This window comes from Sphaerisporangium krabiense, assembly GCF_014200435.1.
GTDB classification, from domain to species: domain Bacteria; phylum Actinomycetota; class Actinomycetes; order Streptosporangiales; family Streptosporangiaceae; genus Sphaerisporangium; species Sphaerisporangium krabiense.
Genome location: NZ_JACHBR010000002.1, coordinates 1355168 through 1575420 on the forward strand (window position 1 = coordinate 1355168; position 220253 = coordinate 1575420).

208 protein-coding genes and 1 pseudogene (1 of these 209 cut by a window edge) are annotated in these 220253 nt (G+C 73.2%); 99 read left to right on the top strand and 110 right to left on the bottom strand.

Annotated elements, in window-relative coordinates:
- On the bottom strand, positions 1-449 hold the 5' portion of the coding sequence (gene yczE, locus BJ981_RS33910) for a membrane protein YczE (protein ID WP_184617426.1). It extends 193 nt beyond the left edge of the window; 449 of the gene's 642 nt are visible here — the first part of the coding sequence; it begins with the start codon at positions 447-449; its stop codon lies beyond the left edge, outside the window.
- A 64-nt stretch (positions 450-513) separates the two neighbouring features.
- Here yczE and yczR point away from each other — a divergent pair, with 64 nt between their 5' ends.
- Entirely contained in the window at positions 514-1956 is a 1443-nt protein-coding gene (yczR, locus tag BJ981_RS33915) for a MocR-like transcription factor YczR (RefSeq protein WP_184617427.1), read from the top strand.
- 7 nt (positions 1957-1963) lie between these two features.
- On the opposite strand, the gene BJ981_RS33920 is transcribed toward yczR, so the two are convergent.
- Complete coding sequence (locus BJ981_RS33920) at positions 1964-3448, bottom strand: peptide MFS transporter (protein ID WP_184617428.1); 1485 nt, start codon at positions 3446-3448, stop codon at positions 1964-1966.
- A 307-nt stretch (positions 3449-3755) separates the two neighbouring features.
- Between BJ981_RS33920 and BJ981_RS33925 the strand changes: the two genes are divergently transcribed.
- From BJ981_RS33925 to BJ981_RS33935, 3 genes are all read left to right on the top strand, one after another.
- On the top strand, positions 3756-5600 hold the full coding sequence (locus tag BJ981_RS33925) for an AMP-dependent synthetase/ligase (RefSeq protein ID WP_184617429.1): 1845 nt from the start codon (positions 3756-3758) through the stop codon (positions 5598-5600).
- A 131-nt stretch (positions 5601-5731) separates the two neighbouring features.
- On the top strand, positions 5732-6691 hold the full coding sequence (locus BJ981_RS33930; RefSeq protein WP_184617430.1) for a hypothetical protein: 960 nt from the start codon (positions 5732-5734) through the stop codon (positions 6689-6691).
- 161 nt (positions 6692-6852) lie between these two features.
- Positions 6853-7695, top strand: coding sequence for a hypothetical protein (locus BJ981_RS33935; protein WP_184617431.1), 843 nt, complete (start codon positions 6853-6855; stop codon positions 7693-7695).
- 71 nt (positions 7696-7766) lie between these two features.
- Here BJ981_RS33935 and BJ981_RS33940 read toward each other — a convergent pair whose 3' ends face one another.
- Positions 7767-8057, bottom strand: coding sequence for a hypothetical protein (locus tag BJ981_RS33940; protein ID WP_184617432.1), 291 nt, complete (start codon positions 8055-8057; stop codon positions 7767-7769).
- Between the two features lie 116 nt (positions 8058-8173).
- Complete coding sequence (gene mihF, locus BJ981_RS33945; protein WP_184617433.1) at positions 8174-8482, bottom strand: integration host factor, actinobacterial type; 309 nt, start codon at positions 8480-8482, stop codon at positions 8174-8176.
- Positions 8483-8730: 248 nt separating this feature from the next.
- On the opposite strand from mihF, the gene BJ981_RS33950 reads away from it, so the two are divergent.
- Positions 8731-10008, top strand: coding sequence for a M14 family metallopeptidase (locus tag BJ981_RS33950; protein ID WP_184617434.1), 1278 nt, complete (start codon positions 8731-8733; stop codon positions 10006-10008).
- Positions 10009-10486: 478 nt separating this feature from the next.
- Positions 10487-12169, top strand: coding sequence for a DEAD/DEAH box helicase (locus BJ981_RS33955; protein ID WP_184617435.1), 1683 nt, complete (start codon positions 10487-10489; stop codon positions 12167-12169).
- A 7-nt stretch (positions 12170-12176) separates the two neighbouring features.
- Here BJ981_RS33955 and BJ981_RS33960 read toward each other — a convergent pair whose 3' ends face one another.
- The 4 genes from BJ981_RS33960 to BJ981_RS33975 form a co-directional block, all read right to left on the bottom strand.
- Entirely contained in the window at positions 12177-13190 is a 1014-nt protein-coding gene (locus BJ981_RS33960) for an NAD(P)/FAD-dependent oxidoreductase (RefSeq protein ID WP_184617436.1), read from the bottom strand.
- Positions 13187-13747 (bottom strand): isoprenylcysteine carboxyl methyltransferase family protein, encoded by a 561-nt coding sequence (locus BJ981_RS33965; protein WP_184617437.1) that lies wholly within the window; start codon positions 13745-13747, stop codon positions 13187-13189. Before BJ981_RS33965 ends, BJ981_RS33960 begins: the two co-directional genes overlap by 4 nt.
- Positions 13748-13805: 58 nt before the next feature.
- Complete coding sequence (locus tag BJ981_RS33970) at positions 13806-14858, bottom strand: type III polyketide synthase (protein WP_184617438.1); 1053 nt, start codon at positions 14856-14858, stop codon at positions 13806-13808.
- An 89-nt stretch (positions 14859-14947) separates the two neighbouring features.
- A complete protein-coding gene (locus BJ981_RS33975; RefSeq protein ID WP_184617439.1) occupies positions 14948-15766 on the bottom strand; it encodes a thioesterase family protein in 819 nt (272 codons plus the stop codon).
- A gap of 100 nt (positions 15767-15866) precedes the next feature.
- Here BJ981_RS33975 and BJ981_RS33980 point away from each other — a divergent pair, with 100 nt between their 5' ends.
- From BJ981_RS33980 to BJ981_RS34005, 6 genes are all read left to right on the top strand, one after another.
- Entirely contained in the window at positions 15867-16973 is a 1107-nt protein-coding gene (locus tag BJ981_RS33980; protein WP_184617440.1) for a M20 family metallopeptidase, read from the top strand.
- 301 nt (positions 16974-17274) lie between these two features.
- On the top strand, positions 17275-18951 hold the full coding sequence (locus BJ981_RS33985; protein ID WP_184617441.1) for a thiamine pyrophosphate-binding protein: 1677 nt from the start codon (positions 17275-17277) through the stop codon (positions 18949-18951).
- A 330-nt stretch (positions 18952-19281) separates the two neighbouring features.
- Entirely contained in the window at positions 19282-20469 is a 1188-nt protein-coding gene (locus BJ981_RS33990; protein ID WP_184617442.1) for an RtcB family protein, read from the top strand.
- Positions 20470-20701: 232 nt separating this feature from the next.
- Positions 20702-21691 carry a GTP 3',8-cyclase MoaA gene (moaA, locus tag BJ981_RS33995; RefSeq protein WP_239139652.1) on the top strand — a complete coding sequence of 330 codons (990 nt, stop codon included), beginning with the start codon at positions 20702-20704 and terminating at the stop codon, positions 21689-21691.
- Positions 21692-21741: 50 nt separating this feature from the next.
- On the top strand, positions 21742-22365 hold the full coding sequence (mobA, locus tag BJ981_RS34000; protein WP_184617444.1) for a molybdenum cofactor guanylyltransferase: 624 nt from the start codon (positions 21742-21744) through the stop codon (positions 22363-22365).
- 68 nt (positions 22366-22433) lie between these two features.
- A complete protein-coding gene (locus tag BJ981_RS34005) occupies positions 22434-22691 on the top strand; it encodes a DUF6457 domain-containing protein (RefSeq protein ID WP_184617445.1) in 258 nt (85 codons plus the stop codon).
- Between the two features lie 217 nt (positions 22692-22908).
- On the opposite strand, the gene BJ981_RS34010 is transcribed toward BJ981_RS34005, so the two are convergent.
- A complete protein-coding gene (locus BJ981_RS34010; protein ID WP_204070644.1) occupies positions 22909-23220 on the bottom strand; it encodes a DUF3099 domain-containing protein in 312 nt (103 codons plus the stop codon).
- 95 nt (positions 23221-23315) lie between these two features.
- Here BJ981_RS34010 and BJ981_RS34015 point away from each other — a divergent pair, with 95 nt between their 5' ends.
- Entirely contained in the window at positions 23316-23528 is a 213-nt protein-coding gene (locus BJ981_RS34015) for a dodecin (RefSeq protein ID WP_184617447.1), read from the top strand.
- A 109-nt stretch (positions 23529-23637) separates the two neighbouring features.
- On the opposite strand, the gene BJ981_RS34020 is transcribed toward BJ981_RS34015, so the two are convergent.
- Both BJ981_RS34020 and BJ981_RS34025 read right to left on the bottom strand, forming a co-directional pair.
- On the bottom strand, positions 23638-25005 hold the full coding sequence (locus BJ981_RS34020) for a metallopeptidase TldD-related protein (RefSeq protein WP_184617448.1): 1368 nt from the start codon (positions 25003-25005) through the stop codon (positions 23638-23640).
- A complete protein-coding gene (locus BJ981_RS34025; RefSeq protein WP_184617449.1) occupies positions 25002-26501 on the bottom strand; it encodes a TldD/PmbA family protein in 1500 nt (499 codons plus the stop codon). The genes BJ981_RS34020 and BJ981_RS34025 overlap by 4 nt, the downstream gene beginning before the upstream one ends.
- A 76-nt stretch (positions 26502-26577) precedes the next feature.
- Here BJ981_RS34025 and fabG point away from each other — a divergent pair, with 76 nt between their 5' ends.
- Entirely contained in the window at positions 26578-27282 is a 705-nt protein-coding gene (fabG, locus tag BJ981_RS34030) for a 3-oxoacyl-ACP reductase FabG (protein WP_184617450.1), read from the top strand.
- Between the two features lies 1 nt (position 27283).
- Positions 27284-28048, top strand: coding sequence for an enoyl-ACP reductase FabI (gene fabI, locus BJ981_RS34035; protein WP_184617451.1), 765 nt, complete (start codon positions 27284-27286; stop codon positions 28046-28048).
- 38 nt (positions 28049-28086) lie between these two features.
- Here the strand turns inward: fabI and BJ981_RS34040 are convergent, their stop codons facing one another.
- Together BJ981_RS34040 and BJ981_RS34045 are read right to left on the bottom strand one after the other, a co-directional pair.
- Complete coding sequence (locus BJ981_RS34040) at positions 28087-29142, bottom strand: hypothetical protein (protein WP_184617452.1); 1056 nt, start codon at positions 29140-29142, stop codon at positions 28087-28089.
- Positions 29143-29532: 390 nt separating this feature from the next.
- Entirely contained in the window at positions 29533-30480 is a 948-nt protein-coding gene (locus BJ981_RS34045; RefSeq protein WP_184617453.1) for an aldo/keto reductase, read from the bottom strand.
- A 162-nt stretch (positions 30481-30642) separates the two neighbouring features.
- Between BJ981_RS34045 and BJ981_RS34050 the strand changes: the two genes are divergently transcribed.
- The 5 genes from BJ981_RS34050 to BJ981_RS34070 all read left to right on the top strand — a co-directional run bounded on the left by BJ981_RS34050 (position 30643) and on the right by BJ981_RS34070 (position 34559).
- The gene (locus tag BJ981_RS34050) at positions 30643-31464 is read left to right on the top strand and encodes an undecaprenyl-diphosphate phosphatase (RefSeq protein WP_184617454.1); all 822 of its coding nucleotides are present in this window, start codon (positions 30643-30645) and stop codon (positions 31462-31464) included.
- Between the two features lie 10 nt (positions 31465-31474).
- Entirely contained in the window at positions 31475-32188 is a 714-nt protein-coding gene (locus BJ981_RS34055; RefSeq protein ID WP_184617455.1) for a histidine phosphatase family protein, read from the top strand.
- Between the two features lie 9 nt (positions 32189-32197).
- On the top strand, positions 32198-32764 hold the full coding sequence (locus tag BJ981_RS34060) for an Rv2134c family protein (RefSeq protein WP_184617456.1): 567 nt from the start codon (positions 32198-32200) through the stop codon (positions 32762-32764).
- A complete protein-coding gene (locus BJ981_RS34065) occupies positions 32761-33525 on the top strand; it encodes an Rv2133c family protein (protein ID WP_184617457.1) in 765 nt (254 codons plus the stop codon). The genes BJ981_RS34060 and BJ981_RS34065 overlap by 4 nt, the downstream gene beginning before the upstream one ends.
- A 266-nt stretch (positions 33526-33791) precedes the next feature.
- Positions 33792-34559, top strand: coding sequence for an NRDE family protein (locus BJ981_RS34070; RefSeq protein ID WP_184617458.1), 768 nt, complete (start codon positions 33792-33794; stop codon positions 34557-34559).
- A gap of 19 nt (positions 34560-34578) precedes the next feature.
- Here the strand turns inward: BJ981_RS34070 and BJ981_RS34075 are convergent, their stop codons facing one another.
- Positions 34579-36714, bottom strand: a complete 2136-nt coding sequence (locus BJ981_RS34075) for a serine/threonine-protein kinase (protein ID WP_184617459.1) — start codon at positions 36712-36714, stop codon at positions 34579-34581.
- A gap of 200 nt (positions 36715-36914) precedes the next feature.
- Between BJ981_RS34075 and mshC the strand changes: the two genes are divergently transcribed.
- A complete protein-coding gene (mshC, locus tag BJ981_RS34080; RefSeq protein WP_184617460.1) occupies positions 36915-38138 on the top strand; it encodes a cysteine--1-D-myo-inosityl 2-amino-2-deoxy-alpha-D-glucopyranoside ligase in 1224 nt (407 codons plus the stop codon).
- Positions 38139-38140: 2 nt separating this feature from the next.
- Here the strand turns inward: mshC and BJ981_RS34085 are convergent, their stop codons facing one another.
- From BJ981_RS34085 to def, 11 genes are all read right to left on the bottom strand, one after another.
- Positions 38141-38482, bottom strand: coding sequence for a gas vesicle protein K (locus tag BJ981_RS34085; protein ID WP_184617461.1), 342 nt, complete (start codon positions 38480-38482; stop codon positions 38141-38143).
- The gene (locus BJ981_RS34090) at positions 38463-38750 is read right to left on the bottom strand and encodes a gas vesicle protein (protein WP_239139654.1); all 288 of its coding nucleotides are present in this window, start codon (positions 38748-38750) and stop codon (positions 38463-38465) included. The genes BJ981_RS34085 and BJ981_RS34090 overlap by 20 nt, the downstream gene beginning before the upstream one ends.
- Positions 38740-39534 carry a GvpL/GvpF family gas vesicle protein gene (locus BJ981_RS34095; protein ID WP_184617462.1) on the bottom strand — a complete coding sequence of 265 codons (795 nt, stop codon included), beginning with the start codon at positions 39532-39534 and terminating at the stop codon, positions 38740-38742. Before BJ981_RS34095 ends, BJ981_RS34090 begins: the two co-directional genes overlap by 11 nt.
- 38 nt (positions 39535-39572) lie before the next feature.
- Positions 39573-40064: a gas vesicle protein gene (locus BJ981_RS34100; protein WP_184617463.1), complete on the bottom strand. Its 492-nt coding sequence runs from the start codon at positions 40062-40064 to the stop codon at positions 39573-39575.
- A gap of 1 nt (position 40065) precedes the next feature.
- The gene (locus tag BJ981_RS34105; RefSeq protein ID WP_239139655.1) at positions 40066-40464 is read right to left on the bottom strand and encodes a gas vesicle protein GvpO; all 399 of its coding nucleotides are present in this window, start codon (positions 40462-40464) and stop codon (positions 40066-40068) included.
- Between the two features lie 46 nt (positions 40465-40510).
- Positions 40511-40732, bottom strand: a complete 222-nt coding sequence (locus BJ981_RS34110; protein WP_184617464.1) for a gas vesicle protein GvpG — start codon at positions 40730-40732, stop codon at positions 40511-40513.
- A 1-nt stretch (position 40733) separates the two neighbouring features.
- Entirely contained in the window at positions 40734-41561 is an 828-nt protein-coding gene (locus tag BJ981_RS34115; protein ID WP_184617465.1) for a GvpL/GvpF family gas vesicle protein, read from the bottom strand.
- Between the two features lies 1 nt (position 41562).
- A complete protein-coding gene (gene gvpJ, locus BJ981_RS34120) occupies positions 41563-41970 on the bottom strand; it encodes a gas vesicle protein GvpJ (protein ID WP_184617466.1) in 408 nt (135 codons plus the stop codon).
- 67 nt (positions 41971-42037) lie between these two features.
- Positions 42038-43327 (bottom strand): SRPBCC family protein, encoded by a 1290-nt coding sequence (locus tag BJ981_RS34125; protein ID WP_184617467.1) that lies wholly within the window; start codon positions 43325-43327, stop codon positions 42038-42040.
- Positions 43328-43331: 4 nt separating this feature from the next.
- Positions 43332-44063, bottom strand: a complete 732-nt coding sequence (locus BJ981_RS34130; RefSeq protein WP_184617468.1) for a hypothetical protein — start codon at positions 44061-44063, stop codon at positions 43332-43334.
- A gap of 126 nt (positions 44064-44189) precedes the next feature.
- On the bottom strand, positions 44190-44669 hold the full coding sequence (gene def, locus BJ981_RS34135) for a peptide deformylase (protein ID WP_184617469.1): 480 nt from the start codon (positions 44667-44669) through the stop codon (positions 44190-44192).
- Positions 44670-44859: 190 nt separating this feature from the next.
- On the opposite strand from def, the gene BJ981_RS34140 reads away from it, so the two are divergent.
- Positions 44860-46149: a uroporphyrinogen-III synthase gene (locus BJ981_RS34140; RefSeq protein ID WP_239139656.1), complete on the top strand. Its 1290-nt coding sequence runs from the start codon at positions 44860-44862 to the stop codon at positions 46147-46149.
- Here BJ981_RS34140 and BJ981_RS34145 read toward each other — a convergent pair.
- On the bottom strand, positions 46121-46747 hold the full coding sequence (locus tag BJ981_RS34145; protein ID WP_184617470.1) for a hypothetical protein: 627 nt from the start codon (positions 46745-46747) through the stop codon (positions 46121-46123). The two genes, BJ981_RS34140 and BJ981_RS34145, sit on opposite strands and share 29 nt — an antisense overlap.
- Positions 46748-47026: 279 nt before the next feature.
- The gene (locus BJ981_RS34150; protein ID WP_184617471.1) at positions 47027-47881 is read right to left on the bottom strand and encodes a PAC2 family protein; all 855 of its coding nucleotides are present in this window, start codon (positions 47879-47881) and stop codon (positions 47027-47029) included.
- A gap of 208 nt (positions 47882-48089) precedes the next feature.
- Here BJ981_RS34150 and metH point away from each other — a divergent pair, with 208 nt between their 5' ends.
- The 8 genes from metH (at position 48090) to BJ981_RS34190 (ending at position 59683) form a co-directional block, all read left to right on the top strand.
- Positions 48090-51572 (top strand): methionine synthase, encoded by a 3483-nt coding sequence (gene metH / locus BJ981_RS34155; protein WP_184617472.1) that lies wholly within the window; start codon positions 48090-48092, stop codon positions 51570-51572.
- A gap of 58 nt (positions 51573-51630) precedes the next feature.
- The gene (locus tag BJ981_RS34160) at positions 51631-52275 is read left to right on the top strand and encodes an HAD family hydrolase (RefSeq protein ID WP_184617473.1); all 645 of its coding nucleotides are present in this window, start codon (positions 51631-51633) and stop codon (positions 52273-52275) included.
- A 133-nt stretch (positions 52276-52408) separates the two neighbouring features.
- A complete protein-coding gene (locus BJ981_RS34165; protein ID WP_184617474.1) occupies positions 52409-52915 on the top strand; it encodes a cellulose synthase in 507 nt (168 codons plus the stop codon).
- Positions 52916-53691: 776 nt separating this feature from the next.
- Positions 53692-54687, top strand: a complete 996-nt coding sequence (locus BJ981_RS34170) for an ABC transporter permease (RefSeq protein ID WP_184617475.1) — start codon at positions 53692-53694, stop codon at positions 54685-54687.
- A 56-nt stretch (positions 54688-54743) separates the two neighbouring features.
- Positions 54744-56513, top strand: a complete 1770-nt coding sequence (locus BJ981_RS34175) for an ABC transporter substrate-binding protein (protein ID WP_184617476.1) — start codon at positions 54744-54746, stop codon at positions 56511-56513.
- A gap of 94 nt (positions 56514-56607) precedes the next feature.
- Complete coding sequence (locus BJ981_RS34180; protein WP_184617477.1) at positions 56608-57621, top strand: ABC transporter permease; 1014 nt, start codon at positions 56608-56610, stop codon at positions 57619-57621.
- Positions 57618-58652, top strand: coding sequence for an ABC transporter ATP-binding protein (locus BJ981_RS34185; RefSeq protein ID WP_184617478.1), 1035 nt, complete (start codon positions 57618-57620; stop codon positions 58650-58652). The genes BJ981_RS34180 and BJ981_RS34185 overlap by 4 nt, the downstream gene beginning before the upstream one ends.
- The gene (locus BJ981_RS34190; RefSeq protein ID WP_184617479.1) at positions 58649-59683 is read left to right on the top strand and encodes an ABC transporter ATP-binding protein; all 1035 of its coding nucleotides are present in this window, start codon (positions 58649-58651) and stop codon (positions 59681-59683) included. Before BJ981_RS34185 ends, BJ981_RS34190 begins: the two co-directional genes overlap by 4 nt.
- A gap of 46 nt (positions 59684-59729) precedes the next feature.
- Here the strand turns inward: BJ981_RS34190 and BJ981_RS34195 are convergent, their stop codons facing one another.
- The 3 genes from BJ981_RS34195 to BJ981_RS34205 form a co-directional block, all read right to left on the bottom strand.
- A complete protein-coding gene (locus tag BJ981_RS34195) occupies positions 59730-60413 on the bottom strand; it encodes a response regulator (RefSeq protein ID WP_184617480.1) in 684 nt (227 codons plus the stop codon).
- A 3-nt stretch (positions 60414-60416) separates the two neighbouring features.
- Positions 60417-61622 carry a sensor histidine kinase gene (locus BJ981_RS34200; RefSeq protein ID WP_184617481.1) on the bottom strand — a complete coding sequence of 402 codons (1206 nt, stop codon included), beginning with the start codon at positions 61620-61622 and terminating at the stop codon, positions 60417-60419.
- A 119-nt stretch (positions 61623-61741) separates the two neighbouring features.
- Entirely contained in the window at positions 61742-62716 is a 975-nt protein-coding gene (locus BJ981_RS34205) for a sensor histidine kinase family protein (RefSeq protein WP_184617482.1), read from the bottom strand.
- Positions 62717-62882: 166 nt separating this feature from the next.
- On the opposite strand from BJ981_RS34205, the gene BJ981_RS34210 reads away from it, so the two are divergent.
- Entirely contained in the window at positions 62883-63767 is an 885-nt protein-coding gene (locus BJ981_RS34210) for a helix-turn-helix domain-containing protein (RefSeq protein WP_184617483.1), read from the top strand.
- A gap of 66 nt (positions 63768-63833) precedes the next feature.
- Here BJ981_RS34210 and BJ981_RS34215 read toward each other — a convergent pair whose 3' ends face one another.
- On the bottom strand, positions 63834-64694 hold the full coding sequence (locus BJ981_RS34215; RefSeq protein ID WP_184617484.1) for a RecB family exonuclease: 861 nt from the start codon (positions 64692-64694) through the stop codon (positions 63834-63836).
- Between the two features lie 114 nt (positions 64695-64808).
- On the opposite strand from BJ981_RS34215, the gene BJ981_RS34220 reads away from it, so the two are divergent.
- Both BJ981_RS34220 and BJ981_RS34225 read left to right on the top strand, forming a co-directional pair.
- Positions 64809-65948, top strand: a complete 1140-nt coding sequence (locus tag BJ981_RS34220; RefSeq protein ID WP_239139115.1) for a site-2 protease family protein — start codon at positions 64809-64811, stop codon at positions 65946-65948.
- 262 nt (positions 65949-66210) lie between these two features.
- Positions 66211-67551 (top strand): FHA domain-containing protein, encoded by a 1341-nt coding sequence (locus tag BJ981_RS34225; RefSeq protein ID WP_184617485.1) that lies wholly within the window; start codon positions 66211-66213, stop codon positions 67549-67551.
- A gap of 27 nt (positions 67552-67578) precedes the next feature.
- Here BJ981_RS34225 and BJ981_RS34230 read toward each other — a convergent pair whose 3' ends face one another.
- Together BJ981_RS34230 and BJ981_RS34235 are read right to left on the bottom strand one after the other, a co-directional pair.
- Entirely contained in the window at positions 67579-68232 is a 654-nt protein-coding gene (locus tag BJ981_RS34230; protein WP_184617486.1) for a class II aldolase/adducin family protein, read from the bottom strand.
- The gene (locus BJ981_RS34235; protein ID WP_184617487.1) at positions 68229-68825 is read right to left on the bottom strand and encodes a TetR/AcrR family transcriptional regulator; all 597 of its coding nucleotides are present in this window, start codon (positions 68823-68825) and stop codon (positions 68229-68231) included. Before BJ981_RS34235 ends, BJ981_RS34230 begins: the two co-directional genes overlap by 4 nt.
- A gap of 79 nt (positions 68826-68904) precedes the next feature.
- Between BJ981_RS34235 and BJ981_RS34240 the strand changes: the two genes are divergently transcribed.
- Positions 68905-69846 carry a carbohydrate kinase family protein gene (locus tag BJ981_RS34240; protein ID WP_184617488.1) on the top strand — a complete coding sequence of 314 codons (942 nt, stop codon included), beginning with the start codon at positions 68905-68907 and terminating at the stop codon, positions 69844-69846.
- Position 69847: 1 nt separating this feature from the next.
- The gene (locus BJ981_RS34245) at positions 69848-71086 is read left to right on the top strand and encodes an aminotransferase class III-fold pyridoxal phosphate-dependent enzyme (RefSeq protein ID WP_184617489.1); all 1239 of its coding nucleotides are present in this window, start codon (positions 69848-69850) and stop codon (positions 71084-71086) included.
- A 21-nt stretch (positions 71087-71107) separates the two neighbouring features.
- Here BJ981_RS34245 and BJ981_RS34250 read toward each other — a convergent pair whose 3' ends face one another.
- Complete coding sequence (locus BJ981_RS34250) at positions 71108-72211, bottom strand: GNAT family N-acetyltransferase (RefSeq protein ID WP_184617490.1); 1104 nt, start codon at positions 72209-72211, stop codon at positions 71108-71110.
- A gap of 119 nt (positions 72212-72330) precedes the next feature.
- Here BJ981_RS34250 and BJ981_RS34255 point away from each other — a divergent pair, with 119 nt between their 5' ends.
- From BJ981_RS34255 to dop, 3 genes are all read left to right on the top strand, one after another.
- Positions 72331-73191 (top strand): tRNA (adenine-N1)-methyltransferase, encoded by an 861-nt coding sequence (locus BJ981_RS34255; protein WP_184617491.1) that lies wholly within the window; start codon positions 72331-72333, stop codon positions 73189-73191.
- A 222-nt stretch (positions 73192-73413) separates the two neighbouring features.
- Positions 73414-75177, top strand: a complete 1764-nt coding sequence (gene arc / locus BJ981_RS34260; protein WP_184617492.1) for a proteasome ATPase — start codon at positions 73414-73416, stop codon at positions 75175-75177.
- 194 nt (positions 75178-75371) lie between these two features.
- Positions 75372-76892 carry a depupylase/deamidase Dop gene (gene dop, locus BJ981_RS34265; RefSeq protein ID WP_372436890.1) on the top strand — a complete coding sequence of 507 codons (1521 nt, stop codon included), beginning with the start codon at positions 75372-75374 and terminating at the stop codon, positions 76890-76892.
- Here the strand turns inward: dop and BJ981_RS34270 are convergent.
- On the bottom strand, positions 76882-77757 hold the full coding sequence (locus tag BJ981_RS34270) for a serine/threonine-protein kinase (protein WP_184617493.1): 876 nt from the start codon (positions 77755-77757) through the stop codon (positions 76882-76884). The two genes, dop and BJ981_RS34270, sit on opposite strands and share 11 nt — an antisense overlap.
- A 118-nt stretch (positions 77758-77875) precedes the next feature.
- Positions 77876-78280, bottom strand: coding sequence for a hypothetical protein (locus tag BJ981_RS34275; protein ID WP_184617494.1), 405 nt, complete (start codon positions 78278-78280; stop codon positions 77876-77878).
- Positions 78281-78550: 270 nt separating this feature from the next.
- Here BJ981_RS34275 and BJ981_RS34280 point away from each other — a divergent pair, with 270 nt between their 5' ends.
- Positions 78551-78760, top strand: coding sequence for a ubiquitin-like protein Pup (locus tag BJ981_RS34280; protein ID WP_184617495.1), 210 nt, complete (start codon positions 78551-78553; stop codon positions 78758-78760).
- A gap of 341 nt (positions 78761-79101) precedes the next feature.
- On the opposite strand, the gene BJ981_RS34285 is transcribed toward BJ981_RS34280, so the two are convergent.
- From BJ981_RS34285 to BJ981_RS34310, 6 genes are all read right to left on the bottom strand, one after another.
- A complete protein-coding gene (locus BJ981_RS34285) occupies positions 79102-81918 on the bottom strand; it encodes a glycoside hydrolase family 38 N-terminal domain-containing protein (RefSeq protein ID WP_239139114.1) in 2817 nt (938 codons plus the stop codon).
- Positions 81919-81951: 33 nt separating this feature from the next.
- Positions 81952-83280, bottom strand: coding sequence for a PHP domain-containing protein (locus BJ981_RS34290; RefSeq protein WP_239139113.1), 1329 nt, complete (start codon positions 83278-83280; stop codon positions 81952-81954).
- The gene (locus tag BJ981_RS34295; RefSeq protein WP_184617496.1) at positions 83277-84395 is read right to left on the bottom strand and encodes an ABC transporter ATP-binding protein; all 1119 of its coding nucleotides are present in this window, start codon (positions 84393-84395) and stop codon (positions 83277-83279) included. Before BJ981_RS34295 ends, BJ981_RS34290 begins: the two co-directional genes overlap by 4 nt.
- On the bottom strand, positions 84392-85234 hold the full coding sequence (locus BJ981_RS34300) for a carbohydrate ABC transporter permease (RefSeq protein ID WP_239139112.1): 843 nt from the start codon (positions 85232-85234) through the stop codon (positions 84392-84394). Before BJ981_RS34300 ends, BJ981_RS34295 begins: the two co-directional genes overlap by 4 nt.
- Positions 85231-86115, bottom strand: a complete 885-nt coding sequence (locus BJ981_RS34305) for a carbohydrate ABC transporter permease (RefSeq protein ID WP_184617497.1) — start codon at positions 86113-86115, stop codon at positions 85231-85233. Before BJ981_RS34305 ends, BJ981_RS34300 begins: the two co-directional genes overlap by 4 nt.
- A 176-nt stretch (positions 86116-86291) precedes the next feature.
- Positions 86292-87674: an extracellular solute-binding protein gene (locus BJ981_RS34310; RefSeq protein WP_184617498.1), complete on the bottom strand. Its 1383-nt coding sequence runs from the start codon at positions 87672-87674 to the stop codon at positions 86292-86294.
- A 233-nt stretch (positions 87675-87907) separates the two neighbouring features.
- Here BJ981_RS34310 and prcB point away from each other — a divergent pair, with 233 nt between their 5' ends.
- The 6 genes from prcB to BJ981_RS34340 all read left to right on the top strand — a co-directional run bounded on the left by prcB (position 87908) and on the right by BJ981_RS34340 (position 93513).
- A complete protein-coding gene (gene prcB / locus BJ981_RS34315; RefSeq protein WP_184617769.1) occupies positions 87908-88720 on the top strand; it encodes a proteasome subunit beta in 813 nt (270 codons plus the stop codon).
- A gap of 39 nt (positions 88721-88759) precedes the next feature.
- A complete protein-coding gene (prcA, locus tag BJ981_RS34320) occupies positions 88760-89551 on the top strand; it encodes a proteasome subunit alpha (protein WP_184617770.1) in 792 nt (263 codons plus the stop codon).
- A gap of 264 nt (positions 89552-89815) precedes the next feature.
- Entirely contained in the window at positions 89816-91174 is a 1359-nt protein-coding gene (gene pafA / locus BJ981_RS34325) for a Pup--protein ligase (protein WP_184617499.1), read from the top strand.
- Positions 91175-91357: 183 nt separating this feature from the next.
- A complete protein-coding gene (locus tag BJ981_RS34330; RefSeq protein WP_184617500.1) occupies positions 91358-92305 on the top strand; it encodes an FKBP-type peptidyl-prolyl cis-trans isomerase in 948 nt (315 codons plus the stop codon).
- Positions 92306-92404: 99 nt separating this feature from the next.
- Positions 92405-93043: a helix-turn-helix transcriptional regulator gene (locus BJ981_RS34335; protein WP_184617501.1), complete on the top strand. Its 639-nt coding sequence runs from the start codon at positions 92405-92407 to the stop codon at positions 93041-93043.
- Positions 93044-93075: 32 nt separating this feature from the next.
- A complete protein-coding gene (locus tag BJ981_RS34340; protein ID WP_184617502.1) occupies positions 93076-93513 on the top strand; it encodes a DUF3291 domain-containing protein in 438 nt (145 codons plus the stop codon).
- Here BJ981_RS34340 and BJ981_RS34345 read toward each other — a convergent pair.
- The 5 genes from BJ981_RS34345 to BJ981_RS34365 all read right to left on the bottom strand — a co-directional run bounded on the left by BJ981_RS34345 (position 93488) and on the right by BJ981_RS34365 (position 97813).
- Positions 93488-94066: a hypothetical protein gene (locus tag BJ981_RS34345; RefSeq protein WP_184617503.1), complete on the bottom strand. Its 579-nt coding sequence runs from the start codon at positions 94064-94066 to the stop codon at positions 93488-93490. The genes BJ981_RS34340 and BJ981_RS34345 overlap by 26 nt on opposite strands.
- Positions 94063-95310 (bottom strand): DUF7224 domain-containing protein, encoded by a 1248-nt coding sequence (locus tag BJ981_RS34350; RefSeq protein WP_184617504.1) that lies wholly within the window; start codon positions 95308-95310, stop codon positions 94063-94065. Before BJ981_RS34350 ends, BJ981_RS34345 begins: the two co-directional genes overlap by 4 nt.
- Before the next feature lie 3 nt (positions 95311-95313).
- Positions 95314-96006, bottom strand: a complete 693-nt coding sequence (locus BJ981_RS34355) for an ATP-binding cassette domain-containing protein (RefSeq protein WP_184617505.1) — start codon at positions 96004-96006, stop codon at positions 95314-95316.
- 155 nt (positions 96007-96161) lie between these two features.
- Positions 96162-96584 (bottom strand): hypothetical protein, encoded by a 423-nt coding sequence (locus tag BJ981_RS34360; protein WP_184617506.1) that lies wholly within the window; start codon positions 96582-96584, stop codon positions 96162-96164.
- Between the two features lie 161 nt (positions 96585-96745).
- Positions 96746-97813: a DUF3866 family protein gene (locus BJ981_RS34365; protein ID WP_184617507.1), complete on the bottom strand. Its 1068-nt coding sequence runs from the start codon at positions 97811-97813 to the stop codon at positions 96746-96748.
- 37 nt (positions 97814-97850) lie between these two features.
- Here BJ981_RS34365 and BJ981_RS34370 point away from each other — a divergent pair, with 37 nt between their 5' ends.
- The 7 genes from BJ981_RS34370 to BJ981_RS34400 all read left to right on the top strand — a co-directional run bounded on the left by BJ981_RS34370 (position 97851) and on the right by BJ981_RS34400 (position 105099).
- Entirely contained in the window at positions 97851-98795 is a 945-nt protein-coding gene (locus BJ981_RS34370) for a helix-turn-helix transcriptional regulator (protein WP_184617508.1), read from the top strand.
- A complete protein-coding gene (locus BJ981_RS34375; protein ID WP_239139111.1) occupies positions 98792-99748 on the top strand; it encodes a helix-turn-helix transcriptional regulator in 957 nt (318 codons plus the stop codon). The genes BJ981_RS34370 and BJ981_RS34375 overlap by 4 nt, the downstream gene beginning before the upstream one ends.
- A gap of 73 nt (positions 99749-99821) precedes the next feature.
- Entirely contained in the window at positions 99822-100016 is a 195-nt protein-coding gene (locus BJ981_RS34380; protein ID WP_184617509.1) for a hypothetical protein, read from the top strand.
- A 61-nt stretch (positions 100017-100077) separates the two neighbouring features.
- Positions 100078-100425: a Sec-independent protein translocase subunit TatA gene (gene tatA / locus BJ981_RS34385; RefSeq protein WP_184617510.1), complete on the top strand. Its 348-nt coding sequence runs from the start codon at positions 100078-100080 to the stop codon at positions 100423-100425.
- A 56-nt stretch (positions 100426-100481) separates the two neighbouring features.
- The gene (tatC, locus tag BJ981_RS34390) at positions 100482-101345 is read left to right on the top strand and encodes a twin-arginine translocase subunit TatC (RefSeq protein WP_184617511.1); all 864 of its coding nucleotides are present in this window, start codon (positions 100482-100484) and stop codon (positions 101343-101345) included.
- A 39-nt stretch (positions 101346-101384) separates the two neighbouring features.
- Positions 101385-102269 carry a diacylglycerol/lipid kinase family protein gene (locus tag BJ981_RS34395; protein WP_184617512.1) on the top strand — a complete coding sequence of 295 codons (885 nt, stop codon included), beginning with the start codon at positions 101385-101387 and terminating at the stop codon, positions 102267-102269.
- An 82-nt stretch (positions 102270-102351) separates the two neighbouring features.
- Entirely contained in the window at positions 102352-105099 is a 2748-nt protein-coding gene (locus tag BJ981_RS34400; RefSeq protein WP_184617513.1) for a DEAD/DEAH box helicase, read from the top strand.
- A gap of 36 nt (positions 105100-105135) precedes the next feature.
- Here BJ981_RS34400 and BJ981_RS34405 read toward each other — a convergent pair whose 3' ends face one another.
- Complete coding sequence (locus tag BJ981_RS34405; RefSeq protein WP_239139110.1) at positions 105136-106605, bottom strand: RNB domain-containing ribonuclease; 1470 nt, start codon at positions 106603-106605, stop codon at positions 105136-105138.
- Between the two features lie 34 nt (positions 106606-106639).
- A complete protein-coding gene (locus BJ981_RS34410) occupies positions 106640-107545 on the bottom strand; it encodes a 5'-3' exonuclease (RefSeq protein WP_184617514.1) in 906 nt (301 codons plus the stop codon).
- Positions 107546-107657: 112 nt separating this feature from the next.
- On the opposite strand from BJ981_RS34410, the gene BJ981_RS34415 reads away from it, so the two are divergent.
- Together BJ981_RS34415 and BJ981_RS34420 are read left to right on the top strand one after the other, a co-directional pair.
- Positions 107658-108752, top strand: a complete 1095-nt coding sequence (locus BJ981_RS34415; protein ID WP_204070147.1) for a M24 family metallopeptidase — start codon at positions 107658-107660, stop codon at positions 108750-108752.
- Between the two features lie 97 nt (positions 108753-108849).
- The gene (locus BJ981_RS34420) at positions 108850-110007 is read left to right on the top strand and encodes an acyl-CoA dehydrogenase family protein (RefSeq protein ID WP_184617516.1); all 1158 of its coding nucleotides are present in this window, start codon (positions 108850-108852) and stop codon (positions 110005-110007) included.
- 21 nt (positions 110008-110028) lie between these two features.
- On the opposite strand, the gene BJ981_RS34425 is transcribed toward BJ981_RS34420, so the two are convergent.
- Positions 110029-110541 (bottom strand): hypothetical protein, encoded by a 513-nt coding sequence (locus BJ981_RS34425; RefSeq protein ID WP_184617517.1) that lies wholly within the window; start codon positions 110539-110541, stop codon positions 110029-110031.
- Positions 110542-110717: 176 nt separating this feature from the next.
- On the opposite strand from BJ981_RS34425, the gene BJ981_RS34430 reads away from it, so the two are divergent.
- Positions 110718-111107: a DUF427 domain-containing protein gene (locus BJ981_RS34430; RefSeq protein ID WP_184617518.1), complete on the top strand. Its 390-nt coding sequence runs from the start codon at positions 110718-110720 to the stop codon at positions 111105-111107.
- Positions 111108-111154: 47 nt separating this feature from the next.
- On the opposite strand, the gene BJ981_RS34435 is transcribed toward BJ981_RS34430, so the two are convergent.
- On the bottom strand, positions 111155-112327 hold the full coding sequence (locus BJ981_RS34435) for a thiolase family protein (RefSeq protein ID WP_184617519.1): 1173 nt from the start codon (positions 112325-112327) through the stop codon (positions 111155-111157).
- 84 nt (positions 112328-112411) lie between these two features.
- Here BJ981_RS34435 and BJ981_RS34440 point away from each other — a divergent pair, with 84 nt between their 5' ends.
- Positions 112412-112933 (top strand): winged helix-turn-helix transcriptional regulator, encoded by a 522-nt coding sequence (locus tag BJ981_RS34440; protein ID WP_184617520.1) that lies wholly within the window; start codon positions 112412-112414, stop codon positions 112931-112933.
- Between the two features lie 159 nt (positions 112934-113092).
- Complete coding sequence (locus BJ981_RS34445) at positions 113093-113617, top strand: RICIN domain-containing protein (protein WP_184617521.1); 525 nt, start codon at positions 113093-113095, stop codon at positions 113615-113617.
- A 52-nt stretch (positions 113618-113669) separates the two neighbouring features.
- Here the strand turns inward: BJ981_RS34445 and BJ981_RS34450 are convergent, their stop codons facing one another.
- Positions 113670-114377 carry a nitroreductase family protein gene (locus BJ981_RS34450; protein WP_184617522.1) on the bottom strand — a complete coding sequence of 236 codons (708 nt, stop codon included), beginning with the start codon at positions 114375-114377 and terminating at the stop codon, positions 113670-113672.
- Between the two features lie 182 nt (positions 114378-114559).
- On the opposite strand from BJ981_RS34450, the gene BJ981_RS34455 reads away from it, so the two are divergent.
- Positions 114560-115015 carry an Lrp/AsnC family transcriptional regulator gene (locus BJ981_RS34455; protein WP_184617523.1) on the top strand — a complete coding sequence of 152 codons (456 nt, stop codon included), beginning with the start codon at positions 114560-114562 and terminating at the stop codon, positions 115013-115015.
- 29 nt (positions 115016-115044) lie between these two features.
- Here BJ981_RS34455 and BJ981_RS34460 read toward each other — a convergent pair whose 3' ends face one another.
- From BJ981_RS34460 to BJ981_RS34485, 6 genes are all read right to left on the bottom strand, one after another.
- Complete coding sequence (locus tag BJ981_RS34460) at positions 115045-116025, bottom strand: N-acetylglucosamine kinase (protein WP_184617524.1); 981 nt, start codon at positions 116023-116025, stop codon at positions 115045-115047.
- On the bottom strand, positions 116022-117284 hold the full coding sequence (locus BJ981_RS34465) for a 6-phospho-beta-glucosidase (protein ID WP_184617525.1): 1263 nt from the start codon (positions 117282-117284) through the stop codon (positions 116022-116024). Before BJ981_RS34465 ends, BJ981_RS34460 begins: the two co-directional genes overlap by 4 nt.
- Positions 117284-118162: a carbohydrate ABC transporter permease gene (locus BJ981_RS34470; protein ID WP_184617526.1), complete on the bottom strand. Its 879-nt coding sequence runs from the start codon at positions 118160-118162 to the stop codon at positions 117284-117286. Before BJ981_RS34470 ends, BJ981_RS34465 begins: the two co-directional genes overlap by 1 nt.
- Positions 118159-119118, bottom strand: a complete 960-nt coding sequence (locus tag BJ981_RS34475; RefSeq protein WP_184617527.1) for a carbohydrate ABC transporter permease — start codon at positions 119116-119118, stop codon at positions 118159-118161. Before BJ981_RS34475 ends, BJ981_RS34470 begins: the two co-directional genes overlap by 4 nt.
- A gap of 5 nt (positions 119119-119123) precedes the next feature.
- Positions 119124-120455, bottom strand: coding sequence for an ABC transporter substrate-binding protein (locus tag BJ981_RS34480; protein ID WP_184617528.1), 1332 nt, complete (start codon positions 120453-120455; stop codon positions 119124-119126).
- A gap of 71 nt (positions 120456-120526) precedes the next feature.
- Positions 120527-121735: an ROK family transcriptional regulator gene (locus BJ981_RS34485; RefSeq protein ID WP_184617529.1), complete on the bottom strand. Its 1209-nt coding sequence runs from the start codon at positions 121733-121735 to the stop codon at positions 120527-120529.
- 297 nt (positions 121736-122032) lie between these two features.
- Here BJ981_RS34485 and BJ981_RS34490 point away from each other — a divergent pair, with 297 nt between their 5' ends.
- From BJ981_RS34490 to BJ981_RS34500, 3 genes are all read left to right on the top strand, one after another.
- On the top strand, positions 122033-124330 hold the full coding sequence (locus BJ981_RS34490; protein WP_184617773.1) for a HelD family protein: 2298 nt from the start codon (positions 122033-122035) through the stop codon (positions 124328-124330).
- A 525-nt stretch (positions 124331-124855) separates the two neighbouring features.
- The gene (gene lnt / locus BJ981_RS34495; RefSeq protein WP_239139108.1) at positions 124856-126463 is read left to right on the top strand and encodes an apolipoprotein N-acyltransferase; all 1608 of its coding nucleotides are present in this window, start codon (positions 124856-124858) and stop codon (positions 126461-126463) included.
- Between the two features lie 36 nt (positions 126464-126499).
- Positions 126500-127015, top strand: a complete 516-nt coding sequence (locus tag BJ981_RS34500) for an FxsA family protein (RefSeq protein ID WP_184617531.1) — start codon at positions 126500-126502, stop codon at positions 127013-127015.
- Between the two features lie 103 nt (positions 127016-127118).
- Here BJ981_RS34500 and BJ981_RS34505 read toward each other — a convergent pair whose 3' ends face one another.
- From BJ981_RS34505 to BJ981_RS34515, 3 genes are all read right to left on the bottom strand, one after another.
- Positions 127119-127463: an RNA polymerase-binding protein RbpA gene (locus BJ981_RS34505; RefSeq protein WP_114033704.1), complete on the bottom strand. Its 345-nt coding sequence runs from the start codon at positions 127461-127463 to the stop codon at positions 127119-127121.
- A 178-nt stretch (positions 127464-127641) separates the two neighbouring features.
- Complete coding sequence (locus BJ981_RS34510) at positions 127642-128988, bottom strand: MFS transporter (RefSeq protein WP_239139107.1); 1347 nt, start codon at positions 128986-128988, stop codon at positions 127642-127644.
- Positions 128989-129035: 47 nt separating this feature from the next.
- Positions 129036-129839, bottom strand: a complete 804-nt coding sequence (locus BJ981_RS34515; protein WP_239139106.1) for a glycerophosphodiester phosphodiesterase family protein — start codon at positions 129837-129839, stop codon at positions 129036-129038.
- A 780-nt stretch (positions 129840-130619) separates the two neighbouring features.
- Between BJ981_RS34515 and BJ981_RS34520 the strand changes: the two genes are divergently transcribed.
- From BJ981_RS34520 to BJ981_RS34530, 3 genes are read left to right on the top strand one after another with little or no spacing between them, the layout of a single operon-like run.
- Positions 130620-137408 carry a LamG-like jellyroll fold domain-containing protein gene (locus BJ981_RS34520; protein WP_184617532.1) on the top strand — a complete coding sequence of 2263 codons (6789 nt, stop codon included), beginning with the start codon at positions 130620-130622 and terminating at the stop codon, positions 137406-137408.
- Entirely contained in the window at positions 137348-138235 is an 888-nt protein-coding gene (locus BJ981_RS34525; protein ID WP_184617533.1) for a Hint domain-containing protein, read from the top strand. The genes BJ981_RS34520 and BJ981_RS34525 overlap by 61 nt, the downstream gene beginning before the upstream one ends.
- Positions 138235-138768, top strand: coding sequence for an Imm15 family immunity protein (locus tag BJ981_RS34530; RefSeq protein WP_184617534.1), 534 nt, complete (start codon positions 138235-138237; stop codon positions 138766-138768). Before BJ981_RS34525 ends, BJ981_RS34530 begins: the two co-directional genes overlap by 1 nt.
- 131 nt (positions 138769-138899) lie before the next feature.
- Here the strand turns inward: BJ981_RS34530 and BJ981_RS34535 are convergent, their stop codons facing one another.
- The 7 genes from BJ981_RS34535 to BJ981_RS34565 form a co-directional block, all read right to left on the bottom strand.
- On the bottom strand, positions 138900-139472 hold the full coding sequence (locus tag BJ981_RS34535) for an RNA methyltransferase (protein ID WP_184617535.1): 573 nt from the start codon (positions 139470-139472) through the stop codon (positions 138900-138902).
- 105 nt (positions 139473-139577) lie between these two features.
- Positions 139578-140222, bottom strand: a complete 645-nt coding sequence (locus BJ981_RS34540; RefSeq protein WP_184617536.1) for a class I SAM-dependent methyltransferase — start codon at positions 140220-140222, stop codon at positions 139578-139580.
- A 188-nt stretch (positions 140223-140410) separates the two neighbouring features.
- A complete protein-coding gene (locus BJ981_RS34545) occupies positions 140411-141358 on the bottom strand; it encodes a VWA domain-containing protein (protein ID WP_184617537.1) in 948 nt (315 codons plus the stop codon).
- Positions 141355-142350, bottom strand: a complete 996-nt coding sequence (locus BJ981_RS34550; RefSeq protein ID WP_184617538.1) for a DUF58 domain-containing protein — start codon at positions 142348-142350, stop codon at positions 141355-141357. The genes BJ981_RS34545 and BJ981_RS34550 overlap by 4 nt, the downstream gene beginning before the upstream one ends.
- Positions 142347-143375, bottom strand: a complete 1029-nt coding sequence (locus BJ981_RS34555; protein WP_184617539.1) for an AAA family ATPase — start codon at positions 143373-143375, stop codon at positions 142347-142349. Before BJ981_RS34555 ends, BJ981_RS34550 begins: the two co-directional genes overlap by 4 nt.
- Positions 143376-144066: 691 nt before the next feature.
- Complete coding sequence (locus BJ981_RS34560; protein ID WP_239139105.1) at positions 144067-145488, bottom strand: MFS transporter; 1422 nt, start codon at positions 145486-145488, stop codon at positions 144067-144069.
- Positions 145485-146237: a DeoR/GlpR family DNA-binding transcription regulator gene (locus BJ981_RS34565; protein ID WP_184617540.1), complete on the bottom strand. Its 753-nt coding sequence runs from the start codon at positions 146235-146237 to the stop codon at positions 145485-145487. The genes BJ981_RS34560 and BJ981_RS34565 overlap by 4 nt, the downstream gene beginning before the upstream one ends.
- 55 nt (positions 146238-146292) lie before the next feature.
- Between BJ981_RS34565 and BJ981_RS34570 the strand changes: the two genes are divergently transcribed.
- Positions 146293-147303, top strand: coding sequence for a helix-turn-helix transcriptional regulator (locus BJ981_RS34570; RefSeq protein WP_184617541.1), 1011 nt, complete (start codon positions 146293-146295; stop codon positions 147301-147303).
- Here BJ981_RS34570 and BJ981_RS34575 read toward each other — a convergent pair.
- The gene (locus BJ981_RS34575; protein ID WP_184617542.1) at positions 147273-147761 is read right to left on the bottom strand and encodes a universal stress protein; all 489 of its coding nucleotides are present in this window, start codon (positions 147759-147761) and stop codon (positions 147273-147275) included. The genes BJ981_RS34570 and BJ981_RS34575 overlap by 31 nt on opposite strands.
- A 154-nt stretch (positions 147762-147915) precedes the next feature.
- On the opposite strand from BJ981_RS34575, the gene BJ981_RS34580 reads away from it, so the two are divergent.
- Positions 147916-148542, top strand: coding sequence for a LysE family translocator (locus tag BJ981_RS34580; protein WP_239139103.1), 627 nt, complete (start codon positions 147916-147918; stop codon positions 148540-148542).
- A gap of 15 nt (positions 148543-148557) precedes the next feature.
- Here BJ981_RS34580 and BJ981_RS34585 read toward each other — a convergent pair whose 3' ends face one another.
- The 3 genes from BJ981_RS34585 to BJ981_RS34595 all read right to left on the bottom strand — a co-directional run bounded on the left by BJ981_RS34585 (position 148558) and on the right by BJ981_RS34595 (position 150966).
- A complete protein-coding gene (locus tag BJ981_RS34585) occupies positions 148558-149535 on the bottom strand; it encodes an aldo/keto reductase (protein ID WP_184617543.1) in 978 nt (325 codons plus the stop codon).
- 163 nt (positions 149536-149698) lie between these two features.
- A complete protein-coding gene (locus BJ981_RS34590) occupies positions 149699-150502 on the bottom strand; it encodes an SDR family NAD(P)-dependent oxidoreductase (RefSeq protein ID WP_184617544.1) in 804 nt (267 codons plus the stop codon).
- Between the two features lie 14 nt (positions 150503-150516).
- On the bottom strand, positions 150517-150966 hold the full coding sequence (locus BJ981_RS34595; RefSeq protein WP_239139102.1) for a MarR family winged helix-turn-helix transcriptional regulator: 450 nt from the start codon (positions 150964-150966) through the stop codon (positions 150517-150519).
- A 99-nt stretch (positions 150967-151065) separates the two neighbouring features.
- On the opposite strand from BJ981_RS34595, the gene BJ981_RS34600 reads away from it, so the two are divergent.
- From BJ981_RS34600 to BJ981_RS34610, 3 genes are all read left to right on the top strand, one after another.
- Positions 151066-154353, top strand: coding sequence for an efflux RND transporter permease subunit (locus BJ981_RS34600; protein ID WP_239139101.1), 3288 nt, complete (start codon positions 151066-151068; stop codon positions 154351-154353).
- 103 nt (positions 154354-154456) lie between these two features.
- On the top strand, positions 154457-155887 hold the full coding sequence (purB, locus tag BJ981_RS34605) for an adenylosuccinate lyase (RefSeq protein WP_184617779.1): 1431 nt from the start codon (positions 154457-154459) through the stop codon (positions 155885-155887).
- A complete protein-coding gene (locus BJ981_RS34610; protein WP_204070131.1) occupies positions 155884-156657 on the top strand; it encodes an HAD family hydrolase in 774 nt (257 codons plus the stop codon). Before purB ends, BJ981_RS34610 begins: the two co-directional genes overlap by 4 nt.
- On the opposite strand, the gene BJ981_RS34615 is transcribed toward BJ981_RS34610, so the two are convergent.
- Together BJ981_RS34615 and BJ981_RS34620 are read right to left on the bottom strand one after the other, a co-directional pair.
- Positions 156647-157570 (bottom strand): LLM class flavin-dependent oxidoreductase, encoded by a 924-nt coding sequence (locus tag BJ981_RS34615; protein WP_184617546.1) that lies wholly within the window; start codon positions 157568-157570, stop codon positions 156647-156649. The two genes, BJ981_RS34610 and BJ981_RS34615, sit on opposite strands and share 11 nt — an antisense overlap.
- Positions 157571-157675: 105 nt before the next feature.
- Positions 157676-158056, bottom strand: coding sequence for a winged helix-turn-helix transcriptional regulator (locus tag BJ981_RS34620; RefSeq protein WP_204070130.1), 381 nt, complete (start codon positions 158054-158056; stop codon positions 157676-157678).
- Positions 158057-158219: 163 nt separating this feature from the next.
- Between BJ981_RS34620 and BJ981_RS34625 the strand changes: the two genes are divergently transcribed.
- From BJ981_RS34625 to BJ981_RS34635, 3 genes are all read left to right on the top strand, one after another.
- Positions 158220-159263 carry a DUF4037 domain-containing protein gene (locus BJ981_RS34625; RefSeq protein WP_184617547.1) on the top strand — a complete coding sequence of 348 codons (1044 nt, stop codon included), beginning with the start codon at positions 158220-158222 and terminating at the stop codon, positions 159261-159263.
- Between the two features lie 116 nt (positions 159264-159379).
- Entirely contained in the window at positions 159380-160168 is a 789-nt protein-coding gene (locus BJ981_RS34630) for a MerR family transcriptional regulator (protein ID WP_184617548.1), read from the top strand.
- Positions 160165-160755, top strand: a complete 591-nt coding sequence (locus BJ981_RS34635) for a GyrI-like domain-containing protein (protein ID WP_184617549.1) — start codon at positions 160165-160167, stop codon at positions 160753-160755. Before BJ981_RS34630 ends, BJ981_RS34635 begins: the two co-directional genes overlap by 4 nt.
- Positions 160756-160791: 36 nt before the next feature.
- Here BJ981_RS34635 and BJ981_RS34640 read toward each other — a convergent pair whose 3' ends face one another.
- The gene (locus tag BJ981_RS34640) at positions 160792-161769 is read right to left on the bottom strand and encodes an NADP-dependent oxidoreductase (protein WP_184617550.1); all 978 of its coding nucleotides are present in this window, start codon (positions 161767-161769) and stop codon (positions 160792-160794) included.
- Between the two features lie 57 nt (positions 161770-161826).
- On the opposite strand from BJ981_RS34640, the gene BJ981_RS34645 reads away from it, so the two are divergent.
- Positions 161827-162780, top strand: a complete 954-nt coding sequence (locus BJ981_RS34645; protein ID WP_184617551.1) for an ArsR/SmtB family transcription factor — start codon at positions 161827-161829, stop codon at positions 162778-162780.
- A gap of 48 nt (positions 162781-162828) precedes the next feature.
- Here BJ981_RS34645 and map read toward each other — a convergent pair whose 3' ends face one another.
- On the bottom strand, positions 162829-163596 hold the full coding sequence (map, locus tag BJ981_RS34650) for a type I methionyl aminopeptidase (protein WP_184617552.1): 768 nt from the start codon (positions 163594-163596) through the stop codon (positions 162829-162831).
- 58 nt (positions 163597-163654) lie between these two features.
- On the opposite strand from map, the gene BJ981_RS34655 reads away from it, so the two are divergent.
- Positions 163655-163927, top strand: coding sequence for a helix-turn-helix domain-containing protein (locus BJ981_RS34655; RefSeq protein ID WP_184617553.1), 273 nt, complete (start codon positions 163655-163657; stop codon positions 163925-163927).
- 180 nt (positions 163928-164107) lie between these two features.
- On the top strand, positions 164108-164440 hold the full coding sequence (locus tag BJ981_RS34660; protein ID WP_184617554.1) for a hypothetical protein: 333 nt from the start codon (positions 164108-164110) through the stop codon (positions 164438-164440).
- 74 nt (positions 164441-164514) lie between these two features.
- Here the strand turns inward: BJ981_RS34660 and BJ981_RS34665 are convergent, their stop codons facing one another.
- The gene (locus BJ981_RS34665) at positions 164515-165534 is read right to left on the bottom strand and encodes a tyrosine-type recombinase/integrase (protein WP_184617555.1); all 1020 of its coding nucleotides are present in this window, start codon (positions 165532-165534) and stop codon (positions 164515-164517) included.
- Between the two features lie 333 nt (positions 165535-165867).
- Here BJ981_RS34665 and BJ981_RS34670 point away from each other — a divergent pair, with 333 nt between their 5' ends.
- The 3 genes from BJ981_RS34670 (at position 165868) to BJ981_RS34680 (ending at position 167819) form a co-directional block, all read left to right on the top strand.
- Positions 165868-166761 carry a hypothetical protein gene (locus BJ981_RS34670; protein WP_184617556.1) on the top strand — a complete coding sequence of 298 codons (894 nt, stop codon included), beginning with the start codon at positions 165868-165870 and terminating at the stop codon, positions 166759-166761.
- 99 nt (positions 166762-166860) lie between these two features.
- The gene (locus BJ981_RS34675) at positions 166861-167259 is read left to right on the top strand and encodes a RidA family protein (protein ID WP_184617557.1); all 399 of its coding nucleotides are present in this window, start codon (positions 166861-166863) and stop codon (positions 167257-167259) included.
- Positions 167260-167336: 77 nt separating this feature from the next.
- Positions 167337-167819, top strand: coding sequence for a ribosomal protein L7/L12 (locus BJ981_RS34680; protein WP_184617558.1), 483 nt, complete (start codon positions 167337-167339; stop codon positions 167817-167819).
- A 54-nt stretch (positions 167820-167873) separates the two neighbouring features.
- On the opposite strand, the gene BJ981_RS34685 is transcribed toward BJ981_RS34680, so the two are convergent.
- Positions 167874-168875: a tyrosine-type recombinase/integrase gene (locus tag BJ981_RS34685; protein WP_184617782.1), complete on the bottom strand. Its 1002-nt coding sequence runs from the start codon at positions 168873-168875 to the stop codon at positions 167874-167876.
- Positions 168876-168991: 116 nt separating this feature from the next.
- On the bottom strand, positions 168992-170320 hold the full coding sequence (locus tag BJ981_RS34690; protein ID WP_184617559.1) for a HAMP domain-containing sensor histidine kinase: 1329 nt from the start codon (positions 170318-170320) through the stop codon (positions 168992-168994).
- A 435-nt stretch (positions 170321-170755) separates the two neighbouring features.
- Here BJ981_RS34690 and BJ981_RS34695 point away from each other — a divergent pair, with 435 nt between their 5' ends.
- Positions 170756-171235 (top strand): nucleoside deaminase, encoded by a 480-nt coding sequence (locus tag BJ981_RS34695; protein WP_184617783.1) that lies wholly within the window; start codon positions 170756-170758, stop codon positions 171233-171235.
- 39 nt (positions 171236-171274) lie between these two features.
- On the opposite strand, the gene BJ981_RS34700 is transcribed toward BJ981_RS34695, so the two are convergent.
- From BJ981_RS34700 to BJ981_RS34710, 3 genes are all read right to left on the bottom strand, one after another.
- A complete protein-coding gene (locus BJ981_RS34700) occupies positions 171275-171976 on the bottom strand; it encodes an SDR family oxidoreductase (RefSeq protein WP_184617560.1) in 702 nt (233 codons plus the stop codon).
- A gap of 148 nt (positions 171977-172124) precedes the next feature.
- Positions 172125-172328: a hypothetical protein gene (locus tag BJ981_RS34705; RefSeq protein WP_184617561.1), complete on the bottom strand. Its 204-nt coding sequence runs from the start codon at positions 172326-172328 to the stop codon at positions 172125-172127.
- A 165-nt stretch (positions 172329-172493) separates the two neighbouring features.
- Positions 172494-173489 (bottom strand): NAD-dependent epimerase/dehydratase family protein, encoded by a 996-nt coding sequence (locus BJ981_RS34710; protein ID WP_184617563.1) that lies wholly within the window; start codon positions 173487-173489, stop codon positions 172494-172496.
- 222 nt (positions 173490-173711) lie between these two features.
- Between BJ981_RS34710 and BJ981_RS34715 the strand changes: the two genes are divergently transcribed.
- Entirely contained in the window at positions 173712-174686 is a 975-nt protein-coding gene (locus tag BJ981_RS34715) for a LacI family DNA-binding transcriptional regulator (protein ID WP_204070129.1), read from the top strand.
- A gap of 77 nt (positions 174687-174763) precedes the next feature.
- The gene (locus BJ981_RS34720) at positions 174764-175612 is read left to right on the top strand and encodes an SDR family NAD(P)-dependent oxidoreductase (protein WP_184617567.1); all 849 of its coding nucleotides are present in this window, start codon (positions 174764-174766) and stop codon (positions 175610-175612) included.
- 24 nt (positions 175613-175636) lie between these two features.
- Here the strand turns inward: BJ981_RS34720 and BJ981_RS34725 are convergent, their stop codons facing one another.
- The 5 genes and pseudogenes from BJ981_RS34725 to BJ981_RS39740 all read right to left on the bottom strand — a co-directional run.
- Positions 175637-176002, bottom strand: coding sequence for an STAS domain-containing protein (locus BJ981_RS34725; protein ID WP_184617569.1), 366 nt, complete (start codon positions 176000-176002; stop codon positions 175637-175639).
- 172 nt (positions 176003-176174) lie between these two features.
- Positions 176175-176591: an ATP-binding protein gene (locus BJ981_RS34730; RefSeq protein WP_184617571.1), complete on the bottom strand. Its 417-nt coding sequence runs from the start codon at positions 176589-176591 to the stop codon at positions 176175-176177.
- 200 nt (positions 176592-176791) lie between these two features.
- Positions 176792-178018: an MFS transporter gene (locus tag BJ981_RS34735; RefSeq protein WP_184617572.1), complete on the bottom strand. Its 1227-nt coding sequence runs from the start codon at positions 178016-178018 to the stop codon at positions 176792-176794.
- A 14-nt stretch (positions 178019-178032) separates the two neighbouring features.
- Complete coding sequence (locus BJ981_RS37610) at positions 178033-178740, bottom strand: MFS transporter (protein ID WP_204070128.1); 708 nt, start codon at positions 178738-178740, stop codon at positions 178033-178035.
- Positions 178741-178843: 103 nt separating this feature from the next.
- Positions 178844-179173 (bottom strand): annotated as a pseudogene (locus BJ981_RS39740) (MFS transporter); the annotation flags it as partial.
- Between the two features lie 60 nt (positions 179174-179233).
- Here BJ981_RS39740 and BJ981_RS34745 point away from each other — a divergent pair.
- Positions 179234-180169, top strand: coding sequence for a LysR family transcriptional regulator (locus tag BJ981_RS34745; protein ID WP_184617574.1), 936 nt, complete (start codon positions 179234-179236; stop codon positions 180167-180169).
- On the opposite strand, the gene BJ981_RS34750 is transcribed toward BJ981_RS34745, so the two are convergent.
- Positions 180123-180512, bottom strand: coding sequence for a PPOX class F420-dependent oxidoreductase (locus BJ981_RS34750; RefSeq protein WP_184617576.1), 390 nt, complete (start codon positions 180510-180512; stop codon positions 180123-180125). The genes BJ981_RS34745 and BJ981_RS34750 overlap by 47 nt on opposite strands.
- A gap of 199 nt (positions 180513-180711) precedes the next feature.
- Here BJ981_RS34750 and BJ981_RS34755 point away from each other — a divergent pair, with 199 nt between their 5' ends.
- On the top strand, positions 180712-181245 hold the full coding sequence (locus tag BJ981_RS34755; protein WP_184617578.1) for a pyridoxamine 5'-phosphate oxidase family protein: 534 nt from the start codon (positions 180712-180714) through the stop codon (positions 181243-181245).
- Positions 181246-181272: 27 nt separating this feature from the next.
- Here BJ981_RS34755 and BJ981_RS34760 read toward each other — a convergent pair whose 3' ends face one another.
- A complete protein-coding gene (locus BJ981_RS34760) occupies positions 181273-182046 on the bottom strand; it encodes a TetR/AcrR family transcriptional regulator (RefSeq protein ID WP_184617580.1) in 774 nt (257 codons plus the stop codon).
- A 127-nt stretch (positions 182047-182173) separates the two neighbouring features.
- Between BJ981_RS34760 and BJ981_RS34765 the strand changes: the two genes are divergently transcribed.
- The 3 genes from BJ981_RS34765 (at position 182174) to BJ981_RS34775 (ending at position 184533) form a co-directional block, all read left to right on the top strand.
- Positions 182174-183139, top strand: a complete 966-nt coding sequence (locus BJ981_RS34765; protein WP_184617582.1) for an ATP-binding cassette domain-containing protein — start codon at positions 182174-182176, stop codon at positions 183137-183139.
- A complete protein-coding gene (locus tag BJ981_RS34770; RefSeq protein ID WP_184617584.1) occupies positions 183136-183960 on the top strand; it encodes an ABC transporter permease in 825 nt (274 codons plus the stop codon). The genes BJ981_RS34765 and BJ981_RS34770 overlap by 4 nt, the downstream gene beginning before the upstream one ends.
- 204 nt (positions 183961-184164) lie before the next feature.
- Positions 184165-184533 (top strand): nuclear transport factor 2 family protein, encoded by a 369-nt coding sequence (locus tag BJ981_RS34775; RefSeq protein WP_184617585.1) that lies wholly within the window; start codon positions 184165-184167, stop codon positions 184531-184533.
- A gap of 61 nt (positions 184534-184594) precedes the next feature.
- Here BJ981_RS34775 and BJ981_RS34780 read toward each other — a convergent pair whose 3' ends face one another.
- From BJ981_RS34780 to BJ981_RS34795, 4 genes are all read right to left on the bottom strand, one after another.
- Complete coding sequence (locus tag BJ981_RS34780) at positions 184595-185842, bottom strand: RNA polymerase sigma factor (RefSeq protein WP_443728996.1); 1248 nt, start codon at positions 185840-185842, stop codon at positions 184595-184597.
- A 4-nt stretch (positions 185843-185846) separates the two neighbouring features.
- Positions 185847-186257, bottom strand: coding sequence for a YciI family protein (locus BJ981_RS34785; RefSeq protein ID WP_239139117.1), 411 nt, complete (start codon positions 186255-186257; stop codon positions 185847-185849).
- Between the two features lie 119 nt (positions 186258-186376).
- On the bottom strand, positions 186377-187093 hold the full coding sequence (locus BJ981_RS34790; protein WP_239139099.1) for a response regulator: 717 nt from the start codon (positions 187091-187093) through the stop codon (positions 186377-186379).
- 10 nt (positions 187094-187103) lie between these two features.
- Positions 187104-188303 carry a sensor histidine kinase gene (locus BJ981_RS34795; RefSeq protein ID WP_204070126.1) on the bottom strand — a complete coding sequence of 400 codons (1200 nt, stop codon included), beginning with the start codon at positions 188301-188303 and terminating at the stop codon, positions 187104-187106.
- Positions 188304-188461: 158 nt separating this feature from the next.
- On the opposite strand from BJ981_RS34795, the gene BJ981_RS34800 reads away from it, so the two are divergent.
- Complete coding sequence (locus tag BJ981_RS34800) at positions 188462-189382, top strand: ABC transporter ATP-binding protein (protein ID WP_184617587.1); 921 nt, start codon at positions 188462-188464, stop codon at positions 189380-189382.
- Positions 189379-190218 (top strand): ABC transporter permease, encoded by an 840-nt coding sequence (locus BJ981_RS34805; RefSeq protein ID WP_239139098.1) that lies wholly within the window; start codon positions 189379-189381, stop codon positions 190216-190218. The genes BJ981_RS34800 and BJ981_RS34805 overlap by 4 nt, the downstream gene beginning before the upstream one ends.
- A gap of 25 nt (positions 190219-190243) precedes the next feature.
- Here BJ981_RS34805 and BJ981_RS34810 read toward each other — a convergent pair whose 3' ends face one another.
- Positions 190244-191050 (bottom strand): SAM-dependent methyltransferase, encoded by an 807-nt coding sequence (locus BJ981_RS34810; protein ID WP_184617588.1) that lies wholly within the window; start codon positions 191048-191050, stop codon positions 190244-190246.
- Positions 191051-191327: 277 nt separating this feature from the next.
- Between BJ981_RS34810 and BJ981_RS34815 the strand changes: the two genes are divergently transcribed.
- Entirely contained in the window at positions 191328-192239 is a 912-nt protein-coding gene (locus tag BJ981_RS34815) for a glycoside hydrolase family protein (RefSeq protein WP_184617788.1), read from the top strand.
- Positions 192240-192397: 158 nt separating this feature from the next.
- On the top strand, positions 192398-192859 hold the full coding sequence (locus BJ981_RS34820; protein ID WP_184617590.1) for a nuclear transport factor 2 family protein: 462 nt from the start codon (positions 192398-192400) through the stop codon (positions 192857-192859).
- Here the strand turns inward: BJ981_RS34820 and BJ981_RS34825 are convergent.
- From BJ981_RS34825 to BJ981_RS34835, 3 genes are all read right to left on the bottom strand, one after another.
- On the bottom strand, positions 192798-193787 hold the full coding sequence (locus BJ981_RS34825; protein WP_184617591.1) for a sulfotransferase family protein: 990 nt from the start codon (positions 193785-193787) through the stop codon (positions 192798-192800). The genes BJ981_RS34820 and BJ981_RS34825 overlap by 62 nt on opposite strands.
- A gap of 184 nt (positions 193788-193971) precedes the next feature.
- Positions 193972-194673, bottom strand: coding sequence for a VIT1/CCC1 transporter family protein (locus BJ981_RS34830; RefSeq protein ID WP_184617592.1), 702 nt, complete (start codon positions 194671-194673; stop codon positions 193972-193974).
- Between the two features lie 45 nt (positions 194674-194718).
- Positions 194719-196062 carry an aminotransferase-like domain-containing protein gene (locus BJ981_RS34835; RefSeq protein ID WP_239139097.1) on the bottom strand — a complete coding sequence of 448 codons (1344 nt, stop codon included), beginning with the start codon at positions 196060-196062 and terminating at the stop codon, positions 194719-194721.
- A gap of 126 nt (positions 196063-196188) precedes the next feature.
- Here BJ981_RS34835 and BJ981_RS34840 point away from each other — a divergent pair, with 126 nt between their 5' ends.
- Positions 196189-197019, top strand: a complete 831-nt coding sequence (locus BJ981_RS34840; protein ID WP_275422289.1) for an alpha/beta fold hydrolase — start codon at positions 196189-196191, stop codon at positions 197017-197019.
- Positions 197020-197064: 45 nt separating this feature from the next.
- Here the strand turns inward: BJ981_RS34840 and BJ981_RS34845 are convergent, their stop codons facing one another.
- The 3 genes from BJ981_RS34845 to BJ981_RS34855 all read right to left on the bottom strand — a co-directional run bounded on the left by BJ981_RS34845 (position 197065) and on the right by BJ981_RS34855 (position 200792).
- Positions 197065-198648 carry an MFS transporter gene (locus BJ981_RS34845; protein ID WP_184617594.1) on the bottom strand — a complete coding sequence of 528 codons (1584 nt, stop codon included), beginning with the start codon at positions 198646-198648 and terminating at the stop codon, positions 197065-197067.
- A 134-nt stretch (positions 198649-198782) separates the two neighbouring features.
- Positions 198783-200231 carry a DHA2 family efflux MFS transporter permease subunit gene (locus BJ981_RS34850; protein ID WP_184617596.1) on the bottom strand — a complete coding sequence of 483 codons (1449 nt, stop codon included), beginning with the start codon at positions 200229-200231 and terminating at the stop codon, positions 198783-198785.
- 72 nt (positions 200232-200303) lie between these two features.
- Positions 200304-200792, bottom strand: coding sequence for a MarR family winged helix-turn-helix transcriptional regulator (locus BJ981_RS34855; RefSeq protein WP_184617598.1), 489 nt, complete (start codon positions 200790-200792; stop codon positions 200304-200306).
- A gap of 124 nt (positions 200793-200916) precedes the next feature.
- On the opposite strand from BJ981_RS34855, the gene sigJ reads away from it, so the two are divergent.
- A complete protein-coding gene (gene sigJ, locus BJ981_RS34860) occupies positions 200917-201789 on the top strand; it encodes an RNA polymerase sigma factor SigJ (RefSeq protein WP_239139096.1) in 873 nt (290 codons plus the stop codon).
- An 83-nt stretch (positions 201790-201872) separates the two neighbouring features.
- Positions 201873-202985 (top strand): NAD(P)/FAD-dependent oxidoreductase, encoded by a 1113-nt coding sequence (locus BJ981_RS34865; RefSeq protein ID WP_184617599.1) that lies wholly within the window; start codon positions 201873-201875, stop codon positions 202983-202985.
- 60 nt (positions 202986-203045) lie between these two features.
- Here BJ981_RS34865 and BJ981_RS34870 read toward each other — a convergent pair whose 3' ends face one another.
- Entirely contained in the window at positions 203046-203828 is a 783-nt protein-coding gene (locus BJ981_RS34870; protein WP_184617601.1) for an SDR family oxidoreductase, read from the bottom strand.
- A gap of 161 nt (positions 203829-203989) precedes the next feature.
- Between BJ981_RS34870 and BJ981_RS34875 the strand changes: the two genes are divergently transcribed.
- The gene (locus BJ981_RS34875; protein ID WP_184617602.1) at positions 203990-204364 is read left to right on the top strand and encodes a winged helix-turn-helix transcriptional regulator; all 375 of its coding nucleotides are present in this window, start codon (positions 203990-203992) and stop codon (positions 204362-204364) included.
- Between the two features lie 6 nt (positions 204365-204370).
- Here BJ981_RS34875 and BJ981_RS34880 read toward each other — a convergent pair whose 3' ends face one another.
- From BJ981_RS34880 to BJ981_RS34895, 4 genes are all read right to left on the bottom strand, one after another.
- Positions 204371-205546: an MFS transporter gene (locus BJ981_RS34880; protein ID WP_239139095.1), complete on the bottom strand. Its 1176-nt coding sequence runs from the start codon at positions 205544-205546 to the stop codon at positions 204371-204373.
- A gap of 100 nt (positions 205547-205646) precedes the next feature.
- Entirely contained in the window at positions 205647-207818 is a 2172-nt protein-coding gene (locus BJ981_RS34885) for an MMPL family transporter (RefSeq protein WP_184617604.1), read from the bottom strand.
- Positions 207819-207919: 101 nt separating this feature from the next.
- Positions 207920-208474 carry a TetR/AcrR family transcriptional regulator gene (locus BJ981_RS34890; RefSeq protein WP_184617605.1) on the bottom strand — a complete coding sequence of 185 codons (555 nt, stop codon included), beginning with the start codon at positions 208472-208474 and terminating at the stop codon, positions 207920-207922.
- A gap of 159 nt (positions 208475-208633) precedes the next feature.
- Positions 208634-210187 (bottom strand): LamG-like jellyroll fold domain-containing protein, encoded by a 1554-nt coding sequence (locus BJ981_RS34895; RefSeq protein WP_184617606.1) that lies wholly within the window; start codon positions 210185-210187, stop codon positions 208634-208636.
- Positions 210188-210394: 207 nt separating this feature from the next.
- On the opposite strand from BJ981_RS34895, the gene BJ981_RS34900 reads away from it, so the two are divergent.
- From BJ981_RS34900 to BJ981_RS34910, 3 genes are all read left to right on the top strand, one after another.
- Positions 210395-211021 (top strand): ArsR/SmtB family transcription factor, encoded by a 627-nt coding sequence (locus BJ981_RS34900; protein WP_184617607.1) that lies wholly within the window; start codon positions 210395-210397, stop codon positions 211019-211021.
- Position 211022: 1 nt separating this feature from the next.
- Entirely contained in the window at positions 211023-211769 is a 747-nt protein-coding gene (locus tag BJ981_RS34905; RefSeq protein ID WP_184617608.1) for an SRPBCC family protein, read from the top strand.
- A gap of 73 nt (positions 211770-211842) precedes the next feature.
- Entirely contained in the window at positions 211843-212202 is a 360-nt protein-coding gene (locus BJ981_RS34910; protein ID WP_184617609.1) for a YciI family protein, read from the top strand.
- A gap of 20 nt (positions 212203-212222) precedes the next feature.
- On the opposite strand, the gene BJ981_RS34915 is transcribed toward BJ981_RS34910, so the two are convergent.
- Positions 212223-213428 (bottom strand): carotenoid oxygenase family protein, encoded by a 1206-nt coding sequence (locus BJ981_RS34915; protein ID WP_184617610.1) that lies wholly within the window; start codon positions 213426-213428, stop codon positions 212223-212225.
- 92 nt (positions 213429-213520) lie between these two features.
- Between BJ981_RS34915 and BJ981_RS34920 the strand changes: the two genes are divergently transcribed.
- Positions 213521-214228 carry a TetR/AcrR family transcriptional regulator gene (locus BJ981_RS34920; protein WP_184617611.1) on the top strand — a complete coding sequence of 236 codons (708 nt, stop codon included), beginning with the start codon at positions 213521-213523 and terminating at the stop codon, positions 214226-214228.
- Positions 214229-214260: 32 nt separating this feature from the next.
- Here BJ981_RS34920 and BJ981_RS34925 read toward each other — a convergent pair whose 3' ends face one another.
- Together BJ981_RS34925 and BJ981_RS34930 are read right to left on the bottom strand one after the other, a co-directional pair.
- On the bottom strand, positions 214261-215142 hold the full coding sequence (locus tag BJ981_RS34925) for a GNAT family N-acetyltransferase (protein WP_184617612.1): 882 nt from the start codon (positions 215140-215142) through the stop codon (positions 214261-214263).
- A gap of 283 nt (positions 215143-215425) precedes the next feature.
- Positions 215426-218146 (bottom strand): ATP-binding protein, encoded by a 2721-nt coding sequence (locus tag BJ981_RS34930; protein ID WP_184617613.1) that lies wholly within the window; start codon positions 218144-218146, stop codon positions 215426-215428.
- A 383-nt stretch (positions 218147-218529) separates the two neighbouring features.
- Between BJ981_RS34930 and BJ981_RS34935 the strand changes: the two genes are divergently transcribed.
- A complete protein-coding gene (locus BJ981_RS34935) occupies positions 218530-218955 on the top strand; it encodes a helix-turn-helix domain-containing protein (RefSeq protein ID WP_184617614.1) in 426 nt (141 codons plus the stop codon).
- 164 nt (positions 218956-219119) lie between these two features.
- Here BJ981_RS34935 and BJ981_RS34940 read toward each other — a convergent pair whose 3' ends face one another.
- Positions 219120-219764, bottom strand: coding sequence for a response regulator (locus BJ981_RS34940; protein ID WP_184617615.1), 645 nt, complete (start codon positions 219762-219764; stop codon positions 219120-219122).
- A partial coding sequence (locus BJ981_RS34945) for a sensor histidine kinase (RefSeq protein WP_375784952.1) occupies positions 219755-220253 on the bottom strand: 499 nt, incomplete at its 5' end. The genes BJ981_RS34945 and BJ981_RS34940, both read right to left, overlap by 10 nt.

Genomic DNA, 220253 nt, shown 5'->3' on the forward strand with positions numbered 1-220253 from the left:
CCGAGCCGGTGCAGGCCGGTCATCAGCCCGTCGCGGGGGCCGGGGCCGAGCCCGGCGCCGATGTAGAGGCCGGTGGCCGCGGCGACGAAGACCACGCCCGCCAGCAGGTAGGCCCAGCGCAGCGCGAGGTTCTCCGGGGTGGGCGCCAGCCAGAGGGTCAGATCGGCGAACAGGCCGAGGAAGACGATGTTGCTGACCGTCCCGATGCCCGGCCGCTGCCGCAGCGGGATCCAGAAGACCATCACGGCCAGCCCCACCAGGATGATCCACGTCCCGATGGACAGCCCGGTGCGCACCGACAGGCCCTGGTGGAACACGTCCCAGGGGCCGTTGCCGAGGTGCGACTCGACCTGCAGCGCGGCGCCGCCGCCGTAGAGGGCGAGCCCGGCGTACAGGCGCAGGAGCCGCTGGGGGAGAGATCCCAGGTAGGGGAGGGAGAGTTCGCTCATAATGCTGGTAATGGTGTGAGCTCATTGGCTTGCTCATAAAGGGCCAATCCGAGAAAGTGGCCTTATGGAGCGCTATCTGAGCGGGCCGCAGCTCGCCAGGCTCATCGAGATCCCCGCCGGCACACGCCCCTACTACCGGGCCCTCGCCGGGTCGGTGCGCACGCTCGTGCTCGACGGCCGCCTGCCCACGCGGGTGCGCATGCCCGCCGAGCGCCACCTGGCCGACGCCCTCGGCGTCAGCCGCACCACGGTCACCGCCGCCTACGACCGGCTGCGCGAGCAGGGCTACCTGGAGAGCCGCAAGGGCGCGGGAAGCTGGACGGCGCTGCCCGCGCCCGGCGCGCTCGGCACCGAGAACCCCTGGACGTCCGCCGACGGCGACGACGGCCTGCTCCCGCTGCACTCCGCCGCGCCGCCCGCGACGGTCCTGCTCCCCGAGGCCCTGGCGGGCGCCGCCGAGGACTACCCCCGCTACGGGCTCGGCACCGGCTACGACCCGATGGGCATCCTGCCGCTGCGGGAGGCCATCGCCGGGCGTTATGTCGCCAGGGGCCTGCCCACCCGGCCCGACCAGATCCTCGTCACGCTCGGCGCCCAGCACGGCACCCACCTGCTGATGTCCCTGCTCGCCGGGCCGGGCGACCCGGTGCTCGTCGAGTCCCCCACCTATCCGCACGCGCTGGACGCGGCGCGCGGCCGCGGCGCGCGGCTGGTCCCCGTCGGCGTGCAGGAGAACGGCCCGCCCATGGACCTGGTGCGCTCCGCCCTGCGCCAGTCGGGCGCCCGGCTCGCCTATGTCATCCCCGACTTCCAGAACCCGACAGGGGTGCTGATGCCCGACGCCGCCCGCGCGGCCCTGACCGAGGCGGCGCGCCGGCACGACACGACGCTCATCGTGGACGAGAGCTGGACCGAGATGGCGACCGACGAGGCGCCCGCGACCTCCCCGCTCGCCGCCTTCGACACCGACGGCCGGGTGATCAGCGTCGGGTCGTCGTCCAAGCTGATGTGGGGTGGCCTGCGCATCGGCTGGATCCGCGCGACCGCCGCGCTGGTCCGGCGCCTGGCCGTGGTGCGCGCCTCGGTCGACCTCGCCGCGCCGCTGTTCGAGCAGCTCGTGGTGACCCGCCTGCTCGCGCGGATCGAGGAGGTCAGGGCCGAGCGCCGCAGCACGATCACCGCCTCGCGTGCGGCGCTGGTGGAGTCGCTGCGCGAGCGGATCCCCGAGTGGCGGTTCACCCTGCCCCGCGGCGGCGCCTCGCTGTGGGTGCGCCTGGACGCCCCGGTCGCCACCCCGCTGGCCGACGCGGCCGCCGCCTGCGGCGTGCGGCTGGCCCCGGGCCCGTGGTTCGGCGTGGACGGCACGCTGGAGCGCTACCTGCGCCTGCCCTACACGATGTCCCCGGCGGCGCTCACCGAGGCCGTCCGCCGCCTGGCCGTGGCGCGCACGCTCGGCCCCGGCGCCGTCCACGGCCGTCCCGCCGCGCCGCTGACGCCGACGCTGTGAGGCGGGCCTAGGCGGGCACCTCGCCCATCAGCACGCGCAGCCGCCGCGAGAAGCCCAGCAGCACCGCGGCGGCGGCCACGGCGATCACGGCGAGCGTGGCGAAGTAGGCGGGCTGGGACATGTGCCCGAGCAGCCGCGCCGTCTGGCCGCCGATCGCGTCGCCGACGGCGAACGACAGGAACCACACCCCGAGCATCTGGCTGCGGAACGCGCGCGGGGCCAGCTCGGTGGTCACCGACAGGCCCACCGGGCTGAGCGACAGCTCCCCGAACACCTGGATCAGGTACACCAGGAACAGCCACCACACCGAGATCCTGCCCGCCTGGGCCAGGTGGGCCGCGTAGGCCATCACCAGGAAGCTCGCGCCGACCAGGAACAGGCCGGCGGAGAACTTCTGCGCGGCCCCGACCCGGGAGCCGAGCCGCACCCACAGGGCCGCGAACACCGGCACGAAGATCAGGATCAGCAGGGGGTTGAACGACTGGGTGGTCGCGGCGGTGATGGAGTGCCCGAAGAGCCGCAGGTCGGTCTTCTCGGCCGCGAAGTCGTTGAGCACGGTGGGGGCCAGGTCGTAGATCATCCAGAACACGGCGGCGGCGGCGAACAGCCAGACGTACGCCTTCATCTTCGTTCGCTCGCCGGAGGTCATGTTGTGGCTGCCGAGCAGGATGTAGGCGAAGTAGGCGATCGGCACCAGCACCGTGATCACGGTGAGCGCGACCGTGAACCGGTCGACGGTGAGCGTGCCCGACAGCGCCCACAGGCCGAGGGCGAGCGCCACGGTCGCGAGCCCGGCGACCGCCAGGCTGCCGAAGCGGCGGCCCTCCTCGGGCGTGAGGCGATGGCCGGGCTCGTCTCCGGCGCCGCGCAGGTGCCGCGCGCCGAGGACGTACTGGGTCAGGCCGACGGCCATGCCCACGGCGGCGGCGCCGAAGCCGAGGTGCCACCTGCCGTCCTTGGCCAGGTTGCTGACGACGTAGGGGGCGGCGAAGGCGCCGAGGTTGATGCCCAGGTAGAAGATGGAGAACCCGGCGTCGCGCCGCGCGTTGTCGCCCTCGGGGTACAGCCGGCCGACCATGGTCGAGATGTTCGGCTTGAGCAGGCCGGTGCCGGCCACGATCAGCCCCAGGCCGAGCCACACCAGCGCGGCCCCCTCGATCGGGACGGCCATGCAGATGTGCCCGAGCATGATCACGCAGCCGCCGGCGAGCACCGCCTTGCGCGCGCCGAGCACCCGGTCGGCCAGCCACCCGCCGGGCAGCGCCAGCAGGTAGACCAGCGCGCCGTAGACGCCGACGACCGCGGTCGCGGTGGTCTTGGGCAGGCCGAGCCCGCCGCCGGAGACCGTGGCGGCCAGGAAGAAGAACAGGATGGCGCGCAGCCCGTAGAAGCTGAAGCGCTCCCACATCTCGGTCATGAACAGCGTGACGATGCCGCGCGGATGACCGAAGATCGTTTTCTCTCGCGCGCGCTGGCCGGCCTCTACGGACATGCCGGTACGCCCCCGTTTCGCTCAGGTGTGCCGCGATCCCCCCCGAGACCGCGTGATCGCTCCCGGACGGGCGTCAGCGCGCCCCGACCAGATGGACCGACTGTCCTGAATATCCGAAAAAGTGCTCACTGTACAAATATGGGCGCTCGCTGTCCGTCCACATGATCACGGTTCGTGGCCGTCCGGGCACCCCTCGGCGCCGCCGGGAACAGGGGCGTCCCTTGTCACCCACGAGGTCTTGTCTGCCATGAACGCCTGTGGTGCGATGCATGCCACCTGTGCACGCGGGATCACCAGGAGGCGCGACATGGCCGACCCCCGGGTCATTGCGGAACGTTCCGAGATCGAGGCCGAGATCGCCGGCCGCACCATCTGCGATCAGCTCAAGCTCACGGCCGAGCGCTTCCCCGACGCACCAGCCTACTCCGACCCCGCGCCCGACGGCGGCTGGACCACCCTGACCTACGCCGAGGCCCGCCACCGCGTGCTCGCGATCGCGGCCGGCTTCGCCGCGCTCGGCCTCGGCCCCGGCGAGGCCGTCGCGCTGATGATGGTCAACCGCAGCGAGCACGTCCTGGCCGACCTCGGCGCCGTCCACGCGGGCGGCGTGGGCTGCTCGATCTACTCGACCTTCGCCCCCGACCAGGTCGCCTTCGTCGCCGGGGACGTCGGCGCCGGGATCGCGGTGCTCGGCGGCCCCGAGGATCTCGACCGCTGGCGGCAGGTCCTGGCGGGGCCCGGCGGGCCGCGCAAGGTCATCGTGCTGTCCGGCGCCCCCGAGGGCGAGCGGTTCATGAGCTGGGACGACTTCCTCGCCCTCGGCGAGCGGGAGCTGGCGCGCGACCCCGCCGCCGTGGAGGCCCGCGCCGCCGCCGTCACCGCGGGCGACGTGCTCAGCGTGCTCTACACCTCGGGCACCACCGGCGACCCCAAGGGCGTGCCGCTCACCCACGCCGGAATCTTCTACGAGGTCGTGGGCACCGACCGCCTGACCCGGCTGCCCGAGCGCGGCGCGCAGATCTCCTACCTGACCTACGCCCACATCGCCGAGCGCGTGCTCAGCCTGTACCTGCCGCTGTTCAAGATCTCCCACACCTACTTCTGCACCGACATGGCGCAGCTCGGCGCCGTCCTCGGCCAGGTCAAGCCCGTGCTGTTCTTCGGCGTGCCGCGGGTCTGGGAGAAGATGATGGCCCGCCTGCAGGCGCTGCTCGGCACCCAGCCGCAGGAGCAGCAGGACCAGGTGCGCGCCGCCATGGCCGCCGGCCTCGCGTACGTGGAGGGGCTGCAGTACGGCCGCACGCCCTCCGCCGAGGTCACCGCGGCCTACGAGCGCGCCGACGCCGCCCTGCTCGCGATCATCCGCGCCATGATCGGCTTCGAGAACGCCCGCTGGCTGGCCACGGCGGCGGCGCCCATGCCGCTGGAGGTGCAGCGCTTCTTCGCCGGCCTCGGCATGAAGGTCCTCGACGTGTACGGCATGACCGAGACCAGCGGGGCGTTCACCGCCAACAGCGACGGCGAGTTCAAGCTCGGCACGGTCGGGCGGCCCGGCCCCGGCGTCGAGGTCCGCATCGCCGCCGACGGCGAGATCATCACCCGCAGCCCGGCCAACACCCCGGGCTACCTGCACCGCCCCGACGCCACCGCCGAGCTGATCGACGAGGACGGCTGGCTGCACACCGGGGACGTCGGCTCGATCGACGAGGACGGCTTCGTCAGCATCCTCGACCGCAAGAAGGAGCTGATCATCACCGCGGGCGGCGAGAACATCTCCCCGGCCAACACCGAGAGCTACCTCAAGGAGCACCCGCTCATCGGCCAGGCCCTCGTCCACGGCGACCGCAGGCCCTACGTCGTGGCGATCCTCACCCTGGACGGCGAGGTCGCCCCGGTGTGGGCGCGCGGGCACGGCATCGAGTTCACCACCCTCGCCGAGCTGGCCGCGCACCCCGGCGTGCTCAAGGAGGTCGAGGCCGCCGTCGCCGCCGCCAACGGCAAGCTCGCCCGCGTCCAGCAGGTCAAGAAGTGGCGCCTGCTGCCCGACGAGTGGACCGCCGAGACGTTCGAGCTCACCCCGAGCCTCAAGCTCAAGCGGCGCGTCATCCACGCCAGGTACGCCGAGGTGATCGACGCGATGTACGAGGGCTGACCGGCGGCCCTGTCCGGGTATGTCCAGGCCTGCGTCGGTCTGTGTCGGCGCTGTGCCGGCGCCGGTGTTTTACCCGAGGCGGCGCGTGTCGGGCTCCGGGGGTTTACCGGCCGGTGCCTAGCCTCCACCGCATGACCATGAGACGTCTGCTCACGTCCTCGGTGGCCGGGCTGGTGGGGCTCGCCGTCCTGGCGGAGGCCCCCGCGGCGACCGCCGAGGCGCCCCCGCCCTCGTCCCGGGGCGGCCTGGCGGCGGGGCCCGCGCGGGCGCCCGGAGGCCCGGCCATCCGGTCGGTGCGGATCCGCCCGAGGAGCCCGGTGGCCCGGCCCCGGGGCGTGGTCCGCCTGGTCGTCGAGGTGGTGGCCCGCGGCGCCTCCGGCCGGAACGGGGTCACCTTGCGCGTCGAGCCCGCACGCCGCGGCGCCGCGAAGCGCCCCCCGGCGCGCGGGAAACGCTCAACGGCCCGCGGGAAACGCTCAACGGCCCGCGCGAAGCGCTCCCCGGCCCGCGGGACGGGTTCGGTGACCCGTGGGAAGCGGTCCGCGGCGCGTGGGAGGCGCGCCACGCGCCCTCCGGTGGTGGCGCGTCCCTCCCTGGCCGCCCGCACGGGCGCGCCCGTGGCCGGCGCCGCGGGGCCGGGCTGGGAGCTGTGGCGGTTCGACCCGCCGGTCGGGCTCAGCCGCTGGTACCCCGCGGGCCGGTGGCGGGTGGTCGCGACCGTCAGGAACGGCGGCGGAGCGCGCTCGACGGCGTCCTCGACGTTCCTGTTCCGTAAGGCCACCATGTTCAGCGGCGTACGGGTGACCCCGGTGCGCGGGCGGGCGTGGCGGGTGCGCGTCTCCGGCACCCTCATGCGGGTCGACCCGGCGGGCAGGTACGACTACTGGTCCTTCCCCGGTCAACGGGTCGTCGTGCAGTTCAGGAAGCACGGCGGCAGGAAGTGGCGCAGCGTCGCCAAGGCCCGCGCCGACGGGGAGGGCCGGTTCGTGCGCCAGGTGAGACGGGCACACGGGACATGGCGCGTTATATATCCAGGAAACTCGCATTACTCGCGTAGTACCACCTCACAGCGACATGTAGCGAGAAAATAGGACAAATCGACTTGCGTCATGCCATGACCTGTGTGGCGGAGTGTCCATTTTGTAATAATCAGTGAGGCCGGCCCCGGCAACTTTCCCCGTCCTGAGAGCGTCTATGACGTAGGCACACCCCCGCTTGGGATGCCTTTCTCCACGGGGAGAGGAAAGTCCGAATGATGAAACGCATCGCCACCGCTCTGGTGGCGGCCGCCGTGGGCGCCTCGGTGCTCACGGTGGCGGCTCCGGCGCTGGCCGACCCGGCGCCGGACGCCCCGGTCAGCATCGAATCCGTCAAGGTGACCCCCGACCCGGTGGTCATCCGCGGGTCCGACGACGTCACGGTCACGGCCACGGTCCAGACCGTGAACGCCGCGGACGTCAAGATCGGCTTCGGGCCGACGGGGCAGGGCGGCGCGCCCGACTGCAACCCGTGCGCCGGCGCCGCGAAGGCGTCCGCCGGTGGCGCGGAGTGGAAGACGTGGACCCGGAGCATCGTCCTGGACCGCCGCGACCCCGACGGCAAGTGGGTCGTGTACGTCGAGGCGACCGGACGCGACGGCAAGGTCGTCAAGGCCGAGTCCTCCTTCCAGGTCCGCCACGTCAGGGTCCACAAGCCGTACCGCGGCCCCCGCGCGACGCGGATCGAAGGGTTCGACGCGAGCCCCGAGCCGGTCAGGAAGGGCCGCAAGCTGACGCTCGAAGGCCGGCTCACCGCCGCCAGCTGCCGCGGCAACTGGTGGTGGAACGGCGACGTCTACGTCGTCGGCGACGGCCGCTGCCGTGACGACCACCGCTGGAGCGGCTGGCGTCAGGTCGGCTGGCAGGACATCAAGGTGTACTTCCACCCCGCGAGCGGCGGCCGGTGGCAGTACGTCGACACGATCGGGACCAACCCGGACGGGACCTTCTTCACGAAGATCCCGGCCTACTGGTCCGGTACGTGGAAGGTCGTCTTCGAGGGCGCCCGCGGCCTGTACGGGTCGTCGGCGGCCGACTACGTCAGGGTCGTCGGCTGACGGGCCGGTGAGCGAGTGGCGGAACGCCCGGTCCCGCGCGGGACCGGGCGTTCCGTCGTCTCCGCCGAGGTCTACGGCTCCCGCGCGAGCTCGAGGGCGGTCAGGTCCAGAGCGCTCAGCGTGAGGATGTTCGCGATCTGGTCGACCGGCATCCCGGCGTCGCCGAGCTGGGTGATGGTGACGGCCGCCCGCAGGAACACCCGGCCGATCACCACCTCGTCCACGTCCGGCATGTCCCTGCGGAAGAAGTCCGCGAGCTGCTGCCCCACCTCGCGGTCGGCGTGCACGCGGGGGTGGTTCAGCTCCGGGCTGGACAGGATGTCGGCCAGGTCCCTGCGCTCGTCGTCGGTGAGCTTGCTCAAAGGTGGTCGCCTCCCGCAGCGGTGTCGGTCACAGGGAGACTATGCGGTGGCGATCTCCGGGAGAACGCCACCCCGCCGGTGATCGGCGGGGCGGTGCCGAGCCCCGCGCCGCCCGCTCAGCGGGTGATCGCCTCGACCAGCTTGCGCCGCTGCTGCGCGCCGAGGCCGCCGACACGCCGCTTCTCGTCCACGCCGGCCCGCTCCATCAGCGCGGCGGCCTTGGTGGGGCCGATCCCGGACAGGGCGCGCAGCGCCTGCGACACCTTGATCTTCTTGGCCGTTTCGTCGTCGCGGTCGAACAGCTGGGCCAGCGTCAGCTCCCCGGCCTTCAGACGCGCGAGGAGCGCCGCACGCGCCTGCCGGGCCTCGGTCGCCTTGACGAGAGCGGCCTGGCGCTGCTCGGGGGTGAGGACAGGGAGGGCCATCGAGTACTCCTTGCATGGGTCGATGTCGTGGGCCGTATGACCCTTTCGTTGTGGTCGGGGGTGTGTTACCCCCACGACGGGCGTTAATCATGGGTTCTCCAGGCCAAGGCCTGATCCGGCCCGCCGCCATCCCCCCCGACATGTCAGATAAGTGGTGAAATTTGGGTCTTCAAAGTTCGGACTCACGGCCTGACTCTCAGTGAAGGCGCGCGGCGAAACCCCCGAGCGCGCGCCTGAGGGAGGAACACGTGAGACGACGTCTGTACGTCGCGATCGCCGTCCTGGCGTTGCTGCTGACCAGCGGCGTCACGGCCGTGGGCGCCGCCGCCGAGCCGCCGGGCAACTACCAGTACCTGGTCCAGGGGCCGAGCACGGCCCAGGAGCGGACCGCCGTGGTCGGGACCGGCGCCGCGATCGACGAGGTGGCCGACACCTCGGTCGTGGTCACCGCCAGCGAGGCCGAGGTCGCCGCCATCAAAAACCTCGGCTACACGGTGAAGCGGCTCCCGCGGCCGCTGGCCCCGTCGCTGCCGCGCCCGCAGGACTTCCCGCCCGCGGACTCCGGCTACCACAACTACGCCGAGATGACGGCCGAGATCAACCAGCTCGTCAGCAGGTACCCGAACCTGCTCAAGAAGACCAGCTACGGCACCTCCTACGGCGGCCGGGACCTGATCGCGGTCAAGGTGAGCGACAACGTCGGCGTGGACGAGAACGAGCCCGAGGTGCTGTTCACCCACCACCAGCACGCCCGCGAGCACCTGACCGTCGAGATGGCGCTCTACCTGCTCAACCTGTTCACCAGCTCCTACGGGACCGACAGCAGGATCACCAACCTGGTCGACACCCGCGAGATCTGGATCCTGCCCGACCTCAACCCCGACGGCGGCGAGTACGACATCGCGAGCGGCTCCTACCGGTCCTGGCGCAAGAACCGGCAGCCGAACTCCGGCTCGTCCAACGTCGGCACCGACCTGAACCGCAACTGGGCCTACAAGTGGGGCTGCTGCGGCGGGTCCTCCGGCTCCACCTCCAGCGAGACCTACCGCGGACCGTCCGCCGAGTCCGCGACCGAGGTGCGGGCGGCGGCCAACTTCGTGCGCGGCCGGGTCGTGGGCGGCGTCCAGCAGATCAAGGCCCACATCGACTGGCACACCTACTCGGAGCTTGTGCTGTGGCCGTACGGCTACACCTACAACGACACCGCGCCCGGCCTGACCGCCGACGACGCGAGCGCGTTCGCCACGCTCGGCCGCAACATGGCGAGCACCAACGGCTACACCCCCGAGCAGTCCAGCGACCTGTACATCACCGACGGCAGCGTCAACGACTGGATGTGGTTCACCTACAAGATCTTCAGCTACACCTTCGAGATGTACCCGCGGAGCGGCTCGCCGGGGTTCTACCCGCCCGATGAGCAGATCGTCCCGCAGACCACCCGCAACAAGGAGGCGGTCCTGCGCTTCCTGGAGTACGCCGACTGCGTTTATCGCATCATCGGCAAGCAGTCGCAGTACTGCGCGTAGCGTCCCGGCGCCGCGCCGGCGGGCGCGATCCCAACGGTCCCGCCGATTCCGTTATTTCTCACCAGTCACCTGGTAATGCGAAATTTCGGGACCTTTCGCTTTTTGCAGGCAGACGTGACTCTCGGTACGGAAACCTGCAAACCTCTCGGCGCGGCGCCCTGGCCGTGACCCCGTCCGGAATCGGGGGTGGGGTCACGGCCGGACCGGCGGCGCGGATGCGCGGGCCCGGAACCGCCGGACCGTCGTGCGGCGATACGGCCCGCCGCGGTCTGAAGTAAGCTTTCCTGTCCCGTAGGCATCAAAGGACCGCTCTCACCACAGGGAGCGCGGCCTGGCGCGTCCGGGGGCGCCATCCCGGGGCGGGCGTAAGCCGCCGGTGCGGGCCCCCGGCGGACGGTGGGCGTGCCGCGGGTTGGAACCATAGCACCTGGTGGGGGAGCCACCCCTGCGCGTCCGCCCTGGAACGAGGAGCCCGATCATGACCCCCGACGTCACCGAGGACACCATGGCCTTCGCCGACCTCGGGCTGCGGCCCGAGCTCCTGCGCGCGCTGCTGGACCTGGGGTACGAGGAGCCGACGCCGATCCAGCGCGAGGCGATCCCGCCGCTGCTGGCCGGCCACGACCTGCTCGGCCAGGCGGCCACGGGCACCGGGAAGACCGCCGCCTTCGCCCTGCCGATCCTGCAGCACATGCCGCGGGAGGACCGCGAGGGCGGCGCTCCGACGGCGCTGGTGCTCGTGCCGACCCGCGAGCTGGCCGTCCAGGTGTCGGAGGCGATCCACCGTTACGGCCGCGACCTCGGCGCCCGCGTGCTGCCGATCTACGGCGGCCAGCCGATCGGGCGCCAGCTCAGGGAGCTGCAACGGGGCGTGGACGTCGTCGTCGCCACCCCCGGCCGCGCGCTGGACCATATGGGCCGCAAGACGCTGCGGCTGGAAGGGCTCAAGCTGGTCGTGCTCGACGAGGCCGACGAGATGCTCGACATGGGGTTCGCCGACGACATCGAGGCCATCCTCCAGGAGACCCCCGAGGGCCGGCAGACCGTGCTGTTCTCGGCCACGATGCCGCCGCGCATCGACTCGATCGCCCGCGCCCACCTGAAGGAGCCGGTGCGCATCCAGATCGAGCGCGAGTCCACCGCCCCCGGCGAGGCGCCCCGCGTCCGCCAGAGCGCCTACGTCGTCTCCCGCGCGCACAAGCCCGCCGCGCTCGGCCGGGTGCTGGACGTGGAGGCCCCCGAGGCCACGATCGTGTTCTGCCGCACCCGCGAAGAGGTCGACCAGCTCACCGAGACCATGAACGGCCGCGGCTACCGCGCCGAGGCCCTGCACGGCGGCATGGGGCAGGAGCAGCGCGACCGGGTGATGGCGCGGCTGCGCGCCGGCACCGCCGACCTGCTGGTGGCCACCGACGTCGCGGCGCGCGGCCTGGACATCGAGCAGCTCACCCACGTCGTCAACTACAACGTCCCCTCCGCGCCGGAGTCCTACGTCCACCGCATCGGCCGGGTCGGCAGGGCCGGGCGCGAGGGCGTGGCCATCACGCTGGCCGAGCCGCGCGAGCACCGCATGCTCAAGACCATCGAGCGGGTCACCAAGAGCCGCATCGTGGTCGAGAAGGTCCCGACGGTCGCCGACCTGCGCGCCCGCCGCCTGGAGCTGACCCGCTCGGCGCTGGAGGCCAGCATCCTGGAGGACGACCTCGAGCACTTCCGGGTCGTGGTGGACACCCTGGCCGACGAGTTCGACGTCATGGAGATCGCCATGGCGGCGGTCAAGCTGGCGCACGAGGCCAGCGGCGCCGCCGCCGACGAGGAGGAGATCCCCGACCTCCCCCTGCGGCCGGAGCGCGAGGGCCGCGGGCGCCGCGACCAGGGCGGGCGCGAGGAGCGGCGCGGTCGCGCCCCCTCCAGCGGCATGACCCGCATCTTCGTGGGCGCCGGGCGCAGCGCCGGGGTCCGCCCGCAGGACCTGGTCGGCGCGATCGCGGGCGAGTCGTCCCTGAGCGGGCGCGACATCGGCGCCATCGAGATCGCCGACCGGTTCTCGCTGGTGGAGGTCCCGCAGCAGGCGGCGGACGACGTCATCGCCTCGCTGCGCCAGAGCACGATCAAGGGCAGGAAGGTCACCGTGCGCCGGGAGCGCTTCTCCTCCCGCTGACCCCGGCTCAGGCCAGCGCGTTGACGGCCGCGGCGAACACGGCGGGCAGCCGGCGGGCGGCCGGGACGACCAGCCCCGCCGTGCCGGGGCGCCGCCGCGCGGCCAGCAGCGCCTCGGTGAGGAGCCGGTGGCGCAGCGACAGGCGCCGCCACGCCCCCTCGTACGCCTGGGGGCGCCCGGCCCGCAGGCAGGCGACCAGCGCGCGGGCCGAGGTCAGCCCGAGCGACACCCCCTCGCCGGTCAGGGCGTCCACGTACCCGGCGGCGTCGCCGACCAGCAGCACCCGCCCGGCCACCCGGGCGCGCACCCGGCGCCTGAGCGGTCCCGCGCCGCGCACCGGCGTCGCGGCGGGGCCGTCCAGCCGGGCCAGCAGGTGAGGGAACGCCGCCAGGTGCTCGTCGTAGCGGCGGCGCTCGCCGCTCAGCACGGCCACGCCGACCAGGTCGTCGGCCACCGGCGTCACGTACGCCTCGCCGCCCCGGGCCCAGTGCACCTCGACGAAGTCGGTCCAGGGGGCCAGGCGGTAGTGCCTGCGCTGCCCGTACCGGCGCGGCGCGCGGACCGGCAGCTCCAGCCCGAGCAGGGCGCGCAGCGGCGAGTGCAGGCCGTCGGCCGCCACCAGCCAGCGCGCCCGCATCCCCGCCGCCTCGACGTGGTCGCCGTACTGGCGCAGGCCCTCCACCCGCCCGGGGACCAGCTTCACCCCGACCTCGGCCGCGCGCCCGGCCAGGGCCGCGTGCAAGGTCGTGCGGCGCACGCCGAGGCCCGTGCCGTGCCGGAACTCCGCGCCCACCCGGTGGCGCCCGTCGGCGTAGACGATGCCGCGCAACGGGTGGCCGGGCGCGGTGACGCCGAGGGCGCGCAGGGCGGCCGCGCCGGTGGGCATCAGGCCCTCGCCGCACGCCTTGTCGACGGGCGCCGCCCGGGGCTCCACCACCACGGCCTCCATGCCGGCGAGCGCCGCGTGGATGGCGGTCGCCAGGCCCGCGGGCCCGCCCCCGGCCACCAGCACGTCGATCACGCCGCCGCCTCGCCGGGCGCGCGGGCCGGCGAGCCGGGCGGCGCGAGCGTGGCGAGCGCCGCCGCCTCGCAGCGGACGCGCACGACCATCAGCGCCGCGTTGAGCACGGTGAAGACGGCCGCCGTCGCCCAGGCCCCGTGCACCAGCGGCAGCGCGGCGCCCTCCACGGCGACGGCCACGTAGTTGGGGTGGCGCAGCCACGACAGCCGGTAGGGGCCGCGCGTCACGCGGGGCAGGCCGGGCACGACGATGACCTCGGTGTTCCACTGGCGGCCGAGCGCCGTGATGCACCACCAGCGCAGCCCCTGGGCGGCGGCCACCAGGACGAGCATGGGCACGCCGAGGGCGGGGACGAAGGGGCGGTGCGCCAGGCCCGTCTCCAGCAGGCAGCTCACGAGCAGGCCGGTGTGCAGGGCGACCATCCACGGGTAGTGGCCGCGGCCGAACACCTCGCCGCCCCGGGCGAGGCTCCACCGGGCGTTCCCGCGCGCCACGACGAGCTCGGCGACGCGCTCGGCGCCGACGAGCAGCACCAGAAGGACGTACCAGGGTGACATGGGGCCGAATGATACGGGCCCGATGGTCTGCGCGAGGGCCTGCGACGACATCCGCGCCCTACCAGCGCAGCAGGACGAGCTCGGAGCAGAAGCCCGGCCCCATGGCCACCAGCACGCCCGGCGTGCCCGGCGGGGGAGGACGCAGCGCCAGCGTGTCGCGCAGCACGTGCAGCACCGACGCCGAGGACAGGTTGCCGGTGTCGGCCAGCGACCGCCAGGTCAGCTCGAGCGCGGCCTCGGGCAGCGCCAGGCTCTCGGCGACCGCGTGCAGGACCTTCGGCCCGCCCGGGTGGCAGACCCAGGCCGTCACGTCCCGCTCGGTGAGCCCGTGCGCGGCCAGCAGCGCGTGCACGTCGGCGGGCAGGTGGGCGCGCACGACGTCCGGGACGCCGGTGTCCAGGACCACCCGGAAACCGGTGTCGGTGACGTCCCACCCCATCACGCCCTCCGAGCCGGGGTACAGGTGCGCGCGGGTGCCGACGACCTCGGGCCCGGTGGCCGCCCTGCCGTCCCCGCAGGCGACCACGGCCGCCGCGCCGTCGCCGAACAGGCCGCTCGCCACGAGGTTGACCGGGGAGGCGTCGCCGCGCTGCAAGGTGAGCGAGCACAGCTCGACCGACAGCAGCACGGCCACATGCTCCGGCCATCCGCGCAGGTAGTCGTGCAGGCGGGCGATCCCGGCCGCGCCGGCCACGCAGCCGAGCCCGAACACCGGCACCCGCTTGACGTCCGGGCGGAACCCGAGCCGCCCGGCCAGCCTGGCGTCCACCGAGGGCGCGGCGATGCCCGTGACGGACGTGAACATGATCAGGTCGACGTCGGCGGGGGTCAGCCCGGCGGCCTCCAGGGCGGACGACACCGCCTCGGCGCCGAGCTCGACGGCCACCTCGATGAACTTCTCGTTGGCCGCGCCGAAGCCGTCCAGCTTGCCGTACTCCTCCAGCGGCAGGGCCAGGTGGCGGTGCCGGACCTGGGCGGCGGTGTGCACCCGGTCCAGCAGGCGCCGGCTCGCCCCCGGGGGCAGGCAGATGCGCGCGAACGCGTCCGTGATCTCGGCCTGGGGGTAGCGATGAGGTGGGAGGGCACCGCGGACCGCCGCGATTCGCGTCATAGGAATGTTCCCGCTTCGCCGACAGTGGGGGACATCTCTGTCTTGCCCACCCCGCCCGCCCGCATACCCCGGCCGCGGCGGTGAGACGATCAGCCGGGCACGCGCACCCCGGCGATCTGGGTGGCGTGCGCGACCAGGCGGCCCTTGTCGTCCCAGGCGTGGGCGGTCTCGTCCAGGCGCTCGCCGGTCAGGTCCAGGGCCCGCATGCTCACCCGCAGCGGTCCCGGCGCGGGCAGCCTGCGGATGTAGGCGGTGAACTGCACGGTCGGCGCCCAGCCGGGGACGCCGAGGTCGTAGGACACCGGCGGCACCGGGTCCAGGGCGACCAGCAGCGACAGCGGATCCCAGCCGGAGCCGTCGGCCAGGCGCTGCCAGCCGGAGATGACGCCGCGCCGGGCCGGCATGCCCAGGGCGAAGCCGAGGCCGGCGGGGTCGAGCCGCTGTTCGACGACCTCCATGAGCGGGACGGGGAAGCCCGCGCCCGGGGCCTCCGGGGGCGTGAGGAGGCAGTCCTGCTCGGCGGGGAGCGCGACCGGCTCGGCGTCCGACCACCACGGGTCCTCGGCGGTGAGCGCCCCCAGCGTGACCAGCGCCTCGACGCGGGGCCTGCCGTCCTGGAGCAGGCGGGCGCGGGCGTGGGTGAGGCTGCGGCCCTCGCGCAGCGGCTCCACCTCGACGGTGACGGGGCCGAAGGCGGGGGGTTCGAGGAAGGAGGCGCTGATCGAGGTGAGGTGCGGGTGCGCCTCGCCCGCGCTCACCGCGGCGGCCCGGCCGAGGACGGCCAGGAGGTAGCCGCCGTGCGGCCTGCCGCCGACGCTCCACCGCGGGTCCACGGCGGCCTCGTACGCGTGGCCGCCGGGCGTCGCGCGCCGGGCGGAGACCGCCGTCGCCTCCGCGAAATTCCCCATATCTGCCCCTTTCATTTCTGGTCAGGGTGACATCCCCGCCCGACGGCGTCACGCGGTGGGGGCCCTGGCGCGCCGGCCGCGCCGGGAGGACGATGAGGCCATGGAGCCGACCGCCGCGGCCGGGCCGCCGCCCGAGGAGTTCCTGGCCGCCGCCGAGGAACTGCTGGCCGTGCCCTCCACCGCCGACCGCCCCGCCGACCTGAGCAGGGCCCTGGACCTGGTGCTGGAGTTCGTCGGCCCCGGTTTCACGGTGGAGCGCTTCGAGTCCGGCGGCAAGCCGAGCGCGCTGCTCTACCCCGGCGCGCGCACCCGGTTCCGGGTCATCCTCAACGCCCATCTCGACGTCGTCCCCGCGGAGCCGCACCAGTTCCTGCCCCGCCGCGAGGGGACGCGGCTGTACGCCAGGGGCGCCCAGGACATGAAGGTGTCGGCGCTGGTGCAGGCCCAGGTGTTCCGCGAGCGGGCGGCCCTGCTGCCCTACCCGATCGCGCTGCAGCTCGTCACCGACGAGGAGACCGGCGGCCGCGACGGCACGCTGCACCAGCTCGACCAGGGCGTGCGCGGCGACTTCGTCGTCATCGGCGAGCAGAGCGGCCTGCGGATCGTCACCGACTCCAAGGGGATGGTCACCGCCGACCTGCGCGCCACCGGCCGCGGCGCGCACGGCGCCTACCCCTGGCTCGGCGACAGCGCCGTGCTCAAGCTGACGCACACGCTGCAGGCCCTGCTCGCCCGGTACCCCATGCCCGCCGAGGAGGCGTGGCGCACCACCGTCAACGTCGCGAGGATCGACGTCCCCGGCACGGCGCGCAACCAGGTCCCGGCCGTCGCCGAGGCGTGGCTCGACATCCGCTACCCGCCCGAGGACGCCGACTTCGCCGGCAGGACGGCCGAGGAGGTCGCCGACCACCTGCGGTCGTTCTGCGAGCCGGGCGTCACGCCGGTCGTCGGCCACCTGGACCCGCCGCACCACGCCGACCGCGACCGTCCCGAGATACGCGCCCTCTGGAGCGCCGTGCGCGAGCAGGGCCACGACCCCGCCTTCCTGCGCAAGCACGGCGCCGCCGACGGGCGCTTCTACCACGCGCGCGGCATCGACGCCGTCATCTTCGGCATCGGCGGCGACGGCCAGCACGGCCCCCACGAGTACGCCGACCTCACCACCGTCGCGCCGTACCACCGCGCGCTGACGCGCTTCCTCTCCTGAACGCGGGCGCCGGGGACACGGCCGGGCGCGGCGCGGGAAACTAAAGGCGCGGGCGCGCCGGACGCGGAATGGTAATTAGGCAGGGTAACGCCGATGTGACGTAGTGCGGCCCGCGACATTCGATAGTGCGCCATTCACGAGCCGCTTTCATATGCGTCGCGATCTACGGCGGATAGCGTGTTCCGAGGCTGAACGCCGCGTGCGGGCGTGGTCCCTGACGGGGGTGCACGAGGCTCGGGACCTGGCCGGACGCCCCTCCTACCGCGAGCGAGACCCCGCACCAGAAGAGAGGCAGGAGAACATGGCCGCCAGCAGACCCGCCCGTGTGGCGATCCTCGAACAGTTCAGAGCCGACGGCGTCACGCATATTTTCGGAAACCCGGGAACGGTGGAGCAGGGTTTTCTCGATGAACTGCGCGGATTTCCCGATATCGAGTACGTACTGGCCCTTCACGAGGCCGCCGCGGTCGGCGTCGCCGACGGCTACGCCCGCTCCACCCGCAGGCCGGCGCTGGTCCAGCTCCACTACGGCGTGGGCCTCGGCAACGGCATCGGCATGCTGTACGAGGCGCTGCGCGGCCAGACGCCGCTGGTCGTGGTGGCGGGCGAGGCCGGCGTGGCCTACGACGGCATGGACTCCCAGGGGTCGGCCGACCTGGTCGGCATGGCCAAGCTGGTCACCAAGTGGTCCACCCGCGTGGTGAACCCGGCGTCCACGCTGCGCATGCTGCGCCGCGCCTTCAAGATCGCCGCCACGCCGCCGTACGGGCCCGTGCTGGTGGTGCTGCCCGCCGACGTCATGGACGCCGTGATCGAGGAGGAGGTCGTGCCGACCTCGTTCCTGGACGCCGCGGCCAGGCCGTCCCAGGACGCCGTCGAGCGGGCCGCCCGGCTGCTGTCCGGCGCGCGGCGCCCGATCATCATCGCCGGGGACGGCGTCCACTTCTCCGGCGCCCAGGACGAGCTGGCCAGGGTCGCGGAGACGTGGGGCGCCGAGGTGTGGGGCGCGGACTGGTCGGAGGTGAACCTCCCCGCCGACCACCCCCTGTGCCGGGGCGAGATCGGGCGCATGTTCGGCACCTCCAGCCACCGGATCACCGCGGCCGCGGACGCCGTGCTGATCTGCGGCACCTACGTCATGCCCGAGGTCTTCCCCGCGATGGAGGGCGTCTTCGCGCCCGGGGCCAAGGTCGTGCACATCGACCTGGACGGCGAGGCCATCGCCAAGAACTTCCCCGTGGACCTCGGCCTGGTGGCCGACCCCCGGCACGCCCTCGGCCTGCTCGCCGAGGCCCTGGAGCGCCAGATGACCCCCGAGGCCCGCACCGCCGCCGGCGAGCGCCTGCGCGCCTCCGCCGAGGACAAGGCCGAGACCCGCGACCGGGCGCGCGCCCGCGACCTGGAGGACGCCGACACCCTGCCCCTGTCCACGGCCGTGTTCGCCCACGAGCTGGCCCGGCGGCTGCCCGAGGACGCCATGGTCTTCGACGAGGCGCTGTCGTCCTCGCCGGCCGTCTCGCGCTACCTGCGCGCCAACCTCCCCGGGCACTGGCACAAGAGCCGCGGCAGGACCCTCGGCGTCGGCCTGCCCGGCGCGGTCGGCATGAAGATCGCCAACCCGGACCGCACCGTCATCGGCTTCAGCGGCGACGGCGGCGCCATGTACACCTTCCAGGCGCTGTGGACCGCCGCGCGCCACGACGTCGCGGCCAAGTTCGTGATCTGCAACAACGGCCGCTACCGCACGCTGGACGACAACGTCGTGCACTACTGGGGCACCCAGGGCATCGCCGAGCACGAGCTGCCCGCCATGTTCGACATCAGCCACCCCGCGATCGGCTTCACCGGGCTGGCCGAGTCCCTCGGGGTGCGGGCCGTGCGGGTGGAGAAGCCGGAGCAGGTGGCCGGCGCCATCACCCAGGCCCTGGAGCACCAGGGGCCGTTCCTCATCGACCTCGTCATCGGCCGCGACTCCTGACCCCCCGCGCGGCCCCGGCCGGCCGGGCCACGACGCCGGCCGGGGTCCCCGGCCCCACCGGTCGGCGGCCGCTGCTGACCATCGAGCCGCTCAACGGCGTCTCCGGCTGCGAGCCGCACATCTTCCGCGCCGACGGCGCCACCCGCCTCGGCCCTCCCGCGGACGGCTGGGAGGCCGGGCGCGTCGAACGCCGTGCCTTCCCCCCGCGTGCGACCGAGCGGGGTGACCCCGCCGCTGTGCCGGCCCCCGCGTAATTTGGTTGCGGGCGATGTGGGGATTCTGGCGTTATTGATCCCGTCAGACGGCCGACGCGGAAGGAGGCGACGCGCGATGGTGTACAACAAGGTGACCGGCGGGCGGGCGCCCATCCGCATGTGGGCGGATCCGGACGAGGTCGAGCCGCAGGCGATGCGGCAGCTCCGCAACGTCGCGAACCTTCCGTGGACGCATGGTGTCGCCGTGATGCCCGACGTGCATTACGGCATGGGGGCCACCGTGGGCTCGGTCATCGCGATGCGCGACGCCGTGTCGCCCGCGGCGGTCGGCGTGGACATCGGCTGCGGGATGAGCGCGGTCAGGACCTCGATCACCGTCCACGACCTGCCCGACAACCTGCGCTACCTGCGCTCGCGCCTGGAGCAGGCGATCCCGGTCGGATTCCACGCCCACAAGCGCCCGGTGAACCCCGCCGCGCTGCACGGCTTCCCCACGGGCGACTGGGCCGGGTTCTGGAAGGGCTTCGACGAGCTGGCCCCCGCGGTGCGGAGCCGCCGCGACAGGGCCGAGGTCCAGATGGGCACGCTCGGCGGCGGCAACCACTTCCTGGAGGTCTGCGCCGACGACGAGGGCGCGGTGTGGGTCGTCCTGCACTCCGGCTCGCGCAACATCGGCAAGGAGCTCGCCGAGCACCACATCGAGCAGGCGCGCAAGCTGCCCCACAACCAGGACCTGCCCGACCGCGACCTGGCGGTCTTCGTCGGCGGGACGGCCAAGATGGACGCCTACCGCCGCGACCTGTTCTGGGCGCAGGACTACGCCCGGCGCAACCGCGCCATCATGATGGCCCTGGTCTGCGGCGTGCTGCGCAAGCACTTCGCGGGCATCTCCTTCGACGGCGCCATCTCCTGCCACCACAACTACGTGGCCGAGGAGACCTACGACGGCGTGGACCTGCTGGTCACCCGCAAGGGCGCGATCCGGGCGGGGGAGGGCGACCTCGGCATCATCCCCGGGTCGATGGCGACCGGCACCTACATCGTCAGGGGCCTCGGGAACGCCGAGGCCTTCGACTCCGCGTCCCACGGCGCCGGCCGCAGGATGAGCAGGGCCAAGGCCAAGAAGACCTTCACCGTGGGCGACCTGGAGGCGCAGACCGACGGGGTGGAGTGCCGCAAGGACGCCGGGGTGCTGGACGAGATCCCGGGCGCCTACAAGGACATCGAGTCGGTCATGGCGGCGCAGTCCGACCTGGTCGAGGTCGTCGCCCACCTGCGCCAGATCATCTGCGTCAAGGGCTGAGCGTCTCCCGGCCCGGCACCCTGGGGAATCATCCGGCCGGCGTTCCGGATGATTCCCTCTCCGGCGCGTCCGACGCCGGCGGGGCCGTTCCCCGCGGGCCTCGGGGAGCGCGGACGCCGTCCACCGTCTAATGTGAAAAGTACTGTGAAACATCGTTCACATCGGCGGTGCGGCTGCCGGGGGCGGGTCCCGCGCGGCCGTGCGCGCACGCGACGCGAGGAGGGCCTTCCCGGTGCTCGTTGACTCGTTCGGGCGAGTGGCGACCGACCTGAGGGTCTCGCTGACCGACAGATGCAACCTCCGCTGTTCCTACTGCATGCCCCCCGAGGGCCTGGACTGGCTGCCCAAGCCGGACCTGCTCACCGCCGACGAGATCTGCAGGCTCGTGGCCGTCGGCGTGGAGCGTCTCGGCATCACCGAGGTCCGCTACACCGGCGGCGAGCCCCTGCTGCGCCGGGAACTGCCCGAGATCGTCGCGCGGACGGCGGCGCTGCGCCCGCGGCCCCGCCTGTCGATCACCTCCAACGGCATCGGGCTCGCCCGGCTGGCCGCGCCGCTCGCCGCCGCCGGCCTCGACCGCGTGAACGTCTCCCTCGACACCCTGGACAGGGACACCTTCGTCCGGCTCGCCCACCGCGACCGGCTCGCCGACGTGCTGGCCGGGCTCGCCGCCGCCGCGGAGGCGGGGCTGCGCCCGGTGAAGATCAACACGGTGCTGATGCGCGGCGTCAACGAGCACGAGGCGGCGCCCCTGCTGCGCCACTGCCTGGAGCACGGCTACGAGCTGCGGTTCATCGAGCAGATGCCGCTGGACGCCCAGCACGGCTGGCGCCGCGAGGGCATGGTGACCGCCGACGAGATCCTCGCCGAGCTCGGCCGCGCGTTCTCGCTCACCCCCGACGACCCCGCGGCGCGCGGCAGCGCCCCCGCCGAGATCTTCCTCGTGGACGGCGGCCCGGCCAGGGTGGGGGTCATCGGCTCGGTCACCCGCCCGTTCTGCGGGGCCTGCGACCGGGTCCGGCTGACCGCCGACGGCCAGATCCGCAACTGCCTGTTCGCCACCGAGGAGTCCGACCTGCGCGGCGCGATGCGCGCGGGCGCCTCCGACGACGAGCTCGCCGAGCGCTGGACCGCCGCCGTCCGCGGCAAGCGCGCCGGGCACGGCATCGACGACCCCGGCTTCCTGCAGCCGGCGCGGCCCATGTCGGCCATCGGCGGCTGACCGTGCCTCCCGCGGCCCCCAGCGCCCCGTACGACGGCCCGGAGCGCCCGGTGGGGGATCGCGACGCGGACACGCCTTCCGGGGCCCGCAACGAGCCCTACGACGCCGTGGTGCTCGCCGGGGGAGAGGCGCGCAGGCTCGGCGGGCGGGACAAGCCGGGCGTCACCGTGGGCGGCCTGCCGCTGATCGCGCGGGTCGCCGCCGCCGTGCCGGACGCCGCCCGCCTCATCGTCGCCGGGCCCGCCCGCGCCGGGCTGCCGCCGCGCGCCGAGTTCGTCCGTGAGGACCCGCCCGGCGGCGGGCCGGTCCCCGCCGCCCGCGCGGGGCTGGCGCGGGTGTCCGCGCCGTGGACGGCCCTGCTCGCCGCCGACCTTCCCTTCCTGCTCCCCGGGCACGTGTCGGCGCTGCGCGCGGCCGCCGCCGGGGGCGCGGGCGCCGTCCTGGTGGACGAGGAGGGCCGCGAGCAGTGGCTGACCGGCGTCTGGCACACCGGGACGCTCGCCCGCGCGCTCGCCGCCTACACCGGCCGCTCGCTGCGCGGCGTGCTCGGCCCGCTGGAACCGGCGCGGCTCGGCCTGCCGGTAGGGGACGCGGGCCGGGTTCCGTGGTTCGATTGCGACACGATCGACGATCTGAAAGACGCGAGAAGGCGGCTGGCTCCCGGCGCGTCGTGAATCATCGGCGGACGCGCGGGAAAAGCCGTTTCCGGTCCGTACGAATATCTCCGGAGGAAAGAGACGCCATGAATGTGCTGGCCGAGTGGACGGCGCTGGTCTGCAAGGAACTCGGCATCGACCCCGAGGAAATCGATCGCGACGCGGTTCTGGACCTCACCAGAGACGTGGCCCACGGCGTGGCGCGCCCGGCCGCCCCGCTCACGGCCTACCTGCTCGGGCTGGCCCAGGGGGCGGGCACCGCGGCGCCGGACGCCCTGGAAACGCTCTCGACGCTGGCCCGCAACTGGGGTCAGGCGACGGCCGAGACATTGGGCGATCATTAGGGCGTCACCTGGGACGTCCTGAACATCACGAAAGCCGTATTACGGAGGTTTTCCCGGGAAATGGACGACGCCGGGTGGTTACGGGGGCAAACCACCCGGCGTCGCATCATCGGCGTTCCGACGGGGGCCCGGAACGCCGGCACGAGCGCTCCGACGGGGGACCAGAGCGCTTGTCTAAAGCGTACACCTACAACCCATGGGGTGCGTCAAGAGTTTGTCACGACCCGATCTCGCGTCGGTGGAGTGGTATCTCGGTTTGGTTAGGTGCTTCGTGGTCGAACGCCGAGCTCACGCCGCGGCTCGGCTGGTTGGCGCCGATCACCGCGATGTACGGCAGGAAGATCGCTCCGGCCACCAGCAGCGCCCTGACCGGCCATGGCACGCTCAGCGCGACCGCCAGGACAAGGCATACCAATCGGATCCCCATCTGGACGAAATACCGCTTCTCACGCCGGCCGATGTCCGCCGACAGCGACGGCTGGGCGTCGGTGACCTGATGAACGACCCGGCGGCGATGCCATACCTTCACAGCTTCCACCGTAGACCCAGGACCGGCGGGGTGTTCCGGCGGCCGCCGGTCCCGAGGCGTCATACGATCAAGGGCGACCGTGAGGAGAATGCAGGATGACCGACCGTACCTACCGCGTGACCGAGATCGTCGGCACGTCCCCCGAGAGCGTCGACCAGGCGATACGCAACGGGATACGCCGCGCGGCCGAGACCCTGCGCCACCTGGACTGGTTCGAGGTCACCGAGGTCCGCGGCCACATCCAGGACGGCGAGATCGGCCACTTCCAGGTCGGGATGAAGGTCGGATTCCGCCTCGAGGACTCCTGACCCGGGGCGTGACGGCCACCGGCCCCGGCCGCCGGGACGCTCCCGGCGGCCGGGGCCACGCTCGCGCCGGACCGCGCGGGCGCGCGGACCGTGCCGGCCTCGGCCGGCCTCAGCTGGCCTGGCTGACCGTCGACATGTTGAAGTCGGGCACGCGCACCGCGGGCATGACCGCCCGGGTGAAGTAGTCGCTCCACTCGCGCGGCAGCGTGTGCTCCTCGCGTCCGACCTCGGTCATCCTGTCCAGCAGGCCGACCGGGCTCTCGTTGAAGCGGAAGTTGTTGACCTCGCCGACCACCTCGCCCTTCTCGACGAGGTACACCCCGTCGCGGGTCAGGCCGGTCAGCAGCAGCGTCTGCGGGTCCACCTCGCGGATGTACCACAGGCAGGTCAGCAGCAGGCCGCGCTCGGTCGAGGCGACCATCTCGTCCAGCGACCGCCCGCCCTCCGGGCCCCTCATGATCAGGTTGTCGATCGCCGGGGTCGCGGCCAGGCCCGTCAGCTCGGCGGAGTGGCGGGTCTGCAGCAGCGCCGCCAGCGAGCCGTCGTGGATCCAGTCGGTCGGCGACAGCGGCAGGCCGTTGTCGAACACCGACCGCTGCCGGCCGCCCGCGTGCGCGATCACGAACGGCGCGCACTGGATGCCCGCGGCCCCGGGGTCGCTGGAGAGCCGCACCGGCGACTCGGACAGGGACTCGCCCACGCGGGTGCCGCCGCCCGGCTTGGAGAACACGGTGCGCCCGTCGGCCGCGTCCCTCGCGCCGGCCGACCAGTACAGGTAGATCATCAGGTCGGCGACCGACGACGGCGGGATCAGCGTCTCGTACCGGCCCGGAGGCAGGTCCAGGCGGCGCTTGGCCCAGTCCAGGCGGCGCGCCAGCCCGGCGTCCAGCGCCGCGACGTCGACGTCGGAGAAGTCCCGCGTGGCCACGCCCGCCCAGGCCGAACGGGTCATGTCCGGCGACTTGGCGTTCAGCTCCAGGCGGCCGGTCGGCTGGTCGTGGCGCAGGCGAAGGCCCGAGGACGAGCCGAGGAACGTCGTGGTGAGCAGATGCTCGGCGAAGCCGTACAGCTTGCGGTTGGCCGTCTCGGCCACCGCGAACGTCTCGCCGAGGGCCGGGGCGAACGCCGAGAACACCGCGATCGAGGTCGGCTCGGCCGGCGCGTCCCAGTCGGGCGACACCGCGGGCCCGACCAGCGGGCGGGCGTCCTCGGCCGGAGGGGCCTCGCGCGAGGCCAGATCCGCCGCGGCCACCACGTCGGCGAGCTGGCCGGGACGCACGGCCGTCCGCGAGACCACGCCGACGCCCTGCCCGGTCACCGAGATCACGGTGAGGCGCGAGGACCGGGTGACCCCGTTGGTGGTGAGCGTGTTGCCGGCGTAGCGGAGGTTCGCCGTGGACCCCTCGTCGACGATCACGACGCAGTCGTCGGCCTTGCTGAGGGCAAGGGCGCGCTCGACGGTCTCCTGCGGAGTCACTTTCCACCCTCCTGAACGGTGTTGAGAATCTTGACCCCGCGGAACAGCGCGGACGGGCACCCGTGGCTGACCGGCGCCACCTGCCCCGGCTGGCCCTTGCCGCAGTTCATCGCGCCGCCCAGCACGTAGGTCTGCGGGCCGCCGACCGCCTCCATGGACCGCCAGAAGTCGGTGGTCGTCGCCTGGTAGGCGACGTCGCGCACCTGGCCGGTGACCCGGCCGTTCTCGATGAGGTAGAAGCGCTGGCCCGTGAACTGGAAGTTGTAGCGCTGCATGTCGATGGACCAGCTCTTGTCGCCCAGGATGAACAGGCCGCGCTCCACGCGCGAGATCAGCTCCTCGGTCGAGGGGCCGTCACCGGCGGGCAGCAGCGACACGTTGGCCATGCGCTGGATAGGGACGTGCCCGGGGGAGTCGGCGAACGCGCACCCGTTGGAGGACCCGAGGCCCTTCAGCAGCGCCATGCGCCGGTCGAGCTGGTAGCCCACCAGCCGCCCCTCGCGCACGATGTCGAACCGCCGCGTCGCCACGCCCTCGTCGTCGTAGCCGATCGTGGCCAGTCCGTGCTCGGCGGTGCGGTCGCCGGTGACGTTCATGATCGGCGAGCCGTACTGCAGCGTGCCGAGCTTGTCGAAGGTCGCGAAGCTCGTGCCCGCGTACGCCGCCTCGTAGCCGAGCGCCCGGTCCAGCTCGGTGGCGTGCCCGATGGACTCGTGGATGGTCAGCCACAGGTTGGACGGGTGGATGACCAGGTCGTACGGCCCGGCCTCGACCGAGGGGGCCTTGAGCTTCTCCTCCAGCAGCTCGGGCAGCAGCGCGACCTCCGACGGGAAGTCCCAGCCGGTGCCGGTGAGGTACTCGTAGCCGCGCCCCGCGGGCGGGGCCAGCGTGCGCATGTCGTCGAAGCGGCCCTCGGCCGCCCGCATCGCGGTGAGGACCGGGTGGGTCCTGACCCGCTGCTGCGTGGTGTCGGTGCCGGCGGTGTCGGCGTAGAACTTCTGCTCCTTGACCTGCATGAGAGAGGCGGCGACGTGGTCGACGCGCGGATCCTTCAGCAGGCCGGCCGACCAGTCGGCCAGCAGCGCCACCTTCTCCTTCAGCGGCACGGAGAAGGGGTCGACCTCGTAGGACGACACCCAGGTGGCGCCGGCGTGGACCGGCTCCGGCGCGAGCTCGACCGGCTCGCGGTTCACGGCGGCGGCGACCCTGGCCACCTCGACGGCCTGCTCGGCCACCGCCGCGGCCGCCTCCGGGGTCAGCTCGATGCCGGCGGCGAAGCCCCACGTGCCGTCGCGGATCACCCGCACGGCGTAGCCGAGGTCGTCGGCGTCCATGGAGCCCTCTAGCCGGGCGTCGAAAAGGTTCAGGGTTTCGCCACGCACCCGCTCCAGCCGGAAGTCGGCGTGCTCGGCGCCCAGGTCGCGGGCACGCTGCAGGGCCGCGTCCGCCAATTGCCTCAGGGGCAGGGCGAGAAAGTCGGGATCGATCTGGCGCATGTCCACGATCCTAACCCTGTGATCTTGTGCGGCGCGGATAAGCGTTTACCTGCGAGTAGGCGATAGCGTCATGGCCATGGCTCGATCAGTACTCGTAACCGGCGGCAACCGCGGCATCGGCCTCTCGATCGCCCGCGAGCTGGCCGCCGCCGGTGACGCCGTCGCCGTCACCTACCGCTCCGGGGAGCCTCCCGAGGGGCTGTTCGGCGTGCGGTGCGACGTCACCAGCACGGAGGACGTGGACACGGCCTTCTCCAAGGCGGAGGCCGAGCACGGGCCCGTCGAGGTCGTCGTCGCCAACGCCGGCGTCACCAGGGACACCCTCCTTCCCCTCATGAAGGAGGACGACTTCACCGGCGTCCTCGACACCAACCTGACCGGCGCCTTCCGCGTCGCCAAGCGCGCCACCCGGGGCATGCTCCGACTGCGGCGGGGCCGCGTCATCCTGCTCTCCTCGGTGGTCGCGCTGCTCGGGTCGGCCGGCCAGACCAACTACGCCGCCTCCAAGGCCGGCCTCGTCGGCTTCGGCCGGTCGCTGGCCCGCGAGCTCGGCTCGCGCGGCATCACCGTCAACGTCGTCGCCCCCGGCTTCGTCGAGACCGACATGACCGCCGCGCTGGAGCCCGCGCAGCAGGAGGCCATCCTCAGGAACGTCCCGCTCGGCCGCGCCGCCACCCCCGCGGACGTCGCCCGGGTGGTCAAGTTCCTGGCGAGCGACGACGCCGCCTACATCACCGGGGCCGTGATCCCCGTGGACGGCGGCATGGGAATGGGGCACTGACATGGGAATCCTCGACGGCAAACGCCTCCTTGTGACCGGCGTGCTCACCGACGCCTCGATCGCCTTCGCCGTGGCGCGGCTCGCCCAGGAGCAGGGGGCCCGCATCGTCCTCACCGGCTTCGGGCGCATGAGCCTGGTCGAGCGCATCGCCAAGCGCCTGCCCGAGCCGCCGCCGGTCATCGAGCTCGACGTCCAGAACGCCGAGCACCTCGACACGCTGGCCGACCGCGTCGGCGAGCACCTCGACGGCCTCGACGGCGTCATGCACTCCATCGCCTTCGCCCCGCAGACCGCGCTCGGCGGCAACTTCCTCAACACCACCTGGGAGGACGTCGCCACCGCCGTCCAGGTCTCCACCTTCTCCTTCAAGTCGCTGGCCGTCGCGTGCCTGCCCCTGATGAAGGAAGGGGGCGCGGTCGTCGGCCTCGACTTCGACGCCTCCAAGGCGTGGCCGGTCTACGACTGGATGGGCGTGGCCAAGGCCGGCCTGGAGTCCTGCTCGCGGTACCTGGCGCGCGACCTCGCCAAGCACGGCATCCGGGTGAACCTGGTGGCGGCGGGCCCGCTGCGCACCATGGCCGCCAAGAGCATCCCCGGCTTCAAGGAGTTCGAGGACAGCTGGCCCGCCAAGGCGCCGCTCGGGTGGGACCTGACCGACACCGAGCCCACCGCCAAGGCGTGCGTCGCCCTGCTGTCGGACTGGTTCCCCGCCACCACCGGCGAGATCGTCCACGTCGACGGCGGCGTCCACGCCGTCGGCGGCTGACCCTCCGACGCCTCCGACGCGGGGCGCCGCGCCCGGCCTCAGGCCAGGCGGCGGTGCCCCGCGTCCGTCATTCCGAGGCCCTCCAGGGGGATCGTGCGCGGCCGGTCGCCGCGCCTGCGCGCCTGCGCGACGCGCGCGGCGAGGATCGCCGAGGCCAGCAGCACCGCGGTCAGGATCGTGCCCGCGGCGTCCTGCGGCGGCCTGCCGGCCACGACCCGATGTCCGCCGCGCGACAGCGCGGGCAGGGACTGCCCCGGCCACAGGGGCATGATCGGCGGGGCGTCCACGTCGGCGGCCGGGCCGGTGGAGCGCCTTACCGGCGGCATCACCACGGCGCCGCCCCGCGCCCCCGCGCCGGGATGCCGCGAGGGGACGGCGGTCTCCCACGCCGGGCGCCGCGGCCGCTCGGTGTCCTGGGGCCCCGCCGGGGCGGGCGGCACGGAGGCGGGCACCGGTGTGGAACGGTCCCGGGCGGCGGGGGGCGGGGCGGGGGAGGGCTCCGCCGCGCACTCGGCGGGGGCGAGCACCGGCGGGCAGGTGATCTCGACGGGCACCTCGGGCACGTCCACGTCCACGGTCGGCACGTCCCAGCCGGCGGACGGGCTCGGCGAGGGCTCGGGCGCGGGAGTGTCGGACGGAGGAGCGGCCGGGGACGGCGGGCCGTTCAGCAACTGCTCAGCCGTGTCCGCGACCTTGCGGGTCACCCGGTCCAGCGCGCCGGTCAGCCGACCGACCCCGCCCGCGGCGCCGTCCGGGTCTCCGGCCGCATCGTCGGGGGCGTCTCCGGCAGGACCACCGGCCGCCTCTCCGTCCGTACCGCCGGTCACAGGGCCGGCCATGGCACCGGTCACGGCACCGGTCGTACTACCGGTCACGGCACCGGTCGTGCCGCCGGTCATAGGGCCGGTCGTGCCGCCGGTCATGGGGCCGGAAGGGCCGCACGGGTCGCCGCCGTGGCCGGAGGCCGGGGCGCCGCCGTCGCAGGCGGGCGGACGCGCCGCCGCGGCCGCCGCGGGCGCCGCCAGCAGTGCCGCCACCCCGGTCAGCGCCAGCGTGAGCGCCCCCGCCGACACCGCGGCCGTGCCCTTGCGCATTCTTCGCCCTCCATCGTCATCGCGTCCGCGGCGGCACGCCCGGGCCCCGCGACACCTCGACAATCGTGTAACGTCACGCCGGTCATTCCAGTAAAAGGTGCGATTCGGTACCGACTAGTGATACGCGAACCGGGCTCCCGTTCGCCGCGCCGGACGACGCCCGGAGCCGCCGGCCCACGCCTCACTACGCTAGGCCCCGCCGGGCGACACGGCACCGCCTTCAGCCAGAGCCGAACCCTTCAACCGAAGCCGAGACCTTCGGCCGGAGGCGAGATAGATCTTCCGGAGGCGAGACCTTCGACCGAAGCCGAGTCCTTCAGCCGGAGCGGGACCTCCCGCCGGTCCGGGACCCTCAGCCCGGCAGAGCCCTTCCGCCGGAGGCCGGGACGTCTAGTCGGAGGCCGAGACGTCGTCCAGGGCCTCGCGTATCTCCACGGGCAGCGTGAGCGCCTCGGCCTGCAGGATGCCCTTGAGCTGGGCGTGCGTGCGCGCCCCCACGATCGCGGCCGACACCCCCGGCTGGTCGCGCACCCAGGCCAGCGCCACGGCCAGCGGCGAGACCCCGAGCCCGTCGGCCGCGGTGGTCACCGACTCCACGACCCGGCGGCACCGCTCGTCCAGATAGGGCTGGACGAAGTCGGCGAAATGCGGGGTCGCGGCCCGGGAGTCGGCCGGGATGCCCACGCGGTACTTGCCGGTCAGCACCCCCCGTCCGAGCGGCGACCAGGCCAGCACGCCCGCGCCCACGTGCTCGGCCGCGGGCAGGACCTCCCGTTCGGCGTCCCTGGCCAGCAGCGAGTACTCGCTCTGCACCGAGACGATCGGCGCCCGCGCCGGGGCCGACCGCTGCCAGACCCCCGCCGCCGCGAGCTGCCACCCCACGTAGTTGCACACCCCGGCGTAGACCGTGCGGCCGGAGGAGACGGCGGTGTCCACCGCGGCCAGCGTCTCCTCCAGCGGGACCTCGGGGTCGAAGGCGTGCAACTGCCACAGGTCGACCTCGTCCACGCCGAGACGGTCCAGTGACGCGTCCAGCGCCGCGATGAGGTTCTTGCGGGAGGCGTCGCGCGACCGCGGCCCGTGCGGGGTCAGCACGGCCTTGGTGGCGACGACCATCTCCGAGCGCGGCACCGAGGTGCGCAGCAGGCGGCCGATCAGGCGCTCGGCGTCCCCGCCCGCGTAGACGTCCGCGGTGTCGACCAGCGTGCCCCCCGCCTCGGCGAACGCGACGAGCTGCGCGGCGGCCTCCTCGGCTCCGGTGTCCCGCGCCCAGGTCATCGTGCCGAGTCCCACACTCGACACGATGAGACCGCTGCGCCCGACCAATCGCTGCTCCATGATCCGGCCAGGGTACCGTGCCCGGTTCCGCGACCGGCGGCGAAGCCCCAGGAAGCGAGGCCTGAGCGCCGCCGTGCCGGGATTCCTTCACCGTCTCATCGCCGGGTTCTCACCCTGTGCGGCGCGCCGGGAACGCCGCGCTGCCCTAGGCTTGCGCGCACTATGGACGCACTGCAAGCGATCGTGCTGGGCGTCGTGCAGGGCCTCACCGAGTTCCTGCCGATCTCGAGCTCCGCGCACCTGCTCATCGTTCCCCGGCTGTTCGGCTGGTCGGACCCGGGCGCCGCCTTCACCGCGGTGATCCAGCTCGGCACCATGCTCGCCGTGGTCATCTACTTCTGGCGCGACATCACGCGCATCCTCTGGACGTGGCTGCGCAGCCTGTGGACGCCGGAGTTGCGCGGCGAGATGGACGCGCGCATGGGGTGGTACATCGGGCTGGGGACGATCCCGCTCGGCCTGCTCGGGGTGGTGTTCAAGGACGCGATCGAGGGCCCGGCGCGCAACCTGTGGCTCAACGCCACCGTGCTGATCGTCTTCGGCCTGCTGCTCCTGCTGGCCGAGCAGGTCGGCCGCCAGCGGACCGCGATCGAGTCGCTCACCCTGCGGGACGGGCTGATCATCGGCGGTTTCCAGGCGCTGGCCCTGATGCCCGGCGCCTCACGCTCGGGGTCCACGATCACCGGCGGGCTGTTCCTGGGCTTCACCCGGGAGGCGGCGGCGCGGTACTCGTTCCTGCTGTCGATCCCGGCCGTGGTGCTGTCGGGGCTGTTCGAGATGCGCGACATCGGCGCGGGCGGCGGCCCCGACCCGGTGCCGACGTTGATCGCCACCGTGGTGTCCTTCGCGGTCGGGTACGCCTCCATCGCCTGGCTGCTGCGCTACATCACCCGCCACTCCATGATGATCTTCGTCACCTATCGCGTCTTCATTGGCGCGTTCCTGCTGACTCTCCTGTCCCTAGGTGTGATCACGGCCCAATAAGCTTGGGTTTGTGACCACTTTGCTTCTGGTGCGGCACGGCCTCACGGACATGACGGGCCCCGTGCTCGCCGGCTGGACGCCGGGGGTCCACCTGAGCGAGCGTGGCCGCGCCCAGGCCGAGGCCCTGGCCGCGCGGCTCGCGTCCCTGCCGCTGGACGCCGTCGTGTCCAGCCCGCTGGAGCGCTGCCAGGAGACCGCCGCCGCGATCCTCCGGGGACGTGACGGAGTCAAGATCGAGACCGACGAGCGTTTCGGCGAGTGCGGGTACGGCGATTGGACGGGCCGGCCGCTGAAGGAGCTGGCGAAGGAACCCCTGTGGCGGGTGGTCCAGCAGCATCCGAGCGCGGCCGTGTTCCCCGGCGGTGAATCGCTCGCGGGCGTGCAGCGCCGCGCGGTCGCCGCGGTGCGGCACTGGAACGCCAAGCTCGGGGACGACGCCGTCTACCTGGTGTGCAGCCACGGCGACGTGATCAAGGCGATCGTGGCCGACGCGATGGGCGTCCACCTGGACCAGTTCCAGCGCGTCACCGCCGACCCCGCCTCGCTCACCGCGATCCGGTACACCCCTTTGCGGCCGTTCGTTCTACGAGTGAATGATGTGGGCGGCGGAGTGGAGAACCTCATCCCGCCACCGCCGCCGCCCGAGGGTTCGGAGCAGGAAGACGGGGGAGAAAATTCCACCGAGAGCGACGCCGCTGTCGGCGGCGGAGCCGGGACCACGTAAGGTCGGGCTATGCCGGTCTTCGACTACGATCCGCCAGAGAGGTTCGTGGCCGGTGCCGTTGGGCAACCGGGATCACGCGCCTTCTTTCTGCAAGCCCGTGGTCAGGGGCGCGTCACGACCGTGGGGCTGGAGAAGTTCCAGGTCGCCGTCCTCGCCGATCGGCTCGACGAGCTGCTCGACGAGGTGTTGCGCCGCAGTGGCGGCACCGCTCCCGTGCCCGCGATGGCGCCGGTCGAGCTCGCCGACAAGGCCCCCCTGGACCTGCCCATCGAGGAGGACTTCCGGGTCGGCACCATGGCGCTGGCGTGGGACCCCGACACCGCCCAGGTCGTCATCGAGGCCCAGGAGGCCGGCGCCGACGACGAGGAGGAGGAGCAGGCCGAGGACGCCCTGGACCACCCCGAGTCCGCGGTCCTGCGGGTCCACATCAGCGCCGCCGCCGCCCGCGCCTTCACCCAGCGGGCCCTGGAGATCGTCGCCGCCGGCCGGCCGCCCTGCCCGCTGTGCGCGCAGCCGCTCGACGCCGAAGGTCACATCTGCGTCCGTCTGAACGGCCACCGAGGGGACCGTACGTGAGCGCGGAGAGCGACCCCCGGCTCAGCAGCCTCCCGGGTACGTCCGGGCTCGACGACGCCACCGCGCTGCGCCTGCTGCGCGAAGGGGTCATCGAGGTCGCGGGCCGCCTGGTCGAGGCCACGAACATGACGCTCTACTGCACGATCCGCCTGGACGGCATCGCCGCCGAGTGCGTGTACAAGCCCGTGCGCGGCGAGCGCCCGCTGTGGGACTTCCCCGACGGCACCCTCGCCGCCCGCGAGGTCGCCGCCTTCGAGGTCTCCGCCGCCACCGGCTGGCAGATCGTGCCGCCCAGCGTCTACCGCGACGGCCCCTTCGGCCCCGGCATGTGCCAGCTCTGGATCGACACCGATCCCGAGGCCGACCTGATGGCGCTGATCCGCGGCCGCAACCCCGCGCTGCGCCGCATGGCCATCTTCGACGCGGTCGTGAACAACGCCGACCGCAAGGGCGGCCACCTGCTGCCGCTGCCCGACGGGCACGTCTACGGCGTGGACCACGGCGTCTGCTTCTCCGAGGAGGACAAGCTCCGCACCGTCCTGTGGCAGTGGCGGGGCAAGCCCCTTCCCCGCGAGGCCGTGAACGTCCTGGCGCGCCTGGAGCGCGAGATCGAGCGCGGCAGGCTCGGCAGGCGCCTGCGCGAGCTCCTCACCCTCCAGGAGGTCGAGGCCACCTGGGAACGCGTCCGCCGCCTCCTCAGCACCGGCATCCACCCCTACCCCTCCGACGACTGGCCCGCCATCCCCTGGCCCCCCATCTGACCCACCCTCCCCCCACCCCGCCCCGTCCACCCGCGCGGCGAACCGCGCATCCGGCGCTACGAGCGGTCCGCCCCGCGGCGAACCGCCCGCCCGCCGTCGTGAGCCGTCCACCGCCGCGCTGGGTGAGTTCGCCGCACCCGTCCGGTCGTGACCTCCCGTCGTCGGCGACGCCTGAGCGTTCGGGCTGCCCGCTATTTCCGGCTTTCCGGACATCGGCGTACGCTGCCAAGGTCTGTCCATCTCTACCGGCCTTGGAGGGAACGGGCATGTGCACGGTCGTCATCTCCTTTCTGCCCGACGCGGACACCCCCGTGGTCCTCGCGGGCGTGCGGGACGAAGTCCTCACGCGTCCCTGGGAGCCGCCCGCGGCGCACTGGCCGGCCTTTCCCGGCCTCTACGGCGGCCGTGACCTGGAGGCGGGTGGCACCTGGCTCGCCGCCGACCCCGCCGCGTCCCGCGTCGCCGCGCTGCTGAACGGCCACGGCACTCTCGCCACGCCCGAGCGGCGCAGGACCCGCGGCGTGCTACCCCTGCGCGCCGCCGCCTCGGGGGGACTCCCGGACGTCGACCTCTCCTGCTACGACCCCTTCCACCTGCTGGTGGCCGAGCCGGAGTGCGTGCGCATGTGGAGCTGGGACGGCGCGGACCTGGCCGAGGACAAGCTCCCCGAGGGCACGCACGTCATCGTCAACGCCGGCAGGGAGCCCGGGGAGGGCGGCCCGCGCGCCGCATACTTCCGCCCCCGCTTCGCCGCCGCGCCCCGCCCGTCCGCCCGCAGCGCCGCCGGCGACCCCCGGGAGGCATGGGAGGCCTGGCGCGCGCTGGCCGCGGGGACGGACCTGCCCGTGACCGACCCTCGGGCCCTGGTCGTCCGCCGGGAACTGCCCGGCGGACGGCTCTGGGGCACGACCTCGGTCACGCTCGTGGCGCTCGCGCCCGGCGCCCTGCGCTACGAGTTCCTGCCCTGGCCGCACGGACGTCCCGGCGACCCCGCTGCCCGAGGCTCCTGGTCCCCTGTGCCGGTCACCGCCTGATCACCGCGGCCTTCTATGATCAGCACCGTGTCCCGCCCCAGGTGATGGTCACGGTCTTGGAGCCCCCGTCAGAGGTGAACCGGATCCGTGAGGTGCTGCAGTACGGCGTGCCGTAGGCGGTGATCGTGGCGGAGCGGCCGGCGCGGATCGTGCCGTGCGTCGAGCTGAGCACCCCGCCATCGCTCATCGTGGCCCGCCAGCGCACGGCGCCGTCGGGCGCGCGCAGCCGGATGTTCACGTAGACGATGTAGTCCGAGGTGACCCGGTACCTGGTCGGGCTGACCAGCAGCACGGGCTTCGGGGCCGGGGGCTTGCTGTGCGGGGGAGTGGGGCTCGGCGTCGGCGTGGGGCTCGGCTCGGGCGGCGAGGGCACCGGAGTCGGGTCGGTGGCCGACGGATCGCCCGCCGACGGCCCCGGCATCAGAGTGGGCGGAGGGCCGAACGCGCCGGGCACCTCCAGTCCGGTAGGCCGTCCGGGCGCCAGGATCACCGCCACGACGGCGGCCAGCGCCAGGCCCCCGGCGAGAACCGCGGCCACGCCCAGCACGCGCCGCCTCCGCCGGCCGCGACCCCCGCCCCGCCCGCCCGTGGCCGCCGGCGCCGATCCGGCAGCCTCCCCAGGCGCGGAAGGCAGGGCGTGCCTACTCGCCGCCGCACCTTTGCGCCCCGCCCGCGCGGCTCCGGCCCCCGGCACGTCGGCTCCAACCGTCGGCGCGCCCGCCTGGGGACCCGGCACGCCGTTCCCCGCCCCTGGGACGCTCGTCTGGGCGCCCGGAAAGTCGCCCCGTAAGCCGGGCACGCCGCCCTGTGTCGCGGGCACGCCGGTCTCGACGGCGGGTGAGACGCCCGGTCCGGCGGCCCGGTCCCCTCCCGGAGCCGTTGTGGGGCCGAGGATGTCGCCCTGTCCCTGTGGGTGCTCTCGCGGGACGCCCCCGAGGGGGGTGGGAGAGGTCGCCGGCGTGGTGCCGGTGATCACACGGAGAGGAGGCCGGGACGTGCCGGGGTGCGACGGGACCGAGCCCTCGTGCGCGGAGGTGACATCCAGGGGAGTCACGTGCGCCGACGTGACATTGAAAGGTGTGACATTTGAAGACGCGGTGTTCGGTGGTGCGGTGTTGGGGCCCGCAGCGTTCTGTGGCAGTGGTGGGTGGGGTGGATGGGGTGTGTTGTTGCGCGGTGTGGCGGGGAGGTGTCCCCAGACGGCCGTGCCGCCTGCCCCTGGGAAGGCGGTCGCCCCCGGGATCGGGGAGGTTCCGGGGAACGTGGACGTGGGGAACGCGGACGTGGGCGTGGTCGTGGGGAACGCCGTCTCTGAGAACGGGATGGTGCTTGTAGGGGGGATTCCCGGGGGCGCGGGGTGGGGGGCGTGCAGGCGGGGGAGGAGGTCGCGGGTGGTGGGGCGGCGGGCGGGGATCTTGTTCAGGCAGGCGAGGACCGCCTCGGGTAGCGCGCCGCGCAGCATCGAGAGGTCCGGTGGTCCGTTCAGGACCCGGTCGGCCACGCCGGACATCACGCCGGCGTCGAAGGGCGGGCGGCCGGTCGCGGCGTAGACGAGCGTGCACGCCCAGGAGAACATGTCGGCCTCCGGGCCGAGCGGCGCGCCCGCCAGACGCTCCGGCGCGGTGAAGGCGGCGGCCGGGGACGGGACGACGCCGGCGGGCCGCACGGTGTCCAGGGCGCGGCCGACGCCGACGTCGATCACCCGGGGGCCGTCCGGACCCATCAGCACGGAGCCGGGGCCGAAGCCGCCGTGCGCCGTGCCCGCCTCGTGGACGTCGGCCAGCGCGCTCAGCGTGATGATCGCCAGCCGTTCCAGCTCCGCGCCGTCGCGCGGCCCGTACCGTTCCACGACCTCGGCCAGCGACGGGCCCTCGACGTACTCGACGGCGTGGTAGAGGCGGCCGTCGTGGATGCCGTAGGAGAGGACCCGCGCGACGTGGACGCCCGGGACGCGCTGCGCCCGCCGCAGCTCCGCGCCGAAGGCCCGCCGCACGCCCTCGTCCTCGGACAGGCGCCGGTACAGCAGCTTGACCGCCACCCGCGCGCCCGACCCGGTCTCGGCGGCGTACACGACGCCGTGGGCGCCGTCGCCGATGCGGCCCGTGAGCCGGTAGGAGGCGATCCGTGGTGGATCGGACGGATCCAAAGACCTCAAAGCCGGCAAGTGTGCTCTCCCTGGCAGCGAACCTCGAGCCGCCGAGCCCCCGTACCCGTGGCGGCAAGATTCTGCCACGTCCTGCACCGTCTGGTATGGGTTTGCCCGTCGGCGGTTTCGCCGGACGACACACCCCTACTCTGTCGAAACGGACACCCCAGGGTGATCCCACCAGAGCGTGCCATGGATAGGCTCAGCACATGCGATCGTGGCCTGCACCCGAGATAGCTCCTCTGCCCGGCGCCGGCCTTCCGCTCCGGCTTTACGACACCTCCTCCCGCGAGGTGCGGCCGACCTCTCCCGGCCCCACGGCCCGCATGTACGTGTGCGGCATCACCCCCTACGACGCCACCCATCTGGGGCACGCCAACACCTACCTGGCGTTCGACCTGGTCAACCGCGTGTGGCGGGACGCGGGCCACGAGGTCCACTACACGCAGAACGCCACCGACGTCGACGACCCCCTGCTGGAGCGCGCCGAGCGCGACGGCGTCGACTGGCGCGAGCTGGCCGGGCGTGAGATCGATCTGTTCCGCGCCGACATGGAGGCGCTGCGGGTGCTGCCGCCCCGCGACTACGTCGGCGTCACCGAGGTCGTCGGCCAGGTCGCCGAGCTGATCGAGCGGCTGAAGGACAAGGGCGCGACCTACGAGATCGGCGGCGACGTCTACTTCTCCTCCGCCGCGGCCCCCAAGTTCGGCGCGGTCTCGGGGTACACCGAGCGCCGGATGCTGGAGCTTTTCGCCGAGCGCGGCGGCGACCCGGACCGCGAGGGCAAGCGCCACCCGCTGGACTGGCTGCTGTGGCGCGCCGAACGTCCCGGAGAGCCCTCCTGGCCCTCGGCGTTCGGCCCCGGCAGGCCCGGCTGGCACGTCGAGTGCACCGCGATCGCCCTGGCCCGCCTCGGCACCGGCTTCGACGTGTCGGGCGGCGGCTCGGACCTGATCTTCCCCCACCACGAGATGGGCGCCAGCGAGGGCCACGTGGCCACCGGCGAGTGGCCGTTCGCCAGGGCCTACGTCCACGCGGGCATGGTGGGCCTGGACGGCGAGAAGATGTCCAAGTCCCGCGGCAACCTGGTCTTCGTGTCCCGGCTGCGCGCCGAGCACGACCCCATGGCCGTGCGCCTGGCCCTGCTCGCCCATCACTACCGCTCCGACTGGGAGTGGACCGCCGGCCAGGTCGGCGAGGCGACCGAGCGGCTGGCGCGCTGGCGGGCGGCCGTGAACCTCGCCTCCGGGCCGGACGCGACGCCGGTCCTGCGGGAGGTCAGGGAGCGCCTGGCCGACGACCTGGACGCGCCGGGCGCCCTGGCCGCCGTGGACGCCTGGGCGGCCCGCGCCTCCGCCGGGGAAGGCGCGGACACCTCGGCGCCGGGGCTGGTCCGGGCCGTGGCGGACTCCCTGCTCGGCGTCCGCCTGTAGCGTCAGCGGTCGGTCGGCAGCAGGGTCCCGAGCGGGCCGAGGTCGAGGTTCAGCTCCGACGGCGAGACGCCGAACCGCTCGCAGAGCTCGGTCATGGCCTCCTCCAGGCGCATCAGCGTCACGCCGAGCGCCTCGACCTGCTCGTCCGACAGGTCGCCCTGGTCCATGCGCCGCACGCACTGGCGCTCCACGAGCTGGCGCACCAGCTCGACCAGGGTGAGGACCAGCCGGGTCAGGTCGCGTTCGACCGTCTCGGGGTCGGCCTTCAGGTGCCAGCGTCCCGCCGACACCGGCGCGCCGTCGCCGGGCGGCGGCGGCGTGGGCTCAGTACCGCTCGACGTCATAGGGCACCCCCGTCTCCAGAGGCTCCGCGCCGCGCACCGACATGATCAGCGCCCGCAGCGAGATGCGGACCAGTTCGATGTCGGCGATGGACAGCACCAGGTCGCCGGTGACCACCACGCCGCCCGCGAGCAGCCGGTCGAGCAGGTCCACCAGCGCGACGCGCTCGGGCGGCAGCCGTCCCTCGGCGGCCAGCGCGGCCCCGCGCGGCTCACGCTCCCGCACGGTCATGGGCGCGGCCGTCGCGGCCCCGGTGCGTTCACCCGGCATGGCGGCCCTCTGACCCGGCGAACTCCAGGGAGGTGAACGAGTACGGCGCCCACGGGCCGGTGAGCTCCACCTCGATGTCCGGCTCCCGCAGCCCGTCGACCGCCGCCGCGAACTCCTCGCGCCGCGCGTCGTCCACCAGGTAGGCGCCGTTGAGCAGCATCCAGTCGTCCCTGCCGGACAGATGCGGATCCTGCGGCCGGTGCCGCGCGCCCGCGGCCGCGATGTCCGTCAGCGTCTCGTGGATGTGCTCGGCCCGCTCGGCGGCCCGCCGCCACGCCTCGTCACGGCCGCGCAGGCTCGCCTTGCGCCGCCGCAGGTACGCCGTCCCGGGTCCTCCGGCCTCGGCGGGGACGCTCTCCTCGGCGGCGGGCGCCGCGGGACGCGCGTACACCTTGACCCCCCACTCGCGGCGCCCGGCGACCCGCGCGAGCACCGCGGCGAAGTCGTCGTGCCGCCGTTCCAGCATGTCGCGCACCTGGTCGTCGCCGCCGTACACCGTGACGAGCCGCACCGGGGCGGTGGTGGCGACGGCGGCCACGGCCTCCACGACCCGGTGGTGGGCACGGGCCGTCTCACCGACCCACTCCAGGTCCTCCAGCGAGCGCCGCAGCGGCTCCTCGCCGAACTCCTCCAGCGGCACGGTGCTCACGTAGGCGACCAGGCCCCCGTGCGCCACCGTGCGGACCGGCGCCCCGGCCACGCCCGCCAGGCCGCCCGGCGGCACGGGGGAGCCCCGGTCCTCCTCGCGGCTGACCGCGTACAGGTACGTTCCGCTGCCGGGCACCGTCTTCCTCCTCCCGGTCGGCGGGAGAGGCGCGGACGTCAGCCGCGCCGCTCCCGGCCCCCCTGAGCCCGCCGTTCACCCTCCTCGTAGGCCCGCCGCTCCCGGCCCTCGTACCCGCGCCGTTCCCGCTCCTCATGCGACCGCAGGTCCCGTTCGTCGAAGGCGTGCTCCCGGCGCGGCCCCTCGATGGTCGGCCGGCCCCGCGCGGCCTCCTCTTCCTCGATGGTGGCGAGCCTGCGGCGCAGCCTGCGGTTCTCCTCGATCAGGTCGCGGTCCTTGGAGCTGAGCCACGGGTCGTGCTCCCACCAGTCGATGCCGAGCTCGCGCGCGGTGTCCACCGAGGCGATCAGCAGCCGCAGCTTGATGGTGAGCAGCTCGATGTCGAGGAGGTTGACGCGGATGTCGCCCACGATCACCACGCCCCGGTCGAGCACCCGTTCCAGGATGTCGCCGAGGTTGCCTCCGGAGTCGCGCGCCACGGGCGCCCGCCTGCCGTACGGCGACATCACGCCGGACGTCGGGTCGGACATCTCACCCCACCCCACCCGTGTCGCCCCGGGCGCGCTTGTAGGTGCGCACCCGGCGATAGGACGTCAGATCGCCCTGAGAATCCAGGTCGACCGCGTAGATCCCGAGCGTGTCGCCCGAGGAGGGGACCCGGTGGTCCTCGACGACCTCGACCTCCACCGTCCAGCCGTTCTCCGACGGCCGTACCAGCGTGACGCCCTCGACGTCCTTGCCGGTCAGTTCGGCGATCTGCCGCAGTGCCACGCTGCCCGCCGACACGGCCGTGAGGCGCCGCCGCCCCCCGCTCTCGGCCGGGCGGGCGCGTCCGGTGTCCTCGGCGTAGTCGTCCTCGTCGTCGTAGGAGTCGTCGGGCGCGTATCCGCGTGTCTCGCCCCCGCTCCGGCGTCCGCGATTCACCGGCACGACCCCACCTCCTTCCGGTACCCCCACCCCGGGCGGCTCCGCGCGGTCAGCCCATCATCTGGCCGAGGATCTCCTCCTGCGCCCGCGCCTCGTCCTCCGCCGTGATCAGGCCTTGCTCGCGCAGCCGCTCGACCTCCTCCAGCCGCCGCCGCACCGCGGCCGGGTCACGCCGTTGCGTCTCGACCTGCTCCTCGATCACCTCGCCCAGCTTGATCAGACCCTTGACCGGGGCGAGCGGCAGGCCGAAGATCATGCCAAGCAGGCCCATGTCAGCCGTCCCCTTCCTTGGCGGACACGAAGTCGTACGGCGCCTGCGGGCCGAGCAGGCGCAGCGTGATACGGCCCTCCCAGCGGGCGGCGAAGTCCTCCAGCGCGTCCTCGAACCCCTCCTGCCGGTCGGCGTCCACCAGGCAGGCCAGGTGCGCCGCGTCCTCCTCGTGGGTCGGCTCCCTGATGACGACCGCGGCGCAGTGCGGGGCCAGCCCTTCGGCCAGGGCACGGCTGTCGGCCTCCCGCTTGGCCTCCACGGCCCCGTTGATGATCTCCCCGAGCCGGATCCTGGCGTCCCAGGTCGCGTCCTCGGGCAGGCCGCGGATCTCCTCGCGCAGCCGCGCCGCCTCCGGCTGCTCCTGGAGCACCTCCCGCAGCAGGGCCCCCTCCTCGTACCGGGCCTTGACGACGTACTGGGCGTGCCCCTCCAGCCGTCGGAGCGCGGCGCGGAACTCGTCCAGATGCGGGGCCAGTAGCTCCCGGGCCACCGCGTCCCTGCTCTCCATGACCGCGCCGAAGCGCAGCGGCAGCACGGGCACCTCGGCGGCGACGTCGTCCAGCAGCCGCTGGTGCGCCATCAGGTCGGCGGGCCTGCCGAGCGGCCCGGCCGGGTGCAGGTCGCTGACCAGGGCCGCGATGTCCTCGTGCCGCACCAGGCCGATCTTGCCGGGCGGATCGCCCACCCCGCGCTCCTCGGGGTCGAAATCGACGTCCGCCGGCAGGATGCCGTACACGTAGGACGGAGTCGCGGGCGCCGCCTCGGTGTCGGGACGCGCCGCGGAGGCGCTGCGCCCGCGCGAGGCGGCCTTGGGCGTGGAAGGGGCCATGTCAGTCCTCCTGTCGGCCGCGCCTGCGGCGCGCGGGTTGCTCGGCGTACTCTCCGGCGAACTCGCGCAGCTTGTCGCCCGCCGCCTCCAGCGCGCCCTGCGCGATGCCCTTGGTCTTCGACTTGGCCACGCCTTGCGTCATGTCCTGCATCAGCTCCGGCAGCCCCTTCTGGCCCTCGGTGAGGTCCAGCCGGTTCACCGCCTGGGCGAAGCGCAGGTAGGTGTCCACGCTGGCGACCACGACGCGCGCGTTGATGGTCAGCAGCTCGATGCCCACGAGCGCCACGCTGACGTACGCGTCGATGACCAGACCCTTATCCAGAATCGTGTCGATGACGTCGGCCAATCCGCCGCCCGACGAGGACGGCCTGCCGGCCGCCCCACCTCCTGAGGGCTGCACGATCGTCATTCGCCCTGCTCCTTGTCCTCGTTATCGTGCTGGTCTCGTTGGTCTCGTCGAGCGTGGGCGCCGCGGTTCACCGGCCCTCCTCGCTCCTGCGCCGCGGGCGGCGCGGGGGCGGCTCCTCCGCCTCGGCGCGCCGGCGCCGGACGGGCCGCTTCTCGCCCTCGGCGCGGCGCCGCCGCGCGGGCGGCTCCTCCTCGGCCACCGAGGACCCGCGCCGCGAGGACCGCCGCTCCTCCTCGTCCTCGCGCTCTCCGCGTCCGCCGCGCCCCCTGGACTCCGTCGGCTCGCTGTGCTCCTCACGCCGGGACTCCTCGGCCGGACGGCGACGGCGGGCCGGAGGGCCCTCCTCCTCGGCCGGGCGGGACCTCGGGCCGCGCTCTGCGCGCCTGCCGCCCCAGCCCAGCCGCCGCCGCGCCCGGCCGCGCTCCTCCTCGGGCTCCTCGGCCTCTTCACCCTCTTCTTCTTCGGCCTCTTCGCCTTCTTCGAGCTCTTCTTCGGGCTCCTCTTCCTCGCCCTCCTCGGCCTCGCGGGCCTCCTCCTCGGGCTCCTCCTCCCGCTCGGCCCGCTCGCGCTCCTCTTCCTCCTCGCGCACCACGGTGTCGTGGTCCTTGACGACCTCGCCTTCGTGGATCACGCCGCGCCAGCCCTGGACGTCCTCGGGGTCGGGCAGCACGTGCACCATGATGTGGCGCCGGATGTGCTTGAACTCCAGGCGGACGCGGCGGCCCGGGGCCCGCCACAGGTTGCCGATGTGCTCGATGAGGCCCTTGGGGTGGTATTCCAGCGACATCAGCACCCGGGTCATGGCCGGGGCGAGCGCGTGGAAGGTCACCGACCCGTCCACGTACCCCTTGGCGCCCTTGGAATTCCAGACGATCTTCTCGTCGGGCACCTGCTCGGTGATCGTGGCCTCCCAGGTCCGGCGCGGCAGGAAGACCTGCACCTGCCAGGTGATCTTCTCGTCGCTGTCCTGGGTGACCTTCTCGATCTTCTTGGTGAAGGACGGCCAGTCGGTGAACTGCGTCCAGACGTTGTAGACGAGGCTGATGGGCGCGCCGATGTCGACGCTCTCCACGATGTTGGCGAACTTGAGCTTGCGCTTGCCGAAGCCGAGCTTCCGTTTCAGCCCGCCCCAGGCCATCTTGGCCAGGCCCTTGACGCGCCCGCCGCCGCCTTCCGCCCCCGCGAGCTGGCCCAGGGTGCGGAAGCCGTCCCCCTCGGCGAAGCTGGTGAGCTGCTTGGTGGTACGTTCCACCCTGCGCCGCAGCGCCGACAGCGCGAGCTTGCCCGCGACGCCGGCCAGGCCGCGAATCTGCTTCTTCAGCGGGTTCGACAGCCCGCCCTTGCCGTCGTCGGCCATCCCGTCACTCCCTCCGGCGGACCGGCCGGGACCGCGGCGGCGCCTGCTCGCGCACCACGCGCCCGCGCGGCGCCGGTTCCTCGTCCTCGTCCTCTTCCGGCTCCTCCTCCTCGTACTCCCGGTCCTCCTCTTCGTAGGCCCGGTCGGCCTGGCGCCGCGCACGGGAGGGGCCGCGCCGCGGCGGCTCCTCGTACTCCTCTTCTTCCTCCTCGCCGTAATCGGCGTAGCGGTCCTCGTAGCCCTCTTCCTCTTCCGCTTCCTCGCGGCGCGGGCGCACCCGCTCCCTGGCGCCCCGGAAACCGCTCGCCGCGCGCTCCCTCAGGCCGGACACGCCGCCGCGCGCCGCCCTGGTGGCTCCGGCCGCGGTCCTGGTGGCCTCCGCCGCCGCCTCGCCGGCGGCCTCCTCGGCCCCGGCCGCGACGCCCGCCGCGTGCTGCAGTGCCTCTGCGCGCTCCTGCAGTTTGGAACTGAGCGCGGTGACCTGCCGGGACGCGGCGGCCTTGGCCGCGGCCTTGCCCGCCTCGAACAGCTCGCCCCGGACGCTCTGGAGGATCTTCTCCAGCTCGGGGGAGGCGCTGGCCAGCTTCATCCCCTGTTCCAGCAGGTTGCCGCGGGCTCCGCCGAGCTTGCCCGTCGCGCCCGCCACCGCCAGGGCGATCGCCAGCTTGAATTTGCGATGCCTGCCGAGGAAGTAGCCGAGGGCGACCGCCGCGGCCACCTTGAGTCCGCTTACCACGACTGCCTCCTTCTCCGGCTGAGGGATCGACGGTTGCTGCCCTACCCGCCCACATCAGCACAGAACGCGCTTGACCGGAAAAAATGGACATAGCACGCGGAGAAGATGAAAGTGCTCGCTCCGGCCTTACGCCAGCGCGGCGAAGAAGCGCTCCCGCTCGTCCTCAGGCAGGTGATCGCTGAACAGCACGCCGTCCAGGTGGTCGGCCTCGTGCTGCAGCACCCGGGCCAGCATGCCGAGCGCCCGGACGGTGACCGGCTTGCCGAACATGTCACGGCCCTTGGCGACCACCGAGTACGACCGCTCCAGCGGCCACCACACGCCCGGCGCCGACAGGCACGCCTCGTCGGCGACGATCCTGCGCTCGGACGCCTCCAGACGAGGGTTCACCAGGTGCCCCGCGCGGCCGTCCAGGTCGAACACGAGCACCCGCAGCGGCACGCCGATCTGCGGCGCGGCCAGCCCCGCGCGGCCAGCCCCGGCGCGGATGGTCACCTGCAGGGACTTGACCAGCTCACGCAGGGAGCGGTCGAAGGCGGTGACCGGCTCGGCAACGGTGCGCAACACCGGGTCGGCGAAGAGCCTGATCGGCTGGACGCTGGTCATGCGCGCTCCCGGGGGTGTCGGCGGACGGCTGGACGCCTCCGAGGGATTCCCGGATCGGCGCGAACACAATCGTCGCCGAAGATAGGCCGCCCCGGCGCCGTCCGCGAATCGGACGTGGGGCGCCTGGATGTAGCACAGAGGTAACAGGAGGGACCCAGCGGCGAAACGGCCGGAAAGCACCATCGGAACCATGCCGATCTCACACTCCCCGCAGGCGACTGTGATGCCGCCCGCGCGGGCCGCCGACCCCGGCGCCCCGGCCCGCGTCCCCCGGCCCTCCTCCGCAGGGGCGGCGGACGCGCTCCCGGCCCTCCGCCCGCGGACCGCGCCCGACGCGCTGGCCGGCTTCACCATCGGGGTCACCGCCGACCGCGGCGGCGAGGAGCTCGCCGCCCTCCTCGAACGCCGGGGCGCCCGCGTCGTGCGCGCCCCCGCCATCCGCCTGGTCCCGCTGCCCGACGACGCGCCCCTGCTCGCCGCCACCCTCGCCTGCCTGGACGCCCCCGTCCACGACGTCGTCGTCACCACGGGCGCGGGCTTTCGCGGCTGGATGGCGGCCGCCGACGGCTGGGGGCTCGGCGCCGAGCTGACCGCCCGCCTCTCCCAGGCCCGCCTGCTGTGCCGCGGGCCCAAGTCCCGCGGCGCCGTGCGCGCCGCCGGGCTCGCCGAGCACCGGAGCCCGCCCGCCGACTTCCTGGAGGACATCGAACGGTACCTGCTGGATCAGGACCTGCGCGGACGCCGCGTCGTCCTGCAGCCGCCGGGCGAGCCGCTCGCCGGGCTCGCCGCCGCCCTGCGCGCCGCGGGGGCCACCGTGATCGAGGCCCCGGTCTACCGCTGGACGCCCAGCCGGGACCCCTCGCCGCTGCACCGCCTCATCGTCAGGACCATCGCGGGCTCGATCGACGCCATCGCCTTCACCAGCGCGCCCGCCGTGCGCGCCACGCTCGACGCCGCCCGCGCCGGGCACCTGGAGGAGCCGCTGCTCACGGCGCTCGCCGGCTCGGCCGTGGCCGCCTGCGTCGGCCCGGTCACCGCCGCGCCGCTGCGCGCCAGGGGCGTCCCGGTGGTCCAGCCCGGCACGTCACGGCTCGGCGCGCTCGCCCACGCCCTGGCCGGGCATCTGCCCGAGCACGGCGTCACCCGGCTCACCGCGGGCGCCCACCGCCTGGAGATCCGCGGGCACGCCGTCGCCGTCGACGGCGAGCTGCAACCCCTGCCGCCCGCGCCCATGGCCGTGCTCAAACGGCTGGCCGAGCGCCCCGGGCACGTCGTCAGCCGCGCCGAGCTGCGCGTCGTGCTGCCCGGCGGCCCCGAGCGCGACTCGGCCGAGCACGCGGTCGAGATGGCCGTCACCCGGCTGCGCCGCGCCCTCGGCCGCGCCGGCATCGTCGAGACCGTGGTCAAGCGCGGCTACCGGCTGGCCTGCGACCGGCGGACGGCCGCAGCGGTCAGGACAGCGCGGCCGAAGGAGAACTGACCGCCTCCAGCCGCAGCTCACGCACGATCTCGGCCGCGCAGTCGTCGCGCGACAGGCCCGAGCCCGCCCCGATGAACGCCTCGTAGTAGGCGTGGCGGAAGCAGCCCGCGAGCAGCAACCGGGCGCTCGCCTCCGGGGTGACGTCGGGCGCTACCCGGCCGAGGCTCCGCTCCATCGCCAGGTACTCGGCCAGCGGGGCGATCTCGGCGGCGGGGCCGAGATCGGTCTCGCGCAGGGCCTCGCGGAAGCGCACGGTCATCGACGGCGAGATGAACGCGGGCATCGCCGCGGCCTGCACCTCGGCGTAGTAGTCGATGCCCGCCCGCGCCACCGGCAGCAGGTTGTCGTTCACCCGGCCCTTGCCGGCCTTCTGCAGCAGAGCGTCCAGCGTGCGCAGCCAGACGGGCAGGCGGTCCTGCAGCAGGACCAGGAACAGGTCCACCGCCTGGGCGGGGGTCGCGCCGCGGAGCTGCGGGTACGCGGCGCCGTCCGGCGGACGCGACGCGTCCCGGACGTCCTGTTTCAGATATGCGGCCATTTCGAGGACGCGTCGCCGCGTCTCCTGTGCCTTCTTGTGCGGGTCAGGGTATTGAGTCATCGCCATGGGGATCCCAGGGTGCGCAGTATGTAAAGGTTCAGCACGCGGGTGGCGTTGAGGCCGGGGGTGCGCGGAGCCGGAGGCTGTCTCCGTTGTCGAATCGTCGCCGCGTGTGAGGTGCCGCCCGGACGTGCGGGTGCGGAACGACGCAGCGGCCAATTATTACCCGAGATCGGCGGCGCGCGCCGAGATTAACGAGAACTTCACGCGCCGCGGGCCGTCACAGCGCGTCACCGAGCCGCCCGTCCCGCGGCGCGGACGGGGGCGTTCCAGGGCCGCTCAGCCGTCGCTGTCGCGGTCGCGCCGGCGCAGGTAACGCTCGAACTCCGCCGCGATGGCGTCGCCGCTGGCCTCCGGCAGGTCGGCGGCGTCCTTGCGCTCCTCCAGCTCGCGGACGTACTCGGCCACCTCGGAGTCCTGCGCGGCCAGCTCGTCCACCCCGTGCTCCCACGCCCGGGCCTCCTCGGGCAGGTCGCCGAGCGGCATGGGGATCTCCAGGATCTCCTCCATGCGGCTCAGCAGCGCGAGCGTGGCCTTCGGGTTCGGAGGCTGGGCCACGTAGTGCGGCACCGACGCCCACAGCGAGATCGTCTTGGTGCCCGCCGCGCCCAGGGAGTGCTGCAGGACCCCGACGATGCCCGTCGGGCCCTCGTACCGGGTGAGCTCAAGGTTCAGGGCGCGGGCCAGGCCCGGATCGCTCACGCTGCCCACGATGGGCACGGGCCGCGTGTGCGGGGAGTCGTTCAGCAGCGCGCCGAGCAGCACCGCCGTCTCCACGCCCAGCTCCAGGGAGATGCCGACGATCTCCGAGCAGAAGGTGCGCCAGCGCATGTTCGGCTCGATGCCGCGCAGCAGCACGACGTCACGCTCGCTGCCCGGGGGCCGCGCCACCAGCAGGCGCGTCGTCGGCCACACGATCGAACGGGCGACGCCGTCGCCGAGCTCGACGACGGGGCGGGTCACCTGGAAGTCGTAGTAGTCCTCGGGGTCGAGCTCGACCAGAGGGGTGGCCTTCCACGCCGTCTCAAGATGCGCGAGAGCGCCGCTCGACGCCTCGCCCGCGTCGTTCCAGCCTTCGAACGCGGCGATCAGCACCGGGTCGACGAGCTCGGGAAGCCCTTCGAGCTCGATCACGCGCCGCCTCCTCCTGGCCTGGCTGAGGGCGTTCGCGGGATGAATCGCCCCCTCGGCCGCCGGCGGCGGCCTTATGCCTAACCAAGCCTATTCGTTGAGGGGCGGTCAGTGTCACCGAGAGGGGGATAGCCGTACGCGAGACCGTCCGAATTGGACGCCGCGCATCGGCGCCGGGTTTCGTTTTCCCCTGGCCGCTAGGCTTGGGCGCATGAACCGTGAAGCCTCCTCTTTCAGGCGTGAGCTCTCCCAGCGCGTCCTGGTGGCCGATGGTGCGATGGGCACCATGTTGCAGGCCTATGACCCCTCGCTGGATGACTTCGATGGTCATGAGGGGTGTAACGAGGTGTTGAACGTCACGCGTCCGGACATCGTGCGCGGGGTGCATGAGGCCTACTTCGCGGTGGGTGTGGATTGCGTGGAGACCAATACCTTCGGGGCGAATCTGGCGGCGCTGGGGGAGTACGGCATCGCCGATCGGGTGTTCGAGCTGTCGCGGGCCGGGGCGGCGCTGGCGCGGGAGGCGGCGGATGGGTTCGCTTCGGTGGAGCGGCCGCGGTTCGTGCTCGGGTCGATGGGGCCGGGGACCAAGCTGCCGACGCTGGGGCATGTGGCGTTCGAGGCGTTGCGGGATGCTTATGAGGCGAACGCGGCGGGGTTGATCGCGGGTGGGGCTGATGCGTTGATCGTGGAGACGTGTCAGGATTTGTTGCAGGTCAAGGCGGCGGTGGTGGGGGCGCGGCGGGCGATCGAGGCGGCGGGGCGTGATGTGCCGGTGATCGCGCAGGTGACGATCGAGACCAACGGGGCGATGCTGCTGGGGTCGGAGATCGGGGCGGCGCTTTCGGCGATCGAGCCGCTGGGTGTGGATGTGCTGGGGTTGAACTGCGCGACCGGTCCGGCCGAGATGAGCGAGCATCTGCGGTATCTGGCCCGGCATGCCCGGCTGCCGCTCTCCTGCATGCCCAATGCGGGGTTGCCGGAGCTGACCGCCGATGGGGCGCGGTATCCGCTGTCGCCGGAGGAGCTGGCGGCGGCGCATGTGCAGTTCACCGCCGAGTACGGTCTGGGCCTGGTCGGCGGCTGCTGCGGCACCACCCCGGAGCATCTGCGCCAGGTGGTGGAGGCGGTCGGCGGCCATGAGCCGGTGGAGCGCCGCCCGCGGCCGGAGCCGGGGGCGTCGTCGTTGTACCAGCATGTGCCGTTCCGGCAGGACACCTCGTATCTGGCGATCGGGGAGCGCACCAACGCCAACGGCTCCAAGGCGTTCCGTGAGGCGATGCTGGCGGAGAACTGGGACGAGTGCGTGGAGATCGCCCGGGGCCAGGTGCGTGACGGGGCGCACATGCTGGATCTGTGTGTGGATTATGTCGGCCGGGATGGTGTGGCCGATATGCGGGAGTTGGCGTTCCGGTTCGCCACGGCCTCGACGTTGCCGATCGTTCTGGACTCCACCGAGCCGGCGGTGTTGCGGGCCGGGCTGGAGATGCTGGGCGGGCGGGCGATCATCAACTCGGTGAACTACGAGGACGGCGACGGCCCCGATTCCCGGTTCACCAAGATCATGGGGCTGGTCAAGGAGCACGGCGCGGCCGTGGTCGCGCTGACCATCGATGAGGAGGGTCAGGCGCGCACCGCGGACTGGAAGGTGCGGGTGGCCTCCCGCCTGATCGAGGACCTGACCACCAATTGGGGAATGCGGGTCGAGGACATCATCATCGACTGCCTGACCTTCCCGATCGCCACCGGCCAGGAGGAGACCCGCCGGGACGGTCTGGAGACGATCGAGGCGATCCGGGAGATCAAGCGCCGCTACCCGCAGGTGCAGACCACCCTGGGGTTGTCGAACATCTCCTTCGGGCTCAACCCGGCCGCCCGCATCGTGCTGAACTCGGTGTTCTTGAACGAGTGCGTGAACGCGGGGCTGGATTCGGCGATCGTGCACGCCTCCAAGATCGTGCCGATGGCGCGCATTCCCGACGAGCAGCGCCAGGTGGCGTTGGACATGGTCTATGACCGGCGGCGTGAGGATTACGACCCGCTGGCGGTGTTCATGCAGTTGTTCGAGGGGGTGGACGCGGCGGCGATGCGCGCCGACCGGGCCGCCGAACTGGCGGCGATGCCGCTGGCCGAGCGGCTGAAGGCGCGCATCGTGGACGGGGAGCGCAAGGGCCTGGAGGCCGATCTGGATGAGGCGCTTGTCACCCGTCCCGCCCTGGAGATCATCAACGAGGTGTTGCTGGAGGGCATGAAGACGGTCGGGGAGCTGTTCGGCTCGGGCCAGATGCAGTTGCCGTTCGTGTTGCAGTCGGCCGAGGTGATGAAGGCCGCGGTGGCGTATCTGGAGCCGCACATGGACCGGGTGGAGGGCCAGTCCAAGGGCCGGATCGTTTTGGCCACCGTCAAGGGCGACGTGCACGACATCGGCAAGAACCTGGTGGACATCATCTTGTCCAACAACGGCTATGAGGTCATCAACCTGGGCATCAAGCAGCCGGTGTCGGCCATCTTGGAGGCCGCGGTGGAAAAGGACGCCGATGTGATCGGCATGTCCGGGCTGCTGGTCAAATCCACCGTCATCATGAAGGAGAACCTGCAGGAGATGAACTCCCGCGGCATCTCCACCCGCTTCCCGGTCCTGCTGGGCGGCGCCGCGCTGACCCGGGCGTTCGTGGAACAGGACCTGGCCGACACCTTCCAAGGCCAGGTCCGTTACGCCCGGGACGCCTTTGAGGGGCTGCGGCTGATGGACGCCTTCATGGCCGTCAAACGCGGCACCCCCGGCGCCGCGCTGCCGCCGCTGCGTGAACGCCGCGTCAAGACCGGCGCCACCCTGGTCCGTACCCCTGAGCAGGAGCTGCCCGCCCGCTCCGATGTCGCCGCCGACAACCCGGTGCCTGCCGCGCCGTTCTTGGGGGACCGGGTGGTCAAGGGCATCCCGCTGGCCGACTACGCCGCGTTCCTGGACGAGCGGGCCACCTTCATGGGCCAGTGGGGCCTCAAACCCGCCCGCGGCGGCAGCGGCCAGGGCGGTTCGGGGCCCTCCTATGAGGAGCTGGTGGAGACCGAGGGCCGGCCGCGGTTGCGGATGTGGCTGGAGCGGCTGCAGACCGAGAACCTGCTGCAGGCCGCGGTGGTCTACGGCTACTTCCCGTGCGTGTCGGCCGGCGATGACCTGATCATCCTGGATGAGGCGGGGCGGGAGCGGACCCGGTTCTCCTTCCCGCGCCAGCGCCGGGACCGGCATCTGTGCCTGTCGGACTTCTTCCGCCCGGCGGGGTCGGGACAGGTGGATGTGGTGGGGTTCCAGGTGGTCACCATGGGGGAGCGGATCTCGCAGGCGACCGCGGAGTTGTTCGCCAAGGACGCCTACCGGGACTATCTGGAGTTGCACGGGTTGTCGGTGCAGCTGACCGAGGCGCTGGCCGAGTACTGGCACGCCCGGGTGCGGGCGGAGCTGGGCATCGGCGGGGGCGAGGCGCTGGAGGACATGCTGAAGGTCAACTTCGCCGGTTGCCGGTACTCCTTCGGCTACCCGGCCTGCCCGAACCTTGAGGACCAGCGGCAGCTGTTCGAGCTGCTGGACCCGCAGCGGATCGGGGTGTCGCTGTCGGAGGAGTTCCAGCTGCACCCCGAGCAGGCGACCTCGGCGATGATCGTTCACCACCCCGAAGCCAAATACTTCAACGTCTGACCCCTGTCGGCCAGACGGTACGGTCATGGTGTACCTAAAGCCGACAGGAGGGTTCTAAGTGGACGCGGTCTTCTTCGACATGGACGGGCTTCTCGTGGACACCGAGAAGCTCTGGTTTCAGGTCGAGTCCGACGTCATGCGACGTCTGGGGGCCGCGTGGACCCAGGCCGACCAGGAGAATCTGGTCGGCGGTTCCATGCCGGCGACGGTGGCGTACATGCTGAGGGTCGCGGGGTCGGACCGCGACCCCGCCGAGGTCGAGGCGTGGATGCTCGACGGCGTGCTCGCCCTGCTGGCGGACGGCTTCGACGCGATGCCCGGCGCCCTGGAACTGCTGGGCGAGATCCGCGCGGCGGGGGTGCCCACGGGGCTGGTCACCTCCTCCGCCCGGCTGATGGCGGACTCGGTGCTGAACGGCATCGGCCGCGAGCACTTCGACATCGTCGTCACCGGGGACGACGTGCGGAACTTCAAGCCGGCCCCCGAGCCGTACCTGCTGGCGGCGGAGCGGGTGGGCGTGCCGCCCGCGCGGTGCGTGGCGCTGGAGGACTCCCCGAACGGCGTCGCCGCCGCCACCGCGGCGGGGTGCGCGGTCGTGGCGGTCCCGAGCGTCGTCCCCGTCCCGCCGGCGCCGAGGCGCCTGGTCGTCGAGTCGCTGAAGCAGGTGGACGTGGCGGCGCTGCGCGCCCTCGCGGCCTCCTGAGGCTACGCGCCCCCGTCCCGGAGGAGGTTCCTCCTCCTCCCCTAGGGGGTGGCCCCTCCTTGGGGAGGAGGGGACGGCGCGCGTCCGCGTGCCAGGATGGAACGGAGAGCCGTGAACAAGGGGGCGAGCCTTTATGTCGTTCGACCAGATCGCCTGGCTTCCGCTGTGCGGAGGACTGACCGCCGTCGGCCTGGTGCTCAGCTTTCTGGCGTTCCGCAGGCGGGGGGCGGCGTCCGGCCTGCGCCTGGCCGCGTGGTCGCTGATCCCGGTCGCCGCCTACCTGACCGGCGCGCTGTCCACGCTGTGGAAGATGGGCACGGCCGCCGTGGGCTTCGTCACGGGGCTGGTGTTCTCGCCGACGGTCTGGGCGGGCGTGGCCGTGACGGGGCTGGCCGTCGTGCTGTACCTGGTGTCCGGCGTCATGCTGGGCCGGGGCGCCGCCCGGCAGCGGTCCGGGAAGAAGGCCGCTCCGGAGTCCGTCCCTGAGGCCGCGGGCGCCCCGGCGGTGAGCGCGGGCGCGCCGACGCAGCCGAACCGGCCGCCGCTGCCCCGCCGCCGTCCCGCCGCCGCCGCGGCGGCGCCCGCCGACGACGACCTGTCGGACATCGAAGAGATCCTCAAGCGCCGCGGTATCAGCTAGCGCGCCCCCGCGCCGACGGTGAGTTCGCCGTGCGGTGGACGGTGGCGTGCCCTCCACCGCACGGGTGCGGCCGGCGCGGCCGGATCCGCCGCGGCCGCTTTCTCGCGTTGGGCTGACAGGGGCCGGCGGCGAGCGCCGCCGCGCGCGGGCGGAGGCACGTACGGCATGCCCCCGTCCGGGCGGCGACGACCAAGACATACCCCACATCGCGGGCGAGCGCACCCCGGTGCCGAAGATCTGTGATATGCGCGCCCATCCCTGTACCCGGCGACCACGGCGGCGCCCGTTCGTCCGGGGTCGTGAGAAACCGCCGCCCGGCGCGCGGATCTGTGCGTACGGTGGCGATGTCATCACGTTTCTGTAACGGTATGGCGACGCCGGTGTGCCTCCGGATAGGCCGAGACGCCCCTCGATAAGATCGACAGTCCTTGATCACGCCCAGGGTCCGCGCGGCCGTGCCCGGCGCCGGGCCGGCGCCGGGGCGTCACGAGGGCGCGCGCGGCCGGGTTTCGCGTGCCGTGTCACGGTTCTGAGACACAACCCGGACAGGTCCCGAATATTCGGTCCAAGATCGATACGAATGAATTTCGCAAGAATCACAGTTGAGCCACATAGCGTGCGAGGGTACTGGTCATCGCAGCTCAGCACGTAGATTCTGCGTCCGGGGCCATATACACGGCCCTGCATGCAACATGGGGCGACGCCCGCCCGCCACCTCCGGACGGGCGGCCGCGCCAGACGGACAACGTCGTCTGGGATCCAGGGAGCCGACACTTATGACCGCACCGCTCGACGCCTCCAGCAAGGAGCTGGAGGCCTCGCCGGAGGCCGTGCTCGACGGGCCGGCCAAGGCGATCCAGGGCCGGTCGCTCGGACAGATCGCATGGATGCGGCTCAAGCGCGACCGTGTCGCCGTGGTCGGCGGCGTGGTGATCGTCCTGCTGATCCTCATCGCGATCTTCGCGCCGTTGCTGGTGTCGTGGCTCGGTCATCCGCCCGCGGAGTGGCACCGGGAGAAGATCGACCCCGCCATCCAGGCTCCCATCGGCTCCTTCGGCGGCATGAGCTGGGACTTCCTGTTCGGCGTCGAGCCGACCACCGGCCGTGACCTGTTCAGCCGGGTCCTGTACGGCGCGCGCATCTCGCTGCTGATCGCGTTCTTCGCGACCCTGCTGTGCGTGATGCTCGGCACGCTGCTCGGCATGATCGCCGGCTTCTTCGGCGGCTGGGTCGACATGATCATCAGCCGGTTGATGGACATCTTCCTCGCCTTCCCGCTGCTGGTGTTCGCGCTGGCGCTGGCGGGGGTGATCCCGGACAAGGCGTTCGGCCTCTCGGGGGACACGCTGAGGATCACGCTGCTCGTGTTCATCATCGGCTTCTTCAACTGGCCTTATATAGGCCGGATCATCCGCGGCCAGACACTGTCCCTGCGGGAACGGGAGTTCGTCGACGCCTCCAGAAGCCTGGGCGCGCGCAGCCACACGATCCTGTTCAAGGAGATCCTCCCCAACCTGCTGGCGCCGATCCTCGTCTACGCGACGCTGCTGATCCCGACGAACATCCTGTTCGAGGCCGCGCTGTCCTTCCTCGGGGTCGGCGTCCGGCCGCCCACCCCGACGTGGGGAGGCATGCTGGCCGACGCGGTGCACAACTATCAGGTGGCGCCCAACTACATGATCTTCCCCGGTCTCGCGATCTTCATCACCGTGCTGTCGTTCAACCTGCTCGGTGACGGCCTGAGGGACGCCTTCGATCCCAAGGCCCGATGAGCGCGTGAGTGTTTCGCAATTTCGGTACTCCTAGCTTCAAGGGGTGTGTCAGGTCCATGAACCTCAAATCCAAGGCGTCGGCGGTGGTGGCCACCGCGGGCCTCGCCCTGGTAGTGGCCGCCTGCGGTGGCGGCGGCGGCGCCAAGAGCGGCTCCAGCGGCGGCGGTGACGCGGCGGCTCCCTCCAGCAAGTTCAACGCCGGGGTCGAGCAGGTCGTGAACCCCTCGGAGAAGGCGGGCGGCACCCTCCACATGGGCATGCCGGGCGACTTCGACTCCGTCGACCCGGGTGACATGTACTACGGCTACGCGTGGAACTTCGCGCGTCTCTACAGCCGCGCGCTCACCATGTTCAAGCCCGTGCCGGGTCAGGAGGGCCTCCAGCTCGTCCCGGACCTCGCCGAAGAGCTCGGCAAGCCGAGCGACGGCGGCAAGACCTGGACGTACAAGCTCCGCGCGGGCGTGAAGTTCGAGGACGGCACCCCCATCACGTCCAAGGACGTGAAGTACGCCGTCGCCCGCTCCCTCGACAAGGACATCCTTCCGAGCGGCCCGACCTACTTCAACGACTGGATCGACGCCGGCGACTACAAGGGCCCGTACAAGGACAAGGGCAAGATCGACGGCTGGAAGGGCATCGAGACCCCCGACGACCAGACCATCGTCTTCCACCTGAAGAAGGCGTACGGCGGTTTCGACTACTTCGCGATGCTCCCGCAGACGGCTCCCGTGCCGGCGGCCAAGGACACCGGCTCCAAGTACAAGGAGCACCCGGTCGCCAGCGGCCCCTACATGTTCAAGTCGCACGAGCTGGGCAAGCGGATCGAACTGGTCAAGAACCCCAACTGGGACCCGGCCAGCGACCCCAACCGCAAGCAGCTCAACGACTCCATCGAGGTGCTGCTGGGCCAGAACGAGGACGACCTCGACCAGCGCCTGCTCTCCGGCAAGATCGACGTCAAGGTGAACAGCACCGGTGTCGGCGCCAACGCGCGCAAGAGCGTCCTGACCGACGACAAGCGCAAGCAGTACTCCGACTCCGCGCCGATCGCGCGCACTTGGTTCACCAACATCAACGGTGACGTGCCGCCGTTCGACAACGTCCACTGCCGCAAGGCCGTGATGTACGCCGCGGACCGCTCGGCCATCCAGGGCGTCTACGGCGGCCCCGACGCCGGCGGCGACGTGGCGCTCAGCCTCATGCCCAAGACGATGACCGGCTACAAGAAGATCGACCCCTACGGCGTCGAAGCCCACCCCACCGGCGACGTCGACAAGGCCAAGCAGGAGCTGACGGCCTGCGGCCAGCCCAACGGCTTCAGCACCAGCATCTCCTTCCGTAACGAGCGGGCCGCCGAGAAGCAGACCGCCGAGGCGCTGCAGCAGTCGCTCGGCCGGATCGGCATCAAGCTGGAGCTCAAGGGCTACCCGCAGGGCGACTACTTCAAGCTGTACGCCGGCAAGCCCGAGTTCGCCACGAAGAACAACCTGGGCCTCATGGTCTACGGCTGGGGCGCCGACTACCCCGAGGGCTTCGGCTTCTTCCAGCAGATCGTCGACAGCCGGGTCATCCGCCCCGCGGGCAACACCAACCTCACGGTGAAGGACCCGGAGATCGACAAGCTCATCGACCAGGCGGCCGGCGAGACCGACGCCGCCAAGCGCAACGACGTCTGGGCGCAGGTCGACGCGAAGGTCATGGACGACGCGTTCATCCTTCCGTACGTGTGGGCGCACGGCCTGTTCTACCGGCCGGCCACGCTGAAGAACGTCTTCGTCAGCCAGAACTGGGGCACGTACGAGTACCTCACGCTGAGCACCCAGTAAACCGGTCCGGGAGAACCCCGGGAACGCTCGTCGAAAGCAGGTGAAGGCTTCGGCGGCCGGGCCCCACCGGGCCCGGCCGCCATGGCCGAGATCAGTGGTCACATACATCGTCAGACGGTTGATAGCGGCCGTCATGCTGCTCTTCGTGGTGAGCATCGCGACGTTCGCCATCTTCTTTCTCGTGCCTCGGCTCGCGGGGATGTCTGCTGACGACCTCGCTTCCCGGTACGTGGGCAAGGCGGCCAACGCCCAGGTCATCCACGACACCGCCATCAGGCTGGGCTTCTACGACCCGCTGGCCGTGCAGTACGGGCGGTTCGTGAAGGGCATCTTCGTGGGCATCGAGAGGAACTACGGCCCCGGTGTGGAGCACTGCCCCGCCCCCTGCTTCGGCTACTCCTACGTCACCCAGAACCCCGTGCTGCCGGACCTGCTCGACCGCATCCCGATCACGCTCTCGCTGGCGCTCGGCGCCGCGGTCGTCTGGGTGGTGTTCGGCGTGGCGACGGGCGTGGTGTCGGCCCTCCGGCGCGGCAGCTTCTTCGACCGCCTGTCCATGGGCGTCGCGCTGGCCGGAGTCTCGCTGCCCATCTTCTTCACCGGCATCGTCTCCCTGGCGATCTTCCGCGACCAGCTCGGGCTGGTGGGCGACGTCGCCGACTGGGTGCCGTTCTCCGAATCGCCGGCCATCTGGGCGCAGAACCTCATCCTGCCGTGGGTGACGCTCGCCTTCCTGTACGCCGCCGGGTACGCGCGGCTCACCAGGGCGGGCATGCTGGAGACCATGTCGGAGGACTACATTCGCACGGCCAGGGCGAAGGGGCTTCCCGAGCGGGTCGTGGTGGTCAAGCACGGCCTGCGCGCCACCCTGACCCCCGTGCTCACCATGTTCGGCCTCGACCTCGGCCTGCTGCTCGGCGGGGCCGTGCTCACCGAGAGCACCTTCTCGCTGCCCGGCATGGGCAAGTACGCCGTGGACGCCATCAGCAACAACGACCTTCCCCAGGTGATGGGGGTGACGCTGCTCGCCGCCACGTTCATCATCGTGGCCAACCTAGTAGTCGACCTGCTCTACGCGGTCGTGGACCCGAGGGTGAGGCTTGCGTGACAGGGACCGCGTTTCTCGGCGTCGAGAACCTGAGCATCCACTTCCCGACCGATGACGGCCTGGTCAAGTCCGTGGACGGGCTGTCGTTCGAGCTGGAGCGGGGCAAGACCCTCGGCATCGTCGGGGAGTCCGGCTCGGGCAAGAGCGTGACGAGCCTCGGCATCCTCGGCCTGCACAAGGGCGGGCGGGCGAAGATCTCGGGCGAGATCTGGCTGGACGGCGAGGAACTCGTCGCCGCCTCGCCCGAGCACGTGCGCACGCTGCGCGGCAAGAAGATGGCGATGATCTTCCAGGATCCGCTGTCGGCGATGCACCCCTACTACACGGTGGGCGCGCAGATCATCGAGGCCTACCGCATCCACAACAAGGTCAGCAAGGCGGTCGCCCGCAAGCACGCGATCGACATGCTCGGCCGCGTCGGCATCCCGCAGCCGGACCGGCGCGTGGACAGCTACCCGCACGAGTTCTCCGGCGGCATGCGCCAGCGCGCCATGATCGCCATGGCGCTGTCGTGCGACCCCGAGCTGCTGATCGCCGACGAGCCGACGACCGCGCTGGACGTCACCGTGCAGGCCCAGATCCTGGACCTGATGCGCGACCTGCAGCAGGAGTTCAACTCCGCGCTGATCATCATCACCCACGACCTCGGCGTCGTGGCCGAGCTGTCGGACGACATCCTGGTGATGTACGCCGGCAAGTGCATCGAGTACGGCGCGGCCGAGGACATCTTCGAGCGGCCCGAGCACCCCTACACCTGGGGGCTGCTGGGCTCGATGCCCCGGCTCGACCGCGAGCGCACCGACCGCCTCACCCCGATCAAGGGCACCCCGCCCTCCCTGATCAACGTGCCGTCCGGCTGCGCCTTCCATCCCCGCTGCGCGTTCGAGCCGCGCACCGGCGGCAGAGGGAAGACCGAGGTGCCCCAGCTCCTGGAGACCGAGGGAGGCCACCTGGTGCGCTGCCACATGTCGCGCGAGGAACGCCGCGCCGCCTGGGAGAACGAGATCAAGCCGACCCTGGAGTCCGTGTGAGCCGCCCGTCGGAAGCCCTGCTGTCGGTGCGGGGCCTGGAGAAGCACTTCCCGATCACCAAGGGCCTGGTCAAGCGCCAGGTCGGCGCGGTCAAGGCGGTGGACGGCCTGGACTTCGAGGTCCGCAAGGGCGAGACGCTCGGCCTGGTGGGGGAGTCGGGCTGCGGCAAGACCACCACCGGGCGCCTGATCACCCGCCTGCTGGAGCCCACCGGCGGCGAGATCGTCTTCGAGGGGCGCGACATCACCCACATGTCGCAGGGCGGGCTGCGCCCCCTGCGCCGCGACATGCAGATGATCTTCCAGGACCCCTACAGCTCGCTCAACCCGCGCCACACCGTCGGCGCCATCGTCGGCGCGCCGTTCCGCATCCAGGGCGTGAAGCCCCAGAACGGCGTGAAGAAGGCCGTCCAGGACATCCTCGAACTGGTCGGCCTCAACCCCGAGCACTACAACCGCTACCCGCACGAGTTCTCCGGCGGCCAGCGGCAGCGCATCGGCATCGCCCGCACGCTCGCGCTCAAGCCCAAGCTCATCATCGCCGACGAGCCGGTGTCGGCGCTGGACGTCTCCATCCAGGCCCAGGTCGTCAACCTGCTGGAGGACCTGCAGAACGAGCTCGACCTGACCTACGTCGTCATCGCCCACGACCTGTCGGTCGTCCGGCACATCAGCGACCGGGTCGCGGTCATGTACCTCGGCAAGATCGTCGAGATCGGCGACAGCAAGAGCCTGTACGAGGCGCCGATGCACCCGTACACCAACGCGCTGCTGTCCGCCGTGCCGGTGCCCGACGTCAAGCTGCGGGGCGCGCGCGAGCGCATCCGCCTGCAGGGCGACGTGCCGAGCCCGCTCAACCCGCCGCCGGCGTGCCGCTTCCACACCCGGTGCTGGAAGGCGCAGGAGATCTGCAAGACCCAGGAGCCGCCGCTCGTCGAGCGGGCCGCCGACCACCAGGTCGCCTGCCACTTCCCGGAGAACGTCCCCGCCGAGGCCGTGCCCGGCGACGCGGGGGCGCAGGTGCCCGCCTGACGCGCGGCGCCGGGCCGCGCGGGCCCGGCGCGAGCCCCCGGGCCGGTCAGGGGATCGTGCCCGGGGTGATCAGGCCGGTCTCGTAGGCCAGCACCACGGCCTGCACCCGGTCGCGCAGCGCCAGCTTGGTCAGCACGTTGCCGACGTGCGTCTTCACGGTCGTCTCGCTGACGACCAGCTCGGCGGCGATCTCGGCGTTGGACATGCCCCTGGCGATCAGGCGCAGCACCTCGAGCTCGCGCTCGGTGAGCCGGTTGACGCGCGCCGGGGTGGCCTGCTGCTGGGCCGACGGCAGGCGGGTGGCGAACTTGTCCAGCAGGCGCCGCGTCACGCTCGGCGCCACGATCGCGTCCCCGGCCGCCACGACCCGGATCGCCTGCACCAGCTCGTCGGGCGGGACGTCCTTGAGCAGGAAGCCGCTCGCGCCCGCCCGCAGAGCCTCCACGATGTACTCGTCCAGGTCGAAGGTGGTCAGCACCAGGACGCGGGGCACGTGGGAGCCGGGGGCGGCGTCGCGCACGATGCGCCGGGTCGCCTCGATGCCGTCCACGCCCGGCATGCGGATGTCCATCAGCACCACGTCGGGCAGCAGCGCCCGCGACTGGTCCTGGGCGGTGGCCCCGTTGCCGGCCTCGCCCACCACCGTGATGTCCGGCTCGGCCTCCAGGATCAGGCGGAAGCCCGTGCGCAGAAGGGGCTGGTCGTCGACCAGCAGCACGCGGATCGTCATGTGTCAGTCCTTGAGGGGGAAACGGGCCCGTACCTCGAATCCGCCCCCCTGTCGTGGGCCGATCCGCAGAACTCCACCATAAAGGGCGACACGCTCGCGTATGCCGACCAATCCGTGCCCGGGACGATCGCCGGGGCCGCGCTGCGGGGCTTCCACGCCGCCGTGCCCGTCGTCCTCGACGTGGACCAGCAGCTCGCCCTGCTCGTGGCGCACGGTGACCCACGCCCGGGCCGCCGGGCCCGCGTGGCGCAGGCTGTTGGTCAGGGCCTCCTGGACGAGACGGTAGGCGGCCAGGTCGATGCCCGGCGGGATGACCGGCCGCTCGCCCTCGATCCACAGCTGGGCGCGCAGCCCGGCCTCGCGCATCTGGTCCACCAGGCCGGGCAGGTCCACCATGCCCGGCTGCGGCGCCAGCTCGCCGCTCTCGCCGTCGGTGCGCAGCACGCCGACGATGCCGCGCATCTCGCGCATCGCGGTCCTGCCCATCTCCTCGATGGCCACCAGCGCGTCCCTCGCGGCCTCCGGGCGGGTCTCCAGCACCTTCCGGGCCGCGGCGGCCTGGACGGTCATCACGCTCACGTGGTGGGCCACCACGTCGTGCAGCTCGCGGGCGATGCGCGAGCGCTCCTCGGCGCGCGCGGCCCGGGTGTCGGCCTCCCGGGCCCGCTCCAGGCGCTCGGCGCGGTCGACCAGCTCGGCGAGGTAGGCCCGGCGCAGCCGCACGGACCTGCCGCCCACCCAGACCGTCATCGTCACCACCACGACGATCGCGTGCTGGGTCCACCCGCCGGCGTCGAAGGCGATTACGGCGCTCACGGCGTAGGTGGCGAGCGCGACGGCCGCCGCGACCAGGCTGAGGGCCAGCCCGCGGTAGGCGGCGACGGTGTAGAGCAGGATCAGCGTGACCAGGCCGACGAGCCCGCCCTCGTACCGCAGCGCCGCCAGCGCGATTTGCGGGAGCTGGGCCAGGCAGAGCAGGACGAACGGCCACCGCCTGCGCAGCGCCGTCAGCAGGCAGGTGCCGACGGCCAGGACGGCGGCGACGGCGTTGAACGAGTACGCCGGGAGCCGCCCCTGCGAGGCGTCCTGGGCGGAGACGAGCCCGGCGAACGCGAGCGAGAGCACCGCCAGCAGGACCGCGAGGACCGAGTCGCCGAAGAGGGGATGGCTTCTGAGCCAGGCTCGCGGACTTACGGGGGTGGTGCGCACCCTCTCAATTTAGGACGACTTCCCGGTAGGCCACCCCTCTGAGGTCGGATATCCCCCTCATCCTGCGGAAGGATCCGCCGGGGCCCCCGCGACCGGGGCGAGGTCCTCCCCGCGCGGTCTCAGCGGACGTGGCGGCCTGGGCGGTCCCGGCCGTCGCGGCTCCGCACGTCCTCGGCGCGCTCCGCGGGTGCGGCGGGCAGGCAGAGCAGGAAGGCGACGCCGGAGTCCCCGGCGTCCTCGTTCTTCCCGCCGCCGGGCCGGCCGCGCACCCACAGCGTCCCCTCGTGGGCGAGGGCACGGGCCAGGGCCAGCGCGAGACCGGCGCTCTCGCTCTGCGGCAGCCCGGCGGCGTCCAGCCGGGCGAACCGCCGGAACGGGCCCCGCGGGTCCGGCCCGCCGCCGACGGTCAGCCGGGCGGTGTCGCCGTCACGGGACGCCTCGACGCGGACGGCGCCGTCGTGGCGGGCCGCGAGGTCCAGCAGGATGCCGACGACCTGGGCGAGCCGGGGGCGCACGGCGTCCACCAGGATCCCCACTGTGCCGGACACCCGCACCCCGGCCCGGCGGGCGGCCTGCTCCCCGGCCAGCGTGAGCAGGTCGGTGGGTTCGGGGGCGGCCGGCTCGCCGTGCCGGGGGCCGTCGAGCGCGGCCAGGTCGCCGATGATCGCCTCCAGGCGGTCCACGCCGGCCAGCGCGCGGGCGGCGAGGTCGCCCGGGTCGGTCTCGCCGGGGTGCAGCCGCGCCTCCTCCAGTTCGGCGCGGATCGCCGCCACCGACGTCCGCAGCGCGTGCGCGACGTCGGCGTCGAACCGGTGCCCCTCCTCGGCCGCCGCCTGGTGCCGCTCCTCGGCCGTCGCCTGGTGCCGCTCCTCGGCCGTCGCCCGGGGCCCCTTCCCAGGCGTCGCCTCGGTGGAGGGGACGGGCCGCCGGGCGGAGGCCCGCCGTCCGAAAGGTCCACCCGCCGCCGCGGGCCGCATGTCCTGCGCCGCGCAGGGGCATCCCCACGGCGTGATCACGGGCGCGGCTCCCGGCGCGCGGAGCGGCCGCGCGTGGGCGGGGTCGCACCGCCCGCGCGTGCGGGTGATCTGCTCCATCAGGGCCTCGCCTCCCGGTCGCCGGCGGCCGGCGCCGTCGCGCCCGGCCGGTCCCTCCTTCAGGGAAACACGGCAGGACCAGGCGGGAGCGGCCCGAACTGGCCCCTGCCGGACAGGGACCATCAGGGCCACCCTCCAGCCTTGACATAAGGGACATACTGGGCATATGGCCGCCGTGGAGAGGGAGGAAGGCGCGCTGGGCGGGTTCCTGCGGTCCCGCCGTGCCCGGCTGTGCCCCAAGGACGTCGGCATCGACGCCGACTCGGGCAGGCGCCGCGTCCCCGGCCTGCGCCGCGAGGAGCTCGCCCGCCTCGCCGGCGTCAGCGTCGAGTACTACACCCGCCTGGAACAGGGCCGCAGCCGCAACGCCTCCCACGAGGTGCTCGACGCGATCGCGGACGCGCTGCGCCTCGACGAGACCGAGCGCGCGTACATGCGGCACCTGTCCCGCCCGGCGCGCGCCCGGCGGCCCGGACGCCCGGCCCCGCCGCAGCGGGTGCCCCCCACGGCCGTCAGGCTCCTGGAGGTGCTGGAGGCCGCCGGCGCCCCGGCGACCGTGATAGGCCGCCGCACCGACATCCTGGCCGCCAACCGGCTGACGAGGGCGCTGATCGCCGACTTCGACCGCATCCCGGCCCGCGACCGCAACGTGGCGAGGTTCGTCTTCCTGGACCCGCGCGCCCCCGGCCTCTACGGCGACTGGCGGGGCGTGGCCCGCCACGTCGCCGCCCTCCCGCACTTCGACGCCGGCCGCCACCCGGAGGACCCGCTGACGCGGGCCCTGGTCCGCGAGCTGCTGGACAGGAGCGAGGACTTCCGCCGGGCGTGGGCCGCCCACGACGTCCACGAGCGGGTGTACGGCGTCACGAGCTACCGCAACCGGATCGTGGGCGACGTCGAGCTCACCTACCAGGCGCTCTCGCTGCCGGAGGATTCCGACCAGCGGATCTTCGTCTACACCGCCGAGCCGGGCTCCCCCTCCGAGACGGCCATGCGGGCGCTCGCCCGGTGGGTCCAGGACGGCGGGCTGACCGGCCCCGCCCCGGCCTGAGGCGGCGCGGGGCGCACGGCGCGCCGGTCGCCGAGCGGCGCACAGCCGGCCGCCCGCAGGCGCGCCTCAGAGCTCGTCGGTCGCGGAGCGGCGCGCACCCCGGATCGTGTCGCCGGGACGGCGGTCGGGCACCGGCGGGGGGGTGCCGCCCCACTCCGGGCAGAGGGCCTGGTAGTCGCACCAGTCGCAGAGCCGGCTGCGCCGGGCGCGCCACTCGCGCGTGGTGAGCGCCCGCTCGATGGCCTCCCACAGGGCCTGCACCTTGCGCTCGGTCGCCCGCAGGTCGGCCTCGTCGGGCGCGTAGCGCAGCACCTCGCCGTTGCCGAGGTACATGAGCTGGAGCACGCGGGGCACCGTGCCGCGCAGCCGCCACAGCACCAGGGCGTAGAACTTCATCTGGAACAGGGCCTTGGCCTCGAAGTCGGGGCCGGGCGCGCTGCCGGTCTTGTAGTCGACGACGCGCAGGTCGCCGGTGGGGGCGACGTCGAGCCTGTCGATGTAGCCGCGCAGCATGAGCCCGCTGTCGAGCACCGCCTCCACGTACAGCTCCCGCTGGGCCGGCTCCAGCAGCCGTGGATCCTCCAGGGCGAAGTAGCGCTCCAGCATCTGGTGGGCCTGCGCCAGCCACCGGTCCCGCTCGGCCTCGTCGTCGAACAGGGCCGAGTACTCGGGGGTGCGGCCGAGCAGGCGCGCCCACTGCGGGTCGAGCAGGGCCTGCGCCGCGGCGACCGTGCGCTCGGCCGCCGGCAGGTCGTACAGGCGCTCCAGCACGGCGTGCACCAGGGTGCCGCGCACGGCGGCGGGGGAGGGCCGCTCGGGGAGCTGGTCGATCACCCGGAAGCGGTAGAGCAGCGGACATGTCATGAAGTCGCCCGCCCGCGAGGGCGACAGGCTGCCGATGACCGTGGGCGGCTCCGTGATGCTCATGGAGGGAACTGTAAGTCAGCCCGCCGACACTTCGGGCGCGGGCGGCGCACGTGATCGGCCTACGGCCTCCGGGAGGCGCGTAGCATCGAGGCACAAGGAGGGAAGACGACGAACATGAGCACCCAGACCCCGCAACGGCCCGAGTCGCCGGGGCTGCGCATGGGGCGCCCCTTCGGCATCCCCGTCTACGTCTCGCCGACCTGGCTGATCGTCGCGGCGTTCATCACCTACACCTTCCAGCCCCAGGTCGCCGACGGCCTGCCCGGCAAGGGCGCCGTCGTGACCTATCTCGTGGCCTTCGTTTTCGCCGTCTTCCTGTACCTCTCGGTGCTGCTGCACGAGCTGGCGCACTGCGTCGTGGCCCGTTACTTCGGCCTGCCCGTGCGCCGCATCACGCTCTACCTGCTCGGCGGCGTCTCCGAGATCGAGCGCGAGCCCGAGACGCCGACGCGCGAGTTCCTGGTGGCCTTCGCAGGCCCGCTGCTGTCCCTCGGCCTGGCCGGGATCGGTTTCGTCCTGAGCGAGTTCATCCCCCAGGGCACCATCCCTCATGTCCTGGTGTTCCAGCTCTGGGTCTCCAACCTGATCGTCGGCGTCTTCAACCTGCTGCCCGGCCTCCCGCTGGACGGCGGGCGCATGCTCCGCGCCGGTGTGTGGAAGATCACTCGCAACTCCGGCACGGGCACCATCGCCGCCGCCTGGTTCGGCCGGGCCCTCGCCGTGGCGCTGGTCGCGGTGCCGCTGCTGTCCTCGCTGGTGACCGGTCAGGAGCCCCCGGGCCTGTGGCTCATGCTCTGGTCGGTGCTGCTGGCCTCGTTCATCTGGATCGGCGCCTCGCAGGCGCTGCGCGTGGCCAGGGTCCGCGCCCGCCTGCCGCGCGTCCAGGCCCGCGCGCTGGCCCGGCGGGCGATCGCGGTCACCGCCGAGGTGCCGCTGGCCGAGGCCATGCGCAGGGCCACGCAGGCGGAGGCGGGGGCCATGGTCGTCGTCGACCACGAGGGACATCCGATCGCCATCGTCAACGAGTCGGCGGTCACGGCCACGCCCGAGCAGCGGCGGCCCTGGGTGACGGTCGGCTCGCTGGCGCGCAGCCTGGAGCCCTCGCTCGTGCTGCCGGCCGACCTGTCGGGGGAGTCCCTGCTCGACGCCATGCGCGACGCGCCCTCCGGCGAGTACCTGCTCGTGGAGCGCGGCGGCGACGTCTACGGCGTGCTGGTGACCGCCGACGTCAACCGCGTCTTCGCCGGCGTCTGACCTACGGTCCCGCGGCGCGCCGCCCGTTCGCCCGGCGTGGCAGGGCATCTGGGACTTCGCGGCCGGCCGTTTGGCTCGCCGCCCCAGGTGCAGGAAGGAATTGTTCGGTGGTTTTTGCTACGGTCCGGTGCCATTGGATATGTGTTCTGCCTCGTCCCGCCGCCATGCCCTGGACGCATGCTCGTCCCGGCGCCGGCCGGCGGCCGAGGGTCTGACGCGGGTGCCGTTCGTCCGGTCGTGAAGTCCGGGGAGGAGAGTTTCTGTGACGGAGCAAGGCGTGGGGGTGGTGCGTCCGCTCCCCGGCGACGGGCTGATCGCTCATATGGGCGGCCTGCTGCTGGTGTGCGACGCGGCCGACGGCGTCGCCGAGGAGCTGGTGACGGCGCTGCGGGACACCGCGGCGGCCGGAGGTGACGGCCGTGCGCTGGCCCGGCGCGTCGCCCAGGTCCTCGCGCGGGCGATGACGGCCGAGCCGGTCGCCTGCGCGGTCGCCGGGCGCGCCGGCGGCGGCATCGCGGTGCTGGTCAGCGGCGACGCCCAGGCGGCCATCACCGGGCCGGGCACCGACGTCCGCCTGGACGGCAAGGACGCGCTCACCTGGACCGACCGCCTGGTCACCACGCAGGTGAGCACGGTCGAGCTGCGGCTGCCCAGTGCGGGCCGCCCGTTCAGGCAGGCCCGGCTGGACGCCGGCGTGGTCCCCGGCGGCGGCCTGGTCTCCGACCTCGCCGAGGCGGACGGCGGCCTGCCCGCCCGTCCCGCGCCGCGTCCGGAGCCCGCGCCCCGCCCGGCGGCCCACGACCCGTTCCCCGCCGCCGAGGCCGCGCGTCCCGAGCCGGCGCCCGGCCCGGCCGCGTTCGGCGTGGAGGCGCCGCCGCCGATCTCCTCCCCGCCCGGCGTGAGCGCGCCCCCGCCGCCCGCCGACCTGCCCGGCCCGCCGCGCGAGTACGAGCAGCCGTTCGTCCCCGGTCCCGAGGCGCCGCGGCAGGCCCCCGGCGGCGGCCACACCGGCGCCCAGGAGTTCGACCCCTTCCCGCCCGCCGGTCCTCCCGCGGGCGAGCCCGACCACGCCTCCGGCCCGCTCCTGGAGCCCACCGAGATGGGGCCCACGCCCGAGCCGCCGAGCCGTCCCATGGTGTACGGGGTGGACTGCCAGAACGACCACTTCAACGACCCGCGGGTGCCCTACTGCGCGGTGTGCGGGGTGGCCCTGGTGCAGCGCAACCTCGTGCCCTACAAGGGGGAGCGGCCCTCGCTCGGGGTGCTCGCCCTCGACGACGGCATGACGCTGGCCCTCGACGCCGACTACCTGCTCGGCCGCGACCCCGATCGCGCGCCCGAGGTCACCTCCGGCGAGGCGCGCCCGGCCCGGGTGACCAGCCCCGACGGCTCGGTCTCCCGCCGCCACCTGCGCGTGCGGCTGGACGGCTGGGACGTCAACCTGGTGGACCTCGGATCGGTCAACGGCACCCAGGTGCAGCCGCCGGGGGATCCGAACTTCTACGACATCCCGCCGAACGAGCCGGTGCCGATCCTGCCGGGCACGACCGTGCGCATCGGCGTCTCGCGCACCATGCGCTACGACGGCCACCGGCAGGGCTGACCCGCCGCGCCTCCCCGTCCCGGGCGCCTACCGGCCGCCCGGCGGGGTGGCGCCCCGCGGTCCCTGGGCGGCGCGGCCGATCACGGCCACCAGCTCCTCCTCGGTGAGCACGCGCGGCTCGCCGATCGCCTTGGCCTGCACGTAGACCGCGCACAGCCACTCCAGCAGCCGCGCGCCCTCCAGGGCGCGGGGGAGGTCGGCGCCGACGGCCACGGCCCCGTGGTTCTGCATGAGGGCCGCCTGTCTGCCCTCCAGCGCCGCGCCGACGTGGGCGGCCAGCTCGGGGGTGCCGTAGGTCGCGTAGGGGGCCACGCGGACAGTGCCGCCGAGCAGCAGCGTGTTGTAGTGGATCGGCGGCAGCTCGCGCATCGTCGCCGACACCACCACCGCGTAGGTGGAATGGGTGTGCACGATCGCCGCCGTGCCGGTGCTCTCGTAGATCGCCAGGTGCATGGGCACCTCCGAGGACGGGTCGCGCGCCCCCTCCACCACCTCGCCGGACAGGTCCAGCACCGGGCAGTCCCCGGGGGTGAGCGCGTCCAGGGCCACCCCGCCGGGCGTGACCGCGACCAGGTCGCCGCGCCGCACGCTGACGTTGCCGGAGGTGCCGAGCACCAGGCCGTCCCCGACCATGCGCCGGCCGGTCTCGCACAGCAGCGCGCGCTCCTCGGCCAGCCTCACGACGCCCCGCCGAGGCGGTCCAGCTCGGCGGTCATCAGCCGCCGCAGGGTCTCGGGGGAGAGGCGGTCGGGGTAGAGGAGCCGGTGGAGGCTGAGCCCGTCCACCAGCGCGAGCAGCCGCTCGGCGGCGTCGTCCAGGTCCTGGCCCGGGGCGATCTCCCCGGCCCTCTCCGCGGCGTCGAGCAGGGCGCGCACCAGGTGGCGCAGCTCGGCGGCCTCCTCGCGCTGGACCTCGAGCAGCGTCCCCCCGGTCAGGCTCCTGCCCCAGAAGCCGACCTCGAGCGCGGTCTCGCGGGCCCGCTCCTCGTCCAGCGGCAGGTTGTCCAGCAGCAGCTCGCGCAGGGCCGCCAGGCCGGTGAGCCCGGCCAGCTTGGCGCGCAGCCGTTCCACGATGCGGCGGTGCGAGGAGCGCAGCGCCGACAGCAGGATGTCGTCCTTGTCGGCGAAGTAGTGGGTGAGCACGCCGTTGGAGTAGCCCGCCTCCTTGGCGATGGCGCGGGTGGTGGCCGCGTCGATCCCCTCGCGCAGGATGACCCTGCGGGCGGCGTCCACCACCTCCTCGCGGCGCACGTCGTGATCGACGATCTTCGGCATTCCGTCCCTCCACCCGGCTTGACATTTTAGTCGGACGCCCGTCTATCATCCCGGAATCCGCATCCAAGAAGGTACCGACATGACCGTCCTCACGCTCGGTGTCCACATCGTCGACGTGCTCGCCAGGCCCGTGGAGTCCATCCCGCCAGGGCAGGACACCCATCTGGTGGAGCAGATCCGCGTCACCGCCGCCGGGGCCGCGGCGGGCACGGCGGTCGCCCTGGCCAAGCTCGGCGTGCCGGTCGCCTCGGCGGGCGCGGTCGGCGTGGACGAGCTCGGCGACCTGCTCCTGATGATCATGTCGAGGCACGGCGTCGACGTGGGCGGCGTGGTGCGCAAGCCCGGGGAGCAGACCGCCGCCTCGATCCTGCCGATCCGTCCCGACGGAGGCCGCCCCTCCTTCCACGTCCCCGGCGCGAACCTCGTCTACGCCCTGGCCGACCTGGACCCCGGCGCGCTCACCCGCGCCCGGGTGATCCACCTCGGCGGCGTGGACGTGACCTTCGGCCTGCACGACCCCGCGTTCCTCGAGCTGCTCGCCTCCGCCCGCGAGGCCGGCGCGGTGGTCACCATGGACCTGCTGTCGAACATGGCCGAGCTCATGCCCGGCGCCCGCGCCTTCCTGCCCTACGTCGACTACTTCCTGCCCAACGAGGAGCAGGCGCTGCTGATCAGCGGCGCCCCCGGCGTGGAGGAGGCCGCCCGGCTGCTGCTGGAGGACGGGCCCGCCGGGGTGCTCGTCACGCGCGGCGCCGAGGGCAGCCTGGTCGCCACCTTCGACGGCCTCGTGCGCGTGCCCGCCCTGGAGACGCCCGTCGTCGACACCACCGGCTGCGGCGACGCCTACTGCGCGGGCTTCATCGCCGGACTGCTGGAGGGCCAGGACCTCACCACCGCCGCCCGCCTCGGCGCCGCCGTGGCCGCCCGGGTCGCCGGAGGGCTCGGCTCGGACGCCGGGCTGGACGGGGTGACCGTCCGCGACCTCGCCCAGCGCGCCCTCCCCGGTATCGAAGGGATCTGACATGTCACACACCACCCCCGGGCGCGACGCGTCCCTGCGCGAGCGGGCCGCCAAGGTCGTCCCCGGCGGCATGTACGGCCACCTCAACGCCGCGATCTTCACCCCCGCCTACCCGCAGTTCTTCGTCAGGGGCGAGGGCTGCCGCCAGTGGGACGCCGACGGGCGCGAGTACGTCGACCTCATGTGCAGCTGGGGCCCGATGATCCTCGGCCACCGGCACCCGGCCGTCGAGGAGGCCGCCGCCGCCCAGCGCGCCCAAGGCGACTGCCTCAACGGGCCGGGCCCGGTCATGGTCGAGCTGGCCGAGCTCATGGTGGACACCATCCCCTCGGCCGACTGGGTCATGTTCTCCAAGAACGGCACCGACGCCACCACCCAGGCCCTCATGGTCGCCCGCGCCGCCACCGGCCGCGACAAGGTGCTCGTCGCGCACGGCGCCTACCACGGCGCCGACCCCTGGTGCACGCCGAGCACGGCCGGCACCACCGCCGCCGAGCGCGCCGACCTCGTCGAGTACCCCTACAACGACCTGGAGGGCGCCGAGGCCGCCGCCGGGTACGCCGACGGCGAGGTGGCCGCCATCCTCGCCACCCCGTTCAAGCACGACTCCTTCGAGGACCAGGAGCCCGTGGACCCCGCCTTCGCCCGCGGCCTGCGCGCCCTGGCCGACCGGATCGGCGCCGCCCTGGTCCTCGACGACGTCCGCGCCGGGTTCCGGCTGGACCCGCGCGGCTCCTGGGAGCCGCTCGGCGTGCGCCCCGACCTGACGGCGTGGAGCAAGGCCATGGGCAACGGGTACGCCATCGCCGCCGTCACGGGCGCCGACGCCCTGCGCGGCGCGGCTCAGACGCTGTACTCCACCGGCTCGTTCTGGTTCTCCGCGGTGCCCATGGCCGCCGCCAAGGCCACGATCGAGACGCTCCGCGACATCGGCGGCGTCGCGCTCATGGAGCGCGCGGGCGCCCGGCTGCGCGAGGGCCTGGCCGCGCAGGCGGCCGCGCACGGCTTCACGGTGCGCCAGACCGGCCCCGTGCAGATCCCCTGGCTGTCCTTCGAGGGCGACGCGACCCTGGAGAAGGGCATGCACTGGGCCTCCGCCTGCCTGGAGGAGGGCGTCTACCTGCACCCGTGGCACAACTGGTTCATGTCCGCCGCGCACACCGACGCCGACGTCGACCGCGCCCTGGCCGGCACCGACGCCGCCTTCGCCAAGCTGCGGGCGAGGTACGGCGGCGACTGAGCTTCGCCCGGGCCCGCGGCGTCAGCCGCGCAGCCGGACCCACTGGACGTCGTCGTGGCGCTCGCCGCCGGGGCCGGGCAGCAGCTCCTTGATCAGTGCCTCCCGGGTGAACCCCGCGCGTTCCAGCACCGACTGGGAGGCGGTGTTGTGCACGGCGGTGCCGGCCACCAGCCGGTGCAGCGGCGTGGCCGCGTACGCCCAGTCGGCCAGCAGGCGCACGGCCCGCGTCATGAACCCCCGGCCGCGGAACCGGCTGTGCAGACCGTAGCCGATCATGCCCTGCGCCAGGGGCGGGACGATGTTCATGAGCTGGATGTGCCCCGCGAACGCGCCCGAGGCGGCGTCCCTGACGCTCAGCTCGGCCCGTTCGCCCGCCAGCCACCACGTCGGGGTGTACCGGCAGCGGTGCTCGGTCTGCGCGCGCGACGGAGGCTCGGGAGGGACGCTGTAGGCGTAGGAGTCGGGTTCGGCGGCCATCTCCTGGTAGGCGTCCACGTCGTCCATGGTCAGCGGGACCAGCCGCACGACGCCGTCGGTCAGCTCGCCGCCGGGCAGGGCGGGCAGGTAGGACCGCTGCGGCTCGCCGGAGTCGCCGGCCAGGCGGGCGAAGGTCACCAGGTCGGCGTACCCGCCGCCCCTGAGCGGCCGGGCGTCCCTCAGCAGCCCATCGCGCTGGAACCCCGCCGCCATCGCCACGCTCTGGCTCGCCGGATTCTCCACCTCTGCGAAGATCGTCAAGCGATGGATGCCCTGGGCGAACGCCCACTCGGCCAGCGCCCGCACGGCCGCCGTCGCCACGCCCCGCCCGCGCGCCCATGGGGCGACCAGGTAGCCGATCTCCGCGCCGCGCCCGCGGGAGTCCGGCGGCTTCAGCGAGCAGTCGCCGAGCCACGCGCCGCTCGCCGCGTCGGCGATGGCGAACGAGGCGCCCCCGCCGCTCCAGAACCCCGGCGCCGTCTGGGTGATGTGGAAGAGCGCGTCCTGCGGGGTGCACGGCGAAGGGATCCCGGGTCTGAACCGTACGATCAGGGGGTCGGCGCAGGCGCGGACACGGGCCTCGGCGTCCGCGGCGACCGTCTCGCGGAGTACGATCGGTCCTGCGGGGATGGGGGCACGGGGGAGCATGCCCCAGTGCTACCAGCATCGCGCGCGAAGGTCGAACGGCTTTCCGCCGGTTGCGGTCCCCCCTATCCGGGCCCGCCGCCCTTCACCGGCGGGCCGTGGGCGCATATAGCCTTACGGGCATGGGTTTTCGCAGGCACGGGCCGTTCCAGCCCGGCGATCAGGTACAGCTCACCGATCCCAAGGACAAGCGGCATACGGTGACGCTGCGCGAGGGTGCTCAGTTCCACACGCACAAGGGCTCGATCCCTCATGACGACCTGATCGGCTCGCCCGAGGGCTCGGTGGTCCGCTCCTCCGGCGGCACCCCCTACCTGGCCTTCCGCCACCTGCTCCAGGACTACACGGTCTCCATGCCGCGGGGCGCGGCCGTCGTCTACCCCAAGGACTGCGGCCAGATCGTCGCCATGGCCGACGTCTTCCCGGGCGCCAGGGTCGTGGAGGCCGGCGTCGGGTCGGGGGCGCTCACCTGCTTCCTGCTCCGGGCGGTGGGCGAGTCCGGCAGCCTCACCTCCTACGAGCGCCGGCAGGACTTCGCCGACATCGCGCGCAAGAACGTCGAGAAGTTCTACGGCGGCCCTGTGGAACAGTGGCGGCTGGTGGTGGGCGACCTGGTGGCCTCGCTGGACGAGACCGACGTCGACCGCGTCATCCTGGACATGCTCGCTCCTTGGGAATGTGTGGACGCGGCGGCCAAGGCGCTGACGCCCGGGGGCGTGATCTGCTGTTATGTGGCCACGACGACGCAGCTCTCGCGCACCGTCGAAACCCTGCGCGATCACGGAAGTTTCACCGAGCCGCATTCGTGGGAAACCTTGGTCCGCGACTGGCATGTCGAGGGGCTCGCGGTCCGTCCCGACCACCGCATGGTGGGGCACACGGGCTTTCTCATCACGTCCCGTCGCATGGCGGACGGCGTCACGCCCCCGCCCAAGCGCCGCCGCCCCGCCAAGGGCGCGTATGGGGAGGAGACGGCCATATGACCTCTGGCATCCGCGTGTGGCGATTCGGTAAACAATCATGGTTGGGGTCGGCGTATGGGAACAGAACCGATTGAGTAGCTGCTTACAAGCAATGAGCCGCCAATAGGGCCCTAAACGCTGAACACTGGATGTAATGACACGAACACTCCCCGGCCAGGTTACGGATGCCCCCGAGATAGGTAGGGTCTTGAGTAGTCGCCCTCGACTGGGAAGGAGGTGACTGTGGCAGCTCGCGAGGACGCTGAGGCCAGAGCCGCCCAGCGCGAACGGGAGGTCGCCGACCTCACAACTCAGGTCTCCTTCCTCCAGGAGGAGATCACCGCGTTGCGCCGGAAGCTGGCCGAGTCCCCCCGGCAAGCCAGGGTCCTGGAGGAACGTCTCCATGAGGTGCAGGCCAATCTCGCGGCCGTCACCGGTCAGAACGAGAGGCTGGTGGCCACCCTCAAGGAGGCCAGAGACCAGATCGTCGCCCTGAAGGAGGAGGTCGACCGGCTGGCGCAGCCGCCGTCCGGGTTCGGCGTCTTCCTGGAGGCCCGCGAGGACGGCACCGTGGAGGTGTTCACCGGCGGGCGCAAGCTCCGGGTGAACGTCAGCCCCGCGGTCGACGCCGCGTCGATCAAGCGTGGCCAGGAGGTCATGCTCAACGAGGCGCTCAACGTCGTCGAGGCCCTCGGGTACGAGACGGTCGGCGAGATCGTCATGCTGAAGGAGCTCCTCGAGGACGGGCAGCGCGCGCTCGTCATCTCCCACGCCGACGAGGAGCGCGTCGTGCGCCTGGCCGAGTCCCTGCTCGACCAGCCCATCCGCGCCGGCGACTCCCTCCTGCTCGAGCCCCGCTCGGGCCACGTCTACGAGCGCATCCCCAAGTCCGAGGTCGAAGAGCTGGTGCTGGAGGAGGTCCCCGACATCTCCTACGAGGAGATCGGCGGCCTCTCGCGGCAGATCGAGCAGATCAGGGACGCCATCGAGCTGCCCTACCTGCACGCCGACCTGTTCCGCGAGCACCACCTGCGTCCCCCCAAGGGCGTGCTGCTCTACGGCCCTCCCGGCTGCGGCAAGACCCTCATCGCCAAGGCCGTCGCCAACTCCCTGGCCAAGCAGGTCGCCGAGAAGACCGGACAGTCCGGCAAGAGCTTCTTCCTCAACATCAAGGGCCCCGAGCTCCTCAACAAGTACGTCGGCGAGACCGAGCGGCACATCCGCCTGGTCTTCCAGCGGGCCCGTGAGAAGGCCTCCGAGGGCACCCCGGTGATCGTGTTCTTCGACGAGATGGACTCGATCTTCCGGACCCGAGGCTCCGGCGTCTCCTCCGACGTCGAGAACACCATCGTCCCCCAGCTCCTGTCCGAGATCGACGGCGTCGAGGGCCTGGAGAACGTCATCGTCATCGGCGCCTCCAACCGCGAGGACATGATCGACCCCGCGATCCTGCGGCCGGGCCGCCTGGACGTGAAGATCAAGATCGAGCGGCCGGACGCCGAGGCGGCCAAGGACATCTTCTCGAAGTACATCACCACGGGCCTGCCCCTCCACACCGACGACGTGACCGAGCACAGCGGCTCGCGCGAGGCCACCGTCGGCGGCATGATCCAGCGGGTCGTGGAACGCATGTACACCGAGAGCGAGGAGAACCGCTTCCTCGAGGTGACCTACGCCAACGGTGACAAGGAGGTCCTGTACTTCAAGGACTTCAACTCCGGCGCCATGATCCAGAACATCGTGGACCGGGGCAAGAAGATGGCCATCAAGGCGTTCCTGGAGACCGGGCAGAAGGGTCTGCGCATCTCCCACCTCATGGCCGCCTGCGTGGACGAGTTCAGCGAGAACGAGGATCTCCCGAACACCACCAACCCCGACGACTGGGCCCGCATCTCCGGAAAGAAGGGCGAGCGGATCGTCTACATCCGCACGCTCGTCTCCGGCAAGCAGGGCACCGAGGCCGGGCGGTCCATCGACACGGTCGCCAACACCGGCCAGTACCTCTGATTGAGACCGCAAATGCGACGGCGTGGTTCCCAGGGCGGGCCGCGCCGTCGCCGTTTCGGAGGAGGTCGCGGCGTGGGCGCGCGGGCGGCGGACCGGGCGGTCCCCCCGGCCGCGCGACGGTCTAGGCTCGTGGTTACGGGTCGCGCGATGGCGGCGGTCCGGGTGCGAGGGAGCACAGACGAAGGGCTGGCAGCGTGACGGTACGGCGGGTGATGGGCATCGAGACCGAGTACGGAATTTCCGTACCCGGTCAGCCGGGCGCGAACGCGATGGTGACCTCCTCACAGGTGGTCAACGCCTACCTGGCGGCCTCGGCCGCGCGGGCACGGCGCGCCAGATGGGACTTCGAGGAGGAGAATCCGCTTCGCGACGCCCGGGGCTTCGACCTGGCCCGCGAGATCGCCGATCCCACCCAGCTCACCGACGAGGATCTCGGGCTCGCCAACGTCATCCTCACCAACGGCGCGCGGCTGTACGTCGACCACGCCCACCCCGAATACTCCACCCCCGAGTGCACCAACCCCCGCGCGGCGGTCATCTGGGACAAGGCGGGCGAGCGCGTCATGCACGACGCCGCGGTCCGCGCGTCCGCGATGCCGGGGAACGCCCCCATCCAGCTCTACAAGAACAACACCGACAACAAGGGCGCGTCCTACGGCTGCCACGAGAACTACCTCATGCGCCGGGCCACGCCCTTCGCCGACATCGTCAGGCACCTGACGCCGTTCTTCGTCTCCCGCCAGGTCGTGTGCGGGGCCGGCCGCGTCGGCATCGGGCAGGACTCGCGGGGCGACGGCTTCCAGATCAGCCAGCGCGCCGACTTCTTCGAGGTCGAGGTCGGCCTGGAGACCACGCTGAAGCGGCCCATCATCAACACCCGCGACGAGCCGCACGCCGACCCCGAGAAGTACCGCCGGCTGCACGTCATCATCGGCGACGCCAACATGTCGGAGATCTCCACCTACCTCAAGCTGGGGTCCACCGCGCTCGTGCTCGCCATGATCGAGGACGGCTTCCTCACCGGCGACCTGTCGGTCGAGAGCCCCGTGGCCGCGCTGCGCGCCGTCTCCCACGACCCCACCTGCAAGCACGAGGTCACCCTGCGCGACGGCCGCAGGATGACCGCCGTGCAGCTCCAGATGGAGTACCTGGAGCAGGCCCGCAAGTACGTCGAGGACCGTTTCGGCTCGGCCGTGGACGACATGACCAAGGACGTGCTGAACCGCTGGGAGTCGGTGCTGACCCGCCTCGCCGAGGACCCCATGCAGCTCTCCCGCGAGCTGGACTGGGTGGCCAAGCTGGAGCTGCTGGAGGGCTACCGCACCCGCGACGGCCTCGCCTGGGGCCACCCGCGGCTCCAGCTCGTGGACCTGCAGTACAGCGACATCCGCCCCGACCGCGGCCTGTACAACCGCCTGGTCGCCCGCGACCGCATGCAGCGCCTGGTCACCGAGGACGACGTCCAGCGCGCGATCGAGCTGCCGCCGAACGACACCCGTGCCTACTTCCGCGGCCGGTGCCTGCGGCAGTACAGCGAGTCGGTCGCCGCCGCCTCCTGGGACTCGGTCATCTTCGACATCCCCGGCCGCGAGTCGCTGCAGCGCGTGCCCACCCTGGAGCCGCTGCGCGGCACCAAGGCGCACGTCGGCGAGCTGCTCGACCGCTGCCGTACCGCCTCCGAGCTGGTCGCCGCCCTCACGGGATCTACATCGTAAAGGCGCCCGGCGGGAACAGGCCGCTGCCGGTGAGCCGCATCGGCGGCACCGCGATGCCCTCCTTGCGCAGGATGTCCGACAGCAGCACGGCGGCCTGGTCGCTGGTGAGGCGCTCGGCCGGGTCCGCGTGCAGCAGTCCCTCCAGCAGGCCGCGCAGGGCCCCGGCGCGGTGGGAGGGCCGTGCCTCGTCCGGGGTGTCGGTCAGGATGTCGCCGCCCGTGACGGGCGGCCTGCCCTCCACCGAGAAGTACAGCGTGGCCCCGAAGGACCACAGGTCGGCCGCCTGGGTGGCGGGGTGGCCGCGCATGCGCTCGGGGGCGATGTAGCCGGGGGAGCCGACGATCGGCATCGTGTTGTGGTGCGTCGGCTCGCCCTGGAGCACCGCGATCCCGAAGTCGCTGAGCACCACGCGCTCGCCGGTGAGCAGGACGTTGCCGGGCTTGATGTCCCGGTGCAGCACCCCGGCCGCGTGGGCGTGGCGCAGGCCGCTGAGCAGGTGGAAGCCGATCCAGGCGGTCCAGTGGACGGGCAGGCGCCCGAGGTGCCAGGCCGTCGCCTGGAGGGTCAGGGCCTCCACCAGCTCCATGACGATCCAGAGCCGCCCGTCCTCCTCCAGCAGGTCGTGCACGGTGACGATCGCGGGATGGCTGAGCCGGGCGGCCGACCGCGCCTCGCGCAGCGCGTGCCGCCTGGCCGTCCTGACGTCGAACTCCTCGTCCTGCCGGGCGGGGCGCAGCTCCTTGATCGCGACGTCGCGGGCGAGCCGGCGGTCGTGCGCCCGCCAGACGATGCCCATGCCCCCTTGTCCCAGCGGTGAGATCAGCCGGTATCGATCTCCGAGCAGCTGCGCGTGGTCCGCTCTCATGTCACCCGTTCACTCGGCGTCCTGCTCTGCCCCATAGCCGCTCCATTTTTCCGTCTGGAGAGGGATGGTCACCCGCGGATCACCGGTAAATGCCGAAAGGGTCAGATAACGATCTGATCTACAGGAGGCCGAATCCCAAGATCAGCGTACCCGCCGCGAGGCTCGCCCCGCCGAGGCCGGTCAGCCAGATCAGCTTGTTCGGCTTGGTGTCGGAGGGCCGCACGACCGACAGGAAGAAGCCGAGCGGCATGAGGATCGGGGCCGCGACGATCAGCCAGCGCACGAGCGTCTTGAGGCCGTCGCCGTAGCCGGTGTGGTCGACGTAGACCATCGCCACCAGGGCGAGGATCACCAGGACGCCCGCGTGGGCGTGCCCCGCGCGCCACAGCCCGCGGCGCACCGGGTTGTCGAGGTAGCCGGGCGTGCGCCGGCCGATGAACGACAGCAGGGACGCGCCGCCGATCGCGACGGCCGTGACGGTGATGAGCACCACTCCTGCGGTGGTGAGGGACGCCGGGGACATCGTTGCTCCTCCTGAGGGGTTTCCGGTCCGCCCGCCCGGCGCCGGGCGGGCGTTGGACAGTGCTCCTATCTAATCATTGGATAGGAGCACTGTCTAGTTGGTTGAATTGAGCGCATTTCTGCGGATTTGCCGGGCCCAGTACCGGGGAGGCTGTCAAGCAGAACGGCCTCCTCCAGCCGGTCACGCGCAGATCACCGGACGATCCGCGCGAAATGTCGTCCGGTTCGGGGAAGATATGAGTCAGATGCGTCCCCCAAGCGGAGGTACCACATGGCGACGAAGGACACCGGCGGTCAGAAGCACACGAGTCGGCAGGAGTCCGAGGTCGAGGAGACCGAGGGCCAGTCCTCTTCCGACGTCCAGGAGCGTCAGGAGAAGCTCACCGACGACGTCGACGCGATCCTCGACGAGATCGACGAGGTCCTCGAGGAGAACGCCGAAGAGTTCGTGCGCAGCTACGTGCAGAAGGGCGGCCAGTAGGCCCGCGCGGCGGGCGACCGGTGAACGTGCCGGCGCCCGGCGGAACCGCTCCGCCCTCGATGACGCGCGTCGCTCCGCTCCGGCGGACGTCGCGACCCACGCGGGCGGAGCGGCAGGTGACCCGGCCGCGCAGGCGACCCGGGATGACCCTTTGACGGTGTGATCAGCGAAGCACGACCGGAAACCCGACCTCTGAACGCGCCCGCCCTCGGGTGGTGACGGCGGACTCGCACCCCGCCGTCACCCGAGGCGCGCGCCGCGCCCACATATACGCCCCAAGGCGAACACGTCCACGACGCCGGCCCCGTCCCACGATCAGCGGTCCCACGGCCGGTCCGCGGTCAGCGGACGTGCACCGTGGCGATCTCGAACGGCCTCAGGGGCAGGCGGAGCACGCCCTCGGTCACCTCCAGCGGCCGTAGCCCCTGGCCCAGGGTGTCCGCGAGCCGGGCGGCCGTGAACGCGCCGCGCAGCACCGCCTCGGTGCGCACGGACCGCAGCGCCACCAGACGCACCTCCAGCCATTCCCCGCGCCACCGCAGCGCCCCCAGCACGACCCCGTCCCCGCCCAACTCCAGCACCCCCGCCTCCTGGCCCCACGCCCCTGCCGCGTGCCGCCAGGCCTCCCGTGCGGCGGGGTCGGGCGTGGTGGTTCCGGGGACGGCCAGCAGGTCGTGGTGGTACTCCTCGGCCAGGCGCGCGAGCCCGGCCCGGTCCCAGTCCTCCTCGTGGACCAGGACGGCGAAATGCGTCGTCACCGGGCCCGGGCACTGGGCGTCCGGCGTGGCGACCTGCGGCCCGGCGGGCTCGTCCCGGAGGGGGTTGCCGTTGCGCGACAGATACCCCACCGCCCGCAGCAACGTCACGGCCAACTCGGCGGCGGGTTCGGCGGTCGTCGTGTTCGCCGGGGAGTGGAGCAGTTCGTACTCGACGGTGTGGCCGGGGAGGACCGCGAGGCCGCCCGCGGTGACGAAGCCGGAGGCGGGGAAGGTGGGCAGGGGTTCCTCGCCGCCTCCGCCCTCGGCCGAGGTGCCGCGCCGCACCACCGCGTACTGGCCGCCGGCGAACGACTCGGCGGCCGGGCGGGGCGTGGGCGCGTGCCAGCGCACCCGGTGGTCACGGCAGGGGTTGTCGAACGTGACGGCGAGCCGCAGGTACGGCTCTCCGGCCCGCAGCTCGGCCCGCGTGGTCACGGTGACCTCCGCGGCGCGCGCCGCGCGTCCCTCGCCTTCCGCGCCGACCGGCCACGCGTACATCCGGGCGATCTCCAGGACCGAGACCAGGGGGCCGGCGCAGACCAGGCGCGTCCCGGCCCGGCCAGGGGTCGCGACGAGCCGGTCGGCGGCGGGCGGCGCGTGGTTGTAGGTGTCGCCGGCGTCGCCCCCGTCGACGATCCGCCCCACGCCCCGCGCGGTGAGCCCGGAGCGCGCGGTGAGCGTCAGCGTCCCGTCCGCCTCGGCCGCCACCCGCAGCAGGCCGTTGTCCAGCACGCCGTCCTCCGGCACCCGGACGGCCGCCGGAGGGAACGGCGGCGCGTCCGGAACCGGGGCGGTCACAGGGGCCGGGGTGGTGGTGAGGAACGCGCGGGCGAGCGGGGGGACGTCGACGAGGGCGGCCACGGTGACGGTGGGCTCGGCGACCGTGCGCACCAGCCAGGGACCCGGGTGGCGGGCCGCCGCCTCGGCGATGGCGGCCTTCAGGTCGGCGTACCGGTAGCCGCCGGTGGGGTGGCGGGCGACGACCACCGTGAAGACGTCGTCCTCGGCGGACCAGGACACGATCTCCTGGCCGAACAGCTCCCGCTCGTGGACGCGGCCGAGCAGCCGGGTCAGGTCCGTCATGCGGGTCTCGTCCAGCAGCGTCGGCGCGTGGTCCAGCACCTGGACGGGCACCACGGTCCCGTCCTCGGCGGCGAGCCCGGCCAGGTCACCGGGCAGGTCGGCGAGCACGAGCCCGGTCCTGCGTACGGGCGAGGGGTTGACCACGGCGAGCCGCCCCGGCCCCGCCGCCTCCGCCAGCGAGGCGCTCACCAGGTCGGTCACGGCCTGCCCGATCTGCTCCGCCTCGGCGATCCGCGCCGCGACCTGCCCGGCGGTCTCGTCGGCGCCGCACCCGGTGATGGAGTCGTGCCCGCTGCAGGCGATCACCTGACGCCAGGCCAGCTCGATCAGCCGCCCGGCCGCCGCCCGCTCGCCGCCGCCGAGCCACAGCGCCGCCAGCGGCTCGGCGTAGCGGGTGAGGACGCGCTCGGCCCGGCCCATGGCCTGCTTGAGCGGCACGCGCGCCGACAGCACGCCCGGCAGGATGTTGGCCCGCGCGTGCGAGCGCAGCTCGCCGTCCACGACCGGCGCGTCCCCGGGGACGGTGAGCGCGCCGGGCAGGGAGAGGTACTCGCCGAGGGTGGCCAGGCGCAGCCCGGAGCCGGTGATCCCGCGCGCGGGCGCGGAGTGGTCGGCGCCGTACATCGCCAGCAGCGGGCCGTCCGCCTGCCAGCGACGCATGGTCTCGGCGAACGCGGCCACCCGGTCGGGCAGGCCCTCCTCGGGCCCGGAGAACAGCGCGACCGCGTTGCCGTACCCGCCCGGCAGGTACTTGACGGGGATCACGGTCCCGTCGGCCCCCTTCCAGGCGAAGGCGTCGCGCCGGACCGCGGCCGGGACCCCGCGCCACAGGCACGCCACCCGCAGCCCCGCCAGGGCGAGGATCTGCGGCATCTGCGCGCAGTGCCCGAACTGGTCGGGCAGGTAGCCCACCTCCATGGCCCCGCCCAGCTCCCGTGCGCCGCGCAGGCCGTACTCCAGGTTGCGGATCAAGGTCTCGCCCGAGCAGAGGAACTCGTCGGCCAGGATCATCCACGGGCCCGCGGCGAACCGGCCCTCCGCGGTCAGGCGCGCCAGCGCGGCGCGGCGCTCCGGGCGGATCTCCAGGTAGTCGTGGACGGCGGCGAGCTGGCCGTCCATGGTGAACCGGTAGGCGGGGTCGGCGTCCATGGCGTCCAGCACCTCGTCCAGCATGCGCACCAGTCCCATGCGGAACCGCTGGAACGGCAGGTACCACTCCCGGTCCCAGTGGGTGTGCGGGACCACGACGACGCGGTCCGCCTCGCCGGGGGGAGAGGGCATCGGGGGGACGGGCATCGCCGGTGTGGATGCGCTCACGACAGGGCCTCCAGGCGTTCCAGGCGGACGGGGTCACGTGCACAGGGCCATGACCTCGTTGCGGGCGGTTTCCAGGCGGTGGGGGCCGGGGCGCGCGGGGAGGCGGACGCGGTCGTCGCGGATCACCGTGCGCAGGTCCGGCCCCCACAGCACGAGTCCGGCGGCGCCCAGGACGAGGAAATCCTCGCCGTGCCGCACGAGCAGCGGCCCGCCCGGACCGGCGGAGACGGCCGTGCGCCCGGACCGGACGGCCGCCACGACCGCGCCCGCGCCGTACGGACCTCCTGCGCCGTACGGATCTCCGGCGCCGTCCGGTTGCGGTGCGGCGGTGCCGGCGGCCGTGTCCCGCGGGTCCCCGGGGGCCGCCAGCACCCAGGTGCAGGGTGTGCCGGGGGAGAGTCCTTCCTGCGGGTGGTGGTAGTCGCTGCCGCCGACGTACACGAGGGAGGGGCCGAAGGCCTGCGCCCAGGCGAGCGGTGCCCCCCAGGTGCGGTCCCACCAGCCCGAGTGCCAGACCTCCGCCGTGCGCGGGCGTTCGGCGAGGGCGTGGCGCCAGGCGCAGTCGGCGCCGAGGGGGTGGTTCAGGGACAGCAGGCCGCCCCGCGCGGCCACGGCCCGCACCCAGGCGTCGGCGGGCTCGCGGAAGTCGATCCAGCCGATGGGGCCGAAGGCGTTGGCGTGGCCGAGGTCGGTGGTGATCTCCTGGCCGGGCACCAGCGTGATCCCGGCCGCGGCGGCGGCCGCGGGCAGCTCGGCGTGGTGGCTGACGGTGTTGTGGTCGGTCACCGCGAGGAAGTCCAGCCCCTGCCCGGCGGCCAGCGCGGCCAGCTCCCAGACGGTCAGCGACCCGTCGGAGTGGACGGTGTGGGCGTGCAGGTCCCCGGCCAGCCACCGCATGCCGGACATCTCCGGCAGGCCGCGCCGCGTGGCCGCCGGGACCCGCGCCTCGGACGACGTCGAGGCCGTGGACGGCCGGAACCCGGCGGGCGGGACCGGCGGGGCGGGCGGCGGCGGGGGAGTGGCGTGCGGCGTCACGGTGATCTCGTACGGCAGGCCCTGCGGCGGCACGCGGTGCAGGCCCGCCAGCACCGACCACACGCCCTCCTCGGGCTCACCGGGCAGGTAGCCGGGCGTCGCCCACGCGGGAGCGATCGTGAAGCGCTCCCGCGCGCCCCCCGACCAGCCGCGGAACCCGGCCGGTCCCGCGCAGCCGAGGTCCAGCACGCCCGCGGCCCGGTCGTAGGCCAGCTCGACCGTGAACGCCCGCGTGCCCGGCGGCAACTCCACGCGCAGCTCCCGCACCGGCCGGTCGAGCCGCTGGCCGAGCGTCCACCGGCCGCCCAGCCGGATCGGCCCCCTCACGGGGACACCAGCACGTCATCGCGGTACACCAGCGCCCGCCCGTGGCGGGGGACGGCCCAGGCCCGGTCCCCGGGAGCGGGCTCGCCCCCTTCCGGCACCACGGCCCGCACCAGCGTCGCGCCCTCGCCCGGCGCCACCACCGGCGTCCCCCCGGCGTCCCGCGTCCCCTCCAGCGCCGTGCCCCGCGTCACCTGCAGTGTCACCAGGGAGGAGGTGCCCATGTTCTCCACCACCGAGACCTCCCCCGCGAAGGCGTCCTCGCGGGACGAACCCGCCAGGTCCATGTACTCCGGGCGCAGCCCGTACACGATCTCCGCGCCGTCCGGCAGCCCCGGCGGGGACGGCAGCTCGGCCCCGGCCACGCGCAGGGCGCCGTCCGCCACCACGCCCGGCAGCAGGTTCATCGGCGTGGACCCGATGAAGGAGGCCACGAACGTGGTGGCCGGGCGGTGGAACACCTCCGACGGGGTGCCGACCTGGGCGATCCGCCCGGCGGTCATCACCGCGATCCTGTCGGCCATCGCCAGCGCCTCGGCCTGGTCGTGGGTGACGAACACCGTCGTCACGGCCAGCTCCCGCTGCAGCCGTTTGAGGAACGTGCGCGCCTCCAGCCGCATCCGCGCGTCCAGGTTCGACAGCGGCTCGTCGAACAGGAACGCCGACGGGCGGCAGGCGATGGCCCGGGCCAGCGCCACCCGCTGCTGCTGGCCGCCGGACAACTGCCCGGGCCGCCGCGCGAGCAGCTCCGACAGGCCGAGCCGGGCCGCGGTCTCCGCCGCCGTGGCCTCCCGCGCGGCGCGCGGCGTCTTCTTGATCCGCAAGGGGTAGGCGATGTTGGCGGTGACGTCCATGTGCGGGAACAGCGCGTAGTCCTGGAAGACCATCGCCACGTCCCGCCTGCCCGGGGGAAGGGCGGTCACGTCGGACGTCCCGATGACGATCCGCCCCGCGGTGGGCGTCTCCAGGCCGGCGATCGTGCGCAGCAGGGTGGTCTTGCCGCACCCCGAGGGGCCGAGCAGCGCGAAGAACTCCCCGGCGGCGATCTCCAGGTCCAGGCCGTCCACCGCGCGGACGCCGCCGGGGAACTCCTTGGTCAGGCCGTGCAGCGCGATCACCGTTTGATCCCTCCGTGGAAGCGGAAGCCGTACCTGCGGCTCACGAAGACGTACATCAGGACGACGGGGAGGGAGTAGAGCAGCGAGAACGTGGAGATCAGCTCCAGGCGGGGCGAGCCGCCCTCGGTGTACAGGGTGTAGAGGATCACCGCCCCGGGCGCCTTGTCCGGGTCGCGCAGCAGGATGAACGGCGTCAGGAAGCTTCCCCACACCGAGGCGACCGTCCAGACGGCGATCGTGGCCAGGCCCGGCCTGATCACCGGCACCACGATGTGCCGCAGGATTTGGGACGGGCTCGCGCCGAACACCCGGGCCGACTCCTCGTAGGAGGTGGGCGTGCCGTCCATGAAGTCCTTCAGGATGAAGATCGCCGCGGGCAGCAGGCCGCCCGAGAGGGTGAGCACCACGCCGAGATGGGTGTCGACCAGGTTCAGGCGCGTGGCCAGCTCGAAGACCGGCACCATGGCGGCGGTGCCCGTCACCACCGACGACAGCAGCAGGAGCAGGTAGAGCAGGACGTCCCAGCCCGGCACCCGCACCCGCGACAGCGCGTACGCCGCCATGGCCGCGAGCACCACCACCAGCACCGCGCTGCCCGCCGCCTGCAGCACCGAGTTGCCGAGCGAGCGCAACGCGTACGGGTTGTCCAGCAGCTCGCGGAAGCCCGCCAGCGTGAACTCCGGGACCGACACCGTGATCGTGGGGTGGGCGTCGAACGGGGCGGTGGCCAGCCACAGCATCGGCAGCGCGAAGAACCCGGAGACCACCGCCAGGAACGTCGCCCGCCCGATCGCCGCCGCCGCGTGCCGCGCCCGGGCCGCCGCCTCCGGGCCCCTCACGCCGCCACCCCGCCCCGGGAGCGCGCCGCGCGCAGGTACAGCAGGGCGGCCACCAGGTTGACCAGCAGGACGAGGAACGACACGGCCGCGCCGAAGCCGAGCCGTCCGCCGCGCAGCGCGACGTCGTAGATGTAGACCGGGACGATCTCCGAGCGTCCCTCGGGGCCGCCCGCCGTGATCTGGAAGCTCGTGAAGTCGTTGAACGTCCACAGGCTGATCAGCAGCAGGTTGGTCAGGACGTGCCCGCGGATCCGCGGCAGCACCACGTCCCTGATCTGCTGGAACGCCGAGGCGCCCGCCAGGCGCGCGGTCTCCAGGTGGGACGGCGGCACGTTCTCCAGCGCCGCGCCGTACAACATCATCGAGAACGCCGTGCCGCGCCAGACGTTGAACATGATGATCGACGCCATCGGGTGGTCCAGCAGCCAGGCCGCGCCCGGCGTGTGCAGCAGCGCGTTGAGCGTGCCCGCGTCGCGGTCCAGCAGGGCGATCCACAGGAACGCCACCACCGAGGACGGCAGGATCCAGGCGAGCAGGATCAGCCCCTCCACGACCCTTCTGACCGGGCCCGGGCGGTCGCGCAGCACCCACGCGACCGCGAACCCCAGCCCGGCCTGCCCGATCACCGCCGACCCCGCGACGTACTGCGCCGTCAGCCACAGCGAGGCGTGGAACCGCTCGTCCCCGAGCGCCTCGGCGTAGTTGTCCACCCCCACCGTCCGCGGGTCCGCGGCCGACAGCCCCGTGAGCGCGAAGTCCGTCACCCCCAGATAGATCGTCCACAACGCCGGAAACACCAGGAAAACCCCGACCAACACCACCGCCGGCACCACGAACCCGACCGCCCGCCGTGTCCCCAACCCCGCCGCGTCCGTGCTCATGGGTCTCGCTCCGCTCGCCCGGGCGCTGTGCCTATGGCGCTCCCTCCGGTCGCGCGGTGCGTGGGCGCCCTTGTGCCGGTGGTCTTCCGTCGTCACTCGGAAGGGTTCGTTCCTCACCCTTCCTCCCTCCTCCTCCAGACCACCGGCGCGCCCACGCACGGAGGTCTTCGGATGGGTCAGCGGGAGACCGCCGCGGGGCCTACCAGGGACTGGAGTTTCGTGTCGTAGGCGGTGGCGGCCTCGTCGACGGGGGTGCCGGCGGTGGCGGCGGCGGTGGCCTGCTGGAGGGCCGTGGAGACCTGGGGGTAGACGGCGAGGCCGGGGCGGTAGGCGGTGAGGGGGAGGACGCGGCCGGCGACGAAGGAGAGCATGGGGTCGCCCTTCAGGACCTCGTCGTTGACGTCCGTGCGGGAGGTGATCCTGGCCTCGCCGGCGAGGCCGGCCTTGGTGGCCTCGGCCGAGTGCATGAAGGCGAGCAGCTCCCACGCCAGGGCGGCGTTCTTGGAGTGGGGGTTCAGGACCCGCACCGCGCCGCCGGACATGCTCACGAAGTCCTGCCCGCGCACGCCCGCGCCCGGCCGTTCGGCGGGGATCAGCGCGTAGCCGACCTCCCGGTCGCGGTCCTTCATCGGGGCGACGCCCGCCGTGGGCTCGATGACCGACCGCCAGAAGTAGTCGCCCTCGGCCAGGACGCCGATCCGGCCGTCGGCGAACTCCTGGAAGGACTTGTCGCGGCCCTTGGCCTCCTGCTGGAGCCGGGGGTCGCCGAGGCCGGTGGTGTAGATGCGCCGGTAGAGGCCGAGCACGTCCTTGAGGGCCTGGGAGGCGCCCGTCCACTTTCCGTTCGCGTAGATCTCGGCGCCCGCGCCCGCGAGCAGGGGCAGCGCGCCCTGCATGGAGGTGGCCTCGCCCATCGCCGTGCCCGCGTTGATCTGCAGCGGCGTGGGCACGCCCGCCTTCTTCAGCGCCGCGCCCGCGTCGAGGAGATCCTGCCAGCTTCGCGGCTGCCAGGCGGCGGGCAGCCCGGCCCGCGCGAACAGGGTCTTGTTGTAGAACAGCACGCGGCCGTCGGTGCCCTGCGGCAGCCCGTACGTGCGGCCCTCGAAGACGCCGAGGCCCTGCACGGCCTGAGGAATCCGCGTCCAGCCCTCCCACCGCGCGACGGCGGGGCCGGCGGTGTCGGACAGCGGCTTGATGTACCCGGCCTGGGCGAACTCGCCGACCCAGATGCCGTCCAGGTCGATGACGTCGGCGCCGGTCCCGGACCTCAGGTCCAGGGCGATCTTGGTCTTGTACTCCTCGTCGTCCACGCCGTTGGGCCGGAACACCACCCGGACGTTACGGCCCGCGGCCTTCTGCGCCCGCTCGAACCTGGGGATGAGCCACTTGGCGGTCCAGTCGGCGGTCGCGGAGTTCTTGCCGCCGGAGATCGCGTTGGCGGTGACGGTGAGGGTCGTGCCATCCGTTGCGGGGGATCCGCCGGAGCCGCAGGCGGCCAGGAAGAGGGCCAGGGAGACGGTGACCGCGGCCGGCGGGGAGAGCGTACGCGCTGATGTCACGGGGGACCTCCTACGCTGGAGGCGTACGTGTTTTCATGTCACGACAACTCGACAATCGCATGCCCGGTCTGACGCGTAAAGATGATTTTTGTGGAACATGAGGCCCGATGGGCGGAAGCGGTTCGCGTTGAGCTGATCGTGGGAAGTGCAACGAGCACAGCACCACGAGTAGGGTCGGCGTTGTAGCCGGAAGGTCCTTTGGAGGGAGTGGCGTGGCAGCACAGCCGGGCTGGATGGGCAATCTGTTCCTGGACACTGGGTCGACATCGTTCACGGAGTTCGTCGGGTCGTACGCTCCAGGGTTGCTTCCGGGGCGGCTTCAGGCGGCGGGCGCGGCGGGCGAGACCATCCCGCACGCGACCACGATCGTGGCCGCGACGTTCGCGGGCGGCGTGGTGATGGCGGGCGACCGGCGGGCCACCGCGGGCAACTACATCTCCCAGAAGGACATGGAGAAGGTCTTCCGCACCGACGACTACTCGTGCATGGGCATCGCCGGCGCCGCGAGCACCGGCATCGAGCTGGCCCGGCTCTACTGCGTCGAGCTGGAGCACTACGAGAAGCGCGAGGGCCGCACGCTGTCGGTCGTCGGCAAGGCCAACCGGCTGGCCACCATGATCCGCGGCAACCTGCCCATGGCCATGCAGGGCCTGGTGGTGGTGCCGCTGTTCGCGGCCTACGACGAGGAGCGCGACGCCGGCCGCATCTTCAGCTACGACGTCGGCGGCGGCCCCTATGAGCAGACCAACTACGCCGCCATCGGCTCGGGCTCGATCTTCGCGCGCGGCTCGCTGAAGAAGCTGTACCGCGAGGGCGCCTCCGCCGAGGACGTCGTCACCGTCACCCTGAACGCGCTGTACGACGCCGCCGACGACGACTCGGCCACCGGCGGCCCCGACGTCACCCGCAGGATCTGGCCCATGGTGGCCGTGATCGACGACGAGGGGTTCCGGCGCCTGCCCGACGAGGAGGTCGAGCGGCACGTCCGCCAGTTGCTCGACGTCCGCATGGCCGACCCAGACGGCCCCACGGCCCCGCTGCGCTAGTCACAACCCACGGCCACGAGAGGATCACCACCGGTGTCCATGCCCTTTGGATATGTGTCCCCAGAACAGGAGATGCGGGACAAGGCCGATTTCGCGCGGAAGGGCATCGCGCGCGGCCGCAGCGTCGTGGTGCTGCAGTACGAGAAAGGCATTCTTTTCGTCGCCCCCAACGCCTCCCGGGCGCTGCACAAGATCAGTGAGATCTACGACCGCATCGGCTTCGCGGCGGTCGGCAAGTACAACGAGTTCGAGGCCCTGCGCCTCGGCGGCATCCGCTACGCCGACATCAACGGCTACACCTACGACCGCGGCGACGTCACGGCCCGGGGCCTTGCCAACCTGTACGCCCAGTCGCTCGGCATGGTGTTCACCGAGTCGCGCAAGCCGTACGAGGTCGAGCTCGTCGTGGCCGAGGTGGGCGAGGCCCCCGAGGACGACCAGATCTACCGCCTCACCTTCGACGGCTCGGTCGCCGACGAGCACGGCTTCGTGGTCATGGGCGGCGTGGCCGACGCCGTCGCCGCCCGCCTGAAGGACCGCTTCCGCGCCGGCCTCTCGCTCAACGAGGCGCTGGACGCGGCGCTGGCCGCGCTCACCGAGCCGGGCGGCGAGCGTCCGCCGGTCTCCCAGCTCGAGGTCGCCGTCCTGGACCGGACCAGGGAGCACCGCAAGTTCCAGCGGCTCACCGGCCCGCGCCTGGAGCGCCTGCTGGGCTCCTCCGCCCCGGAGGAGACCCCGCCGCAGGGCTCCGAGCCCGAGACCTCCCCCGAGGGGCCGGACACCCCGGCGACCGCCCCCGAGGGGGACATCGACACCGGCTCGGGCGAGTAGCGGCCCGCCCGAGCCCCGATATCACGATCCGGTCTCACGTCCCGGTCTCCGCCCGCGCGGGGTCCGGGACGCGCCGTTTCGGGTACAGATCCGGTGAGGGCCGCCGGCCCTCGCGAGGCCGGAGGGCCGGAGCGTCAAGGGGGTGGAGATCCATGCGCCGCAGAGAAGATCCAGGGTCGCGTTCCCGTGCGGGTGCGGGGTCCTCCTCCCGAAACCCCGGAAAGATCCCTCCCCTCGCGGGCTCGGAGAACATAGTGTGATGTGATGGATCGTCGCATCTTCGGCTTGGAGAACGAATACGGCGTCACCTGCACGTTCAGGGGCCAGCGCAGGCTGTCCCCGGACGAGGTGGCGCGGTACCTGTTCCGCAGAGTCGTGTCCTGGGGCCGATCGAGCAACGTGTTCCTGCGAAACGGTGCCCGCCTCTACCTCGACGTCGGCAGCCACCCCGAATACGCCACCCCCGAATGTGACAACGTCGTGGAGCTCGTCACCCACGACAAGGCCGGCGAGCGCATCCTCGAAGGCCTGCTCGTGGACGCCGAGAAGCGTCTGCGCGAGGAGGGCATCGCCGGGGACATCTACCTTTTCAAGAACAACACCGACTCGGCCGGGAACTCCTACGGCTGTCATGAGAACTATCTGGTCGGCAGGCACGGCGAGTTCGGCCGCCTGGCCGACGTCCTGATCCCCTTCCTGGTGACCCGGCAGATCATCTGCGGGGCGGGCAAGGTGCTCCAGACGCCGCGCGGCGCGGTCTACTGCGTCTCCCAGCGCGCCGAGCACATCTGGGAGGGGGTGTCGAGCGCGACGACCCGCTCCCGCCCGATCATCAACACCCGGGACGAGCCGCACGCCGACGCCGAGCGCTTCCGGCGGCTGCACGTCATCGTCGGCGACTCCAACATGAGCGAGACCACGATGCTGCTCAAGGTCGGCGCCACCGACCTGGTGCTGCGCATGGTGGAGGCCGGCACGGTCATGCGCGACCTCAGCCTGGAGAACCCGATCCGGGCGATCCGCGAGGTCTCCCACGACATGACCGGCCGCAGGCGTGTGCGGCTGGCCAACGGCCGCGAGGCGTCGTCGCTGGAGATCCAGCAGGAGTACCTGACCAAGGCGCGCGACTTCGTCGAGCGCCGGGGCGGCGACGCGACCACGCGCCGGGTGCTGGAGCTGTGGGAGCGCACGTTGCGGGCCGTGGAGACCGGCGACCTCGACCTGGTCTCGCGCGAGATCGACTGGGTCACCAAGTACCAGCTCATCGAGCGCTACCGCGACAAGTACGACCTGCCGCTGTCCTCGCCGAGGGTCGCCCAGCTCGACCTGGCCTACCACGACGTCCACCGCAAGCGGGGCCTGTTCTACCTGCTGCAGCGGCGCGGCGCCGTGGAGCGCGTCGCCTCGGACCTGAAGATCTTCGAGGCCAAGTCGGTGCCGCCGCAGACCACCCGGGCCAGGCTGCGCGGGGAGTTCATCCGCAAGGCACAGGAGAAGCGCCGCGACTTCACCGTCGACTGGGTGCACCTCAAGCTCAACGACCAGGCCCAGCGCACGGTGCTGTGCAAGGACCCGTTCCGCAGCGTGGACGAGCGGGTCGACAAGCTGATCGCCGGCATGTGAGCCGGGGCCGCCTGGCCCGTCTCCGCCCTGGCGCGGGACGGGCCGGGCGGGCGGCCTTCCAGGGCGCTGAGCAGGGGAGTTAGAAGGAAGGGTCACGCTTCGGCAAGATCGAGGCGGATGATCCGGGGGCCGCCGGGGTTCGGGTAGTGTTACGCGGACGTGACGTCTCTCCGAGGGAACCCCATGCGCCGACTGGCCCTGCTCGCCGCCCTTCCGTTGCTGTTCGCCGCCGCCTGCGGCACCGAAGGCGACGTCACCGCCAAGACCGAAGGCGCGGCGCCGGCCGACGTCAAGGTGACCGGTGAGGTCGGGAAGAAGCCGCAGGTCGCCTTCCCCTCGGGCAAGCCTCCGGCGACCTCCTCCTCCAAGACCATCACCCCGGGCCAGGGTGCCCAGCTCAAGGAGGGTGACTCGGTCGTCGCGAACCTCACGGCCTACAACTGGGACGGCAAGGCCAACGCGATGTCCGGCTCGACATACGACGAGGGGGCGCCGCAGCTCATCAAGGTCGACTCCAAGCTGCCCACCGTCGTGCACAAGGCGTTCCAGGCCAACAAGGTCGGCGGCCGGTTCCTCGCCGTCGTCGCCAAGGACAGCCTGACCCGCGAGCAGATGGAGCAGGCCAAGTCGCAGGGCGCGGACACCTCGATCGCGAGCGTCTACGTCGTGGACGTGCTCGGCGTGCCCACCGTCAAGGCCGCCCAGGGCGACGCCAAGGACGCCGACGTCAAGGGCGTCAAGCTGGAGAACCCCGGGGGAGAGCAGGCGCCCAAGCTGACCACCAAGACCGACGAGTCCGCGCCCAAGAAACTGGTCAGCAAGACCGTGATCAAGGGCGGCGGGCCGGAGGTCAAGGCCGGGCAGAACCTCCTCGTGCAGTACACGGGCAAGATCTGGGGCACCGACACCGAGTTCGACAGCAGCTGGAGCCGGGGCGAGCCGGTCATGTTCCAGATCGGCACCGGCAAGGTCATCAAGGGCTGGGACCAGGGCCTGGTCGGCGTGCCGGTGGGCAGTCGCGTCCTGCTGGCCATCCCGCCGGACCTGGGCTACGGCAAGAACGGCCAGGGCGACAAGATCAAGGGCACCGACACGCTCGTGTTCGTCGTGGACGTCCTAGGCGCGTATTGACGCACCCGATCTACTTTGTAAAGGCGCCCGGGCCGTGACGATCGCCCCGGGCGCCTTCGCGTGCCCGGGGCCGACGCCGCCGCGGCCTAGACTCGGGGCGTGAGTGGTGACGACCTCGACGCCCTGGGCGCGCTGCGCGATCCGGTGCGGCGGGCGCTGTATGACTATGTGGCCGGGCGGGACCATGAGGTGGGGCGGGACGAGGCCGCGGGCGGGGCTGGGGTGGGACGCACGCTGGCGGCCTTTCATCTGGACAAGCTCGTCGAGGCCGGGCTGCTGGACGCGGGCTTTCGCCGGCTGACCGGGCGCACCGGGCCGGGGAGCGGGCGCCCGGCCAAGGTCTACCGCCGCTCGCGCCGTGAGCACCAGGTGAGCGTGCCGCCGCGCGACTACCGGACGCTGGCCCTCGTGCTGGCCGAGGCCGTGGAGGAGCTCGGCGGCGAGGAGGCCGCCGAGGCCGCGGCCCGGCGGGCGGGGGAGCGGGCCAAGGCGCCGGGGCTGCGCGAGGCCCTGCGGGAGCGCGGCTACGAGCCGTACGACGACGACGGCGGGGCGATCCGCCTGCGCAACTGCCCCTTCCACGTGATCGCCGAGGACCGCCCGGTGCTGGTCTGCGCGATGAACCTGGCGCTGTGCGAGGGCCTGGTCGCGGCGGTGGGCGAGGAGGACCTCGCGCCGCGGCTCGACGCCCGGCCGGGGGAGTGCTGCGTCGCCTTTTCTAAAAACAAACCTGATTGACTTAAGAGTGATCGCCGTGATGTCCTGAGGCCATGCACCTGGCTCAGCTCAACGTCGCCCATCTGCGTGCCCCCGCCCATTCCCCCGAGATCGCCGAGTTCATCGCGGCACTCGGCCCGATCAACGCGATCTCCGACGCCGCCTCAGGCTTCGTCTGGCGGCTGAAGGAGAGCAACGACCCCACCGAGACCGTCAAGCATCCCTACGGAGACCTGCTGCTGATCAACTTCTCGGTGTGGGAGACCCGCGAGTCGCTGTGGAACTTCGTCTACCGCAGCCCGCACCTGGAGTACCTGCGCCGCCGCCGCGAGTGGTTCACCCGCGTCGCCGAGCCCTACAGCGTCATGTGGTGGGTCCCCGAGGGGCACATCCCCTCACTGGAGGACGGCATGTCCCGCCTGGACCTGCTGCGCGCCAAGGGCCCCGGCCCCGAGGCGTTCACCTTCAAGGATTTCCACGAGCCGAGCTGAGGCGCCCGCCCGGCCCCGGCGACCGCCAAGCCAGGCCGAGCACCAGTGCGGCCACGGGAACGACCCAGGCGCCCGGCGAGGACGCGCTGGCGACGGGCCAGCACCACACCGCCCCCTCCCCGCCGCCGAGCAGCGCCGCGCCGACCAGGTAGGCGGCGGGCACCGCGGTCGCCGCGTCCCGCCGCCACCGGGCGGCCAGCACCGCCAGGCCCGTGAACCCCGCGAGGTTGCGTGCCGCCGCGAGCGCGTACGGCACGGCGCCGGCCGCGGCCAGCGCCGCCAGCAGCGCCAGCAGGCACACCGCGGCCACCATGCCGTCGCGGAGCGCCCCCGCGGGACGCACGGCGAGCGCCTCCTGGCTCGCCGGGCCCGCGTACGCGCCCCGCACCAGCACGGCGCTCGCCCCGAGCGGCAGGACCAGCGCCAGCGGCACCCCCGCCGGCAGGGCGGGCACCGGCACGGTCACCTCGCCCGCCGCCGCCACCAGCCCCGCCGTCGTCACCAGGGCCAGGGCCACCCGCCCGGCGTGGTGCACCCGCAGCCACGTCCTCACGGCGTCACCTCCGAGGGCGCGGCGTCGCAGCGGGTCAGCGCCGCCAGGTTCCGCCGGAACCACGCCGCCTGCTCGGCCGCGGGCCTGGCCAGCACGCGCGCGGCGACGTCCGCCGCCTCCGCCCCCGCCCGGGCCGCCACCGGCGCGGGCGCGGCCCCCGCCGTCCGCGCCAGCCAGGCGCTCACCGGACGGTAGGCGTCCGCGCCGGACCAGCCGGGCCCGCACACCGGCGGCTCCGGCGGCAGCAGACCCGTCGCCAGGGCGAACAGCACCTCGTCCTCCCCGGCCCCCGGCGGGACCGCGAAGCGCCACGAGGCCCGCCCACCGGCCGGTCCCTCCGTGATCAGCGTGGGCGCGGGCAGCCCGGTCCCCGCCGCCAGCCGGCGCGCGGCCGGCACGGCCAGCCGGGCGGCCGCGCCCAGCCGCCGCTCGCGCTCCCGCCACACGCACACGCCGGTCCCGTCCAGCCGGGCGCAGGCCAGCCCGCCGGCGCGCGGCGCCTGCGCCTCCGGCCCCATGTCGCGAACCAGCGGGAACGCCACGGCGAAGGCCGCCAGCGGGAGGACGGCGACCCCGGCCCACGCCCGGCGCGAACGCCGCGCCCACGCCAGGCACGCCGCCGCGGCCAGGCCGGCGGCCAGCGTCGCCTGCGCGGCCAGCGCCCCCGGACGGAAGACGCTGTCGGTCTCGCAGCAGAAGCCCAGGTTGTTCCCGGTGAGATGGCGCACCCAGAAGGTCTCCAGCGCCGCGGGGAAGGACAGCCACAGCCAGGTCACGCCGAGCAGCAGGGGCACGCCCACCAGCGGGTGCAGGAACCGGCCCGCCGCGAACCCGGCGAGCGTCCAGGCGAGGATCACCAGCGCCGCCACCGCCACCAGGAACGGGTCCGGCAGCCCCGGGACCCCGGCCATCGCGGCGGCCGTCACGCCGAGCGCCGCCGCCAGGGTCACCGCGGCGGCCCCGAGGAGGGGCAGCAGCGACCAGGTGAGCACCGTCAGCGGTCCCCGCGCGGGGGCGCCGTCCAGGACCCGGCCACGCGCCAGGCGGGCCCCCTCCCAGGCGCCCGCGGCGGCGCACACCGGGCCCGCGGCCAGCACCGCCGCCGAGGCGGCGAGCACCGTGGCCGACGTCCAGTTGTCCTCCAGGCCGTCGATCGAGCCGCCGAGAACGAGGAACATGTAGGCGAGCATGAGCGGGAAGGCGAGCACGGCCGCGCAGGACCGCAGCCAGGAGAGCACGGGCACGGCTCACACCCCCCGCAGCGCGGGGCCGCCGGCCGCCGCCCAGCCCGCGGCCGGGCCCGCGTAGGCGACCCCGCCGGGGCCGAGCGCCACCACCGAGTCGTACAGGTCCGCCAGGCCCCCGGTGTCGTGCGTCGCCACCACCACGTGGCCGTCCCGGCCCGCCAGGATCTCCCGGAACCGATCCCGCTGCTCGGGGTCCAGCCCGGCCGTGGGCTCGTCCAGAAGGATCACCTCGGCGTCGTGCACGAGCGTCTGGGCCAGCCCGACGCGGCGCAGCTGGCCGCCCGACAGGGCGGCGCAGCTCTCACCGGCCAGCTCGCCGAGTCCCACGGTCTCCAGCGCCGCGGGCGCCCGCCGCCAGGCCTCGCGGCGCGGAAGGCCCTTGAGCCATCCGGCGTACCCCACCTGCTCGCGCGCGGTCAGGCCCGGCAGCGGCCGGACGTCCTGCGGCATCCAGCCCACCAGGGCGCGGTAGCGGGCCCGGTCGCGGCGCAGGGCCGGGTCCAGGCCCCGGTAGGAGACCCGGCCCGCGCGCGGGTGGAACAGCGAGGCGGCCAGGCCGAGCAGCGTGGACTTGCCCGACCCGTTCGGGCCGACCAGCGCCGTGCGCCCCTGGGGCAGGAGCAGGTCGAGATCGGTGAAGAGCCGGGAGCCGCGGCGATGGCCGAACCCGCACTCGTGAAAGGAAATCGGCATCGGAAATCCTCCGATCGCGTCGGGCCCGGGCCGCGGCCCGCCACCGGAGGCCCCGTCGCCCCGAAGGCCGGGGCCGGACGCCTTGGGCGCCGGCCCCGGGGTTCCGGGGGTTCTGGGGGTTCCGGGAACACGGCAGGCCGCGGCCCGCGCGGGCTTTACCAGAAGACCTGGACCTTGCGGGCCGAGACCCGGTACCAGTCCGCGCCCATGTTCTTCACGGTGAAGTGGTACTTGCCGGACCGGACGCGCCCCCAGTCGCCGCGCACCTTCTGCGAGACGCACCGGTAACCCTTGGTGCCGTAGTGCGAGTCCGGGCCGAAGCGCTCCCGGTACAGGCCGAGCCGCGGCGCCGCCACCCGCGAGTTGGCCGAACACCCGGTCAGCTCGATGGCCGTCCTCCAGCCGTCGCTGTTGAGGTCCTTCCAGGTGCGGGACTCGAACCCCGCGGCGACGTTGGACATCTTGGTGGTGAACTGCCCCTCCGCGCCGGCGAGCGTGGCGCCGGAGACGCCGATCACGCCGATCGCGGCGGCGAGCACCGCGCCCCTGCCGAGGACGCGCCTCATCGAGATCGCCATGGGGGACTCCCTTCGGTCGTGGACCACCGGCTCCCCCTGGAGCCGGGTCCGCCTGCTTCCTCTGTCGTGCGTGCCGAAGGTAGGCCGGGGCGTGTTGAGGCGATGTTGAGGATCCGTTGAGCCCGGCGCCGAGGAGGAAGAGAGGAAGACGACCGGAGGGGTCAGCCGAGGAGCGCGGCGGTGTGGCGGCCCGCGGCGGCGGAGGCGAGGAAGGCCGGCAGGTCCTCGGCCAGGCCCCGCCCCATCGTGGACAGCCGCACCGGGCTGCGCCCGAGCAGCTCCTCCAGGCCGTCCACGGGCACGGTGACCAGCTCGTGGCGATCGGCGAGCCCGGCCGCCTGCGCGGCCACCCGCGCGCCGAAGTCCCCGGGCAGCCCGGGCACCACCACCTGGGCGCGGGCCAGCGCCACCCGGCCGTAGGCGGTCAGCGAGTGGTGGGACACCCCGACGTGCCGCTCGCGCAGGTCGCCCTGGCTGACCCGCAGCGCGCCCACCGGGCGCCCGCCCAGCACGGCCGCCGCGTTGACCGCCTCGCCCGCCGAGACCCCGGAGAAGCCCCACCGGGTGCCCGTGCCGAGGTTGCCCGGCCCCTGGGCGACGATCGCCGCGTCCGCGCCCAGCACGTGCCGGGCCGCGAGCAGGCCGGTGTGGACGGTCACGGCCTCCACGTCGCCCCCGAACGCCTGCCCGGTCGTCACCACCCCGCACAGCCAGCCGGTCTCGCGCAGCCGGGCGGCCGACATCGAGAACCAGCCCGGCAGCGCGCCGCCGTCCAGCATGACGTAGGCCACCTTGGCCGAGGGACGCGTGCCGTACAGGCCGCACAGGATCGCGGGCAGCGCCGAGTGCAGGTCGGCGACCACGACGGGCATGCCGTCCAGCGAGTCGGCCTCGCGCAGGACCTCGTGGTACGGGGAGTCCTGCTCGTCGGCGCCGAGCACGGTGGCCTGCAGCGGGGTGTACCGGGCCTTGACCAGGTGGCCCGGTCCGTCGGGATCTTCGGGCAAACGGTCCGGTACGGCCACTACCATGGCGTAGCCTCCCGTACCGAGACCCATGGCGAGCGCGGTCGTGTTCAGCAGCACCGTGTCGCCTGGTTCGGGACGGCCCACCAACGGGGGGTAGGCCAGCGCCCGGCAATCCCCCTCGGGGAGGCTCACCTGAAGTTCGACCGCTCCCGGCCATTCGCGCCGGACCGACAGCACCTCGCCCTTGCGCCACCTGATCACCCGGCAAGGGTAGCGTCATCGTGAGAAGGGAGGCCCCATGTCCCGGCGGAAGACCGAGCGGCTGCTGAACCTCGTGATCTGCCTGCTCTCCACCCGGCGCCCGCTCAGCGCGGAGCAGATCCGCCATGCCGTGCCCGGCTACGACGCCGCCAACGACGAGGCCTTCCAGCGCATGTTCGAGCGCGACAAGACCGAGTTGCGCGAGATCGGCATCCCGGTCCAGGTCCACAAGGACCCCTGGGAGGACGAGCCCGGCTACCGCATCGAGCGCGAGGCCTACGAGCTGCCCGAGATCACCCTGGAGGCCGACGAGGCCGCCGTGCTCGGCCTGGCCGCCCAGGTGTGGCAGCGCGCCACGCTGGCCGAGGCCGCGAGCGGCGCCCTGCTCAAGCTCCGCGCGGGCGGCGTCCAGACCGACGAGTCCTCCGCGGGGCCGCTGGAGCTGCGCGTGGACACCCGCGACCCGGCCTTCCCCGGCCTGTGGGAGGCCGTGCGCGACCGCAGGGTCGTCCGCTTCGACTACCGCGCCGCCGGCAGCGGGGTCACGCTCACCCGCACCGTGGAGCCCTGGGGCGTGGTCAGCCGCCGCGGCCGCTGGTACCTGGTCGGCCACGACCGCGAGCGCGACGCGCCCCGCGTCTTCCGCCTCAGCCGCGTCAGCGGGCCGGTCACGCCGGTCGGCCGCCCCGGCGCGGTCACCGTGCCCGGCGGCGTCGACATCCGCTCCATGGTCGGATACCGCGACAGCCTGGTGCCCGAGCGCGTGGCCACCGTCCGCGTCCGCGAGGGCACCTGCCAGTGGCTGCGCCAGACCGGCGAGGTGACCCCCGGCGACGACGGCTGGGACCTGGTCGCCCTCGACTTCGCCGACCCGGAGTGGATCGCCGGGTCGATCGTCGGCTTCGCCGCCGACGCCGAGGTCCTCGATCCGCCCGACCTCCGCGACGCGGTCATCCGCAGGCTGAAGGGAGCGCTGGCGTGAGCACCGCCGACCGCCTGCCCCGGCTCCTCGCCCTCGTCCCCTACCTGATGTCCCACCCGGGCGCGCAGGTCCCCGAGGTGGCGCGGCTGTTCGGGCTCACCGAGAAGCAGCTCATCGACGACCTGCAGCTCGTGTGGATGTGCGGGCTGCCCGGGCACACCCCCGGCGACCTCATCGACGTCTCCTGGGACGGCGGCGAGATCCTCATCGACAACGCCGAGACCATCGCCCGGCCGCTGCGCCTCGGCGTGGACGAGGCCAGCGCGCTGCTGGTGGCACTGCGCATGCTCGCCGAGCTGCCCGAGTTCGAGGACAGCGAGGCGCTGGCCCGCGTGGTCGCCAAGCTGGAGAGCGCGGCGGGCGAGGGCGCCGCGCAGGTCAGCAGCCAGGTCGCCTTCGAGCTGGACGCCGCGCCCGACGCCATGGCCACCGTCACCGACGCCCTGCGCAGGCGGCGCAGGCTGTCGCTGCGCTACTACGTGCCGGGCCGTGACGAGATCACCCCGCGCGAGGTGGACCCGACGCGGCTGGTCATGGTGGACGGCCGCTCCTACCTGGAGGGCTGGTGCTACCGCGCGGACGGCATGCGGCTGTTCCGCCTGGACCGCATCGTCGGCGTGGAGGTGCTGGACGTCCCCGCCGAGCCTCCGGCCGAGGCCGAGCCCATCGACGTGACCGACGGGGTGTTCCGGCCCTCGCCCTCCGACGAGCTGGTGGAGCTGGAGCTCACCCCCGCCGGCCGCTGGGTCACCGAGCACTACCCCTGCGAGGAGGTCACCGAGCTGGGGGAGGGGCGGCTGCGGGTCACGCTGCGCGCCCGCGACCAGGGCTGGGTGGTGCGGCTGGCCCTGCGGCTCGGCGACGGCGGCCGGGTGCTGGCCCCGGAGTCGCTGGCGCGGCGGGTCCACGAGGTCGCCTCCCGCACGCTGGCCCTGTACGAGTCGGCGCACTGACCGGGCGTCCGAACACCCCGTAAAGCCCCAACCCCGATATTTCGGCCTCCCGCTTTCGGTAAAGTTCGGCGTCATGACGTGGATCTATCTCGCGGTCGGCCTCGCGGTCGCCGGCCTGGCGCCGGTCGCGCTGCTGACCGCGCGGGTGCTGGTGGCCGTACGGGGTCTGACGCGTGAAATGGAACGGACCGCCCGGCGTCTGGAATCGGTCCGGTCCACGGCCATCGCCTCCGCGGGACGCATTGAAGGTCCCGGAGGGGTGAAGTAACCGACCGGGGCAGCGTACGATCGTGCTTAGATTGCACGTCTGTCTGCTTTAAGGATGTGACATGGGTGGATTGGGTGCGCCCGAACTGATCATCATCGGGCTGGTCCTGGTGCTGCTCTTCGGCGCCAAGAAGCTTCCCGACACCGCAAGGGCGCTCGGCCAGTCCCTGCGGCTGTTCAAGAAGGAGACCACCAAGCTGCACGAGGAGGACGACGCCAGGGCCGCGCAGGCCACCGCGGCCGCTCAGCCCGTGGTCGTCCAGCCGCAGCCCCTGCCTGCCTCGACCCCGTCGGTCGAGGAGCGGCTGCGCCTCCTGGAGGAGGAGAACGCCAAGCTGCGGACCTCCTCGCAGGCTCGTCCCACCGACGCGACGGTCAGCGGGGTCCAGAAGGACCAGGGTCACGCCTGAGCCAGGCTTCCCGACCCGACCGCTAACCTGACCGCCCGCGAAGACAGGGACGCCGGATGGCACTGCTGAAACGGTCGAGCCCGGCCGGCGAGAGCCAGGCCGCGCCCGATCCCGAGGGGCGCATGCCGCTCATGGACCACCTCCGTGAGCTGCGTAACCGCCTGGTCAAGGCGATGGCCGGCCTGGTCGTCGGCACGATCGTCGGTTTCGTGTTCTTCGACCGGCTGTGGGTCTTCATGACCGGGCCCTTCTGCCGGCTGCCCCAGGCGCACAAGCTCAACAACGAGTGCACGCTCGTGGTCCAGGGCGTCTTCGAGGGCTTCATGGTCAACCTGCAGGTCGCCCTCATGTTCGGCGCCGTGGTCTCCGCGCCGATCTGGCTCTACCAGGTCTGGGCCTTCGTCACCCCGGGCCTGTACCGCAACGAGCGGCGCTACTCGATCACGTTCCTCGGGCTGGCCGTGCCGCTGTTCGTGGCCGGGGCCGGGCTCGCCTACGTCACGATGGACAAGGGCCTGTCCCTGCTGCTCGGCTTCGCGCCCGGCAACGTGATCCCGCTGATCACCATGAGCGAGTACGTCGGGTTCCTGATGGCCATGCTCATCATCTTCGGCCTCTCCTTCGAGTTGCCGTTGCTGATGGTCTTCCTGAACCTCATCGGCGTGCTGCGGTTCAAGATGGTGAGCAAGCACCAGCGCATGGTCGTGTTCCTGATGTTCCTGTTCGCCGCCGTGGCGACCCCGAGCCAGGACCCGATCACCATGCTGGCGCTCGCGGTGCCGATGGTCGGTATGTTCATGATCGCCGAGGTGTTCATGTACTTCCACGACCGCAAGAAGGAAGAGCAGGAGGCCCAGCGTCAGCGCGAGCTCGCCGAGGAGCTCGACGGTCCCGGAGCGAGCGTGGACACCCTGGACTGACCTCTAGATCAGCGGGCCATGTCCGGATAAGTTCCGGTAATGCCTGGTGAGTTGGTCCTGCTCGTGAACCCCGCGGCCCGTGGCGGCCGTTCGTCGCGCCTGCTCGACCCCGTGGTGCGCCGCCTGCGGGCCGGCGGCCGCCCGGTGTCGGTCGTCGTGGGTGCCAGTGCCGAGGACGCGCTCGAACGCGCCCGCGCGGCCGTCGCCGCGGGTCCGGAGGCCCTGGTCGCCTTCGGCGGCGACGGGCTGGTCCACCTGGCCGTCCAGGCGGTCGCCGGCACCGGCGTCCCGCTCGGGGTGATCCCCGCGGGCACCGGCAACGACATCGCCGCCGCCTTCGGCATCCCCCGGGACCTGCGCGCCGCGGCGGACGTCGTCGCGGCCGGCGCGGTCCGGGTGGCCGACCTGGCGCGCACCGACGGCGGGGAGTGGTTCGCCGGGGTGATGGCCTGCGGCTTCGACTCCAAGGTCAACGAGCGGGCCAACCGGATGACCGGCCCGCCCGGCGCCGCCCGTTACCTGCTGGCCATGCTGCGCGAGCTGCGCGCCTTCGCCCCCATCCCCTTCACCGTCACCCTCGACGGCGAGACCTCCGCGGGGGAGGCGACGCTGGTCGCCGTCGCCAACACCGGCTCCTACGGCGCGGGCATGCGCGTCTGCCCCCAGGCCGAGCCCGACGACGGCCTGCTCGACGTCCTGACCGTGGGCCCGATGCCCGCGGCGGCCTTCCTGCGCGTCTTCCCCCGCGTCTACCGGGGCACCCACCTCGGCCACCCGGCGATCACCGCCCGCCGCGCCCGCCGCGTCACGATCGACGCCCCCGGCGTGATCGCCTACGCCGACGGCGAGCGCCTCGGCCCCCTCCCGCTGACCTGCGAGATCGTCCCCGGCGCCCTGCGCCTCCTCGCCCCGCCCACGGTCTGAGCGCCGGCACCGATCGCGCGGGCTCCAGGGGCCGATCCGGACTCGGTCGGGCCGGAAACACGCTGTCGGTAGGCTGAAGACCATGACGACCCCTGCGGAACGCTACGCCGCCTTCCGTGACAAGCACGCCACCAGCGGTCCGGCCTTCATGTCCTTCCAGGGCCTCTACGACTTTCTGCTCGACGAGTTCCAGATCGACGCCTGCCGGGCGCTCGAGGCGGGGGACGGCGTGCTGGTGGCGGCGCCGACGGGGTCGGGCAAGACCGTCGTGGGGGAGTTCGCCGTCCACCTCGCCCTCGAACAGGGCAGCAAGTGCTTCTACACCACGCCGATCAAGGCGCTGTCCAACCAGAAGTACAACGACCTGGTGCGCCGGTACGGCGCCGCCAAGGTCGGCCTGCTCACCGGCGACAACAGCGTCAACGGCGACGCCCCCGTCGTGGTCATGACCACCGAGGTGCTGCGCAACATGCTCTACGCGGGCTCCAGCACGCTCGCCGGGCTCAGCCACGTGGTCATGGACGAGGTCCACTACCTCGCCGACCGGTTCCGCGGCGCCGTCTGGGAAGAGGTGATCATCCACCTGCCCGAGTCGGTGCGGGTGGTGGCCCTGTCGGCGACGGTCAGCAACGCCGAGGAGTTCGGCGAATGGCTGGGCGAGGTGCGCGGCGACACCACGGTCATCGTCGACGAGCACCGGCCGGTGCCGCTGTGGCAGCACATGCTGGTCGGCGACCGCCTGTACGACCTGTTCGTGGACGAGGACAACCGGCCCCGCATCAACCCCTCGCTGATGCGCATCTCACACGACGAGCAGCGCCTGGCCCAGGCCCGCGGCCGGCGCGGGTACACCCGGCCGCGCCGCGGCGCGAGCATGGTCAGCCGGTCCGACGCGATCGAGAAGCTGGACGCCGAGGGCCTGCTGCCCGCGATCACCTTCATCTTCTCCCGCGCCGGGTGCGACGCCGCCGTCCTGCAGTGCCTGCACGCCGGGATCCGCCTCACCACCGACAGCGAGCGCCACGAGATCCGCCAGATCGTGGACGAGCGCACCGCCCACCTGCCCGACGAGGACCTCGCCGTGCTCGGGTACCTGGAGTGGCGCGACTGCCTGGAGCGCGGCCTGGCCGCCCACCACGCGGGCATGCTCCCCGCCTTCAAGGAGGTCGTGGAGGAGCTGTTCACCCGGGGCCTCGTGAAGGCGGTGTTCGCCACCGAGACCCTCGCCCTCGGCATCAACATGCCCGCGCGCTCGGTGGTGATCGAGAAGCTCGACAAGTGGAACGGCGAGACCCACGCCGACCTGACCCCCGGCGAGTACACCCAGCTCACCGGGCGTGCCGGGCGGCGCGGCATCGACGTCGAGGGCCACGCCGTGGTGGCCTGGCAGCCGGGCATCGACCCGGTGGCCGTGGCGGGCCTGGCCAGTACCCGCACCTACCCGCTGCGCTCCAGCTTCCGCCCGTCCTACAACATGGCGGTCAACCTGGTCGGCCAGGTCGGCAGGGAGCGCGCCCGCACCCTGCTGGAGTCGTCCTTCGCCCAGTTCCAGGCCGACCGCGCCGTGGTCGGCATCGCCAAGCAGCTCCGGCGCGCCGAGGAGGCCCTGGACGGGTACGCCGAGGCGATGACCTGCCACCTGGGCGACTTCCAGGAGTACGCGGCGATGCGCAGGGAGCTGTCGGACCGCGAGAGCGACCTATCGCGCCAGCGTGGCACGGCGCGGCGCGCCCAGGCCGTCCGCTCGCTGGAGGCCCTGAAGCCCGGCGACGTGATCCGCGTGCCCGGCGGGCGGCGGGCCGGGCTGGCCGTCATCCTGGACCCCGGCCTCACCATGCGCACCGAGGGGCCCTCGCCGCTGGTGCTGACCATCGGCAAGCAGGTCAAGCGGCTGTCGGCCGCCGACTTCCCCGTGCCCGTCGAGCCGGTCGAGCGGCTGCGCATCCCCAAGGGATTCAACCCCCGGGCGCCCAAGGACCGCGCCAACCTGGTCGCCACCCTGCACGCCAAGATCGGCGACCGCGACCTCGGCCGCCCGGTGCGCGTGCGCGACCACGAGGCCGACACGGCCGCCCGCGGCGAGACCCCCGGCACCCCGGAGTGGGAGATCGCCGAGCTGCGCCGCAAGCTGCGCGCCCACCCCTGCCACGGCTGCGCCGAGCGCGAGGACCACGCCCGCTGGGCCGAGCGCTACCACAAGCTGCTGCGCGAGACCGACGGGCTGCGGCGGCGCGTGGAGAGCCGCTCGCACGTGATCGCGCGCACCTTCGACCGGGTGTGCGGGGTGCTCGACCAGCTCGGCTACCTGGACGGCGAGACCGTCACCGTCGAGGGCCGCCGCCTGGCCCAGCTCTACACCGAGCTGGACCTGCTCACCGCCGAGTGCCTGCGCGCGGGCATCTGGGAGGAGCTGGCCCCCGCGGAGCTGGCCGCGTGCGTGTCCTCGCTGGTGTTCGAGTCGCGGCAGGCCGACGACGCGCGCCCGCCCAAGATCCCCGCCGGGGCCGCCAAGGAGTCGCTGGCCGCGATGGTCCGCCTCTTCGCCGAGCTGGAGGACATCGAGCGCGACCACGGCCTGTCCTTCGTCCGCGAGCCCGACCTGGGCTTCGCCTGGGCGGCGTTCCGCTGGGCCAAGGGGCACAGCCTCGACGCCGTGCTCACCGACGGCGACATGGCCGCCGGAGACTTCGTGCGCTGGGTCAAGCAGCTCATCGACCTGCTGGACCAGATCGGCAAGGCCGCCGCCAAGGGCGGCAAGGTGCGGCAGAACGCCTCCAAGGCCATCGACTCCCTGCGCCGCGGCGTCGTCGCCTACTCCTCGGTCACCTGACCCTCCCGCGGCCGGGCGGGCGGGGCACGGCGCCGGTCAGGCCACGGTGAAGCGGACCTCCCGGGTCGCCACGTCGGCCCGGGTGAGCCGCGCCTCCACCCGGGCGCCGAGGCGCAGCCCGTCGCCGTCGCACCGGGCGACCACCGCCGGGTCGGCCACCTGCACCAGGCCCCCCGGTCCGTCCTCCGCCACGTCCACCACGACCGCGCCGAAGGTCTGCCCGACCCGGTCGCGCAGCACGAACGCCTCCACCAGGTCCACGCTCGCCCGGTCCGCGGCGGCGGCGCGCCGCCCGCCGCCCGCCATGAGCGCCGGCAGCTCGGCCAGCGCCTCCTGGACCGGCTCGGGCACCGGCACGCCCGCCGCGACCGCCAGGCACACCTCGGTGGCGTACCGGTCGGCCAGGCGGCGCAGCGGCGCGGTGACGTGGGCGTACGGCGCGGCCACCGCGGCGTGCGCGGCGTCCTTCGGCGGCTCGCCGTTGAAGGCGGTGTAGGCGGCGCCGCGCAGCAGCACGGTGGACTCGTGCAGGAACGCGGCGTTGCGGGGCACCGAGGGATCCAGCCCGTGGACGACCTCGCCGAAGGAGGCGGACGCCGGCCACGGCACGCCGAGCGCCTCGGCGATCCTGCGCACCCGGGCGACCGTGTCGGGCGGGGCGGCCGGCAGCGTGCGCAGCACGCCGATCTCGGCGTCGAGCATCATCGACGCCGCCGCCATGCCCGTCATCAGCGAGATCTGCGCGTTCCACGCCTCGGCGGGCAGCGGGCAGCGGAACTCCAGGCGGTAGCCGTCCCCGTTCGGGACCACCTCCTGCTCGGGGGTGGGCAGCGTGATCCCGCCGCGCGCCCGCTCCAGCTCCTGGCGCAGCGCGCCGACCACGGGCAGCAGCCGCAGCGTGCCGTCGGCGGTGCCGGTGTCCACGGCGGCCTGCGCGTAGTCGTAGTCCAGCCGCTCCCTGCTGCGCACCAGCGCCCTGCTCACGTCCGCGCCGACCACGGCGCCGCCGGAGTCCAGGTCCAGGCACCACAGGGCCGCGGGCCGCGTCACGCCCGGCAGCAGGCTGGCCGCGCCCTCCGACAGCACGGGCGGGTGCAGGGGGACGCGCCCGTCCGGCAGGTAGACCGTCTCGCCGCGCCGCCTGGCCTCGGCGTCGATCACCCCGCCCGGCGGCACGAACGCGGCGACGTCGGCGATGGCGTACCACACCCGGTAGCCCTGCCCGCGCTGCTCCAGGCACAGCGCCTGGTCCAGGTCCATGGAGCCCGGCGGGTCGATGGTCAGCAGCGGCAGGTCGGTGCGGTCGGCGGGCTCGGGCGCCCCGTCCGGGCCCCGCCGCGCCCCGGCCCCGGAACGCGCGGTGTACGGGGCCTCGCCGGCGACGCGGCGGGCCTCCTCCAGCACCGGCTCGGGGAACGCGTCCGGGAGCTCCATCTCGGCGCGGATGCGGTCGAGGCCCTCGGCGAGCTTCGGCGCGCCGGACACGTGTATCGCTTTGGGAGGCACATCCGGATTTTAGGGGGAGCGGGCGCGCGGGACGTCAGCGGGCGAGCGCGGCCAGCAGGCGGTTCAGCGGCCCGTCGAGGTCGTAGCGGTCGGCGAGGGCCACCAGCGCCCCCGGGTCGCGGGGCTTCTCCGGCAGGGTCATGTCCACCGGGGGCAGCGGCGCGTCGTGGGCCACCTTGACCACGGCGGGCGCGACGGCCAGGTAGTCGCGCGCCTTGAGGAGCTTGGCGCGGCTGCCGGCCGGGAAGCCGTCGGTGACGCCCTCGTCCAGCGCCGCCAGCAGGGCCTCCAGGGTGCCGAACCGGGTGATCAGCGCGGCCGCCGTCTTGTCGCCCACGCCCGGCACGCCCGGCAGGCCGTCGCTGGGGTCCCCGCGCAGGGTGGCGTAGTCGGCGTAGGCGCGGCCGGGTATGCCGTACTTGGCCGAGACCTCGGCCTCGTCGATGGTCTGCAGGTTGCGGATGCCCTTCACCGTGTAGAGCACCCGGCAGGGCCGCGAGTCGTCCACGAGCTGGAACAGGTCGCGGTCGCCGGTGACGATGTCGACCGCCCCGGTGGCGCGGGCGGCGAAGGTGCCGATGACGTCGTCGGCCTCGTAGCCGGGCACGCCGACGCGGGCGACGCCGGCCGCGTCGAGCACCGCCTCGATGACCGGGACCTGCGGGGCCAGCGTGTCCGGCACCTGCTCCTGGTCGCCCTCGGCGACCCGGTGGGCCTTGTAGGAGGGGATGGCGGCGACCCGGAACGCCGGTCGCCAGTCGGCGTCCATGCACGCCACCAGCTCGCCGGGGGAGTGGCCGCGCACCAGCGTGGCGATCATGTCGATCAGCCCGCGCACGGCGTTGACCGGCATGCCGTCCGGCGCGGTCATCGACTCCGGGACGCCGTAGAACGCGCGGAAGTACAACGACGGGGTGTCGAGAAGCATCAGCCCAGGCATGGGCCCATCCTTCCAGCAGCGGCGCCCGCCCCGCCCCCGTCCCCGGCGGGTGCGGACAGAGAGATCGGTGTGACATAGATTGGGTGCCGTGACAACGACGTCCTCAAATGACCTGTTTCCGGTGTCCCGTCTGGCGGCGGTGCGCGAGGCCGCCGGGGCCGCCGGGGTCGGCGCCCTGCTGCTCACACCCGGCCCCGACCTGCGCTACGTCACCGGGTACGACGCGCTGCCGCTGGAGCGGCTCACCTGCCTGGTGGTGCCCGCGGCCGGCGAGGCGTTCCTCGTGGTGCCGAGGCTGGAGTTGCCCGCGGCCGAGCACTCCCCGGCCGCGCGCCTAGGGCTTGAGTTCGTCGCCTGGGACGAGACCGACGACCCGTACGCGCTGGTCGCCCGCCGCCTCGGCTCCCCGTCCGTCGTCGCCCTCGCCGACCGCATGTGGGCGATGCAGTCCCTGCGGTTCCGCGCGGCCCTGCCGGGCGCCGAGCAGGTGCTCGCCGGGTCGGTGCTCGGGCGGCTGCGCGTGCGCAAGAGCCCCGCCGAGGTCGCGGCCCTGCGCGAGGCGGGCGCCGCCATCGACGCCGTGCACGCGCAGGTGCCCGGCTTCCTGCGGGCCGGGCGCACCGAGCGCGAGGTCGGCAGGGACATCGCCGAGGCGATCCTGGCCGCGGGCCACTCCACCGTCGACTTCGTCATCGTCGCCTCGGGCCCCAACGGCGCCAGCCCGCACCACGAGCTGTCCGACCGGGTCATCCGGCCCGGTGACCCCGTGGTGGTGGACATCGGCGGGCAGATGCCGAGCGGGTACTGCTCGGACTCCACCCGCGTCTACTGCGTGGGCGAGCCGCCCGCCGGCTTCGCCGAGTACTACGAGGTGCTGCGCCGCGCCCAGGAGGCCGCGTGCGCCGCCGTGCGCCCCGGCGTCCCGTGCGAGGCGGTCGACGCCGCCGCGCGCGACATCATCGCCGAGGCCGGCCACGGCGAGCACTTCATCCACCGCACCGGCCACGGCATCGGCCTGGAGACCCACGAGGACCCCTACATCGTCAGCGGCAACACCGCGCCGCTGGCCCCCGGCTTCGCCTTCTCCGTCGAGCCCGGCATCTACCTGCCCTCCCGGCACGGCGCCCGCATCGAGGACATCCTCGTGTGCACCGAGACCGGCGGCGAGCGGCTCAACGACCGGCCGCGCGAGCTCGTCGTAGTCTGATCCCATGGCCGTGCGCGCCACGCGGGGCGATCCCTGCGCGCGGCGCGCCACCCGGCCACCACCCCCCAGGCCAGACCTCTGTGATCCGGAGTGAACGATGGCGGTCGACCGCGCTCTGCCCACCCCCGAGGCCCACGATCTGCTCGACCTGACACGAGACCTCATCGCCAAGGAGGTCGCCCCGCGGGCGGCCGGCGACGAGGCCGAGGGCCGCTTCCCCCGCGAGGTGTTCGCCACGCTCGGCCGCAGCGGACTGCTCGGCCTGCCCTACCCCGAGGAGTACGGCGGCGCCGCCCAGCCGCAGGAGGTCTACCTCCAGGTCGTCGAGGAGCTGGCCGCGGCCTTCCTCGCCGTCGGCCTCGGCCTGTCGGTGCACACCCTGTCGTGCTTCCCCGTGGCCTCCTACGCCCGTGAGGAGGTCAGGGCCGCGCTGCTGCCCGCGATGCTCGGCGGCGAGCTGCTCGGGGCGTACTGCCTGTCGGAGCCGCAGTCGGGCTCGGACGCCGCCGCGCTCGTCACCCGGGCCGGCCGCGCGCCCGAGGGCGGCTACGAGCTGAACGGCGTCAAGGCGTGGACCACCCACGGCGGCGCGGCCGACTTCTACACCGTGATGGCCCGCACCTCCGACGACGGGGCGCGCGGCATCTCGTGCTTCCACGTGCCCGCCACCACGCCGGGGCTGTCGTTCGGCCGCCCGGAGCGCAAGATGGGCATGCGCTCCTCGCCGACCGCGCAGGTCCGCCTGGACGCGGTGCGGCTGGGCGAGGACGCGCTGGTCGGCGCCGAAGGGGAGGGCTTCCGCATCGCCATGGCCGCCCTGGACGGCGGCAGGCTCGGCATCGCCGCCTGCGCGGTCGGCGTCGCCCAGGCCGCCCTGGACGCCGCCTCCGCCTACGCCCGCGAGCGCCGCCAGTTCGGGGCGCGCATCGCCGACTTCCAGGGCGTCGGCTTCATGCTCGCCGACATGGCCACCCAGGTCGCCGCCGCCCGCGCCCTGTACCTCGACGCCGCGCGGCTGCGCGACGCCGGGCGCCCGTACGGCACGCGGGCCGCGATGGCCAAGCTCTTCGCCACCGACGCCGCCATGAAGGTCACCACCGACGCGGTGCAGATCTTCGGCGGGTACGGCTACGTCGAGGACTTCCCGGTCGAGCGGTACATGCGCGAGGCGAAGGTCCTGCAGATCGTCGAGGGCACCAACCAGATCCAGCGCCTGGTGGTCAGCCGCGCCCTCGGCAAGGGCGACCCGGTGTGACGCGGGCGCGGGCCGGCGCCGCTAGCCGTTGAGCAGCTTCTCCAGGCGCTTGACCACCGGGCGCCACGTGGCGGGCAGGGTGTAGCGGACCACGCTCTTGCCGTGGTAGGTGAGCGTGTACTTGTACAGGTCGGCGCCCGGCGGCTGCGTCTGGGAGCGTCCCGGCACGAGCCGCTTCAGGTCGGCGCGCAGCTTGCGCAGGTCCGTCCCGGTCAGGCAGCGCTTGACGGCCGGGGCGGACCGGTGGGTGAGCCGGGTGCAGCCGTCGGTGTAGACGATCACCTGGTCGTCCACGCCGATGAAGCCGCCCTGCCGCCGCAGCTTCACCAGGGTCTTCACCCGGGGCTTGGCCGTGGACGCCGTGGACGCCGTGGACTGGGGGGACGCCGTGGAAGCGGGCGCCGTGGGGGCGGGGAGCGCCGGGGACGCGGACGTGAGCGTGCCGCCGGGCGGGGTCTCCGCCAGGGACGGGGTCGCGCCCGTGACCGCCACCGGGACGAGCGCCGAGATCAACGCGATACGCCAGATTCTCATGACTCTTTTAACGTACTCCGGCCCCGGACGGCTCACCGGTGTTTCGCGCGAGCCGTCCGGGGTCGGACACCGCACGGGCACCGGCAGGGGCACCGGACGGGACGGCGGGGCGCGGAGAAGACGGGTGGGTAGGGTGGGGGCGTAGCGTGAGATCCCCAGGCGACGGAGGTACGGCGATGGGTGACAGGCCGGTCAGGATCCCCGGGCCCGACCATCCGATCACGGTCGAGCGGAACCCCGCCCGCGTCGTGGTGACCCTCGGCGGCCGCGTGCTCGCCGACACCAAGGACGCGCTGACGCTGCGCGAGGCGAGCTACCCGCCCGTGCAGTACATCCCGCGCAAGGACGTCGACATGGGCCGCCTCGAACCCACCGGCCACCACACGTACTGCCCCTACAAGGGCGACGCCTCCTACTTCAGCCTGCCCGAGGGCGGGGAGGGGGGCGCCAACGCCGTCTGGAGCTACGAGACGCCGTACGAGGCGGTCGCCGAGATCGAGGGCCACCTCGCCTTCTACCTCGACCGCGTGGACGCCATCGAGGAGCGGGACGCCTCTCCGGCGTAGCCCCCGTCGCGGCCCCGGTTCCCTAGGCGGCCGGGGCCCGTGGCGGGTCAGTTCACGGTCTCCAGGACGGTGGCGTTGGCGAGGCCGCCGGCCTCGCACATCGTCTGCAGGGCGTAGCGGGCGCCGCGCCGGCGCATGGCGTGGACCAGGGTGGTCATGATGCGGGCGCCGCTGGCGCCGAGCGGGTGGCCGAGGGCGATCGCGCCGCCGTCGGCGTTGACCTTCGCCGGGTCGGCGCCGGTCTCCTGCTCCCAGGCCAGCACGACCGAGGCGAAGGCCTCGTTGACCTCGAACAGGTCGATGTCGCCGAGCCGCAGCCCGGCCCTGCGCAGCACCTTCTCGGTGGCGGGGATCACGCCGGTGAGCATCAGCAGCGGGTCGGACCCGGTGACGGCGAAGGAGTGCAGGCGCGCCAGCGGGCGCAGGGCGAGCCGGGCGGCGGTCTCGGTGGTCGTGATCAGCAGGGCGGCGGCGCCGTCGTTGATGGGGCTGCTGTTGCCCGCGGTCACCGACCACTCGATCTGCGGGAACCGCTCGGCGTACCCGGGGTCGGCGAAGGCGGGCCGCAGCGCGGCCAGGGCCGCCATGCCGGTGCCGGGCCGCACCGACTCGTCGCCGCGCACGCCGCCGATCGGGACGATCTCCTCGTCGAAGAGCCCGGCCGCGTGCGCGGCGGCGGCCCGGACGTGCGATTCCAGCGCGAAGGCGTCCATGCGCTCACGGCTCAGCGACCACTTGGCGGCGATCAGTTCGGCGCTGATGCCCTGCGGCACCAGGCCCTCGGGGAAGCGGGCGGCCACGCCGGGGCCGAACGGGTCGGAGCCCTGCGGGACGTTGGACCACATGGGCACGCGGCTCATCGACTCCACGCCGCACGCCACGACCAGGTCGTAGGCGCCGGAGATCACGCCCTGCGCGGCGAAGTGGACGGCCTGCTGGGAGGACCCGCACTGGCGGTCCACGGTGACGGCGGGCACCGTGTCGGGGAACCCGGCGGAGAGCCAGGCGTACCGGGTGGTGTTCATGGCCTGCTCGGCGACCTGGTCGACGCAGCCGCCGATCACGTCGTCGACCAGGGCGGGGTCGACGCCCGCGCGGTCGATCAGGGCCTTGAGGGTGTGGGCGAGCAGGTCGACGGGGTGGATCCCGGCGAGCGCGCCGCCGGGCCTGCCCTTGCCGATGGGGGTGCGCACGGCCTGCACGATCACGGCGTCACGCATCGTGGCCTCCACTAGGTTGGAAAACTGGATTCACTGTAGCCCTGGTAAGTTGGATATTCCAACCCACTAGTGGAGCGTGTGACCGTGCCCACACCCACGCCGCCCCGGCCGCCGGCGGACGAGTCGCAGCCCGCCGCGCGGGCCGGTTCGCGCCCCTGCTCGATCGCCGACGCCCTGAGCGTGGTCGGCGAGAAGTACTCCCTGCTCGTGCTGCGCGAGGTGTTCCTCGGCGTGCGCCGCTTCGACGCCATCGCGCGCAACGTGGGAGCCCCGCGCGACATCCTGGCCGCGCGCCTGCGCCGCCTCACCGAGGGCGGCGTGCTGGAGAAGGTGCTCTACAGCGAGCGTCCCGCCCGCCACGAGTACCGCCTCACCGCGGCGGGCCGCGAGCTGGAACCGGTCCTGCTGCTGCTGCGCCAGTGGGGCGACCGGCACCTGACCGACCGCCCCCCGGTGGTCGTGGAGCACTCCTGTGGCGCCGACCTGGATCCCGTCGTGCTCTGCCGCGCGTGCGGCGCCACCGCGGCCGGGTCCTCGCGCGTCCACGTCACGATCCCCGGCTGGACCGTCACCGGCCCCGTGGAGGAGCCCCCGACGGCCGGTTGACCGTGCTCGCGACGCCCTGACCCCGCCGGCGGGAACGGCCCCGGTGGCACGGTGGAGTTCATGGTTTCCCACGAGGCGGCCCGCGGGCGGGCGGGGCCACCATCGAGAGGCCCGCGCCCGCTCCGGGCGCGGCGCGGGTCCAGCGGAAGGGAGACCCAGGTGGGAGTTCTGCCGAGAGCAAGGGCCGTGATCCTCGTCGCGATCATGGTCGTCACGTCGGTCGTGGTCCAGGCGGCGCCGGGCCACGCCGTGGACTACTGGGAGATCAGCGCCAGGCACAGCTGGAAGTGCCTGGACGTCGCCGGGTTCGGCACGGCCGACGGGACCGACGTCTTCCAGTGGAGCTGCACCGGGGCCGCCAACCAGCGGTGGTCCCTGGTGGACTCCGGGGACGGCAGGACGGTCTACATCAGGTCCCAGCACAGCGGCAAGTGCCTGGACGTGGCGGGCGCGAGCACCGCCAACGGCGCCGACGTCTTCCAGTGGACCTGCCTGGGCACGGCCAACCAGAAGTGGTTCCTGCAGTCCACTTCGGCCCAGTGGTTCATCGCGATCGCCCAGCACAGCGGCAAGTGCCTGGACGTCGCCGGGTCCGGGACGGCCGACGGCACCAACGTCTTCCAGTGGAGCTGCTTCGACCCCCGCCACGCCAACCAGGAGTGGCAGATGGCCGCCGCCCTCTGAGCCGGGCACTCCGCGGGGCCCGTCGCGCCGGCGCCGGGCCCCGCCTCCGGCGTCAGCCGGCGTCGCCGATCTCGACCATCACCTGGTCCAGGGACTTGCGGGTCAGGTCGGGCACCTCACAGTCGGGGGTGGGGTAGCCGACCGGGATGACGGCGAAGGCCTTCTCGTTGACCGGGCGGTCCAGGACCTCCGACAGGAAGCGCATCGGGCTCGGGGTGTGGATCAGGGCCGCCAGGCCCGACAGGTGCAGCGTGGTCAGCAGCATGCCCACCGCGATGCCGACCGACTCGTTGACGTAGTAGTGCTTGCGGGTCGAGCCGTCGGGGGCCAGGTAGTAGCGCTGCTGGAAGACCACGATCAGGTGGGGGGCCTCGGTGAGGTGGGTCTTGACGTCGTCGGTGCCGAGGGGGCGCAGGGCCTCCAGCCACTCCTCGCCGAGCCGCCCCGCATATGCCTCGCGCTCCTCCTCCTCGGCGGCCTCCCGGATGCGCCGGCGGACCTCCGGGTCGGTGACGTGCACGAACGTCCAGGGCTGCTGGTGGGCGCCGGACGGCGCGGTGGCGGCGACGGCGATGGCGTCGCGCACCGCCTGCGCGGGCACGGGGTCGGGCGAGAACTGGCGGACGGTGCGCCGCTCCTCCATGCGGCGGCGCAGCGTGGCGGCGGTTCTCAGCGTCTCCTGCTCGGGCAGCCGGGGTGGCCGGTAGCCGACGGAGCGGTAGGGCTTGCCATGGATGGGTTCCCAGGCCGTCGTAGTCATACGGTGATCGTAGGGACGCCGCCCGACAGATCGCCAGATATGCCCATACAGCGGAAAATCGGCCCCTGGGCACCCCCGTCCGGACGGCGGGCGCGGCGGCCGGAGGGGCGGCGCCGGCCGCGACCATGCCGTGACCGCCGGGGCGTGACGAAACCGCCGGAAAGGGCGCTACCGTTTACGGAGTGGAGGACATCGATCGCCGGATCGTGACGCTGCTGGCCCGGGACGGCCGCATGAGCTTCACCGATCTCGCCAGAGAGACCGGCCTGTCGGTCTCGGCCGTTCACCAGCGGGTGCGCAGGCTAGAGAAACGCGGCGTGATCAGGAGCTACGCGGCGCTGATCGACCACGACGCGGTCGGTCTCCCGCTCACGGCGTTCGTCTCGATCAAGCCGATCGACCCCTCGGCCCCCGACGACGCGCCCGAGCGGCTGGAGCACCTCACCGCGATCGAGGCCTGCCACAGCGTCGCGGGGGACGAGAGCTACATCCTGAAGGTGCGGGTGCCCTCGCCGAACGCGCTGGAACTGCTGCTCCAGCAGATCCGCGCCGCGGCCAACGTGGCCACCCGCACCACGATCGTGCTCAGCACCCCGTACGAGTACCGCACCCCCGACCTCACGGGGGACGCCTCCTAGAAGGCGCCCCCCGAGGCGTCACCGGCCCGCTACGAGACCGTCGCGGGCTCGGCGAAGCCCTCGCGCAGCCGTGCCGCGGCGCCCGGCTCCGCGCCGAGGCGCTCCAGGCCGAGCAGCGCGGCGCCCACGATCGGCGGCAGGTCGGTCACCAGCAGCCTCGCCGCCGGGGCCTGCGCGGCGTACCGCTCCTCGATCATGCCGTGCAGCAGCGGGTGGCGGGCGGTGAGCACGCCGCCGCCGAGCACGACCTCGCACGGCCGCTCCAGCAGGCCGAGCCGCCGCATCGCGACCACGCCCATGACCGCGACCTCGTCGGCCTGCCGCTCCACCACCGCGCGGGCGACGGCGTCCCCCGCGGCGGCGGTCTCCAGCAGCGCCGGCACCAGGCCGTGCAGCACCTCCTGGCCGAGCTCGCCGAAGTGGACGGCCAGGACGACCTCCTCGGCCCGCCGCACCCCGAAGTGCCCGCGGACCGTCTCCAGCAGCCGCGTGGCGGGCCCGCGGCCGTCCTCGGCGCGCACCGCGTGCCACAGCGCCTCCTCGCCGAGGCCGTACCCGCCGCCCCAGTCGCCGCTCAGCCGGCCGAGCGCGGGGAAGCGGGCGATCTCGCCGCCGGGGGACACCCCGACCGCGTTGATCCCCGCGCCGCACACCACCGCCACGCCCCACGGCCGCGTGGCCCCGGCGCGCAGCAGCGCGAAGGTGTCGTTGCCGACCACGACGTCCGCGCCGTACCCGCGCGAGGAGATCTCCTCGCGCAGCGCCTCCTCCTCGACGGGCAGGTCGGCTCCGGCCACGTACGCCGACACCAGGTCCGCGTACGGCGTCGCGGCGTCCTCGCCCAGCATGCGCCGCGTGGTCTCGCCGAGCACGTCGATGGCGGCGGGCACGCCCGAGCTCTGCGGGGTGAACCCGGCGCCCCTGCCGAGGGCCAGGACCGTGCCGTCCTCGGCCACCAGCGCGACGTCGGTCTTGCTGTTGCCTCCGTCGACCGCGAGGACGGTCCTCACGCGCGCACCGCCCAGGGCAGGAAGGCGCGGTTGGCCGCGACCAGCCGCTCGGCCAGGTCCCGCGACACCGACGCCTGGCCGATCAGCGGGTGGGCCAGCAGCGCGTCGGCGACCCGGTCGGTCCCGCCGTGCAGCGCGGCCTCCAGGGCCAGGGCCTCGTAGGCGGTGACGTGGGCGATCAGCCCGGCGTACAGCGGCTCCACCGGATCGACCGGCAGGGCCGTGGCCCCGGCCGCGCCGATGCGCGCGGGCACCTCGATCACCGCGTCGCCGGGCAGGAACGGCAGCGTGCCGTCGTTGCGCAGGTTGACCACCTGCGTGTCGCCCCGGTCGTTGACCAGCGAGGAGATGAGCGCGACCGCCGACTCCGAGTAGAACGCGCCGCCGCGCTTCTCCAGCAGCTCGGGCTTGGTGTCCACGGCCGGGTCGGCGTACATGGCGAGCAGCCGCTCCTCCATCGCGGCGACCTCGGCGGCCCGCGACGGCTTGGCGCGCTGCTCGGTCACCACCGCGTCGTGCTCGTAGAAGTAGCGCAGGTAGTACGACGGCACGACGCCGAGCCTGCGGATCAGCTCCACGGGCAGGCCGATCGCGGCGGCGATCTCCTCGCCGTGGCCGTCGAGCAGCCGCGGCAGCACGTCGTCGCCGTCCACGCGCACGGAACGTTCCCAGGTGAGGTGGTTGAGGCCGACGTGGCCGAGCGAGACCCGCTCGGGGGTGACGCCGAGGGCGGCGGCGAAGCGCCGCTGGAACCCGATGGCCACGTTGCACAGGCCGATCGCCCGGTGCCCGGCCTGCAGCAGCGCGCGGGTGACGATGCCGACCGGGTTGGTGAAGTCGACGATCCACGCCTCGGGCGCGGCCTTGGCCACCCGCTCGGCGATGTCCAGCACCACCGGGACGGTGCGCAGGGCCTTGGCCAGGCCGCCCGCGCCGGTGGTCTCCTGCCCGACGCAGCCGCACTCCAGCGGCAGCGTCTCGTCCACGTTGCGCGCGGCCTGTCCGCCGATCCGCAACTGGATGAGGACGGCCTGGGCTCCGGCCACGCCCTCCTCCACGGTGGTGGCCGTGCTCACGGTGGCCGGGTGGCCGGCCCGCGCGAGCATCCGCGACGCCATCCCCGACACCAGGCCGAGCCGCCGCTCGTCGGGATCGACGAGCGCGATCTCCGACAGCGGCAGTTCCTCACGCAACCGGGCGAACCCGTCGATGAGTTCCGGTGTGTAGGTGGAGCCGCCCCCGACAACGGCCAGTTTCATCACTTGACTCCCGTCAGCTTGACGCCTTCGATGAATGCCTTTTGGGCGAAGAAGAAGACTATGATCACCGGGGCCATGGCGAGAAGGGTGGCCGCCATGGTCAGGTTCCATTGGACCCGGTGCACGGCTCTGAAGGATGCCAGGCCGATCGACAGCGTCCAGTGGGAGGTGTCGGTCCCCGCGTACAGCAGCGGGCCGTAGTAGTCGTTCCAGCAGTAGAAGAACTGGAACAGGGCGACGGCCGCGATCGCGGGCCGCGCCATGGGCAGGATCACCCGGACCAGCGTGCCGAACTCCCCGTACCCGTCCACGCGGGCCGCGTCGGAGTACTCCTTGGGGATCGTCACCAGGAACTGCCGCAGCAGGAAGATGGAGAAGGCGTCCCCGAGCAGCATGGGCAGGATCAGCGGCCACAGCGTGCCGGTCAGGTGGAACCGCGCCCACAGGATGTAGACGGGAACGGCGACGACCTGCGGCGGCAGCATCATCGTGGTGATGACCAGCAGGGTCGCCAGCCTGCGCCCGGGGAAGCGGAACCGCGCCAGCGCGTACGCCACCGGGATCGAGGAGACAAGCATGAACACGGTGGCCAGCACCGCGTACAGGAGCGTGTTGAGTATCCAGGTGAGCAGCGGGGCCTTCTGGAAGATCTCCGCGAAGTTGCCCCACTCCCACCGCTCGGGCCACAGTCGCGAGGTGAGCGCCTGGTGGTCGGTCATGACGGCGGTCAGCGCGATGAACCCCAGGGGCGCGAGGAACATGATGGCCAGGGCCAGCGCGAACGCGTGGGTGGCGATCCAGGTCAGCACGGCGCGCCCGCGGTGCCCGCGCGCCCTGCCGGTCGTGCCCCGGGCGCGGGACGCCAGGGTGAGGGTCATGCGTCCTCCTCGGCCAGGCCGCGGAACTGCCGCAGCAGGAACAGGGTGAACACCATCGACACCGCGAACAGGATGAGCGCGAGAACGCAGGCGTAACCCATGGCGAAGTCCCGGAACCCCTGGTGGAACAGCCATTCCGGGAAGGTCAGGGTGGACTGGGCGGGGTAGCCGGGGGTGAAGACCGAGCCGGCGGAGTCGGTGGACCCGGAGGCCACGCGCGCGGCCACCATGGCCTGGGTGAAGTACTGCAGGGTCTGGATGACGCCGGTGACGGCGGCGAACATCAGCACCGGGCGGATCACCGGCAGGGTGACGTGGAAGAACTGCTGCCAGGGACCGGCGCCGTCCAGGGCGGCGGCCTCGTAGAGCTGCTTCGGCACGTCGAGCAGCGCGGCCAGGAAGATCACCATCAGGTCGCCGACGGACCACAGCCCGAGCAGGGTGAGCCCGGGCTTGGCCCAGCCCGGGTCGCCGAACCAGTCCGGCGAGGGCAGGCCGATCGCCGACAGGATCGCCGGGACCGGGCCGGTGCCCGGGTTGAGCAGGTAGACGAAGCCGAGCGTCCCGGCGACCAGCGGCACCAGGGACGGCAGGTAGAACACCGTCCTGAAGAACCCGACCCCGGCCTTGAGCTTGGTGACGAGCTGGGCGACGCCGAGCCCGAACAGCACCCGCGCCGGCACCATCACCACGACCAGCCACAGCGTGTTGCGGATGGCGGTCCAGGCGGCCTCGTCCTTCAGGAAGTACCGGTAGTTGAGCAGGCCGACCGGCTCCAGCGTGAACAGGTCGTAGCGCTGGAAGGAGAAGTAGACGGTCGCGATCAGCGGATAGGCGAAGAAGACGGAGAACCCGGCCAGCCACGGGGACAGGTAGAGCAGGGCTCTGAGGGCGGGGCGGCGCCGGCCGCCGACCGGCACCGCCCTCCCGCGACGCCCGAGCGTCGTCGTGGCCACGCGGATCAGCCGCCCGCCGTCAGCTTGAGCTTGTCGTCGATCTTCTTGTCGACGCCGGCGAGCAGGGCGTCCAGGTCGGTGGCGCGGCCCGACTCCCAGGCCTCCTGGGCCTCCTGCAGCGTCTGCTGGTTGAACGCCGAGTTGATGTGGGCGGGCAGCGTCGTGCTGGCGGGGTTGGCGAAGATGTCGAGGAAGGTCTGGAAGTTCGGGTCCTTGTCCAGCTTCGGCGACCGGAGGGCGGGCAGGGTGCTCGGCACGTTGCGGATCGCGTTGGACAGCGTCACCAGCGCGTCGGTGTCGGTCGTGAGGTACTTCACGAGCTCCCAGGCGGCCGCGTTGTGCTTGGCGCCGCGCGGGATGCCGATCACGGTGCCGGCGATGAACCCGCCGCCGTAGAGCTGGGGCTTGTCGTCGGCCACCGGCAGCGGCGCGGTGCCGTACTCCAGGCCGGGGGCGTCGGCGGCGATCATGGCGTTGCGCCACTCGCCGTCGATGGCCATGGCGACCCTGCCCTTCATGAAGGGGTTGTCGGCGGAGAACTCGTCGCCGAAGGTCTTGCGGAACTTCTCCAGGTCGTCGTAGCCGAACCAGTCGACCAGGTCCTTCTGCCAGGTCATGAGCTGCTTCCACGCCGGGTCGCCGCCGATGGCGGAGGTGCCGTCGGGGTTGGTCCACTTGGCGCCGGTCATGGGGGCGGTGTGGATCGGGACGTTCTCGTACATCTGCGCGCTGGGGTTGAAGCCGGCGACCTTGATGGCGCCGTCCTTGTCGCGGACGGTGAGCTTCTTGGCCAGGTCGGCCAGCTCCGAGAGGGTCTTGGGCGGCTGGGCGCCCTTCATCAGCTTCTTGTTGTAGTACAGGCCGTAGGTGTCGGCGAGCATGGGCATCACGCACCGTTTGCCCTGGTACTCGGTGTAGTCGGCGATCACCTTCGGGAAGACGGCGGTGTCGATCCCGCTCGAGGACAGATAGGGCGCGAGGTCCTGGAACAGGCCGGTCTTGCAGAAGGTGGCCACGCTGTCGGTGGTGAACGACAGCGCCACGTCCGGCGGGTTGCCGCCGCGCACGGACTGGATGATCTGGTCGTCCTGGACGGCCTTGGTGGTCTTGACGGTGATCCACGGGTACTTGGCCCGGAACCCGGCCAGCGCGTCGTCGAAGGCCTTGAGCTCGTTGTCGGCGGAGAAGCCGTGCCACATGGTGATGGTCACGGGCTCGCGGTTCGGGGTGCCGCCCGCCGACGGCACGCCGGGCGCGGTCTCGTTCCCCGCGGTGCAGGCGGCGGACGCCAGCACGGCGAGGCCCGCCGCCGCGGCGAGCAGCAAAGATGATCTCACGGAATTCCTCCTACGGATGGTCGGGGGGGTCAGGAGGGACGTGCGAAGGGGTGGGAGCCGCGCGGGGCGGCTCACGCGGGCACCGTCGAGCCGAAGACCTCGTCGCGGGCCAGGGACAGGGCGAGCCCGGTGGCGCCGGTGAGCACGGGGTTGCCCTCGACGCTGGAGACCCGCACCGGCGGGCGGGGGAAGGTGAGGACGTGCAGCTCCTCCTCGACCAGCTCGGCCAGGACGTCGCCGCCGGCGAGCAGCACGCCGCCGGTCAGCACGACGATCTCGGGGTCCACGACCGCGGTGATGGGCGCGAGGCCCATGGCCAGGCGGGCGGCGACCTCGCGCAGCGCCCCTCTGGCACGCTCGGCGCGGCCTCCGCCCACGGCGGCGTCGCGCACGGCGTTGCGGACCGCCTGCGCGGCGTCGCCGCCGCGCACGCCGTGCGAGCGCAGCAGCCGGAGCACGGCGGGGCCGCCGGCCAGGGCCTGGAAGCCGTGGTCGCCGCGCTTGCCGGTCTCGCGGGCGGTCGGCGCGCCGACGGTCGGCATGTACCCGACCTCGCCGGCGCCGCCGGTGGCGCCGCGGTGCAGCCGGCCGCCGAGCACGAGGGCGGCGCCGATGCCCGAGTCGACCCACAGGAGCACGAAGTCGGAGTGGCCGCGGGCGATGCCGTGGGCCTGCTCGGTGAGCGCGACGAGGTTGACGTCGTTCTCGATGTCGACGGGGACGCCGAGCGCCCGGCGGAAGGTGTCGACCAGCTCGGGCAGGTGCCAGCCGGGGATGTGGGCGGCGTAGCCGAGGCGGGCGGTGCCGGGGTTGACGGCCCCCTGGATGCCGATGACGACGCGGCGCAGCGTCGCGCGGTCGAACCCGGCCGCCTCGCGGGCGGTCTCGACGGCCTCGCGCACCCGCCCCACGACGTCGCCCGCGCTCCTGCCGGGCGTGGCCACGCGGTGCTCCGACAGCACGGCGCCGGACAGGTCGGCGGCGCGGACCTCGAGCCTGGCCGGGGTCACGTCCAGCGCGACGACGTGGGCGGCGGCGGGGTTGATCCGGTACAGCTCGGCCGTGCGCCCGGGCAGGCCCTCGCGGACGCCGTCCAGCACGACGAGCCCGGCGTCCTGGAGCCGGGCGAGGAGCTGGGAGGCGGTGGGCTTGGACAGGCCGGTGAGGGCGCCGAGCTGGGGCCGGCTGAGCGGGCCCCGCTCCAGCAGGACCCGCAGGGCGGCGCGGTCGTTGATCGCGCGCAGCAGGCTGGGCGTCCCGGGCTGCGAGTTGGTGTCCATGCCGCCCATAGCTCCTCGTCGCGCGGGCCGTCCTATGGGAGTTAGGAAAGGTTCCTAACTCTGTAGGGACGGTATCCTCCCGCACCCGAGCAGGGTCAATAGGCTCTACCAAGCTGTGACCCGGCGGAGGCCCGGGATCACCGCACGTGAAAGCCGGACGGCCACGGTCCCCGGAAACGCGAAAGCCGCCGCGGGAACGGCGGCGGCGACGGGCATGCGAAGGGCGATCTGCTATTCTGAGCCCTTGTCATCACATAGAGCCCAAACGGCAAAGTAGGCGCGGAGTTTCACATTACTATCAATGATAACGAAGCACCATCAGTCCGTCAAACCGAACTCGCCAAGGAGCGGCGGTACGTCGCGGGCCTGTACGAACGCCTCGACGTGCTGCGGGCGCGCACCCGGGCGCAGCTCGACGACGTGCTGGCCCAGGGCGGCGGTGGCACCCACCAGAACCGCTCCGAGCGCGACTCCTTCGCGGGCATGTACGCCGAGCGCCTGGCGCGGCTGTGGGCGGTGGAGAACGGCCTGTGCTTCGGGCGGCTCGACCTGGCGGAGGAGAAGCCGCTGTACATAGGCCGGCTCGGCATCTCCGACGACGACCAGCGGCGCCTGCTCATCGACTGGCGCGCCCCGGTCGCCCAGCCGTTCTACCGGGCGACGCCCGCCGCGCCCATGGGGGTGACCCGGCGGCGCCACCTGCAGACCCGGGGACGCCGCGTCATCGGCGTCGACGACGACCTGTTCGACCTCGACCGGCTCAGCGACGAGGACCGCGCGACCCTCAACGGCGAGGCCGCCCTGCTGGCCTCCCTCGGCGAGAAGCGCACCGGGCGCATGCGCGACATCGTCGCCACCATCCAGGCCGAGCAGGACCGGGTCATCCGCTCCGACCTGAACGGCGTGCTGGTCGTGCAGGGCGGCCCCGGCACCGGCAAGACCGTCGTCGCCCTGCACCGCGCCGCCTACCTGCTCTACACCCACCGCGAGCGGCTGGCCCGCCGCGGCGTGCTCATCATCGGCCCGAACCTGACCTTCCTGCGCTACATCGAGCAGGTCCTGCCCTCCCTCGGCGAGACCGACGTGCTGCTGTCCACGGTCGGGGAGCTCTACCCGGGGGTCACCGCCTCGGCCGCCGAGCCCGACGCGGTCGCCGCCGTCAAGGGCGACGCCCGCATGACCCAGGTGATCGCGCGCGCCGTCCAGGACCACCAGCGGGTGCCCCGGCGACCCCTCGACATCGACCTCGGCCGGTACACCCTGCGCCTGGACCAGCGCACGCTGGAGGCCGCGCGCAGCCGCGCCATCCGCAGCAGGCGCCCGCACAACCAGGCCAGGTCCGTGTTCGTGCGGCACATCCTGAACGCCCTGGCCAAGCAGGCGGCCAAGGCGCTCGGCCGGGGCATGCTGGAGGAGTCCGACCTCGCCGACCTGCGCGAGGACCTGCGCACCGAGCCCGCGGTCAAGAGCGCGCTCAACCGGCTGTGGCCCTACCTCACCCCGCAGCGGCTCCTGAGCGGCCTGTACGGCTCCCGCGAGCGCATGGAGTACGCGGGCCTGGCGGGGCCCGAGCGCGAGCTGTTGTTCCGCGCGCCGCCGCGCGGCGGGCGCGACCACTGGACCGAGGCCGACGTCCCCCTGCTGGACGAGGCCGCCGAGCTGCTGGGCGACATCGACCCGCAGGTCCTGCGCGCCGCCGCCCTGCACGCCGAGGAGGAGCTGGCCGCGGCGCGCCGCGCCGAGGAGGCCGCGCGCGACGCCGAGCTGACCTACGCCCGCGAGGTGCTGGAGCTGACCGGCATGTCCGACATCTTGGACGCGGAGCGGTTCGCCGCCCGGCACCGCGACGACGACGTCCACCTCACCACCGCCGAGCGCGCCGCCGCCGACCGCGCCTGGGCCTACGGGCACATCATCGTGGACGAGGCCCAGGAGCTGTCGGCCATGGCGTGGCGCATGCTGATGCGCCGCAGCCCCAACCGCTCCATGACCATCGTCGGCGACATCGCCCAGACCGGCGCGGCCGCGGGCGCGTCCTCCTGGAAGCAGGTCCTCGACCCCTACGTCGCCGGCCGGTGGCGCGAGGAGACGCTGACCGTCAACTACCGCACGCCCGTCGAGCTGATGGCCGTCGCGGCCGACGTGCTCACGCTCGTCGGGCCGTCCCTGCGCGCCCCGGAGTCGGTCCGCGAGACCGGCGCCCGGCCGTGGTCGCGCCGGATCGACGGCCGGGGCGACCACGCCGAACTGGGCCCGATCATCACCGGCGAGATCGTCGAGGGCGGGCGGCTGGCCGTCATCGTCCCCGCGGGCCGGGCCGCCGAGCTCGGCGCGGCGATCACCGCCGCGGTGCCGGGCGCGGTCGCCGGGCAGGGCGCCGACGCGCTGGAGGCCCCGGTCGCCGTGCTCACCGTGGCCCAGGCCAAGGGCCTGGAGTTCGACGCGGTGATCGTCGTCGAACCCGCCGAGATCCTCGCGGAGTCCCGGCGCGGCGCGGGCGACCTGTACGTGGCGCTCACCCGCGCCACCCAGCGGCTCGGCGTGCTGCACAGCGGCGACCTGCCCGCGGTCCTGTCCCGCTGCGCGCCCCTATGACGGCATTGGCGGCACTCACGTCTCCTGTCCTAGCTGCGAAAACTTGGTGTTTCCCCTGATCGGGACACGGTTGACATCTGAGCTGAGGTCGGTAGTTTGCTGGACAGTCCAGCACGGGACTGCCGGTTGGCCGTCTTCAGGCGTCGCCGGACTCTGCGTCATGACGGAGCACGGCTCCGTTAGCCCAGCCAGGCGCAGATCCGGCGCCAGGTCGAGTCGGGGCACCCCAGCCGGATGGGGGGTTGGACCCGGGAGGGGCCCGGACACCCAGTAGACAACGGAACTCCGCGCTCGCCGCCGACGGGACGGGTCCGGTCCGAAGGGTCGTCCGGGCCCCCTTTCCTTCCCGTGACGCGACGCGCCGTGGTTCCCGGATTCGGTTCGCTGGCCCCGGGAATCACCCGCCCCGCGCCACGCCGTCCGGCGCCGCCCACAGCCGCCTCTCGCCGTCCGTTGTTGGAGCCGCGGCCCGCGGGCGGTAGCGTTCGGAGGTCACGAACCCTCCGCGAGAAGAGACGCGCATCCGTGGCCCAGCGAACGGCCGAGAAGAACGCCGGCGACGAGCGGGCGCCCGAGCTCCCGGGCCGCCCGCCCCCCGCGCGCGCCCTGCCGCGGGCCGTGGCCTGCGTCGCCGGGGGAGTGCTCCTTTACCTGGCCTTTCCTCCCATCGGCCTGTGGTACCTCGCGCCCGCGGGCGTCGCCGCGCTCACCCTGGCCGTCCACCGCCTCCCGGCACGCCGCGCCGCCTGGGCCGGCTACCTCGGGGGCCTGGCCTTCCTGCTTCCGGCGCTGGCCTGGGTGCGGCCCATCGGCCAGGACGCCTGGCTGGCCCTGGTCGCCATCGAGAGCCTGTGCTTCGCGCTCATGGCCGTCGGCACCGCCCTGGTCACGCGGCTGCGCGGCTGGCCGGTGTGGGCCGCCACCCTGTGGGTCGTCCAGGAATGGGTGCGCGGCGCGTTCCCCTTCGGCGGCTTCCCCTGGGTGCGGGTGGCCTTCAGCCAGGGGCACACCGCCTTCACGCCTTACGCCGCCCTCGGCGGCGCCCCGCTGGTCACCTTCGCGGTCGCGCTGTGCGGCACGCTGCTCGCGGCCCTCGCCCTGCGCCTGGCCACCCGGCGCGCGCTCGTGCCCGCCGCCCCGCTGCTCGCCGGGGCGCTGGCCGTGCCGCTGCTCGCCTACGCCGTGCCCGGTCCCGGCGAGGCGGCGGCCGGCGCCGTGCGGGTCGGGGTGATCCAGGGCGACGTGCCCGGCGAGGGCCTGGGCTTCCTCGGCGACGAGCCCGCCGTCGTGCTGCGCAACCACGCCGACAAGACCCACGAGCTCGCGCGGGCGGTGCGTGCGGGCCGGGTGGCGCGGCCCGACATCGTGATCTGGCCGGAGAACTCCACCGACATCGACCCCTACCGCAGCTCCTACGCCTACGAGGTCATCGACGCGGCCGTCCGCGACATCGGCGTCCCGGTGCTGGTCGGCGCCGTCGTCCGCACCCCCGACGGGCTGCACCGCTACACCCGCGGCATCGTCTGGGACCCGCGCACCGGCCCCGGCGCCTACTACGACAAGCAGAAGCTCGTGCCGTTCGGCGAGTTCGTGCCCTACCGCGAGATCATCGCCAAGATCGTGCCGCGCGTCGGCCTCGTCGGCCTGCAGTCGCTGCCCGGCGCCCGCGACGGCGACCTGAGGATGGGCCCGGTCACGGTGGGCGCGGTCTCGTGCTACGAGGTCGCCTTCGACGGCGTCGTGCGCGCCACCGTGCGCGCCGGCGGCAGCCCGCTCGTCGTGCAGACCAACAACGCCACCTATTCCCTGACCGGCCAGCCGTCCCAGCAGCTCGCCATGTCCCAGCTCCGGGCCGTCGAGCACGGCCGCGCGGTGATCACCGCGGCCACCACCGGCATCTCCGCCGCCATCGACCCGTCCGGCGAGATCCGCTGGCGCGCCCCCGAGCGCGTCCCGGACATGGCCGTGGTCACCGTCCCGCTGCGCACGGGGGAGACCCTCGCCACCCGCGCCGGGGGCCTGCCCGAACTGGCCCTGTGCCTCGCCGGCCTGGCCGCCGTCGCGGTCGCCCTCGCCGGCCGGCGGCGCCGCGGGCCCGCGCCGGAGGAACCGGACGGGAACCAACCGGGCTGATCCCCGCGTTGTACCTGCCGAGGTGATGGAGGAGCAATGCTGCGTGTCGCGCTGTTCGTCGCGTTCCTGGTCGTCCCGGTGCTGGAGATCTGGGCGCTCATCCAGGTCGGCCAGGTCATCGGAGGCTGGCAGACCGTCGGCCTGCTCATCCTCGACAGCCTGATCGGCGCCTGGCTGGTCCGGCGCGAGGGCCGCCGCGCGTGGCGGGCGCTGAGCCAGGCCATGCAGTCCGGGCGCATGCCCGACCGCGAGCTCGCCGACGGCGCCCTGGTGGTCGCGGGCGGCACGTTGCTGCTCACGCCGGGCTTCCTCACCGACGTGTTCGGCTTCGCCCTGATCCTGCCGTTCACCCGGCCGTTCGCGCGCCGCGCCCTGTCCTGGTTCCTCGGCCGCCGGGTGCGGGCCATGGCCGCCCGGTCGCCGTACGGCGCGATGTTCGGCGCCCAGGGCCCCGGCGGGCCGGGCGCGCCCGCGTCGTCGCGGGTCGTCCCCGGGCAGGTCGTCGAGGACGAGCCGGAGCCGCCGCGCACGGGAGGCGCGCTACGGCCGTGACCGGGGCCGGGCCCGTAGAGGAGGATCAGGGAACGCGTGCGGGCATGAAAAACGGCGCCTCTGGACCACCCGGGCGGATGGTCCGGAGACGCCGTGACGTGCCTCAGGCGCTCTTGCGCCGCTGTGCCCGAAGGATCGCCAGGCGCTCGTTGAGCACCTCTTCGAGATCTTCGATCGTGCGCCGCTCCAGCAGCATGTCCCAGTGGGTCCGCGGCGGCTTGGCCTTCTTCTGCTGCGGCTGTTCCGCGTCGACTCTCAGGGCCGTCGCCCCGCAGTTGCGGCACTCCCAGGTCGCCGGGATCTCCGCCTCGGCGGCAAGGGGCACGTCGAAGTGATGGCCCTTCGGGCAGGTGTAAGGCACCTCCTGACGCGGGGCCAGATCGGTGTTGCGGTCGTTCTCGTAGCTGGTGGCTCCGAGCCGGGTACCGCGAAGTGCACGCTCGCCCATGTTTCAATGCCTCCTGAGGGCCCCGTTTCGAGGGGTGGGTCTCCACGGCTTACAACGCTTGATACCGTGGATGGATTCCCACCCTTGGGGTGATCCAATCGCGCTTTTCGCCTTCGGCCCGGCCGTGGCGATCCCGATCTTCACGACCGTCGCGGCGGCGCGGTGCGCGCTACGGGCCTCAGAGGTGCGTGGGAGGCTCGTTGCCCGCCTCGCGGACCGCCCTCGGCAGGTTGACCACCATGAGCAGCGCGAACCCCAGCACGAAGAAGATCATCAGTGACAGGATCGCCGCGCGGTAGCTGTCGGTGACCTGCAGCGCGACCGTCAGCGTCAGCGACCCGAGCAGTGCCGACCCCTTGTCGCTCACCTCGAACAGGCTGAAGTACTCCGCCTCGCGCCCCGGGGGGATCACCAGCGAGTACAGCGACCGCGACAGCGCCTGCGTGCCGCCGAGCACGATCGCGATGAGGAACGCGATGGCGTAGAACTGGACGGCCGCCCCCTTCTCCAGGAAGTAGGCGATCCCCACCACCGCCGTCCACACCACCAGGCTCGCCAGCACCGTCCGCTTGGTGCCGAACCGGGCGCCGAGCCACCCGAGCAGCAGCGCCCCGCCGAACGCGACGAACTGCACCATCAGGATCGCGGTGATCTGCACGTCCTTGCTCAGGCCGAGCTCCTGGTCGGCGTAGGTCGCCGAGAAGGAGATCACGGTCTGCACGCCGTCGTTGTAGATCAGGTAGGCCAGCAGGAACAGCAGGCTGCGCGGGTAGCGGCGCAGGCCCGCGATCGTGCGGCCGAGCTGGCGGAAGCTGCCGGCGATGGCGGCGCCGGGCGTGGCGTCGTGGCTGCCGACCGGCCGGTTGCGCAGGCGCAGCATCGGGATCACGGTGAACACGGCCCACCACAGGCCCGCCGAGGCCAGGCTGATGCGCACCGCGAGTCCCTGGTCGATGCCGCTGCCCTGGTAGAGGGCCAGGTTGACCGCCAGCAGCAGGAAGCCGCCGAGGTAGCCGAAGCCCCACCCGCGCGAGGAGACCGCGTCGCGCTCCTCCGGGCCGGCGATCTGCGGCAGGAACGAGTTGTAGATGACCATGGCGGCGCCGAAGGCGACGTTGGCGGTCACGAACAGCGCGCCGCCGAGCGCGTAGGCGTCCCCGGCGACGAAGTAGAAGCCCAGCGTCGCCGCCGCGCCCAGGTAGGCGAAGAGGGCGAGCAGCTCCTTCTTGCGGCCGGTGTGGTCGGCGAGCGCCCCCGCGATCGGCATCACCACGATCTGCAGCACGACCGAGATCGTGACGACCGCGGAGAAGTACGCCTTGGCCCGCATGTCGATGCCGAGGAAGGCGACGAACCCGTCGGCGCGGCCCGCGGCCTTCTCGGCCAGCGCGGTGAGGTACGGGCCGAGGAAGACGGTGATCACCGTGGTCTGGAAGCCCGAGTTGGCGAAGTCGTACCAGTACCAGCCGCGCTGCTCGCGCTTGCGCGCCTTCGGGAGGTCCTCGGCGACGATGGAGGTGGTCATCGGCTCTCCTGGCCTGACGGGGGCGGGGGGCGGGGCGCGCGGCGGGATCAGGCGCAGGCGGCGGGCTGCCGGGGGTGCCACTGGCCCCGGGCGCTGAGGACGTCCCTCAGCCCCGAGATGTTGTCGGTCATGATGCCGTCCACCCCGAGGTCCAGCAGGTGCTCCATCTGGCGCGGGGAGTCCACCGTCCACACGTGGACCTGCATGCCGAGGGCGTGGGCCGTGCGGACCAGGGCGCGGGTGGTGACCCGCATGCCCCGGAAGCCCAGCGGCACCTGCGCGCACGGGACGCCGAGCCGGGCCAGGCCGCCGAGCAGGCGGCCGTACCCCGAGCCCATGGCGGCGGCGCGCAGCCGGGCGACGCCGCGCGGGCCGAGCGCCGAGCAGACCGGGCGGCCGATCGCCATGCGCGCCCGGGCCAGTCGCACGTCGGAGAACGAGGTCAGGCAGATCCGGTCGTAGGAGTTGGTGCGCCTGATCGCCTCGGCCAGCGGCTCGATCGCCGGGGACTCCTTCACATCGACGTTGACCCGGACGTCCGGCCAGGTGCCGAGCACGTCCTCCAGCAACGGGATCTCCTCGACCCCGCCGATGCGCGCCCGCCGCACCTCGCGGTACGGCAGCGCCGCCAGGCGGCCGTGGCGGTCGGTGACCCGGTCGAGCGTGTGGTCGTGGAAGGCGAGCAGCACGCCGTCCGCCGTGGCGTGGGCGTCGGTCTCCAGGTAGGAGTACCCCATCTCGACCGCACGGGAGAAGGCGGCCATGGTGTTCTCACGGCCCTCGGCGGCCCCGCCCCGGTGGGCGAAGGCGAGCGGGCCGGGATGGTCCAGGAACGGGTAGCGGAGCTGCACGACCAGGAGTATCCCTTGTGGCGAGCCTGTCAGGTCACCGTGCCGAGTGAACATTTGGGTCACGAATCGGAGCCGATCCTACCCGAATCCGGAGAGCCCCCGACGCGACGAACCCGCCCTTTGTCGAGATTGTCCATTTTAAAAAATGGTGTGATCAGCGTCACTCTTGTTCATGACTTTTGGTCAAGTTACCGTTTGGTCGCTTTTGCCGGTGGCTGTGCGATTACCCTGGCGGGAAAATCCTGGTTATGTCCTGTACCGATATGTGACATTCGGAGGTAGCGGTTCGTGCCGGTCTTACGATGCACCCCCAATTTGGTACGTCGGTTTATATGGTTAACGGTAGCCATATTCGCGGTGACATTGCCAGGATTGATGCAGGTGGCGGTTCCCCCGCCCGCTGCCGCCGCCGCACGGACGGTCGCCCCTGTCACGCCGGACCAGTTGTCGGGGTCGGCGGCCGGACTGCCCCATCTGGTCGACTCCAAGGCGACACAGATCGCCGGACCCGCGACCGTTGACCCCGACGACTCCGAGGACGAGTCCTCCGCGGCGGGGCAGCGGAAGGACAAGGTTCCCAATGGAGCCCTGTCCCGCGACGTCAGAACCTACGGCGTGGTCTCGTCGCAGCCGGATGAACGGGCCGCCCAGCGCGCGCCACCACGGTCCGCGGACGGCGATGGGACACGAGGAAAGAGAGATCCGGACGGCTCGGCTCGAGTCGCGGCTCGGGATTGCTACAACCCCAAGTACAGCATCACCGCCACCTACAGGCCTGGCATGACGGTCTCTGAGAATGACCACGACTGGGAGGCGCTGAAGACCTTCGTGGGTGTCCGTCCGGGGACGGACGCCACATATTGGAGGGATCTGGGGCTCTGCTACGTCAAGCCTCCGCCGGCTCCAGAGATCATCGACATGTTCCCGCTGGACCAGGGCCTGGTCGGGGTCACGCCCGTGTTGTCCGCCTACGCCCGCAGCGCCGCAGGCCCCTACGGCATCGACTACACGTTCCAGGTCTGCGGTGAGGGGGTCTCTTGCTTCTCCTCAGGGGTGATCGGTGACCGCGGCGCGTGGCGGGTACCGGCGGGCAAACTGGCCTGGGGCAAGTCGTACTCCTGGACGGTCACCGCGAACGACCGCGGCACCGGCGGAGTGACCTCCAAGACCCGGGTGTTCCTCACCGGGGTGCGCCAGCCGGCCGTCACCTCGCAACTCGCGGCGAACGGGGCCAACGGTCAGGAGTTCCACCAGCTCACCGGCAACTACACCACCTCGTTCACCGACGCGGAGGTCGCCACGGTGGGGCCGCCGCTGACGGTATCCCGTTCCTACAACAGCCTGGACCCGCGCACCGATGGCATGTTCGGCGCGAGCTGGTCTTCTCGCTGGGATATGAAGATCGTCGAGGAGTCGGCGGGCGAGGACCCGACGGCCGTGGTGACATATCCCGATGGCCGGCGGGTGCGGTTCGCGGGAAATACCGGCGGGCCCTATCAGCCGCCTCCCGGCGTGTTCGCCACGCTGGCCAAGACCTCGAGCGGTGGCTCCTCCGGTTGGCGGCTCATGGACAAGTCCGCCACGGTGTACGCATTCGACGCGCAGGGCCGTCTGACGGGCATCACCGACAACCGCGGCCGGGCGCAGACGCTGACCTATGGCGCCGACACGAAACTGGCCAAGGTCACCGCGACCGGCGGGCGTTCGCTGACGTTCACCTGGACCGGAGATCACGTGACCGCCGTGTCGACCGATCCGGTCGGCGGTGCGACGCCGACCTGGACCTACCGGTACGACGGGGATCGGCTGACGCAGGTCTGCACTCCGGGGGCCGCGCCCAACTGCACCGCCTATGACCACGACACCGGGTCGCAGTACCGCAGCCGGGTACTGGACTCCGATCCGGCCGGGTACTGGCGGCTGGGCGAGGCGAGCGGGACGGCGGCCGCCGACCTCGCGCAGGAGACGGGTGACGCCACCTACTCCGGCGCGAGCCTGGGGCAGCCGGGCGCGCTGGCGGGTACGCAGGACACCGCCGTCCAGGGCAACGTCGTGCTGCCGGAGAACACGGTCGCCCGGCTGGGCGGGCGGATGTCGGTGGAGCTGTGGTTCAAGACCTCCGGGAACGGCACCATACTCTCGGCCGGGGACACCGGCGACAGCGTCGGCGCCAACCGTCCTGTGCTGTATGTGGGCACCGACGGCAAGGTGCGCGGCCAGTTGTGGGACGACCCTCAGGCTCCGGCGGTGACACCGATCACCTCGGCCGCCGCGGTCAACGACGGCCAGTGGCATCACCTCGTGCTCACCGCCCAGACCCAGGGCCAGATCCTGTACCTGGACGGCCGGCGTGTCGGCACGCTGGCCGTGGGGCCGGACGTGTTACGGCGCCAGTTCGCCTATCTCGGCACGGGCTGGATCTACAACTCGCGGGGATGGCCGGCCACGCCGCCGATGTCGGGCAACACCTACGCGGTCGGCTTTCCCTTCGTCGGCGGCACCATGGACGAACTGGCCGTGTACGACAAGGTTCTGTCGGACGCCGAGGTGGGGTCACACTACGCGGCCCGCGCCGAGATGCCGTTCAAGCTGACGAAGATCACGCTGCCGTCGGGGCGGGTGTGGGCGCGGAACGTGTACGACGCCACGACAGAACGGGTCAAGTCCCACACCGACCAGCACGGCGGCACCTGGCAGGTCGGCTCCCCGGTCTACAGTTCGGTCACCGGCCTGGCGACGGTGACCGTGACCGACCCGCACGCCGGCAAGCTGGAGTACCGCCACGACGCCTGGCGCGGCTACCGGATGGTGTCCTCCAGCGACCAGCTCGGCAAGACCACCGCCTACGAGTACGACACCGGCGGATACCTGACCAAGCTCACCGACGCCAACGGCAACGTCACCGAGACCTTCCAGGACCAGCGCGGCAACGTGGTCGGGACCAAGACGTGCCGTACGGCGTCGAGCTGCCAGACCGAGCACGTCTCCTACTACCTGAACAAGGACGACCCCTTCGACCCGCGCAACGACCGCGCGACCGTCGCGCGGGACCCCCGATCCTCGTCGGCCACGGACGACACCTACGCCACCAAGTGGGAGTACACCGCCTTCGGCGAGGAGTCCAAGGAGACCACGCCCGCGACCCCGGACTTCCCGAACGGGCGCCCGCGCACGTACGTGTACACCGACGGCACCGAGCCGGCGGTGGGCGGCGGGACCACGCCCGCGGGGCTGTTGAAGTCGGAGAAGGACGCCAAGGGCAACGAGTGGAACTACCGCTACACCGCGTCGGGTGACGTCGTGGAGGAGGTCCACCCGTCGGGCCTGGTGACGCGGTACGGCTATGACGCGATCGGGCAGCTCACCTCCCGCACGGAGGTGTCGGAGGCCCATCCGGCCGGGGTGACGACCCGATTCGGCTATGACGCGCTCGGACGTCTGGTCACCCACACCGGCGCCGCCGTGCGCAACGAGATCAGCGGCGTCACCCACACCACCGAGACCCGGTACGCCTACGATCCCGACGGCAACAAGCTCTCCGACACCGTCGTCGACCTGACCGGCGGCGACGCGGAGCGCAAGATCGCCTACGACCTGGACGACTACGGACGGGTGAGCAAGATCACCGGGCCGGAGGGCGGTGCCGTCCAATACTCCTGGGACCATACCGGGGCGCTGACGGCCGTCACGGACGAACTGGGAATCGTCTACAACTACGGCTACACGGCGCGCGGTGAACCGGCCACGCAGACGCTCAAGAACTGGACCGGCAGTCCGGTCAACCCGCAGGCGCCCCGTGACGTGGTGCTGCACTCCAACGCCTACGATCCGGGCGGGCGCCTGGCGTCCGAGGTGGACGCGATGGGGCGCAAGGCGGCCTACGCCTACTACAACGATGACCTGCCGGCACGGACCATCGCGGACGACGCCCGGCTGAACGGATCGACCACGCCGCGTGATGTCGTGGTCGAGGCCAACGACTACGACGCCGCCGGCAACCTCGTCCAGGTGATCGAAGGCGACGGCCGAATCCGCACTGACTACGGATACGACGCGGCGGACCGGCTCATCTCCGAGACGTTCGACCCTCTCGACCTCAACCGCAAGATCACTTACGTCTACGACGCGAACGACAACGTCGTCAAGGAGACCGCGACCGGCGCGGGAAGCACCCGGGCCGAGGTCACCGAGTACGCCTACGACCAGCAGGACGAGGTCGTCCGGCGGACCGTGAAGAACGCCGACGAGGACCTGGTGAGCACGCGGACCGTCGACCAGCGCGGCCTCACCACCGAGGTCACCGATCCGCGGGGAAACCGCCCGGGCGCCGACCGGACGGACTTCACCACCACGCTGCGCTACGACGCGGCGGGGCGGCTCGTCGAGGTCAAGGCTCCCGAGGTCCAGGTGGAGCGCGCCGGCGCCGCCGCACCCGCCCGCCCCACGACGCGCTACGGCTATGACGGAGCAGGGCTGCGCACGCACACCGTGGACCCGGAGGGCCGCCAGTCGACGGCCACCTATGACCGGGCCGGCCGGATGGTCGCCGCGAAATCTCCGGCGTACACCCCTCCCGGAGGGTCCACGCTGACGCCCACCGTCACCTACGCCTACGACGCGGCCGGCCGGGTGACCCGGTCGACCGACCCTCGTGGCCAGGTGACCACCGCGGAGTACGACGTGCTGGGCAACCGTGTGCGGGTCACAGACCCGGCGCCTGGTGGCGGGCAGGGCGGCCGGTGGGTCAGCGAGTTCGACCTGCTCGGGGAGCAGCTGGCCACCGTCGATCCGACCGGCGCCCGGATGGAGGCTACCTACGACGACCTCGGCCGGCAGATCACGGCCACGATCATCGAGCGCAAGCCCACGACGGCGGCACACACCACCAGATACGTCTACAACGACGACGACGTGGTGACGTCCGTGGTCAGGCCGGGCAACCGCACCACCGCTTACGTCGTGAACGCCGCCGGTGAGGTCAAGACCGAGACCGACCCGGCCGGGAACAGCTCCACCTTCACCTACGACCTGGCGGGCCGCACCGTGAAGGCGGCCGACCCGCTCGGCGACGCCACCGTCGCCGAGTACGACCTGGCCGGACGGCAGGTCGCGGCCAAGGACCTCGACGACAAGGGCGCCATCCTTCGCACGGTCGGCTTCGGATACGACGCCGCCTCCAACCCGACCACCTCCACCTCAGGTGAGGGGTACACGACCCGCCGGAAGTACGACGCGGCCGCCTCACTGATCGAACTGGTCGAGCCGGTATCGGCCACCGACTCCATCACGACCAGGTACGGCTACGACGCCGGCGGCGCCCTGACCCGCACCACCGACGGGCGTGGCAACACCGTATGGACCACCTACAACGGGCTCGGCGAGGTCGAATCGGTCACCGAGCCCTCCACGGCGGCACACCCGCAGGCGTCCGACAGGACCTGGACCTACGTCTACGACGCCGATGGCAACGAGCTGTCGGAACTCCGGCCCGGCGGCGTCCGGATCGACCGCGAGATCGACCACCTCGGACGCGTCGTCCGCGAGGTCGGCAGCGGCGCCCAGGCGCAGACGCCCGAGCGGACCTTCTCCTATGACCTCACCGGCCGGATGACCGGCGTGGGCGACTACACCCTGGACTACGACGACCGCGGACTCCTGCTCAAGGTGTCCAAGCCGTCGGGACAGGTGGCGTCGTTCGCCTACGACGCTCTGGGGTATCCGACCGAGCGGAACGACACCACCGGCAAGACCACCTATACCTGGGAGGACAACAGGCTGGCCACGGCCGCCGACCCGGTGAGCGGACGTGCCTTCACCTACGGCTACGACAAGGCGGACCGTCTCACCACGCTCACCTCGGCGACTCCGCGCAACGTCCAGACCTTCGCCTACGACGCCCTGGACCGCCTGACGAGCCACACCCTGGCGGACAGTGGCGGAAGCCAGCTCGCGAAGATCGCCTACGGGTGGGACAAGGACGACAACCTGGTCGCGAAGACCACCCAGGGAACGGCCGGCGCGGGCGCGAACACCTACGGCTACGACCGGGCGGGACGGCTCACCTCCTGGACCGCGCCCAACGGGAACCAGACGACCTACACCTGGGACGCCGCGGGCAACAGAACCGGAGCCGGAGAGGACACCTTCGTCTTCGACGAACGCAACCGCCTCATCTCCGGGGGCGGCTCGTCGTACACCTACACGCCGCGCGGCACCCTGGCCACCGAGTCCACCGGCGGTGCGACCAGGAACCTGGTGTTCGACGCCTTCGACAGGATGGTGTCCGACGGCGACGTCGCCTATCGCTACGACGCGCTGGGCCGGCTCGACGCGCGTCGCGCGGCCGACGGGTCCGAACAGCGCTTCGGCTACTCGGGTCTGAACAACGACATCATCAGCGTGAGCGACGGCGCCGGGGCCGTACAGGGCAAGTACGGGCGGGACCCGGCGGGCAACCTGCTGTCCCTGCAGGAAGGCACCGGGCCCGCACTCGGGGTGATGAGCGACCTCCACGACGACGTGGTGGCGACCTACTCGGGGACCGCGGTGGTCGACTCCGCGGCGTTCACTCCTTTCGGTGAGGTCATCACGCGGACCGGCACGCCGCGGGCCATGGGCTACCAGGGCGCGTGGACCGACCCGGACACCGGCAAGGTCAACATGGCGGCCCGCTGGTACGTGCCCGGCACGGGAGGGTTCGCCTCCCGCGACGACTGGGAGCCCGACTCCACCCCGTCGATCGCGCTCAACCGCTACACCTACGCCTACGGCGATCCGCTGGCCTACACCGACCCTTCGGGCAACTGCCCGATGTGCATCCCCCTGGCGCTGCTCGCGCTGCGGGTGGCCGCCCAGATCGCGGCACGCGCGCTGGCGAGGAAGCTCGCGCTGGAGGCCGCCAAGCGCGCGGCGATCGCGATCGCCAAGAGGGTGGCGGCCAGGAAGGCCTTGGAACTGGCCAAGCGGAAGGCCGCCGACATCGCCAGGAAGAAGGCGGCGGCGCTCGCGAAGCAGAAGGCGGCGCAGCGGGCGGCGGCCAAGAAGGCGCAGGACGCGGCCAAAAAGGTGGCACAACAGTCGGCGAAGAAACAGAGTAAATCACCGGCAAAGCAATCCAAAAATACCAACAAGACACCCAAGGGCTCGAAGTCCAAGACACCGAAGAACAACAAGACATCCAAGGGAAACAGATCACCCAAAAAGTCTCAGACCAAGAGCCAGGGCAGGTCGGGCGGCAAGCCGTCCGGCAAGACCGGCGGAAAGTCGGCCGGCCCCAAGGGCGGCGGCAAGCCCACCGGGAAATCCGGAAGCGGCAAGGGGGGAAGCAAGCCGACCGGCAAGAGCGGAGGCAAGGGCGGCGGCAAGGGTGGCAAGTCCACCAAGTCTCCTCAGGAGAAGAAGAACGAGATCGCCGAGGAGGTGATCGACGAGGCTCTCGGCCTGGACCCGTCGTTCTCGGTGGGCGGCAACTCACCCATCGGCGGCGGCCGGGACGGCACCCCGAACCTGTGCGTGACGTCGTCGAGGAAGTGGTGCAGAACACCGTCGAAGACCTCGTCAACGACCTGATCGACGACGTCGCCCCCGACCTGCCCCCGGGCACGCCCCCCGGCGCGGACTCATGCCGTCCCGGCAACAGTTTCGTCCCGGGCACCACGGTCCTCATGGCCGACGGCACACGCAAGCCCATCGAGGACGTCAAGGTCGGTGACAATGTCGTCGCCACCGATCCGAAGACCGGCCGCGTTGAGGCCGGCCCTGTGACCACCTTGATCACCGGTACTGGTGAAAAGACGCTGGTCGAGATCACTGTGGACATCGACGGTCGACGAGGCGACCGCACCGACGAGATCACCGCCACCGCGGGCCACCCCTTCTGGCTCCCAGAACTCCGCCAGTGGCTGCCCGCCGGGGAACTCCAGCCCGGCGCATGGCTCCAGACGAGCGCCGGCACCTGGGTCCAGGTCAGCACCGTCAAGACCTCGACCAGACACCAACGCGTTCACAACCTCACGATCGAGGGCCTGCACACCTACCATGTGGTGGCAGGCGACCAAGCGGTCCTTGTCCACAACGATGGACCCGGTAGGGACGTCCTAGGCGATTCCAATTTCCCTGATCCGGAAGAAGTGGAAAAGAATCGCAAGGCATGGGGCGAGTACTGGCAAGATTGGTTGGCAAGGGCCGCGCAGAAAGAGGTTCTTCGCGGTAGAGGACCGTCCGAAGTCCATAGAATCGATGCACCGGAGGAGTCGGTTCCCGGAAGCAAGTGGCATGCTCAGAAGAAGGGCAGAGGTTCACCGGCGCTGAACCAGGACGGGACTTTCCATGATGGAGACCCCAAGTACAGTGAGAAGACCAACGAATGGCTGCGGCAGTACGGATGGAACTGCTAGTGACCATCGAGCTTGATCCTCGCTTCAAGACGGAACTCTTCCGCCTGATACATGACGAAGGGCTGGATCGATTCGGCGAACTCATGGAGGCGACTCTGTTTGAGGAGTTGCCGCTGTACTCGCGATATTCCCAGTTACAGTTCTTGGATCCTCTGAGCATGTCAGAGAAGAATCGTGTGCTGATCCGTGCGGCGGTGGCGCACATGGTGAAGGTGGTCGAATATTCGCACAACTACTATGCGGATCGGACATATGACTACGTCTGCATGGTGTCCGTGACCGGATGGGGCGATTCTGATGGCCGATCAGAATGGCTTACACCTAACCTGTGGATCGGAAACCCAAGGAACGATAAGCTTCGTTCTATGCGGCTGTATCCTGCTCAAGGCAGACAAAGTGAATTTGTCGCCGACGCTCTCGACGGAGATGCCGGCTTGATATTGAACGAGGGCTTGTCGCATTTCCTGGGAGAGCCGCATGTGGACCGGGTGTACGTACGCACTAAGTCCATGAGTTCACCTTGGGACCGATGACCGAATCAAACTCAGATTCTCTCTCGGCCGCTGTACGTCCCACACCTGCGGAACGTACAGCGGAAGGTGGTGGTCCATGGGTTCACCGCCGACTCGCCGTGAGTCGTCCGAAATGATGCGCTGCGTCGGCGTCAGGGGCTCTCGTTGGCGGCCGAGGGAGAAGGAGTTGATGACCACTCCTGGCGGCGGACCTCCGCGAGGGTTATGGCGGCGGCGGTGGCGACGTTGAAGGAGCCGACGCGGCCGACCTGGGGGATGTAGAGGGTTTCGTCGGCGGCTTCCAGGACGGCGGGGGAGCAGCCGTGGTCCTCGCTGCCGAGGATCAGGCAGATGTCGCGGCTCAGCCGCGCTTCGTGCAGGGGGACGGCGTCGCTGGTCAGTTCGACGGCGATGACATGGTAGCCGTCCTCCTTGGCGGCGCGGACGGCGTCCAGGGCCGGGACCGCCTCGTGCCAATTCACCAGGCGGTCGGTGCCGAGGGCCGTTTTGCCGACCTTGGGGTTGGTGGGCGGGGTGGCGTTGCCGGCCAGCCAGATCTGGTCGGCGCCGAAGGCGGCGGCGGTGCGGAAGATCGAGCCGACGTTGAACGGACCGGTCACCGATTCGAGGATGAGCGACAGACGGTTCTCGGTGTTGCGGCGCCAGGTGCGATTGAGCCGCTTGACGTCGGTCGGCCGGAGCTGCCTGCGGGTTCCAGGGGTCATGTGTCGCTCATCGCTCTCGTCGGGACGGGTCGGTGGTCGTGTGCCTGCGGGGCGAGTCGGTGGTCGTGTGGCGGTGGGCCGGATCAGGCGCGGAGTCGCGGACGGTCACCGGCCGGACGGGTCACGCGGGTCGTCGCCGGTGGGGGCGGGGCGGGCGGCGACGCGCAGCACTCGGTACGCCGAGCGGGACGCCTCCCGGGTGGTGGGCCAGCCGTTGTCGGAGAGCCAGCGTTGCAGCGAGTCCGAGCCGAGGTGCTTCTGCACGACCAGGTAGGCGGCGCCGTCGGGGGTGAGGCGGTCCAGCCAGCGGGTCAGCATGGCGTGCAGGGCGGGTTTGCCGATGCGGATGGCCGGGTTGGACCAGATGGCCGTGAACCGCACGCCGGGCGGCATCTCGTCCACATGGACTGGCCTTACTTTGTCAAGGCCGATGGATTGGGCGTTACGCGCGCACAGCTCCAGCGAGCGGCGGTTGACGTCCACCGCCCACACCGTCGCCTCCGGCGCCCGCGACGCCATGGTCAGCGCGATCGGCCCGTATCCGCAGCCGAGGTCGAGCAGGTCGCCGGTCTGCGGGGGTGGCGGCACGGTCTCCAGCAGGACGCGGGTGCCCGGGTCCAGGCGGCCGGGGGAGAAGACGCCGCTGTCGGTGGCCAGGCGCAGGTGCAGATCGGGCAGCACGACGTCGACCGTGCCCGGCCTGCCGGCCGACTCCGGCCGCTCGTCGAAGTAGTGCGCCCCCTTGGACATCACGTCAGAAGACGTTACCGCCCCCGGACCCCTGGTCGTGATCCGAGCGCCGTGTGCGCGTCCCGGGGTCGGGACGTCGCCGAGACACCGCGCCGAGGGGGCCGACGGGAGGGCGGGTTCGTACGGTGGTGGCTCGGGGAGCCGGGTGCCGAGGTACTGGGGGGAGGGCGGATTCGCGCGGCGGCGGGTCAGGGGAGCCGGGTGCCGAGGAGCATGGCGGTGGCGGCCACCAGGAGGCCCGTGAGGGCGCCGGCGATCGTGAACCACTGGCCGATCTCCTTGTTGACGACCTGGTAGCCGAGCGAGGTGCCGATCTGGCTGTAGACGTCGCGCAGCTCGTCGCCGGACTCGGCGCTGTAGGCGTGCCCGCTGGTGCCGTCGGCCAGGGCCTGCAGCGTGGCCTTGTTCACCGGCACCTGCACGTCGCGGCCGTCGATGCTCACCGAGCCCTCCGGCGTGCCGTAGGCGATGGTGGACACCGGCACGCGGGCCGAGACGGCGGCCTGGATGGCCTCGTTGACCGACCGGCCCGAGGTGTTGTCGCCGTCCGACAGCAGGACGATCGCCGACGGCGGCGGGTCGGTGACGGCCCGCTGGTCGAAGGAGCGCACCGAGTCCAGCGAGTTGAACACGGCCTCGCCGATGGCGGTGCCCGGCCGGGTTGCCAGGTTGCCGATCGCGGTGACGACGGCCTGGTGGTCGGTGGTGGGGGAGATGACCACGACCGCCGAGCGGGCGAAGGAGACCAGGCCCACGTTGAACCGCTCGGGCAGGTCCTTGACGAACTGCTGCGCCGCCTGCTGGGCCGCGACCAGGCGGGTGGGGGTGACGTCGGCGGCCTCCATGGACAGGGAGATGTCGACGGCGACGATGATCGTGGCGCGGTCCCGGGGGACGCGGGTCTCGTCGGCCGGGCGGGCGGCGCCGAGCACGAGCAGGGTCATCAGCACCAGGAACAGCGCGGCCGGCACGTGGCGGCGCCACCCGGGCCGCTCGGGCGCGACCAGGGCCAGCAGCGCCAGGTTGGTGAAGCGCACGGCGTACCTGCGGCGGGCGAACTGGGCCAGGACGTAGGCCGCCGCCATGAGCGCCACCGCCGCGAACAGCCACAGCCATCCCGGAGACAGAAAGATCACGCGCCTGCCCTCCTGGCGGTGTGCCGCCCGGCCAGGTGCGCGGTGCGGCGGCATCGCATGACGAACTGGACGATGTCGTACACCCAGTCCCGGTCGGTGCGCAGGACCAGGTGCCCGGCCCCGCAGCGGCGCAGCGCCAGGCGGGTGGCCTCGCGGTGGGCGCGGGCGGCCTCGGCGTAGGCGCGGCGGATCCTGCCGGTGAGGTGGATGTCGCGGGTGCGGCCGGTCTCGGGGTCGGTCAGCGCGACGCGGCCGACGTCGGGCAGCTCCAGCTCGCGGGGGTCCAGGACCTCGACGGCGAGCACCTGGTGGCGCGCGGCCAGCCGGCGCACGGGCCGCTCCCACGCGCGCTCGGCGGCCGGGTCGCCGCCCGCGCCGAGCTCGAGGAAGTCCGACACGACGACCCGCAGGCCCCGCTTGCGGTGGGCGCGGCCGAGCCCCTCGACGGCCTCGGCGAGCGGGGTCAGGGGCCGGTCGGCGGAGGGCAGGCCGCGCGGCGCGTCCATGACCGTCTGCAGCAGGGCGTACATGGCGGCCCTGCCGGTGCGCGGCGGCAGGCGGTGCACCTCGCCGTCGTGCAGGACGTGCGCGCCGAACCGGTCGCCGACGCGGCTGCTGAGGAAACCGATCGCGCCGACGGCGGCCACCACCAGGTCGCGCTTCTCCATCGCGGCGGTGCCGAAGTCCATGCTGGGCGACATGTCGGCCAGCGTCCAGGTCTCCAGCTCGCGGTCGGCCACCAGGTCGCGGACGTGGGGGACGGTGGTGCGTGCGGTGACCGCCCAGTCCATGCGCCGCACGTCGTCCTCGCCGGGCACGTAGACCCTGCTGTCGCCGAACTCGCTGCCCGCGCCCGGCAGCAGGCCCTGGTGCTGGCCGTGCAGCAGGCCGTCCAGGCGGCGCACGACGGTCAGCTCCAGGCGCCGCAGGGCGTGCTCGGGGTCGCGCCCCGCGCTCTCCTCCCCGGTGCGGGAGTCCTGGGGTGACGTCACCGCTGGGCCTGGTTCCAGACGACCAGCGGGGGCGGCACGGCGGACAGGACGCGGCGGACCACCTCGTCGGGCTCGACGCCGTCGGCCAGGGCGTCGAAGGTGAGCATGAGACGGTGGCCCATGACGTCCACCGCGACGTCGCGCACGTCGTCGGGCAGCAGGTAGTCGCGCCCGCGCAGCAGGGCCAGCGCGCGCCCGGCCGCGACCAGGCCCAGGGTGGCGCGGGGGCTGACGCCGATCTCGATGGCCTCGGCGAGCTCGCGCAGCCCGTACTCGCCGGGGGCGCGGGTGGCCATGACCAGCCGCACGACGTAGTCGGCGACGAGCTGGTGCACCGAGACCTGGTCGGCGAGCTTCTGCAGGGACGTCAGCCGCGCGGGGTCGAGCACCCGGCCGGGCAGCGGCGGCGAGACGCTCATGCGGTGGAGGATCTCCAGCTCCTCGGTCGCCGTCGGGTGCGGCACCCGCACCCGGAACAGGAACCGGTCGCGCTGCACCTCCGGCAGCGGGTACACCCCCTCGGACTCGACGGGGTTCTGGGTGGCCAGCACGATGAACGGCCGCGGCAGCGGGTGGGTGCGCCCGGCCAGGGTGACCTGGCGCTCGGCCATGACCTCCAGCAGCGCCGACTGCACCTTCGCCGGGGCCCGGTTGACCTCGTCGGCCAGCAGGAAGTTCACGAACACCGGCCCGAGCTCGATGTCGAAGCTCTCGCTCGACGGGTGGTACACGCGGGTGCCGACGATGTCGCTCGGCACCAGGTCGGGCGTGAACTGGATGCGGGCGAAGGTGCCGCCCACGACGGTGGCCAGCGTGGAGGCCGCCAGCGTCTTGGCCACGCCGGGCACGCCCTCCAGCAGGCAGTGACCGCGCGCCAGCAGCGCGACCAGCAGCCTCTCGATCATGTGGTCCTGGCCGACGATCACACGCCGGACCTCCGCGATGGACTGCTGGAGCAGGCGGAGATCCGCGTCGGCGCCCTCGTCGGGACCGGATCCGTCACTGCGCTCTTCCGCAACGGTCATGCGGCCATTCCATCAAACGAGGCCCAAAGGTGCACGGCACCGTCACGGTGAGCCGGGTGTCGGGGTGTGCTTTCATGGCAACCGTGGCCACTCCGCTGCAGTACGGCGACCCGCCGCGCCTCGGGGCGTACGTTGTGCGGGCACGGTTGCAGGCCCTGCCCACCGGCTTCGTGTACCTGGGGCAGGACTCCGACGGCCGGGTGGTCTCGATCGCGCTGCTCACCCGCGGGGCCGCGCTGGACGCCGCGGCCCGCGAGCGCTTCCTGCTGGCCGTGCGCCAGGCGGCGCCGGTGCGCGGCGGCGTGCGCGGGTGGATGGCCCGCGCGCGGGGCCGGGGCGCCGCGGGCGCGCCCAGGGTCGTGGCGATGGACGCCGGCAGCTCGCCGTGGGTGGCCGTGCCCTACGAGAAGGGCGGGCCCGGCGCGGGGTGGTTCCTGGAGTCGGTGCTGGTCACCGGCACGCTGATCGGCGAGACGCACGGCCCGGACTTCGTGCCGTACTGGCTCGGCGACCGCGCGCCCGCGCTGCCGCTGCCGCCGCCGCCCGCGCCGCCGCCGGTCGAGACCCGGCGCGCGGTGCTGGTCGCGCTGTCGGCGCTGGCGCTGCTGCTGACGCTGACCGGGGCGATCGCCTGGCTGCTGGCCGGGCCGCGCGACGACGCCGTGCCGCCGTCCCGCCCCATCCCGGGCACCTACTTCCTGCCGACGCCTCCGCCGGTGCCGTCGCCCAACGACACGTTGAAGCCGTCGCCGACGCCGTCCCCCGGGGAGGGCGGGACCGGCACCGGGCGGCCCACGTCGCCTCCGGACCCGGGCGAGGACATCTGAGCCTCGCGGGGCGGGCGTACGGCGCGCGCGGCCAGGGCGACCAGCACGGCGAGCGCGGCGGGGATCGCCAGCGCCCGGGGCAGGCCGAGCCACTCCGCGGCGCCGCCGATCAGCACGGGGCCGGTGAGCAGGCCCAGGTAGCCGAGCCCGGCGACCCGGGCCAGGGCGCGGCCGGCCCGGGCGGGGTCGCGGTTGCCCGCGGCCGAGAACACCTGCGGCACGATGCAGGACAGGCCCGCGCCGAAGCAGGCGAACCCGGCGATCGCCGCGGCCGGGTGTCCCAGCAGCAGGGCCGCCGCCAGCCCCGTGCCGGCCAGCAGGCCACAGGCGCGGACCAGCCGCGCGGGGCCGAACCGGTGCGCGAGCCGGTCCCCGGCCAGCCGCCCGGCCGTCATCATGATCGAGAACGCGGCGTAGGCGAGGGCGGCGATCCCGGCGGAGGCGGCCAGGTCCTCGCGCAGGTACACCGACCCCCAGTCGGCCGCGGCGCCCTCCCCGATCCCGCAGCAGAAGACGAGCACACCCAGGAACAGCACACCACGCACGGCATCACCCCGGCGTGCCGCCCGGCCGGCGCCTGAGGCCGTCCCCGAGGCGGTCACGGGGGCCGTGTCCGGAGCCGTCCCCGGGGCGGTCTCCGCGGTCGTCCCCGGGGCGGCCGCCGGGGCCGATCCCCGGGACGGCGGGGCGGGGCGGGCGCGCACGGCGGGCATGGCCGGGAGGATCGCCCAGGTCGCCGCGGCGGACAGGGCGGCCAGCAGGGCGGCCGTCGCGGCGAAGGTGACCCACGGCGGGGCCTGCGCGTGCGCGAACAGCGCGCCGATGCCGGCGCCCGCGAACCCGCCGACGCTGAACGCGGCGTGGAAGGACGACATCAGCGGCCGTCCGCCCGCCCGCTCCACCTCCACCGCGACGGCGTTCATCGCGATGTCGAGCATGCCGTGCACCAGGCCGAACAGCGCGAGCGCGGCCGCGAGGGAGGCCAGGCCGGGCATGAACGCCGGGGGCAGCAGGACGGCGGCCTGCGCGAAGGCGAGCGGCACCATGACCCTGACGGCGCCGCGCCGGTCGGCGAGCCGCCCGATGACCTGCATGCCGGCCAGCGCGCCCGCGGCGATGGCGAGCAGCGCGAGGCTGAGCCGCCCGTCGGACAGCGCGAGGCTCTCCTTGATCGCGGGAATGCGGGCCGTCCACACGCCGATGGCGATCCCGGGGATGGCGAAGGTCACGTACACCGCCCACCGGGCACGCCGCAGCGCGCCCCCGGGGCCGGGCGGGGCGCTCACGGGACCACGCGGACGGTCACGCCGGCGGCGGTGAGGGACTCGCGTTGCTCGCGGGGGATGCCGGCGTCGGTGATCAGCACGTCCACGCGGCCGGCCGGGCAGACGGCGGCGAAGGCGGTCTGGCGGAACTTGGAGGAGTCCGCGGCGACGACGACGCGCCGGGCCGAGGCGATCGCGGCCTGCTTGACCGCGACCTCGTCCAGGTCGTGCGCGGTGATGCCGTGCTCGGCCGAGATCCCGCAGCAGCCGATGACCGCGGTGTCGAAGCGCAGCGCGCCGATCGTGCCCACCGCGAGCGGCCCGGTGACGTTCAGCTCGCCGCGCCGCACCTCCCCGGCGGGCAGCACCATGCGCAGCCGGGGCGCGTCGGCGAGGGCCTGGATCGACTGCAGCGACAGGGGGAGGACGGTGAGCCTGCGCGCGTGGACGGCGCGGGCCACCTCCAGCGCGGTGGTGCCGGCGTCCAGCACGACCGCCTCGCCGTCGGCGAGCAGCCCGGCCACCTCGGCGGCGATGCGGGCCTTGGCGGCGGTCGCCTCGTGGGCGCGCACGCCGAACGGGGGCTCCTCGCCGCGCAGCAGCAGGCTCTGGGCGCCGCCGCGCACCCGGCGGGCCACGCCCTGCTGGGCCAGCTCGTCCAGGTCCCGCCGGATGGTCATCTCCGAGACGCCGTGCTCGGCGGCGAGCGCGGCGACCGACACGCTGTCGGTGGTCATGAGCGTTTCCGTGATGGCGCGCAAACGATCCATGCGTTCATATGAACATTTTTGGTGTTCGTTTGGCAAATCAGGGACACTAGGCGGTATGCGCGCAAGCCGGCTGCTGTCCCTCCTCCTGCTCCTGCAGACGCGCGGCCGGATGACGGCCGCCGAGCTGTCCCGGGAGCTGGAGGTGTCGGTGCGCACCGTCTACCGCGACGTCGAGGCGCTGTCCGCGGCGGGCGTCCCCGTCTACGCCGACCGGGGCCCCGCGGGCGGCTACCAGCTCCTGGACGGCTACCGCACCCGGCTCAACGGCCTGAGCGCCGAGGAGGCCTCCTCGCTGTTCCTGGCCGGGCTGCCCGGCCCCGCCGCCGAGCTGGGCCTGGCCGAGGTGGCCGCCGCGGCCGAGCTCAAGCTGCTCGCCGCGCTGCCCCCCGAGCCGCGCTCGCACGCCTCCCGCATGCGCGAGCGGTTCCTGCTGGACGTGCCCGGCTGGTACCGCGACGCCGACGACGTCCCGCTGCTCGGGCTGGTCGCCGACGCGGTGTGGGAGGGGCGCGAGATCAGGATGCTCTACCGCCGCTGGGGTCCCGCCGAGGTGTCCCGGCAGGTGCGGCCGTACGGGCTGGTGCTGAAGGGCGGCTCCTGGTACATGGTCGCCGCCCCGGCCGACGCCGAGCCGCGCACCTACCGGGTCGCGCGGATCATCTCCGCCGAGGCGCTGCCCGTGCGCTTCGCCCGGCCGGAGGGGTTCGACCTCGGGCGGTTCTGGCAGGAGTACTCCGCCGGCTTCCAGGAGCGCATGTACCCCGCCGAGGCCGTCCTGCGGGTGGCCCCGGGGGCGGAGGACATGCTGCGGGTCACGGCGGGCACCCGGGCCGTGGAGGCGGCGCTGGCCACGGCGGGGCCGCCGGGGGAGGACGGCTGGAGGGTGCTGCGGCTGCCGATCGAGTCGGTGCGCCACGCCCGGTGGCTGCTGCTGCGCATGGGCGCGAGCGTGGAGGTGCTCGGCCCCGCCGAGCTGCGCGGCCTCATGATCTCGGCGGTGGAGGAGCTGTCCGCCCTGTACGGCGCCGGCGCGGCTCAGCCGGAGCGCGCCCCGCTGAGCTCGTAGCCGTGGAAGGCCGGGGACGGCGCGGCGGGGGAGGAGATCACGACCACCGGGCAGCGCGCCCCCATGATGCAGGCGGCCACCACCGGCGTGGCGGTGGCGGGCATGCCCGGCGCGGGGCTGCGCGTGCCGAGCACCAGCATCTCGGCGTCCGCGCAGTGGGTCAGCAGCACCTGGGCGGGCGGGCCGTGCGTCACGATCGGCTCGGTGGCGGGCAGGACCTGCGCCACGACGCGGCGGGTGCGCTCCCTGGCGGCCTCGTACTCCTCGTCGTGGGAACGCCAGGTGCCCATCGGGGCGTACGAGGCCCGGTGCTGGCCGGACCACTGCCAGGCGTGGACGGCCTCGATCACCGCGTTCCTCAGCCGGGCCTCCCCGAGCGCCCAGCGCAGCACGGCCGTCGCGGCGGGAGAATGGTTCACGCCCACGACGATGCGGGGCCGGGTGATCTTCTGGCTCACGGAAACCTCCTCCCCACTGAGCATCGCCGGTGCGAAGTGACGTGCCGCCAAAGTCCCGGGAAAAGCACCACTAAATATCACAGACCGGTCAGGCGATCGCCGGTCCGGCGATAACCCGTTGCCCCGGCCGTCCGCACGCCGGGAGGATGCCCGCGTGTACCTCGCCGCGTTCGTCGGATCCTGCCTCCTCATCGCCATGATCCCCGGTGTCAGCACCGCGATCATCCTGCGCCAGACGCTCCGCGCCGGTCCCTCCCGCGGCGCCGCCGCGATGCTCGGCAACGAGACCGGCGTGCTGCTGTGGGCGCTCGCCGCCGTCTTCGGCCTGTCGGCCCTGCTCACCGCCTCCGAGGTCGCCTACGAGGCGATCAGGATCGGCGGGGCCGCCGTGCTGGTCTGGCTCGGCGCGCAGTCGCTGTGGCAGTCCCGCCGCGGCGGCCCCGAGCCCGGGCCCGCCGCCCCGGAGGCCGCGCCCGTCCCCGGGGCCCGGCGCTCCTACCTGCTCGGCCTCGGCACCGCCCTGGCCAACCCCAAGGCCGCGGTGTTCGCGCTGTCGTTCCTGCCGCAGTTCGTGCCCTCCGGCGCCGGCGTCCCCGCGACGCTGATGGCGCTCGCGCTGATCTGGGTCGCGGTGGACACCGTGTGGTACCTGGCGGTGATCTGGCTCCTGGCCCGCGTGCGCGCGGTCTTCGAGCGCCCGCGGGTGCGCCGCGCGCTGGAGCGGGTCTCCGGAGTGGTCCTGATCGGCCTCGGCCTGCGCGTCGTCACCGACACCCGCTGATCAGGCCCGCCCGGCCTAGGAGGAGATGTCGGGAAGGCTGGCCGCCGGGTAACGGTCGCCCGCGACGGCGTCCCGGGGCGCGGCCTTCTCCAGCTCCGCCAGTTCGTCCGCCGTGAGGGCGATGTCCAGGGCCGCGACGTTCTGCTCCAGGTAGGAGCGCCGCTTGGTGCCCGGGATGGGCACGACGTCCTCGCCCTGCGCCAGCACCCAGGCCAGCGAGAGCTGGGCGGCGGTGACGCCCTTGGCCCCGGCGATCTCCTCGACGCGGCGGGCCAGGCGCCGGTTGGCCTCGAAGTTCTCGCCCTGGAAGCGCGGGGCGGCGGTGCGGAAGTCGTCGGCGCCGAACCGTCCGTCGAGCGCCCCGGTCAGCATGCCGCGGCCGAGCGGGCTGTAGGACACCAGGCCGATGCCGAGCTCGCGGAACGTCCCGAGGATCGCGTCCTCGGGGTCGCGGGTGAACAGAGAGTACTCGTACTGGCCCGCGGTGATCGGGTGCACGGCGTGCGCGCGGCGCACGATCGAGGGGCCGGCCTCGGAGATGCCGAGGTGGCGCACCTTGCCCGCGGCCACCAGCTCCGCCATGGCCCCCCAGGTCTCCTCGATCGGGACCGACGGGTCGACGCGGTGCTGGTAGTACAGGTCGATGTGGTCGACGCCGAGCCGCCGGAGCGAGGCGTCGCAGGCCTGCCGCACGTAGTCCGGCCGCCCGTTGATCCCGAGTCGCGCGCCGTCCTCGCCGCGCTCGATGCCGAACTTGGTGGCCAGCACCACCTCGTCCCTGCGCCCGGCGATCGCCGTGCCGACGAGCCGCTCGTTGGTGAACGGCCCGTACATGTCGGCGGTGTCCAGGAAGGTGACGCCGAGGTCGAGCGCGCGGTGCAGGGTCGCCACGGACTCCGCGTCGTCGCCGGCGCCGTAGAACTCGCTCATGCCCATGCAGCCGAGGCCGAGGGACGAGACGGTCAGGCCCTGGCCGAGGGTTCGCTGCTTCATGCGTGATACTCCTCGATCTTCTCGTCGATGGGTTCCAGTCTTCGTGCTGGACCGCACTCCAGGTCAAATCGGCCTTTTATGATCTACGTTGTAAAGGCCGTCGACCGTATGTTCACCCCCTACCCGGAACCCGGAGACCCAACGGCGACGGAGGAGGCGGCCGTCAGTGGACGAAGAAGCCGCCGTCGACGAACAGCATCTGGCCGGTGATGTAGGCGGCGGCGTCCCCGGCGAGCAGCACCGCCGCGCCCGCGAAGTCCACGGGAAGGCCGTTGCGGCCGAGCATCGAGCGGGCGGCCATGGTCTCGACCCGGCCGGGGACGGCCTGGGCGGGCGCGGTGAGCGGGGTGAGCACGAACCCGGGGATGATCGTGTTCACCGAGACGCCGTGCCGTGACCACGCCTCCGCCTGCGAGCGGGTGAGCCCGGCGATGGCCGCCTTGCTGACGCCGTAGGCGCCGCTGTCGCCGAAGGCGCTGATGGACTGCTGGGAGCCGACGTTGATGATGCGGCCCCAGCCGCGCGCGGCCATGCGGGGGCCGAAGTGCTGGCCGAGCAGGTAGGGCGCGGTGATGTTCACCCGCATGGTGAGGTCGTAGTCCTCGGGGGTGAGTTCGGCCATCGGGCGGCGGATGTTGTTGGCGGCGACGTTGGCGAGGATGTCGATCTCGCCGAAGTGGGAGGCGGCGCTCTCGCGGACGTGCCGGACGGCCTCGGCGTCGGCGAGGTCGGCGGGGATGGACGCGGCGCGGACGCCGTGGCCGCGCAGGCGTTCCACGGCGTCCTTCAGCTCGGCGGGCCTGCGGGCCACGAGGACGACGGCGGCGCCGGCGCGGCCGATGGCCTCGGCCATGGCGTATCCGATGCCGGAGCTGCCGCCCGTGACCAGGGCGGTGCGTCCGGACAGGGAGAACAGGCCGTCGAGGTAGGCGGCGGGAGAGGCCGCCGGGTCGTCGGAGGCGCGCATGGTCGTGGAGGGTATCACCAGGCGCCGGGCAGGTCCGCGGCGGCCTGCCGGAGCTTGCCCATGACGTGTTCGAGCTCGCGCAGGGTCTCCAGGTCGAGCCGGTCGAGCAGGCGGCGGTAGTTGGCGTGACCGGCGTCGGCGAGTTCCTCGGTCATGCGGGTGCCGGCGTCGGTGAGGCGGACGCGGCGGATGCGGCGGTCGTTGGGGTCCTCGTGCCGGGAGACCAGGCCCTGGGCGACGAGGCGGTCGACGATGCCGGTGACGGTGCCGAGGCCGGTGCCGAGGACGTGGGCGAGATCCTGGCCGGAGGCCGAGCCGCGCGCGGCGAGGATCAGGGTGACCTTGAGCTGCTGCATGGTCAGGTTGAGCGCCAGCAACGGCATCGACCGGTCGCCGGCGAAGAGGCGCGCGATCGCGTGCTGGGCCTCGCCGATGCGGGCGATCAGCTCCTGTCTCTCGTCCACGTTGCCCTTCACCTTCGCCCGTACAGGTAACCCGAAGTTCAATACCCTGCTAAATATTCGTATATCGCGAAGTGTTAGGGTTTTCCAAACTTATCGTTCATGACTACTGGGGGGTCCGCGTCCATGACCGCTCTGGCCAGGCTCAGCCTCGCCAATCGCAGTCTCGTGATCTTGATGGCGCTGGTGATCAGCGGGTTCGGCCTGTTCGCCATCCCGTCGCTGAAGCAGCAACTGCTGCCCTCGCTCTCGTTCCCGGGGGCGTTCGTCGTGGCACCGTACGCGGGGGCGTCGCCCGACATCGTCGAAGAGCAGGTCACCAAGCCCATCGAGACGAGCTTCCAGGGCATCGCCGGGGTCACGGAGGTCTCCTCGACCTCGCGGGAGGGCCTGGCGCAGATCCAGGTCTCCTTCGAGTACGGCACCGACGTCGAGGACGCGGTGAGCAAGCTGCAGCAGGCGGTCGCCCGCCTCGGCGCGCGGCTGCCCGACGGCGTGGACCCCACGGTGGTCGCGGGTAACACCGACGACATCCCGGTGATGGTCATGGCCGTCGGGGGCGGCGGCGACCAGCGTGACCTGCTCGGCCGGCTGAAGCGCGTGGCGGTCCCCGAGCTGCAGGGCGTGGCCGGCGTGCGCGAGGCGTCGGTGACCGGGGCCCGCGAGCAGACGGTGGTCATCACGCCGGACGCGAAGAAGATGGCCAAGAAGGGCGTGTCGCCCGCGGCGATCCCCGAGCTGCTGCGCGCCAACGGCACGCCGATCCCGGCGGGCACCCTGGTGGAGGACGGCAAGTCGCTGACCGTGCAGGTCGGACGGCGTGTCGCCACGGTCGACGACCTGCGCGACCTGTACCTGACGCCGCAGGCGCCGGCCGCGCAGGCGGGCGCCCAGGGCCAGCAGGGCCGGCAGGCCCAGGCTCAGCAGGGTCAGGCGCAGGGGCGTCCCGGACAGGGGGCCGCCGCCGGCAGGGCGGGGACGGTTCCGGCCGCGCGGCCCGCGGCGCCCAAGCCGGTGCGGCTGGGCGACGTGGCCACGATCGAGGAGCGTCCCGCCGACGCCACGACGGTCACCCGGACGAACGGGCAGCCGAGCCTCGGCGTGGCGATCACCATGGCGCCGGACGGCAACGCGGTCCGCGTCTCGCACGACGTGCGCGACAAGCTGCCCGGCCTGGCCCGCTCGCTGGGCGGCGACACGAAGATCACGGTGGTGTTCGACCAGGCGCCCTACGTGGAGCGGTCGATCGAGGACCTGACGACCGAGGGCCTGCTCGGCCTGGCGTTCGCGGTGCTGGTCATCCTGGTGTTCCTGCTGTCGGTGCGCTCGACGCTCGTGACCGCGGTGTCGATCCCGCTGTCGGTGGTGATCGCGCTGCTCGCCCTGTGGGCCGGCGACTACTCGCTGAACCTGCTGACGCTGGGCGCGCTGACGATCGCGATCGGCCGCGTGGTGGACGACTCGATCGTGGTGCTGGAGAACATCAAGCGCCACCTCGGGTACGGCGAGGACAAGCGCACCGCGGTGCTGAGCGGCGTGCGCGAGGTCAGCGGCGCGGTGACGGCCTCCACGCTCACCACCGTGGCGGTGTTCCTGCCGATCGCGTTCGTGGGCGGCCTGGTCGGCGAGCTGTTCGCGCCGTTCGCGATCACGGTGACGGTGGCGCTGCTGGCGTCCCTGCTGGTGTCGCTGACGGTGATCCCGGTGCTGGCGTACTGGTTCCTCAAGGCGCCGAAGCTGTCGCCCGAGCAGGCGCGGGAGTTCCGCGAGCGCGCCGAGGCCAAGGAACTGCGCAGCCCGCTGCAGCGGATGTACCTGCCGGTGCTGAGGTTCGCGGCGCGGCGGCGGCTGGTCACGCTGCTGATCGGCTTCCTGGTGTTCGCGGGCACGCTGGCGCTGGTCCCGGGGCTGAAGACCAACTTCATCGACTCCTCGGGCCAGGACACGATCTCGCTGACGCAGAAGATGCCGGCGGGCACGGACCTGGCGACCACCGACGCGGCGGCCAAGAAGGTCGAGGAGGTCCTCGCCACCGAGCGCGGCGTCGCCTCCTACCAGGTCAACGTCGGCTCCGGCGGCTCGTTCGGCGGCGGGGTCGGCGGGTCGGCCGACCGGGCGTCGTACTCGGTCACCGTGGACGAGGGCGTGGACACCCCCGGGCTGGAGACGCGGCTGCGCGACCGGCTCGCCACGCTCGGCGGCGTGGGCGAGGTCACGGTCGGCGGCCAGGGCGGCGGGGGCTTCTCCTCCGACCGGGCCGAGGTCGTCCTGCAGGGCCCGGACCTGGACGCGCTGACGAAGGGCGCCGACGCGGTGACGGCGGCCATGAAGGGCATCGCGGGCCTGCGCGACGTGTCCTCCAACCTGGAGGCCAGCATCCCGCGCATCGAGGTGCGCGTCGACAGGGAGAAGGCGGCGGCCAAGGGCCTGACCGAGACCGGGATCGGCCAGATGGTGGCGCAGACGTTCCGCGGAGCGCCGATCGGCGAGGTCACCGTGGACGGCCGGGCCGGCGACGTCATCCTGCGCTCCGCCGACGACGCCCCCGCGGACATCGACGCGGTGCGCGACCTGGAACTGCCCACCGCGGCGGGCCCGGTGAAGCTGTCCGGCGTGGCCGACGTGGAGCGGGTCGCGGGTCCGACGCAGATCACCCGCAAGGACGGCGACCGCACCGCCTCGGTGTCGGCGGCGGCCGAGGCCAGCGACCTCGGCAGCGTCACCGCCAAGCTCACCGAGAAGATGAAGACGGTGTCGCTGCCCGCAGGGGTGAGCTACAGCATCGGCGGCGTGAGCGCCGACCAGCAGGAGGCGTTCGGCCAGCTCGGCCTGGCCATGCTGGCCGCGATCGCCATCGTCTTCATGATCATGGTGGCGACGTTCCGCAGCTTCGTGCAGCCGCTGATCCTGCTGGTGTCCATCCCGTTCGCCGCGACGGGCGCGATCGGCCTGCTGCGGCTGACCGGCACCCCGCTCGGCGTCCCGGCGCTGATCGGCATGCTCATGCTGATCGGCATCGTGGTCACCAACGCGATCGTGCTGATCGACCTGATCAACCAGTACCGCGAGCAGGGACTCGGCGTGACCGAGGCCGTGGTGGAGGGCGGCAGGCGCCGCCTGCGCCCGATCCTGATGACCGCGGTCGCCACGATCTGCGCCCTCACCCCGATGGCGATCGGCCTGACCGGCTCGGGCGGCTTCATCTCCCAGCCCCTGGCGGTCGTGGTCATCGGCGGCCTGGTGTCCTCGACGCTGCTGACCCTGATCCTGGTCCCGGCGCTGTACACCATGGTCGAGCGCACCAAGGAGCGCTTCCGCCGTCGTCGCGGCGGCGGCGCCCCGGCCGCGCGGACCCCGGTGCCCGACCCCGAGCCGCTGCCCACGCGCTGATCCAACGGCCCGCGCGGCGGCCCGCCTCCCCTTCGCGGGGGGCGCGGCCGCCGTGGCGGGCCGTGCGCGGGTGGAGGAGGCGGTGCTCCTAGACTGGGGCAACGTGACCGACAAGCCGCGCATCCCCAACGTCCTGGCCGCCCGATACGCCTCGCCCGAGCTGGCGCGGGTGTGGTCTCCCGAGAACAAGGTGGTGGCCGAGCGGCGGCTGTGGCTGGCCGTGCTGCGGGCGCAGGCCGACCTCGGCGTGCCGGTGCCGCCGGGGGTGGTGGACGACTACGAGGCCGTGGCCGGCAAGGTGGACCTGGCCTCGATCGCCGCGCGCGAGCGGGTCACGCGGCACGACGTCAAGGCCCGCATCGAGGAGTTCAACGACCTGGCGGGGCACGAGCACGTCCACAAGGGCATGACCTCCCGCGACCTGACCGAGAACGTCGAGCAGATGCAGGTCCGCGACAGCCTCGTGCTCGTGCGCGACCGGTGCGTGGCCCTGCTGGCCGCCCTGGCGGACCTGGCCGCCCGGCACGCCGGCGTGGTCATGGCGGGGCGTTCGCACAACGTCGCGGCGCAGGCCACCACGCTCGGCAAGCGGTTCGCCACGGCGGCCGACGAGCTGCTGGTGGCGTTCGCGCGGCTGGAGGAGCTGATCGCCCGCTACCCGCTGCGCGGGATCAAGGGCCCGGTCGGCACCGCGCAGGACATGCTGGACCTGCTCGGCGGGGACGCGGCCAAGCTCGCGGAGCTGGAGGACCGCGTGGCGGGCCACCTGGGCTTCACGTCCGGGCTGACCAGCGTCGGGCAGGTCTACCCCCGGTCGCTGGACTACGAGGCGCTGACCACGCTGGTGCAGCTGGCGGCGGCGCCCTCCAGCCTGGCCAAGACGATCCGCCTGATGGCCGGGCACGAACTGGTCACCGAGGGCTTCCAGCCGGGCCAGGTCGGCTCCAGTGCGATGCCGCACAAGATGAACACCCGCTCCTGCGAGCGCGTCAACGGCCTGGCCGTCGTGCTGCGCGGGTACGCCTCGATGGCCGGTGAGCTGGCCGGGGACCAGTGGAACGAGGGGGACGTGTCCTGCTCGGTGGTGCGCAGGGTGGCGCTGCCCGACGCGTTCTTCGCCTTCGACGGGCTGGCCGAGACGATGCTGACGGTGCTGGCCGAGTTCGGGGCGTTCCCGGCGGTGATCGCGGCCGAGCTGGACCGCTACCTGCCGTTCCTGTCGACCACCAAGATGCTGATGGCCGCCGTGCGGGCGGGCGTCGGCCGCGAGACGGCCCACGAGCTGATCAAGGAGCACGCCGTGGCGGCGGCGCTGGCCATGCGCGAGACCGGCGCGCCCAACACGCTGCTGGAGCGTCTCGACGCCGACCCGCGCTTCCCCCTGGACCTTCCCGCGCTGCGGGCGGCGCTGGCCGACCCGGTCACCTTCACCGGCGCGGCCGCGGCGCAGGTCGCCGAGGTGGTGTCCCGGGTGGAGGCCGTCGTGGCCCGCCACCCCGAGGCCGCCGGCTACCGGCCCGGCGCCATCCTGTGACCGCCGGCCTTCCCGAACCCGCCATCCCAGGTCGATTACCGGCCGTTCCCCGGCCCGGGGCGGACGATCCCCGGGCCGCGCCGTTGCTGGTGCTGTGGGACATCGACCACACGTTGATCGATTCCAGTGCCGTGTCCCAGCGGGTGTACGCGACCGCGTTCCGGCGGGCGACCGGGCTGCCGATGCGCCTGCCCTGGCGCTTCGACGGCCGCACCGAGCGTGCCGCCGTCACCGACGCGCTGCGCGAGCACGGCCTGGATCCGCACGACGGCCTGTTCGGCGCCTTCGCCGAAGCCCTCGCGGCCGAGATGGGCGCCCGCCTCGGGGCCATGGCCGCCGAGGGACGGGTGCTGCCCGGCGCGGTCGCCGCGCTGACCGCCCTGGGCGCCGTCCCGGGCGTCCACCAGTCCGTCCTCACCGGCAACCTCTCCGCGATCGCGGAGCTGAAGCTGCGGGCGTTCGGCCTGACCGGGTACCTCGACCTGCGGCTCGGCGCGTACGGGGAGGACGCCTACGAGCGCACGGACCTGCCCGTCCACGCCTTCGGCAGGGCCGAGCGGCACCTCGGGCGGCTGTACGGGGACGCCGTCATCATCGGCGACACCCCGCGCGACGTGGCCGCCGCCCGGGGCGCGGGGGCCGGGGCCGTCGCCGTCGCGACCGGCTCCCACGGGGTCGAGGACCTCCGGGCGGCCGGCGCGGACGTCGTGCTCACCGACCTGTCCGACACCGCGGCCGTCCTGCGGGCGGTGACCGGCGTCAGGCCGTGACGGCCGGGGGACGGTGGCCGCCGGAGCGGCGTTCGCGTTCGACGGCCTCGCGCAGGGCGGGCGCGACCTCCGCGCCCCACACCTGGATCGCCTCGGGTTCGTCGCTCATCAGGATGAACGCGCTCACCCCGTGGTCGAGCGCGAGCGGCAGCAACTGGTCGGCCCACTGCCGCGGCGGGCCCTGCAGGAACCCCTCGTCGCCGGTCGTGAACCGGCCGCCGACGTTGAGCAGGCGGCGGATCTCGCCGGGGGCGCGCCCGGCCTCGGCCGCCGCCTCGTCGATGATCCGGTTGCCCCGCTCCAGGGCCCCCTCCTCCAGGTACGGCAGGCTGGGCAGCCATCCGTCGGCCTTCGCGCCGATGAGGCGCAGCATGCGCGGCTTCAGCGCGCCGAGCCAGATCGCGATGTCGTGGGCGGGCTCCGGGCCGCGTTTGGCGCCCTTGACCTGGTAGTGCGCGCCGTCGACGCGCACGCCGCCGCGCTCGGAGGGGTCCCAGACCGCCCGGATGACGTCGATGGCCTCGCTCAGCGCCTCCACCGCCTCCCCGGGGGCGCGGTGCGGCCCGCCCATCGCGGCGACCGCGTCCTGGAAGCCCCCGGCGCCGAGGCCCAGCTCGAACCGGCCGCCGGACAGCAGGTCCAGGCTCGCCGCGGCCCGGGCGAGGACGGCCGGAGGCCGCAGCGGCAGGTTGAGGACGTTGCCCGCCAGCCGCACCCGCTCGGTCCGCGCGGCGACCCAGGTGAGCAGCGTCCAGGTGTCCAGGAACGCGGGCAGGTAGGGGTGGTCCTGGAAGGTGACCAGGTCCAGGCCCGCCTGTTCGCTGAGCCGGGCCAGCGTCACGACCTCGTGCGGCCGCTGGTTCTGTGGGGTGAGGAAGGCGCCGAACATCAGCGCGTGTCCGTAGTCGGCCATCGCCCGCTCCTACTTCGAATCCAGAAGTGACAACGCTCTTCGGAGCACGGTGACCATGCCGCCGTATCGCCTGTTCCCCGGGCCGTTCCCCGGGCGGGCGCGGCGTCACCGCGCGGGGTCCTCCGGCTCCAGATGCTCCCGCGCCCACCGCGAGATCTGCTCCAGCGCGGGCATCAGCGCCCGGCCGGCGTCGGTGAGGGCGTAGGAGACGGAGACGGGCGGCCCCTCGCCGACGGTGCGCGCGACCAGCCCCGCGCGGGTCAGCTCGGCGAGGCGGTCGGTGAGCACCGAGTCGGAGATGCCGCCGACCGCGCGCGACAGCTCCCGGAACCCCGTCGGCCCGCCGCCGAGCACGCCGAGCAGCACGGCGTTCCAGCGCTTGCCCAGAAACCCGAACGCGCGCGACAGCGCCGCGTCCCCGCGCAGGCAGGCGTCGGACGCGACCGGCACGGCGCCCGCCCGCGGCGCCTTGGTCGTCCTGGCCACGTCTTCACGCTAGCACCGCCGATGCGCCTTCGAGATTCGAAGCACCTCTGCCGGTCGGAGGCCGGCGAGCCTGGCGCCGCGGTCGGGGGACGGGGGGCGGTTCGGAGGGGGGGCCGGAAAACCAGGTGAAGCTCGGCGATCCGCGATGCACAGTAATCAAGTGATGTCCGATTTCGTGCCTGGATTCGTGCCCGGCCTGGAGCTGTCGCGGGCGTACTACACGGAGGTGGTCAAGCCCATCCTCGGTGAGACGCCCCACGGCGCCGCGCTCATCGGCCCCGGCTCGGAGGTCCTGTCCTTCGACACCGAGCGTTCCACCGACCACGACTGGGGGCCACGTGTGCTGGTGTTCGTGGCGCCCGACCTGGCCGAGGAGATCGCCGCGCGCCTGCCCGGGGCGCTGCCCGAGCGGTTCCGCGGATATCCCACGGCGTTCGGGTCGGACCGCAATCCGGTACGGCACGGCGTCCTCGTCACCGGGTTCGGCGCGTGGGCGCGCTCCCGGCTCGGGTTCGACCCGCGCGGCGAGATCGCCACCGCCGACTGGCTGGGCGCGTCGTGGCAGCGCCTGGCCGAGATGACCAGCGGCGAGGTCTACCACGACGGGCTCGGCGAACTCGGCCGTGCCCGCGAGAACCTGCGCTGGTACCCGCCGCAGGTGTGGCGGTACGTGCTCGCCTGCCAGTGGCGGCGCATCGCCCAGATCGAGAGCTTCCCAGGCCGCTGCGGCGAGGTGGGCGACGACCTCGGATCGCTGCTGGTCACCGGCCGTCTCGTCGAGGAACTCATGCGGCTGAGCCTGCTGATGCGGCGCCGCTACCCGCCCTACGCCAAGTGGCTCGGCAGCGCCTTCGCCCGCCTGCCCGGCTCGGCCGAACTGGGGGAGGCCTTCGCCGCCGCGCTGTCGGCGCGCGGCTGGCGCGACCGCGAGGAGCACCTGTGCCGGGCCTACGAACGGGTGGCCGCCCTGCATAACCGCCTCGCCCTCACCTCGCCGCTGGACCCGTCCGTCCGCCCGTACTTCGACCGGCCCTTCCGTGTCATCGGCGCGGCCCGCTTCGCCGAGGCGCTGCTGGACGCCGCCGGCCCGGAGGTCGGCGCGCTGCCCCCGCTCGGCGCGGTCGACCAGTTCTGCGACAGCACCGACGTCCTCGCCGACGCCACCCGCTCCCTGACCCTCAGCCGGGCCGTCCACATCGCCGCGTGACCGCGCCCCCGGCCGCGCCACCCGGCCGTCCCGCCGCCCCTTCACCGTGCCGCGCACCGCACCTGGCCGGGGACCCGGCTGGACTCTGCCACGAGGGGAGACTCCATGCTGGGGGCATGGACGACGAGGACGGCGCCGCCCTGATGCCGATCGGCCGGTTCGCCCGGCTGTGCAGGCTCAGCGTCAAGCAACTGCGCCACTACGACGACCTCGGGCTGCTGGAGCCGGCGCACGTGGACCCGTTCACCGGGTACCGGTACTACCGCGCCGGCCAGGCCCGCGACGCGATGTCCATCGGGCTGCTGCGCTCGCTGGACGTGCCGCTGGCGGCGATCGGCGACCTGCTCGCCGGCGCCTCGCCCGCCGACGCCCTGGGCCGGGTGCGCGACGCCATGGAGGCCGAGCTGGACAGGCGGCGCAGGGCGCTGGCCACGCTGGAGCACGTGCTGGCCGGAGGGCTGCCCGCCGTCCCGGTGCGCGTCGTCCACGAGCCCGCCCGCCGCGTGCTGGTCACCGGCGACCTCGCCGACGGGCCCGGCGACATCGGCCGGGTCACCTCGCTGTGCGTGGCCCGGCTGCCGCCCGAGCTGCGCGCCTCGATGATCGGGCTGTTCCCGATCGACCTCGGCGACCGCGTCCCGGTCACCGTGGCGGCGGTCGCCGGGCCCGGCGAGGAACGGCCGGGGCTGACCGCGCGCGTGCTGCCGGGCGGGCCGTTCGCGCGCGCCGTGCACACCGGGCCCTACGACCAGACCCCCCTGACCGCGCACGGGCTGCTGGCCTGGTGCGCCGAGCGCGGTCACCACCCGCGGGGCCCGCTGCGCGAGGTCTACGTCTCCGACCCCGCGGTCACCCCGCCCGACGAGCTGATCACCTATCTGATGGTCCCCCTGGAGGAATCATGACCAACCCATCTGCTCTGGCTGATCGGTCCGGTTGGTACACCGCCGCCGACGTCCCCGAGCGCGCCTTCCACGGCACCGTGCGGGGCCTCGGCGTCAGCGGCCAGGGCGAGCCCGGCGGCGCCCGGTACGCCGAGCGCGTCCAGGCGCTGTACGCGGTCGCCGGAACCCTGGCCGGCATGGCGGGCGGCTTCCCGCTTCCGCCGCTGGAGGGCCGCTGGTGGGTGCAGGACACCAGGCCGCCGCTGACGGTGCCGCGCGAGGAGTGGTACTGGCACCTGTTCCTCAAGCTGCCCGCCGAGGTGGACGACGCGCTCGCCGACCGGGCGCGCGAGGCGGAGCGCGGCGCGGCGATGGGCGTGGAACATGTCCAGGTGGTGTCCTTCACCGAGGGAGACTGCGTGCAGATGACCCACCACGGTCCGTACGCGGACGAAGCTCGCTCGCTCGCGCTGATGGAGTCCTTCATGGCCGAGCACGCCCTCGTCCCCTTCGGGCTGCACCACGAGATCTACATCTCCGACGTCCGCGAGACCGACCCCGCGGCGATGCACACGATCCTGCGCCAGCCGGTCCGCCCGGCGTCGTGAGCCGGCTCCGGGGACCGGGGGTGACCCCCGGGTCTCTCACACTTTGACGATCATCTTTCCCGTGTTGCCGCCGCCGAGCATGCTCAGGAAGGCGTCGACCATGTTGGGCAGGCCCTCGACGATGGTCTCGGGCGCGAGGACCCGCCCGGCCTGCAGGTAGGGGACGAGGAAACCCTCCAGCTCCGTCTGCAGGTACTTGTAGTCGCGGACGAGGAAGCCCTCCAGCCGGATCTGCTTCTCCACGATGTCGAACAGGTTGCGGGGGGCGGCCGGCGGCATCACGGAGTTGTACTGTCCCACCGCGCCGCACCAGGCGATCCGCCCGCGGGGGCGCAGGGCGCCGATGGCGGCCTCCAGGTGGCCGCCGCCCACGTTGTCCAGGTAGACGTCGATCCCGTCGGGGGCCTCGGCCGCCAGCCGTCCGGGCAGGTCGCCGGCCGTGTAGTCGATCGCCGCGTCGAAGCCCAGCTCGGAGGTGAGGTACTCGGCCTTGGCGGCCGACCCGGTGCTCCCGATGACCCGCTTGGCGCCGAGCAGCCGGGCGATCTGCCCGGCCGCGCTGCCCACCCCGCCGCCCGCCGCGGAGACGAACACCGTCTCGCCCGTGCGCAGCTGGGCGACGCGCGTGAGCCCCACGTAGGCCGACAACCCCGTGCCGCCCAGCACGCTCAGATAGGTGGTGAGCGACAGGCCCGGCACCACGGGCAGGACCCGGACCTCCTGGTGCGTGACCAGCGCGTGGCTTCGCCATCCGTGCCGGTGCAAGACCAGGTCTCCGACCGAGAGCAGCAGGTCACGCGAGTGGACGACCTGGCCGATGGAACGGCCCTCCAGGGGAACGCCCAGCTCGTCGACGTCCATCCTCTCCCGCATGTACGGGTCCACCGAGAGGTAGAGGTTCTCCACCAGGGCCTGACCCGGGCCGGGCGCCGGGGTGGGGACGTCGAGGTAGGCGAACTGCTCGGCGACCGGCCACCCCTGGGGCCTGGCCACCTGATGCACGATGACAGCCATGGTGGCCGAGTCAAGTCCGCCCCCGGCCGCGCCGGTAGTGATTTAGCATATGGCTTAATGATCACCTACCGGCTGTCCGTGGACGATCTCGCACAGGTACGGTTCGCCCGCTCCCCGCTGCTGGAGACCGTCACCAGCCTGTGGGCGCTGCGCCGGCCGGAGCGGTACGCCGTGCACCTGCCCTGGATCCGGCGGGCGCGCTCGGCGCTCGCCGGCGCGGCGGCGGCCGACGTCGCGGTGCTCGACAGCCTGCTCGACCCCGAACGCGGCTGGCTGCCCGACTTCCTCACCCCGCGGCCGGACGCGCCGCGGCCCGGCCTCGCCGGCGAACTCGACCGCCTGCGCCGAACCCCGCCGGACCGCGCCGTGCGGGACTTCCGCGCGGTCTACCGCTCCCACCCCCTGCCGGCCACCACGGACCCGGTCGTCATCGCCGGGGTCCTGGAGCGGTACTGGGACCTGGCCGTCGCGCCGCACTGGCGGCGCATGCGGGCCGTGCTGGAGGCCGACATGCTGTACCGGGCGCAGCGCATCGCCCAGGACGGCGCCGCCGCGGTGCTGCTCGACCTCGACCACCGCGTCACCTTCGCCGACGGCGAGCTGCACCTGTACGCCGGCCACGCGCTGCGCTACGACGTGGCCGTCGCGGGCCGCGGCCTGTGGCTGGTGCCCGCGCTGTTCGCGCCGCAGACCATCGCCCCCGTCGGCCCCGACGAGCCGCCCACCGTCGTCTACCGGTGCAGAGGCATCGGCACGTTGTGGGAGCCGTCCCTGGCACGCCCGCCGAAGGCCCTCGCCGAACTGATCGGCGCCACCCGCGCGGCCCTGCTGGCGACGCTGGACGACCCGATGTCCACCTCGGAGCTGGCCCGCCGCCACGGCGTCACCCCCAGCGCCGTCTCCCAGCACCTCGCCGTGCTCTGCAGGAACGGCCTGCTGTCCCGCTCCCGGGTCGGCCAGGTCGTCCTCTACTCCCGGACGGCCCTCGCCGACCGGCTCATGGCCCGGTGACCGCCGATGTCCGGCCCCGCCGCGCGCCGCGTCCAGGCGGGACCGGGGTCAGGGCAGGGTCAGGACGCGGGGGCCGTCGTCGGTGATCGCCACGGTGTGCTCCACGTGCGCGGCGCGGCTGCCGTCCACGGTGAGCAACGCCCAGCCGTCGGGGGCGGTCAGGTAGCTGTCCCGGCCGCCGGCCGTGAACATCGGCTCGATGGCCAGCGCCATGCCGTGCCGCAGCGGCATCCCGCGGCCGGGCCTGCTCCGGTTCGGCACGTGCGGGTCCTCGTGCATGCGCCGCCCGATGCCGTGCCCGCCGAAGTCGGCCAGGATGCCGTAGCCGTGCTCCTCGGCGATCGCCCCCACGGCGTGGCCGATGTCGCCGAGCCGCCCGCCCGGGGTCGCCGCGGCGATGCCCGCCCGCAGCGCGCGCTCGGCGGCGTCGATCAGCTCGGCGTCGCCGGGCCGGGCGGGGCCGACGGTGAAGCTGATCGCCGCGTCGCCGGTCCAGCCGTCCAGCCGGGCCCCGCAGTCGACGCTCACCAGGTCGCCGGTCCGCAGCCGGTAGCCGTCCGGGATGCCGTGGACGACCACGTCGTTGACCGAGGTGCAGATCACGGCGGGGAACGGCGTGGGCGCGAACGACGGCCGGTAGTTCAGGAACGGCGCGCTCGCCCCGGCCTCGTGGATCACCGTGCGGGCGACCTCGTCCAGCTCGGTGAGCCGCACTCCGGCGACGGCGCGCTCGCGTACGGCGGCCAGCGCGCGGCCCACGACCCGGCCCGCCTCGCGCATCGCCTCCAGCTCGGCATCGGTCTTGATCTCCACCATGCGGCAGCCCGCCCTCCAATTAAAATACCGGTATTATCATCACGGTACTATAGACGGCATGGTGCGCATCCCGCTGACCGGACCCGAACGCGAGCGCGGCGAACGGCTCGGCTCCCTGCTACGTCAGGCACGTGGCGACCGCAGCATGGCCGAGGTGGCGACGGCCGCCGGCATCTCCGCCGAGACCCTGCGCAAGATCGAGACCGGCCGCATCCCCACGCCGGCCTTCTTCACCGTCTCGGCCCTCGCCGAGGCGCTCGGCATCTCCCTGGACACGCTGGCCGCCGTCTGCGCCGACCACTCCGCCCGCCACCGCCGCCTGGCCGGCTGACCTGCGGAGTCGTCGGACGCCCGCGCTCCCGCGCGCGGCGGGGTAGCGTCATGGTCGGGTTCTCGCGGCGGCGCCGTCCCGCGGCGTGGCCGTGTCATGGACGAAGCCGGAGGTGATCACGGTGCGTCAGGTCCACTGACAGCCCCATCCCGGGGCGTCACGGAGCCGAAAGGTGCCCGTATGAGCAAGACCGACAAGACCCGGCCGTGGTGGGTCCAGATGGCCGACGCGCCCATGCTGACGTGCCTGCCCGTTCACGACCACCGGCTCGGAGCGTGCACGCTCCCCGACGAGATCACCGCCGGCTGCGCCCCTCCCTTCCCGGTGGAGGGCTGCCACTGGAGGGTCCCCGTCTCTCTCTGGTTCGGCCACCGCACCCGGGCCGCACGCCGGGAGGGCTACCACATCCGGCGCGAAGACACCCGCCGCGGCCGTCATCAGGTACGCCGCGAGCTGCGCGCCTACCGTCCCGGCCCGGGAGGGGACGCGGCCCCGGACGAGATCGGGCACTGATCCGCCACCGGCGGATACGCCTGTGGCTCAGGGATCCGCCTCCAGGATGAGCAGCCCCGGCCGGGAGCCTTCGGTCAGTCGCCGGCGGCGGGGCGGCGGAGGAGGGGATGGGTGCGCATCGCGACCTCCAGCTCGCCGGGGAGCTCGTCGCGGTAGCGGCCCAGGGTGGCCAGGTCGCGATGGCCGAGGACGCGGCGCACCGCGTCCATGTCGACCGCGTCGGCCAGCAGGTGGGTCGCCGTGGTGTGCCGCAGGCCGTGCGGGGTCACCGAGCGCTGCTGGGCGGGCGGCACCCGCCGCTGGACGCGGTCGATCACCGCCTGGACGTCGCCGCGCGCCAGCCGCCTGCCCCGCCACGACAGCAGCAGGGCCTTCTCGGACGTGGCGGGCCGCCCGCAGGACAGGTAGACCTCCAGCGCCTCGGCGACGTCGGCGGGCAGCGGCACGTCGCGCGTGCGCCCGCCCTTGCCGAAGATGCGCCAGTAGCGGACCCCGTCGTTGGTGTAGAAGTCCTCGACGTTGGCGCGGACGAGCTCCGACACCCGCGGGCCGAGCGTGGACAGCAGCAGCACGATCACCGCGTCGCGCGCCTCCATGCGCTGGTCGCGCCGCCCGCCCTCCGGCTCGGCGGACGTCAGCGACCGCGCCGCGCCCACCAGCCCCTGCGCCTGCTCGCGGGTGAGCGCCCGGCGTTCTGCGCGCAGCCCGCCACGCTCCTTGGCCGTCACCGTCACGGCCGTCATCGGGTTGACCTGCACCCACCCGGTCAGCGTCGCGTGCTTGAAGAACGCCGACACCGAGCGCCGGAACCGTGACTGGGACGAGGCGCTCTGCGAGGCGGGGCCGCCCGGAGCGGAACGCCGCCCGTCCGGCTTGCGGGCGAAGGCCAGCAGCACCGCGTCGACGTCCTCACCGGTCAGATCGTCGAGCACCTGGCCGGGCCCGGCCAGGGCCGAGAACGTGCCCACGTCGCGCGCGTACACCTCGGCCGTCGCGGGCGACAGGGCGCCGGTGACGGTCTTGGCGAGGATCAACTCGATATAACGGTCGGCGGACTCTTCGACGGTGATTCGCTTCAGCTGGGCGGGCCGCATCTAACAGCTCAGTCCTTTCCGATCCATTCGATCCGTCCGGTCCTTCCTATCCCGCGATCACGCCGACCGTACCGGCCCGCACCGACAATTCCGCGCTCCCGTCTCCGCGCGGCCGGGAAATGACGCCCGCGCCCGCGTCGCCCCGGCTCCACCGGGCCCGGAGGGGCTGCGGAGCGTGCCCGCGAAAGGGCGGAAAGTCGTCGATGATTCCCAGGTGATATGAACCGGAGGGATTTTTCGATTCGGCGATCGGGCGTCGGCTAACGTGCCGACGGCCGGGACCCGACACGTGGGGGAGTAGGTCGGATGAAACGATTTCTGTCCGTTGCCGGGATGTCCGCCCTAGTCATGGCCCTGGTGTCCGGATCGCCGGTCGCGCTCCCGGCCGCGGACGAGGTCGAGTTCCCGCACGTCCCTTTGGGCGTCAAGTCCATCGCCGGGGGAGTCGTCGTGAAGGACGGCGTGGCGGTCGAAGGGGCGGACGTGCTCGTGCTCTCCATGCCCGCCGACCTGGAGTCGGTGCCGATCGGCGGCCTGGTGTACCCGCGGACGGTGGGCGCGGCGAGCACCGACGCGCTCGGCCGCTTCACGGTCAACGTCGACCCCGCCGCGATCCCGCCCGGTCACGCCGACGAGGACGGGGCCGTGCGGATCGAACTGGTGATCGCCGACGACGAGCACGAGGTCCGCTGGAACGACACCGCCGTGCCCGCCCGTCACCCCGTGCGGGTGGGCGGCGCGCCGCGGTGCGGGGGCGAGGGGAGGACGGCCTGCCGGCTCGGAGAGCCGGCCCATTTGATCCCGGTCGGCGTGGGCGGCACGGATCGGCTCAAGGTCGTGGTCGAGGTCCCGCCGGGCGCCTACGTCACCCCGCTGTGGTCCTCGGCCCACTATCGATCGCTGGGCGGCTCACTGCCGCTCCAGGTGGTCGCCGATCTCGGTGCCATGCCGAGCGTGCGGGACGTGAACGACGCTCTGTCCGGTGAGTGGCCCGGTACCCTCGACGGCGAGTTCCCGGGCTCCGCCGACCCGGGGTCCTCCCGCGACCCGGTTCCCCTCGTGGCCGTGACGGCCCCGCCCCTGCTGGACGTCGTCACGGTGTCCGCCGCCCCGGTGCCCGCGATGCCGCGCGATCCCACCTTCGCCGAGATCGCGGCGCGGCTTCGGTCGGGCAGGATCACCGCGGCCCAGATGGTGGCGGGGACGCTGGGCGCCACCGGCGGGTGAGCGCGCGCCCGGAAAACCCGGTGACAGCGAGCGCGCCGGGCCGGGATCATGGCGCTGCGCGGGCCGGGGGCGGCCCGCCGTATCCGCTGGAGGATCCTCATGGCCACCTACACGACCGTTCCGGAACTGCTGCCGCCGCCGGGATACGCGCACGCCGCCGTGGTGGAGGCGGGGGAGCGGCTGGCGTTCATGGCCGGGGCCGTCCCACTGGACGCCGAGGGCGGGCTCGTCGGGGAGGGCGACCCGGCCGCGCAGGCCCGGCAGGTGCTCGCCAACCTGGAGACCGCCCTGCTCGCCGTCGGCAGCGGCCTGCGGCACGTCGTCGCCAGCACGGTGTACGTCGCCACCACCCGGCAGGAGGACCTGTCCGCCGTGTGGGAGGTCGTCCGCGCGTCGGAGCTGTCGGCGGGCCCGCACACCTCCACGCTGCTCGGCGTGTCCCTGCTCGGCTACCCCGGTCAGATCGTCGAGGTCACCGCCACCGCCGTCGTCCCGTGAGCCGCGTACCGGGCATTCCCGACGATCCCGGCGTGGTTCCCGCGCCGCGACGGCCCCGCCGCGTCTAGCATTCAGTCATGGGTGGCATTGGCTTGCCGGAGCTTCTGATACTTCTGGTCGTCGGCGTCGTGGTCGTCGGGCTCTTCGCCGCCCTGACGCGCCGGGGCGCCAAGGCCCCGGGACCGTCGTACGTGTCGGCCTGGCAGGGCGGCGTCACGCCTCCCCAACCCGGCGACCTGCAGGGCCAGGTGTACGCGCTGGTCGCGCAGGGGAAGAAGATCCCGGCGATCAAGCTGGTCCGCGAGCACACCGGCCTCGGCCTCGCCGACGCCAAGGCGTACGTCGACGCGCTCGCCGCGAGCCGTCCCGTCCCGCCCGCGGTCGCCCGCAAGCTGGCCCCGCCGCGCCAGGCCGCCGTCCCGGCGCCGCCCCGGGAGGATCTGGCCACCCGGGTGCGGGCTCTGAAGGCGGACGGCCGCGCCGAGCAGGCCGTGTACCTGGTGCGCGGTGAGACCGGGATGGGCCGGCAGGAGGCCGAGGCGTTCGTCCAGCAGCTCTGACCCGCGTCCGGTGCCTTGCCGTCGCCCTCGGCCGGGCGCTACGGAGACGCGGCCTCAGCCGGCCCGCGGCGTGCCCGGATCCGGGGCGTCCGGGCGCAGCCCCTCCAGCACCGCGTAGGCGGGGTTGCCCCGGGCCGCGTGGCGCACCTCGCGCGCCGTCGAGGCCACGTACGCCTGTCCGGTGACGATCGAGGAGTGGCCGAGCAGCTCCATGAGCTCGTGCGCCGAGGCCCCGCGCTCGGCCAGGCGCGTGGCGAACTCGTGCCGCAGCGCGTGCACCAGCGTCCCCTTCTGCACGCGGTCGTGGATCCCCGCGTACCGGTAGCACTGGCGCACCAGGTACTGCAGCCCGCCGCGCCGCAGCGGCTCGTTGCGCAGGTCCACCAGCAGCGGCGCCGACCGGGGCAGCGTCGTGAGCCCGAACCGGGTGAGGCGGCTGGCCAGGTAGGCGTCGATCAGGTGCTCGATCGGCGGCTCGATGGGCAGCGACCGCGCCTTGCCGCCCTTGCCGACGACCTGGACGCGCCGGTCGCCCTGCGCGCCGCCGATCGAGCCGAGCGTCAGGCCGAGCAGCTCCGCCGAGCGCATGCCGGTGACCAGCGCCAGCGCCAGCACGACCAGGTCGCGCTCCACCCAGGGGTCACGGGCCTCGCGGGCGCCCGCCGCGATGCGCTCCAGCAGCGTCGCCGACGCCGTCCCGTCGCCGAGCAGCGGCTTGGGCGCCTTGGCGGGCTGCTTGGGGCGGGGGACCGCCGCCATGGGGTTGCCCTCCAGCATGCCCTCGGCCACGCAGAAGGTGAGGAACTGGTTCCAGGCGCTCCACGCGCGGTTGACGCTGGCGGGCGAGCGCGGCTCGGCGAAGTCGGCGAACGCCGCCCGCACCAGGCGTCCGCCCAGCGAACGGACCTCCAGGTCCTCCACCGGGACTCCCGCCACGCCGGCCGCCGCCAGCGCCACCAGGCGCAGGTCGCGCTCGTACCCGGCGAGGGTGTGCGGCGACAGCTTCTTGGCGCGCAGCGACGACAGGAACTCGGCCACGGCCTCGGGCACGCGCATCAGCACCAAGGGGATACCTTCACCCACGACGCCTCCGCACCCCGGACATGCCACAAAGTGCTGTGATTATGCATGAAATCCGGACCGTACGGCGCCCGACACGCCGCAGCGTCCGGTCACGTGCCGGAGCCTCCCGGGGCGGGCGGCCGGGCGGGCGTGCCGTCCAGGGACCGCAGCCGCAGGACGAACCGGGCGCCGTGCGGGGAGTCCTCGACGCGCAGCGTCCCGCCGTGCGCCACCGCGATCTCCCGGGAGATCGCCAGGCCCAGCCCGGTCCCGGCCGGGTCGCGGCGCCGGGCGTCGTCCAGCCGGACGAACCGGTCGAACACCCGCTCGCGGTCCGCGGGCGCGATGCCGTCGCCGTCGTCCTCGACGGTGAGGACCGCCTGCCCGTCCACGGCCTCGACGCGGACGACGACCTCGCGCTCGGCGTGCCGCTGGGCGTTGCCGACGAGGTTCTCCACCACGCGCGCGAGCTGGACGCGCTGCCCGCTCACCGGGACGGGGGAGGAGGTCCGCACGCGGACCGGGACCGCGTTCACCCGTGCCCCGGTCGCCTCGGCCGCGAGCGCGGCCAGGTCCAGCCGCTCGGGCGGCACGGGGTCGGCCGCGCGCAGGCGGGCCAGCTCCAGCAGGTCGGCGACGATCGCCTCCAGCCGGTCGGTGGTCGCGAGCGCGTCGCGGAGCGCCTCGTGCGGGTCGACCTCGCCGGGGTAGGCCAGCGCCTCCTCCAGGCAGGCGCGCAGCCCCGCGAGCGGGGACCGCAGCTCGTGGGAGGCGTCGGAGGCGAACCTGCGCTGCTGCTTGACCGCCGTCTCCAGGCGGGCGAGCGTCTCGTTGGCGGTGCGCGCCAGCATGGTGATCTCGTCCCGGCCCGGCGGCAGCGGAACGCGCAGGCTCAGGTCGGTGCCGGTGATCTCCGTCATCCGCGCCGAGATGGTCTGCACCGGACGCAGGGTGCGGCCGAGCATGCTCCAGCTCGTCCATCCGACCAGGCCCACGATGGGCGCGGCGCCCACGGCGATGCCGATGTCCAGCTCGTTGGTCGAGAGGATGGACGGCGCCGTCATCCCCGCGTAGATGACCGAGGAGCCTGATGTGGGGGTGGCGCGGATGGCCATGAGGATGACGCACCCCTGGCTCGTGCCGCACTCGGTGATGTGCTGGAACCGGTCGTCGGGCGGCGGGCGGACCCGCGACAGCGGCGTGTGCTCCGGGGCCGCCCTGCTGGAGTTGGTCACGTGGCCGCGCGCGTCCACGACCTGGATCAGGTCCACCGGGCGCCGCGCCGGGATCGTGTGGGGCACCGTGTCGCCGCGGACGGCCGCGCTCCACTGCCCGGCCACGCGCTGGTTGGCGTCCATGGCGTCGGCCTCGGTCTTGTACCGGATGGCGGCGGCGAGGGTGGCCCCCACCACGGCCAGGAACACGACCGACAGCGCCATCGCCATCAGGGTGTAGCGGGCCCGGATCGAGGCCGGGGAAAGCGCTTTCCACCCCCTGGCGAGGACGTGGCGGCGAAGGAGCCGCGGGACGACGTTCAGGGGACGCTCCGATCAGGTGACACGGGGACGCACGGCGGTCCGGATGACGGCGGGCCCGGGACGCCGGGCCGTGCGGCGGGGACGGTATCGCGGGGACGTCCTGGCTCGGGGAAGACGTCCGCCCCGCGCGGCCCGCGCGGGGGCCGGCGTTGTGGCCAGGAGGCGACTTGTACGCCGAGAGGGCCTCCGACCTGCTATAACGCTAGCACCAGAGGGGAATTGCTCCAGCCAAAGACTTCCCCAAGTCTCCCCGCGCCCCCCGGCCGGGGCGGGCCGCCGTCCTGCCCCGCGTGATCACGTAGCATGGCGCCCGACCCGTCGAGCCTGGAGGGCGCCATGGTGAACGACATCGACCTGCGGCACCTGCGGAGGTGCGTCGAGCTCGCCGCCGAGGCGCTGGCGGAAGGGGACGAGCCGTTCGGCTCGGTCCTCGTCGCGGCGGACGGCGCGGTGCTCGCCGAGGACCACAACCGCGTGGCCGGGGGCGACCGCACCCGTCACCCGGAGTTCGCGCTGGCACGCTGGGCTGCGGCCAACCTGACCCCGGAGCGACGCGCGGCGGCGACCGTCTACACCTCGGGCGAGCACTGCCCCATGTGCGCGGCGGCGCACGGCTGGGTCGGCCTCGGCCGCATCGTCTACGCCACCTCGTCCGCGCAGCTCGCCGCGTGGCTCGCCGATATGGGCGTCCCGGCCCCGCCGGTGCGCACGCTGCCGATCGGCGAGGTGGTGCCCGGCGCGGTCACCGACGGGCCCGTCCCCGAGCTGGCCGAGCGGGTGCGCGAGCTGCACCGCCGCTTCCACCGCGCCGGCTGATCGCCGGGCCGGGCGTCCCCGCCCCGGCGTCCGTGAGGATCAGACGGGCTGGCCGATGGGCCGCACGACCATGGTGTTGACGTCCACGCCGCGCGGCTGGGTGATCGCCCAGACGAGGGACTCGGCGAGCTGGTCCGCCGTCAGCAGCGAGCCGTCGGGCGGTCCGCCCAGGCCGTCCCAGAAGGGGGTCTCCACGCGCCCCGGGGCGATCAGCGTGACGCCCACGCCGTCGGCGGTGACCATGCGGCGGGTGTTCTCGGCGAGGCCGGTGACCGCCCACTTGGTGGCCCCGTAGAGGTTGCCGGGGGTGTTGACGAAGCCCGCGACGCTGCCGATGAGGACGATGCGCCCGCCGGTCTCCTTCAGCGCGGGCAGGGCGGCCCTGATGAGCAGCGCGGGACCGAGGACGTTGGTGAGGATCATCTCGCGCCAGCGGGCGGGGTCGCCGTCGCCGAGGGTGTCGTGGCTGGCGAGGCCGGCGTTGGCGACGGCGGTGTCCAGCCGCCCGAACTCTTTGACGGTGGACTCGACGGCCGCGGTGACGGCCGCGTCGTCGGAGGCGTCCCCGGGGAGGGTCAGCAGGCCGGGCGGGTCGCCGAGCCCGGCGGCGAACCGGGTGAGACGGTCGCGGTCACGGCCGGTGACCGCGACGCGGTGGCCCCGGTCGAGCAGGAGCCGGGCCGCGGCCGCCCCGATGCCGCTGGAACCACCGGTGATCAAGGTGACAGGGGAGTCGGTCATGCGCCGCACCCTAGGACGTGGAGCGTGCTCCAGGTCAAGCGATCACCCCGGACGCGCGCGCGGTCCGGCATGTCGGCGGGCGGCCCGCGGGGCTCGGCGGCCGGGGTCCGCGGCGGGCCGCGTGCCGGGCCCGCCGCGGACCCGCCGCTCAGCCGCCGGTCACGGAGAAGACGTCGACGCGCGTGTTGTTCAGGACGTCCCTGACGACGACGTCCTTCACGTTCACGTCCACGTCCACGGGGGCGGGACCGTCGGCGCGGACGGCGGACGCGGACGCCGTCGCGGCCGTGACCGCGAGGACGGCGCCACCGGCCAGGGCCGCGACGGCGAGCAACGAGGCGATCTTGCGCATGACTGCTCCTAGGGGGGGAGGAAACGATCGGCGGCCGGGACGCCGCCGCCCCGAGCATACCGACGGTCACCTGACCGTCACTTTGCGTCAGCGATGCCTTTTCGGGGGCGTGGTGAGGCCCGGGTCCCTCCCAGGTGAAGGAATGTCCACCGGTGCGGCCGGGTCCTACGCGAGCATGGCCAGGGCCTTCTCCTCCTTGTCCGGGGAAAGGCCGTGCCGGGGGCGGTCGGGACGGGCGGGCGGGTCGCCCTCCGAGCGGAGCCAGTCCCAGGTGTCGGTGACGGTGTCCTCGACGGGACGGCAGGCCAGCCCGGCGGCGAGCGCGGCCGAGACGTCGCCGTCGTGCATGCCGCCGTACTCGGCGTCCTCCGGCAGCCAGATCGGCAGCTCCACCCACGGCGCGATCCCGGCCTGCTCGATCACCTCGGCCGGGGTCCACACCAGCTCGGCGCCCGCCCCGGTCACCTGGCGCGCCGCCTCCAGCAGCCCGCCCATCGTGGCGATCCCCGCCGGGCCGACCACGTTGAAGGCGCCGCCCAGGCCGCGCGCGGCCCCGTCCAGCATCCACGCGGCGAGGTCGCGGGCGTCGACGTACTGCAGGGGACGGCCCGGACGGCCGGGGGCCAGCACGCGCCCGCCGCGTTCGAGCCGGCGCAGCCACCACGGCAGCCGGCCGATGTCCTCGTACGGGCCGAGCACCAGCCCGGCGCGCGCCAGCAGCGCCCGGTCCCCGAACGCCGCGAGGACCGCCAGCTCGCCGCCCCGCTTGGCCGCCGCGTAGTCCTGATCCCCCTCGTCGCCGGGGTCGGCGTCGACCACCGGGGCGCTCTCGCCGGCCCCGATGGGCATCGGCCAGCGGTACACCGACCGGCTGGAGACGTACCCGTAGTGGCCGGCCCGTCCGGCGAGCAGCCCGCAGGCGTCGCGCACCACGCGCGGCGCCCCGCTCCAGGTGTCGAGGACCGCGTCCCATTCCCGGCGCCCCAGCGCGCCCCTCAGCGCCGCCGGGTCGGTCCTGTCGGCCGTGATCGTCTCGACGCCCGCGGGGGCCGTGCCGGTCACCCCGCGGTTCAGCATGGTCACCTCGTCGCCGCGCGCCAGGGCCCGTTCGACGACGGCCCGCCCCACGAAGCGGGTTCCGCCAAGGACGAGAATGTTCATTCCGGACGTCATACCGGCACTCTGGCCGTGGCCTCCCGCTCAGGCCAGCCGGATTCACCCAGGGCGTAGCGGCCGGCCGCGTCGCGTCCGTGAGAGCCTCGACGGCGGCGGGGCCGGGACGGCAGGATCGGCGGGACGGCGTCGTCCGGCCGGGCGCGGGTCCCGGCCGCCGTGGCGTGAGGAGTGGGAGGGGCTGTGGCGGGGCGGGCGACCATCTATGACGTGGCCACCGAGGCGGGCGTCAGCATCTCGACGGTGTCGCTGGCGCTCAACGCGCCGGGCCGGGTCAGCGCGGCCACCCGCCGCAAGGTGCTCGCCGCCGTGGACGCCCTGGGCTTCGTCCCCAAGCCCGACGCCGTCGCCCGCGCCCGGCGCGGCGCGGGCCGCGTCGGGGTCATCGCGCCGCACACCTCCTACGCCACCGTGGCCCGCCGCGTGAACGGCGTCCTCGCCGCCGCCGCGGCGCGCCCGGTCGAGGTCGTGCTGTACGACCAGCGGTCGGCGTCGGAGAGCACCTCCCCGTTGCTGGCGGCGCTGCCGGTGACCGGGCGGCTGGACGGCCTGCTCGTGGTGAGCCTGCCGCTGGACGACGGCGTGGCCGCACGCCTCGTCGGCCTCGGCCTGCCCACGGTGCTGGTGGACGTGCGCCATCCGGGGTTCGACTCCGTCGGCGCGGACGACGAGGCCGGCGGCCGGCTGGTCGCCGGGCATCTGACCGGCCGCGGGCACCGGCGCCTGGGCTTCCTCGGCGAGGCGCAGCGGACCGGCGTGTACGTCTCCCCGTCCGGGCGCAGGCTCGCGGGCTTCCGCGCCGGGCTCGCCGAGGCCGGCCACGATCTCCCCGAGGACGCGGTGAGGTTCGCGCGGCACGGCGTCGCCCCGGCCGCCGAGGCCGCCGCCGCCCTGCTGTCCGGCCCGGCGCGTCCGACGGCGGTCTTCGCCGCGGACGACGTCCTCGCGGCGGGCGTGCTCAAGGCGGCGCGGGCCCTCGGGCTGCGGGTGCCGGAGGACGTGGCCGTGGCCGGGTTCGACGACGGCGAGCTGGCCGAGGCGCTGGAGCTGACCACCGTGCGGCAGCCTCTGGAGGAGTCCGGCCGCGCGGCGATGGAACGCCTGCTGCGACGCCTGGAGTCGCCCACGGCCACGCCCCGCGACACCACCCTCGCCCTGCACCTGGTCGAACGCGCCACCACCTGAGCCGCGGCCCGCCGCGCTGTCGAAGTGCTTCGATAAAAGCGCTTGATTAGTGGACGGCCCCGGCGTCTGATGGAGAGATGGACAGACAACATGCGGCGAACTCCGAACGCGTGATCCGTTCGTACGTCGTGACCGGCGGCGGGCGGGGCATCGGCAGGGCGGTGTGCGAGCGGCTGCTCGCCGACGGGCACGCCGTGGTGGTGATCGAGCGCGATCCCCGCCCGGACCCGCGCCCGTCCGGGCGCCTCACCGTCCTCGAGGGGGACGCCGCCGAGGAGGCGACCGCCGAGCGGGCCGTGGCCCTCGCCCGGCGCGCCGGCGTCCTCAGCGGCTGGGTGAACAACGCCGCCGTGTTCCGGGACGCCTCGCCGCACACCTCGCCCGCCCGCGAGGTGCTCGGCCTCATCACGGCCAACCTGGCGCCCGCCGTCGCCGGCTCGGCCGCCGCGGTCCGCGCGTTCCTCGCCGCGGGCACAGAAGGGTCGATCGTGAACGTCTCCTCCTACCAGGCGCGCCAGGCCGTCCCCGGCTGCCTGCCGTACGTGACCGCCAAGGCGGCGCTGGAAGGGCTGACCCGGGCGCTGGCCGTCGAGTACGGGCCGTACGGCATCCGCGCCAACGCCGTCGCGCCGGGGTCGGTCGCCACCGAGCGCTACCGGGCGTACCTGGAGGCCCGGGAACCCGCCGCGCGGGCGGGCGTCGAGGAGGAGATGCGCGCGCTGCACCCGCAGGGGAGGGTCGCGCGGCCGGAGGAGGTCGCCGCGGTGATCGTCCACCTGCTGTCCCCGGAGGCGAGCTTCGTCAGCGGCGCGACGGTGCCCGTCGACGGCGGCCGGTCGGTGCTCGCGCGCGACCCCGAGAGCGCCGTCGGGAGCGCCGTCGCCACGGGGCCGGTCCGGGACGCTTCCGCGCGTCCCGGACGGTGAGTCACCGCGCGCGGGGGCACGAGGTCAGGCGCCGGGGAGCGCCGCGCGGGCCTCCTCGGCGGTCGGGTAGGTGGCGAAGGCCCGCGCCACCCCCGTCAGGCGGAAGATCCTCTCGATGCGCTGGTTGAGGCCCGCCAGCACGACGCCGCCCTCACGCGCGGCCAGGGCCCGCCGCGCGCCCAGGAAGACGCTGATGCCGGTGGAGTCGCAGAACGTCAGCCCGGTCAGGTCGATCACCAGGTACCGGGCCTCCGCGGCGTACGCCTCGTCGAAGGCCCGCTGGAGGGCCGAGGCGCTGCCGTGGTCGAGCTCCCCGGTGAGCACCAAGGTTCGCACCGGGGATGGCTGCGGGTCGCCGGAGCCGGCGTCGACGTGCACGGTGAATTTCATGGGACGACCTATCCAAGGCGGGCGCTGGGCCGGCGGAGGGGGCGGGAGAGGCGGAGGGGGGCACGACCGCGGGGGCGGGCCGTGAACCCGCTCCCGGCGGCGGATCCTTCACGTCGGTGACGATATGCGAACCGGGGATCTCTGCCCACTCGCCACCGGATCTCCATGCTCCCTACTCTCCCGCGCCGCCCGGCGGCCCGGCGATGGCCTGCCGCAGCCGTACGGTGGAGCCCCGCTCGTCCTTGGTGATGTACACCTCGTCGCAGAGCTGCCGCATGAGCCAGAGGCCCCGGCCGCGCAGCGTGCCCACGCCGGGGTCGGGCGCGTTGGCGTGCGCGGGGACCAGCAGCCCGAGGCGGTCGTGGATCTCCACGGTGACGAACTGGCCGTCGTGCCAGGCGATGACGTGCCCGCGGCCCTCGGCGTGGTCGAGCACGTTGGCGGCGGCCTCGTTCACGGCGAGGACGAGGTCCTGCAGGCGGACGCCGGCCAGCCCGGCCTCGCCCGCGAAAGCCCCGACCTCCCTGCGCAGCGCGCCCAGGTCATCGGTGATCGGCCAGTACGCGGGTGTGCGCCCACTGACATTCACCGGCATTCCTCCACCTACATAGCCAGCCGCCGACCCTGGCACGAGTCCGCTACCGCGACGACCATACTGCCTGCCCGCCCCTGGCAACGCCCAGGCGGCCCGGCAGGTGAAGTTCCGGCCCGTACACGCCCGGGCGCGCGCCCCCGTCCAGAGGCTGCTTCCCCGGCCGGGCGCGACCATGCGGCCGACCCGGGTCCGGCTCACCGCCCGGTGGTGCCGGCGGGCGTCAACGCGTCGCCGGGGACGGCGCGCGAGGTCTTCCGGCGGGCACCGAGGGTGAGGAGCAGCGAGGCCGCGGTCAGCGCCACGCCGAACCAGACGACGCTCGTGACCCCCAGGTGATCGGCGAAGAGGCCGCCGAGAAGTGCCCCGACCGCGATGGAGGTGTTGTACGCCATGGTGTTGAGGGACATCGCGGCCTCGAAGGTGCCGGGCGCGGCGGCCTGCGTCATGTTCACCTGGCACAGCTGGACCACACCGAAGGAGACTCCCCAGAGGATCAGTGAGACGGCCGCACCGGCCGGGCCGTGCCCGATCGCGAGCAGCGACAGCAAGGACACCACGAGCCCGAGGCAGCCGGCCGTGAAGCTGCCCCGCAGACTCCTGTTCACCGTGTATCCGGCGATGAAGTTGCCGGCCGCTCCTCCGGCGCCGTAGAGCATCAGCAGCACGGTGATGACGAGCGGGGTGGCGGATGAACTGTCCTCCAGATAGGGCCGCACGAAGGTGTACGCGCCGAAATGGCCCAGAACGAAAAGGACGACGGTGAACAGCACCAGACGTAGCGGCACGTTCTTCAGCGGAAGCCCGAAGACCTCCCGGACCGGGACCGCGTTCGCCGAGGGCAGCGACGGGATCAGGACGACCACCGCGACGAACACCAGCGCGCCGAGGCCCGCCCAGACGAGGAACGTGGTCCGCCAGCCGGTGAGGCTTTCCACGACCGTTCCCAGCGGGATGCCGGCGACCGCGGCGATCGAGATGCCGGACATGACCACCGAGGCCGCCCTGCTCGCATGGCGTTCGGGAACGAGGCGCATCGCCATGCTCACGCCGATGGCCCAGAACACGCCGCTGGCGAATCCCATGACGAGCCGCGTCGTCAGGACCAGGGGATAGTTCGGGGAGACGGCGGTGATCACGTTTCCCAGGGTCAGTGTCGCCAGGAGCGCGGACAGCAACACGCGCCGGTTGACGCGCCGGGTCCATGCCACGATGAACGGCACGCCGAGCCCCGCCGAGACGCCGTACAGCGTGACCATGAGCCCGGCGATTCCCACGGATATGCTCAGGCTCGCGCTGACCGGGGTGAGCAGGCCGACGGGCATCAACTCGGTCGTGAGAAAGACGAACAGGCTGGCTGTGATCGCGCAAACGCCCAGCCATGACCTCAAGGTCGACTGCGGATGCGCGGCATGTGCGGTCATTTTCTGCTTTCCGATCAGATCGCGGATTCACGGATGGGAACGGCGGGTCGCCGTCGTGGTCGGCCGCGCCGCGCCCGGACGCGCTCCAGCGCCCACAGCGCGAAGGCCCCGGCGGACAGCGCGCCGCCGGCCAGGCTCACCCCGGTCCACCCGGCTCCGGTCCAGGCCGCGGAGGCCAGCAGCGATCCGGCGGCGCCGCCGAGGAAGCACGAGGTCATGAAGGCGGAGTCGAGCCGGTTGCGGCTCTCCGGGCGAAGCGCGTAGATCACGTGCTGGTTGGCGTTCAGCACCGCCTGGTTCGCCATGGTGAACGGCACGGCGCCCGCGACGAGCCAGCCCGGCGCGTCCCCTCCAGCGCCGATCAGGGGCCAGGACAGCGCCAGGACGGCGGCGCCGATCCCGCTGACCTGCCGCACCCGTCCCCGGTCGCCCAGTCGCCCCGCGATCGGCGTGATGATCACCCCGACGACCCCGACCAGGGCGAACATGCCGATGGCCGCCTCGCTCCAGCCGTACGACGGCCCGGCCAGCAGAAATGTGATCGCCGTCCACAGCACGCTGAACGCGGCGAACGCCAGGGCGCCGATGGCGGCCCGCCACCGCAGCGGCGGCTCCTGGCGGAACATCCCGAGCGTCGAGCGCAGCAGCGCCGGATAGGACAGCCCGACGGGGGTGTGCAGACGCGGGAGGCGTCGCCACAGCAGGACGGCGACGGTCGCCATCAGGATCGCGTTCAGCCAGTAGATCGTCCGCCAGCTGGGCGCCCACCGAGGTGAGGGCGGTCAGCGCGGTGCCGGCCAGCAGCACCGGGCCGCTCGGCGCGAGGGCGGACACCAGCAGGAGCACCGAGGTGGCGGCGAACAGCAGGACCGCGAGACGGCGGCGTTCCACCAGGTCGCCCAGCGGGACCAGGAGGATCAGCCCCGCCGCGTAGCCGGCCTGGGCGGCGGTGACGATCAGCGCGGCCATGGTGGTGCTCAGCCCCAGGTCCCGTCCGATCACCTCGAGCAGGGGCTGGGCGAAGTAGTTACCCGCGACCGAGAGCCCGGTGGCCACCGACATCAGGAGCAGCAGGCCGCGACGCGGCCGTGGAGGGGCATCGGTGACGGGTGCGCGCAGGAGGGTTTCCGTCATGTTCCCAGGGTGCGCGAGCATCGATCAATGAGTCCAACACATACTTTTCATCATCATCGATCGCGATATACGATCGATGGGGTGGAGCTGCAGCAACTGAGATATGTCGTCGCGGTCGCGGAGACCAGGAACTTCACCCGGGCGGCCGAGCGCTGCCGGGTGGTGCAGTCGGCCCTCAGTCATCAGATCGCCGGCCTGGAACGCGAGCTCGGCGCCCGGCTCTTCGAGCGCACCAGCCGCCGCGTACGCCTGACGACGGCCGGGGAGGCGTTCCTGCCCGCGGCGCGGGAGTGCCTGGAGGCCGCCGACCGCGCGCGGGCCGAGGTCGCCGCCGTCGCCGGGGAGATCCGCGGGCGGCTCGCCGTCGGCGCCATCCCCACGGTGGCGGCCGTCGACCTGCCGGTCGCCCTGCGGGACTACCGCCGGCGCCATCCGCGCGTGCACATCACGCTCACCTCGGCGGGGAGCGATGATCTGATCGAGCGGGTCCGGCGCGGCGAGGTCGACGTCGCCTTCCTCGGCCTGCCGCCCCGCGCGGAACCGAAGGGCGTCCGCGGTCGCCGGCTCGGCGGCGGGGAGTTGGTCGCCGTGGTCGCGCCCGACTACCCCCGGGCGGAGGAGGAGACGGACCTGCGGAGCCTCGCGGACGAGCCGTTCATCGACTTCCGCGCCGGCGCGGCCGGGCGCGTGCAGTCGGACGAGGCCTTCGCGGCCGCGGGGGTGCGGCGCGAGGTGCCCTTCGAGGTGTCGTCCGCCGAGCTCATGGTCGATCTGGTACGGCAGGGCCTCGGGGTGGGCATGCTGCCGGCCGCGTACGCGCCGCGCTTCGCCGACCTGCGCGTCATCCGCCTCCGCGACGCTCCCACACGGGTGGAGCACCTGATCTGGGACTCCCGGCCGTCCCCGGCGGCCACGGCCTTCCTCGACCTGCTCGCCGCCGGCGGGGCGCCCGGTCCGGCCGGGCGGCATCTCACACCGGACGACTCGCCCGCGGACCGTCCAGATTCCACGAAATGATCTTCGTGGGCGTGATCCTGATGATCTCCCCGGAGAGGTAAGGCAGCGGCGGCTCCTGGCCGGTCAACGCCACCGCGGTGCCCCGGATCTCGATGCCCCGCGGCGCCCACGGATCGATCGTCGCCAGGTCGTCCACGACGAACGCGACCGTGCTGCCCCGCTGGACGTTGCGGAACTTCTTCGACGCGCCCATCGCGTGCCCGCCGATGAGGATCACACCGGCGTCGGCGTCGACGAAGAAGCCGGTGGGGTTGTTCTGCACCTGCCCGCCGGGCGAGACGGTGGCCAGCCGCCCGACGCGCTGTGTGGCCAGGTAGTCGAGCTCCGCTCGCGTGAAGACCATGCGCGCCGGTCTGGAACCTTGACGCCGGTGGCAGTCAAGGGGGCCGGACGGCGGACAGGACCGCACGATCGGCGAAATACACGACACAAGGTGTCGTGTTTCTGGACGAGCATGGTGCACCGGCCGTCGCCGACGGCCGACGTGGGCCGGGCCACGCGGACAGACGCGGCGGACCCGAAACAGATGGACAAGGATCTCGATGCGCGAAACGCCGGAAGAGCTCGAACAGCTCCAAGCACTCCTCGACACCTCCCTCTCCCGATCCACCTCGCACCTTCGCTCGATCTTCACCGAGAGGACCATGACCGCGGAGCGGCTCACCCGGGTCCTGACCGGCATGTGCACGCTCGCCGTGTCCACCGTGACGGCGAAGGGCGAGCCGCGGATCAGCGGCGCGGACGGGCATTTCCTGCACGGCAGGTGGCACTTCGGCACGGCGCGCGGCGCCGCCAAGGCCGGCCACCTGGCCGCCCGCCCGGCCGCCAGCGTCGCGCACATGCGCGGCGAGGACCTCGGCGTGTTCACGCACGGCACGGTCGAGACGCTCAACCCTCAGGGCGGCGCGCCGGCCGCGGACTGGCCGTACCTGCTCGCCTACTTCAAGGACTTCTACGGCCCCGATCTCTTCGACTGGGACAACGAGGTGGTCTACTACCGGCTGCACCCGCACTGGATGACGGTCTACGCCCCCGATGTCGCGAAGCTCACCGAGGCGTCCGGCCGTTCCCACTAGCGGGCCGTCGCCGCGCGCCCGGGGTGATCAGGAGCCGGGCGTGGACCTGCGCTCGACGAGGGCGGCGATGCCGTCCAGGACGCGTTCGAGGCCGAACTCGAAGGCGTGCACCGGGTCGGAGGGCGCGTTGTACGCCTCGCCGGCCGCCTGGCCGACCCGCGCCCCGAGCGGGAAGCGCGAAGGGTCCATGAGCTTGCCCAGGTAGGGGGCGTGGGCCCACCACCACTGCTCGTCGGTCATGCCGGTGCGCTGCTCGGCCTGGGCGGCCTCCACCGCGCCGCGCGCCGCGCCGTGGACGTACCCGCCGACCAGCGCGACCACCGAGTCCATCTCCAGGTCGGTGAGCCCGATGCCGTCCACGGCGGAGAGTTCGTACTCGTAGGAGTCGGCCACGTTCGGGCCGAGCGGGGGACGGCCGGTGGCGACGTAGGACAGCCACGGGTGGCGCTGGTAGAGCGCCCACTTCTCGCGGGCGATCTGCTCCAGCCTGGCGCGCCAGCCGCCCTCGACCTCCGCCGGCCTGGCGGCCTCGCCGATCGCCGTGTCCAGCATCAGGTCCAGCAGCTCGGCCTTGCCCGGCACATAGGTGTACAGCGACATGGTGCCGACGCCGAGCCGCTCGGCGACCCGGCGCATGGAGAGCGCGCCGAGGCCGTCGGCGTCGGCGACCTCGATCGCGGCCGCGACGATGCGGTCGACGCTGAGGTCGGGACCGCCCTTCCTGCCGGACTTCTCGCGGGTGCGCCACAGCAGGGCCAGGCTGCGCGCGGGGTCGCCCCCGCCGGTGTACTCGGTCGTCATCGTGGCTCGCATCCTATCGCCGCCCACCTCGGCCCCTGGCTTGCCCTCCGTCGGCGCATCCTGTACCGTACGGCAGCCCGTATGCTGTACGGTACAGCGTACGGAAGCAACCCCGAGGAGGGTGCCAGTGGAAACCACCGGACACGCGGTGGTCGCGGAAGGGCTGCGCAAGCGGTACGGCGGCGCGGAGGCGCTGGCGGGGTTCGACCTCGCCGTGCCCGAGGGCACCGTGTGCGGGCTGCTCGGCCCCAACGGCGCCGGCAAGACGACGGCCGTGCGGGTGCTGACCACGCTCCTGCGGCCCGACGGCGGCCGCGCCCACGTCGCCGGGTTCGACGTCGTAGGGCAGGCCGCCCAGGCGCGCCACCGCATCGGGCTCGTCGGCCAGAACGCCGCCCTGGACGAGGTGCTGAGCGGACGGCAGAACCTGGTCATGTTCGGCCGCCTCTACCACCTCGGCCCGGCGCGGGCACGCCGCAGGGCCGACGAGCTGCTAGAGCGGTTCGGCCTGGCCGAGACCGGCGCCAAGCCGGTCAAGCAGTACTCCGGCGGCATGCGGCGCAGGCTCGACCTGGCCGCCGGGCTCATCATCGCGCCGCCGGTGCTGTTCCTGGACGAGCCCACCACCGGCCTCGACCCGCGCGGGCGCGACGAGGTCTGGGAGGCCGTCGCCTCCCTGGTCGCGGCGGGCACCACCGTCCTGCTCACCACCCAGTACCTGGAGGAGGCCGACCGGCTCGCCGCCAAGATCTGCGTCATGGACGCGGGCCGCGTGATCGCCGAGGGCAGCCCCGACGAGCTGAAGAGCCGCATCGGCGAGGACCGCGTCGACATCGTGCTGCGCGCCGGCGACGACCTCGCCCGCGCCATGGCGCTCGCCGCGCGCGTCACCGGCGGCGAGCCCGAGGGCGACCCTGGCGCCCGCCGCGTCAGCGTCCCGGTGCGCGACCGGGTGGCCGCGCTCACCGACCTGGTCCGCGCCCTGGACGACGCCGGCATCGCCGCCGAGGACATCACGCTGCGCCGTCCCTCGCTCGACGAGGTGTTCCTGCGCCTCACCGGCCACCGCGCCGGGCAGGAGGCGGCCGCGTGACGATCGCGATCCCCGCCCCGCCCCGCGGCCTCGCCCGGCTGCGGTGGGCCCTGGCCGACGCATGGGTGATCACCGGGCGCGACCTGGCCCACTGGGCCCGGCAGCCCGCCCAGTTCGTCATCGGGCTGCTGTTCCCCGTCATGGTCGTGCTGATCTTCGCCTACATGTTCGGCGGCGGCATGGTGATCCCCGGCGGCGGCGACTACCGGGAGTTCCTCATGCCCGGCATGTACGCCATGACCATGGTCTTCGGCATCGAGGCCACCTTCACCGCCGTCAGCGCCGACGCCGCCCGCGGCGTCACCGACCGGTTCCGCTCGCTGCCCATGGCGCCGTCGGCGGTCGTGACCGGGCGCGGCGTCGCCGACATGCTCAACTCCGCCGCCGGGCTCGCCGTGATGATCGCCTGCGGGCTGGCCGTCGGCTGGCGCTGGCACGAGGGCCCCGGCGCGGCGCTGGCCGCGGTGGGCCTGCTGTTGCTGCTGCGCTTCGCCCTGCTGTGGGCCGGCATCTACCTCGGGCTGGTGCTCAGGAACGCCGAGGCGGTCATGGCCCTGCAGATCCTGGTGTGGCCGGTCGGCTTCCTGTCCAACACCTTCGCCTCGCCCGCCACCATGCCCGGCTGGCTCGGCGCGATCGCCGAATGGAACCCGATGTCGGCCACCGTGTCGGCGACCCGCGAGCTGTTCGGCAACCCCGGCTGGGGCGGCGACACCTGGGCCGCGCAGCACGCGCAGCTCATGGCCCTGGTCTGGCCGTCGCTCCTGCTCGTGATCTTCATCCCCCTGTCGGTCCGCCGCTACCAGCGCCTCAGCAGCTGACCCGTCGTCCGCCCCCGGCGCCGCGGACGCGGGCCGCCGGGGGCGGACGGTTACCCGGCGCGTAATCGATTTCCGCCGCGGGGCGCGCCAAGGTTGAGGCGTGGCACGGACCGCCGGTTCCGCGGGACGCGGGGCCGGGGCGCCGGCCGCGGTTTTCCGATGAAGACCGATCAGGGTCGATAAGGATCAATGAGGAGAGCGACGATGAGCGACGTCGAGAAGATGATCGACCAGTACATCACCGTGTGGAACGAGACCGACCCGGCGGCGCGCCGCGCGGGCGTCGCCCAGGTGTGGGACGCCGACGGCACCTACACCGACCCGCTGGCCGCCGTGCAGGGGCACGACGCCATCGACGCGTTGATCGCCGCCGTGCAGGCGCAGTTCCCCGGGTTCGCGTTCCGGCTCGCCGGAACGGTGGACGCCCACCACGACGTGGCGCGCTTCGGCTGGCATCTCGGGCCCCGCGGGGACGCCGAGTCGGTCGTGGACGGCTTCGACGTGGTGACCCTCGCCGAGGACGGCCGCATCCGCCACGTCTACGGCTTCCTCGACAAGGTCCCCACCACCTGACGGTCCCGCACGGCGGGTGGCCCTCGCCCCGGTGGCGGCGCCGCGTGGCGCGGGGAACGGGTCAGCCGTGGCCGGCGAGGCGGGAGGCCCTGGCGTTGAGGTAGCGCTGCTGGGGGAGGCCGGAGGCCCGTCCGGCCGCCTCCTGGTAGGCCGCGCGGGCCGCCGCGTGGTCGCCGGCCATCTCCAGCAGGTGGGCGCGCACCGCGTACAGGCGGTGGTCGCCGGCGATCCGCTCGTCGGCGGCGAGGTCGTCGAGCAGGTCCAGCCCCGCGCGGGCGCCCTTGACCATCGCCACCGCGACGGCGTGGTTCAGCGCCACCACCGGCCCGCCCGACACCCGGGCCAGCAGTTCGTACAACGCCATGATCTGCGGCCAGTCGGTCCGCGCCGCGTCCGGCGCCTCGTCGTGGACCGCCGCGATCGCGGCCTGGATCTGGTACGGCCCCGGCCTGCCGTGCGCCAGCGCGGCGGTCACCAGGGCGACGCCCTCGGCGATCAGCCCGGCGTCCCACAGGCCGCGGTCCTGCTCGGCCATCGGGATCAGCGACCCGTCGGGCCCGGCGCGCGCGGGTCTGCGCGCGTCGGTGAGCAGCATCAACGCGAGCAGCCCGGTCGCCTCGCCGTCGCCGGGCAGCAGGCCGTGCAGCAGGCGGGCCAGGCGGATGGCCTCCGCCGACAGCTCCCGCCGGTGCAGACCGGGCCCCGAGGTGGTCGCGTACCCCTCGTTGAAGATCAGGTAGAGGACGTGCAGCACCGCGCCGAGCCGGGCGTCCCGCTCCGGGCCCGCCGGGACGGCGAACGGGACGCCGCTCTCCTTGACGCGCTGCTTGGCCCGGCTGACGCGGCGGGTCATCGTCGCCTCCGGCACCAGGAAGGCGCGGGCGATCTGCGCCGTCGTCAGGCCGCCCACCGCGCGCAGGGTCAGCGCGATCTGCGAGGCGGGCGACAGCGACGGGTGGCAGCACATGAACAGCAGGATCAGCGTGTCGTCGGAGTCCTCCGGCCGGCGGTCCGCCGGCGGCGCGAGCCACTGATCGGCCGGTGTCCACCGGGCGGCGGCGTCCTCGCGGTCCCTGCGGGCCCGCTCGGCGCGCAGCAGGTCGGTGAGCCGCCGCGAGGCGACGGTGATCAGCCAGGCGCGGGGGTCGCGCGGGCGGCCCTCCCGCGGCCACTGCACGGCCGCCGCGAGCAGGGCCTCCTGCACGGCGTCCTCGGCGGTGGCGAAGTTGCCGTAGCGCCGCACGAGCGCGCCGAGCACCTGCGGCGCGAGCGCGCGCAGCAGGTCCCCGGCGTCGTCCCCCGTCACCACTGGGCTAGTCCAGCTCCTCCTCGGCGCCGGCCAGCGGGCGCACGTCCACGTACCACTCGTGCTCCAGGTTCGCGCCCTTCGGGTGCGGGGTCGCCGCGAGCCGGGCGGCGATCTGGGTGGCCCGGTCGAAGCTCTCGCACTCGACCGTCGTGTACCCGGCCAGCACCTCCTGCGTCTCGGCGTAGGGCCCGTCGGTCACGACCGGCACCCCTTCCCGCAGCCGGATCCTGCGGGCGTGCACCGGGGCCGTCATGCCCTGGGCGTCGACGAACTCGCCGGACTCGATGAGGTCCTGGTTCCACTCCGCCATGAAGGCGTGCAGGGCGGCGACGTCCTCCTGCGTCCAGACCACCCCGCCGGTGTCCTTGCCCGCGAGCATGTCGTGGTCCCGCTGCGAGCCGTACATCATGATCATGTACTTCACGATTCGTCTCCTCTCCGCCGGCACCCTCGCGGTGCCGCACATCTAGGACGTCGAGGCCGGACGCCGTGTCCGGACATCTTCGCGCGACCGCGTCGCGAGATCTTCGGGCGTCACCGGCGAGGCGGGGCCGAGACCAGGCCGGTCTGGTAGGCCACCACGACGAGCTGGGCGCGGTCCCGGGCGTTCAGCTTGGCCAGCAGGCGGCCGACGTGGCTCTTCACCGTGGCGAGGCTGAGGTGCAGGTACCCGGCGATCTCCGCGTTCGACAGACCGCGGGCGATGTGGGTCAGCACCTCGCGCTCGCGCTCGGTCACCCCGTCAAGCTCGCGGGCGGGCAGGTGACCGGGGTCGGGGCCGCGGGTGAACTCGGCGATGAGGCGGCGGGTCACGCTCGGCGCGAGCAGGGCCTCGCCGGAGGCGACGACGCCGATGGCGGTGAGCAGGTCCGCCGGGCGGGTGTCCTTGAGCAGGAATCCCGACGCCCCGGCCCGCAGCGCCGCGTACACGTAGGAGTCCAGGTCGAAGGTGGTGAGGATCAGCACGCGCACCCCGGCGGTGTCCGGGGAGCCGCAGATGCGGCGGGTGGCCTCGATGCCGTCCATCTCGGGCATCCGCACGTCCATGAGCACCACGTCGGGCCGCTCGCGGCGCGCCAGCTCCACGGCCTCCGTGCCCGTCCCCGCCTCGCCGACGACGGTCAGCCCCGGCGCCGTGTCGATCAGCAGCCGGAAGCTCCCGCGCAACAGCGCCTGGTCGTCGGCCACCAGCACCCGCACGGACGCCCCGCCCACCTCGTGCTCACCCGTGCTCACCCCGTCCGATTCCACGCGCGTCCCTTCACGACGACGCCCGCTCCGGGCGGGCTCCTTCCTCGCGTTCCCCGCCGGGCGGCCGGTACGGCAGCCGGGCCGAGACGGCGAAGCCGCCTCCCGGGCGCGGCCCGGCGCTGAAGTCGCCGCCGTACATCGCGACCCGCTCGCGCATCCCCACCAGCCCGTGGCCGGGGGCGGCCCCGGCGGGCGGCACGCGCGTGCCGGGACCGTCGTCGGTCACCTCGACGCGCACCTGCCCCCCGTGGCCGTGGACGACGACGCGGCAGCGCGCCGGGGCGGCGTGCCGCACCACGTTGGTCAGCGCCTCCTGGACGATCCGGTAGGCGGACAGCTCAACCCCCTCGGGCAGATGGTCCACGCCCCGTACGTCCAGTTCGGCGCGCACCCCGGCCGCCGCCGCGCGCTCGGCCAGCTCCGGCAGCCGCGCCAGCCCCGGAACCGGACGCAGGTCGTCAGGGCCCGCGGGCGCCTCCGCGCGCAGCACGCCCAGCATGTGGCGCATCTCGGTGAGCGCGCCCCGGCTCACCGACTCGATCTCGCGCAGCGCCAGGCGGGCCTCCTCGGGACGCCGCTCGGCCACGTGGTCGGCGATGCCGGCCTTCACCGTGATCAGGGTCATGCTGTGGGCCACGACGTCGTGCAGCTCGCGCGCGATGCGCAGCCGCTCCTCGGTCACCGCCCGCGCCGCGGCCTCCCGGGCCGTGCGGGCGACGTAGGCGTGGCGCTCGCGCACGGCGCGGCCGATCGTCCAGGACCCGCCCATGAGGGTGGCGCCGAACAGCAGCGCCGGGTACGGGAGTGCGCGCGGGAACCCGCCCGCCGGGCCCGCCATGGTCGACGCGACCACCGTCACCGCGCTGACCAGGCCGATCGTGCGCGTGGGAACCCAGCGGACCCGCGGCAGGGTGAGCGCGACCGTGTACAGGGCGAAGGCCGCCGCGGCGAACGAGTCGCGCACCACGTCCAGCAGGGCCGAGACCAGGCTGGCGGCGAAGACGACGGTGAAGACCCGCGCCGGCCACAGGCGCCGCACCGCCAGCGGCGCGCCCATCCCGGCCAGCACCGCGACCCACACCACGAGCGCCCCGGCGTCCCCGCCCGGCATCCGCGGGAACGTCTGCGCCGCGAACAGCACGAGGTAGGCCGCGGCGGCGAGCCCGTCCAGCAGCAACGGCCGCTGCCACCACCGGTACGCCTCCTGCATCCGTCGACCGTACCCGGCCGGGACGATCCCGCGCCTCATCCTCGGGGACGTCATCCTCAGGGCCGACCCGCCGGGACGAAACGGGCGTGGCGTCCACCGGGCGGATCGAGGCCCAGGGCCGATGCGGGTCCCGGCCGCCGTGCGCCAGCGTTGTGCGCGTGATCGAAGTCAGGGAATTGACCAAACGCTACGGCGGCGCCCTCGCCGTGGACCGGCTGTCCTTCGAGGTGGGCCCCGGGCGGGTGACCGGCTTCCTCGGCCCCAACGGCGCGGGGAAGACCACCACCATGCGGGCCCTGCTCGGCCTGTGCGCCCCCGCCTCGGGCGCGGCGCTCGTCGGCGGACGCCCCTACGCCGCGCTGCGCCGGCCGCTGCGTCACGTCGGAGCCCTGCTCGACGCCGGGGCCGTGCACGGCGGGCGGCGCGCGCTGGACCACCTCGGATGGCTCGCGCGCAGCAACGGCATCGGCGCGGCGCGCGTGCCGGAGGTTCTGGAGCAGGCCGGCCTGGCCGGGGTCGCCCGGCAGCGGGTCGGCGGGTTCTCCCTCGGCATGAAGCAGCGGCTCGGCATCGCCGCCGCGCTGCTCGGCGACCCCGGCGTGCTGGTGTTCGACGAGCCGGTCAACGGGCTGGACGCCGACGGCGTGCGGTGGATACGCGGGCTCATGCGCGAGCTGGCGGCGGGCGGGCGCACGGTGCTGCTGTCCAGCCACCTGATGAGCGAGATGGAGCTCACCGCCGACCGGCTCATCGTCATCGGGCGCGGCCGGCTCGTCGCCGACACCTCCGTGCGCGACCTCGCCGAACGCTACCGGCGGGGCGTCCTGGTGCGTTCGCCCCGCGCCGGCGACCTGGCCCGCGCGCTGGCCGAGGCCGGGGCGGAGGTGACCGCCGAGCCCGGCGGCGGCCTGTCGGTGCGCGGGATGGAGGCCCCGGCGATCGGCGACCTGGCCGCACGCCACGGGATCCCCCTGCACGAGGCGACCCCGCGCGGCGCGTCGCTGGAGGAGGCGTACCTCCGCCTGATCGAGGACGCGGCCGAGCACCGCGCCGCCACCGGGACGGGGGCCTCGCGATGACCGGCACGGACACCGCCCCCTCCGCCATGCGGGAGATGGGCGACGCGGCCGGCGCGGAGTGGGTGAAGCTGCGGTCGGTGCGCTCGACCTATTACGTGCTCGGCGTGGCCCTGCTGATCGTGGCGCTCACGGCCCTGCTGAGCCTGCAGGCGGTGAGCGCGTGGGACGCCGCGTCACCGGAGCTCCGCGCCCGGTGGCGCGGCATCACGGCCGAGGAGTACTTCCTGCCGTTCGTCCAGCTGGTGATCGGCGTGCTCGGGGTGCTCACGATCACCTCGGAGTACGCCTCGGGCATGGTCGGCGCCGCCCTGCTCGCGGTCCCGCGGCGCGGGCGGCTGCTCGCGGCCAAGGCGGTGGTGCTCGCGGCGGTGTCGTTCGCCGCCGGTGTGGTCGTGCTGTCCGGCGTCGCCGCGGCCGCCGGATGGGTCCGGGGCGACCGGCCGATTCCCGGCTTCGAGGCGTCGTTCACGCAGCAGGTTCCCCTGCTCGTGTGCATGGGCCTGTCGGTGACGGTGGTGGCGCTGGTGGCGTTCGGCCTGGCCACGCTGACGCGCTCGACGGCGGGCGCCGTCGTCGCCGTGGCCGGCCTGACGTTCGTGCTCCCGACGCTCGCGCTGGGGTTCCTGCCCGAGCCGTGGAACGTCCGGCTGGCCAGGATCCTGCCCGCGAACCTGCCGGACCAGCTCGCCGGCGTGGCTCCGGACCCCGACATCCCGCAGGGGCCGTTCGCGCGCAGCGGCGGCCTGCCACCGCTCGCCGCGCTGGCCGTGGCGGTGGCCTACGTCGTCGTGACGCTGGGGGCGGCGGCGGTCGCCTTCTCCCGCAGGGATCCCTGAACCCACGCCGCCCGGAGCGCCCGTCCTACGGCTTGCGGCCCACCGCGGCGTACATGTTGGTGGCCGTGTCCGGGAGAGGCTCGTCCCCCGGGGCCGGGTGCCAGCGGGGCATCGGGACGACGCCGGGGTCGAGCAGTTCCAGGCCGGTGAACAGGCGCTCCACCTCGGCGCGGCCGCGCAGGTACATCGGGATGCCGCGGCCGGTGTACTCGCGGGCCAGGCGCTCCGACTCCGGGGCGAGGTCGCCGGTGGGGATGGTGATGGCGAGGTGGCTGCCCGAGGCGAGCGGCCGCAGGAGCGCCTCCACCACCTGCCGGGCGTGCTCCACGAACTGGAGCGTCGCTATCACGGTCAGCGCGACCGGCCGGGAGAGATCGATCACCTGGTGGAGTGTGGCGTCCGCGAGGAGCGTCTCGGGGGCGCGCATGTCGGCCTGGATGTAGGCGATGCGCCCCTCGGGCGTGCCGGTCAGCAGGGCGCGCGCGTGCGTCAGCACGATGGGGTCGTTGTCGACGTAGACGATGCGCGCGTCGGGCGCGGTCTCCTGGACCACCTCGTGCAGGTTCGGCGACGAGGGGATGCCGGTGCCGACGTCGATGAACTGCCGCATGCCCAGGCCGGTGAGGTGGCGGGCCATCCGGTGCATGCAGGCGCGGTTGGCCAGCATCGAGGTGCGCAGTCCCGGCCAGCCGGCCAGCACCGTGGCCGCGGTCTCCCGGTCGGCGGCGAAGTTGTCCTTGCCGCCCATGATGTAGTCGTAGACCCGCGCCGAGTGCGGCCGGTCGGTCTGCAGGTCGACCGGGGCGTTCCGGTCCTGGGGGGCGTCCGACATCTCTGGTCACTGCCTTCCGTTCGCTCCCGCCGTACGGTCACGGCCGCGCACTCAAGATCAACCTTAGTGTGCGGAACCATCCACATACCGCCGGTTCCCTCATATCGTGCCTGTGCCGCACCGCCTGGGGAACCAGGTGACCCGGATGGTCCGCCGGGCGGGGCCGGCGGGGCCGGAATCAGGGGCCCCTATGGGGCCCCGGAAAGGCGATCACGCCCCTGACCGGCCATGTCTTCCCCCAGCACGGGTGAATGTTGTCTATTGTTTCGACGTGCCGATGAAAAATCAGGACTCTCTCAACGACCCTCACGCGGCCGTGCCGCGACCCCGCCCCGACCAGGCCACGGTCGTCGTCGCCCCACCGCACGACACGCCCGGTTCCTGGGCGGGCGCGCCGAGCGCCGTCCTCAGCGACGGGGTGATCTACCTGGCCTACCGCCTCCGCCGGCCTATCGGCGAGGGGCGCGGCTACGCCGTCGTGGTCGCCCGCTCCGCCGACGGTGAGCGCTTCGAGACGATCTACACGCTTCAGCGTGAGGAGGTGGACACCGAGTCCCTGGAGCGCCCCGCGCTGGTCCGCACCCCCGAGGGACTGTGGCGGCTCTACATCAGCTGCGCCACCTACGACTCCAAGCACTGGCGGGTGGAGTTGCTCGAAGCGACCGACCCGTCCCGGTTCGACCCGGCCGCCCGGCAGGTCGTCCTGCCAGGGGACCCCAAGACCGGGGTGAAGGACCCGGTGATCGTGCGTCACGACGGCGTGTGGCACCTGTGGGCCTCCTGCCACCCGCTCGCCGACCCCGGCGAGGAGGACCAGATGGTCAGCGACTACGCCACCAGCGAGGACGGCGTGGTCTGGACCTGGCACGGCACCGCGCTCAGCGGCCGTCCCGGCTGCTGGGACTCCCGCGGCGCCCGGGTCACCACGGTGGTCAGGCACGAGGGCGCGCTCGTCGCCGCCTATGACGGCCGCGCCACCGCGGGGGAGAACTACGAGGAGCGCACGGGCCTCGCCACGGGCTCCGACCACGCGACGCTGACCCCGGTCGGTGAGGAGCCGTTCGCCGTCTCGCCGTACGGCGGGCTGCGCTACCTCGACATCGTCGAGCTCCCCGACGGCCGCAAGCGCCTGTACTACGAGTACACCCGGCAGGACGGCGCCCACGAACTGCGCACCGAACTGCGCTGACCCGGCGAGCCCCTAGGGCGAACCCCGGCATCGGGACGGGCGAGGGGTCCCCTGCCGGGGATTCGCCAACGAACCGGAGCTATCACTCCGTATGATGGGCGGAGGCCGCCCGCCCCGTGGGTGGCCGCGCCCATCGCAGAGACGCACGGGAGCCGCTCATGGAGCACGTCGGGACCACCGAGTCCGCCGGGTTGCCGGCGGGCGGCGCGGGGGGAGTCGTCGGCCGGTATTTCGCCATGTGGAACACCGGTGACTGCGCCGCGGCGGAGGAGATCGTCGCGCCGGGCTGGGGCGACCACGCCCATCCCGAGGTGCGCGGCCCGGAGGGGGTGCGCGAGGCGGTGGCACGGGTCCGCGCGGCCCGTCCCGGCCTGCGCTTCGCCATCGAGGCGTATCTGGGCGACGGCGAACTGGTGGCGGCCGTGGGCACGGCGGCGGCCGGCGCGAGCGACGCGGGCACGCCGCTGATCTGGCTGGTCCGTCTCGAGGGCGGCCGGATGGCCGAGATGTGGACCTACGCCGGCGCCGCGGGTCAGGTGATGCCGGCGGGCCTCCGGGTCAGGGGAGGCGCGGGCGGCCGTTGCGGGCCTGGCGCTGGCCCGGTGGGCGGTCGCCCATGAGGCCGCCCGAGCGTTCGCGGGGGCGCAGCCAGTCGCCGAAGTCCTCGCCCGTGACCTCCTGGAGCAGGGCGATGTCCTCCTCGAAGCGCGGGATGAGGGCCTGGCGCTGCTCCCAGCTCAGCGGGCGGCGCGGCCTGCCGTTGTCCTGGAGCGCGCCTTCCAGCGACTCGGTGAGGCGGCCCGCGAGCGGGCCGGGCAGGTGGCGCCCGACGGCGGCCCCGGCGCGGATCACGCGGGACAGCGCCTGGTGGCGCAGCGTCCGCTCGGGATGGGCGGTGACGTTCTCGCGCGGCACCTCGGAGATGACGCCCCGTTCCACGCCGAGGAACCCGCAGATGCGGTCGAGGGTCTTCAGCGGCTCGTCGACGAGGTCGCGGTAGCGGAACACCAGCACGTTGTCCCGTGGGAACAGCCCGTACAGGTGGCGAAGCTGCTCGCCGTACCTGCCGAGCGCGACGTAGTGCCAGAAGGCCGACCACCCCGCCGCGATCCTGCGTTCCTCCTCGGCGCAGGCGCGCACCACGTCGCCCACGGGTTCGAGCCCGGCCGACCACAGGTGCGTCCAGTTGGAGTGCGCCCGCTCGACCGGGTCGCGCAGGACGACGATGAGCCTGGCGTCCGGGATCGCCGCGCGGATGCGGAGCTGCGCCCCCCGGTCGTACAGGTAGAACGGCGTGGACTCGCCCTTGAGCGTGCCCGGGGGCGCGGCGTCGAACAGCGCCTCGTAGTCGTCGCGGCGCCATACGTGCTCGCGGAAGGTCTGCGCGTCTCCCGGACCGCCGCGTGTGGGCGGCGGTCCGTCGGTGAGGAAGTGCTTGGGCTCCTTGACGGCGGACAGGAAGAGCGCCGGGTGTCGGGCGAGCGCCGCGTGCAAGGCCGTGGTGGCGGCCTTGGGGGCTCCGATCACCAGGAAGTCCGGTAGAGCCATCCGATCCCCTCGGTGAAGACGGCAATATGGATCATTATACCCACTTAATACATAGGAAAAGGGGATATTGCCGGAGCATGGCGATCACTTGGCCGGAAGTGGCCGCATCAGGAGGGATTTCGTTCTTCCCGGGAGGAACGCGACACTCCCCGGGCGGATGGCACGGGCGCGGGGTGGGATGTCCTCAGGTGAGCGTGGCGCCGACGAGATGGCCGATGCCGAAGGTGACGGCGGCGGCGGCCGCGCCCAGCAGGAGCTGCCTGGCGCCGCTCGCCAGGGGAGAGCGCGAGGTCAGCCGTCCCACCACGGCGCCCGTGCCGGCCAGCCCGAGGGCGGTCAGCACGATGGCGGCGACCACCGAGGTGAAGCCGAACAGGAAGGGGAGGACGGGGACGAGCGCGCCGATCGAGAACGCCACGAACGACGACCCGGCCGCCAGCCACGGCGAGGGCAGGTCGTCGGGGTCCACCCCGAGCTCCTCGCGGGCGTGCACCCGCCAGGCGACGTCGTCGCGGCTGTGGAGCTGCCGCGCCACCTCCCGGGCCAGCTCGGGCGTGAGGCCGCGCGACTCGTAGAGGGCCGCCAGCTCGTCCTCCTCCGCCTGCGGGTTCCTGGCGATCTCGAGGCGCTCGACGGCGATCTCGGCGAGCGTCATCTCCGACTGGGAGCGCACCGAGGTGTACTCGCCGGTGGCCATCGAGAACGCCCCGGCGGCCAGCCCGGCGAGCCCGGCCACGGTCACGGTCTTGGCACCGGCGCCGCCGCCCACCACGCCGGCGATCAGCGAGGCGTTGGACACGAGCCCGTCCATCACGCCGAACACGGCGGGGCGCAACCAGCCCCCGGTCACGTCCCTGTGGCGGTGGTGGATCTCAGCCCTTGTCATACCAGAACTGTACAAATGCCAAGCGCTGCCGGGTGAACGGGCGTGTCATTCGTCGGCGGCGTCCTCCGGGGTGCGCCGGGCCAGCGCCGCCAGGACGGCCAGGGCCTCGGACAGGACCTCCACGGGCGGGGAGGCGAGGCCGAGGCGCACGGCCGAGGGCGCGCTGCGGGCGCTGACGGCGAAGGACGCGGCCGGCGTGACCGCGATGCCCCGGCGCGCCGCCGCCGCGACGAAGGTCTCGGCGCGCCACGGCGGGGGCAGCTCCCACCAGGAGAAGTAGGCGTGTGGATCGGTCCGGACGGCGAACCCGGCCAGGTGGCGCGCGGCCACCCGCTGGCGCAGCGCGGCGTCGCGGCGCTTGGCCCGCTCGACCTCGGCCACGGCGCCGTCCGCGATCCAGCGGGCCGCGGCCGACAGGGCGAAGCCGGTGGCCGTCCAGGCCCCCGACCGCAGCGCGGCGGCGACGGGCGCCGACAGCTCGGCGGGGGGCAGCGCGAACCCGGCCGTCAGGCCGGGGGCCAGCCGCTTGGACAGGCTGTCGGCGAGAACGGTGCGCTCGGGGGCGAGCGCGGCGAGCGGCGGCTCGCCGTCCTCGCGGAGGAAGGCCCAGATCGCGTCCTCGACGGCGTACAGCCCGAGGGCGCGCAGCGTGGCGGCCAGGTCCGCGCGCCGCGCGGGCGGCATGGTGAGGCCGAGCGGGTTGTGCAGGGTGGTCTGCAGGTAGACCGCGCGCAGCGGGGCCCGGCGGTGCGCGGCGGCCAGCGCGTCCGGGCGCATCCCGGCCTCGTCGGCGGCGACGGGGACGAGCGTGACGCCGAGCCGTCCGGCGATGGCCTTGATCATGGGGTAGGTGAGGGCGTCGACGCCGAGCCGTCCTCCGGCGGGGATCAGCGCCGCGACCGCGCCCGCCACCGCCTGCCTGCCGTTCCCGGCGAACAGCACCCGCGCCGGGTCGGGCTCCCAGCCGCCCCTGGCGATCAGCCGGGCCGTCGCCTCGCGCGCCTCGGGCGTGCCGGACGGCCCGGCCGGGAGCAGGGCGGAGGCCAGCACGTCGGGCCGCAGGAGGCCGCCGAGCGCCCCGGCGAGCAGGGCGGCCTGCCCTTCGACGACCGGGTAGTTGAGCTCCAGGTCGACACGCGCGGCGCCGGGCTCGACCAGGGACGGTCCCGGGGACCGCTCCCCGGCCCTGACGAACGTGCCCCGGCCCACCTCTCCGGTGACCAGCCCGCGGCGGCCGAGCTCCCGGTACACGCGGGCGGCGGTGGAGCCCGCGATGCCCCGGCGGCGGGCGAACGCGCGCTGGGGCGGCAGGCGGTCGCCGGGACGCAGCCGCCCGGCGGCGATGTCGGCGGCCAGGGCGTCCGCGATGCTCCGATAGTCCTCCACCACGCCTCGTCTCATTCGACGGCAAAGCCAGCTATTGCACCGAGCGCAAAGATAGCATTGCACCGAGGTCGGCGCCCCTTCTAGCATCGCTCTCAGCGCGGCACACGACCGCGCGGGACGGGGGATCCGGTGAAGGTCAGGACGGGGCGCGCGGTCGTGAACGGCGTCACGATCGCCTACGACGACGCGGGCGCCGGCGAGCCCCTGGTACTCGTGCACGGGCACCCTTTCGACCGCTCGATGTGGGCGCCGCAGATCGCCGCGCTCGCCGGTCCCGCCCGGCGCGTCGTCGTGCCCGACCTGCGCGGCTACGGGGAGAGCGGGGTCGTCCCCGGCACGACGCCACTCGGCGCGTTCGCGCGCGACATCGCCGCCCTGCTCGACCACCTCGGGCTGGACCGGGCCGTGATCGGCGGCCTGTCGATGGGCGGCCAGATCGTCATGGAGTTCTACCGCCTCTTCCCCGAGCGGGTGCGCGGGCTGCTGCTCGCCGACACCTTCGCCGGGGCCGACACGGCCGAGGGCCGGCGGGCCCGGCGGGGCCAGGCCGAGCGCCTGCTGCGCGAGGGCATGGGCCCCTATGCCGAGGAGGTGCTGACCAAGATGATCGCCCCCTACAACGTCGCGGCCCGGCCCGAGGTCGCCGCGCACGTGCTCGGCATGATGCGCGCCGCCCCGCCCGCGGGGGCCGCGGCGGCGCTGCGCGGCCGGGCCGAGCGCCCTTGCTACGGGGACCTGCTGGGCACGGTCACGGTGCCGACGCTGGTCGTGGTCGGCCGGGACGACGAGTTCACCCCCGTGTCCGACGCCGAGTACATGCGCGACCGCGTCCCCGGGGCCGCGCTCGTGGTGATCGAGGGCGCCGCCCACCTGCCCAACCTGGAACGCCCACGGCGGTTCAACCAGGCTCTCCGCGGCCTGCTGTCCGCCGTCGAGGACGCCGCCGCCCTGGCGTCCTAGGCCGCCGCGCCCCCTGATCGCTTCCCGGGGGCGCGGCGGCGGGTCTCACGCGCGGACGGCGGGCCCGGCGGGCTCGGCCGAGGAGGCCGTCCGCGCCGCGGTGCCCGGCTCGACGCGGCGCAGCAGCACCATGGCGAGGACGGCCGCCGCCGCCATGACCACCGCCCCGGCCGCCGCCGTCACGTTCATCCCCTGGGTGAAGGCGTCCCTGGCCGCGCGCAGCAGCGCGTCCCCGGCCGGGCCGGACACCCGCGCGGCCTCGGCGACCGCGGCCGCCAGCGTGCCGCCCGCCGCTTCCGCCGCCTCCGGGGACAGCCCTTGGATCGACGGCTCCGCCATCCGCCCGCCGTAGACGGCGGCGCCGACGCTGCCGAGCACCGCCATCCCGAGCGCCCCGCCGAACTCGGTGCTGGTCTCCGACAGCGCGGACGCGGCGCCGGCCCGCTCGGGCGGCGCGGCGGTGAGGATCATGTCGGCGGTCAGCGTGGCCGCCATCAGGACGCCGGAGGCCAGCGCCGACACGGCCGTCACGAACAGCCACAGCGGAGAGTCGGCCCGCAGCGCCGCCAGCAGCAGCGACCCGCCGGCGGCGACGAACAGGCCCACGGCCAGCGCGTGCCCGGGACGCGTCCGCCGCGCCAGCGTTCCCGACAGGGTGACGCCCGCCACGATGGCCGGGACCACGGCCAGCGACCACAGCGCGGCGGCGAAGGGCCGCATGTCCAGGACGAGCTGAAGGTACTGGTTGGTGTGGAGCGATCCGCCGATGAAGCCGAACATCACCACGATGTTCACCGCGAGGGAGGTGCCGGACGTGCGGTGCCGCAGCAGGGCCGGCTCGATCAGCGGGGCCGCGGCGCGGCGCTGCCGGTGGAGGAACACGGCGCCGAGGAGGAGCCCGCCGCCGAGGCAGAGCAGGGGGAGGGGCGCGACCCCGCCGACCGCCGTCTCCTTGACGCCGTAGATGACGGCGATCACGGCGGCCAGCGACAGCAGCGCGCCGGACACGTCGAAGCGGCCGGGGGCGGGGACGCGGAACTCGGGGAGCAGGACCGGGCCGAGGACGAGCAGCAGCGCCATCGCGGGCACGTTGACCAGGAACGCCGAGCCCCACCAGTAGTGCTCCATCAGGAAGCCTCCGACGATGGGGCCGATCACGGCTCCCCCGGTCATGCCGCCGGTCCAGATCGCGATGGCGGACTTGCGCTGGAGCGGGTCGTGGAACATGGTGCGGATCAGCGCCATCGTGGACGGCATCAGCGTGGCCCCGGCCAGGCCCAGCAGCGCGCGGGCCGCGATCAGCGCCTCGGCGCTGCCGGAGTAGGCGGCGGCCACCGAGGCGGCGCCGAACGCCCCGGCTCCGGCGATCAGCAGCCGGCGGCGGCCGATCCTGTCGCCGAGGGCGCCCATCGTGATCAGCATGCCGGCCAGCACGAACCCGTAGATGTCCATCATCCAGAGCTGCTGGGTGCCGGTCGGGGTCAGATCGGCGCTGATGAACGGCAGCGCCAGGAACAGCACGCTGAGGTCCATCGAGACGAGCAGGCAGGGCAGCACGAGCACGGCCAGGCCGATCCATTCCTTGCGGCCGGCCCTGGCCGTGGTGCCGGTGACGTCCGGTTCCGCCATGTCGGGAGCTCTCCTTCGGGGTGCGGCGGGTCGCTGTCCCGCACACCCTCGACGGGGGCGCTGACCGTGCGCGCACCGGACGCTGACCGTGCCGGGCCGGGTCTCGAACCGGTCAGACCCGCGTCAGACCCGCGTCAGGCCCGCGCGGTCTCGGGCGCCGGGGCGTCGGCGGGGGCCGCGGCGGGCGGGGCGCCGCGCAGGACGGTCAGGGCCAGCACCAGCGAGGCTAGCAGCAGGCCGGTCGCGACCGTGAAGGCCAGGTGGAACCCGCCGGTCAGCGCGGCGGCGCGCTCCGCGCCCCCCGCGAGGGCCGTGTCGGTGGAGGCGGCGGCGATCGTGCCGAGGACGGCCAGGCCCACGGCGCCGCCGACCTGCTGGGTGGTGTTGAACAGCCCCGAGGCGAGCCCGGCGTCGTCGGGACGCGCGGCGGACATGGCCAGGGTGGTGAGCGCGGTGATCGCCAGGCCGAAGCCGGCGCCCGACAGCATGGTGGGCAACAGGTCGGTCACGTAGCGGGCGTCGGCGGCGGGCAGCCGGGTCAGCAGGCCGATGCCCACGGTCAGCAGCGCGAGCCCGGCGACCAGCACCCGGCGCTCGCCGAACCGGGCGATCAGGGGGGCGGCGACGAGCAGCGTGACCACCGCGATCGCCGCGGCGCAGGGCAGCATGGCGAGGCCCGTCTCCCCGGCGCTGTAGCCGAGGACGTTCTGCATGTAGAGGGCGATGAGCACCTGGAAGGAGAACAGCGCCGAGACCATGAGGGCCTGGATCACGTTGGCGCCGGTGACGTTCCTGGAGGCGAACACGCGCAGGGGGAGCAGCGGCTTCTCGGCCCGGGCCTGCCGCACGACGAAGGCCGTGAGCAGGACCGCCGACACCGCGCCGAAGCCGAGGGTGTGCGCGGAGGCCCAGCCGCGCCCCCCGGCCTCGACGATCGTGTAGACGCCCAGCATCAGCCCGGCGGTGACCAGCGCGGCGCCGAGGAGGTCGGCGCCCGCGCGCAGGCCGAGGCCGCGGTCGGCCGGCAGCACCCGCACGGCGAGCACGATCGCCAGCACGCCGATGGGCACGTTGACGAAGAAGATCCAGTGCCAGCTCAGGCCCTGGGTGAGCACGCCGCCGAGCACCTGGCCGAGCGAGGCGCCGCCCGCGCCGACGAAGCTGAACGCGCCGAACGCCTTGGCGCGCCCGGCGGGCTCGGGGTACAGCGTCACGATCATGCCGAGGCTGACGGCCGAGGCCATCGCGCCGCCGAGACCCTGCAGGAACCGCACGGCGATGAGCATCTCCGGCCCGCTCGCCAGCCCGCACAGCGCGGAGGCGGCGCTGAAGATCGCGAGCCCGGCCACGAACACGTGCCTGCGGCCGACGAGGTCGCCGAGCCGTCCGGCCAGCAACAAAGAACCGCCGAAGGCGATCATGTAGGCGTTGACGGTCCAGGTCAGGCCGGAGGGGGTGAAGCCGAGGTCGCGCTGCATGGCGGGGAGTGCCACGGTGACGATCACCCCGTCCAGGACGATCATCAGCATCCCGGCGCACAGGATGGCGAGCGCCAGGGTGCGCGAACGCGCGGAGGTGGACATGTCTCTCCTGTTCGGTAGAACGACAGAAGAGACCGTAGCAGATACTCTGCTAACAGACTATCTCTCAAAGGATCACTTGCGCGATTGGCGCGGCCTCCGCACCGGCCTGTCGCACTCGACGGGCTTGGCCAGCTCGCCGTCGACCAGGCGGGCCAGCGCGTCGACGAACCCCTGCCGCTGGTCCTCGGGCAGGAATCCCAGCACCTCGGCGTGCACCCGGTCGACGATCTCCTGGCCGCGCCGCACGTTCTCCTCGCCGAGAGGCGTGACCGCGACGATGCGCGCGCGCCGGTCGGTCGTGGACGGGCGGCGCTCGGCCAGGCCCTCGCGCTCCAGCTCGTCCACGGTCACGACCATGGTCGTCTTGTCCAGGTCGGTCATCTCGGCGATCTGGATCTGCGTGCGCTCGGCCTCCATGGCGTGGAACAGCACGCAGTGCGCGCGCGGCGAGCTGCCGATCTCGGCCAGCGCGGCGGTGAGCCGGGTGGTCATCACGTGGGCGGCGTGCGCGAGCATGCCGGTGAGGTCGCGGACGGTTCTGGAAGGCGCGGGCGTGCTCATGCCTCCGAGAATACGTCAGGTAACGGATAGTTTTGTAGCGGGACTAGTCTGCCGGCGTGTTCGCCCGCCCGCACGCCTGGGGCCTTTCGCGCGGGCGGCACGGCGCCCTGACAGACTGGCGGTCGTGACCAAGCTCGATCGGTTCACCGCGAGTCGCCCGCGGCTGCTCGGGCTGGCCTACCGCATGCTCGGCGAGGCCGCCGAGGCCGAGGACGTCGTACAGGACGCCTACCTGCGCTGGGAGAAGAGCGGCGAGGTCGCCGTGCCGGACGCCTGGCTGACCAAGGTGGTCACCAACCTGTGCCTGAACCGCCTCACCTCGGCCCGTGCCCGCCGCGAGTGCTACGTGGGCACGTGGCTGCCCGAGCCGGTCCCCACCGGCGACGGCGCCCTCGGCCCGCTGGAGACCGTCGAGCAGCGCGAGTCGCTGTCGTTCGGCATGCTCCTGCTGCTGGAGCGGCTCACCCCGCCCGAGCGCGCCGCCTTCGTCCTGCGCGAGGCGTTCGGCCACGGCCACCGCGAGATCGCCGAGATCCTCGACGTCGACGAGGCCCACGCCCGCCAGCTCTACCACCGGGCACGCGCGCACGTCGGCGAGCCGCGCAAACGCTTCACCACGACGCCGGAGGAGACCACCCGGATACTCGAGCGCTTCCTGGCCGCCGCCGCCCGGGGCGACGTGGCCGCGCTGGAGCGCATGCTCGCCGAGGACGCCGTCTCCTGGGCCGACGGCGGCGGCAAGGCCCCCGCCGCGCCGCATCCGATCGCCGGGCGCCTCCGGGTGCTGCGCTTCGTGCTCGGCGTGGCCAGACGCCTGATCAAGGAGCGGGCCGAGGCGTCGATCGCCATGGTCAACGGCGGGCCCGCCCTGCTCTCCTGGCACCAGGGCACGCTGATCGCCCTCACCGTCCCCGAGTTCGCCGACGGCCGGGTCACCGCCCTGCGCACGATCACCAACCCCGACAAGCTCGCCTACGTCGCCGCCCGCACGCGGTGACCGCGGTGTGACGGGGTTCACACCCCGCGGGTGTCACGGACGCTCCCTCTCGCCGGTTCAAGACGCGACGAAGGGAGAACGACATGTCACCTCACATCGTGGTCCTCGGGGCGGGCTACTCCGGGCTGGTCGCCGCGAAGCTCCTGGCGGCGGAGAGCGGCGTCCGCGTCACGCTCGTCAACGCGGGCGACCGGTTCACCGAGCGCGTGCGCCTGCACCAGCTCGCCGCCGGGGAGACCCTGCGCGACCTGCCGCTGCGCGACCTGCTCGCCGGCACCGGCGTCGAGCTCGTCCTCGCCCGCGTGACGGCGATCGACACCGGCGCCCGCGCGGTGCGCCTGGCCGGGGACCTCCCCGACCTCTCCTACGACACGCTGGTCTACGCCCTCGGCAGCGGCGCCGACCTCGACGCGGTGCCCGGCGCCGCCGAGCACGCCCACGCCGTCGCCGCACCGGACCAGGCCGGGCGGCTGCGCGCCCGCATGGCGGAGGCGGCCACGGTCGCCGTGGTCGGCGGCGGCCTGACCGGCATCGAGTCCGCCGCCGAGCTGGCCGAGGCCCACCCCGGGGTCAAGGTGCGGCTGGTGACCGGCGGCGTCCTCGGCGAGGGGCTGTCCCGGCGCGGACGGGGGCACGTGCGGCGCGTGTTCGCCCGGCTCGGCGTCGAGGTCCGCGAGCACGCCGAGGTCGCCGAGGTGCGCGCCGACGGCCTGGTCCTCCAGGACGACGAGCATCTCGCCGCCGACACCGTGGTCTGGACGACCGGCTTCCGCGTCCAGGACCTGGCCCGGGAGGCCGGGATCGCCGTGGACGAGCGGGGCCGCGTACGCGTCGACGCCACGCTGCGCTCGGTGTCCCACCCGGACGTCTACGGCGCCGGCGACGCGGCGGCCGTGCGGGGGCCGGGCGGGCGTGAGCTGCGCATGGCCTGCGCCACCGGCATCCCCACCGGCCAGACGGCCGCGCGCGCCATCGCCGCCCGGCTCGCCGGGCGGGAGGCCAGGCCGCTGCGCTTCCGCTTCTTCAACCAGTGCGTGAGCCTCGGCCGGCACGACGCGCTGGTCCAGTTCGTGCGCGCCGACGACACCCCGCGCGAGGCCGTGCTCACCGGCCGCCTGGCCGCCCTCTACAAGGAGGGCATCGTCCGCGGCACGATCATCGCGATGCGCCACCCCGCGGTCCCGTCCTCCCTGTGACCCCCGCACGCCGCGCCGGACGACCGGGGGCGGCCCGCGCCGCCCCCATCCCGCCTCCGCTCAGGCGGGGTGGGACAGGCCCTGGCCGAGGCCGCCGTCCACCGCGAGATCCGCGCCGGTGGTGAAGGTGGCCTCGAAGGCCAGGAACAGGACCGCGGCGGCGACCTCCTCGCTGGTGCCGTGCCGGCGCATCGGGGTGACGGCGTCCCCGAGCCGTTCGAACGCGGCGCGCTCCTCCTCGGTGGCGTCCACGGCGCCGAGCGTGGGCGTCCTGATGAAGCCCGGGCTCACGGTGTTCACCCGGACGCCGCGCGGCAGCAGCTCGGCGGCGAACACCTGGGCGAACGACCGCAGCGCGGCCTTGGTGCCCGAGTAGACGCTCATGCCGGGGGTGCCGGAGCCCACCGTGACCGAGGTGGTCAGCACGAACGACCCGCCGTCCCTGACCAGCGGGGCGAGGCGGCGCATGGTGAAGTACGCCCCTTTGGTGTTGACGTCGAACTGCCGGTCGTAGTCGTCCTCGGTGACGTCCTGAAAGGGGTGCAGGGTGGCGACCCCGGCGTTGACGAACACCAGGTCCACCCGGCCGAGCCGTTCCCCGGCGAGCGCGGCCAGGGCGTCGATGTCGCCGAGGTCGGCGGTGTCGGAGCGCACGACGTGCGCGCCGGGTCCGAGCTCCTCTCGCGCCGCCCGCAGGTTGTCCTCGTTGCGGCCGGTCACCACGACCCGCGCGCCGCCCGCCACCAGCGCCTTGGCCGTGGCGAGGCCGATGCCGATCGTGCCGCCGGTGATGACGGCCGTCCTGCCACTGTACGGGGGAGGGGTATGCGTGATCGCGGGCATGCGGGCTCCGTTTCTCGTCGGGGGGATGACGCGACGTGGCGCGGCGGCGGTGCGCCGCCGGCCTCCGGTCGCACGGGCAAGCCTCGTGGCCGCCGCCGGAACCGGCAAGTACCTACTATTTTGTGCGGTACCCACCTACCGGTCAGTTAGGACGGTCACGCATGTCGAGACAGCCCTACGCGTGCGGCCTGGACGCCGCCGTCGACGTCATGGGCGGCAAGTGGAAGGCGCGCATCCTGTGGCGGCTCAGCGAGGGCACGCGGCGCTTCGGGGAGCTCAGGCGCGACATCCCCGGCATCAGCGAGAAGATGCTGATCCAGCAGCTGCGCGAGATGGAGGCGCACGGGCTGGTGCGCCGCGAGATCCACCGGCAGGTCCCGCCCAAGGTGGAGTACTCGCTCACCGGGTTCGGGGCGTCGCTGAACGCCGCGCTGGAACCGCTCGGCGAGTGGGGGCACGCCCACATGGAGCGCATCGCCGCCGCGCAGGAGTCCCTGGAACAGGAGAGGGCGAGGCCGCGCGGCGCGCGGCCGTAGCCCGGGTCAGGACACGGGCGTGGAGGCGGACTCCACCGGCGCGCGGCGCCGGCCGAGCGTGCCCGCGAGCAGCAGCACCGCGACCATGAGCACCGTCACCACGCCGAACGACACCGGCAGGCTGGTCTGGGCGGCGATGCCGCCGATCGCGCTCGGCGCGATGAAACCGGAGCTGTAGCTGAGCGTGGCCACCCCGGCCACGCCTTCGCTCGGCGTGCGCGCGGCGTTGCCGGCCGCGGCGAAGGCCAGCGGCACCACCACGGCCACGCCCAGCCCGATCAGCATGAAGCCGGCGACGGCGGGGACCGGGGAGCGGGCGAGGACGACGAGCACCCCGCCGAGCGCCGCGAGCAGCCCGCTGATCCGTACGGTCACGACGGCCCCGAGGCGCCGGACCACCATGTCGCCGGACAGCCGCCCCACCGCCATGGTGAGCGCGAACGCCGTGTAGCTCATCGCCGCCAGGCCCGGCGACGCTCCCGCCACGTCCCTGAGGTAGACGGCGCTCCAGTCCGCGCCCGCGCCCTCGCCGAAGACCGCGCAGAAGCCGATCAGGCCGAGCAGCAGCACCGAGCGGGACGGCAGCACGAAGTGCGCGGGGGCCTCCTGGTCGTCGCGCGGGCGCACGTCCAGCAGGTGGCGGCCGATGACCAGGCCGACGGCGAGGAGCACCGCGGCCGTGACGCCGAGGTGGATCCGGGCGTCGACCCCGAAGTGCGCGGCCAGCGTGCCCGCCGCCCCGCCCGCCAGGCCGCCGACGCTCCACATGCCGTGCAACCCCGACATGATCGAGCGGCCCATGCGCTGCTCGACCACGACGCCCTGCTCGTTCATGCCGACGTCGCACATGCCCGCCGACGCGCCGAACACCAGCAGCGTCACCCACAGCACGCCGAGGTCGGGCGCCACCGCGGGGAGCGCGAGCATCACCGACCACAGGGCGAGCAGCACGCGGGTGGCGGGGCGGTTGCCGAAGCGGTGGATGACCCGGCCGGCCATCGGCATCGCGATCAGCGACCCGACGGCCGGGGCGAGCAGCGCCAGGCCCAGCTCGCCGGGACCGGCCTGCACGTGGTCCTGGATCCAGGGGATGCGGGTGGCGAAGGAGCCGCTCACGGCGCCATGGACGGCGAAGGTCATCGCGACGGCCACGCGGGCTCGTCTCAGCGCGCGTGAGTCCACGGCACCGAACCTAACAGAAAAGACGTTTCCGATCACTTGCTCGCGAATGGGAAGGGCGGCGCCGGGGCCGCGTCCACGAGGGCGGCCCCGGCGCCCAGACCTAGCGGCCCACGCCGGCGCGGCTGCCCTCCTCGGACGGCGTCGCGTCCAGGTGGTGGCGCAGCCGCTCTCCTTCGATGTCGAGGTCGGGCAGGGCCCGGTCCAGGGGACGGGGCAGCCACCACGCGGCGCGGCCGAGCAGCGACATCACCGCGGGCACCAGCGTCATGCGGACCACGAACGCGTCGATGAACACGCCGACGGCCAGCGCGAACCCGATCGACTTGATGATCGGGTCGGAGGTGAACACGAACCCGGCGAACACCGAGATCATGATCAGCGCGGCGGCCGTCACCACGCGGGCGTTCTCGCCGAGGCCGTTGATCGTGGCCTGCCGCGCGGTGTCGCCGTGCACGTAGTCCTCGCGCATCTTGGACACCAGGAACACCTCGTAGTCCATGGCCAGGCCGAACAGGATGCCGATGAGGATGATGGGAAGGAAGCTGACCAGCGGTCCGGGGGTGTCCACGCCGACCAGGTTCGCCAGCCGTCCGTCCTGGAACACCGCCACGGTGACGCCGAAGGTGGAGCCGACGGTCAGCAGGAACCCGGCCGCGGCCTTGAGCGGCACCAGCAGCGAGCGGAACACCAGCATCAGCAGCAGGACCGACAGGCCCACCACGATGATCAGGTAGACGGGCAGGGCGTCGGCGAGCTTGGCGGAGATGTCGATGCCGACCGCCGTGGTGCCGGTCAGCGAGACCTCCGCCCCCCGGACGCCGGTCAGCTTCGCGCGGATGGCGTGGACGGTGTCCTCGGTGGCGGCGTCGGTCGGGCCGGTCGTGGGGATGACCGCCACCAGCGCGGTGGTGCCGGACTGGTTGAACTGCGGCGGCGCCACCGCCGCCACGCCCCGCACGCCGCCGATGAGCGCGCCGGCCTGCTGGGCGGCCGCGCGGGTGGTCCCGGCGTCACCGGCGGACACCACCGTGACGAGGCGGCCGTTGAACCCCGGGCCGAACCCCTCGCTGATCATGTCGTAGGCCTTGCGCTCCGAGGAGTCCTCGGCCGCGGTCCCGGCGTCGGGCAGGGCCAGGTGCATGCCGGTGACCGGCAGGGCCAGCGCGCCGAGCGCCAGCACCCCGGCCAGCAGCACCGGCACGCGCAGCCGGGTGATCAGGCGGCCCCAGCGGTAGCCGAACCCCTCCTTGACGGGGGCGGCGGTCCCGGCGGCGCGGTGCCGGCGGGGCAGGATCTTGGTGCCGGTCCAGGCGAGCACGGCCGGCAGCAGGGTGAGGGCGACCAGCACGGCGACGGCCACGGTGGCCGCGGCGGCCAGGCCCATGGCGGTGAGGAACGGGACGCCGACCACCGACAGGCCGGCCAGGGCGATGACCACGGTGGCGCCCGCGAACACCACCGCGGAGCCCGCGGTGCCGATCGCGCGCCCGGCGGCCTCCCGCGCGGGGACGCCCTCCAGCAGGTACTGGCGGTACCGGGAGGTGATGAACAGCGAGTAGTCGATGCCGACGGCCAGGCCCAGCATCAGCGCCAGCACGGGGGTGGCGTCGTTGAGCTCCACCACGCCGGTCAGCGCGTACAGCCCGGCCATCCCGACGCCGACGCCGACCAGGGCGTTGACCAGCGTCATCCCGGCGGCCACCAGGGAGCCGAACGTGATGATCAGCACCAGCGCGGCGACGACGACGCCGATCGACTCGGTGGCCCCGTCGAAGTGGAACTCCCTGACGACCTCGCCGCCGACCTCCACCCGCGTGCCGCCGCCCTGCGCGTCGCGGGCGATGTCCCGGTAGGCGGCGCGCTGCGCGTCGGTGATGTCGGGAAGCTCGTCCACGAACTGGACCGTGACCAGCGCGTAGCGCCCGTCCCGCGACAGCGCCCCCACCTGGAACGGGTCGAGCGCCGCGGCGACGCCGGGGATCGCGGCGGCCTTCTTGACGACCGGGGCCACGTCGGCCGGGGACAGTTTCGCGCCCTGCGGGGCGGCGACCACGATCGTGCCGGTCGCGCCGCCGCTCTGCGGGAAGCGGTCGCGCAGCGCGTCCATCGCGCGCTGCGACTCGGTGCCGGGCATGCGGAACTCGCCGGTGGTCGCGCCGCTGAACGCGGCGGCCGCGCCGCCAAGCAACCCCAGCACCAGCAGCCAGATCGCCACGACCAGGCCGCGGCGCCCGAAGCACCATCGGCCGAGCCGGTACAGCAAGCTCGCCATGAGCAGAAAGCCTTTCCTTGGGGGATCTCGGGGGAAGGCGGCGCGAATCGGCCGCGGTCGCCGGGCATCGGCGAAGATCGGAGGAGTGCCGGGAGCGTGCCTCAGCCGCGGTCGCGGCCCAGGGTGCGCAGCGCGGCGGCGGCCATCGCCTCGCGCAGCGTGTCGTCGTCGTACGGAAGGTCGGCGGCCCCGGTGACGAACATGCCGGTCAGTGCCATGAAGGCGGCCACCTGGTCGTACGGGTCCCGCGAGCCGCCCGCCAGCGCGCCGGTCAGGCGGTGCTCGATGCCGTCGATGCCGCCGATGTCGAGGGCGGCCAGCAAGGTGACGTCGGCGACGTTGTCGAACAGCAGCTTCATCTCGCGGCGGTAGCGCAGGATGAGGTCGACGAAGGCCCGGACCGTGGTCTCGGCGTCCGCCCGCGCGCCGAGGGCGTCCAGGCGGGCGAGCAGCGCCGCCGCCTCGTTGCCGACCGGCAGCAGCAGCTCGGTGAGGATCGCCTCCTTGTTGGCGAAGTGGTACAGCAGCGACGCCTTGGAGCAGCCGACGTCGGAGGCGATGTCGGCCAGCGACGTGCCGCGGAAGCCGTGCTGGCCGAACAACCGCAGCGCCGCGGCGAGGAGCTGGTCACGCAGACCGGTGGAAGAGCGGGCCACGCGACCACCATACTGTCCGATCGGTCAGGTCTGTCCGAACGGTCAGGGAAGAGCGTGTGAACTTGGTCACGAGATGTGCCGGACGCGGGCGTCCCGGGCGGGAGAGACCCCGCCCGGGACGTGATCGGGCGGGGTCTCTCCCGCCCGGAGGGTTCTCCTCTAGGCCAGCGGGATGGTCATGTCGTCCTGGATGCGGGCCGGGGTGAGGGCGATGTCGTAGACGCGGACCTCGTCGATGAGACCGGCGAAGTGCTCGTTGCGGACATGGTTGGCGCCGACCCTGAAGAGGCCGCTGTCGAAGACCAGCCGCCCGGAGGCCGGCGCCGAGGCGGTCTCCTCGCCGTTGACGTAGAAGCGAAGCGTCGTGCCGTCATAGGTGGCGGCGATGTGCGACCAGGTGTCGAGCGGCGGCGTGACCGGGCTGGCGACGCTCTTCTCCGTGTCGCTCGTGAACCGTGCGCCGTCGGTGTAGAGGGCGTAGGACAGTCCGTTCGCGCGTTCCTTCGACACGATCGGGCGCGACCCCGACAGCGCGGACGGCCGCACCCACGCCTCGAGGGTGAACGCGCCGGTGGTCCTGACGAAGGGGTTGTCCCAGGTCGAGAAGACGGAATTCGTCCCGTCGAACGCTATGGACTGCCCGAACCGGCCCGTGTCCGTGAAATCGCAGTAGTACAACTGCCCGGGGTTCTCGTGCCCCGACCCGTCGAGCATGTGGTCGTTGAACCCGTAGGCCGCGACCAGGCCCTGCTGGGACCGGGTGAAGGTGGCCTGGCCGGAGGGCGGGCCCGCCTTGCCGGCGGTGTCCCTGGGCACGACGCGGTAGTAGTGGGTGCCCACCGGCAGGAGTTCGGTGTAGGTGGTGCCGGTGACCAGGGCGACGCGGGTGTTCGCGCGCGGGACGAAGTCCCGCGATACGGAACGGTGCACCTCGTAGGACGCCACGCCGTGGTCGTCGTTCGCCGCGCCCCACCGGAGCGTCGCCGAGTCCGCTCCCGTCACGGTGAGCGTGCCGGGGGCGGAGGGCGGGTCGTCCGGGCCGGTGTCCTCGTTGATCGGAGTCGTCATGTCGCTCTGGATCCGGGCCGCAGTCAGGGCCACGTCGTAGATCCGCAGTTCGTCGAGGAGGCCGGTGAAGTACTCACCCCAGACCCAGTTGCCGCCGATGCTGAGCTCGCCGCCGTCGTAGGTCACCGAGCCCGCGGCGGGCGAGGAGGCGATCAGCGTGCCGTTCACGTAGAACCGCAGGTCCTCGCCGTCGTAGGTCGAGGCGACGTGCGACCAGGTGTCGACCGGCAGCCGGTCCTCGTCGGTGACGCTGTTCTCACCGTCGCTCACGAACCATGAGCTGTGGGCGTAGAGCGCATAGGACAGGCCGTTCGATCGCTGTTTGAGCAGGATCGTCCGCCACCCCTCGACGTCGTCCGGCCGCACCCACGCTTCGAGCGTGAACGCGTCGGAGACCCGCAGAGAAGGGCTGTCCGGGACCGAGACGACAGTGGAGTGCGAACCGTTGAGCGACAGCGCCTGGCCGAATTTGCCGGTCTGCTCCCATAAAGGACTGATCGCTATTCCGTGGTTGCCGTTTCCCGACGAGTCGCCCGTCGAACCGTCGAACCCGTACGCCGCGACCAGGCCGTCCTCGGAGGCGGCGGCGGGAGGCGCGGTCGTCACGATGGCGCTCAGCAGTGCCGTGCATAAGCCGATGAGCATGACAAAAATGCGTTTTAGCTGCATGTTTATCCCCACAGGGTCAGGAGAGGTCCCTCGGCCCCTGATCTGTATCACTGATTTGTCAGGAAATATCAGGGTGTGGCCGATGTTGGACGTCGCACGCGGCCGCCCCTTCGCCCTCCGCCCGCGCTCCGACGATTCCAGTCGCCTTGACGAGGAAGATTGTCGGATGGCAGGGTGGGCCTCATGCTGGATGTGGCGGTGATCGAGGACCCGGCCGCGGCCGAGGTCTCCCTGGACCCTGTGCGGGCGCGCCTGCTGTCGGAGCTCTCGCGGCCGGCCTCGGCGACCATGCTGGCGGCCAAGGTCGGCCTTCCGCGGCAGAAGGTGAACTACCACCTCAAGGCCCTGGAGCGGCACGGCCTGGTCGAGCTGGTCGAGGAGCGCCGCAAGGGCAACGTCACCGAGCGCGTGATGCGCGCCACCGCGGCCTCGTACGTGATCTCGCCCGTCGCGCTGGACGCGGTCGCCCCCGACCCGTCCCGCTCGCCCGACCAGCTCTCCGCGCGGTGGCTGCTCGCCCTCGCCGCCAAGCTGGTGCGCGACGTGGGCACGCTCATCACCGGCGCCGCACGGGCGCGCAAGCCGCTCGCGACGTTCGCCATCGACGGGGAGATCCGCTTCGCCTCGGCCGCCGACCGCGCCGCCTTCGCCCAGGAGCTCGCCGCGGCGGTGACGGCCCTGGTCGGCAAGTACCACCACGAGGGCGCGGAAGGCGGGCGCGACCACCGGGTCGTCGTCGCCGTCCACCCCGCCGTGCCCTCCGCCGCCGCGCCGGCGGAGGCGGACCGATCCACGACGCAGGAGACCTGACATGCACGAGTTCGAGGTGCGCGAAGAGATCGCGCTCGACGCGACACCCGAGGAAGTCTGGGAGGCGATCGCCACCGGCCCCGGCGTCGACTCCTGGTTCATGGGCCGCAACCACATCGAGCCGGGTGAGGGCGGCGCGCTGACCCACGAGGTGATGGGGCAGACCTCCACGGCCACCGTCACCGGCTGGGACCCGGGCCGGCGCTTCGCCTATGAGAGCGACAAGAACCCCGACGGCACGTTCATGGCCTTCGAGTACCTCATCGAGGGACGCGAGGGCGGCAGCACCGTGCTCCGCATGGTGCACAACGGCTTCCTCGGCGACGACTGGGAGGCCCAGTACGAGGCGCTGAAGAAGGGCGACGGCCACTACCTCAAGAAGCTCGCCGCCTACCTCCGGCACTTCCCCGGGCGGACGTCGCGGTTCGGCTTCCTGGTGCCGGGCCCGCGGGTTCCCGACCACGCCCGCCTGTGGGACGGCTTCAGGAGCGCGCTCGGCGTCACCGGCGAGCTCACACCCGGCACGCCCGTGCGCATCGCGGTGGACGGCGTGGCCCCGGCCGACGGCGTCGTCGTCAGCACCGACTATCCGACCATCCCGAGCGTGTGCACCGGCGACTCGCTGTACACGTTCATGTGCGGCTACCGCGACACGGTCGTCGTCGAGCAGCACTGCTTCGCCGACGGCGTCGACGGCGACGCGGCCCGTGAGGCCTGGGCGGCCTGGGCGGCCCGCACCTACGCCTGACCTGCCCGGCCCGCCTGACACGCCGGTCCGCGTGCGCGCCACGGCGCGCGCGCGGACCGGGCAGGATGCACCCATGAAGTACATGCTGATGATCTACAACAACCCCGCCACCCTGGCGGCCATGTCCGACGCCGAGCGCGACGGCGTCATGGGCGAGGTGGACGCCATCATCCAGGAGCTGCGGGGGACGGGCGAGTGGGTCGGCGGGGCCGCCCTCGCCGCGGCCGGTGAGGCGAGGACGGTGCGGGTGCGCGGCGGTGTGCCCGCGACGACCGACGGGCCGTACGCCGAGGCCAAGGAGCAGCTCGCCGGCTACATGGTGGTCGACTGCGCGACGCCGGAACGCGCCACGGAGATCGCGCTGCGCTGGCCGGACGCCGAGTTCGGCGCGATGGAGGTGCGGCCGGTCGTCGGCGTGGTCGACGCCGTCTGACGGGAGCGGCCGCGGGGGAGTCAGGCGGCCGGGGTGCTCATGTTCCGGGAGACCAGCCCGCGGGCGGACGGCGGGGCGGCGACCCAGGCGGCCTGGTCGGCCGGCGGCGGCGCCACCGGGAGGTGGATCACGGCCTGCGGCCGTCCGCCCAGGTTCAGCGCGTCCAGCACCAGCAGCGCGGCGCGCCCGCGCGCGGCCTCGGTCGCGAGCACGATCAGCCAGCCGTTGCCCTCGCCGGCGCCGCGCGGCGCGAACACCGCGTGGCCCGCCGTCCAGCCCGGCGCCAGCTCACGCACCCGGGCGCCGCCCGCCGCCAGGTCGTATCCGGCGAGCGCCCGCCCGCCGGCGGTCACGCCGAACACCATCTGGTGCCGGCGCCCGGCCAGGCGGCCGTCCACCACGCCATGGACGAGGCCCTCGGCGAGCATGCGCGCGGCGACGTCGCCGGTCACCGCGTCCAGCGTCCACCGGCGCACCGCGGTCCCGGTGGGGGAACCGTCGAGCCCGTTCACGGGGAGGTCGTGGCGCACGGCGTCGACGACGACGCGGGGACCGTCGTCGTAGGCGTTCACCACCTGCGTCACCTGGCACGCCTCGATCGCGAACCAGCGCGCGTCCCCGCCCGTCCGGGGCAGCAGGCCGAGACGCGCGGGCCGCTCCGGCCGGGCGCGGTAGGGGGAGCGGGCGCCCACCAGGGCCGCCGCGTGGTCGTAGACGACGGGGAGGTCGAACACGACGACGTACCGGTCGGTCAGCGCCACCGCGCCCATCAGGGGAGCGCCGGCGAGCGGGAAGGACCGCGTGGCGATGACGCGGCCGTCGGCGTCCATGACCACGTGCTCGGCCTGGCCGGCCTGGCCGGCCTGGCCGGCATGGCCGTGGCCCGGGCGGGTGGCCACGGTGTGCCACTCGCCGGTGATCCGGTCGCGGACCGCCGGGGCGGCGCTCACCGTGCCGTCCCGCCCGTCCGCGCCGCGCCAGGCGGCGGGCGGACGGGACGGCACGCCCTCGCCGGAGGCCCTGAGCCACTGGGCGGCGCCGCCGGTGAGGCGCACGCCCGACACCAGGGCGCTCCCGCCGTCCCCGCCGGGATGCGGACCGGACCGCACGAACGCGCCGTCCAGTTCGGCGGGGATGACGCCGTCGACGCGCAGCGGCTCGTCGCGGCCCGGGAAAGCGGGGGCCACGACAGGGGTGATCGCCATGGAGCGCTCGGTCACTGTCATGATCGGGCACCTCTCTTCTCGGACCGGGGGCCGGACGCGTTGGCATAACGCTGTTATGGAAAAAAATAACGCCGTTATGCCATACTGTCAAGGTGAGCCCACGACGATCGAAAACGCAGAACCGGTCGGCCCTGGTCGACATCGCCGCCCGGCTGCTGGCCGGCGAGGGGCCCGAGGCCCTGTCCGCGCGCCGCATCGCCGCCGAGGCCGGAAGCTCCACCATGGCGGTGTACACCCACTTCGGCGGCATGAGCGGCCTCGTGCGCGAGATGGTGTACGAAGGCTTCGCCCGGCTGGAGACCTACTTCGCCCACGTCGGCCGCACCGGCGACCCCGTCGCCGACATGACGCTGTTCGGCCGTGCCTACCGGCACAACGCGCTCACCAACGCGCACCTGTACGCGGTCATGTTCGGCGGGGCGTCCCTCGGGGGCTTCTCCCTGTCCGCGGAGGACCGCCAGTACGGCCGCTACACGCTCAGCACCGTCGTCGAGTGCGCGACGCGCTGCATCGAGGCCGGCCGCTTCCGCACCGGGGACGCGGAACTGGTCGCCAACCAGCTCTGGACCGCCATCCACGGCCTGGTCACCCTGGAGCTCGGCGACTACCTCATCGCGCCCTGCGACGCCGACCGCGTCTTCGAGGCCCAGCTCGTCACGCTGATGGTCGGCGTCGGCGACACCGTCGAGGCCGCCACCCGCTCGGTGGCCTCCTCCGCGCCACGCCTCGCCGCCGAGGTCCACCCCGCCCGGCCCCCGGTCTCCGCCGGCCCGTCCCCGGCGACCGGCCGTCCGGCCTGACCGCCGTCACCGCCGTGTCCCCTGGCCGCGTCCTACGGGGAGCCCTCCTTGACGTAGGTGAGGGTGCGCGCGTAGGGCCGGAAGCCCAGCGAGCGGTAGAGCCGCCCGGGCGCCGGGTACGCCTCGTCCCCGCGGGGCGAGACGACGGCCATGCCGCCGCCCGCGTCCCGCAGTGCGTGCAGCGCGGCCAGGCACACCGCGCGGGACAGGCCGCGGCGGCGGTGCGACGGCACCGTGCCGACGGGCTCGATGAGGCCCACCCGCGTGCCGTCGTCGTACCAGATGTGACAGTTCGCCACGAACTCCCCGTCCGGGGCCTCCACCACCCAGTCCAGGCCCGGCCGGTAGGGCCAGGCGGCCATGACGGCGCGATAGGACTCCGTCGTCACGCGGCTGGGGTTCCACGCCTTCCGGTGCGCCGCCACGCGCCTGTCCAGGTCCTCCGCGCCGCGCACCGGCCGTGCGGTGTAGCCCTCCGGCAGCACGGGCGCGGGCAGGCCGAGCAGCGAACGGGCGTGAGGGGCGAAGTAGGGACCGTCCCGCTGGAGCTCGTACCCGTGCCGCGTCAGAGCGGCGCGCACGTCCGCCTGGTCGTCCAGCGGGCACACCGTACGGACGCCGTCGCCGGCTCGCTCGTCGAACCAGGCGAGCACCGCGTCGAGCAGTTCCGGCCGCGCCGGGTCCACCTCCATCCGAAGGTCGCCGGGCAGGTTCGCCCACGCCCACGCCACCACGCGCCCGCCGTCCTCCCACAGCGCGATCGGCCAGTCGGCGATCTCGGGGGTGTACATGAACCGTCCCCAGGCCAGGTCGCCGACGTGCTGCGGGCTCGCGGGCGACCACACCCGCCGCGTCAGCTCCTGCATCGCGCGCAGGTCCGCGGGACCGGCGTAACACCGCATGATCGCCGTCATGGCCCCATCCTGCCCGCACGATCCCCTTCCGCGCGATCACGAATGGAACCGGCGACGGTTCTGGACGGCCGGAAACAGGAGCTTGCTCGAAGAAATCCTCTTTGTCGCGATACTCCGTTCAATTGGCACAGTGCGTAGCCGATATGTCTTTCGTACGATGAGGAGCCGCCCGACGCGGCGTTTCGCCAACGGTCTCTGTTTCGCGCCATTGTCAAGCCGAATGCCGGAAAAGGGGGCGTCCGATGGGTGAGGCGACCGGGCGCCGGGACTCTATCCGGCGGGCTCAGTCGGTGATCGCCTTGTCGAGCGCGTCGCGCAACTGGCCGCGGGTCGTCACGCCGAGCTTCGGGAAGACCTTGTAGAGGTGGGAGGCCACCGTGCGGTGGGACAGGAACATCTGGTCGGCGATGTCCCGGTTGGACAGCCCCGCCGCGGCGAGCTGCGCGATCTGGTACTCCTGCGGGGTGAGCCGCACCAGCCCCTCGTCCGCCCTGCGCCGCGCGCCCACTCCCGCGCCCCGCAGCTCCGCACGCGCGTGCTGCGCCCACGTCGCGGCGCACTGGCTCTCGAACAGTTCCAGAGCACGCTGCAGCTCGGCGCGCCCCGCGCTGACGCGGCGGTGCCGGCGCAGCCACTCCCCGTAGACCAGCCGGGTTCTGGCCTCCTCCAGCGGCCACTCGGCCAGGCCCGGCTCGGCCAGGGCCCGTTCGAAGGACGCGGTCGCCGCGTCGCCGTCCACGGCCAGCAGGGCGTCGGCCCGGTGGAACCTGATGCGCAGGTAGGAGGAGTCGTACACGCCGGGGTCGGGGGAGACGGCGGCGATCAGCTCCCGGGCCGCGCCGGCCATGTTCGCGCGCACCGCGGCCTCGGCCAGGTCGGCGACCGCCCACATCTCGGTGATCCCGTCCGCGGACGGCGACCCGGGCGTGGCGAGCTCGGCGAAGGCGTCGAACGCCTCCCGGTGGCGTCCGCCGGCGAGCGCGGCGAGGCCCTCGGCGCGGCGGATCTCGGCGCGGATGAAGGCGGGCACGGTGATGCCGAGCAGCTGCTTCGCGCGGTCGAGCGAGGCGGCGGCGCGCTCCACGTCGCCGCGGATCGCCCAGACCTCCGCATGAAGCACGGCGCTGATGCCGCCCTGGAACGTCACGTCCGACTCCAGGGCCAGCCGCGACGCCTCCTCCAGGACGACCTTCGCCGCCCGGAGCCGCCCGGCGATGACGTGCCCCCGCGCCACGCGGTTCAGCGCGATCGTGAGCTGGCCGGCCGCTCCGGCGCGCCGGGACACCGCGACGACCTCGTGCCACGCGGCCTCCGCCGTCGGGAGCATCTGCAGGGCCTCGGCGGCGTTGGCCAGCCCCATCAACAGCAGCACGTCCGGTGGGGCCTGCTCGACCAGGGCGGCGATGGCCGGCGCCATGGCCAGGTGTTCCCGGGGCTGGAGCATGCTCAGGTTGACCACCCGCACCGGATGGTCGGGCGGGTGGCCGAGCGCGTCGATGGCGGCGGCGACCTCACGCCGCACCGCCGGTGGGCTCGCGCTCTGGTAGCACTCGGCGACCGCGCACCCCACCAGGTAGGCGGCCAGGGTGGGATCGCTCGAGGCGACCCGGCGCGCCACGGTCACCAGTTCCGACAGGTCGACGGTGGACGTCCCGCGGGTCATCGCCTCGATCGCCTCCGCGAACAGCAGCCGGGCGGTGAGCACGGGATCGTCGGTGAGCGAGCGCGCCTCGTCGATGAAGCCGTGCATCGCCGAGGTCAGCCCCGCCTGCTGCGCCGCCTCGACGGCCAGGGTGAGCCGCCGCGCCCTGCGCTCCGACGACGGCGACAGCCGGGCGGCCCGCTCGAAGGCGTGGACGGCCGTGCGGGTGCCGCCCCGCGCGCTCGCGCTCTCGGCGACCGCCTGCAGGGCCGCGGCCACCTGCTCGTCGCGGCCCGCCGTGGCGGCGGCGCGGTGCCAGACCGACCGGGTCAGGTCGTCGGAGAGGACGTCGGCGAGCGTGCGGTGCGCTGCCATCCGCTCCGCGAGTGTGGCGGTGGTGTAGACGGCGGACTGCACCAGCGGATGGCGGAACGCGATGGTGTCGTCGGCGCAGAGCACGAGCCCCTCCTGCTCCGCCGGGGCCAGGTCCTCCACGCCGAGCCCGCGGATGGCCGCGGCCAGGAGGAGCTCGGTGAGCGATGAACCGTCGTTCGCGGCGGCGAGCAGAAGCATCTGGCGGGTGCGCGGCGGTGTGGCGGACACGCGGGTGGCGAAGACCTCCTGGAGCCGTTCGGTCAGGGGCAGCCGGGGCCGCAGGCTGCTCATGTCGAGCAACCCCTGGTCATGCAGCGCCTTCGGCAGCTCGACCAGGGCGAGCGGATTGCCCTGCGCCTCCGCGAGGATGTGCCCGCGCAGCGGCCCGGTGGGCGGCAGCCCGAGCCGGTCGAGCAGCCGGCCGGCGTCGTCGGTCGCGAGCCCCGACAGGTGCAGGCGCGGGACGGCGAGCTCAGGGATCGGCTCGGCGCCGCCGGACCGGCAGGCGGCCAGCAGCACGATCGGGCTGAGGGCGAGGCGGCGCGCGACGAAGCGCAGCACCTCGACGCTGGAGTGGTCGAGCCACTGCAGGTCCTCCACCACCAGGAGGAGCGGGCGCTCGTGCGCCACCTCCTCCAGCAGGCCCAGCGCGCCGAGCCCGACGAGGAACGGGTCATGGGAGAAGTGGTCGTCGAGGCCGAGCGCGGCGCGCAACGCCGACGCCTGCAGGGGCGGCAGCCCGTCGATGCGGTCCCGGACCGGGTGGAGGAACTCGTGCAGGCCCGCGAAGGCCAGCTGCGACTCCGTCCTGGTGCCGGTGCAGCGCAGGATGCGCAGATCCCTGGTCGCGGCGGCCTCGGCGGCGGCGTTCAGCAGCGTGCTCTTGCCGATCCCGGCGTCGCCGTGGACGAGCAGAGCCGACCCGCTGGTACGAACGCCGCCCAGCATGTCCCGTATCTGGCATAGCTCGGCCTCTCGGCCGATCATGTGCCCTTTGTCTGTTAATTCGGTTGTCATGGCCCCTCAATTCCACCACCAAGCGGACCGCTCTGCAGGGCACGATTCAGTAATTTGACGGAGGAAACCGACCCGCCGACATTCGTACAGTTTTCAACTGGTGGACCGTTCGGTCGGGGAGATCACGATCGAGTTCGCCGGCACAAGGGGCGTCACCGCGGCCCGGGTTCGTCCCGGCCGGTGTCCATGCCGCTCACGGCCGATGTCGCGCCGGTGCCGGTGACGGGGGCGGGAAGAGCGCGTGCCACCGGCCGTCGGGGGGCGGCCGGGCGGCGTCGTTCCGCCGAGCGGGTCCGCGGACGGCACGGCGTGCCGGCCTCCCGATGGACACAAAGACGTGAGGAGCAGTTGACATGATCGATCCCAGCCGCGTCCGGACCCCGGAGGAGCTGTCCCAGCAGTTGCGCGCGTTGTTCCGGCAGGGGAAGTGGAGCCACCAGCGCCTGGCGGAGGCCGCCGGCCTCAGCCCCGCCACCGTGCACGGCATCGTCAGCGGCGCCACCACGATGCCCCGCACCGGCACGCTGGTCGCGTTCGTGACCGCGTGCGGCGAGGACAAGGAGCAGTGGCTGATGGCGCGCCGCCGCGTGGCGGCCGGCGCGTCGGCGGCGTACTCGTCCAGGGAGGAGCTCAAGAGCGAGGTGGAGCGGCTGCGGGCCCGGGCGGAGCGCGCAGAGGCCGCGCTGGAGGCCCTGCTGAGGAACGACCGGCGGCCCATCCGCCACACGCTCACCGGCCTGCGCGCCTCGCGCGCGCCGTCCGAGTGCTCGCACGCCTGAGCCCACCGAGCCTCGCCACCGAGCCCGTCCTGGGCCCCGTACTGGGCCTGGTCACTGGGCCTGGTCACCGAGCCTGGTCACTGAGACGCGCCACGTCCGGCGGCGGCCGGCGCACTCCCGCCGGCCGCCGGTCCGGGAGCCCGCACGGGACGCCCGGACGGCCGTCAGTCGCCGAGGTAGCGCAGGACGGCCAGCACCCTGCGGCTGTAGACGGGGTCGCGCGGCAGCTCCAGCTTGTCCAGCAGCGAGGCGACGTGCTTCTCGACGGTGCTCAGCGACACGTGCAGCCGTTCGGCGATCGCCGTGTTCACGTAGCCCTGGGCGAGGTGGCGCAGCACCTCCGTCTCGCGCGGGCTCAGCCTGCTCAGCGGGTCGGCGCGGGTGGTGTGGGCGAGGAGCCGGCGCACCACTTCGGGATCGACGGCGGTGCCGCCCGCGCGGATCCGCTCCAGCGCGTCCAGGAAGCCGGCCACCTCCGAGACGCGGTCCTTGAGCAGGTACCCCACGCCCCCGGCGTCGTCCGCGAGCAGCCTGGCCGCGTACGTCTTCTCCACGTACTGCGACAGCACGAGCACGCCGACCCCGGGGTGGCGCCCGCGGATGTCCAGCGCCGCCCGCAGCCCCTCGTCGGTGAAGGTCGGCGGCATGCGCACGTCGATCACCGCCACGTCGGGCGGGTGCGCGCCGACCGCGTCCAGCAGCGCCCGCCCGTCGCCCACGGCGGCCACGACCTCGTGCCCGGCGTCGGCCAGCAGCCGCGTCATGCCCTCGCGGAGCAGGACCGAGTCGTCGGCCAGGATCAGCCGCACGGGACCTCCTTGGGCAGCGTGGCCGCGATCCTGGTGGGCCCGCCGGGCGGGCTGTCCACGGTGAACGCGCCGTCCAGCGCCCGCACGCGCCGGGCCAGCCCGGACAGCCCTCCTCCGGCGGGGTCGGCGCCGCCCGCGCCGTCGTCGGTGACGGCCACGCGCACCGTCCCCTCGTCCTCCTCCACCACGACCAGGATGTCACGCGCGCCCGCGTGCTTGATCGCGTTGGTGATCGCCTCCCGGGCGACGAAGTACCGCGCGGTCTCGATCTCCGAGACCGGCCGCCCGGCGATCCCGTAGCGCACGGTCACCGGCACGCCGGCCCGCTCGGCGACGCCCGCGAGCGCGGCGCGCAGCCCGAGCTCGTCCAGCGCGGTCGGGTAGACGCGCCAGGCCACGCTGCGCAGCTCGTCCAGGAGCCGCCGCGACTCGTCGTAGGCCTGGGCGACCAGCGCGGCGGACCTGGCCGGGTCGGCGTCGTGCCGGGCG

What these genes read in the sequence shown, in the direction of transcription:
- yczR (WP_184617427.1), top strand. Translation starts at nt 514, where the DNA reads ATGGAGCGCTATCTGAGCGGGCCGCAGCTCGCCAGGCTCATCGAGATC.
- BJ981_RS33920 (WP_184617428.1), bottom strand. Translation starts at nt 3,448, where the DNA reads ATGTCCGTAGAGGCCGGCCAGCGCGCGCGAGAGAAAACGATCTTCGGT.
- BJ981_RS33925 (WP_184617429.1), top strand. Translation starts at nt 3,756, where the DNA reads ATGGCCGACCCCCGGGTCATTGCGGAACGTTCCGAGATCGAGGCCGAG.
- BJ981_RS33930 (WP_184617430.1), top strand. Translation starts at nt 5,732, where the DNA reads ATGACCATGAGACGTCTGCTCACGTCCTCGGTGGCCGGGCTGGTGGGG.
- BJ981_RS33935 (WP_184617431.1), top strand. Translation starts at nt 6,853, where the DNA reads ATGATGAAACGCATCGCCACCGCTCTGGTGGCGGCCGCCGTGGGCGCC.
- mihF (WP_184617433.1), bottom strand. Translation starts at nt 8,482, where the DNA reads ATGGCCCTCCCTGTCCTCACCCCCGAGCAGCGCCAGGCCGCTCTCGTC.
- BJ981_RS33955 (WP_184617435.1), top strand. Translation starts at nt 10,487, where the DNA reads ATGACCCCCGACGTCACCGAGGACACCATGGCCTTCGCCGACCTCGGG.
- BJ981_RS33965 (WP_184617437.1), bottom strand. Translation starts at nt 13,747, where the DNA reads ATGTCACCCTGGTACGTCCTTCTGGTGCTGCTCGTCGGCGCCGAGCGC.
- BJ981_RS33970 (WP_184617438.1), bottom strand. Translation starts at nt 14,858, where the DNA reads ATGACGCGAATCGCGGCGGTCCGCGGTGCCCTCCCACCTCATCGCTAC.
- BJ981_RS33975 (WP_184617439.1), bottom strand. Translation starts at nt 15,766, where the DNA reads ATGGGGAATTTCGCGGAGGCGACGGCGGTCTCCGCCCGGCGCGCGACG.
- BJ981_RS33980 (WP_184617440.1), top strand. Translation starts at nt 15,867, where the DNA reads ATGGAGCCGACCGCCGCGGCCGGGCCGCCGCCCGAGGAGTTCCTGGCC.
- BJ981_RS33985 (WP_184617441.1), top strand. Translation starts at nt 17,275, where the DNA reads ATGGCCGCCAGCAGACCCGCCCGTGTGGCGATCCTCGAACAGTTCAGA.
- BJ981_RS33990 (WP_184617442.1), top strand. Translation starts at nt 19,282, where the DNA reads ATGGTGTACAACAAGGTGACCGGCGGGCGGGCGCCCATCCGCATGTGG.
- BJ981_RS34005 (WP_184617445.1), top strand. Translation starts at nt 22,434, where the DNA reads ATGAATGTGCTGGCCGAGTGGACGGCGCTGGTCTGCAAGGAACTCGGC.
- BJ981_RS34015 (WP_184617447.1), top strand. Translation starts at nt 23,316, where the DNA reads ATGACCGACCGTACCTACCGCGTGACCGAGATCGTCGGCACGTCCCCC.
- BJ981_RS34025 (WP_184617449.1), bottom strand. Translation starts at nt 26,501, where the DNA reads ATGCGCCAGATCGATCCCGACTTTCTCGCCCTGCCCCTGAGGCAATTG.
- fabG (WP_184617450.1), top strand. Translation starts at nt 26,578, where the DNA reads ATGGCTCGATCAGTACTCGTAACCGGCGGCAACCGCGGCATCGGCCTC.
- fabI (WP_184617451.1), top strand. Translation starts at nt 27,284, where the DNA reads ATGGGAATCCTCGACGGCAAACGCCTCCTTGTGACCGGCGTGCTCACC.
- BJ981_RS34040 (WP_184617452.1), bottom strand. Translation starts at nt 29,142, where the DNA reads ATGCGCAAGGGCACGGCCGCGGTGTCGGCGGGGGCGCTCACGCTGGCG.
- BJ981_RS34045 (WP_184617453.1), bottom strand. Translation starts at nt 30,480, where the DNA reads ATGGAGCAGCGATTGGTCGGGCGCAGCGGTCTCATCGTGTCGAGTGTG.
- BJ981_RS34050 (WP_184617454.1), top strand. Translation starts at nt 30,643, where the DNA reads ATGGACGCACTGCAAGCGATCGTGCTGGGCGTCGTGCAGGGCCTCACC.
- BJ981_RS34060 (WP_184617456.1), top strand. Translation starts at nt 32,198, where the DNA reads ATGCCGGTCTTCGACTACGATCCGCCAGAGAGGTTCGTGGCCGGTGCC.
- BJ981_RS34070 (WP_184617458.1), top strand. Translation starts at nt 33,792, where the DNA reads ATGTGCACGGTCGTCATCTCCTTTCTGCCCGACGCGGACACCCCCGTG.
- mshC (WP_184617460.1), top strand. Translation starts at nt 36,915, where the DNA reads ATGCGATCGTGGCCTGCACCCGAGATAGCTCCTCTGCCCGGCGCCGGC.
- BJ981_RS34085 (WP_184617461.1), bottom strand. Translation starts at nt 38,482, where the DNA reads ATGACGTCGAGCGGTACTGAGCCCACGCCGCCGCCGCCCGGCGACGGC.
- BJ981_RS34090 (WP_239139654.1), bottom strand. Translation starts at nt 38,750, where the DNA reads ATGCCGGGTGAACGCACCGGGGCCGCGACGGCCGCGCCCATGACCGTG.
- BJ981_RS34100 (WP_184617463.1), bottom strand. Translation starts at nt 40,064, where the DNA reads ATGTCCGACCCGACGTCCGGCGTGATGTCGCCGTACGGCAGGCGGGCG.
- BJ981_RS34110 (WP_184617464.1), bottom strand. Translation starts at nt 40,732, where the DNA reads ATGGGCCTGCTTGGCATGATCTTCGGCCTGCCGCTCGCCCCGGTCAAG.
- BJ981_RS34115 (WP_184617465.1), bottom strand. Translation starts at nt 41,561, where the DNA reads ATGGCCCCTTCCACGCCCAAGGCCGCCTCGCGCGGGCGCAGCGCCTCC.
- gvpJ (WP_184617466.1), bottom strand. Translation starts at nt 41,970, where the DNA reads ATGACGATCGTGCAGCCCTCAGGAGGTGGGGCGGCCGGCAGGCCGTCC.
- BJ981_RS34125 (WP_184617467.1), bottom strand. Translation starts at nt 43,327, where the DNA reads ATGGCCGACGACGGCAAGGGCGGGCTGTCGAACCCGCTGAAGAAGCAG.
- def (WP_184617469.1), bottom strand. Translation starts at nt 44,669, where the DNA reads ATGACCAGCGTCCAGCCGATCAGGCTCTTCGCCGACCCGGTGTTGCGC.
- BJ981_RS34140 (WP_239139656.1), top strand. Translation starts at nt 44,860, where the DNA reads ATGCCGATCTCACACTCCCCGCAGGCGACTGTGATGCCGCCCGCGCGG.
- BJ981_RS34145 (WP_184617470.1), bottom strand. Translation starts at nt 46,747, where the DNA reads ATGACTCAATACCCTGACCCGCACAAGAAGGCACAGGAGACGCGGCGA.
- metH (WP_184617472.1), top strand. Translation starts at nt 48,090, where the DNA reads ATGAACCGTGAAGCCTCCTCTTTCAGGCGTGAGCTCTCCCAGCGCGTC.
- BJ981_RS34165 (WP_184617474.1), top strand. Translation starts at nt 52,409, where the DNA reads ATGTCGTTCGACCAGATCGCCTGGCTTCCGCTGTGCGGAGGACTGACC.
- BJ981_RS34170 (WP_184617475.1), top strand. Translation starts at nt 53,692, where the DNA reads ATGACCGCACCGCTCGACGCCTCCAGCAAGGAGCTGGAGGCCTCGCCG.
- BJ981_RS34175 (WP_184617476.1), top strand. Translation starts at nt 54,744, where the DNA reads ATGAACCTCAAATCCAAGGCGTCGGCGGTGGTGGCCACCGCGGGCCTC.
- BJ981_RS34195 (WP_184617480.1), bottom strand. Translation starts at nt 60,413, where the DNA reads ATGACGATCCGCGTGCTGCTGGTCGACGACCAGCCCCTTCTGCGCACG.
- BJ981_RS34205 (WP_184617482.1), bottom strand. Translation starts at nt 62,716, where the DNA reads ATGGAGCAGATCACCCGCACGCGCGGGCGGTGCGACCCCGCCCACGCG.
- BJ981_RS34210 (WP_184617483.1), top strand. Translation starts at nt 62,883, where the DNA reads ATGGCCGCCGTGGAGAGGGAGGAAGGCGCGCTGGGCGGGTTCCTGCGG.
- BJ981_RS34215 (WP_184617484.1), bottom strand. Translation starts at nt 64,694, where the DNA reads ATGAGCATCACGGAGCCGCCCACGGTCATCGGCAGCCTGTCGCCCTCG.
- BJ981_RS34220 (WP_239139115.1), top strand. Translation starts at nt 64,809, where the DNA reads ATGAGCACCCAGACCCCGCAACGGCCCGAGTCGCCGGGGCTGCGCATG.
- BJ981_RS34235 (WP_184617487.1), bottom strand. Translation starts at nt 68,825, where the DNA reads ATGCCGAAGATCGTCGATCACGACGTGCGCCGCGAGGAGGTGGTGGAC.
- BJ981_RS34240 (WP_184617488.1), top strand. Translation starts at nt 68,905, where the DNA reads ATGACCGTCCTCACGCTCGGTGTCCACATCGTCGACGTGCTCGCCAGG.
- BJ981_RS34245 (WP_184617489.1), top strand. Translation starts at nt 69,848, where the DNA reads ATGTCACACACCACCCCCGGGCGCGACGCGTCCCTGCGCGAGCGGGCC.
- BJ981_RS34250 (WP_184617490.1), bottom strand. Translation starts at nt 72,211, where the DNA reads ATGCTCCCCCGTGCCCCCATCCCCGCAGGACCGATCGTACTCCGCGAG.
- BJ981_RS34255 (WP_184617491.1), top strand. Translation starts at nt 72,331, where the DNA reads ATGGGTTTTCGCAGGCACGGGCCGTTCCAGCCCGGCGATCAGGTACAG.
- BJ981_RS34270 (WP_184617493.1), bottom strand. Translation starts at nt 77,757, where the DNA reads ATGAGAGCGGACCACGCGCAGCTGCTCGGAGATCGATACCGGCTGATC.
- BJ981_RS34275 (WP_184617494.1), bottom strand. Translation starts at nt 78,280, where the DNA reads ATGTCCCCGGCGTCCCTCACCACCGCAGGAGTGGTGCTCATCACCGTC.
- BJ981_RS34280 (WP_184617495.1), top strand. Translation starts at nt 78,551, where the DNA reads ATGGCGACGAAGGACACCGGCGGTCAGAAGCACACGAGTCGGCAGGAG.
- BJ981_RS34305 (WP_184617497.1), bottom strand. Translation starts at nt 86,115, where the DNA reads ATGAGCACGGACGCGGCGGGGTTGGGGACACGGCGGGCGGTCGGGTTC.
- prcB (WP_184617769.1), top strand. Translation starts at nt 87,908, where the DNA reads ATGGGCAATCTGTTCCTGGACACTGGGTCGACATCGTTCACGGAGTTC.
- prcA (WP_184617770.1), top strand. Translation starts at nt 88,760, where the DNA reads ATGCCCTTTGGATATGTGTCCCCAGAACAGGAGATGCGGGACAAGGCC.
- pafA (WP_184617499.1), top strand. Translation starts at nt 89,816, where the DNA reads ATGGATCGTCGCATCTTCGGCTTGGAGAACGAATACGGCGTCACCTGC.
- BJ981_RS34330 (WP_184617500.1), top strand. Translation starts at nt 91,358, where the DNA reads ATGCGCCGACTGGCCCTGCTCGCCGCCCTTCCGTTGCTGTTCGCCGCC.
- BJ981_RS34340 (WP_184617502.1), top strand. Translation starts at nt 93,076, where the DNA reads ATGCACCTGGCTCAGCTCAACGTCGCCCATCTGCGTGCCCCCGCCCAT.
- BJ981_RS34355 (WP_184617505.1), bottom strand. Translation starts at nt 96,006, where the DNA reads ATGCCGATTTCCTTTCACGAGTGCGGGTTCGGCCATCGCCGCGGCTCC.
- BJ981_RS34360 (WP_184617506.1), bottom strand. Translation starts at nt 96,584, where the DNA reads ATGGCGATCTCGATGAGGCGCGTCCTCGGCAGGGGCGCGGTGCTCGCC.
- BJ981_RS34370 (WP_184617508.1), top strand. Translation starts at nt 97,851, where the DNA reads ATGTCCCGGCGGAAGACCGAGCGGCTGCTGAACCTCGTGATCTGCCTG.
- BJ981_RS34380 (WP_184617509.1), top strand. Translation starts at nt 99,822, where the DNA reads ATGACGTGGATCTATCTCGCGGTCGGCCTCGCGGTCGCCGGCCTGGCG.
- tatA (WP_184617510.1), top strand. Translation starts at nt 100,078, where the DNA reads ATGGGTGGATTGGGTGCGCCCGAACTGATCATCATCGGGCTGGTCCTG.
- tatC (WP_184617511.1), top strand. Translation starts at nt 100,482, where the DNA reads ATGGCACTGCTGAAACGGTCGAGCCCGGCCGGCGAGAGCCAGGCCGCG.
- BJ981_RS34395 (WP_184617512.1), top strand. Translation starts at nt 101,385, where the DNA reads ATGCCTGGTGAGTTGGTCCTGCTCGTGAACCCCGCGGCCCGTGGCGGC.
- BJ981_RS34400 (WP_184617513.1), top strand. Translation starts at nt 102,352, where the DNA reads ATGACGACCCCTGCGGAACGCTACGCCGCCTTCCGTGACAAGCACGCC.
- BJ981_RS34410 (WP_184617514.1), bottom strand. Translation starts at nt 107,545, where the DNA reads ATGCCTGGGCTGATGCTTCTCGACACCCCGTCGTTGTACTTCCGCGCG.
- BJ981_RS34420 (WP_184617516.1), top strand. Translation starts at nt 108,850, where the DNA reads ATGGCGGTCGACCGCGCTCTGCCCACCCCCGAGGCCCACGATCTGCTC.
- BJ981_RS34425 (WP_184617517.1), bottom strand. Translation starts at nt 110,541, where the DNA reads ATGAGAATCTGGCGTATCGCGTTGATCTCGGCGCTCGTCCCGGTGGCG.
- BJ981_RS34430 (WP_184617518.1), top strand. Translation starts at nt 110,718, where the DNA reads ATGGGTGACAGGCCGGTCAGGATCCCCGGGCCCGACCATCCGATCACG.
- BJ981_RS34435 (WP_184617519.1), bottom strand. Translation starts at nt 112,327, where the DNA reads ATGCGTGACGCCGTGATCGTGCAGGCCGTGCGCACCCCCATCGGCAAG.
- BJ981_RS34450 (WP_184617522.1), bottom strand. Translation starts at nt 114,377, where the DNA reads ATGACTACGACGGCCTGGGAACCCATCCATGGCAAGCCCTACCGCTCC.
- BJ981_RS34465 (WP_184617525.1), bottom strand. Translation starts at nt 117,284, where the DNA reads ATGAAACTGGCCGTTGTCGGGGGCGGCTCCACCTACACACCGGAACTC.
- BJ981_RS34470 (WP_184617526.1), bottom strand. Translation starts at nt 118,162, where the DNA reads ATGACCCTCACCCTGGCGTCCCGCGCCCGGGGCACGACCGGCAGGGCG.
- BJ981_RS34485 (WP_184617529.1), bottom strand. Translation starts at nt 121,735, where the DNA reads ATGGACACCAACTCGCAGCCCGGGACGCCCAGCCTGCTGCGCGCGATC.
- BJ981_RS34500 (WP_184617531.1), top strand. Translation starts at nt 126,500, where the DNA reads ATGCTGCGTGTCGCGCTGTTCGTCGCGTTCCTGGTCGTCCCGGTGCTG.
- BJ981_RS34505 (WP_114033704.1), bottom strand. Translation starts at nt 127,463, where the DNA reads ATGGGCGAGCGTGCACTTCGCGGTACCCGGCTCGGAGCCACCAGCTAC.
- BJ981_RS34510 (WP_239139107.1), bottom strand. Translation starts at nt 128,988, where the DNA reads ATGACCACCTCCATCGTCGCCGAGGACCTCCCGAAGGCGCGCAAGCGC.
- BJ981_RS34520 (WP_184617532.1), top strand. Translation starts at nt 130,620, where the DNA reads ATGACGGTCTCTGAGAATGACCACGACTGGGAGGCGCTGAAGACCTTC.
- BJ981_RS34535 (WP_184617535.1), bottom strand. Translation starts at nt 139,472, where the DNA reads ATGACCCCTGGAACCCGCAGGCAGCTCCGGCCGACCGACGTCAAGCGG.
- BJ981_RS34540 (WP_184617536.1), bottom strand. Translation starts at nt 140,222, where the DNA reads ATGTCCAAGGGGGCGCACTACTTCGACGAGCGGCCGGAGTCGGCCGGC.
- BJ981_RS34555 (WP_184617539.1), bottom strand. Translation starts at nt 143,375, where the DNA reads ATGACCGTTGCGGAAGAGCGCAGTGACGGATCCGGTCCCGACGAGGGC.
- BJ981_RS34565 (WP_184617540.1), bottom strand. Translation starts at nt 146,237, where the DNA reads ATGGATCGTTTGCGCGCCATCACGGAAACGCTCATGACCACCGACAGC.
- BJ981_RS34570 (WP_184617541.1), top strand. Translation starts at nt 146,293, where the DNA reads ATGCGCGCAAGCCGGCTGCTGTCCCTCCTCCTGCTCCTGCAGACGCGC.
- BJ981_RS34585 (WP_184617543.1), bottom strand. Translation starts at nt 149,535, where the DNA reads ATGAAGCAGCGAACCCTCGGCCAGGGCCTGACCGTCTCGTCCCTCGGC.
- BJ981_RS34590 (WP_184617544.1), bottom strand. Translation starts at nt 150,502, where the DNA reads ATGCGCGCCTCCGACGACCCGGCGGCCTCTCCCGCCGCCTACCTCGAC.
- BJ981_RS34600 (WP_239139101.1), top strand. Translation starts at nt 151,066, where the DNA reads ATGACTACTGGGGGGTCCGCGTCCATGACCGCTCTGGCCAGGCTCAGC.
- BJ981_RS34615 (WP_184617546.1), bottom strand. Translation starts at nt 157,570, where the DNA reads ATGGCCGACTACGGACACGCGCTGATGTTCGGCGCCTTCCTCACCCCA.
- BJ981_RS34625 (WP_184617547.1), top strand. Translation starts at nt 158,220, where the DNA reads ATGTCCGATTTCGTGCCTGGATTCGTGCCCGGCCTGGAGCTGTCGCGG.
- BJ981_RS34630 (WP_184617548.1), top strand. Translation starts at nt 159,380, where the DNA reads ATGGACGACGAGGACGGCGCCGCCCTGATGCCGATCGGCCGGTTCGCC.
- BJ981_RS34635 (WP_184617549.1), top strand. Translation starts at nt 160,165, where the DNA reads ATGACCAACCCATCTGCTCTGGCTGATCGGTCCGGTTGGTACACCGCC.
- BJ981_RS34640 (WP_184617550.1), bottom strand. Translation starts at nt 161,769, where the DNA reads ATGGCTGTCATCGTGCATCAGGTGGCCAGGCCCCAGGGGTGGCCGGTC.
- BJ981_RS34645 (WP_184617551.1), top strand. Translation starts at nt 161,827, where the DNA reads ATGATCACCTACCGGCTGTCCGTGGACGATCTCGCACAGGTACGGTTC.
- map (WP_184617552.1), bottom strand. Translation starts at nt 163,596, where the DNA reads ATGGTGGAGATCAAGACCGATGCCGAGCTGGAGGCGATGCGCGAGGCG.
- BJ981_RS34655 (WP_184617553.1), top strand. Translation starts at nt 163,655, where the DNA reads ATGGTGCGCATCCCGCTGACCGGACCCGAACGCGAGCGCGGCGAACGG.
- BJ981_RS34660 (WP_184617554.1), top strand. Translation starts at nt 164,108, where the DNA reads ATGAGCAAGACCGACAAGACCCGGCCGTGGTGGGTCCAGATGGCCGAC.
- BJ981_RS34665 (WP_184617555.1), bottom strand. Translation starts at nt 165,534, where the DNA reads ATGCGGCCCGCCCAGCTGAAGCGAATCACCGTCGAAGAGTCCGCCGAC.
- BJ981_RS34670 (WP_184617556.1), top strand. Translation starts at nt 165,868, where the DNA reads ATGTCCGCCCTAGTCATGGCCCTGGTGTCCGGATCGCCGGTCGCGCTC.
- BJ981_RS34675 (WP_184617557.1), top strand. Translation starts at nt 166,861, where the DNA reads ATGGCCACCTACACGACCGTTCCGGAACTGCTGCCGCCGCCGGGATAC.
- BJ981_RS34680 (WP_184617558.1), top strand. Translation starts at nt 167,337, where the DNA reads ATGGGTGGCATTGGCTTGCCGGAGCTTCTGATACTTCTGGTCGTCGGC.
- BJ981_RS34685 (WP_184617782.1), bottom strand. Translation starts at nt 168,875, where the DNA reads ATGCGCGTGCCCGAGGCCGTGGCCGAGTTCCTGTCGTCGCTGCGCGCC.
- BJ981_RS34690 (WP_184617559.1), bottom strand. Translation starts at nt 170,320, where the DNA reads ATGGCGCTGTCGGTCGTGTTCCTGGCCGTGGTGGGGGCCACCCTCGCC.
- BJ981_RS34695 (WP_184617783.1), top strand. Translation starts at nt 170,756, where the DNA reads ATGGTGAACGACATCGACCTGCGGCACCTGCGGAGGTGCGTCGAGCTC.
- BJ981_RS34700 (WP_184617560.1), bottom strand. Translation starts at nt 171,976, where the DNA reads ATGACCGACTCCCCTGTCACCTTGATCACCGGTGGTTCCAGCGGCATC.
- BJ981_RS34705 (WP_184617561.1), bottom strand. Translation starts at nt 172,328, where the DNA reads ATGCGCAAGATCGCCTCGTTGCTCGCCGTCGCGGCCCTGGCCGGTGGC.
- BJ981_RS34710 (WP_184617563.1), bottom strand. Translation starts at nt 173,489, where the DNA reads ATGAACATTCTCGTCCTTGGCGGAACCCGCTTCGTGGGGCGGGCCGTC.
- BJ981_RS34720 (WP_184617567.1), top strand. Translation starts at nt 174,764, where the DNA reads ATGGACAGACAACATGCGGCGAACTCCGAACGCGTGATCCGTTCGTAC.
- BJ981_RS34725 (WP_184617569.1), bottom strand. Translation starts at nt 176,002, where the DNA reads ATGAAATTCACCGTGCACGTCGACGCCGGCTCCGGCGACCCGCAGCCA.
- BJ981_RS34735 (WP_184617572.1), bottom strand. Translation starts at nt 178,018, where the DNA reads ATGACCGCACATGCCGCGCATCCGCAGTCGACCTTGAGGTCATGGCTG.
- BJ981_RS37610 (WP_204070128.1), bottom strand. Translation starts at nt 178,740, where the DNA reads ATGGCGACCGTCGCCGTCCTGCTGTGGCGACGCCTCCCGCGTCTGCAC.
- BJ981_RS34750 (WP_184617576.1), bottom strand. Translation starts at nt 180,512, where the DNA reads ATGGTCTTCACGCGAGCGGAGCTCGACTACCTGGCCACACAGCGCGTC.
- BJ981_RS34755 (WP_184617578.1), top strand. Translation starts at nt 180,712, where the DNA reads ATGCGCGAAACGCCGGAAGAGCTCGAACAGCTCCAAGCACTCCTCGAC.
- BJ981_RS34760 (WP_184617580.1), bottom strand. Translation starts at nt 182,046, where the DNA reads ATGACGACCGAGTACACCGGCGGGGGCGACCCCGCGCGCAGCCTGGCC.
- BJ981_RS34775 (WP_184617585.1), top strand. Translation starts at nt 184,165, where the DNA reads ATGAGCGACGTCGAGAAGATGATCGACCAGTACATCACCGTGTGGAAC.
- BJ981_RS34785 (WP_239139117.1), bottom strand. Translation starts at nt 186,257, where the DNA reads ATGATCATGATGTACGGCTCGCAGCGGGACCACGACATGCTCGCGGGC.
- BJ981_RS34795 (WP_204070126.1), bottom strand. Translation starts at nt 188,303, where the DNA reads ATGCAGGAGGCGTACCGGTGGTGGCAGCGGCCGTTGCTGCTGGACGGG.
- BJ981_RS34805 (WP_239139098.1), top strand. Translation starts at nt 189,379, where the DNA reads ATGACCGGCACGGACACCGCCCCCTCCGCCATGCGGGAGATGGGCGAC.
- BJ981_RS34810 (WP_184617588.1), bottom strand. Translation starts at nt 191,050, where the DNA reads ATGTCGGACGCCCCCCAGGACCGGAACGCCCCGGTCGACCTGCAGACC.
- BJ981_RS34815 (WP_184617788.1), top strand. Translation starts at nt 191,328, where the DNA reads ATGAAAAATCAGGACTCTCTCAACGACCCTCACGCGGCCGTGCCGCGA.
- BJ981_RS34820 (WP_184617590.1), top strand. Translation starts at nt 192,398, where the DNA reads ATGGAGCACGTCGGGACCACCGAGTCCGCCGGGTTGCCGGCGGGCGGC.
- BJ981_RS34825 (WP_184617591.1), bottom strand. Translation starts at nt 193,787, where the DNA reads ATGGCTCTACCGGACTTCCTGGTGATCGGAGCCCCCAAGGCCGCCACC.
- BJ981_RS34830 (WP_184617592.1), bottom strand. Translation starts at nt 194,673, where the DNA reads ATGACAAGGGCTGAGATCCACCACCGCCACAGGGACGTGACCGGGGGC.
- BJ981_RS34845 (WP_184617594.1), bottom strand. Translation starts at nt 198,648, where the DNA reads ATGGCGGAACCGGACGTCACCGGCACCACGGCCAGGGCCGGCCGCAAG.
- BJ981_RS34850 (WP_184617596.1), bottom strand. Translation starts at nt 200,231, where the DNA reads ATGTCCACCTCCGCGCGTTCGCGCACCCTGGCGCTCGCCATCCTGTGC.
- BJ981_RS34855 (WP_184617598.1), bottom strand. Translation starts at nt 200,792, where the DNA reads ATGAGCACGCCCGCGCCTTCCAGAACCGTCCGCGACCTCACCGGCATG.
- BJ981_RS34865 (WP_184617599.1), top strand. Translation starts at nt 201,873, where the DNA reads ATGTCACCTCACATCGTGGTCCTCGGGGCGGGCTACTCCGGGCTGGTC.
- BJ981_RS34870 (WP_184617601.1), bottom strand. Translation starts at nt 203,828, where the DNA reads ATGCCCGCGATCACGCATACCCCTCCCCCGTACAGTGGCAGGACGGCC.
- BJ981_RS34875 (WP_184617602.1), top strand. Translation starts at nt 203,990, where the DNA reads ATGTCGAGACAGCCCTACGCGTGCGGCCTGGACGCCGCCGTCGACGTC.
- BJ981_RS34885 (WP_184617604.1), bottom strand. Translation starts at nt 207,818, where the DNA reads ATGGCGAGCTTGCTGTACCGGCTCGGCCGATGGTGCTTCGGGCGCCGC.
- BJ981_RS34895 (WP_184617606.1), bottom strand. Translation starts at nt 210,187, where the DNA reads ATGCTCATCGGCTTATGCACGGCACTGCTGAGCGCCATCGTGACGACC.
- BJ981_RS34900 (WP_184617607.1), top strand. Translation starts at nt 210,395, where the DNA reads ATGCTGGATGTGGCGGTGATCGAGGACCCGGCCGCGGCCGAGGTCTCC.
- BJ981_RS34905 (WP_184617608.1), top strand. Translation starts at nt 211,023, where the DNA reads ATGCACGAGTTCGAGGTGCGCGAAGAGATCGCGCTCGACGCGACACCC.
- BJ981_RS34910 (WP_184617609.1), top strand. Translation starts at nt 211,843, where the DNA reads ATGAAGTACATGCTGATGATCTACAACAACCCCGCCACCCTGGCGGCC.
- BJ981_RS34915 (WP_184617610.1), bottom strand. Translation starts at nt 213,428, where the DNA reads ATGACAGTGACCGAGCGCTCCATGGCGATCACCCCTGTCGTGGCCCCC.
- BJ981_RS34925 (WP_184617612.1), bottom strand. Translation starts at nt 215,142, where the DNA reads ATGACGGCGATCATGCGGTGTTACGCCGGTCCCGCGGACCTGCGCGCG.
- BJ981_RS34930 (WP_184617613.1), bottom strand. Translation starts at nt 218,146, where the DNA reads ATGATCGGCCGAGAGGCCGAGCTATGCCAGATACGGGACATGCTGGGC.
- BJ981_RS34935 (WP_184617614.1), top strand. Translation starts at nt 218,530, where the DNA reads ATGATCGATCCCAGCCGCGTCCGGACCCCGGAGGAGCTGTCCCAGCAG.